Origin of the sequence: Mycobacterium branderi (assembly GCF_010728725.1) — a bacterium.
Taxonomy (GTDB): Bacteria; Actinomycetota; Actinomycetes; order Mycobacteriales; family Mycobacteriaceae; genus Mycobacterium; species Mycobacterium branderi.
Window position 1 is genome coordinate 718,993 of the sequence record NZ_AP022606.1, and the last position, 226,118, is coordinate 945,110.

Genomic DNA, 226,118 nt, shown 5'->3' on the forward strand with positions numbered 1-226,118 from the left:
TGCAAAAGCTCGGCATCCCAACAGGTCCGCCGATGGTATTGACCGTGCCCGGCCGCAAGACCGGCCAGCCGCGCAGCACGCCGATGACACCATTCACGTTGGACGGGCACCTGTACACCGTCGCGGGCTACCCGGGCGCCGACTGGGTGCGCAACGCCCGGGCCGCCGGCTCGGGAACCCTTGCAAAAGGGCGAAAGTCACGGCGCGTCAACATCGTTGAGCTGTCCGCCGAGGACGCCCGGCCGGTGCTGCGAGCGTTTCCCGTCGAGGTGCCGATCGGTGTCAGCTTCCTCAAGCGCGCCGGCCTGGTTCGCGAAGGCACTCCGGACGAAGTCGAGGCGTTGGCCGGCCGAATCGCGGTATTCCGACTCGACCCCGCGCGCTGATGCACACCGCCTATGTGGTCGTGACGCTGATCGCGATCGCCTTCAACGGGTTTTCCGGTGTGGCTGCATTGGCCCATTTCGCGCCGATCATTCCCGGCATGGAAGCAGCCGGTGTGCCGCTGTCGTGGCTGACGTTTCCCATTGGCACGCTCAAAACGCTCGGCGCACTGGGACTTGTTGCGGGCCTGTGGGTTCCGGTGATCGGTCTGGCCGCCGCCGGCGGGCTGGTCGTCTTTTTCGTCTGCGCGATGTACACACACGTGCTGGCCGACGACATCTCGGCGCAATTCGGGCTCGCAACGCTGTTCCTGGCGCTCAACGCGGCGACGTTCGCGCTGACGGTTGCCCGTCTGCTCACGCCTTGAAGGCGGCGTGCAGCGCGACGATGCCGCCGGTCAGGTTGCGCCACCGCACCGCTGACCAACCGGTGCGAGATATCTCGTGCGCGAGGCTGGCCTGGTCGGGCCAGGCGCGGATCGACTCCGCCAGGTAGACATACGCCTCGGGATTGCTCGACACCGCACGGGCCACGCGCGGCAGCGCCTGCATCAGGTATTCCTTGTAGACCGTGGCGAACAATGCGTTTGTGGGAGTGGCGAATTCGCACACCACCAGCCGCCCGCCGGGGCGGGTGACGCGCGCCATCTCCCGCAGCGCCGTTTCGCGCTCGGCGATATTGCGCAGCCCGAAGCTGATCGTCACCGCGTCGAACACGTTGTCGCCAAACGGAAGTCGGGTCGCGTCAGCGGCGACCTTCGGTACTTTCCTGCTTCGGCCCGCCGCGAGCATCCCGACCGAAAAGTCCGCCGCCACACACCATGCTCCGGAGCGCGCCAACTCCACCGTCGACACCGCGGTGCCGGCGGCCAGGTCCAGCACCTTCTCCCCCGCAGACAGTCGCAGCGCCGAGCGGGTGGCGCGCCGCCAGTACCGGTCCCGGCCCAGCGACAGCACCGTGTTGGTCAGGTCGTAGCGGCGGGCGACGCCGTCGAACATCGACGCCACTTCACGCGGGTCTTTGTCCAGGGTCGCGCGGCTCACCTCGACGACGCTACCTGTGAACTTCGCAGAGTGGGAATGCGGCGCCGCCTTCGGCGTTGCACACCGGCGTGAGTGAAAAAGTTTGGTTCATCACCGGGACATCGCGCGGCTTCGGACGTGAATGGGCGATCGCCGCGCTCGAGCGGGGCGACAAGGTGGCCGCGACGGCGCGAAACACCGCGACGCTGGCCGACCTTGAAGCCAGCTACGGCGACGCGATACTGCCCATCGAGTTGGACGTCACCGATCGCGACGCGGACTTCGCCGCGGTCAAACGGGCCCACGATCATTTCGGGCGACTGGACGTCGTCGTCAACAACGCGGGCTACGGGCAGTTCGGCTTCATCGAGGAACTGTCCGAGCAGGAGGCCCGCGACCAGATCGAGACCAATGTGTTCGGCGCGCTGTGGATCACCCAGGCCGCGTTGCCGTATCTGCGCCGACAGCGCAGCGGCCACATCATCCAGGTGTCGTCGATCGGCGGCATCGTCGCATTCCCGCTGGTCGGCATTTACCACGCCTCGAAGTGGGCGCTGGAGGGCTTCTCGCAGGCGCTGGCCCAGGAGGTGGCGCCGTTCGGCGTCAAGGTCACGCTGGTCGAGCCGGGCGGCTTCGACACCGACTGGGGCGGCTCGTCGGCCAAGCATGCCGAGCGGTTGCCGGCCTACGACGACGTGCGCGCCGCGGTCGAAGCCGAGCGCAGGCGGCGGTGGGCGGATCCCGGCGATCCCGCAGCCTCGGCGGCGGCGCTGCTGAAGGTGGTCGATGCCGAAAAGCCGCCGCTGCGGGTGTTCTTCGGCGCGTCGCCGCTGGAAACGGCTCGCGCGGACTACGAAAGCCGGTTGCGCACTTGGGAAGAGTGGCAGCCGGTGTCGATCGAGGCACAGGGCGGCAGCACCGCCTCGTAGTGCTCGAGCAGCTGGTCGCAAATCGCCGGCCACGACCGCTCCAGCACGCTACGCCTGGCGGCCAGCGAATAGCGCGGCCGTTCTGCGATCAGGTGGGCGACGGCGGCGGGCAGGTCCGCCTCGAATTGCTTGACGGGCAGCAGCATTCCGGTGCGGCACGGCGTCACCAGGTCGCGCGGGCCGCCGGCGTCGGGGGCAATGACCGGCAGCCCCGACGCCAGCGCTTCCTGCACGGTTTGGCAAAACGTCTCGTGCTCGCCGGGATGCACGAAGACGTCCATGCTGGCGTAGGCCGCGGCGAGTTCGTCGCCGTACAGCGCGCCGGTGAAAATCGCTGTGGGCATTGCCGATTGCAACTTGGCGCGGTCGATCCCGTCGCCGACGATGACCAGCTGGACCGACTCGCCCAGCACCGCCAGCCGCTCGACGTGCTTCTCCGGCGCCAGCCGGCCGACGTAGCCGACAATCGGCTTGCCGTCCGGCGACCATCGCCGTCGCAGCGCCTGGTCACGAGCTGACGGTACGAACCCCGTGATGTCGACGCCGCGCGCCCAGTGATATACCCGCGGGATGCGATGGGCAGCAAGGCTTTCCATCGCAGAGGTGGACGGTGCCAGGGTGCGGTCGGCAAGCCGGTGCAGGTGGCGGGTCCACGCCCACGCCGCCCGCGACAGTCCCCCGATACCGTAACTGGCCGCGAATCCCGCGACGTCGGTTTGGAATACCGCCACAGTCGGCACGCCGAGTCGGCGGGCGGCCCGCACCCCGCCGTAACCGAGCAGTGCGGGCGAGGCCAGATGCACGACGTCGGGGTCGAACCCACGTAGCACGCGCAGCATTCGCGGTAGCGGCACGCCCAGCGGCAGCGTCGTCACCTTGGGGAACATCCGCGACGGCACGCGGTGGACCCGGATGCCGTCGTGAAGCCGCTCGGCGCGGGGCTCGCCGGGCGGGGTGTCGGGTGCGATGACGAGGGCTTCGTGGCCGGTGCGGCGCAAGTGCTCGAGGATGCGAACCACCGAGTTGCTGACGCCGTTGACGTGCGGGAGGAAGGACTCCGCGACGATGGCTACGCGCACACCGTTACGGTGGCAGCGCCGCCTGTCGTTAAGGTTGCCGACGGGCATACGGCGTGCGAAATCTGCTGCAAAGGGGTTGGAAAATGCGGTCCTGGCTGGGGGCATTGGCAATCACTGTGAGCTGGATCGCATTCGGGACGGCGGCAGCTCACGCCGACGTACCGCGCAGCAGCGACGGCAACGGCGTCCTCGTCGGGTCCGCCGGCGCCCCAGTGCAGTTGGAGATCTTCATCGAACCGCAGTGCCCGCATGTCGCCGAGTTGGAGTCGACCGACGGCGACGCAATCGCGCGCAACATCGGCGACGGCCGGCTGGCGGTGACGTATCGGCCGCTGACCTTCCTCGACGACCGCAAGCACACCGATGTGTCCGCCCGGATCAGCAATGCGCTGTTTTTGGCCGCCGACCCGGCGACGTCGCCGACGGCGTATCAGGCGTTTGTGCAAGACCTGTATCGTCATCAAACCCGGCCGGACAACAACGAGATCGCGGCGATGGCCCGCGAAAGCGGGGTGCCAGACGCCGTGGCCGAGAAGATCGCGGCCGGCGACTACGTCGTCGACCCGGCCGCGATGAACGACGCCAACCGTGCCCGCTTGGTGCAGGACAACCCGGAAAACCCGGGCACCCCAACGGTTTACGATCTCAACACAAAAACCGTTGTGGACACTCAGGACTCGGAGTGGCTTGGCAAGCTGCTCGCGTGACGGCCCGCCCGCTTTTCCAGTAACGCCAGGCCGGCCAGCGCGGCGCCGGCGACCAGCCAGCCGACCACCATGATGGAACCGGCTGGGATGATCGCCAGCTTGGCGGTGCGGTGCTGCACGCGGACCAGGTTCGGGTTTTTCTTGTCGTATTCGACGTAAATCCGCATCCCCGTGGCCAATTCGGACGGGTAGAGCACGCCGAGCTCTGGACGGTAGGTGACCCGGTCGGGCGTGACGAACTCGATCGTCGAGCGTCGCGGCCCCGCGCTGAGCACCTCAGCCTGCGCGACCCCCATGTTGTTCTGGATCGACAGGTCGTTGCGCCAGGCGCCGGCCACCAACAGCACCGACTGCAACGTCACCAGACCGGCGGCGATCAGCACCCCGATCCGCGTCCAACGCAGGATCCGTCGCGCCGGGGTGTCGGGAAGCTCGTCGGCCCGGCCGTGAATCAGAATGCGCGCCAAGGCTTTCAGGCGATTCACAACGCGGCCTTGATGGCCGCATGCAGCTGGCGCAGCGAGGACCGGTCGGCCTTGACCTCCAGCACCCGCATACCGCCGGCAGGCTCGTCGAGCGCCTCGCTCAGCTCACCGACCTCGATTTGGCGAGAATCCACGTGGTAAGCGCGGCACAGCGCGCCGACGTCGACGTCGTGCGGGGTGCCGAAGACCCGCGACGACACGTCGGAGAACCGCGGGTCACCCTGCTCGAGCAGTTCGAAGATGCCGCCGCCGTTGTCGTTGGACACCACGATGGTCAGCTGTCGCGGCGTCGGCTCCGTGGGGCCGATCAGGAGCCCGGAGCTGTCGTGCACGAAGGTCAGGTCGCCGATCAGCGCGACCGTGCGGCCCTGGTGCGCCAGCGCGGCGCCGACCGCGGTGGACACCGTGCCGTCGATGCCGGCGACGCCGCGGTTGGAGCGCACCGCGATGCCGTGGCTGTCGAGCCCGACCAGCGCCGCGTCACGCACCGGGTTGGAGGCGCCGAGCACCAGCTGGTCGCCGGGCCGCAGCGCGTCGGCGACCGCCGCCGCGACGTGCAACCCAGTGGTCAGCGGGTGCGCTGCGAGCTGCCCGCGCACCGCGTCGACCGCGTGCCGGTTGAGCTCGGCGCAGCGGCGCAGCCAGGCCGGGCTGGGCTCGCCGGTAGTGACCGCGCGGGTGCCGGTGGCTTGCGAGTTGCCGGACACGTCGGGCCAGCGCGGGCCGGTGGTCAGCGCGTAAACCGGCACGGATGGGTCTGCCAGTAGCGCCGACACCGGCCGGTGCAGGGTGGGGCGGCCCAGCATGATCACCTGCTGCGGGTGCAGCAGCCGCAGCGCCAGCGGGTGCAGTGGGTTGGCCGGCGCCGGCGCGGTCGGCTCGGCGACAGTCGGCAACCCGGCCAGGTTGGGATGGGCGCCGGCGCCGTGGCCCGCGATGACGACGGTGTCGAGGCTCAGGTCGATGTCGAGCGGCTGGTCGAAGCTGACCGGCGGGGTGTACGTCCACGGTTTGCCGTTCGGGCGGCCGGGCGGGGTGGGCGCGGATTCGGGGTCGGGCACCAGCGGTTCGCGCAGCGGGATGTCGAACTGCACCGGGCCGGCGTTGGCGGTGCGGGCACCGGTGGCGGCCACCAGCACGCGGCACGTGGCCGACCGCCAGGTCGCGTTGAGGGCGTCCATCCGCTCGGGCGCGTCCTCGGCCAGGCCCAGGCTGATGGCGGCGCGCACCTGCGTGCCGAAGTAGCCCAGCTGCTCCATGGTCTGGTTAGCACCGGTGCCGAGCAGCTCGTAGGGCCGGTTGGCGCTCAGCACGATCAGCGGCACCCGCGCGTAGTTGGCCTCCACCACCGCCGGGCCGAGGTTGGCCACCGCGGTGCCCGACGTCATCGCCACGCATACCGGCGCCTGAGCACCGACCGCCAGACCGATGGCCAGGTAGCCGGCGGTGCGCTCGTCGATGCGCACATGCAGCCGCAGCCGCCCCGCCCGGTCGGCGTCGGACAGTGCGAAAGCCAGCGGCGCGTTGCGCGAGCCCGGGCACAGCACCACGTCGCGGACACCGCCGCGGATCAGTTCGTCGACGACGACGCGGGCCTGTGCCGTCGAGGGATTCACAGCTAAAGCGTAGTCGTGTGGCCTCAGGCCGCCATGCCGGCGAAGAACTGCAGGATCGCGGCGTTCACCGCGTCGGGGCGCTCGAGGAACCCGAGATGCCCGGCGTCGGCGATCTGCAGGTAGCGGCCATTGGGTATGGCGTCGGCCACCTCACGGCTAAGGTGCGGCGGGGTCACTAGGTCGTCGGCGAAACCGATCACCAGCACCGACGCGGTGATGGCCTGATACGCCGGCAACCGATTGTTTTGCGGCGAGACGTCGAGCTGGCAGCGCAACCCCGGGGTCATCTTGTTGGGCCACATGGTGAAGATGTCGATCCACTCGGCGACCGCAGCGTCGTCGTTCAAAGTCTTGGGTGAAAAGCTTTCCAGCAGACGGACTTTCGCGTCATAGGCAGCCGGCAGCCGGGTCTCCGAGGCGGCGAGGTCGGCCTCGGCGGTGTGGAAGAACTGCCGGGCCCGGTCCAGCCGGCCACGGGTGGCCATCAGCACGGCTTTGCTGACCAGATGCGGGTGCGCGACCATCAGCTCTTGGGCGATGAACGCGCCCATCGACGCGGCGACGATGCGCGCGGGCGCGGCGCCCAGGCCTTCGATCAGCCCCGCGGTGTCGGCGACCATGGTTTTCGTCGTGAAACCCGATGCGTTCTCGGTGGCGCCGATCCCTCGGTTGTCGAAGGTGATGGTCCGATATCCAGCGGAAAGAAAAGCCGGGACCTGGTGCAAATGCCAGCCGCGCCCGGCACCACCACTGCCGGAAATGAAAACGACGGGCTCACCGGTCCCGCGGTCGTCATAAGCAAGGTTGATCACCTGCGAGAACCTACGGGACGCGACGCGACGCGGGTCAGCCCGGGATGCGGTCCAGGATCCGCTTGGCGATCACGGTGGGCTCGTCGCCCAGGTTCAACGCGAGGACCTGGAGGTCGACGACGATGTTGGACTTGGCCGCCAGGGTTCGCACCAGGCCGAGATCCTGGTGGAGAACGGCGGTGTTGCGGATGGTGGTCATCCCGCCGGACTCGGTGGGGTCACCGACTGTCCATGGCACGGTGCTGCCGTCGGGCCACGTCCAGATGAGCTGTTTGCCCGCACACTGGCGCCACTGTGCGACCGATTTCGACACAAAGCTCGCAGCGGCCGCCGGGTTCTCGAACGCCGCCACCCCCTCGTCGACATCCGGGAGGCCCTTGGGATCTGCCTGCCGCACAATGTAAATCGCCGTGAAGCCGCTGCCGTTGTAGGACACTGCCTCACCGCCGAACGCGGCGCTGATGCACTCGACGGGGTCGACCTTGGTGTCGGTGCTGTCGTCGGGCTTGTTCCAGGTCTGTTGGGTGACGACGTCGGGCGACTTCATGACGTCTTTGACTTCGTCGACGGTGGCCAGCAGTTTGGGCAGATCCGCGGCGGTCACTGCGGGCTTGGCCGGCGTAGTCCCGGGGCCATGGCCGCCGGCGGGCACCGCCGTTCCGCCGACGGTGGAAACACAGCCGGCGACGATCATGCTTACTGCCCAGGCGGAGGCCGCTTTGATACCGAGTCGCAGCACGCTGTCAGCTTACGGAGCGGGTAAACCTTTCGCGGCGGGAACGTACTGTATGCAGCGCTTGCTCCCAGGCCAGCAGCGTCGCGGCCTTGAGCTGAGCCGGTTTCACCAGGTCTCGGGCCATCAGCGCGGTGGCGGCGGCCTTCGTCGTCGCCGATGCCTTCGACATGTGACCGGAGTCGAACGGTGGTTGCGGGTCGTACTCCATGGAAAGCTGGATCGCCTTGGCGCGGTTTTCTCCGCCGATCTGAGCGGCCAGCCACAACCCTAGGTCGATACCGGCCGACACGCCGGCGCAGGTGACGATGTCGCCGGCTTGCACGATGCGTTGGTCGCCAACTGGGTTGGCGCCCAACGTTTTCAGCGCGCTGAGCGCCATCCAGTGCGAGGTCGCGCGCTTGCCGTTCAGCAGCCCGGCGGCGGCCAGGATCACCGAACCGGAGCAGACCGACGTCGTCCACGTCGCCGTCTCGTGGGCTCGGCGCACCCAGTCCAGCAGCTTCTGGTCGCGGGCATGCTCGACGGATGTCATCCCTCCTGGCACCAAAATCACGTCGGGCGAAGGTGTTTCGTCGAACGAATGAGTCGCGCCGACAAGCAGCACACCAGAATCCGCGGTGATCGGGCCGGGCTCGTGCCAGACGAAGCGCACCTCGGCTTTCGGCAGCCAGCGCAGCACCTCGTAAGGACCGATGAAGTCGAGTGCGGTGAAGCCGGGATACACGACGATGGCGATCTGCATGATTTCTCCTTTAGGCGAAGGTCTTGCGGTACTGGTCGGGCGAGATGCCGATGCGCCGAACGAAGTTGCGCCGCATGGTTTCCGAGGTTCCGAAGCCACACCGGGCGGCGATCGCGACGACGGTGTCGTCGGTTTCCTCCAGCTGGCGGCGCGCCGCGTCGATGCGAATCCGTTCGACGTAAGCGCCGGGCGGCTCGCCGACTTCGTCGGTGAACACACGCGTGAAATGCCGCGGGCTCATCCCGGCCCGGCGGGCCAGCTCGGTGATGCTGTGCGCATTGGCCGGGTCCGATTCGATGGCGTCCTGGACGTCGCGGATCGGTTCGCGTTTGGCGCGCGGCATCCACACCGGGGCGGCGAACTGCGTCTGGCCGCCGGGTCGGCGCAAATAGAGCACCAGCCAGCGGGCCACGGTCTGCGCGACGTCGGTGCCGTGGTCGTCTTCGACCAGCGACAGCGCCAGGTCGATGCCGGCGGTGACGCCCGCGGCCGTCCACACCTTGTCCGAACTGCGCAGGAAGATCGGGTCGGGATCGACTGTGACGTTTGGGAATTCGCGCTGGAGCCGGTCGGCGGATCCCCAGTGCGTGGTGGCGACACACCCGTCGAGCAGCCCCGCTTGCGCGGCCAGAAATGCGCCGGTGCATACGCTGGCCACCCGCCGGCTTTTGGCGGCCACGGCTCGGATCCACGCGACGACCTGCGGGTTGGCGCGGGCCTTGTGGACGCCGGCGCCGCCAGGCAGCATCACGGTGTCGACCGGCTGGGCGGGGTCGGGCACTTCGATGGTTGCAAGCGTCAGTCCGGAGCTCGTGGTCACCGGTTGACCATCGACCGACACAACCACCGGCTGATAGCCGTCGCGGCCTTCGGCCGCCAGCAGCAGCGTCGCCGTCGCGAACACCTCCAGCGGCCCCACCAGGTCCAGTGTCTGCATCCCGGAGAAGCTGAAAAACACCACGGTGCGGGTCATAGCTGTCAGTGTCGGGGATACGACGCCATGGCGTCTACGACACGTACCGCACAGATCAGGACATGATCCTAGAGCTTCTTGAGTCCCCGGACGATCTTGAAGAACGACCCGGTGGCGGCCAGGCCATTGCGCAGGCTGCGCTGCATCATCGTGATGTTGGCCAGCACCAGATAGCGAACTCCGTGATCGCGCCACTCGGCCGCCCGGTCGATGACTTCCTCGGGTGTGCCGACCAGAAGCATGTCCCGCAGCAGTTCCGCTGGAATGGCTTTGATGTAAGACAGCGCCGTCTGCTCATCCCAGTCATGGGGTAGCAGATCCTGCGCGCCCGTGAAGCCGACTCCCAGTGGGTGTTGCGCATCATGCTGGGCGAAGAACTCGTCGGAAGCATTGAGTCCAACTGCCTTGATCACTTCGGACTCCAGGGCCTCGTCCACCTCCGCGGTAGTCCGGCCGGCGACGACGAACATCCACATTGCCGGAACGATCGATGCCGGGTCGCGCCCCGCGTCGGAGGCCGTTGCGCGCACGACATCCAAGCGGCGTGCGTACTCCTGCGGTGAATGCGGAAAACCCGGAAAGAAGCCGTCGGCATAACGGCCGGCGGCGCGCAACATGCGGGGTCCGTGTGCGGCGACCCAAATCTGCGGCCACTTGCCGCGATACGGCGGCAGGTCGAAAAGTGCGTTGCGCAGCGGGAAATATGGCGAATCGCGGTTGACGAGTTCACCATTCGAGTCCCACAACGCCCGGATCGTGGCCATCGCCTCTTCGAACCGGGCGACCGGCTTCGACCAGTCGACGCCATAGGGTTCGTTGCCCTCCCGCTCGCCGGTGCCGATGCCCAAGATGGCCCGGCCGCGGGTGAGCAGATGCAACGTGGCGGCGGCCTGGGCGGTGACCGCCGGATTGCGCCGCCCGGTATCGGTCACGCCGACGCCCAACCGCATCCGGCCGATGCGATTGCGCGCGGCGATATGCCCCAGCATGGTCCACGGTTCGAGGAAGGCATCCGCGGACGGCATGATTTTCGCTATGCCGGCGTACTTCGGCTGCCACAGGCTCCGCGGGAACAGCGCGTTCAAATGGTCGGGCACCCAGAACGAGTCGACCCGGCTGGCCAGCGCGCCGAGGTAGCTGGCTCGGGTGAAGGTGTCGGCCGCCGGGCGAGCGGCGACGATCGGGTCCATGATGCCCACGCGAAATCCGGTCATTCGCGCAGTGTGGTGGAGACGCAGCGGAGCGGCCTAGAGTAGCCGGCTACCCCACATGCCGGTAGCAGGCCTTGACCCGGTCGATCCACCACTGGCGCCGCTTCGGCGGGGCGGCCAATGCTTGCAGCCGGGCGGGGTCGGGTGTTCGTGGCGCGACCGGAAGATAGCCGTCGTCTGGCGTTATCGGTTCGGCAACGTCCTCGACGAACAGCCCGCCGGTGCCCAGCCCGCAGGCATGCTTGAGGTCCGGCAGTGCGGCTGCGGCGAGCAATCCGACACCGATCCCGACCGCCGAATCCAGCGCGCTGGAGATCACCACCGGGATATCGATCTGTTCGGCGATGTCCAGCAGTGCCGAAATACCGCCCAGCGGAGCAACTTTGAGCACCGCGATGTCGGCGGCCTTCGCGCGGACGACCTTTAGGGGGTCGCTGGCTTTGCGAATGCTTTCGTCGGCGGCGACGGGCACGTCGACGCGGCGCCTGAGTTCGGCGAGCTCTTCAATTGTCTTGCAAGGCTGCTCGATGTACTCCAACGGCCCGAGCACCTGAGCGGCCTCGACAGCTTCCGCGACGGTCCAGCCGCCGTTCGCGTCGACCCGCACGGTCGGAACCAGCGCACGCACGGCCTCGACGCGCGCGATGTCGTCGTCAAGCGTCTGCCCGGGTTCTGCGACTTTGACCTTCGCGGTACGGGCGCTCGGGAAGCGCGCCAGGACGTCGGGCACCTGCGCGGCGGGCACGGCGGGGACGGTGGCGTTGACCGGAATGAGGTCACGCCTCGCGGGTGGCGGTGTGGTGTAAGCGGATTCGAGGCCCGACGCCAGCCAGTGGGCCGCCTCTGCGTCGTCGTATTCGAGGAAGGCGCCGAACTCGCCCCAGCCGGCGGGGCCGTCGATCAATGCCAGCTCACGGGTGGTGATGCCGCGGAACCGCATCCGCATCGGCAGCGCGACGACGTGCAGCCGGTCCAGGATGTCGTCGAGCGGCGGCGTCACTCGCCGTACACCTGCCGGCCCGCCAAAAACGTTGCACGCACACCGAGATCGGCGATCTCCTCGGGCGGCACCGTGCGCGGATCCGCCGACAGCACCACCATGTCGGCGTACTTGCCGACCTCCAGCGAGCCGATCACGTCGTCGGCGAACAGCTGCCACGCGGCGTCGATGGTCTGGGCGCGGATGGCCTGCTCGACGGTCAATCGCTCCTCGGGCGCCAGCACACGACCGCTCGGCGCGGTCCGGGTGACTGCCACGCTGATGTTGCGCAACGGCTCCTCGGGCGTGACCGGCGGATCGTTGTGCAGCGAGATGCGCATACCCGTAGCCACTGCGGATCCTGCCGGCATCCAACGGGATCCGCGCTCCGGCCCGAACAGCCCGTCCACAATAACGTCGCCCCAGTAGTGGATCTGGTCGACGAAGATGCTGCAGGTGACGCCGAGCGCGGCGGCTCGTTGGAGCTGGTCATTGCGGATGGCGCCGACGTGTTCGAGCCGCAGCCGATGGTCGTCGCGCGGATTGCGTTGCAGCGCTTGCTCGTAGACGTCGAGGATGGTGTCGATGCCGGCGTCGCCCTGCACGTGGCAGGCCATCGGCCAGCCCAGCGGAAAGTAGGCGTCGACGATTTCGGTCAGCTGTTCGCGGGTGTAGTTGGCGTGTCCGCAGGACCCCGGCTCGACGCCGATGGTGCGGGTGGCGGCGGTGTCGAGATATGGAAACGACAGATCGATGTTGCCGATCCACGGCGAGCCGTCCACCCAGATCTTGATGCCAACCTGGCGCAGGATGTCGTCGCCGTCTCCGGGTTTGGCGTCGGTGTGCATTCGCGGGTTGGAGATTTCGTAGGTGCGCAGCCGCACGGTCAGCGCGTCGCGCAGCTGCTCGACCAGTGGCCGAAACGCCGGGTCGAAGGCCATCTCCGAGCAGGTGGTGAGCCCGGCGCGATTGAGCCGGGCGCACTCGGCGAGCAGCATGGCCGGATAGTCGCCGGGCTGGATCGCCGGGCCGACGAGCGGGAACACGGCGCCGGTTTCCTCGGCGGTGCCGTCGAGTTCGCCGTCGGCGGCACGGCCGTATCGGGTGCCCTTGGGATCGGGGGTATCGCGGGTCAGGCCGGCGCCGCGGGCGGCCTGCGAGTTGAAATACGCCTTGTGCCCGGAGTTGTGCAGGATCACCAGCGGGCCGTCCGGCGCGATGTCGTCGAGCCAGCTCAGCGTGGGCTCCGGAAGTCCGCTTTGCAGCAACGGGTCCCAGCCGTTGAGGTAGGCGCCGGCCGGTCCGCGTTTCGCGGCTTCGCGGCGGATCGCGTCGACGACGTCGTCGGCGCTGCGCATGGTAACCGGCCTGATGTCGACGATCCGGTCCGACAGCGCGACGGCCTCCATCAGCGGATGACCGTGTGCCTCAACGAATCCCGGCATGAGGCAGCCGTCACCGATGTCGATCGTCTGGGTCTGGGCGCCGACGAGGTTGCCGACATCTGCGCGGGTTCCGACGGCGACGATCCGGCCATCGCTAACGGCAAGCGCCTCGGCGGTGGGCCGCGCGTCGTCGACGGTCAGCACGGTGCCGGTGATGACGACATCAGCATCGGTCATGCGTGCAGATTAGTGATCCGGCGATGAGAAATGGCGGTTCTGCGAGTCAGTCGTGGATGAAACGTTCCCCCGAGAGGAGTTAGCGATGCGCTACATGATGATCGTGCGATCCACCCCCGAGGCGCAGGAAGCCGCCAAGGACGTCCCGTTCGACGAGATCCTGACCGCGATGGGCCGCTACAACGAGTCGCTGATCGAAGCGGGCGTGCTGCTGGCCGGCGAGGGACTGGCCGCGCAGGAGGAAGGCTTCGTCGTCGACTTCAGCTCGACGCCGCCGAATGTCTCGGACGAACCGTATCCCGGCGAGCTGTTCAACGGGTTCTGGATCATCGGGGTGGCGTCGAAGGAAGAAGCGGTCGACTGGGCGACCCGCTGCCCGCTGGGCCCCGGCGTGACGCTCGAAGTCCGTCGGATCCAGGAGGTCGAGGACTTCCCGCAGGACAACGAGTACGTCCAGAAGGAAATCCAGTGGCGCCGCTCGGCGACGATGCAGGCCGGAACGGCCTGAGGAGGAGGCGAGCACTAGAGGGAGGAGCTGGCAAAATAGCCGATTTTCGGGAGGGGCTCGGCTATTTCTGTAACACGTTCTAGTCTTGAGCGCATGAGTGACGAGCTGCTGCGCAATCCCACCCATAACGGACACCTCCTGGTCGGCGCGCTCAAGCGCCACCGCGACAAGCCGGTGCTGTTCCTCGGCGACACCACGCTGACCGGCGGTCAGCTGGCCGACCGGATCAGCCAGTACATCCAGGCCTTCGAGGCGCTGGGCGCCGGGACCGGGGCGGCGGTCGGGTTGCTGTCGTTGAACCGGCCCGAGGTGCTGATGATCATCGGCGCCGGCCAGACCCAGGGGTATCGCCGCACCGCGCTGCATCCGCTGGGGTCGCTCGACGACCACGCCTATGTGCTCTCCGATGCCGGGATCAGCTCGCTGATCATCGACCCCAACCCGATGTTCGTCGAGCGCGCGCTGGGGCTGTTGGAGCGGGTGGACTCGCTCAAGCAGATCCTGACGATCGGCCCGGTGCCCGATGCGTTGAAAGATGTGGGCGTCGACCTGTCGGCGGAGGCCGCCAAATACGCACCGCAGCCGTTGGTGGCCGCCGACCTGCCGCCGGACCAGATCATCGGCTTGACCTACACCGGCGGCACGACGGGAAAGCCCAAGGGCGTGATCGGCACCGCGCAGTCGATCTCGACCATGACGATGATCCAGCTGGCGGAGTGGGAATGGCCCGAGCAGCCACGGTTTTTGATGATCACTCCGCTGTCACACGCCGGCGCGGCGTATTTCCTGCCGACGTTGATCAAGGGCGGCGAAATGTACGTGCTGCCCAAGTTCGACCCCGCCGAAGTCCTGAAAACTATTGAGGAGAAGCGGATTACGGCGACGTTTGTGGTGCCGTCGATGCTGTATGCGCTGATGGACCACCCGGATTCGCACACCCGGGATCTGTCGTCGCTGGAGACGGTCTATTACGGGGCGTCGGCGATCAACCCGGTGCGACTGGCGGAGGCGATCCGCCGGTTCGGCCAGATCTTCGCCCAGAACTACGGGCAGTCCGAGGCGCCGATGGCCATCACCTACCTCGGCAAGAAGGATCACGACGAGAAGCGGCTGACGTCGTGTGGGCGCCCGACGCTGTTCGCGCGGGTCGCGCTGCTGGACCTCGACGGCAAACCGGTGCCGCAGGGCGAGGTGGGCGAAATCTGCGTCAGCGGACCGCTTTTGGCGGGCGGCTACTGGAATCTGCCCGACGCCACCGCCGAAACGTTCCGGGACGGCTGGTTGCACACTGGCGACATGGCCCGCGAAGACGAGGACGGCTACTACTACATCGTCGACCGGGTCAAGGACATGATCGTCACCGGCGGCTTCAACGTGTTTCCCCGCGAGGTGGAGGACGTGGTCGCCGAGCATCCGGCCGTCGCGCAGGTGTGCGTGGTCGGGGCGCCCGACGAGAAGTGGGGCGAGGCCGTCACCGCCGTCGTGGTCCTGCGCTCGGACGCCCCGCGCGACGAGGCGGCGATCGATCGCATGACCGCGGAGATCCAAGCCGCGGTCAAGGACCGCAAGGGTTCCGTGCAGGCGCCCAAGCGGGTGGTGGTCGTCGACTCGCTACCGGTGACCGGGCTGGGCAAGCCGGACAAGAAGGCGGTGCGTGCCCAGTTCTGGGAGGGCGCTGAGCGAGCCGTCGGCTAACGGCTCACCGCCACGCCGGCCACCAATAGGTCGAGCAGACGGCCGGTCTGCTCCGGCGAACCGCTGGCCAGAAAGATCCCGATCAGGCTGGACACCACATCCTCGGCCTGCACGTCGGAGCGCAGGCTCCCGTCGTCGGCGCCAGCCCGCAGCAGCAGGTCGACGGCCCCGACAATGCTGTCGCGCGTCTGGCTGGGCTGCAAGGCGCCGGAGTCGAACATCGCGTGCAGCGACTCGGCCATGCCGCGCTTGGCCGCCACGAAGCTGGCGTAGCGGTCCATCCAGCGTCGCAGTGCGGTCTTGGGCGGATGCCGCTTGAGCAGCTGGTCGGCCGTCGCCGCCACTTCGGCAAGCTCGGCACGGTAGATCGCCTCGACGAGGGCCTCCCGGCTGGGGAAATGACGGTAGAGCGTGCCGATCCCGACGCCGGCCTCACGCGCGATCGCCTCCAGCGATACCGCTCGCCCTTCGGCGGTCGCAAAGGCGGCAGTTGCCACCTCGAGGAGCTTTTCGCGGTTCCGGCGCGCGTCGGCTCGAGTCGGCTTACAGCCCAAAGCGGAGGATCCTCCGTTTCTGGTATGCTCAACCAAGCGGAGGGTCCTCCGCCTTTCTCCAGTGTGACGGGAGCACCATGACAGATCAACCGCAGCCCGGTGGTATCGGCACGATCGGCGGACGGCCGGTCGCCCGCGTCGGCTACGGCGCCATGCAACTGTTCGAGTCCGTGACCGTCGACGACGCGGCCGCCGTGCTGCGGCGCGCGGTCGAACTCGGCGTCAACCACATCGACACCGCCTCGTTCTATGGCCCCGGTGAAGTGAACCGCCGGATCCGCCAGGCCCTGGCTCCCTACCCTGACGACCTCGTCATCGTGAGCAAAGTCGGCGCGCGATGGACCGGCGAAGACCCCATACCCCTGGCCGCCGCGCAACGGCCCGCCGAACTACGCGCCGCGGTCGAAGACGACCTGCGCCAACTCGGCCTCGAGTGCGTACCGGTGGTCAATCTGCGACGCATGGACCTAGGGCCCGGCCTGGAACCCGAAGGTGACCAAATCGTCGACGTCGACGACCAACTCGCCGAGATGATCGCGCTGCGCGACGAAGGCAAGATCGGCGCCATCGGCATCAGCGCCGTGCCGGTGGACGTCGTGCAGCGGGCGCTGCCCGCGGGGATCGTGTGCGTGCAGAACCCCTACAGCCTGCTGGACCGCTCGCAAGAGGCCACGCTCGAGTTGTGCGTCGCCGAGGGCATCGCCTGGGTGCCGTACTTCCCGCTTGGCTCGGCGCTTCCGGGTTTCCCCAAGGTCACCGATGACGCGGTGGTCGCCGAGATCGCCGGCGAACTCGGCGTCACCGGCGCCCAGGTTGGCCTGGCGTGGCTGCTGGCTCATGCGCCGAACACGTTGCTGATTCCGGGAACACGGTCGATCCGGCATCTCGAGGAGAACCTCGGCGCAGCTTCCGTCACCCTGAGCGCCGACGCCGTCGCGCGTCTGGATGCCGTCAGTTCACCGCAGCCCGTCCACAGGTAACGTCGCTGCCTATGGGCAGTGCACCGGTCAAGCCGCCGCTCCGAGCGGGTCACCGACGGCCGCCGGAGGAATTCGAGAAGCTGGCCGGAATATGCCCGGTGTTCCGCCTGGAGGGAGTCCAAGAGCCTTGAGCGACAATCCTTTTGACGCCGACACGTGGCGACCGGTGGACGGGTTCGCCGAGCTGACGGATATCACCTACCACCGCCACGTCACCGATGCCACAGTGCGTGTCGCGTTCAATCGGCCCGAGGTGCGCAACGCTTTTCGCCCGCACACGGTCGACGAGCTCTACCGCGCGCTGGATCACGCCCGGATGTCGCCCGACATCGGGGTGATACTGCTGACCGGTAACGGGCCCTCCCCGCGCGACGGCGGGTGGGCGTTCTGCTCCGGCGGCGATCAGCGCATCCGCGGCCGCAGCGGCTACCAGTACGCCTCCGGCGAGACCGCCGACACCGTTGACGCGGCGCGCGCCGGGCGACTGCACATCCTCGAGGTGCAGCGGCTGATCCGGTTCATGCCCAAGGTCGTCATCTGCCTGGTCTCCGGGTGGGCGGCCGGCGGCGGGCACAGCCTGCACGTGGTGTGCGACCTGACGCTGGCCAGCCGCCAGCACGCCCGGTTCAAGCAGACCGACGCCGACGTCGGCAGCTTCGACGGCGGCTACGGCTCCGCCTATCTGGCTCGTCAGGTGGGCCAGAAGTTCGCCCGGGAGATCTTCTTTCTGGGCCGCGAGTACACCGCCGAGCAGATGCACGCGATGGGCGCGGTCAACGCCGTCGTCGACCACGCCGAGTTGGAATCCACCGGGGTGCAGTGGGCCGCCGAGATCAACGCGAAATCGCCTCAGGCGCAACGGATGTTGAAGTACGCGTTCAACCTGCTCGACGACGGGCTGGTGGGCCAGCAGCTATTCGCCGGCGAAGCCACCCGGCTGGCGTACATGACCGACGAGGCCGTCGAGGGCCGCGATGCCTTCCTGGAGAAGAGGCCACCCGACTGGAGCCGGTTCCCGCGGTATTTCTGACGATGGCCTGCCCCTAGACTCCCGACGTGTGAGTAAAAGTCCGCTTCGACGGCTTACCGAGGCCATCGCGCTGGCCGGGATGCGGCCACCCATCGCGCCGCAACTGCGGCTCTACGACCCGTCGGCCAAACCCGTCGACCTCGACGGCAAGCGGATCCTTTTGACCGGCGCGTCGTCGGGCATCGGCGAGAGCGCCGCGGAAAAGTTCGCCCGCCGGGGCGCCACCGTCGTCGCCGTCGCCCGCCGGGAAGACCTGCTCAATGCGGTGGTGGACCGCATCCACGCCCAGGGCGGCACCGCGCTGGCCATCCCCTGCGACCTGTCCGACATGGATGCCGTCGACGCCCTGGTCGCCGACGTCGAACAGCGGCTGGGCGGGGTGGACATCCTGATCAACAACGCCGGCCGCTCCATCCGCCGGCCGCTTGCCGAATCGCTGGAACGCTGGCATGACGTCGAGCGGACGATGGTGCTCAACTACTATTCGCCGCTGCGGCTGATCCGCGGCATCGCGCCCGGCATGCTCGAGCGCGGCGACGGGCACATCATCAACGTCGCGACCTGGGGCGTGTTCAGCGAGGCTTCACCGCTGTTCTCCGTGTACAACGCATCCAAGGCTGCGCTGTCGGCGGTCAGTCGGGTGATCGAAACCGAATGGGGCACAAAGGGTGTGCACTCGACCACGCTGTACTACCCGCTGGTGGCCACCCCGATGATCGCGCCGACCAAGGCCTACGAGGGCATGCCGGCGTTGACGCCGCGCGAGGCCGCCGACTGGATGATCACCGCCGCGCGCAGCCGGCCCGTGCGGATCGCGCCGCGCATGGCCGTCGCCGCCAAGGCGCTGGACACCGTCGGCCCGGGCTGGGCGACCGCGCTGATGAAGCGTCAGCGCATCCAACCGCCCGGCGACGATGCAGAGCGCGCAGCGCGATGAGGAGGAGCCGGGCAATTCAGCCGAGCTCGTGATAGACACGAGCCATGGAAATCCTGGCCAGCCGGATGCTGTTCCGGCCGGCGGACTATGAGCAGTCGCTTTCGTTCTACCGGGACCAGATCGGACTGGCCATCGCCCGCGAATATGGCGCTGGCACAGTGTTTTACGCCGGACAGTCGCTGATCGAACTGGCCGGCCACGGCGCGCCCGAGCATCCCGCCGGCCCGTTTCCGGGGGCGCTCTGGCTGCAGGTGCGCGACGTCCGCGCCACCCAGGCCGAACTGGAGGGCCGGGGTGTGCCGATCACCCGGGAGGCCCGCCGCGAACCCTGGGGACTGCATGAGATGCATGTCACCGATCCCGACGGCGTGACCCTGATTTTCGTGCAGATACCGCCGGAGCACCCGCTGCGGCGGGACACCCGTGGTGAACGGCGCACTGCCGAAGGTTAACTGAAAGGTAACATCAGGCGACGAGTCGAAATCCACCCGCGTTTCGCATCACCGATCGTTAGACACCGCCGGAACCTAGACCCAGAATTGGCCCCGTGAACCTTGAGTTGTTCCTCTTGATCATCGTCGTGATCACGGCACTCGCGTTCGATTTCACCAACGGGTTCCACGACACCGGCAACGCCATGGCCACCTCCATCGCCAGCGGCGCGCTCTCCCCGAAAGCAGCGGTGACACTGTCCGCGGTGCTGAACCTGGTCGGGGCCTTCCTGTCCACCGCCGTCGCCGCGACGATCGCCAAAGGTCTGGTGGACGCTCAACTGGTGACGCTGGAACTGGTGTTTGCCGGTCTGGTCGGCGGGATCGTGTGGAACCTGCTCACCTGGCTCCTCGGTATCCCGTCAAGCTCCTCGCACGCCCTGATCGGCGGCATCGTCGGCGCGATGATTGCCGCGGTCGGCGGCCACGGGGTGATCTGGACCGGCGTGGTGTCGCGCGTGGTGATCCCGGCGGTGGTGGCCGCAACACTGGCCACCGCAGTGGGAGCGGTCGGCACCTGGCTGGTGTACCGAATCACCCGCGGGGTCCCGGAAAAGCGCACCGACCAAAACTTCCGCCGCGGCCAGATCTTCTCGGCCGGCCTGGTGTCGCTGGCCCACGGCACCAACGACGCGCAGAAGACCATGGGCGTCATCTTCCTGGCGCTGATGTCCTACGGCGCCGTCAGCCGGAGCGCTACCCTGCCGCCGCTGTGGGTGATCGTGTGCTGCGCGGTGGCGATGGCGGCGGGAACCTATTTCGGCGGCTGGAGGATCATCCGCACCCTGGGCAAGGGGCTGGTCGAAGTCAAGCCCCCGCAGGGCATGTCGGCCGAAACGTCTTCTGCTGCAATCATCTTGCTGTCCGCACACTTCGGTTATGCGTTGTCGACCACCCAGGTGGTGACCGGGTCCGTGCTGGGCAGCGGGGTCGGCAAACCCGGCGCGGAGGTGCGCTGGGGCGTGGCCGGCCGGATGGCGACCGCGTGGGCCGTGACGCTGCCGTCGGCCGGCATCGTCGGAGGCCTCACCTATCTGCTGGTGCACGGCATCGGCGGATACCTCGGCGTGATCGTCGGCTTCACACTGCTCTCCGCAGCGGCCCTGGCCATTTGGCTGCAGTCGCGCAAGGTGCGAATCGACCACACCAACGTCAACAAGGAATGGGCCGGCAACCTGACGGCCGGTTTGGAATCGACCAACGGGCATGTCCCGCAAGTCAATGGGTCCCATCCGGCAACCGAAGTCGTTCCCGCTCGGAGCATCAACGCGTCATGACTACCTGGTTCAACTACGCTGCCACACTGAAGATCCTGGTGTTCGGCCTCCTAGTCGGCGCTGCGCTGCCCGCGCTGTTTGCAGTCGGGGTGCGTCTGGGCGCCGTCGGCGCCGGGATCAGCGGCGACGCCGTTACCCGAAAGCGCCCGGCAGTGACCGCGCTCAGCTGGGCGATCTTCGCACTGGTGCTGGGCGCGGTTGTGCTCGGTGTGCTGTTCATTGCTCGTGACTTCATCGCCTACCACACCGGCTGGTTCATCCTCGGCGCCAAATCCACGTAGCATCGAATCTGTTGGCTACTTGATGCGTGACGGAGGCCCAAGCCGGGAAGTTGACGCAGTGTGAACAGATTTCTCAACTCGATCGTCGCGTGGTTGCGTGCGGGGTATCCCGACGGGGTTCCGCAGACCGATTACATTCCGCTGCTTGCGCTGTTGTCCCGACGGCTGACCAACGACGAGGTCAAAGCGGTGGCGCGCGAATTGATGGAGCGCGGCGAGTTCGACAAAATCGACATCGGCGTGGTGATCACGCAGTTCACCGATGAGCTGCCGTCCCCGGAAGACATTGAGCGGGTGCGGGCCCGCTTGGCCGCCAAGGGCTGGCCGTTGGACGACGTCCGCGAGGGTGAGGAACGCGAATAGCCGTCCTGCGTGCACTCGCCATCCCGCCAGGCGCCGCGGTGCGCACGCTGATGCCCGCGCTGGAAGGTGTTCTGTCCGGCCGTGATCCGGCTTTTGTGCCTTTGTCGGGCGCGGCTTCGGCGTTGCCGCCGTTGGGGATTGGCGATTTCATCGACGACGACGTCGCGCTGGTGGCGACGACGTCGGGCACCACAGGGCCGCCGAAGGGTGCGCTGCTGACGGCCGACGCGCTGACGGCCAGCGCGTCGGCCACCCACGATCGGCTGGGCGGGCCCGGCCGCTGGCTGCTGGCATTGCCGCCGTATCACATCGCGGGTGTGCAGGTGGTGGTGCGCAGCGTGGTGGCCGGGACGGTTCCGGTGGAGATGGACGTGTCGTCGGGCTTCGACGTGGCTGGATTACCTGCTGAGGTAAGGCGTTTGGGGTCGGGTCGGCGATATGCGTCGTTGGTGGCCGCGCAGTTGGCGAAGGCGCTGATGGATTCTGCAGCAGCCGAGGCGCTGGCGTCGTTGGATGCCGTGTTGATCGGCGGTGGGCCTGCACCGCGCCCGGTGCTGGATGCGGCTGTCAGAGCCGGTATTTCGGTGGTTCGCACCTATGGGATGAGCGAGACCGCCGGGGGCTGCGTCTACGACGGTGTGCCTTTGGCGGGGGTGCAGGTCCGAGTCGACGCCGACGGGCGCATCGTGATCGGAGGCGCGACGCTGGCGAAGGGCTACCGCAATCCCGTCGACCCCGATCCGTTCGCGGAACCGGGTTGGTTTCGGACGGAAGACATTGGCGTGCTTGATGATTCGGGTGTACTCACGGTGCTGGGCCGGGCCGACGAGGCGATCAGCACCGGCGGGCTGACCGTGCTGCCGCAGCCGGTGGAGGCAGCGCTGCGCACGCATCCTGCAGTCGCTGACTGTGCGGTGTTCGGGGTTGCCGACGATAGGCTGGGTCAGCGGGTAGTCGCGGCCGTGGTGGTCGCTAACGATTGCGCGGCACCGACATTGGACGCGTTGCGGGCGCACCTCGCGGGCACACTAGACGTCACGGCGGCGCCGCGCGAACTGCACATCGTCGAGGCGCTGCCGATGCGCGGCATCGGCAAAGTGGACCGGCAAGCGTTGGTGCGCCAGTTCGGCGGCTAACGAAACATTGTCATCGATTACGTGCGCCCGCGAGCAAAGCAAGAATTCGGGTACTTCGCGCCTCGAACATCACCCAGGCAACATCCGAGGGTTTCCGGTGGACAAATCAAGTGCGGGAGAGCTGCAAACGAGTGGCTTACAATTTGATAGCTACCACTACCTCGACCTGACGGGAGTCGCCATGGCAGAGTCCCTTTCCGCCAACCCAGACGGGTTGCTGGCCGGCTCGACTGCTTTAAACGGACTGAGCGCACACGTTATGAGCATCGGTGGTCAGGCTGCGGGCGCTGAGCAAGCCGGTGCCGGTGCGGCCAGCGTCTCGGAGGCAGTGCAGGCATTCACCCATGCTTTTGCTCGTCGCGTTGGCCATCGCGGAAAGTCGACGCAAGCGGTGGCCGACGCATACACGCGGACAGACGATGACGCCTCGACGAACATCAGCACTACGATATGAGCGCGTTGCCTGCTGAGCCCGTCGGCGCCTCGGGTGTGCCTACGCGGTCGCAAATCGACGGCTTTACGCATGTCATCAATGGGTTGTCCGCGTCCGCGGTGTCCTGGCGGACAGCGGCTGGGCAATTCGAGAGCGCGGTTGATACCTATGCCCAGCAAATGTCAGCGCCAGGGGGCACCGAATGGGAAGGAGATGCCGCAGATGCTGCCCAGGCTTCGGCCTACGCAGACCGAGGTGTGGTCTATCAAGCCGCGGATCACCTGCGCGACATGGCGAGTGTGGCCAGCCGCGGCGCACAAAACCTCCAGGGTGCGCAATCACGTGCATTGGACGCGATCGCTGACGCCGAACACGACGACTTTGCGGTCAGCGACGACTTGACGGTCACCGATCAGCGCACCTATACCACCGACGAGATGGACCTCTATCGGGAGCGCCAAGCCCAGGCTGAACAGCACCAGAGCTACATCGCCATGCGCGCCGGAGCATTACCCGCCGAGCAGTCTGCGATCGACGCCAAGTTGCACACCGGCGCGGCCACTCTCCACGGCATGATTCCTCAGGATTGGAACGCGTCCGGCCCGAAGGCAGCTATCCAGGAAGCCGACTTCAAACAGTCGCCTGGGAAAAAGCAGGACGAAGATGGGGATAAGGAGGACAAGAAGCACAGCGGCTCCAAGTCGTGGGGCAAAGGCAGTAAGACGCATATCGAGCCACACGGTGACGCGGAACGGGCCTCACACTATCCGCGGACGGCGAAGTCGGCGCGCACGCTGGCGCAGACGCCACCATCACCGATCACGGCGTATCGCTGGGCGGCGACGCGTTTATTGGAGCCGAACTGGGAGCCACGGCCCACTACAACCTGGGACCTGTGGATCTGAGTCTGGGAGGCGCCGGCCAATTAGGCGCGGGAGGGTCCGGACACTTCGACTTCGGCATGCAGGATGGCAAGTTCGTTCTCGGCGGCACATTCGGAGCGGCCTGGGGCCTCGGCGGAAAAATCTCTCCCCACATCGCCGTCGATCCCAACGCTGTCGTCCGTGGGGTAGAAAATGCAGGCAAGTGGTTGAGTGGTCTCTTTCATTGAGTAGGCACAGCTAGCGCGTGCATACGAGGAACTGATCTGGTGGCCATATGAATCGAGATCGGCAGGGAATGCGGGAGTGGGGCTTTGTGGAATGAGACTCGAACTTCCGTTCTCTATATCGTTCGAGCTGCCGGAAGGTTGGGCGCTGGTGCCACCGGAATCGAGCGGCCAGCCACAAGGCACCTGCGTCGCAGTGCGCGAACGCAACGCCTCCGACCCAGTCGTTACCAACTTCGTGATCAGCGTCTCCGGAAACTATGGCGGTCGGGTCGATGTCGCCACGCTCGCGGCCGAGCACCTGGCTAAGCTCAAATCCCGATACCCTGTGACAGTTCTCAAGCATGACGTTATGCCGGCCGACTCGGCAACAGAAGCTGCCCAACTGCTGCAGATCGAATATCCTGCCGGCGAATCCACCGTGACACTCAAGCAGATTCAGATCATCAATGCGTTCCCTGCCGTTGAGGACCCGGATGCTGTCGCTGTGCTGCAATTGGTGATGACTTGTCCGGCCGATGTCTTCGATCAAGCTGGGCCCGAATTCAGCCAGTTCGTGACCAGCATCTCGCCACATCAGTGAATTGCCGGAGAATCGCTTTTCACCACAGAGAAGGGACGACGTTGCTTTCACCAATGCGCTGCACGGCACTCCTCGCCGCCTTAGGTATGTCGGCATTCCCGCTAAGCGCCTGCCACGTCTCGGTCGGCACAGGCACCACTACCTCGAGCCATACCGCTACGACCACGTCAAGTCAATCGCAAGCGGCCGTTCCAAAGGGTGACCTCGAACAGATCACCGCCCAGCAGATCCGCGAACAATCCGGTGGTGGACCTATCGTCATCACTTGCCCCGGAGACCTCCCCATCAAACTGGGTGCCACGGAACAATGCGTCCTCGCCCAAGATGGCAAACGCTTCCACGTGACGATCCGGATAACCAAGGCGACATCTCCCAACGACGCCACCTGGGACTGGCAAGTCGGCGAGCAACTCTCTGCGGCAAGTTAGCCGACGTACAAATACCGATTGGACTTCCTGTTTGTCCGGGGGCGGTCGTCGGTTCCTTTGATGCGCAGCTTAACTCGTGCTTGATATCAAGGATGCACACCGGCTATCCGGAGAATGAGTTGCACTAGGCCGTAGACTGCGAAGAAAAGCGGTGTGACCAGTATGACCGCGAGCGTGAGCTTGAGCATGAACGGCTGGCGTTCCTTGAGTCCCAACTGTCGCGCCACCAAGCGGATCAGGTCCCGACCCTCTCTGGAGTTGAACCGGTAGTCCACGACCGGCTCGATTCGTCCCCGGTCCGACAGCGCCCAAATCTTTTCACGGGAAAACGAAAATATCCGACCCCCTTGCACTTCCATCGAAGCCCCAAGTGCGGGGACTCCGGCCCGCCATTTCACGTCGACCTGCCGATCGGTGATGGTGAAAGAGGACTTGCGTTCGGTGACTCGCCACCGGAAGCTCTTGCGCAACCCAGCCCGGTTGTATAAGCCCCACCACTGGGCGTTGGCAATATCGAGCCGTACGTCGAAACCCTTCTTGGTGTCGACGACGGTGTACGGGGTACCCTCCACCGCAGCGGCTACTGCGTCCCTGAACTCACTCATACGGTCTCATCACCATTCCCGCGCGACATGTCGTTGTGTGGTTGCTTGGCGCACTGGCCTAATCGCTGGTGGTCAATCGTTGGCACCGCATCCCAAAGGCGACCGCAAATTTCTGATCGTCTGCAAATCATGTACGCCCCGCAACTAGTGTCGTGCCCGCCGCCGGCGAAGCACTGCAGTCAACACCAAAGTCAAAACCCCGACCGACATTAGGGCTAGGCCACCGAGACCAGCGAGGAAGGCGCCGACAAACTCACTCATATGAAGGTCTCCGCCCACGCCGAACGTATCGGACGAAGAACCTGTGCAGCTGACCGTGTAGTCGCCGGGTTGGCTGGCTGTGATCGTAAAGTATGCCTTCCACTGATTCAGGGTCAGGTCTCCGTTGTAGTTCGTCATCGCGACGCCGACTCCCGGCGTTACGTCGCAATGGACTCGATGCCGCGCGCCTGTGTCGGCGTTGGCGATGAAGACTACGTTTGTGCCGCCCGCATCGATGTGCAGGGTGGTGGATTCGCCACTGCCGAAGGTGTGTTCGCTGCGCGGCTGCTTGCCCACGATATCGATGAACTTGACGGCCGCGCCAACGCCGAATACAACACCTAGGACGATCAGCCCCGTACCGATGGCATTCCAGTACTTTCTCGGTGCGCGCTTACCGACCGCTGGATACGGCTGCGGGTAGGCCGGCGGGCGCATGTCCGGTGAATTCCAACCGTATCCGGGTTGCGCATCAAGTCTCGGCTGGTAAACGGGCGGCGGCATCAGTGGCGGGTTACCTCGGTCAGCGCCGGACCAGTCCGGTGGATCAATTGGCATGGGCACCCCTCTGCTCGTCTGTTGCAGATGCCCTCAAGCGTCCCACAGCGCGTCGTCAAGAAGCCTCACCGGCGTAAATGTCTGACTGTCGTGCGACGCCATACCAATAGGCTGACCGGTGGTGAGGATCGGTCGTAGGGAGGCAGCCGCGGCCGCAATCGGGTTCGTCCTGGTTGCGGCCGCATTCGTGTTGCCGCGGCTGCATTTGGGGATTGTGTCGCGGCGTCATTCGGCTCCCGATCGCTTCGGCTCGCATGCCGGCGCCGCGCCCCTCTTCGGTTGGTTCGAGGCCCATGTCGGCTGGGGCACCGTCCCGGCCATTCTGATCGGACTGGCCGCGGTGATCTGGGGACCGGGAATCGCGCAGCGACTGCGCTGGCGGCTCCTGACGTGGGTGACCTGGGCGACCGCCTGCGCATGGGCGTTTTCGCTGGCGATGATCGACGGCTGGCGACGCGGCTTCGCCGGCCGACTGACCACCAGAGACGAGTACTTGCACGAAGTTCCGGGCATCACCGATATCCCGCGGGCGGTGCGCACCTTTTCCAACCGCATCCTTGATTTCCAACCACATTCGTGGACCACGCATGTCTCGGGTCACCCACCAGGCGCGCTGCTGACGTTCGTCTGGCTGGACCGCATCGGCTTGAGCGGCGGCGCGTGGGCCGGCGTGTTCTGTCTTTTGGTCGGCTCCAGCGCGGCGGCAGCCATCTTGATCGGGCTGCGGGCAGTCGACGACGAGGCAACCGCGCGCCGAGCCGCGCCATTCGTCGCGGTGGCGCCGACCGCGATCTGGATCGCTGTCTCTGCGGACGGGTACTTCGCCGGGGTGGCGGCTTGGGGCATCGCGCTGCTGGCCGTGGCGGTGCACCGTGAGGTGCGACGCCCCCGCCTGGTGGCGGCCGCGTCGGGCCTGCTGCTCGGCTGGGCCATCTTCCTCAACTACGGGTTGACGTTGATGGCGCTACCGGCGCTGGCGGTCCTGGTGTGCGCGAACGATTGGCGGCCCGCGGTGCGGGCGTTGGGGCCAGCCGTGCTGGCGGGGGTGGCGGTGGTCGTGGTGTTCGCCGCCGCCGGCTTCTGGTGGTTCGACGGCTATACCCTTGTCCAGCAACGCTATTGGCAGGGTCTTGCCAGCGACCGGCCCTTCGAATATTGGAGTTGGGCCAATCTGGCTGCGGCGGCCTGCGCGACGGGCTTGGGCAGCATCGCCGGGCTGGGTCGGGTCTTCGACGGGACTGCGATCCGTCGACGATCCGGCATACATCTGCTCATGCTGGCGGTGCTGGTAGCGATCGTCTGCGCCGACTTGAGCATGCTCAGCAAGGCCGAGACGGAACGGATCTGGCTGCCATTCACCGTCTGGTTGACTGCGGCCCCCGCGCTGCTTCCGACGCAGTCACATCGATTCTGGTTGGCGGTCAATGTTATTGGCGCGCTGCTGGTGAACAGCCTGATTTACACGAACTGGTAGGCGACTACAGCCCAGCCGCGCGGGTGGCTTGGGCGAACCGGCTGTTCGATCGGCAGCTTTCGCGTACCGCAGCCACATCGTCGACCACGTCGAAATCTGCCAGCTCCGCCAGCATTGACACCTCAACACCGTTGGCATTCAATGCTTTTAAGGTCAGCATTCCGGTGTCCGACTGCGACATGGGAACGCGGCGCAGACACGCAGCGCTCTCCGGTGTGCGCACCCCCAATGCCCACCAGCCGCCGTCACGGGCGAAGCCGAGCACGGCCGGCGATTCGCACAGCTGTCGCGCGCAGTCGACCAACAACTCCGCGCTCACCTGCGGCGTGTCCATCCCGATCTGCAAGACCGGATAGCCGTCGGCCGCATCTGCGTGTGCATTGGCTAAGCGGTCTGCAAAAGTGTTGCCGCGCTGAGGAATAACGGTGAACGACGTGAGCCGGCGCCGGATCTCAGCGGCGCCGACGGAATCGTCGAGCTCGCCGGTGAACGCCACCACTCGGGCGACGACCGGCGCATCCACCACGGCATCGAGGGTGTCCAGCAGCGCGGCGGCCGCGATCTCGGCGGCGACGTGGTCACCCACCGTCGCAGCAAGCCGCGTCTTGGCCCGTCCCGGTACCGGTGCTTTGGCCACCACCAGCAGCGTCACCGGCACGACGCTCACGAGATCGCCTTCCAGAAGTCCAGGATCGCGATCGCGCTGCCGCGCAGCGAACCGCTCACTTTGGATTTTCCGCCGATGCGCGGACCGTAAGCGACGTCGTATTCGACGACACGCCAGCCGGCGGCCGCCGCCCGCACCAGCAGCTCCAGCGGATAGCCCGACCGGCGGTCCACGATGCCCAGGCTCAGCAGGGCGTCGCGGCGAAAGACTCGCATCGGCGCAATGTCATGCACCGGCAGACCGTGCCGGGTGCGCAGCCGCCAGCTCATCATCACACTGCCGAGCCGCGCCACCCACGGCCAGCGCAATCCGGGCACCGGTCGTCGTCGCCCAACCGCCAGGTCGGCGCCGTTGTCGATCTCGGCGACCAATCGGGGCAGGTCGGCGGGATCCAGGGAGCCGTCGGCGTCGATGACCGCCACGATCGGCGTCGTCGCGGCCACCACCCCGGCATGGACGGCGGATCCGTAGCCGGGCCGGGGCTCGGTGACGACAGTGGCGCCGTGGCGGCGGGCCACCTCGGCGGTGTCGTCGGTGCTGTTGTTGTCGACGACCAGCGCCTGGTAGCCGGCGGGGATGGCCGCTAGGACGTTCGGCAGCGACTCGGCCTCGTTCAGGCAGGGCAGCACCACCGTGACCAGACCGTCGGGCATGTCGTCTGACCTTAAGGCGTGTCGGACCCCGAGCGCATCGTGTCGGTAAGCACGACGGGAAGGAAATTGCAGCCGGTGCCGGGTCCGTGGGCGGGGCCCGGCGGACCTGCAAACGTTACGATCAAGCGGCCCATGGCATCTAAGAATGTTGAGCAGCGAGTCAGGCAGGCCGCCGAGTTGGCGCTCGCCGAGCAGCGATTCGTCAGGCCGGTCGACGTGCTGGTCCGTTTGGGTTGGCTGGCGCCGTCGCATCTCCACCTATGGCGACAGGGCCGGATCGACTCGTTGGAGAGCGTCGTCCCGACCAACCCCAGCAAGGTCACGACGGCGATGTCAGCTTTGCGGCGGTGGGCCCAAGAGCGGGGACTGAAACCGTCGGAGGCGGAGTACCTTGCCCGCACGCGCGATCGGCGCCGATTGCAATTCAGCGTCAGCGGGGACGCCGCTATCGAAAGCGCCTATCGTACGCACTGGGTGTCGCCGAATTTGTCGCAGCGCGTAATCGAACGGCAAAGTCGCGCACCGGATCTGGTCGTGATCTGGCCGCTGAAGGAATGGACGTGCACGTCATGCGGCGGCACCGGCGATTTCCTGCTCATGGAAGACCCCGGTCCGTTGTGCATGGATTGCGCCGACTTCGGTCATCTCGAGTTCTTGCCATCCGGCGATGCCACACTGACCCGGCGAGCCAAGAAGGCGAGCCGGCTCTGCGCGGTGGTGGTGCGGTGGAGCCGGTCGCGGAAACGCTACGAGCGCCAAGGCATCCTCGCTGAGCCGGAGGCAATCGAGCAGGCCGAGCAGCAGTGTCTTTCCGATGATGAGGTGCGTGCCCGCCGCAGGGAGCGCGACGAATTGCGACGGGCCGAGGCGGACCTGCGGTTTCAGGCCGAGTTCGCCGCTGCGATCCGGGCACAATTTCCTGGCTGTCCCGCTGATCGGGCCCACGCCATCGCGCAACACACGGCGCTGCGGGGCAGCGGCCGGGTCGGACGCACCGCGGCCGGTCGCGCCCTAGACCCGAATGCGGTACGGCTGGCCGTTGCCGCGTCGGTCCGGCACACCGACACCGACTACGACGAGCTGTTGATGTCGGGTACAGACCGGGAAACGGCCCGGCATCACGTGTGGGACCGCGTCGAAGGGGTGCTTGACGGTTGGCGTGATCAGACGGGGATGCCAGGCTAGGCGGTATAGACGAGCCGCCTTAGCCGCAGCAGTCACATCCGTCACAGGGGTTGCTACGAGGCTGGACTACACGATGTGCCCGGCTCTGAGCGACAAATCACTTGTGCGCCTTGGGTTGTCGCTCAGAGGCGGGCAACTCGCGCATCGCCCTGGCTAGTGGTTCCTGTGGCAGATGTGATCCGCGAAAGGCCCTCATGCGGGCGGACGGTTATGCGGCTTTAGTGGCCGAAGCCGCCGAACCCGCCGCCACCCAATCCGCCGCCGCCAGATCCCGAGCCGCCACCGCTACCGGAACCGCTGCCGCCAGAGCCAGACCCGCCGCCCGAGCCAGTACTGCCGGAGCCGCCGCCACCGAAGCCCGACCCACCTGACCCGCCACCGGGTCCGATGCCGCCGCCACTGCTTCCGGAACCAGTCCCGCCAGATCCAGTGCTGCCAGGGCCACCGCCAGGGCTCGTTCCGCCGGAGCCAGAGCCGCCGCCCCCGGTGTTGCCGGATCCGGTGCCGGATCCGGTGCTCCCCGATCCGCTTTCGCCGCCGGAGCCGGTTCCACTCGAACCACTGCTGCCCGAACCCGACCCACCTGTGCCGCCGCTCCCGCTGCCACCCGGGTTCGTTCCCGGGTTGGTCCCGGGATTCGTACCGGGGTTCGTACCAGGATTAGTCCCGGGGTTCGTCCCTGGATTGGTGCCCGGGTTAGTGCCGGGGTTCGTCCCCGGATTGGTGCCGGGGTTAGTGCCAGGGTTCGTCCCCGGATTCGTGCCGGGGTTAGTGCCAGGATTCGTCCCCGGATTCGTGCCCGGGTTCGTCCCTGGATTGGTGCCCGGGTTAGTGCCGGGGTTCGTCCCCGGATTCGTCCCCGGATTAGTGCCCGGGTTCGTACCAGGATTGGTGCCCGGGTTCGTACCAGGATTCGTCCCCGGATTGGTGCCCGGGTTAGTCCCCGGATTGGTACCGGGAAGAGGCCCACTGGGCACATTGATCGGGAGCGGTATGGGTATCGGGATCGGCACCGGGTTGAAGCCCGGCGCCGACGGCGCAGCCGGGGCGGCCGGCGGCGGTGCCTGCTCGACGGGCGGAGGAGCAGCCGGTGGCGCACTGGGCGCCTGCTGCGGACCCGGACCCGAAACGCCCTGTGGAGAGCCCGGATTGCTGACTACCGGCGCCTGCACTTGCGGGCTCGCGTTGGGTGACGGCAGCACCGGCATGAAGTTTCCCGGCACCGGCTTCTGTTGCTGTTGCGGCTGTTGCACCGGTGGAGGCTGAGGTTGGCTGGCGGCACTCGGGCGAACACCGATCGTCACCGCCACGGCTAATGCGGCACATCCCGCGACCACGATCCCGCCCACGGTGCTACCCACCAGCAAGGCCCGGCCAACCGGCTGAGCAACGACCTCGGTCTCGTCGTAGTCCTCGTCGTCGCCGTCGTATTCCATCGGCAGCAGTTCGGAACCGTCGTCGGCCATCGAGTACGCCAGCTGGTGCTCCGCCTCCGGCACGTCGACCACCGGCTCGTTCATCGTCGGTTCATCAGTCACGGCCGCCGCGGGCGCAGCCATGGTCGCGTCCTGGGCGGGCATAGCGGCTTGCGTCGCCGGTCCGGCCGCCATCGCCGCGCCCCACGCGACAGTGAGCTCAGGGTCGTCCGGCGCGCCCGCCGACAGAGCCGCCGTGGCGTCCGGGCTGGTGATCAGCGAAGTCGCCGCTTCTGGCTCCGGCAGCACCGCGACATTCTTGACGCCGGAGTCGTCCAGTGCCCGCCGCAGCTCGTCGGCTTGATGCTCATCCGACCAGCACAACCGAGTGCCGACCAGCCGATGATCTTCTGCGGCCAATAGCCGGTGGGTGCCGACCACCGTTTCGGTCAGCTTGCCGACCGCGTCCGAACCCAGGTCGACGACCGATTCGTCAATCAGGGCATTTCCGTCGGCTCCCGAGTCGACCAGCGCCAGACGGGCAACCGGACCGCTGACCGCGACGCCCAAAGTCACGTCCATGGTGGCGCTCCTCTCTGACACTGCAGTATCAGCTATTCGGCCGACAAACCTCAGCGAATAACCCAGATCCAGCCTACGGAAGTGAACCTCGTGCTGAGCGGGCCGGCATAGGCCACACTGGACAACCGACGACGATGTTCGCAGTCGAGCAGCGCGAGGGGAAACTGGTGAGCGACAGCAGCGACGACACAAGTACCGTCCGGCTCGGCGCCGTCCCGCGGATCGAAAACCAGCCGCCCCGTTCCGTGGTGACTCGCAAGACCATTCAGCGCTGGAACATCGGCCGGGACGTGCTCGCCGCTGTTTTGCTGCTCGCGGCGCTCGCTTTGCCGTGGAACCTCTATTTCGGCGCCGACATCCCCGGCAGCCGTGCCGGACTGTTCACGATACTGCTTGTGGCGACGGTACTTTCGCTGACCTCGGTCGCCGGGTCGTGGCGCTTAGACCCGCTGGCCCGCCGGCTCCGCGCCCCGCTCAACATCCCCTACCTGCTGGTGGTGCTGGGGGTTGTGATGTTCGACGTGGTCCAGACGGTCCGGTATGGCGGCAGTGCCAATGTGCCGGGCGGCGTGGGGCCGGGCGCATGGCTCGGAATCGCCGGCTCGTTGCTCAGCGCTCAACCGCTGATCACCGCGACGCCGGCCGACAAGGACAGGTTCCGCCGGTGGCTGCTGTCCGCGCGCATCGTCGGCTACGCGTCGATCATTGGCGCAGCGCTGGCAGTGGGGTTCAACTTGTTCTGGCGGATAAAGGCCGCGCTACCCACCGGTTCATCAGGTTTTGGTAAGCAGAATGTCGCGATCATCGCGACGGCAGTCGTGTACGGCATTGTGGCGTTCGTTGCCGTCGTCGTCGCGTCCCGATGGATTCTTCAGCGCAGCAGGGTATCTCGGCTCGCGGCCATCGGGCTCGGGGTGTCCACTCTGGTGGCAGGAATCATTGTCTGGGGCTTGCCCATTGGCCGCGAGATCGACGCGTTCCACGGCATCGCGCAGAACACCTCAACGGCCGGCGTCGGGTTCGAGGGCTACCTGGCTTGGGTGGCGGCCGCTGCGGTGTTCGCACCGCTGACACTGCTGCGAATCGCCACGACGGAGCACATCCCCGAGAACCTTTGGCGTCCGGCAGCACGGAAAGGTTTGCTGCTCATCATCGTATGGTGTGCCGGATCGGTCCTGATGCGTATCACCGACATCGTCGTCTCGGTGAGCTTGAACCTGTCGTACTCGCCGTACGACAGCGCGGCGATGGCGGCATTCGACCTCGTGACCGTGGTGCTTGCGGTGTGGCTATACCTCAACCTCGCCAACCTCTCGCTGCCCCGACCGGTGATCTCGTCACTGTGCGGAGTTCTCTTCGTACTCAGCGTTTCCCGCATCGTGATTGGCGTCGCATTGGCTCCGCGGTACGCGAGTTCGCCTTCCTGGCTGAACAATCCGGTTTACGGCAACAACCTTGCACAGCAGATCACCAGCACGTTCGACGTCGTGCTGTGCGGGCTGACCCTGTGTATCCTCGCCATCGTCGTCGTCACCGGTCGACTGGCGCAGCACCGGCCGCCGGAACCCGAGGCCACGCGGCCGGACGCCGGCCGACCGCGGATCTTTCGGGGAGACAACGCTCCAACGCAGCGGCTAAGCGGCCCACCCAAGATCTACCGGCCCGGCCAGCGCTAGCCGCGCAACGGTGCCGACGCGAATTCGCGCAGCCCCCGTTGCGGATCGACGGCAGCACGGAAACCCAGTATCTCGGCGGCGCGCGCAGGATCGGCGACAATATGGCGCACGTCGCCGCTGCGATACTGCCCGGTCACGAGCGGCGACACACCCCCGTCGCGCGCGTCGCAGAGCGCCGTCGCCACCTGCAGGATCGAAATCGGCTGTCCCGAACAGACATTGGCGGCAACAAAGCCCTGCCCACCGAAGTCCACGGCGGCCAGGTTGGCGGCCGCCACGTCGTCGACATGAACGAAATCGCGCATCTGGCCGCCGTCCTCGAAAACCGGTGGCGGCTCGCCTTTTTCGAGCGCCGACCGGAAAATAGCAGCCACCCCCGAATACGGTGTGTCGCGCGGCATGCCCGGCCCGTAGACATTGTGGTAGCGCAGCGCCACCACCGAACCGCCGGTCGACTCCGACCACGCCAGCGCGTAATGCTCCTGCGCGGTCTTGCTCGCCGCGTACAGGCTGCGCGGCCGCAGCGGAGCGTCCTCGTCGACCAACTGCCACGCCACCTCACGGCCGCACCGAGGGCAGCGATGCTCGAAAACCCCGGCATCCAGGTCAGCCCGGCGCCGCGGCGGCGGGTCGACCGGCCCGTGCTCGGCGCACTGGTAGCGGCCCTGCCCGTAGACCACCATTGACGACGCCAGCACCAGCCGACGCACACCAGCAGCGAACATCTGCGCCAGCAATACCGTGGTGCCAAAGTCGTTGTGGCTGCCGTACGCCGGCGCGTCGGCGGCGTCCACACCCGCGCCGACCATCGCCGCCTGATGACAGACTAGGTCCACCCCGGCCAGCAGCGGGGCCAGTGCGTCGGCGTCGCGGACGTCTACCTGTTGGCATCCCGGCGGCATCACTGCATGTGGTCCGTGCGCGGCGGGCAGTAGGGCGTCGATCGCGATGACCTCATGCCCCGCGGCGTGCAATGCGGCGTGCACCCGCGAGCCGATGAAGCCGGCCGCACCGGTCAGCAGCACCCTCACGGCAGGTCGAACGGCAGGCTGACGCCGGTGTGCGACTGGCAGTCGGTACAGGTTCGCTCGGCGGCGACCTGACCGATGGCCTCGTGCACCAGCTTCTTGAACGGCTCGATGTTCTTCTCGAATTCACCGAATACGTCGACGGCCGTCACACCCCCGCCCGCCTCGATCCCGGCGTCCAGGTCGGTCACCAAAGCGATTGAGGCATAACACATGTCGAGTTCGCGAGCGAGCACCGCTTCGGGATAGCCGGTCATGTTGATCAGGCTGAAGCCGGCCGCGGCGTACCACTGGCTTTCCGCACGAGTGGAAAACCGCGGGCCCTGGATCACCACCATCGTGCCGCCGTCGACCACGCCGGGCAGACCGGTGACCGCCGCGCGCAAAGCCGGGCAGTACGGATCGGCAAAGGCGGCGTGTGCCCCGCCCGATTCGAAATACGTGTCCGCGCGGCCGTGCGTGCGATCCACCAACTGGTCGGGCACCACGATCGAGCCGGGGCCCAGCTCGGGCGTCAGGCTGCCGACCGCGCACGGCCCGAACACCCGCCGCACCCCCAGCGCGCGCAGCGCCCACATGTTGGCCCGGTATGGGACGGTGTGCGCCGAATACTGATGCTGCGCGCCGTGCCGGGGCAGAAAAGCGACCTCGTGCTCGCCGACGGCGCCGACGGTGACCGGGGCGCTGGGCTCGCCGAACGGGGTGTCCAGGTTGACGCTGCGTGCGTCGGCCCCGAAAAAGCTGTAGAAGCCGCTGCCGCCGATCACTCCCAGCATGTGCGCCGCTCCTTCTCATCGCTCCGCTCTGCATCGTCGCCGGCGGACATTCGTTCATTCTGATACAGCGCATGGAACGATCGGGGCATGGCTAGCTTTCAGCAGTGGATCGCCGGTGCCCGGCCGCGCACGTTGCCCAATGCGGTCGCGCCGGTCATCGCGGGTACCGGCGCCGCGGCCTGGCTGCACGCCGCGGTCTGGTGGAAGGCGCTACTGGCCTTAGCGGTCGCGCTCGCGTTCATCGTGGGGGTCAACTTCGCCAACGACTACTCCGACGGCATCCGCGGAACCGACGACGAGCGGGCCGGCCCGGTAAGGCTGGTCGGCTCGCGGCTGGCCACCCCGCGCTCGGTGCTGGCCGTCGCGCTGGTGAGCCTGAGCGTCGGCGCAGCGGCCGGACTGGCGTTGGCACTGACCAGCGCGCCGTGGATGATCGCGGTCGGGGCGGCGTGCGTCGCCGGCGCGTGGCTGTACACCGGCGGGTCAAAACCCTACGGGTACGCGGGTTTTGGCGAATTGGCGGTGTTCGTCTTCTTCGGATTGGTGGGAGTGCTCGGCACCCAGTACACGCAGGCTTTGCGAGTGGACTGGGTGGGCGTGGTGTTGGCGGTGACGACGGGGGCGCTGTCGTCGGCGGTGTTGGTGGCCAACAACCTTCGCGACATCCCGACCGACTCGCAGTCCGGCAAGCTCACACTGGCCGTCCGGCTGGGCGACGCCAGGACGCGGACGCTGTATCAGTCGCTGCTGGCGCTCGCTGCGGTGTTGACGCTGGTGCTGATGTTGGCGACGCCGTGGTGTGCGGTGGGTCTGGTGGCTACGCCGTTGGCGCTGCGTGCCGCCCGGCCGGTGCGGTCCGGACGCACCGGCCCCGAGTTGATTCCGGTGCTGCGCGACACCGGGCTGACGATGCTGGTGTGGTCGATCGCCGTGGCGACCGCGTTGGCGCTAGCGGCGTGACTGTCAGGCCGCTTTGTCGAGCAAGGCGACGACAGCGGCTCGCAACTGCGCGGTGTAGACGTGTTCGGTGATCAGGTCGATCGCCGCCTTGTCGCCTCCCCGCAGCAGTCCCAGCAGTAGATGCTCGCAGCGGATCTCTCTGTCCTTGTGCGCCAAGGCTTCTCGTAGTGAAAGCTCCAGGGCCTTCTTGGCTGCGCGGGTGAACGGGACGTGACCGCGACGGCGTCGTCGCCGGCCGGATCGGGAGAGAGCGTGGTCGAATGCGTCGGCCCCGAAGGTACGGGCCACGCTATCGCGAACGGCCTGCAGGTCGATGCCGATGGTACGCAAGGCTTCGGCGTCCTCGTCGAACGATGCCCCGGTCGTCGACGACGTCTCGACCAGGCGGGCACGCACCACATCGGCGGTCAGCCCGTAGCCACTCAACACTGCGGACAGCTCATCGCCCGCGGCTTGCAGAAGACCAAGAAGTATGTGCTGCGTACCGATTTCGCTGTCTCCGAGTTCCCGCGCCTCTTCATGGGCGAAAACTATTGCGACGCGGGCATCGCGGGTGAACCGTTCGAAAGCCATGGATCATTTCCTCCGGTTGTACTTCTGGTGCACGGCCTGCCGGCTTACCCCCAATGCGTCGGCGATGGCCTGCCAACTCCAGCCCTGCTCACGGGCATTCGCGACGTGGATGGCCTCCAACCGCTCCTGCAGTCGCTGCAGCGCTCGCACCGCCCGTAACCCGACGGCAGGGTCGGCGCTCGCGGCCGCGTCCGCGGTCGGGATCGAGGACAGATCAGCGGCGTCACTCACGATTGTCAATATAGATTGACACCGGGCCGCTGTCAAGAAAGTTTGACAACCCGCCGTCGCGTCGAGTGTGCACTCAGGGCGCGACGCGTCGGCGTGTCGTCGCCCTGGATGCACACTCGACGAGGCTCCTACGAGTCGTCGGGGGGAGCCTCGCCGCGCAGGCGGGCCCGCAGTTGCTCACGGTCGCGACGACGTCGCTCGGTGGCCGCCTCGATCCCCGCGGTGGCGCGGCGGCGTAGCGGACTGAACAGCCAGATCCCGAGCGGCATCGCGATGACCAATGCGAACAACGCGGCGACAACCACGGGGAACTCCCGCACCCCGAGCAGCCGTGCCACCCCGTAGATCGCGGCCGTCAACGCAACCGCAAGAGCAATCCGGGCCGCTCCGTACAGTGCAACGTCGACCACGGCGCGACCAGCGGGGCTTCGACCAACCGGCACGGTCCGAGCCTACGGTGCGCGTATATTCGGACGCAGGAGGTGTCGAGTGCTCTACCTGCTCCTCGTCTTGGTTTTGGGGACGCTGATCTACCTTGGCTGGCGGGCCGCGCGTTCGCAGGTGAACCGGCCGAAGACTCGCGTCATCGGACCCGACGACGATCCGGAGTTCCTGTGGCGGCTAAGCCACGGCGATAACAACCCGCGTTAGATAAAGCCGGTGTTGCGGCGGTCGTCGCTCGGAAATCCGTCGGCCACAACGGCTGCCAACTCGATCAGCGCTTCTCGTGTCTCCCGCTTCAACCGCTCCAGGCTGATCTCCGCGCCCTCCTCCAGATGCGGGTCGAACGGAATCAACCGCACTGCGCGGCAGCGCCGGGAGAAGTGATCGACGACCTTTTGCATGTCGACCTTGCCTGACCGCGGCCGCACCGCGTTGATCACCGCGATCGAATTGCGCACCTGATCCTCGTGGCCGTGCGCGTCCAGCCAGTCCAGCGTCGCCGAGGCGCTGCGGGCGCCGTCGATCGACCCCGAGCTGACCACCACCAGGGTGTCGGCCTTAGACAGCACCGCCGACATCGCCGAGTGCAGCAACCCGGTGCCGCAGTCGGTGAGCACCAGACCGTAGTAGCGCTCCAGGATTTCCAGCGTGCGGGTGTAGTCCTCGGCGCTGAAGGCATCCGACATCGCCGGGTCGCTTTCCGACGCCAGCACCTCCAGCCGGCTCGGGCCCTGCGAGGTGTAGCTGCGCACGTCGCTGTAGCGCTGGATGCCCTCGGCGTCGCGCAGCAAATGCCGCACGGTGGCCGGCGTCTCCAGCGGGACCTTCTGGCTCAGCGTGCCGCGGTCGGGGTTGGCGTCGACGGCGATCACCCTGTCTCCACGGATGGACGCGAAGGTGGCGCCCAGCGTGGCGGTAATCGTGGTCTTGCCGACCCCGCCCTTCAGCGACAGCATCGCGATCCGGTAGCAGCCCCGCAGCGGCCGGTTGGCCTGCATGATCAGATCGTTGTAGCGGTTGACCCGTGGGCTTTCCCCAACGTTGATCAGTTGGCCGGAAAGGATGTAGAGCCATTTTCGCCAGCCCTCCGACGGCGGCGGCTTGACCTGGCGCAACAGGGTGCTGGTGGACAGTTCCGGGTACGGCGACGGCGGGTGGTGTGCCGCACCCTGGCGGTAGGGCGCCTCGGCCCGTTGTCCGCCGTAGAAGCCGGTGCCGTAGGGCGGCGAGTCGACGACGCGGGGCAGTCCCTTGGCCGGGGTGGCCGCCCAGGCCCGCGGCTCGACGCGGGTTGGCGGCGCCAGCCCGCCCACGGTCTCGTTCTCGGCGAAGCGACGTTCGGTGCGGAACCCGGCGAACGCCTTGGTCTCCGCGTTGCTGGTCCTGGCGTCCGGCTCACCGGGGGGCGGCGGTGGAGGCTGCGGCGGCAATTCCGTCGTCGGATGGTCTTCAGGCCCTCGAGACGCCCCAGCGCCCTGACCCGGATGCTCAGACACGTGCACTTCCCCTCGTTGGAATACTCGGGTCGTTTGTCGATGAACAATCGCCCTGGTCAGCCCACACCCGCATATGAATGCAGGCCCACAGTCACCAGGTTAACGAAGAACAGATTGAAGACCATGGCCACGAAGCCGACCACGTTGATCCAGGCGGCTTTGCGGTCGCGCCACCCCGCCGTCGACCTGGCATGCAGGTAAGCGGCGTACACCATCCAGGCGATAAACGCCACAGTTTCCTTGGGGTCCCAGCCCCAGTAGCGGCCCCAGGCTTCCTCGGCCCAGATGGCGCCGAATATCACCCCGAACCCGAAGACCGGAAAGCCGAAGATCGTCGTTCGGTAGGCGATGCGGTCGAGAGTTTGCGCGTCGGGCAGCCGCTGGACCACGCGGGCGTCGGCCCATCGGGAGGCCCGCAGCAAGAACAGGATGCTGGCCACACCGGCCACCAGCAAAACCCCCGAGCCCAGACTGACCACCGACACGTGGATCGGCAGCCAGTAGGACTGCAGCGCCGGCATGACCGGTGCGGCGTTGGCGTAGAGCCAGCGCCCGGAGACCGTCAGCAGGATCAGCACCGGCAGCAGCAGGAATACCCATAGCGGGCGATATTGCGGGCGGCGCAGCGTGACCGCGCCGGCGACCAGGCCGCAGAAGCAGGTCAGGTTGATGAACTCGTACATGTTGCCCCAGGGCACCCGCGCGGTGGCCAGGCCGCGCAGCACGATGCACGCCAGCAACATCACGATCCCGACGTAGACCAGTGCCAGACCGGCCCGCCCGACACGTTCGTCGACCGGGCGTCCCGGTTTATCGAGCACCACCCCGGGCGTGGGGCTGTCAGCGGCGACGCCGGCGCTCACCAGCTCCCGGTCGGGGCGGCCGCTGCGGGCGTAGGCGAGTTCGACAGCCAGCAGCAGCAGCGCCACCACCAGCACCACCACCGCCGACGTGAACGCCCAGTCGGACGTGCGCGCCAACCCCAGGTGGATATGGGTGGTGTTCATCGGACGCTCAACTCCCTCCGGTCGCCCGCGTCGAATCCGGCCAACAAGCGGCTGGTCAGGCGTTCGAATTCGTCGCCCCAGCCGGAGTTGTCGGTGCGGGCCAGGCCGCCCAGCTCGACGCTCACCGTACCGGCATCGCCCGGCACGATCCGCGCCCAGACCCGCCGTCGTCGCACCAGCAGGGACACCAGCAACCCGGCCATCATCACAGCCGCGAAGACCAGCACCCAGATCTGGCCGGGGTCGTGAGAGACCTGCAGGTTGACGAACGGCACGGCGCCGTCGAAGCGGACCACGGTGCCGTCCTCGAGGTTTGCCGCTTCACCTGCGCGCAGGTTCACCCGCTTGGCCTTGGTCAGCCGGTGCTGCTCGATCAGCCGGGGGTCCAGGGTGTACAGCGACTGGGGCCGGCCGGTGTCCAGCCCGGTGTCGCCCTGGTAGATGTCCACGGCCACCGCGGGGGCGTTCAGAGCGGGGAAGCTCGACGACAGCAGCGTCCCGTCGAGCTGCTCGGTGGGGGCGAGCAGGCCCTGGATGGCGATCTGGTGTTTACGACGCTGGCCGGGGTCGGGATAGCTGCCGGCCGGCGGGTCGATGCGGGCCACGCCCGACGACAGCAGGGTCTGCGGGTTGTCGGGCCGCCACTGCACGGTCGAGCTGCGGGTCTGCCCGTCCGGGAACGTCACCGTGAACGTCGGGGCGTAGCCGTGGCCTTGCAAGTACACCCGGTCGCCCTGTTGCCGCAGCGGGTGGTTGACCTCCAGCCGGTAGGGCCGCCAGCTGTCGGTCGTCAGGTCGCCGCCGGTCTGGTAGTCGATGTTGGCGGAAAACGACGTGGCCTGTCCCGACGGCAAGTAGTGAGCGTCAAAGCTGTTGACACGTATGCAGATTGGGTGCAGCGAGGTGCCGTCGACGGTGTTGCCGGCGCGGAAGGAGTCGAACGCGGCCGGCGACGCCGAGCAGAAGCCGGGTCCGCCGTCGGCGATGACGATCACGTTGCCCTCGTAGCCGAACATCTTGCCGACGGCGACCGCGACGAGCAGGCCCAGCAGCGCGAAATGGAAAGCCAGATTACCGAATTCGCGCAGATAGCCCTTTTCCGCAGACACTTCGACGACGCATTGGCGCCGGCGGGTCACCGTGCGCCAGCCACGCAGCCTCTGGGTGATCGTTGTCGCTATCTGCTCGGGGTCGCCGGTGACCGCGGCCGTGGCATGCTTGGGCAGCCGGGTCAGGTTGCGCGGTACGGCAACAGGTTGGGCGCGCAGGCTTTTCGCGTGCTCGACCATCCGCGGGGCCAGGCAGCCGACTAGCGACACGAACAGCAACACGTAGATCGCCGTGAACCAGAAGCTGCCGAACACGTCGAACGCCTGCACCGCGTCCAGCCACGGCCCGATCACCGGGTGGGCGGCCAGGTAGTCGTCGACCTTGCCGGCATTGAGGCTGCGTTGCGGCAGCAGCGCGCCGGGGATCGCGCCGAGCGCAAGGAGGAACAGCAGCACCAGCGCGGTGCCCATCGACGTCAGCGCCCGCCAGGTGTTGCGTGCTGTGGCGAGCGCGGTCAAATCGGCAGCCTCACGTCCGAGACGAACGCGTCGCGCAGCCACGAGACGAAGTCGTTCCACACGCCGGTGAGCGACGCGAGCCCGACGGCGACCAGCAGCACGCCGCCGACGATCTGGAGCGCGCGGGTGTGGCGGCGCAGCCAGCCCAGCCCGGCCACCGCCGACGCCGATCCAAAGGCCAACAGCACGAACGGAACTCCCAAACCCAGGCAGTACGCGATCACCAACACGATGCCGCGCGCCACGCTGGCGCCGTCGGTCGCCGAGGCGACGGTGATCACCCCGGTCAGCGTCGGGCCCAGGCACGGCGTCCAGCCCAGCGCGAACACCGCGCCCAGCAGCGGCGCCCCGGCCACCGTCGACAACTGCCGCGGCGTGAACCGGGCCTGGCGCTGCAGCGCGGGGATGAACCCGACGAACACCAACCCCATTACGATGGTCAGCGCCCCGCCGACCCGTTGCAGCACAAGCTGATTCGTGATCAGCGTGGTCGTCATGCCCAACACCGCGACGGTACCGAGCACGAACACCGCCGTGAACCCGGCCACGAACAACGTCGCCGACCCGGCGACCCGCCAGCGCGCGGCGTGCGCCTGGCGTTCGTCGACGCCGACCACCGCCGCCAGATACGACAGGTAGCCGGGCACCAGCGGTACGACGCACGGCGACGCGAAAGACACCAGCCCCGCGAGCAGGCACACCCCCAGCGCCACCAACAGCGGACCGGCGGAGGCGATTTCGGTGAACCCGCTGCTCATTGCGGTCCCGGCGGCGCCTGATCCTCGGCGGCCAGTCGCTGCACGACAGGCCGCAAATCCTCGGCGAGTAGTTCGCGCAAGAACACCGCGGCGACGCGGTGCCCGCGGTCGAGCACCACCGTCGACGGGATCACCGTGGTCGGGTACTTGCCGCCGAACGCGATCATGGTGCGCATCGCGGGGTCGTAGATCGACGGAAACGTCACGTGGCGGTCGGTGACGAAGTCCTGCGGGGCCTGACGGTTGTTGTCGCGCACGTCGATGCCGAGGAAAGCCACCCCGTCGTGGCGGGTGGCGTCGTAAACCTGTTGCAGCTGGGCGACTTCGGTCCGGCAGGGCCCGCACCACTGGCCCCACACATTGATGACGACGACCTTGCCGGGAAAGTCGTCGACCGACAGCGTGCGGGTGGGATCCATCAGGTCCGGACCGGCCAGCGGCCCTGGTCGGCCGCGGTGGTCGGGCGGGTCGTAGAAGATGTCGGTCTTTCCGCCCGGCGCGACGAATTCGAAGGTGCCGCCCTGCGCGACGGCGTCGTCGCCGTGGGAGCAACCGGCGAGCAGCACGGCCAGCGCCGCGCCGAGGATCGCCAGCCGGCGCATGTCAACAGCCGCCCGGCATTGAATACTCCACGTCGACCAGCCGGTCGCCGTCGTAGACCAGCGAGGTCACGGAGCCCACCGCGCATTGCCGCCGAGTGGGCCAGTGCCAGAGGCGCCGGCCGGTCAGGTGCAGGCGCACTGTCCAGATCGGCAACTGGTGGCTGACGCAGACGGCCTCGTGGCCGGCGGCCCGGGCCCGCGCCTTGTCGACCGCAGTGCTCATCCGGGCCGCGATCTGGGTATACGGCTCCCCCCAGGACGGGGTGAATGGGTTACGCAGGTGCCACCACACTCGCGGGTCGCGCCAGGCGCCGTCGCCGGGCGAGACTCCCCTGCCCTGCAGAATGTTGGTCGATTCGATCAGGTCCGGATCGGTGTCGACCGGCAGGTCGTGGCGGGCGGCGATCGGTGCGGCGGTCTCCTGCGCGCGCTGCAGCGGGGAGGCGATCACCGCGACGACGTCGCGGTCGGCCAGCGCATCGGCAACCGCCTGCGCCTGCCGAATTCCCTTGTCGGACAGTTTGAATCCGGGCAGACGCCCGTAGAGGACGCCGTCGGGGTTGTAGACTTCGCCATGGCGCACCAGGTGGATTCGGGTTTGTTCGGCCATCAGGGTTTTGACTCCTTCGCAGCTGCCGCCGCGGCTGCGGGTAGTGCGTCGGCGATCCGGTCGAAGGCAGCGTCGTCGAGCGCGGCCGAGACGAACCACGCCTCGAACGCGCTGCACGGCGGGTAGACACCGGCGTCGAGCAGAGCATGGAAGAACGGCGGGAAGCGCCAGGTGTCGCTGGCGCGGGCGGTGGCGAAATCCGTCACCGGCTCGTCAGCGAAGAACACCGACAGCATGTTGCCTGCCCGCGGAATCTGATGTGCCACACCTTCTTTCGTCAACGCCTCGGTCAGCAGCTCGGCCAGCCGGTCGGCGTTGGCGTCCAGCGCCTCATACACCGCCTGGTCGGCCGACCGCAGTGTGGCCAGGCCCGCGGCCACCGCCACCGGGTTACCGGACAGCGTGCCGGCCTGATACACCGGGCCCAGCGGTGCCAGCCGCTCCATCACCTCGGCCCGCCCGCCGAACGCCGCGGCCGGCAGCCCGCCGCTCATCACCTTGCCGAACGTGAACAAGTCGGCGTCCACCGGATCGATTCCGTACCAACCGCTGCGGCTGACCCGGAAACCGGTCATCACCTCGTCGACGATCAGCAGCGCGCCGTGCTCGGCGGTGATTCTCCGCAGCGCGGCGTTGTAGCCGGGCGCCGGCGGGACGACGCCCATGTTGCCGGGGCTGGCCTCGGTGATCACCGCGGCGATCTCGTCGCCGAACCGCTCGAACGCTTCCTGCACCGCGTCAATGTCGTTGTAGGGCAGCACAATTGTGTCGGCCGCGGTGGCGCCGGTGACGCCCGGCGACGACGGCAGGCCCAGCGTCGCGACCCCGGATCCGGCGTCGGCCAATAAAGCGTCGACGTGGCCGTGGTAGCAGCCGGAGAACTTGACGATCTTGGCGCGGCCGGTGTACCCGCGGGCCAGCCGCACCGCACTCATCGTGGCCTCGGTGCCGGAGTTCACCAGCCGGATCCGGTCCACGGGCGCCACCCGGTCGATGATCTCCGCGGCCAGTTCGCTCTCCGCGGGCGTCGGCGCCCCGAACGAGAGGCCGCCGGCGGCGGCGTGCTGCACGGCGTCGACCACCGCGGGGTGAGCATGGCCCAGGATCATCGGGCCCCACGAGCAGACCAGGTCGACGTAGCGGTTGCCGTCGGCGTCGGTGAGCCAGCACCCACTCGCCTCGGTGATGAAGCGCGGCGTGCCGCCCACGGCCTTGAATGCCCGCACCGGGGAGTTGACGCCGCCGGGGATGACGGCGCAGGCGTCGTCGAACAGCTTCGCCGAAGTTTCGGTGCTGTACATGGCCACCAGTGTCCCAGCTGGTCCCCGCCGGTCAACTACGGGGTGTAGTGGAGCGGTTAGGTCGCCAGAGCCGCCAATGTGCGGCGTGCGGCGAGTTCGCCACTGCGCACCGCGCCTTCCATATTGTCTGGCCAACTGCTGCGTTCGGCGCCCGCAAATTCCACCAGGCCGTGGGGCCGGTTCATCAGCGGCCCCAGAGCGCGGACTTCGCCCGGGGCAAAGACGGCGTCGCAGCCACCGATGTGCTGCTGATCGGCCCATCGCAGCACTGTCGGCAACCGCAGCTGATCGGGTCGGACGCCGAAAGCGCCCGCCAGGTCGGCCACTAGGGCATCGTCCGTCGCATCGGCTGCGTGGGCCGGAACAAAACCGGTGACCCGATCGCCCCGGCGCCACCCTCCCCACAGGACCTCGCCGCCGAGAACCGTGTTGTGCCGTACCGAATGTCCGTGTGGGAGTAGGGCAATCACCTTGGTTCCGGCACCAATGTGCAGATCGGACAATCGGGCCAGGTCCGGCGGGAGCGGCGGGTCGAAGTCGATCGCCGGTAGCCGGGTCACGGGAACGGCTGCAATCACCCGCCTTGCCCGCACGGCGAGCTCGGTTGCCTCGACCGTGACCGAACCTGCGTCCTGGCTGATCCGCTCGACCGGGGTCTGCAGGTGGACGGCGTCGCCCAATGGCGCCGCAAGGCGACAGGCGACTTGCTGCGCGCCCTGGCTGATGCGCCATTGGAACGTCGCGTTCAAGCTGCGGAGCGGCCCGCCGGCGATGCGGAGCAACCACAGCAGATGCAGCAACGACATCGAGTCCAATGTCTGGCACGCCAGCGAGCCGACAAGCCGTTCGAGCAGGTATCGGCTCTCGGCATCGATGCCCAGGTTGTCGAGCCAGCCGGCGACCGATCGGCTGTCGAATTCCGCGGCACGCTTCGCCGTCCACGGTGCTTCGGGGTCGATCCCGCGAGACTGCCACGCGGCGTAACCGATCGCGCGCGTCAGGCCGAACCAGGTTCGCGCCGGTGGCAGCCGGCCTCGCGTTGACCGACCTGGAAGCCGCCAGCGAATGGGATGGCCGACGTTGCGCGCGGGCTCCACCTGCAGGCCCAGCTCGCGCACCAATGCGTACATCCGCCGATGGGCCCGCCCGATCCACTCGCCGCCGAAGTCCGCAACCGAGCCGTCCAGCTCGCGAGACCGCGCCCGCCCGCCGACCTCGTCACGCGCCTCGACGACGAGCACCCTCTTGCCGGCTCTCCGCAGCTCGCGGGCGGCCGCCAATCCGGCGAGTCCGGCTCCGACGACAACGACATCGACCGTGGACGGCGTAGAGTTCATGAGACGAACGTATCAGACGAACGTCTCATTCTCGGGAGGGGCTGATGACCCGGCGCACAGGAAATCGCGAGCGACTGCTCGATGCGGCGATTCGCTGCATTCAAGACCGCGGCTACGCCCGCACGACGGCCCGCGATCTGGTCGCCGCGTCGAACACGAACCTCGGGGCGATCACCTACCACTTCGACTCCAAGGAGGCATTGCTCAACGAAGCGTTGGCCGAATGCTGCCGCCGCTGGCTGGAGCAGGTGCGCCACGCATCGGCCACCACAACGTCGGAAGACCCGTGGGAAGTCGCCGTCACAGCAGCTCAGCGTGCGCTGGAAGCGGGACGACCCGTCGCTGTCGCCTACCTGGAAACTTGGGCGCAGGCCGAGCGCGTGCCCGGCCTACGAGACCAGCTCGCCGAGCACTACCGTGAATTCCGTAGCAGCACAGCCTCGCTCGTCCAATCGATCGCCGGACAGCCAGCCGAATCCGTGCCCGATCCAGAGGCACTCGCGGCCATTCTCGTCGCTGTGGTCGACGGCCTCACGATCCAGTGGCTGCTCGACCCGGACTCAGTTCCCGACGGCGCACGCCTCGCGGGCGTGCTCAGACGGTTGACGACGCCCGATTCCGCTCAACGGGGTTGAGTTGCGCCCGTTGCGACAGGTTGGATGGCCATATGCAACTACCGCAACGGCTCGCCCGGTTCAATCGGCACGTCACCAACCCGATCCAGCGCATGTGGGCCGGCTGGCTCCCCGGATTCGGGATCCTCGAGCACGTGGGGCGGCGCTCCGGCAAGCCGTATCGCACCCCGTTGAATGTGTTCAGCGCCACCATCGACGGCAAGCCCGGCGTGGCGATCCTGCTGACCTACGGCCCGGACCGTGACTGGCTGAAGAACCTCAACGCCGCCGGCGGCGGGCGGATACGGCGCAACGGGAAAACGTTCGGCGTCGTCCAGCCGCGGACAGTCACCAAGGAAGAAGCGGCCCCATACGTCAGCGGCCGATCGCGGGCACTGTTCGCCCGGCTGCCGTTCGAGCAGGCCGTCCTGCTCACCCGAATCGACTAGCGGTGCAGTTCTCCGAACGACGAGCCCGGTTCAACCGGCGGGTGACGAACCCGCTGTTCCGGCCCGTCAGCGGCTGGCTGCCGGTGTGGTCGATCATCGAACACGTGGGGCGGCGCTCCGGGAAGATCTATCGCACGCCGGTCTCGATGTTCCGTACCGACGACGGCGTCGCCGTGCTACTCGTGTACGGACCGAACCGGGACTGGGTCAAGAACCTGCAGGCCGCCGGCGGTGGACGAGTCAAGCTGTACGGCAAGACATTTGACGTGACCGACCCGCGGATTGTCCCGACTCGGGACGCGGTGCGCTCGTTGAGGCCACCGTGGCGACAGCTGCTGGGGTCGGCCGGCGTCGAGTCGACGCTGCTGCTCGCCCGCGCCGGCTGAAGCGGGTACTGATGGTGAGAGGAAGGCGACGATGACGGACACGGGACGAGAGCAACGCCTGGCTCACCGCATCGAGGAGCTGTACGCCAACGACCCGCAGTTCCGCGCCGCGGCGCCGTTACCGCAAGTGACCGCCGCCGCACATCAGGCGGGGCTGCGGCCCTGGCAGGTCGTCGAGGAGTACCTCACCGGTTACGCCGACCGGCCGGCGCTCGGACAGCGGTCGCGTGAACTGATACGCCAGGATGCCCCCGGACGCGCGACGGCGACGCTGCTGCCCGGTTTCGAGACCATCACCTACCAACGCTTGCGGGAACGCGTGGAGGCGCTGTCCAGCGTGTGGGACTCGCATTTGCCGGGTGGCTTCAAGCCCGGCGACTTCGTCGCGGTCCTGGGCTTCACCAGCATCGGCTACGCGATCATCTACCTGACCTGCATCCGGCTCGGCGCGGTATTCGTGCCGCTGCAAACCAGCTCGACCGCACAGCAATTGAAACCGATTGCCGCCGAGACAAACCCGCGAGTTTTCGCCGCCAGCATCGAGTCGCTGGACACCGCGGTCGACGTGGTGATCGACACGCCCTCGGTCGAGCGGCTGGTGGTGTTCGACTACTTCAACTACGACCACGAGCAGCGCGCAAAGTATCAGGCCGCGTGTGAACGCCTGGCCGGCGCCGGGCGCGACGTGGACGTGACGCCGTTGCTGCCGGAACTGGAATCCGGCCGCAAGCTGCCGGTAGTCCCGCCGTTCATACCACCGGCCGGCGAGAATCCGTTGGCCACACTGATTTACACGTCGGGCAGCACCGGCACCCCGAAGGGGGCGATGTACACCGCCGACATGGTGACCCGGCTGTGGCAGCGCCCGCACAGCCCGTCGCTGGACATCGGCAAGCAGATTCCGGCCATCCACCTGCAGTACATGCCGCTCTCCCACGTGTACGGGCTGGAATGGCTGATCGCCACGCTGGCGTCCGGCGGCATCGGCTACTTCGCCGCCAAGAGCGACATGTCGACGCTCTTCGACGACATCGCGCTGGTCCGCCCCACAGCGCTGAACCTGGTGCCGCGGGTGTGCGACTTGATCTACCGACGCTACCGCAAGGAACTGGACCAACGATCCGGCGCGCAAGCCGACGATGAGGTGAAAGCCGAACTGCGCCAAGACTTTCTCGGTGGCCGCGTCGTGTCGGCCATGTGTGGCAGCGCGCCGCTGTCCAAGCAGATGCACGCCTTCATGGAATCGCTGCTCGACGTCACCGTCGCCGACGGCTACGGCGCCACCGAAACCGGCGGCGGGATCATGCGCAACGGGACCATCCGTCGTCCACCGGTCACCGAGTACAAGCTCGTCGACGTCCCGGAACTGGGCTACTACACCACCGACAAACCGCATCCCCGCGGCGAGCTCTACGTCAAGGCAAGCAACGTCATCCCCGGCTACTTCAAGCATCCCGAGCTGTCGGCCCAGATCTTCGACGACGACGGGTTCTACAAAACCGGCGACATCATGGAGGAGCTCGGCCCGGATCGCCTGAAGTACCTGGACCGGCGCAACAACGTCATCAAGCTTTCCCAGGGCGAGTTCGTCGCAGTGTCCCAACTGGAGGCGATCTATGCCGCCAGCCCCTACATCCGGCAGATCTATCTGCACGGCAGCAGTGACCAGCCGTTCCTGCTGGCGGTGGTGGTGCCCAACGACGACGCGATCGGTCAAGGCGACCCACGCGCACTGATCGCCGACTCCCTGCAGCAGATCGCCGCCGAAAACCACTTGCAGCCCTACGAGATTCCGCGTGACTTCCTGCTCGAGCCGGAGCGGTTCAGCCGCGACAACGGGCTGCTGTCCGGGGTCGGCAAGCTGCTGCGGCCGGCGCTGCGGGCCCGTTACGGCGAACGGCTCGACGCGCTGTACGCCGAGATCGCCGCCGGGCAGGAAAACCAGATCGACCAGCTGCGGGCCGCCGCCGCCGAGCTGCCGACCATCGACACGGTGCGGCGCGCCGCCGTCGCCACCCTGGGCCTGGAGGCCACCGGGGAGGGCATGCCTGCCGACGCGAAATTCATTGAGCTGGGCGGTGATTCGCTGTCAGCATTCTCGTTCGGCTCGCTGCTGGAGCAGATCTACCACGTCGACGTTCCGGTGCAGACCATTGTCAGCCCCACCGCGACGCTGGCCACCATCGCCCGCTACATCGACGGCGAGCGCGACGCGGCGTCCACGCGGCCCACGTTTGCGTCGGTGCACGGCCGCGGGGCGACGGAGGCCCGTGCCGCGGATTTGAGACTGGAGAAGTTCATCGACGCCGGCACTTTGGCTGCGGCGCAGGAACTTTCGGTGGCTGGCGGCTCCGCCAAGACGGTCCTGTTGACCGGCGCCAACGGCTACCTGGGCCGATTCTTGTGCCTGGAGTGGCTGGAGCGGCTCGCCGAGACAGGGGGAACGCTGATCTGCATCGTGCGCGGCGCCGACCCCGTCGCCGCGCGGCAGCGCATCGAGGCCGCGATCGACACCGGCGATGCCGGGTTGTCGGCGCACTTCCGCACGCTGGCCGCTGACCATCTCGAGGTGCTGTCCGGCGACCTCGGCGCGGCGAACCTGGGCGTCGACAGCCAAACGTGGGACCGGCTCGCGGAGTCGGTGGATCTGATCGTGCACGCCGCGGCGATGGTCAACCACGTGCTGCCCTACAGCCAGCTGTTCGGCCCCAACGTGGTGGGTACCGCCGAGATCGTCAAGCTGGCAATCACCAAGCGGCTCAAGCCCGTTACCTACCTGTCGACGGTCGCGGTGACGGCGCTGCCCGACGGCCGCTTTATCGGCGAGGACGTCGACGTGCGCGAGGCGTCGCCGTCACGCTCGCTGGGCGCCGCGTATGCCAGCGGGTATGCGACCAGCAAGTGGGCCGGCGAGGTGCTGCTGCGCGAGGCCAACGACCTGTGCGGTCTGCCGGTGGCGGTGTTCCGGTCCGACATGATCCTGGCGCACAGCCGCTATGCCGGGCAGGTGAACGTGACCGACATGTTCACCCGGCTGGTCCTGAGCCTGCTGGCCACCGGGATCGCGCCGCGCTCGTTCTACCAACTCGACGCCGACGGCAACCGGCAGCGGGCCCACTATGACGGGCTGCCAGCCGATTTCACTGCCGAGGCGATCACCACGCTCGGGAGCCAGGCCACCGACGGCTACCGCACGTACAACGTGCTCAACGCCCACGACGACGGCATCTCGCTGGACACCTTCGTAGACTGGCTGATCGCGGGTGGTCAGCACATCGAGCGGATCGACGAGTACGGAGAGTGGCTTGCGAGGTTCGAGGCGACGATGAAGGCGCTGCCCGAGAACCAGCGGAAGAATTCGGTGCTGCCGCTGCTGAGCGCCTACGCGCGGCCGGCGGCGCCCACTCCCGGCAGCCACCTGCCGGCCGAGAAGTTCCGCGTCGCAGTGCGATCCGCGGGAATCGGCGCCGATAACGATGTGCCGCACCTGACCGAGGCCTTGATAGACAAGTACGTGACCGATCTGCGCCAGCTCGGCCTGCTGGAGAAAACGGACGCACACGTAGCCTGAGGCGCATAATGCACGCGATGGACCCTACGTTCTACCGCACCGCAGCCGATGCCATCGCGGCACCGCCGGAGAAGCTGGCGTATGTGGTGGCGTTCGATCGCGACGCCGAGCAGCCCGACGCGCTCACTGTGGTCGACGTCGACCCAGTATCCGAGCGCTACGGCCGGGTCGTGGGGTGGGCGGACCTGCCGACCCGCGGCGACGAGTTGCACCACTTCGGCTGGAACGCATGCAGCAGCGCGTTCGCGCATGCCGGCCACCACGCCGACGGGCTGCAGCGGCGATACCTGTTGCTGCCGGGATTGCGGTCGTCTCGGATCCATGTCTTCGACACCCACCCGGATCCCGGGAAGCCCACGCTGGTGCGCTCGATCGACGCGGCCGAGCTGGCAGCGAAGGCGGGCTACTCGCGGCCGCACACGCTGCACTGCGGCCCGGACGGAATCTTCCTGTCCTGCTTGGGAAGTGGGAACAGCGACGAGGGCCCCGGCGGCATCGCACTGCTGGACCACGAGAGCTTCGACGTGCTGCGGGCGTGGGAGACCGACCGCGGTCCGCAATACATGTCCTACGACGCATGGTGGCACCTCGGCCAGAACACGCTCGTCACCAGTGAATGGGGCACCCCGTCGATGATCGAGAACGGGCTGCAGCCGGACCTGTTGCTTGCCCACAAATACGGCCACGCCATGCACTTCTGGGACCTCGCGCAGGCCCGCCACCTGCAGACCGTCGACCTGGGCGAGCAGCACCAGATGGTGCTGGAGCTGCGGCCGTCGCACGACCCGCAAGCCACCTGGGGGTTCGCCGGCGTGGTGATCAGCACCGAGGACCTGTCGGCGTCGGTATGGCGCTGGCACCGCGACGGCGACCGCTGGGCCGCGGCCAAGGTGATCACGATCCCGGCCGAACCCGCCGACACGGAAGCGCTGCCGCCCGCACTGCAGCCGTTCGGGGCGGTGCCGCCGTTGCTCTCCGACATCAACCTCTCGGTCGACGACCGCTTCCTGTATGCATCTTGCTGGGGCACTGGCGAATTGAAGCAGTACGACGTGTCCGACCCGGCGCGCCCCGTCCAGACGGGTTCGGTGCGGCTGGGCGGGATCACCGACCGGGTCGCGCACCCGGCAGCGCCGTCGCGGCCGCTGGCCGGCGGCCCGCAGATGGTCGAGGTGAGCCGCGACGGCAAGCGGGTGTACTTCACGAATTCGCTCTACGGCGCGTGGGATGACCAGTTCTACCCCGACGGCGTCGGCTCCTGGATGGCCAAGGTCGACACCGACCCGGACGCCGGCGTCGGCCTGCGCCTCGACGAGCGATTCTTCCCGCACGGCACAGACTTTCGCGGCTTACGGGTGCACCAAGTGCGGTTGCAGGGCGGTGACGCGTCAAGCGACTCGTACTGCTACCGCTGATATGCTCAGCCGGCGGTTGATTCTGCGTCTACCCCGACAAAGTGCGAGAACACTCCGTGGTACACGCAGAATCAACGCCGAACCACACCGGCAAGCTGGCGCGACACCACGTGGGTAACCGGGATCGGGTACGTCGAGCGGGCCTTGTCGACGAGGCCGAGACGCAGCCAGGAGGACCGGCCTTCGGCGATCACCAGCTGATCGGGCCGGAAATTGCGCACCGCGTGGGCCAGCGCCCGCAGTGGCCGGTAGTCGCCGAGTTCGCCCTCGGCGTGCAAGCCCATGTCGCGCATCGCGGACAGGATGGCATCCAGCCGCTGTTGTGCGGCCTGCAGGGTCGCGTCGAAAACGTAGACCGGGCCGGTGTTTTCGGCTTGTCCAGTGTCGACCGGGCTGGCCGGCACGCAGACGAAGTAGTCCGCTCGCGCCTTGGCGTCGACGCGGCGCAGCACGTCGAAAAGCTCACTGCCCGAGACGTTTTTGTTGGCCAGTACCAACACCCGCGTCGCCTTGCCGGTCGGCGGTGTTTCGCCACCGGGTTCGGCCGGGCCGCGCATCCATCGGGGCACGAAGTACAGCGCCAGCACCACCGCCCAGGACAACAGGCTCAGGAACAGCTGGGTGCGCGCCTCATGCTCGAACACCATCTGCACGAGCACGGCGACGATTCCGGCCAGCGTCAGAATCGACAGCGCCGGAAAGCCCCACATCTTTACCCGCAGCCGCTCCGGCGGTGTTCTCCGGCGCAGCACGATCTGGGACAACGCGATCAAGAGATAGACGAACAGCACAATGGCGCCCGAGGACTTCAGCAGGAAGACGAACACGCTGCCCGGCGCGATCCACGCCATCACCACACACAAAAAGCCCACCACCGACGCGCCGAGGATCGCGTTGTAGGGCACTCCGCGGCGGCTGACCTTGACGAATTGGACCGGTGCTTCGTGACGTGCGGCCAGCACGAACAACATTCGCGACGCGGTGTAGAGCCCGGAGTTCAGACAGGACAGCACCGCGGTGAGCACCACCGCGTTCATGATGTGACCGGCTCCGGGGATTCCCATCGTCTTCAGCGCGGCGACGTAGGGCGAGGTGCCGAGTTCGGTTGAGTTCCACGGTACGATCACCGCGAGCAGGAACACCGATCCGACGTAGAAGACCAGGATGCGGGCGACCACCGACTTGGTGGCCCGGCGTACCGCGCGTTCGGGGTTGTCGGTTTCGGCGGCGGCGATCGTGGCAACCTCGGCGCCGACCATCGCCGAGATGACGACCGCGACCGCGCCGAACACGGTCGCGATGCCGTGCGGGAAGAACCCGCCGTGCGAAACGAGGTTGCCGAAACCCGCACCGTGGCGCGGCCACAGCCCGACCACGAACAGCGACCCGACGGCGAGGAAGACCATGATCGTCGCGACTTTGATTCCGGCGAACCAGAATTCGAACTCGCCGAACGACGACACCGAGAACAGGTTGGTCGCTGTCATCGTCACCATCAGGATCAGCGACAGCACCCACAGCGGCGCGTGAAACCAGTAGGTGATCACCCGGCCGCCGGCCACCGCCTCGAAGCCGACGACGATCACCCAGAAGTACCAGTACAGCCAGCCCACCGAGAACCCCGCCCAGTCGCCGAGGGCGTCGCGAGCGTAGTCGGCGAACGATCCGGTCGCCGGGTTGGCAGCGGCCATCTCCCCCAGCATCCGCATCACCAAGACGATCAGCAGCCCGCACAGCGCGTAAGTGAGGAACGCTGCGGGTCCGGTCTCGCCGATAACGACGCCGGAGCCGACGAACAACCCCGCGCCGATCACCCCGCCGATCGCGATCATGTTGAGCTGCCGTTGCGACAGGCCCTGGCGCAGCTTCGTGGTCGTGCTCATGCGCGCCTCCTGCCTCAGCAGCATGAGCGGACGCTAGCACCCGTCGGCGCTCACACCGGCGCGGCGCGCAGGCTTTCCCGCCCACGCGCCATCCTCGGCCAGGCACGTCCACTGCTCACATAATCACGGAAGTGCTTGGGGGCGTTCGTTCATCGCAGCAGCCGCGCCCAGCACGCGCCGCTTTTGCTCGCTGAATTCCTCGTCGGTCAGGATTCCCTCGTCGTGGAGTGCGGCGAATTCGCGCAACTGGCTGGCGATAGCCGTCACCGGACTGGCCGGTGACGTCTGCGGCGACGCCGCGCGTCGACCTGCAGCCACCCCGACACGCTCCGCGCGGCCCGAGCCGACCGCACCGGCCAGTGCGCTCCCGCCCATGCCGGCGAGGGCCATCTCGCTGAACGCGGTTCCCGCGGTACCCGTCAGTGCCACCGGCGCGGCAGCGGCGCTGGTGGACGACAACGCATAGCCGACGGTACGTATCTCCGGGGCGGCCGCCGCCCAGCTCGCCGGCACCGACAACCTGCCGACCGGGACGGCCCGGCCCATGGCTCCCGACACCGGCGCAGCACTACCCGAGCCCGCCACCGTCGTTCGCGGCTGGCCTATCGCGTTCAGTATTTCGCGGTGCTCCGCGGACAGTTCGTCTTGCTCGGCGAGGATTTCTTGAGAATCAAGCGATGCCGAATACCATGCCCCGCCCGACAGGACCGCGCCGGCAACCGACACTGCCCCGAAACCGGGGGTGAGGGCCAGGCCCTCCACAAGGGTCACCACGGTTGCGAGGTCACCGACCCCCGGTGGCAGGACCTGCAAAGGCTGCACGGCGGCGGGCGCCACCGAGGTCAGCTGAGACACGGCCGCCTGCGTATTCGCCACCGCCGACGTGCCGGCAGCTGCGGTGACGGGGGCGGCCTGGCCGGTCAACGGGGCCGGATTGCTGCTCTGCAGCGGCGGGGTGAACGGTGCCAACCTCGAGGCGGCCGCCGAGGAGGCGGCGTAGCCGTACATCGCGGCGGCATCCTGTGCCCACATCTCGTCGTAGAGGGCTTCGGTGGCCGCGATCGCCGAGGTGTTCTGGCCCAGAACGTTGGTCGCGACCAGCGCCATCAGTTGCGCGCGGTTGGCCGCGATCACCGGTGGGGGCACCGTGGCGGCAAACACCGCCTCGTATGCGGCCGCGGCCGCGTTGGCCTGGTTGGCCGACAGCTCAGCCCGCTCCGCGGTGGCACGCAGCCATGAGACGTATGTCGCGGCCGCGGCTGCCATCGATGCCGACGCAGGTCCCAGCCACGAGCTACCCGTCAACTCGACGACAGCCGCTTCGTAAGAAGTTGCCGCCGAATTCAGTTCGGCGGCCACCCCGCCCCAGGCTGCGGCGGCAGCCAGCATCGGTCCTGAACCGGGACCGGAATATATTCTGGCCGAGTTGATTTCGGGCGGTAACGCTGCGAAATGCATGTCTCAACCCCGTCAGCCCGCAGCGACCGCATTGGCGGATTCGGTGGCTGCATACGCACCCGCGCTGGCGCCCAACGTGGCTACGAACGTGTCGTGAACCGCCGCCGCCTGGGCGCTGACAGCCTGATAGTTGGCGGCATGTGCCGCGAATTGCGCCGCTACCGCTGCCGATACTTCATCGGCAGCGGCCGGGACCACCGCGGTGGGAGCGGCCGCAGCCGCGTTCTGGGCGGTTACGGCCGACCCGATACCGGCCAGGTTGTCGGCCGCCGCTATCAACATTTCCGGGTGTGTGGTCACGAACGACATGTGTTCTCCTCCTCCGGGATGTGGGTGTGCGCCCGAGCGCACGGGTTGGAGTACCCATGTAGTAGCTAACTCGCGCTGGTAGCCACGCGTGGTAGTTGAGAGCGTGTCGCTGATACCGGCTGGGTTTGTCCCGGAAGGGTCTACACCGGCACGGCGCGCAGCGCGGCCGGCAGGCTGGGCAGGAAGTGTTCGGTGGCGAAGACGCGGAGGTCGTCGGCGGTGGCCAGCGGATGGCGGCTGGGCAGCAGCAGCACCATCGCCGCGTAGTGCAGGATGGTCTCGGCCAGCTCGTCGACCGCGGCTTCGCCGATGCGCTCGGCGAACCCGTCGGGGAAGATCACCCGCAGCGCGGCGGCCATCCGCTCGACCGCGGCACCCCAATGCTGCTGCGCCAGTTCGAGCATCAGGCCGGGCTCGTCGGCGAGCATCCGGGTCAGCACCCGGTGCTGGCGAAACCGCATGATCGACAGCGCGAACGCCTCGACGTAGTAATTCGATTGCGGGCGGCGGCTTTTCAGCTCTTCGGCGATGTCTGCGAACAGCGCGGCGTTCTCTCGGTCGATTACGGCGGCGACCAACTCGTCACGATTGGCGAAGCGGCGATAGATCGTGGTGCGGCTGACCCGGGCGCGGCGGGCGACATCGTCGAGCGCGACCCGCCGGAAGCCATGCCGCTCGAACTCGACGACGGCGGCGTCGAGGATGGCGCGGGTGGCGGGATCAGGCCCTGGCGTAGCCGGCACGGGCAAACCTGTTGTAGCGCAACCGCATCGGCAGATGATCCCACACCCAGTTGACCGGCCGAGAGCGCCACACCGCGGCGAAGCGCTGGTAGCGACGCTCCTGATGCTCGCTCCACGGCAGGTTCAGCAGGGCGCGGGCCTGCGGCGGCAGACCGCCCGTCGTCAGGAACGCCGCGACCGGATTGAACACCGGCGACACCAGCCGCCACAGCAGCGGCGGCACCCCTTTGGGGCAGGGGAAGCCCTTGGTGACGTAGCCGACGCCGTATTTGGCGGTCTTGTGCGCCACGACGACGTTGTCGAGCATGTCGTTCCAGTACTTTTCGAACTCCGCGTAGTCGGCGGGCATCGCCCGGTCGCTGACTCCGTAGCGGCGATACCACGTCTTCGACTCGAGGTATATCTGCTCCTTCTCGGCGCGGGTGAGGCGTTTGACGAACGTGTCGGCGAAGTAGAGCACCTGCTCGACGAACGTGGCGTGCGCCCAGTAGTAGGTCTCCGGATCGAGTGCGTGGTAGCGCTGCGCTTTTCCTTGCCCGGGGGGCATAACCCCTTTGATCTCGTGGTGGAAGTCGCGCACCTGCTGGCCCGGATGGTCGTCGTCGGCGCCATAGACAGTCATGAAAATCGGCGGCAGCGAGCGCTTGACGCGGGCGGCGGTGTCGGAGAAGAACACCGAGTGGTCCAGGACGCCCTGCCCCAGCTCGGCGAGCATGTTCTGCAGCACCGCCGGCCGCGGACCGATCAGAAACATGCGGTTGTCGCCGAAGTAGCGCCATACCAGCGAGTCGGGGCCCAGCGGCAACGCGTCGACGTCCACGGGTGTCTCGGACAGCTCAGTCATGTGGCACAGTGTTACACATTTTGAACTTTGTACCAACCCCGGGCTCGCCAGTCGGCCGCCCCCGAATAACGAAACGATTACGACGAGTGTTAAAATTGCGCGATGCCTTCGCAAATCTATCGAATTCAGTTTCCTCCGGCGAATTCCGAACGACTTGCTCAAGATGAAGTCTTGTTCAAACTGATCGAAGATGGCAAGCCACGGCGATTACGCTTTCACGACTACGCGGAGATTTACAAACGTCCGGGCCTCTACGAGGAGCTCTTCTACGGCCGGCTTCGGTGCAATTCGCCCGGCAAGGTGATGGAATTGCTGGAGCGGGCCTTGCACACCGCCCGCGAGCCGCTCACCGAATTGCGGGTGCTGGATCTGGGCGCCGGCAACGGCATGATGGGCGACGAGCTCAAGCAGGAAGGCATCGCTCGGCTGGTTGGTGTCGACATCGTCCCGGAGGCACGTGATGCCGCCTACCGCGATCGGCCCACCGTGTACGACGCCTACTACGTCGCGGACCTGGGTGATCTCGACCCGGGTCTGCGCGACGAACTGTCGGAGTGGAATTTCGATTGCCTGACCTGTGTCGCGGCGCTGGGATTCGGCGATATTCCGCCCCGTGCGTTTTTCAATGCATTACGGCTTATCCAGTCCCGCGGCTGGCTGGCTTTCAATATCAAGCAGTCATTTCTGGATGCCGACGAGCAGACCGGCTTTTCCCGATTAGTGCGGGCGCTGATTTTCTCGAAATACCTCGACATCTACCATCTCGAGCTATACCGGCACCGGCTTTCCATGGAAGGCACCCAGCTGTTCTATTACGCGCTGGTCGGCCGGTTGACCGCCCCGCTGCCCGACGACTTCCTGGAAACCCACGGCATCGAGGACTGAGCCGTTACCAGGCTGTTGTCGGATAGGTGACGCGGCGAGACCTGCCGCGGTCGTCTGCTTGGCATGATGCGCTGGTGAAATCGCTGACCCGCCGCGACGCACTGCATCTGGGTATCGCCGGGGCGGTGGGTCTAGGTACAGCCGGGTTGTCGGCGCTGGGCGCCCTGCTCGATCCGCCAACACCCCACGCGTCGCCTGACCCCGGCCCGGCATCGGCGGCTACCCCACTGCCCACCCGCGAGTCGGGCTCGTTCGTCTCCGCGGCCCGCGGCGGCGTCGAGACCCGCTGGATCATCGCCCGGCCGCCGGGCCAGACCGGCGTCCTGCGACCGGTGATCGCCCTGCACGGGATGGACAGCGACGCCGCCGGCGTGATGAGCCTCGGCGTGCCAGACGCGCTGGCGCGGCTGACCGCATCCGGCCGGCCACCGTTCGCGGTGGTGGCCGTCGACGGCGGCAATGCCTTCTGGCGCCGGCGGGCCAACGGCCAGGATTCCGGTGCGATGGTGTTGAACGAGCTGATCCCGATGCTGGCCACCAAGAACATCGACACGTCGCGGGTGGCCTTCATGGGCTGGTCGATGGGCGGTTACGGCGCCCTGCTGTTGGGCTCTCGCCTGGGACCGGCGCGCACCGCGGCGATCTGCGCGATCAGCCCGGCGCTGTACATGACGTATTGGGGTGCGCCGCATGACGCCTTCGACAGCCTCGACGACTGGCGCAAGAACTCGGCGATGGACCTGGTGCCGCAGCTGGCGGGGATCCCGCTGCGTGTCGATTGCGGCACGGGCGACGGCTTCTATGTTGCGACACGGCAATTCGTCAACGAGTTACCAACGCCGCCGGCCGGCGGGTTCTACCCGGGCGGGCACGACGCGGACTTCTGGCGCCAGCACCTGCCGGACGAGCTGGCCTGGCTGGACTCCTAAGCCAGGCTTAGCGTCCGAATCGCTTGAGCCGCAGGCTGTTTGCCACCACCAACACCGACGAGCAGGCCATCGCCGCGCCGGCGATCATCGGGTTGAGCAGGCCCAGCGCCGCCAGCGGGATGGCCGCCACGTTGTAGCCGAACGCCCAGAACAAGTTGGCCCGGATCGTGCTCAGCGTGCGCGCCGACAGCTGTAGCGCCGTCGGCACCGTGCGCAGGTCACCGCGCACCAGCGTCAGGTCGCCGGCCTCGATCGCGGCGTCGGTGCCGGTGCCCATGGCCATACCGATGTCGGCGGTGGCCAGCGCGACCGAGTCGTTGACGCCGTCGCCGACCATCGCCACCCGAAGTCCTTGCGCCTGCAGGCTTTTGACGGCGTCAGCCTTGTCGGTCGGTAACACTTCGGCGATCACGTCGGCCGGGTCGATGCCGACTTCGGCGGCGACCCGCAGCGCGACGGCGGCGTTGTCGCCCGTGAGCAGCACCGGTCGGATACCCATGTCCCGCAGTTGCGAAATGGCTTGTGCGCTGGTCGGTTTGACGGCGTCGACCAGCCGGATGACGCCGCGCACCCGATCGTCCCAGATGACGTCGACGCTGGTGCGCCCGTCGGACTGCCCGGCTTTGACCACGCTGACCGTCACGCCGTCGACGTCGCCGCTGACTCCCGTGCCGGGATCGTTGACGAAGTTGGCGACCGGTGCCACGTCTGCGACGGCGGCCACGATCGCCGCGGCGACCGGATGCTCGGATGCCGATTCGACCGCGGCGGCGCGGGCCAGCACCGTGTCGGCGTCCTCCCCCGCCGCGGGCTCGACCGCGTCGACGGTCATTACCCCGGTGGTCACGGTTCCGGTCTTGTCCAGCACGACGGTGTCGATGCCGTGCACGGCCTCCAGCACCTGCGGGTCTTTGATCAGGATGCCCAGCTGCGCGCCGCGTCCGGTGCCGACCAGGATGGCGGTCGGGGTGGCCAGGCCCAGCGCACACGGGCAGGCGATGACCAGCACTGCCACGGCCGCAGTGAACGCCGCGGCGGCGGGCTGCCCGGCCAGCAGCCAGCCGGCCAGCGTCGCCGCGGCGATCGCCAGCACGGCGGGCACGAACACCGCCGACACCCGGTCGGCGAGCCGCTGGATGGCTGCCTTGCCGTTTTGTGCGTCGGCCACCAGCCTGGCCATCCGGGCCAGCTGCGTGTCGGCGCCGACCTTCACGGCGCGGACCAGCACGCGGCCGTAGGTGTTCACAGCGCCGCCTAGCACGTCGTCGCCCGGGCCGACGTCGACGGGCACCGGCTCGCCGGTCAGCGCCGAGGTGTCCAGCGCGGAGGCCCCCTCGACGACGACGCCGTCGGTGGCGACCCGCTCGCCGGGCCGGACCACGAACACGTCGCCGACGTGCAACTCGGCCATCGGGACCCGCACCTCGGCGCCGTCGCGCAGCACGGCGGCGTCCTTGGCGCCCAGGGTCAGCAGCGTCCGCAGCGCCGCGCCGGCCGAGTGTTTGGCCCGCGACTCGGCGTACCGGCCGGCCAGCAGGAACACCGTCACGGCCGCGGCGACCTCGAAGTACAGGTGGCCACTGCCGGTGATGACCGCGATCGCCGACCACAGGTAGGCGGCCAGGGTGCCCAGCGACACCAGGGTGTCCATCGTCGACGCGCCGTGCCGGGCGCCGGCCAGTGCGGCCCGGTGGAACGGATAACCGCCCCAGGCGACGATCGGCGTCGTCAGCGCCAGGACCAGCCACTGCCAGCCGCTGAACTGCCATGCCGGCACCATCGACAGCGCGACGACCGGAATCGCCAGCGCCGCAGAGCCGATCAACCGCGCCGGCAGCGCAGCCTCGGGCGCGTCGTCGAGGGCGGGATCGCGGCTCAGCGAGGCCTGGTAGCCGGCCGACTCGACGGCGCTGATCAGGTCACGCGCCGACACCGTGGGTCCGTGCTCGACGTGGGCGCGTTCGACCGCGAAGTTCACCGTCGCGTGCACTCCGTCGAGCTGGTTGAGGACACGCTCGACCCGCGCGGCGCACGACGCGCAGTTCATGCCACGCAGTTCGAGATCGGTGGTCGTCATGCTCGGCTGGTTGCGGCCCGTCGCAGGTTGGCCAAGCCGACCACCGCCAGGACGCCGGCCGCCGTCGCCAGCAGCAGCGTCAGCAGCAGCAGCGGCGGGTCGTAGACCACCGACGTGGTGACCGGCTGGCCGTCGAGCACGGGCGCGACCGACACGGTGGAGCGCACCTGCGACCACGCCGCCGCGCAACCGAGCGCCGCGGCGCAGGCCAGCGCGAGCTCGACGACCGCCTTGCTAGCGGGGCTCACCGGCGCGACCGTCCTCGTCGTCGTCGACGCCAACCCGCTCCTCGACCAGTGGGGTCAGCGCCGCCCGCAGCGACTTGTGCCGTCGCGCCCAGGCCTGCGCGGTGCGGCCGTGGGTGAGCCGCAACCCGATGCCCACCCGGCCCTTCGGCACCCCGACCAGCTCGCCGAGCGCGCGCGACGACTGCCACCGCGCCGATTCCTGTTCGGAGGCCTGCGGATGCCCGGCCTCCGGGAAGACCCGCACGATCTCGGCGACGTTGATGGTCTCGGTGCCCTGACGCAGCGTTTGCGGGGTCAGCTCAACCGACGTGTGGATGCGTGCCGCCTTCACCTGCAACCCCACGAAGCCGGAGACCAGCACCAGAAACACGCCCGGTACCAGCGGCTGCCAGCCGTAGCCGCTGGAATGCTCGATCAGCAGCATGGCGCCCGCCGCGAGCGGGCCGGTCAGCACCCAGTACCAGCTGGCCCCGGGCTCACGGAACAACGGGGTCTGCTTGGTGTCGGTGTCTGTGGTCACTGAAGGAAAGCCTAACGGCGATCACAAGCGCGGCGGAGCCGGGCGCAGTGGGTCGCCGTCATCAAGCTAGCGGCGATCACCTGGTGAAGTAGGTGTGGGCGTCGCTGCGGTGCAGCAAGAACATGCCGCCGGCGATCAGCACGCAGCCGACGATCCCGGTGACCGCACAGATCACCGCGGCCAGCGGCGGCCAGTCCACGCTGAACAACCGGGTGCCCACGTAGACGACCGCGGCGATGCCGCCGCCGGTCAACACCGTCCGGGCCCAGCGATACCCGGCCCGCATCAGGATCAGAAACGTCACCACGATCGCGCACACCACCGCCGCGAACAGCCCGGACGCCGCGTAGACGAGCGGCGAGCCGTGACCGTGCCGGGATGCGACCAGGTCCACCACGTAGCCGGTCACCATCAGCGGCACCGCCGCCAGCCACAGCCAGAACCCGGTGTCGACGTCCACCGGCCGGGTCTGCGGCTCCTGCGACTGCGGGGGTTCCGGCGGCCCCGGCGGACCTGGCGGGCCCGGCGGCGAACCCGGCCAGCTCGGCGGTCCGCTCACGACAGCCAGCCCGCCGCCTCGGCGGCCCAGTAGCTCAACACGATGTCGGCGCCGGCGCGGCGGATCCCGGTCAGCGACTCCAGCACGGCGGAGCGGCGATCGATCCAGCCGTTTGCCGCGGCGGCCGAGATCATCGCGTACTCGCCCGATACCTGGTAGGCCGCCACTGGCACCGGCGACATGGACGCCGCCGCTGAGATGACATCGAGGTAGCCCATCGCGGGTTTGACCATCACGATGTCGGCGCCCTCGTCGAGATCCAGCTGCACCTCGCGCAGGGCCTCGCGGGCGTTGCCGGGCTCCTGCTGATAGGTGCGACGGTCACCGGACAGGCTGGAGCTCACCGCCTCGCGGAACGGCCCGTAGAACGCCGACGCGAACTTGGCGGCATACGCCAGGATCACCACGTCGGTGTGACCGGCGGCATCCAGGCCGTCACGGATCGCGCCGACCTGGCCATCCATCATGCCGCTCGGCCCTACCACCTGGGCTCCTGAATCTGCTTGCGCCACAGCAAGTTCCACATAACGAGTCAGTGTAGCGTCGTTGTCGACCCGGCCGCGTTCGTCGAGCACGCCGCAGTGCCCGTGGTCGGTGAACTCATCCAGGCAGGTGTCGGCCATCAACACGGTCGCCTCACCGAGATCCTTCGCCAGATCCCGCAGCGCGACGTTGAGGATGCCGTCCGGGTCAGAGCCGACCGACCCGGCGGCGTCCTTGTCCTCGTCGCGGGGCACGCCGAACAGCATCAGCCCGCCCACCCCGGCGGCCACCGCCGCCGCAGCGGCGGTGCGCAACGAGTCGCGAGTGTGCTGCACCACGCCGGGCATCGACGTGATCGGGCGCGGTTCGTCGATGCCGTCGGCGACGAACATCGGCAACACCAAATGCCTTGGCTCCAGCGATGTTTGCGCCACCAGCCGACGCATCACCGGGGTGGAGCGGAGCCGACGGGGACGCTGCCGGGGGTAGCCAGCCATGCTCACTGGCCGCCGCGAGCGTGCGCACAATGCCAGGCGTAACGGCGTGTCGCCGTACAAACACGCACGCTCGGCGTTACGCCCGCCATCTAACGCCTGCGGCTCTTCTTGCGCGGCGGCGGCAGCGCACCTTCGGCCCGCAGCCGGGCGGCGTGCTCGGCCAGCGCCTCGATCAGCGGACCCACCGCGGCAACCTCGGGCTGCACGTCGACGCGCAGGCCGAATTCGGCTGCGGTCTCCGCGGTCTTGGGCCCGATGCAGGCGACGATCGTGCGCGCGTGCGGCTTGCCGGCGATGCCGACCAGGTTGCGCACCGTCGAGCTCGACGTGAAGCACACCGCGTCGAACCCGCCGGTCTTGATCATCTCCCGCGTTTCCGCCGGCGGCGGGGCGGCCCGCACGGTCCGGTAGGCGGTGACGTCCTCGATCTCCCAACCTCTTTCGCGCAGCCCCTCGGCCAGCGTCTCGGTGGCAATGTCGGCCCGCGGCAACAGGACTCGGTTGACAGGGTCGAAAACGCTGTCGTAAGGCGGGAATTCGTCCAGCAACCCCAGTGAGGACTGCTCACCGGACGGCACCAGCTCGGGGCTGATCCCGAACGCGCGAACCCGATCGGCCGTCGCCTCGCCGACGCAGGCAATCTTCACGCCGGAGAACGCGCGCGCGTCGAGACCGAACTCGCCGAACTTCTCCCACACCGCACGCACTGCGTTGGTGGAGGTGAACACCACCCACTGGTAGCGGCCGTCGACCAAACCCTTGACCGCGCGCTCCATCTGCGCGGGGCTGCGCGGCGGCTCGACGGCGATGGTCGGCACCTCGATCGGCAGCGCGCCGTGCGCGGTCAGCCGTTCGCTCATCTCGCCGGCCTGGTCCTTGGTGCGCGGCACCAGTACGGTCCAGCCGTACAGGGCGCGGCTCTCCCACCAGTTCAGCTTGGCTCGGTTGGCCACGGTCTTGCCGATTGTCACCACCACGGCGCCGGTCAGCGGGCCGGCGGGATCGGTGGCGCCCAGCGGCGCGCCGTCGGTCAGCGTGCCCAGCGTCGACTCCACCGAACGCTGCGCGCACGTGGTGCCCGAGCCGGTCACCACGCACGGCGTGGTCTCGGTCAGCCCGTATTCGATCAGCGTGCGCGCCGCGTCGGCCACGTGAGATGCGGTGGCCTGCAGGATCAGCGGGCCCGGTGCGGCGGCCAGCGCCGCCCAGTCCACATCACCGCGCACGTCGGCCACGGTGTGCGACGAGCCCAGCGGCAATCCGGCATACGCCGGCACCGCAGAGGTCGGCGCCAGCCCGGGCACGATCTCGAAGTGCAGGTGGCTGCGCGCCACCGCGCTCACCTCGGTGATGACCGCGTCGACCGACAGCGGGTCACCGGCCACCAGCCGCACCACGTCGTGGCCCGAACGAGCTTCGGCCACAAGCGTTTTCGCCACCTCGGCCGGATCGCCGAGGGCGGGCCGGATGTCGGGTCCGACGGACACCACCGCGGCGGCGGGGTCGTCGGCGGCACCCTCGGGCGTGTCGGGGCCCGGCTCGGCGGGCGCCGGACCGGACACCGGCGGCAGGTCCTTGCCGATCAGCGCCAGCACGGCCTCGGGCACGTCAGGGTCGGTGAACACCAGGGCGGCGTTGGCCAGCGCCGTCGCGGCCCGCGTCGTCAGCAGACCCGGGTCCCCAGGACCTGAGCCCACGAACGTGATGCGGCCCGGCTTCGGCTTACGCCCTCGCGTCGTCATCTGTCATCCCTCCTCGCGCGGGATTTCACCGCGCTCCCGACATGAGTTCCCGTGCGCCCAGCGCGAACAGCTCCTCGGCCACCGAGAGCCCCAGCTCCCGTGCCCGATCCGGACTGCCGATGCCGGATGCGCGGATCACGTCGGATCCGTCCAGCGCCGCCACGCAGCTGCGTAGCGACAGCTCCTCGAAGACATGTGAGTCGTCCTCATCGATGGACTCGACCACCTCGGCGATCGCGCCCACCGGCGCGGAGCAACCTGCCTCCAGTTCGGCGAGCAGGGCACGCTCGGCGGTGACGGCCGCGCGGGTGTCGGCGTCGTCGAGCTCCGCCAACAGTGCCGCCAGGCCGGTGTCCCCGGCGCGGCACTCGACGGCCAGCGCCCCCTGAGCCGGTGCCGGCAACATCTGGACCGGCTCCAGCGTCTCGGTGACGGCGTCGAGCCGGCCCAGCCGGGCCAAGCCCGCCCTGGCCACCACGATCGCGTCGAGATCACCGCTGCTTACCCTGTTCAACCTGGTATCTAGGTTGCCTCTTAGGGGGCGGATTTCCAAACCGAGACCCAGTGCTCTAAGCTGTGCGGCCCGCCGGGGCGACGAAGTGCCGACCACCGAGCCCGTCGGCAACTCCGCCAGCACCAGCCCGTCGCGGGCCACCACCGCGTCTCGCGGGTCTTCGCGGGGCGGTATCGCCGCCACGGTGAACCGCGGATCGTCGGCCGTCGGCAAATCTTTGTGCGAGTGCACCGCGGCGTCGACCTTGCCCTCCAGGATGGCCTCCCGCAACGCCGCGGTGAACACCCCGACGCCGATGCTGGCAATCGGATCGGTCGACCGGTCCCCCTCGGTGCTGATCGTGACCAGCTCGGCGGGATGGCCATTGGCCGCCAGGGCGTCCCTTATAGCGCCGGCCTGGGTGGTGGCCAACAGGCTGCCCCGCGTGCCAATCCGGATCACGTCGGCCAAGCGGCTACTCGCCCGAATCGGTTGTGACCGTAGGCAATTCGCCTGCGGTTGCGACGGCGTCAACAGCCGTCTGGTCGAGTTCGAACAGCTCGCGCAGCGCCTCGGCGTAGCTGTCGCCGCCGGGCGCGCTCGCCAATTGCTTGATCCGCACGGTGGGGGCGTGCAGGAGCTTGTCCACCACGCGGCGCACGGTGCGGGCCACCTCGTCGCGCTGGTCGGTGTCCAGTCCGGGCAGCCGGTTCTCCAACCGCAGCAACTCCGCTTCGACGACGTCGGCGGCGCGCTGGCGCAGCGCGGTCACCGTCGGGGTCACCTCGGCCATCCGCTGACCGGCCAGGTACGTGGCGACCTCGGCGGCGACGATGTGGCGGGCGGCTTCGGCGTCGGCGGCTGCGGCCCGCGCCGACGGCTCCCGCTGGATGCGGTCCATGTCGACGACCCAGACACCGGGCAGGCCGGCCACCGCGGGGTCGACGTCGCGCGGCATGCCCAGGTCGCAGATCACCAGCGGCTGGGTGGTTTCGTCGCGGCGGGCGGCGGCCAGGGCGTGGTGCACGTCGGCCAGCGACACGACCGGGCGCACCGCACCGGTGCAGCTGACGACGACGTCGGCGTCGGCCAGTGCCGCCGGGAGCCGGTCGAGAGCCCAGGCTTCGGCTTGGGCACCGGCTTCACGGACCTTGCGGGCCAGCCGCTGCGCCCGCGGCAGCGACCGGTTGACGACGTGGACATGCTCGACGCCGGCGCGGGTCAGATGCGCCGCGGCCAGCGCGCCCATCGCCCCGGCGCCGATCACCGCGGCGGTCTTGCCGTTGAGCCCGACCAGCTTGCTGTCGGCCATGCCGAGCGCCACCGACACCACCGATGCGCCGGCGGCGTCGATCGCCGTTTCGCTGTGCACCCGCTTGCCCACCGCCAGCGCGCGCTGAGCCAGCTCGTGCAGCACCCGCCCGACGGTGCGATTGGCCTCGGCGGTCGCATAGGCGCGGCGCACCTGGCCCAGCACCTGCCGTTCGCCGAGCACTGCTGAATCCAGGCCGCTGGCCACCGCGAACAGATGCTCGACGGCGGCCTCGCTGTAGCGCACGTAGGCGTATTTGGTCAGGTCGCCCAGCGACATTCCGGAATGCTCGGAGAGCACCTGCCCGATGACCGACAGGCCGCCGTGGAAGGCGTCGACCACGGCGTAGACCTCGACCCGGTTGCAGGTGGACAGCACCATGGCCTCGGTGACCAGCGGCGACTGCAAAACCCGGTCGATGATTTTGATCTGGTCGGACTCGTCGGTGGACAGCTGCTCCAGAACGGAAACCGGCGCGCTGCGGTGTGATACCCCGAAGAGCAGGACGCTCACGGCTTAATCACCTGGCCTGCTCCCTTGCTTTCACCAGTGAACGAACTGACATCCACGGTAGTCGTTCGGCTGGTGGGCTACCAAATTTCACCGCGCGGCAAGATCGGCACGCAGGCGCTCCTCGTCGACCTCCCAGTAGCTGTGCTCGCGGCCGTCGAGCAGCACCACCGGCAGCCGGTCGCCGAATTCCGCCCGCAGCGCGGGATTCCCGGCGGCCGCGGCGGCGTCGACGTCGGTGGCCGACAGGTCGAACCCCAATTCGGCGGCCAGCGCGGCCAGTTGAGAGTAAGCGCGCTCACAGATGCTGCATCCGTCACGGGTCAGCAGCTGCACCTGCGGGCGGTCCACGACCCCAGTGTGCAGCAGTTGCCGGATAGTGTTGTGGCGTGATGGCTTTTGCCGACTCGGGCCATGAGCAGCCCGGTCGCTTCGACCTTCAGGCGCTGGCGTCCAACGCCAGCGCCGAACGCGCGCTCGACGGCCTGCACGAGGATGACGCGCCCGGCCCCGAGCAGCCTCCGGTCGACCTGACAGCGGCGGCGTTCTTCGACGTGGACAACACTTTGGTGCAGGGTTCGTCGCTGGTGCATTTCGGCCGAGGCCTGGCGGCCCGCAAATACTTCACCTACCGCGACGTGCTCGGGTTCATTTACGCGCAGACCAAGTTTCAGCTCATCGGCCGCGAGAACAGCAACGACGTCGCAGCGGGCCGGCGCAAGGCGCTGGCGTTCATCGAAGGCCGCTCGACGGCCGAGCTGATAGCGCTGGGCGAGGAGATTTACGACGAGATCATCGCCGACAAGATCTGGCCGGGCACGCGTGAGCTGGCGCAGATGCACCTCGACGCGGGCCAGCAGGTGTGGCTGGTCACCGCTACGCCCTACGAGCTGGCGGTGACCATCGCGCACCGACTCGGCCTGACCGGCGCACTCGGCACTGTGGCCCAGTCGGTCGACGGGGTGTTCACCGGCCGGCTGGTCGGCGACCTCCTGCACGGCACCGGCAAGGCCCACGCGGTGCGGTCGCTGGCGATCCGGGAGGGGCTGAACCTGCGGCGCTGCACCGCCTATTCGGACAGCTACAACGACGTGCCGATGCTGTCGCTGGTCGGCACCGCGGTCGCGATCAACCCCGACGCCCGGCTGCGCGCCCTGGCCCGCGAGCGTGGGTGGGAGATCCGCGACTTCCGGACCGCGCGCAAGGCCGCCCGTATCGGGGTGCCGTCCGCGCTGGCGCTGGGCGCGGCGGGCGGGGCCCTGGCGGCGGCCGTGTCGCGTCGCCACGAGCGCGGGTAACGCGCGAGGGGCGCACCGACCGCATCAGGCCCCGTGTCGCGTCGCCACGAGCGCGGGTAACGCGCGAGGGGCGCGGATAGCGCCCGACGGCAATTCCGCTGATAAGCTGCGCCGCTGAGCACCCATACGAGTGGAGAGCAGCGCATGTCAGTGCCCGAAGGCGCCCAAGACCTCATCGGGACGCACTACAGGTTCCCGGACTACTTCGACGTCGGTCGTGAAAAGATCCGCGAGTTCGCGCGGTCGGTCAAGGACGACCACCCGATGCACTTCGACGAAGCTGCCGCCGCCGAGGCCGGCTACCCGGCGCTGGTGGCGTCGCTGACATTTCTGGCGGTCGCCGGGCGGCGCGTGCAACTGGACGTCTTCACCAAGTTCGACATCCCGATCAACCTCGCCCGCGTGCTGCACCGCGACCAGAAGTTCATCTACCACCGGCCGATCCTGGCCGGTGACCGGCTCTTCTTCGACACCTACCTGGACTCGGTCATTGAGTCCCACAGCACCGTGATCGCCGAGATCCGCAGCGAGGTCACCGACGCCGACGGCAACCCCGTGATCACCAGCATCGTGACCATGCTCGGGGAGTCAACGCATCCCGACGCCGACGCGGAGGCGACGATCGCGGCGATCGCATCCATTCGAGGCGGGGACAAGGTAGTTGCCGCCAACCAATCAGGGGGCCAAGACCAGTGAGCAACAATCTCACGCCGCACTTCGAGGACGTCCAGTCGCATTACGACCTGTCCGACGACTTCTACCGGCTGTTCCTCGACCCGTCACAGACCTACAGCTGCGCATACTTCGAGCGCGACGACATGACTCTGGAAGAGGCGCAACTCGCCAAGATCGACCTGTCGCTGGGCAAGCTCGATCTGGAGCCCGGCATGACGCTGCTCGATATCGGCTGCGGCTGGGGCGCGACGCTGCGGCGCGCGATCGAGAAGTACGACGTGAACGTCATCGGCTTGACGCTGTCCAAAAACCAGGCCGCCCATGTGCAGAAGTCCTTCGCCGCGATGGACAGCCCGCGTTCCAAAGAGGTGCGGCTGCAGGGCTGGGAGCAGTTCGACGAGCCGGTGGACCGCATCGTGTCAATCGGTGCGTTCGAGCATTTCGGCCGCAGCCGCTACGACGACTTTTTCGCAATGGCCTACCGAGTGCTGCCGCCGGGTGGGGTGATGATGCTGCACACCATCGTCAAGCCCAGCGACGAGGACTTCGCCGAGCGCGGGCTGCCGCTCACGATGCGTCTCCTGCGGTTCTTCAAGTTCATCATGGACGAGATCTTCCCCGGCGGCGATCTGCCGCAGGCGTCGGCGGTCGAGGAGCACGCGGCCAGGGCGGGCTTCACGCTCACCAAGAGGCAGCCGCTGCGGCTGCACTACGCCCGCACGCTGCACATCTGGGCCAAGAATCTGGAATCCCGCAAGGACGAGGCCATCGCGATCCAGTCGCAGGAGGTCTACGACCGTTACATGAAATACCTGACCGGCTGCGCCGAGCTGTTTCGCGACGGCTACACCGACGTCTGCCAGTTCACCTTGGTCAAGCCGTAGTGCGGCCGGCAGACGCGAAAACTCAGCCGAAGAACACGTTGCGCCGGCCGGCCAGCAACCGGTACAGCGTCTGCTGGATGGTCTCGCGGACCTGATCGGTCAGCTCGAAGGTGACCATCGGATCGTCGGCGTCGGCAACGTCGTAGTCGGCGGTAGAAATCGGCTCGCCAAAAGCAATGTGCCACTTCGACGGCAGCGGCACCATGCCCGCCGGGCCGGCCAACGGAAACAGCGGGGTGACCGGGAAGTACGGCAGACCGAACAGCCGCGCCAGCAGCTTGACGTCGGCCACCATCGGGTAGATCTCCTCGGAGCCGACGATCGAGCACGGCACGATCGGCGCCTTGGTGCGCAGTGCCGCCGACACGAACCCGCCGCGGCCGAACCGCTGCAGCTTGTAGCGGTCCTTGAACTTCTTGCCCAGGCCCTTGTAGCCCTCCGGGAACACGGCGGTGAGCTCGCCGGACGCCAGCAGCCGGTGTGCGTCGGTGGTGCACGCCATGGTGTGGCCGGCCTTGCGGGCGGTTTCGCCGATCACCGGCAGGTCGAACACCATGTCGGCGGCCAGCAGCCGCAAGTCGCGATGCGCGGGGTGCTCGTCGTGCACGGCCACCGAGGCCATCAGCCCGTCGAACGGCAGCACCCCGGCGTGGTTGGCCACGACCAATGCCGCGCCGGTGTCCGGCAGGTTCTCGATACCGCTGACCTCGACCCGGAACCACGACTTGAAGAAGAATCTCAGCAAAGGCCGCACGATGGCGTCGTTGAAGTGTGGGTCGAACCCGAACTCGTCGACGCTGTAGTCGCCGGTGATGCGTTGACGGATGAATTCGGCGACCGCACCGACCCGCTGCGCGAGGTCGCTGCCGGGCGTTTCGGTTTCGGGTTTGGCGCCGGCGACGCGACGATGCTGGTCGATCTCGCGGACGACGGCGGCGATCTGCTCGGCTGATGCCCGCCCGCCGGGATCCGACAACAGCGACGGGTGCCGACGCGACTCCTGCGTCCGTTGACCCGCCCGCCGCTGCGCGGCTGCACGACTCGGATTCGTGTGCAGCGGAATGACTTTCGCCTTCGGCTCACCCGCCACGATATTTACTTCCCCCAAACCGATGGAATTGGGTTCCAGTTGCCAAAGCGCTGCGCTGCTGCCACGGCCCGACCCTCCAAGGAGACTACCAACTCCGGTTTGATAATGGGAGTCAAACCTCGACCACGTACGTAGTCATCAAAGGCTTCGGCCGTAGTCCATTTGGGTTGGTAGCCGAGTTGGACACGCATCCGTGTTGTGTCCATTACGCGGCCGTAACTGAGGTAGTCGAGTTGCTCGCGGTTGATTTCGGTATAGCGATTAGCACGTCTCAGCGAATCGAGAATCCAGAGCCCGAATCCGGGTACCGGCAGCGGAATTCGGCCCGCCCGCCGGATCGCCTGCGACAGCATGATGATCCCGTCGGCACCGATGTTGAAGGTGCCCGGCTTGCCGGCCATCGCGGCGCGCTCCAGCGCGCCGAGCGCGTCCTGCTCGTGCAGTAACTGCAGGCGAGCGTCCCGTCCGACGACGGTGGGGACCAGCGGGCCGGCCAGATACCGCGACAGCGTGGTGTCCATCGCGGGCCCGATCATGTTGGCCAACCGCAGAATCGTCACCGAGATGTCGGGCCGCCGGCGGCCCAGCCCGCGCACATAGCCCTCGATGTCGAGGCTGTCCTTGGGGAAACCTTCGCGGAAGGGCCGGCGGCTGCTGCTGTCCTCGGTGAACATCACCGGGTCGTGCGGGCTGGACCCGTAGACCTCCGACGTCGACTTCAACACCACGCGGCGCACCGACGGCGCCTTCTGGCAGGCCGCGAACAACTGCATCGCGCCCATCACGTTGATTTCCTTCAACGCCGCACCGCCGCCGGATCGCGGCGCAAACGACGCCGCGGCCGCATGCACGACGGTGTCGACGTCGCCGTTTCGAATCACCTTGGCGATAAAGGGGTTGCGGATGTCGGCGCGGACGAATTCGGCGCGGCCCATCCGCCGCAGCATGTCCTTGCTGGGCGCAATGGCATCCACGGCGATGACCCGGTTGATCAACGGGTTCTGCGCCAGCCGGGCCGTCAGGTAGCCGCCCAGAAACCGGCACGCCCCAGTCACCAATACGACTTTGGGGTAGTGCACGGTGTCGCTAGTAGCGCCCGACGAATCCACTCCGACAGCCTATCGGCCAAGCGCTCAGACGGCCGGTCGAGACTTACTTTCCGAGTTTCCTGCGCTGCACCCGGGTGCGGCGAAGCAGCTTGCGGTGCTTCTTCTTCGACATCCTCTTGCGCCGCTTCTTGATTACTGAGCCCATAACCCCGCTATCCCTATGGCCGTGCAACAACCCGCACACTCTACCTGGGCAACCGCACGCAACGGAAAAGCGCCGACCGCGCGCTCGGGGCGACGACACGCCCACGCGCTCATCCCCGAGCGCACGCTCGAAACACCGAGCGGGCTACCCGGCGTCGAAGTAGGAGCTCTCCAGCATGTCGTGCACGGCCTTGGCATGCACCCGGAAAGACCGCCCGACGCGGACCGCGGGCAGTTCACCGTTGTGAACCAGCCGGTAGACCGTCATCTTGCTGACCCGCATCAGCGCCGCCACTTCGGCCACGGTCAGAAATTGTGTCCTGGGCTGCTGGCCGTCGGGGGAACCGCTGTCCCGCGCCGATTTTCCGCCAGCTGAATCTCGTGCTGATGGCCCGTTCATAGACGTCATCGCAACCCAATCAGTCAGGCACGCGCAGTCCCAGCGGCTTCCCCTCCGCTGGCACCCACACGTGCATACACACAGGAGAATAGCGGTACTAGTGGGGTTACTGCGACGGGTGGGGGGAATTCAGGGAAAATTTATGAATTACTCTGATGTGATTCGTAGCTGCTCAGAACGGGTTTTCGCGGCCCGGACCGCGTCGTCGACAGCGCTGCGCAAACCCCCACGCTCGAGTTCCCGCAGCGCAGCAGCGGTAGTGCCGCCCGGCGAGGTGACCGTGGCCCGCAGCCCGGCGGCCGTCGTGTCCACGCCGAGGTCGGCCGCGCCGCCGCCGGCGGGCGCCCGGTCCTGCTCCATCCGCTCCAGCAGCATCGCCGCCGACCCTGCCATCGTCTGGGCGACCAGTTCGGTCGCCACCTGACGGCTCAGGCCCACCCCGACGCCAGCGTCGATCAGTGCCTCGACCATCAGGAAGAAATACGCCGGCCCGGAACCGGACACCGCCGTCACCGCGTCCATCTGCGCCTCCGGGACGGTGAGCACGCCGCCGACGGAGTCGAACAGCGCGGCCACCTCCTTGAGCTGTTCCGGTGTGACGAAGCGGCCCTTGGCTATCGCGCTGACCCCGGCACCGACCAGCGCCGGTGCGTTGGGCATCACCCGGACCACCGGCGTCCCGGCCGGCAGTTTCGATTCCAGGTATCCGGTCGTGACCCCGGCGGCGACGGTGATGAACACCTGCTCGGGGCTGTCGCCGTCGGCCTGGGCGGCCGCGTGGGCGATCTCGGTGACAGCCGCCTCGACGTCGGAGGGTTTGACCGCGAGGATGACGAACGTCGCGTTCTCCGCCGCGTCGACCATCGACGTCACCAGCACCGAATACGTTTCGGACAGGTAGCGGGCACGCTCAGGCAGCCGTTCGGCCACCACCAGGTCCTTGACCTGCCGCCCGGACCGCAGCAGGCCCGAAAGCAAGGCTTCGCCCATGCTGCCGCCGCCGATGATCGCGATTCTGGCCATGCCGCACAGCATGGCAGACCTCTGGATCAGCGAAGAGCGGGGACCATCGCCAGCTGACGCGATTGCACCACGATGCGGCCCTCGCAGTCGACGACGGTGTGGTCCTCGTCGAACCAGTCCTGGCCGATCTGCACGCAAGTGCACAGCACGCGCAGCCATCCGTCGGCGGGCAGGCCGCGCAGGTAGGCGGTGAGCTGCACGGTGGGCGCCCAGCCGGTGCGGCCGACGGCGAAGCTCACCGGCGCGGACACGTCACCGCACATCAGCGCGAACAGGACGTCGGGCGCCACCCCACGCGGCCGTACCCACATCTGGATCAGCGGTGGCCGCCCGTCGGTGGGCTCGAGCGTGGAGACCACTGGCCGCACGTCGCAGCCCTCGGCCAGGTGCACCAGCCCGGCCATCGGATGGCCGGGACCGATCGGCGCGATTCCGGGCGGCGGTTCGGGCGTCATCAGCTCGGTCACCGGGTTGGCCGAAAGTAGCGGCGGCACATGGTGTTCGGGTTCGCCGAGGGTGACGACGGCGTGCACGGCGGTCCGCTGGCCCTGGTTGAGCTCCACGTCGACCACGCTGATTCGTCTGCCGCGCTTGCGGATTGAGGTCGTCAGCTGCATCGGCCCGGGATCGGGTGCCCACAGGTAGCTGCCCGACACCGCGACCGGCTGGACGCCGTCGCCGTGGGCGGTGCGGGCGGCGTTGGCGCACAACGCCAGCATCGCCCCGCCGTGCACCTTGGGCCCGATCGTCCAGTGCTTGTTCAGCTCGCCTTCGAAAGCACCAGGCCCGGTCTGGCGCAGCGTCATCGCCTCGGTGAATAACGGGATGCTCATCGCAGCAGATGCTTTCGGGCGAATTGCAGCGACTCCGCCAGCATCGCCTCGCGCTCATGGGCGGAACGCGCGCGCGACGTCGACACCTCCAGGACGACGTGGCCGGCGAAGTCGCTACCGGCCAGCATCTGGCACACCTCCACGACCGGCTGGGTGCCCCGGCCGGGCATCAGATGTTCGTCGGCCGGCAGCCCGCTGCCGTCGCACAGATGCAGGTGCACCAGGCCCGAGCCCATCCGCTGGGCCATGTCGAGCGCGTCGCTGCCCGCGGTCGCGGTGTGCGACAGGTCCAGCGTGTAGTGCGCGTGGTTGCCGTCCAGCGGATCGTAGGACGGCGAGAACGCGGAGATCGCCGGGCCGGGCCCGCCGCCCCGCCTGCGCATCCGCTCCATCGACTGCCGGAAGAATCGGTCCGCCCTGAACGGGAACATGTTCTCCACCGCCACGAGCACGTCGCTCGACTCCTCCAGTGCGGCAACCTGTTCGGAGAACCCCTCGGCGTAACGGCGCTGCCAGCGGAACGGCGGATGCACGACGACGGTTTGGGCGCCGAGCTTTTCGGCGGCCCGCACGCTGCGTTCCAGCTTCGGTATCGGGTTGGATCCCCACACTCGCTGCGAGATCAGCAGGCACGGCGCGTGTACCGACAGCACCGGCATCCGGTAGCGCCGGGAGAGCTTCTGGACGGCGGCGATGTCCTGGCTGACCGACTCGCCCCACACCATCAGCTCGACGCCGTCGTAGCCGAGCTTGGCCGCATACTCGAAGGCGGCCTCGGTCCTCATCGGGTAGACCGAGGCCGTCGACAGGCCGACCTTGATAGCTGGGCGCACTGACTGGCTAGCCGGATTGCAGCAATGCCAGCGGCCCCAATGTGACCAGCGCCCCCACCGCCACCGCGATCAACGTGCTGCCGATGTCCTCGGTCTTGCGGACCACCCGAACCCCGACCACCAGACCGAGGATGACGAGCACCGAAAGCACCAGCGCCACAATGTTGTTCCACCGCCACAGCTGGTCGAAGGCGATGAACAGCCCGGCGCCGAACGCGACGGCCAGAATCGACTGCAGCACAACCAAACCGCCGTGCAGCAAGGCTTCGGTGCGGTCCGGCCACGCGTAGGCGTCCTCGGTATCGTCGGCGGCCAGATCGTCGGCGACATCGTCAATGTCGGAGTCGACGTCGGAGTCGAGATCGGCGTAGTCGTCGGCCTCGTCGATGTCCGGGTAGTCCTCGTCGGCCTCGACGTCGTCGGCGGTCTTGTCGCGCAGGAACCGGCCGAGATAGGACCGCACGTAGGCGGAGTCCTCGGTGGGCGGTTCGGCCTCGCGCACGTCGGTGTCCATGACGTCGACGGGCATGCCGGCGTAATCCTCCAGCGGGTCGGGGTTCATCCCCTCGGCGCCGGCTTGCGCGGCGGGCCGGACGGCTCGCTCCTCGTCGTCGACAGGGGCTTTGCGGGTCGGCAACGGGTAGGGGCTGCGCTCGGGGCGAGCTTCACGCGGGGGCCGCTGCGGCGACGACTCCGGCCAGCGCGGCTGCGGCTCGGACCAGTACGGCGCTGCGTCGGCGGCCTCGTCGACGGCGGGCTCGTCGACCCGGGTGGCGCCGTTGGGGCGACGGGCATGTGACCGTGGGCCGGGCCGTTCGGTCTCGTCACGCTCGGCCTCCTCACCGACGACCGGGATCTCGCCGGTCAGCTCGGCGACGGTCACTGCGTCGTCGTTGCCGCGCCGCCGGCGGCGGCGTCCGGCGGGGGGCGGCGCGCCGATGGTGCCGTTCTTGGCCAGCAACTCGGCTACCGAGATCGGCCGGGTGCCCGGGCTGTCGTTGGGTCCAGTCATCGTGTGCTGCCTCTCGATCGGCTAACCGCAGTCCGATCAGCTTGCTGGCTTCCAGCATCCCGCACGGAAGTCTCGACGAGGGCGGTTCCGTCGGCTTCACTGTCAAGTTTGCGCAAGATGAGACCTTCCCGCAGCGCCCACGGGCAGATGTCCACCGTTTCTATCGACAGCGCTCGCATAGTCGCCTCCGCCACCAGAGCTCCCGCCACGATTTGCGGCGCCCGCTCGGCACTCACTCCTTCCAGTTCGGCTCGGTCAGCCGTGGTCATCCTAGAGATGAAAGATATGAGTTGTCTGAGGCCGCTTGCGGTCAATGTCCGCTTCACCCGCGGGCCGGCCGCCGACGGCGCCGCGCCGGTCAGCCGCGCCAGGGAGCGGAACGTCTTCGACGTTGCTACGGCAAGGTCGGGTGTGCCGGGTTCGAGGAGTGTGGCGCTGGGCTCGGCGAGCTCGGAGTCTAGCCAATCCCGCAGCATGCCGACACGCCGCCGGCCCGGCGGATCGTCTTGCAGCCATTCGCGCGTCAGCCGTCCGGCGCCCAGCGGCAGCGACAACGCGACCTCGGGTTCCTCGTCGACACCGTTGGACAGCTCGAGCGAGCCGCCGCCGATGTCGAGGTTGATGATCCGCCCGGCGCTCCACCCGTACCAGCGGCGCACCGCCAGGAAGGTCAGCCGCGACTCGTCGACGCCTCGCAGCACCCGCAGCTCGACACCCGTTTCGGCCTTTACCCGGGCCAGCACGTCCTCGGAGTTTTTGGCGTCACGGACCGCGGATGTGGCGAACGCCATCAATTCGGCGCAGCCTGAGCTGTCGGCAATCTTCGCGAACTCGTCGATCGTCGAAATCAGCTTGTCGACCCACCGTCGACTGATCTTGCCCGAGCTGTCGATGGTCTCGGCAAGCCGCAGGGTGGCCTTGGTCGAGCTCATGGGGGTCGGGTGCCCACCGCGGTGGGCATCCACCACCAGCAGATTGACCGTGTTGCTGCCCACGTCGAGCACACCCAATCTCACGGGGACAACCTACTGCGTGGCGACGATGCAGACCGCGGAGCGGTCTGAGGAGGAGCCAGGCAATCAGGCCTGCGTGGCTCGTAGCTGCTCACCGGCGCAGCCACTACCGTGGACATACGTGACGTCCTCGCAACCAGACCACCCGGGCGAAGTCGAATTGGACTTTGCGCGTGAATGGGTGGAGTTTTACGACCCGGACAATCCCGAGCATCTGATCGCAGCCGACCTGACCTGGTTGCTGTCGCGCTGGACGTGCGTGTTCGGGACGCCTGCCTGCCAGGGCACCGTCGCCGGGCGCCCCGACGATGGATGTTGTTCGCACGGTGCGTTTTTGTCCGACGACGACGACCGCGCCCGGCTCGACGACGCCGTGTCACGGCTGAGCGACGACGACTGGCAGTTCCGCGAGAAGGGCTTGGGCCCCAAGGGTTATCTGGAGCGCGACGAGCACGACGGCGAGAAGGCGTGGCGTACCCGTAAGCACAAGGGTGCGTGCATCTTCCTGAACCGGCCCGGGTTCAAGGCTGGCGCCGGTTGCGCGTTGCACACCGCGGCGCTGCGGCTGGGCGTGCACCCGCTGACGATGAAGCCCGACGTCTGCTGGCAGCTGCCGATCCGGCGCAGCCAGGAGTGGGTGACGCGTCCCGACGGCAGCGAGATCCTCAAGACCACCGTCACCGAATACGACCGCCGCGGTTGGGGTGCGGGCGGCGCCGATCTGCACTGGTACTGCACGGGCGATCCGGCCGCTCATGTCGGCGCCGAGCCGGTGTGGCAGAGCCTGGCCGCCGAGCTCACCGAGCTGCTCGGTGAGAAGGCCTACGCCGAGCTGGCCGCAATGTGCAAGCGGCGCAGCTCTTTAGGGCTCATCGCGATCCACCCGGCGACGCGACTCGCCGAATAGCTTGTACGACTCGACCATCCGCAGCGCGCTGGCCTGCAGGTAGGCCTCGACCGTCGCGGCGGCCCCCGGGGCGTTGTGCGCCAGCACCGCGTCGGTGATCGTTTGCAGCTCGGCCACCACGGTGTCGGCGTCGTCGTAGGCGGCGGTCAGCTCGTGTTCGCGGCCGCCGAAGGCCTGCTCGACCCACCGGTACAGCAGCCCCAGCGCCCGGTTGCGGGTGGCGTGCACCAGCACGCGGAAGAACGCCAGGTCGGCCTCTTGGCGGGCCTCCGAGGTCTCGGCCGTCTGAACCGCCGTCAGTGCCGCGCGCAGCGCCCGGGCGTCGTCGGGTGTGCTGCGCTCGGCGGCCAACCGGCCGATGAATGCGCCGAACGCAGTTCGCAGCTCCAACAGCTCCGCCAGGAAGTCCGGGCCCAGCTTGCGCACCAGCGCCTCGACCACCGCGGGGTGGGTCAGGCCGCCGGGGTCGCGAACCACGTTGCCGCTGCCCTGCCGGGCCTCGATCAGCCCCATGTGCTGCAGCCGCGCCAGCCCCTGCCGCAGCGACGTGCGGTTGACGCCGAACTGCTCGGAAAGTTCCCGCTCCGGCGGCAACGTCGACCCGGGCGGGAAGGCGCCGTCGAGGATGGCGTCGGCGATCGACGCGGCAATTTGCTCGTCGAGGCGCTGACGATCCGGCGGACGAAACGGGCTTGACTGGTTCATTGGTCCAACCAATATAGTGGACGAACCATGGACGCCGAACTCCGGTCCGCCGCTGTCCCGCGCTGGCGGGGCAAGCCCGGCCGCCTGGAAGTCTGGTATGCCACCCTGTCCGACCCGGCGACGCGGGCCGGACTGTGGGTGCATTGCGAAACCGTGGCACCGACTTCCGGTGCGGCTTACGGGCACGGTTGGGCGACGTGGTTTCCCGCCGACGGTCCGCCGCGCACAGCACGCTTCGGGCCGGGTCCGGTCGAGCCCGGGGATTCCGCGTGGTTCCGGGTTGGCGACGTCCACGTCGCCGTTCAGGAACTGGCCGGCCGCGCCGGGTCGCTGGCCTGGGATCTGCGCTGGAAGGACACCGGCAGACCGCTGTGGACCTTCCCGCGGGCGGCGTGGGAGCGCGAGCTGTTGCCCGGCGCGCAGGTGGTGCTGGCGCCCACCGCCGATTTCACCGGGTCGCTCACCGTCGGCGACGCATCGCATGCGGTCAATGGCTGGCGCGGCGCAGTCGCGCACATCTACGGCCGCGGCAACGCCAAACGCTGGGGGTGGATCCACGCCGACCTCGGCGACGGCGACGTTCTCGAAGTGGTCACCGCGGTGTCGCACACACCGGGCCTGCGCAGGCTGCCTCCGATCGCGTTCGTCCGATTCCGGATCGACGGAAAGGATTGGCCGCCAATGGGTTTGCCGTCGCCCTGGATGAGGACCACGCTGGGGCTCTCGCATTGGCAGCTGGAGGGTCGTATCGGCGGTCGCAACGTCCTGATCCGCGTGGACCAGCCCGCCGATCGATGCGTGAGCCTGGGCTACACCGATCCTGACGGCGGCACCGCGGTGTGCACGAACACCGAGCAAGCCGATGTCCACGTCGAGCTGGGCGAGCGGCGCTGGTCGGTGCTTGGTCATGCGGAAGTCGGCTTGCGCGGCGATGAGGCGCCACTTATCAACGAGAGGATTCCGTCATGAGTTTTCTGCTTGACCCGCCCATGCTGGTGGCCTCCGGCGTGCTCATCGAACGCGGACTCCCATCAGAGCAGCGCGACGCCGCCGAGGCCGCCACGCTCGGCGTGTTCTTCGGCGGCTCGTTCGGGCTTTACAACAACGTGCCGGGGCTCGGGGTGCTGTGGCGTCCGTTCCGGGCCCGCAATGGGCGCGACTTCATGTGGAACAGCGGGGTTTTCGGCGTGAAGACCGATACGCTCGGCCCTGGGATGCATGCGCTGGCCGCAGGCATTTTCGCGACGTACCCGTTGTTCCTCAAGCTCGGCCGCCGACTCGGGCGGCGCTTCGGGTGACGGCCCCGTTCGGGCAGGCGCTGCTGCCCCAGGAGCGCGGCGGCCCGTCACCGGCCCAGTTGGTCGAACGCGTCGACCGCTATCTCGCCCGGTTGCCCACGGCGTCGCGGCTGGCGGTGCGAGCAGGGCTGTTGACCGTCGCAGCCGCCAGCTATCTGAGCACCGGCAGGTCGTTGTCGCGGCTGAGCCCGGAGGCGCGCGCCGCAGTGCTGCGCCGAGTGGCGGCATTGAGTCCGGATGTCGGTGCGGCGATCGAGGGATTGAAAGCCGTTGTGCTGCTTGCCAACGGCGCTGACACCTACGCCGCCGAATTGCTCGAGCGCGCCGGCGAACACGACGTAGCCCGACCTGACGCCGTGCTGAATGTTGCGTCGTCGCTTGATATCCCGTCCGTGGTGCGGGCCGACGCGGTGGTGGTCGGGTCTGGCGCCGGCGGCGCGATGGCGGCCCGCACACTGGCCCGCGCCGGGATGGCGGTGGTCATCGTCGAAGAGGGCCGGCGCTGGACCGTCGACGAGTTTCGCAGCATGCATCCGATCGACCGCTACGCCGGGCTGTACCGCGGCGCGGGAGCAACCGTCGCGCTGGGACGCCCGGCGGTGGTGCTGCCGATCGGCCGGGCGGTCGGCGGCACCACCGTCGTCAACTCGGGCACCTGCTATCGGCCGCCGGTCGCCGTCCAGCAGCGCTGGCGCGACGAATTCGGTTGGGACTTAGCCGATCCGGACCGGCTGGCCGGTTACCTCGACGACGTCGAGCAGACGTTGCAGGTTGCCCCGGTGCCGCTGGAGATCATGGGCCGCAACGGACGGCTGCTGCTCGACGGCGCGGCAGCACTGGGCTGGCGGGCTGCGCCCATCCCCCGCAACGCGCCGGGCTGCGACGCGTGTTGCCAGTGCGCGATCGGCTGCCCGCGCAACGCCAAATTCGGGGTGCATCTCAATGCGCTGCCGCAGGCGTGCGCGGCCGGCGCGCAGATCGCGTGCGACGCTCGCGTCGAGCGGGTGCTGCACTCGGACGGTCGCGCGCGAGGGGTACGGGCCCGTCGGCCCGACGGGACGGCGGTCGACGTGCTGACCGACACCGTGGTAGTCGCGGCCGGTGCCACCGAGACGCCTGGACTGCTGCGGCGCAGCGGAATTGGCGGGCATCCGCGGCTCGGCCGCAACCTTGCGTTGCATCCGGCGGCGATGCTGGCCGGTCGCTTCGACGAGGACATCACCGCGTGGCGCGGGGTGCTGCAAAGCGCGGCGGTCGACGAGCTGCACGAGTCGCACGGCGTGCTGATCGAGGCGACCTCGACGCCGCCGGGCATGGGGTCGATGGTGTTTCCCGGCTACGGTGCCGAGTTGGTCGGATGGCTGAACCGGGCTCACCGTGTCGCCACCTTCGGCGCGATGGTGGCCGACCGCGGCGTCGGCCGGGTGTATTCGGTGCGCGGGGAGACGGTGCTGCGCTACAACATCACCCCTACCGACACTGCCAAGCTGACGACCGCGCTGGAAGCAATGGGACGGCTGCTGTTCGCCGCCGGCGCGGTCGAGGTGCTGACGGGGCTGCCGGCCGGTCCGACCGTAACCAGCGTGCCCGCGCTGCAGGATGTTCTGGCTCGCACGAACCCGAAAAGCTTGCACCTGGCGGCTTTTCACCCAACCGGCACGGCCGCGGCCGGCGACGACGAGCTGCGCTGCCCGGTCGACCCGAACGGCCGGCTGCGCGGGGTCGACGGCGTGTGGGTGGCCGACGCGTCGATCCTGCCTAGCTGCCCGGAAGTCAACCCGCAGGTGTCGATCATGGCAATGGCGTTGGCGGTGGCCGACGAGGTTCTCAGCGCCCGTGGGTGAACGGATTGCTCAGCAGCGACCGGTGTGGCGACGAACATACTGCAGCGAGCAGACGCCACCTAGCCGATCCGCGCACCGCAGGCCGGGCACCAACGGACGTCGCAGCAACGCCGCGATCGACGAAAGATCTTCGGTGTGCAGGGTGCAGCTCGTCTGCGCGAGGTGGACCCGAACGGTGTCGACAATGAAATGCGCCCGCTCGACAGGGGTTGACCCGTAGCCGTCGTCATCGATGGTGCCGTGGGCTATCACCTCGCCCTCGTCGAGTTCGCGCTCCTCACAACGCAGCTCACCGCCGGGTTCGACACCGACGACAGCGCGGGGCCCGTCGACTTCTCGGTACTCGGCCGCATTGTCATCGTCGGAGAAGTCGAATATGTACATCTCCGGTTCATCGCCCACGTTGTCAGGGTCGCATAACGCTGACTGCGCTGTCGCGCGAATTTTGCTGGCGTGCTCACCTGCCGGGTGGGTCGGTGACGATATTGACGAGGATGTCGGCGACGGTCTCAGGTTGGGAAACATGCGGGCAGTGGCCGGCATCGACCAGCACCGGTTGGACTCCGAGTCGCTCGACGGCCGCTTCGCGGATCCAGTCCGCGCGAAGTGTGCGGTCGCGGGTTGGGGCGATGACGGTGGATGCCGCTGCCGGTCGTCGGAGGCCCGGCTTGTGTTGGTAGCCAGCGGCAGGGATAAAGGCACGCAGCGTGCCCAGGGCCCAGTCCTGCACGCCTGGGTTGCAGTCATGAAACAGGAAGTGGCGGGCGGCGTCCGGATCTCGAATGGGGTCGATGCCGACCCACTCGGGGTGGAACAGCTTGGCCGGCTCGGTGTGTATTTCCTCGACGAGGCTTCGGCCGTTGACGAAGTCGGGAATGTAGGCCGCCAGCCACACAACAGCGACGGCGTCCAGCGCGGCGGCAATGGAAGGAAGCAACGTCCCGGCGCCGGAATGCCCGACAATCGTAACGTCGCCGCGAGCAGTTATCTGGTTGGCGGCCAGCTGCGCGTAGTCATCGACATCGTCCAGGGGTTTGTCGGTGTGCAAATCGACGCTGACACCACGGTGTCCCCGTTGTTCCAGAGCATGCTCGAGCTGAGCCCATCCCAGCGGGGACTGGGTGGTGCCGTGTACGAGGACGAAGTCCACGTGACCTAGTGGTGCGCAGACGCAAAATCACCCAAAATGCCTTGGCTTTGGGGGATTTTGCGTCTGCTGGCCCCGGGCTTGCCGTCCGCCAGCCGCTCGATGGCGCCCCGACTCAGCTTGGATTCCGCGGCAATCTTGTCCGGGTCGAAGCGAATCGGTTGCAGCGGCACACCGGTCACTCTCGCTTGCGCTTGCCGAAATTCGGGCAGCGGCCCGGGCAGCAGGTGCGCGCTGTTGAGCATCACCTTCAGCGCTTGCCGAACCGACCACACCGTCAGCGGGTCGGGCCGGGTGTGCATGTAGAGACTGCGCGCCCATCGCGGTTGCATGTCGCGAATGAACCAGTTGATGAACGCCTGGGGAGGCCACTGCCAGATCGGCATGGCGTGGCGGTTGTTCGGCCAAATCGCTTGCGACACAGCTGGCAATAACGCGAGTTTCGGTACCCAGCTCTCGAGAACCTCGAGTACCTCGGCCTTGCTGGCGGGCAGATCGGTCCCGCCGAGGGCGTAGCCCACTCGGGTGAACTCGCGGTAGTAGCGGTCCAGCTCCACACCTCGCAACGGTGCGTAGTGGTAGCGCTCGTGTGCGGTGGCCAGCCCCCAGACGACATTGGCGTAGTTCCACCGCAGCAGCTCGGGGTCACGAGCGTCGTAGCGAGTCCCGGTCAACCCGCTCACCCCGTGCACCGTGCCGTGCATGGCCCGGACGATCCGCGCGCACTTCTCCGCGGTGTCGGTCGGGCCGTAGGCAACGCCGAGAAAGAACGCCAGCGAGTGGCCGAATCGGACCGCGGCGCCTTCGGGGTCGATGGCGAACCGCGGATTGCCGTCGTCGTCACGCTTGAGCGCACGCGAGTGGTGGTAGCCGCCCGAAATCGTCGACGGGTCAAGCTGTTCCATTGTCGCCGACGAGAACAGCCCCAGCGCCACCAGCGGCATGTGGGAGTGCACAAACCACACCGCGCTGTCCGGCCCGAACCAGCCCGGGTCTCCCTTCGGCTCGGCGAAATCGAGACCCTGGAAGAACCGGCTCCGCACGGCCTGGTCGAACATCCTGTCGAAGATCGCCGATACGGGATTCTGTGGAATCGCCATGCTTCCGGCCTTTCGTGGGACGATGATGTCAGCATGACGCAAGTAAAAGCTCGTCTTCAATTCGCGTTCTGATGGCACGCTCTACCAGCGGCCCCGTCGCTCCTCGGCGCGTCCCCCAGCAACAGCGCTCGCGTTTGATGGTGAAGCGGATCCTCGACGCCGCCAAAACGGTATTGATCGAACGGGGCTATGACGACGCGACAACCAACCGCATCGCCGAAGCCGCCGGTATCAGTCCCGGATCGCTGTACCAGTACTTCCCGAACAAGGAAACGATCGTCGCCGCTGTGATCGATCGCTACACCGACCGCATCGCCGACCGCGTCACCGCTCACCTCTCGGCGCACATCGGCGAGCCCGAAGAGCCGCAGCGCATTTACGCCACATTGGACATTCTCCTGGAAGCGATGGAGGAAGAGCCGGGGCTACTGAGGGCGCTGATCGAGCAGACGCCGCGGCTGGGGCTGGGCAACAAAATCACGGCCTTCGAAGACCGCGTGGGCGAATTGGCCGCGGCCCACTTGCGGCTGCGCTCCTTGCCGGTCCGTCACGCGCAGACCACCATCTGGCTGCTGGTGCGCACCGTCGAACACCTCACCACCCGCTACCTCCTCGACCGGCCGCCGATCGAGCGCGATGAATTCCTCAGCGAGCTCGCCGCGCTCGTCATCGGCTATTTCCGGATACACAGCGACGAACCGACGTAAGCACCCGAAACTGGCGCGGTACGCGGATTCACCCGGCGACGCCCGTGATGCTCCGTTCCGAATTACGGGCTTTGGCCACCAGATTGAGCAGATGGGCGGTGACCGCCTCGCGGCGCTCGTACGGCAGGAAGTGGCCGGCGCCGTGGAAGACGACCAGTTGGCTGCCCGGCAACTTCTCTGCGATCCGGCGGGCATGGGCGGGCGAGGTCAATGGGTCCCGCGTGCCCGCCATGACGACGGCATGGGCATGTCGGAATGCCGGCAAGGCGTCGTAACGGGTGTGCCGCAGTATCGATCGGCCGAGCGCCGCAACAGCACGCGGATCGCTTTGCGCTGCCTGCAATGCGGTCCGATTCATATCGTGGCGTCGCGGCTGCTTGCCGTAGGCCGCTCGACCACCTTGCCGCACCAGCAACAGGGGCTTGCTGGGCAGCCTGATCCGGGCCGCCGGCACGAGTACCGCGCGCATCGCGGGCTCGGTACCCGGAACCCGCCTGATCGTGCCCAGCAGATTCCCGGCGCTGGTCGCCACGAAAGCCACCCCGGCGGCGCGTTCGGCGACAATGCGCGGGTGCCGCTGCGCCAACGCCATCAGGGTCATTCCGCCCAGGGAATGCCCACCGAAAACGATCGGCCCTGCCGGGACCGTCCGGGTCACTACTGCGGCCAAATCGTCGGCGAGTTGCTCGATCGAAGCGGTCGCCACCGACGCGGAATTGCCATGGCCCCGATGGTCGTAGGCGATCACCCGCACCGACGGATCCGCTCGGACCAGCATGGTCCCGACGTCCTCCCACAGTCGACCCGACAGAGTCCAGCCATGGGTGAGCACGACGGTGACGTCAGGCTCGGTCGAGCCCCATTCCCTGACGTTGAGCCAGGCGTCCGGCAGCGTCAGGCCGTACTGCCGGCACAGCACCTCCGATCGGTCGCTGGTCATCGCCGGCCTAGCCACGCGAACTGGGCACAGGCGCGGCCTGCACGTCAGAGCGACCGCCGGGCGGATCGAGCGGCTTGGCGTCGAAGCGCTCCAGCAGCCGCTCGCCGAGTTTCTCCAGTGTGCCCACCGAAAATGGTTGGGTCATACGGCGATTGACACCCGGCGCAATGCGCAGCATGAAATAGCCCAGCCACGCCTCGCTACGCACAGGTACGACCGCGAGGTCGAACCGCACCGCGCGCACAGCCGCACGCGCGACGAGGTTGGGGCTCATCGGGGCGAACGGAAGCCTCTCGGCGAGTTCTTGGAGCTGCCGGTTGACCCGCTTTCCCCGATCCATCAGTTCCTGGTTGACACCGACGGTGATCGCATGTTCGGCGATATTGGTATTGATCACTCCCGGGCAGATCGCGCTGACCCCAACACCTTTGGGTCCCAGTTCCAGACGCAGGCATTCGGTCAGCATCTTCACCCCAGCCTTGGACACCGAGTACGGGGCCATCACCGGTGTCGGTGTGAATGCCGCGGCCGAGGCGATGTTGACAATGTGCCCACTGCCCCGTTCCACCATCTGCGCGCCGAAAGCCCGGCATCCGTACACAACACCCATCAGGTTCACGCTGAGCTGCCGCTCCCAGTCGGCCGGACTGAGCTCCAAAAACGGTCCACCGACCAGCATTCCGGCGTTGTTGACCAACACGTCGGTATACCCGTGCTCGGCGAGCACGTCACGCGCGAACACCTGCCACGCTTCCGGGTCGGTGACGTCAAGCTGTGCCGCCGAGGCGCTTCGCCCGTGGCCGCGAATCATCGCCGTGGTGGCGGACGCCGCGTCCAGATCGATGTCCGAGACCACCACATGGGCGCCCAGCTTGGCGAATTTGATCGCAGTGGCCCGGCCGATGCCGCTCCCCGCGCCGGTGACGACGACGAGGCGGGGACGCAACCTGTTGATCTTCACACGTTCTCCTTCGACTTGGCCGCGACGTGCTCGTGCACCGCGGGACCGAGGCTGTAGCGATAGACGTCCAGGTTGTAATGCCGGTTTTGCCAATACATCTCACCGTGTGTCGACGGCCGGAAGGGCGAGTCGCCCTTGTTGTCGATGTAATACGTGTTCGAGCCCGCACACGTCGGGGTGAACAGGAAGTTGCGCTCCTGACGCTTCAGACACTTCCGGAAGTACTCGTCGTGCGCTTCCTGACGGATCTCGCAGATCGTCGCGCCGAGGCGTTTGGCTTCTGCGATCGCGCGGCTCAGATGAGCGGAGGTCGCCTCGATCATCCACAGGTAGGACCCGAGGACGAAGCCGTACGGCCCGGTGATCGTGAACATGTTGGGGAACCCGGGCACCGAAACACCTTGGTAGGCCTGGTATCGGTGCTCGTCCCAAAATTGCCCGAGGTTGACACCGTCGCGACCGATGACCGGGAAAGGCGGAACCGCTCGGTTGTCCCACAGCCGGAAGCCGGTCGCGCAGATCAATACGTCGACGGAATGCTCCATGCCGTCGACGGTGCGCACGCCGGTTTCGGTGATGCGGTCGATGGTTTCGGTGACCAGGCTGACGTCGCTGCGGTTGAACGTTTTCAGATAGTCGTTGGACATCGACGGTCGCTTGCATCCCAGCCCGTAGCGCGGGATCAGCTTCTCCCGGATCACCGGGTCATCGACTTGGCTGCGCATCCAGCGCCGCACCGGGATTTCCGCCAGTTGTCGGCTGGCGTCGGTCAGCCAGCGCGGGCCGATCAGCTGGCCGCTCATCGCGATCTCGGTCGCCACGGTGCCCACGAGGCGGATCGCCGACCGAAGCCGCCTGCGTCCCATGACCCAACGGCCGACGGACTTCATTTCCATGTCGAATTTGGGGAATACCCAGATGGGGGTGCGCTGGAAGACGGTCAGGTGATCGACCTCGTCGACAATGGCCGGCACTACCTGCAACGCGGTCGCACCGGTGCCGATGATCGCGACCCGCTTGCCCTGCAGCGCGACGTCGTGATCCCACAACGCGGTGTGCATCAGCGTGCCGCCGAAATCGTCAAGGCCCGGGATATCCGGCATTTTCGGGCTTTCCAGCCCGCCGACCGCCATCACCGCGTATCGGCCGGTGATCTGCTCGCCGCCGTCGGTGGTCAACCGCCACAGGCCGTTGAGCTCGTCGAAGACTGCCGAGGTAATCGTGGTGTTCAGTCGCAGCTTCTGTCGCAGACCGTACTTGTCCACCATGTCGTTGGCGTAGTCGCGAAGCTCCTCCCCCGGCGCGAACAGCCGCGACCAGTCACCGCGCTGCTCGTAAGAAAAGCTATAGACGAACGACGGAATATCCACCGCCACACCAGGATAGGTGTTGGCATGCCATGTCCCGCCGACCTGATCCCACTTGTCTACGAGGACGAAATCGTGAATTCCCTGTCGCTGTAACGCGATACCTGCGCCGATGCCGCCGAAGCCCGCTCCGACAACGACGACCTCGTAGTCGGGAGTCACGCGCTCGCCGGTCGGCGCCTGCTCGATGTCAACAGTTGTACTCAACTCGGATCCTCCCCTACTTCAGGTGCCCGACGAGGGCGCCCTCGGCACCGAACAGTTCTTGGCGCCACCGCTCCACCAGATAGTCGGTTTCGATGTCGTCCGGATGGAAGCCTGGTCTCATGTAGGTGCGCAGGTCTGCCATCAACCCTTTCACCAACGGTCCTCGGAACAGCCCGATGGTCTGCCGCAGCACTGTGATCGGGTGCCATCCCCTGGGGTCCGTCGCGATGGACAACAGCACTCCCACCGTCACCACCGGGATGGTGAAGAAGTACATGACCGCCATCACCGAAATGCGGAGCCACTCCGGCCCGCCGACCGCGCGGTAGACGTCGAAGGCGACAGATTTGTGTTCCAGTTCCTCCACGGCGTGCCAGTTGAACAGGTTGCGGACCTCCGGATCCTCGGCGATTGCTTGGATTTCGTCGCTGGACAGTACGCGCTCGGCCAGCGTCGCGGTGTAGTGTTCCGCCGCCGCCGTCATCGCCAGATGCGCTAGCGCGGGGGCTCGGTTCTCGATACGCAGGACCAGCCGCTGGCGGCGGCTGTCATGGGGAAACGTGAACAGCCGGACGAACGGATAGCCCATCTCGATGAGTTTCTCGTTGAGCCGGCGGTGTTCCTGGCCATGCACCGACTCCTGACCGATGAACGCGGCCACCCGCTTCTTCAGCACCGGATCGGTCACCTGATCGGCAAAGCGACGCACCGACCGGATGAACGACTCCTCTCCCGGCGGAAAAGCGGCCGACAGCACGGCAACCAGATGGCTGAACGGAATATCGCCCTCCACGAAATGGTGCTTCATCGGCTGGGGATCGCCGAACCGGAACCGGATCCGCCGCACCTTCGGGTAGGCAGTCACCGCTTCCCCGTTCGTGGCTGTCATCGCCCGTGCAGTAGACATGGCCGCTCTCTCCTTCTAGTTATCGGTAGGTCATTTCAGGTGGTCGACGAGTGCGCCGTTCGCACCGAAAAGCTCTGTCTGCCAACGCTTCAGCAAGGCCGTCGTATCGATGTCGTCGGGATGGAAACCCGGCCGCAGGTACTTGGCCAGGTCGCTGAACAGGCCTTTGAACAGCGGGCCGCGCAGCTGTGCGTAGGTCTCCCGAACCAAGCGGACAGGCTGGCGTCGCGCGACCGGGTCGCGGGCCAGCGACACCGCCAGTGACGTGGCGGTCAGCGGAATCGTGAGAGCAATGAGCGCCACCATCACCGCGATGCGCGCACGCTCGGAACCGCCCACCGCCCGATACACGTCAAACGCCACCGATTTGTGCTCGAGCTCTTCCAGCGCGTGCCAATTCAGCAGATTCCATACCTCCGAATCGCCTGGGATCGCCTGGATTTCGTCGTTGGCCAACACCCGCTCGGCCAACACGGCGGTGTAATGCTCTGCGGCCGCGGTCATCGCCAGATGCATTCGGCTCGGGATCCGCTGCTCGAAGCGAATCTGCCTTTCCTTCCACGGCTTCGAGTCCCACCACTCGATCCGGTAGCCCTTTTCGACGAGCTTCTCGTTGAGCCGGCGATGCTCTTGGCCGTGCATGGATTCCTGGCCGATGAACCCGGCGACCCGCTTCTTCAGCGTCGGGTCGGTGATGTGGTCGGCGAAGCTTCGCACCGACCGGATGAACGACTCCTCACCGGGCGGAAAAGCAGCCGACAGGCCCGCCACGAAGTGGCTGAACACGATGTCGTCGTTGACGAAGTACTTGCCGTAGGTGCGGTCCTCGCCGAAGCGGAAGCGAATCCGCCTGGTCTTGGGGTAGCCGGCCGTTTTCCCGGCCGCGTCGACGACGGCGACTGCTCCTCGCCCTGAATGCCCGCTGGCCATAGCCCAGCCCCTTTCTGAACGCCTAGTACCTAGTACTAGTAGTACTAGTTACAGACGGTACTGCGCGGCATCGCGCCGCGCAAGACCCTTCTTCGATAACGGCTGTCGGGTACGGCATGCCTGAGCGTTGCACCGGAATTTATTGCAGGACAAGGCAATCCGCGAGACAAGTGCCAAACTCGACAATTGGCACGTCCACCTGTCGCCCACCGGGCAACGACGGTCATGACGACCTTGCGGTCGGTCCCGCGGCTGGGCGCATCGTCATCCTCCACCGTCCTGCGGATGACCAAATAATGTGACTGATACGTCACTCTGTCAAGAGTGGCTGTCTGGCAGCGCGGTTATGCGCGGACATCCGCCGGGGCGCTCAGCCGGCGCTGTCGAGCGGTAGCACTCTTTCGTCGGGATCGATGACGACACCGCGCGCCGCGGCCGTTGTCGCAAGGGCACCCCAGACAAAGCAGGTGAGCTGCTCGACCAGAGCGCACTTGTTGATCGTCGGAGAGTTGAGCCAGCGCAGCACCCCGAGTGCCACCGACCCAAGGGCGGCATCGACGACATACTCGAGATCGCCGCTGCTTCCGCCGCGCGCCCGCAGTACCGCGGCCCAAACCTCAACCATCGCATCCGATAACGGCCTGCCGCTGTCGATCAACTCCGTAGCCGAACGCCCGTCTCTGAAATGCGAACCAACCAGGAAGCGGAAGAGCGCCGGCCGCTCGTCGACCAGGTCGACGTATCCGGTCAGCGCCGAGCGGACCAACTCTCGCGCCGTGGCGGTGACATCGAAATGCGGCACCACGCGCTCGATGATCATCTCCTGCACCCGTTCGGCGACCGCGGCGAACAACGTCGCCTTGTCCTCGAAAAAGCGATACAGCTTCGGCCGCGGCACAGCGGCCGTCTTGAGGACGTCGTCGATGGACAGATGTGGACCGTGCTCTTCGATCGCGCGAAGTGTGGCATCTACCAACTGGGACCGCACGGCGGCCCGGTGCTCACTCCACCGGTCGGCCCGGGCATCTCCGGTCAGCTTCGGGAGGCGCCCACGACCAGCGGCAACGCGCGTCGACACGGAGGCAATCGTAATCGACAGGCATACGCGGCCCGCATCGCTTGACAGAGTGACATATCAGTCCGATTATTTCGGGAAGGGACACTAGCCGGTGACTGGTGGAAGGACGCGATGCAGCCCGACGAAGAGCCCGACCACGAAGTTGCCATCATCGGCGCCGGACTTGGCGGGATCTGCGCCGCGATCAAACTGCGTGAAATCGGCGTCGAGGATTTCGTGATCATCGACCGGGATGCAGGTTTCGGGGGCACGTGGCTGCGGAACACCTATCCCGGGGTGGGCGCCGACATCCCGGCGATCGCCTACCAGTTCTCTTTTGCGCCAAAAGGCAACTGGCGACGGTTTTTTGCCGACGGCGACGAGATCCGACAATACATCCTCGATTTGGCCATGACTCACCGCCTTTACCCGCACGCGCGGTTCAACACCAGAGTCGAGCGCGAGGTTTTCGACGACGAAACCCACCAATGGCAGTTGCACACCGCCGACGGCGACGTCATCACCGCCCGCTTTGTCATCAGCGCCATCGGCGCCTACATCAACCCGAAAACCCAGCCGGACATCCCCGGGCTGGACAGCTTCGCCGGACCCGTGCTGATCCCCTCACGCTGGCAGCATGATCTTGACTTGCGCGGCAAGAAGGTCGGCATCATCGGCGTCGGCAGCTCCACGGTGCAGATCGCGCCGGCGATCGCTCCCGACGTCGCCAAGCTCGACATCTACCAGCGCACCCCCCAGTGGTACTTCCCCAAGCCGGACTTCCCGATACCCGTTCTGCTTCAGCGGATGCTGGCCCATCGCCGATTCGCCAACGCGGTGCACTCCGTGGCGTTGGCGTTCATCGAAGCCGGGCTCCGGGTCCTCATCTACACACCGCGGCCGCTGTTTCGGGTGGGCGCAGCGATTTTCGACCGCGTGGCGCTAGTGGCCTACATGCTGTGGCTGCGCTACAAGGTCCGGGACCGCCAGGTCCGATCCCAGCTTCGTCCCCGCTTCGGTGCAGGTTGCACGCGAGGCACTCTCGGCGGCGACTACCTTCCGGTGTTCAACCGCCGCAACGTAGAGCTGAGCAGCATCGGAATCGACCGGATCACGCCGCACGGAATCGTCGACACCGCGGGAGTGGAGCGGCCCATCGACGTGCTCGTGCTTGCCACCGGCTACGAGATGTTCTCCGATCCGGAAACGTATCGGATCGGGACAGTCCTGGGCAGCAACGGGTTTGACCTTGCGGAGTTCTATCACCGCAACGGCTTGCAGGCCTACCAGAGTGTGACGGTCCCGGGACTGCCGAACCGGTTCATGATGGTCGGGCCATATTCATGGACGGGCACCAGTTTCCACTACATCCTCGAGAACTCGATGCGGCACATCAGCGCGGTGATCTCGCTGGCCCGTGCCCAGAACGCAACCCGGGTCGAAGTCACCAAAGATGCGCTGGCTCGGTTCCAGGCGGGCCTGCGACGCAGCGGCGCCAACCTTCAGCGCTACTTCAGCGTCAACTGCGCGGGTTCGAACAGCTACTTCATCAACTCCCACGGGGACACGCCGTATGTGCGGCCGTGGACCATCCTGCAGTCACGCCGTCGCAGCGTGCGGTTCCCGGCGTCAGACTACGAGTTCACCCGCCTGACTAGTCGTGCACGAGAGGCCAGATATGCGGTTTGACGCCATACCGATTACGGCAGAATGTGCCGACGAGTTCTTCTGCACGGCACCGTTCGTCACTCACGTCCAACGCAGCTTCGCGGCCCCGCCGGAAGACGTTTGGGGGGTCATCGCCGGCAGCCGGATGTGGTCCTGGCTGCCGATGGTGTGGGGATGCCGCTACCCGGTGGCTACCGAACCGGCGGCAGGCGTGGTCCGCGATTTCCAGATGCACGTCCACAAGTGGCTGGTGTTCGCCCAGCACGAGCAGCTCATCGAATTCGATGCAGCTCGAATGATGATGCGCTACACCGCGATTGATGCCACACTGCCGGTTTTCGGGTCTTGGTGCGAGGAGTACCGGGTGGAGCCGGCCGACAATCCCGGGCATGCCACGGTGAAGTGGACGCTAGCCTGCGCCCCGCGATACCTGCGCCGGATACCAGGTGTGCGCGTTGCGCTGCGTCCGGTGGCGGCCGTCCTGCAGCCGGTCTTCCGTTTCGGGTTGGGCGGCCTGGAACGCGAACTGCCGTCGCATGCGCCGCCGCAACTCACTGCGGGAATCCCGCTCGGGCTAAACAGCAAGGACCACACATGAATCCGCAGTACAACGTGGCTGTCATCGGTGCCGGACCGGGCGGCATCGGAGCCGGCGTCCGGCTCCTCGAGGCCGGCGTCGACGACTTCGTCGTCCTGGAACGCGCAGCCGCACCCGGCGGAAGCTGGCGCGACAACGACTATCCCGGCATCGGGGTCGACGTCCCCAGCTTCACCTACCAGTATTCGTTCGCCAAGAACACGACGTGGTCACGAATGTTTCCGGCCGGCGCGGAGGTCTGGGCCTACCACGATGCGGTCGCCCGCGAACGCGGCGTGTATCCGCACATCCGGTTCGGGGTGAATGTCGTCAAAGAGGAGTGGGACGACGCAGCCATGGTCTGGCGGCTGCACACCGCCGCCGGCGACGTGATCACAGCTCGATTCGTGATCAGCGCCGTCGGCGCCTTCATCAACCCCAAAGACGATCCCGGCATACCCGGCTACGACAGCTTCGCCGGAAAGATCCTGCGGCCCACCGAGTGGGATCACACCTATGACTTGAGCGGCAAGCGCGTCGGCGTGATCGGCACAGGGGCCAGTTCGGTACAGATAACCCCGGCCATCGCACCACTCGTCGAGACCTTGACGGTGTTCCAGCGAACGCCCGTATGGTGCTGGCCGAAGCCGGATTTCACCATCGGCCCCTGGCTACGAGCGATTCTCGGGCGCCGGGCAACTCAGACGGCGCTGTCCGGAGTGGCGCTGCTGCTGGTGGAGACCCTGACCCGGCTGCTGGTTTACACACCGCCGGTGATTGCGAACCCGGCGGCGGCACTGATGGATTCGGGGGCACGCGCTGTCTACCGCGGTTATCTGCGGGCGGTCGTGCGTGATCGGCGCACCCGGCGTGCCCTGACGCCACGGTACGGCCTGCTCGGCAAGCGTCCCACGCTGTCGAACGCGTTTCTGCAAACGTTCAACCGCCACAACGTCGAATTGGTGGATTCGCCGATCAGTGAGATCACCCCGTCCGGGGTGCGGACCGCCGACGGCCGCGTACGCCAACTGGACGCTTTGGTCGTCGCGGTCGGCTATGAACTGTTCTCCGACCCCGAGACGTACAAGCCGGAAATGGTCGTGGGTGTCAACGGCTTCGATCTGGGCGACTTCTTCACGCAGAACCGTCTGCAGGCCTACGAGAGTGTTGCCGTGCACGGCTTGCCGAACCGGTGGATGCTGGTGGGTCCTTACTCCTGGACCGGCACCGGCTGGCATTTCATGGTGGAGTCGTCCGCCCAGCACGCTATCCGGGCGATTGTCGAGGCCAACCGCCGCGGCGCGGCATACGTCGAAGTCACCGCCGAAGCGCAGCGGGCCTACCACGAGAAGATCCAGCGTCAGGGCCGAAACATCCAGCACTACTTCCAGGTTCGCAACAAGGGTCTGCGCACCTACTACGTCAACTCCCACGGCGACATGCCCTATATCCGGCCGACCACCGCGTTGCAGTCGCGGCGCGCGGCGGCCAGCTACCCGTTCGACGACTATCTGTGGCGAGAGCCGGTCGCACGTACCGAAGACTCGAAGGCCGAACTGGTTTCCGGAGAGATTCCATGATCGGGGGATATCCCAGGATTCGGCTGGACGGCGCTGTCGTCGTCGTCACCGGCGCCGCCCGAGGCATCGGCCTGGCCACGGCAAAACGCTTCGCGCAGCGCGGCGCCCGGGTGGCCATCGGCGACCTCGACAGCGAGGCGGCCGCGGCGGCGGCAGACCTCGTGGGACTCGGCATCCGCGCCTATCCCGTCAACGTGGCCCAACTCGACAGTTACAAGATGTTTCTCGACCAGATCGAAGACGACCTCGGCGGGATCGACATCCTGGTCAACAACGCCGGCATCATGCCGATCGGACCATTCCTCGCCGAATCCGCCGAGGTCACCCGAGCGGTGTTCGATGTCAACGTGGCCGCGCACATGCACGCCGCACGTCTCGTGGCGCCGCGAATGATCGCCCGGGGTCGCGGGCACATCGTCAACGTGACCTCGGCGGCGGGAAAGCTGCACTCGGCCGGGCTGGCCAGTTACACGGCGTCCAAACACGCCGCGACCGCGTTCAGCCGCAGTCTGCGCGTGGAGCTGCGCCCACACGGCGTCTCGGTCACGGCGGTCCTCCCGTCGGCAATCAAAACTCAACTGGTCGACGGCATTCCGCTGGGGGTATTGAGCGTGGGCGTGCTCTCGCCGAATGTCGTTGCGAGGCGGATCGTTTCGACGGTACGAACCAGGCCACCGCTGGCAAGCGCACCGATAGGTCTCACGCCGTTGTTTACCGCAGCGAACCTCATCCCGGAGCGCGTGTGGCTGTTGGGCCGACGGGTGGTCAACGCCGATCGAACGATGGGGCCGATCGACCGGACGGCGCGAGCCGAGTACGACGCCCGCATTGCGGCCAATATCGCGCCGGAGGTGACGACGTGACAACCAGTGAATTGAGATCAGCCAAGACAGACTCGGCCCCGGGCCGTCGCCGGCCGGACATGCTGGTGGCGATTATCGGGGCCGGCATCGGCGGCCTCGGCGTAGCGATTCATCTGCAACGGGCCGGCTACAGCGATTTCACCATCTTCGAGCGCGCCGACGACATCGGCGGTACGTGGCATTCCAACCGGTACCCCGATGTCGCGGTGGACATCCCGGGCATCGTCTACCAGTTCTCGTTCGAGAAATCGCCGTTCTGGTCGCGCACGTTTCCCAAGGGAGCCGAGGTCCGCGCCTACGTCAACCACCTCGCCGACAAGTACGGGCTGCGGAGCCATCTGCGATTGCGAACCGAGGTGATGCGCCGCGACTGGGACGAGGACAATCACTTCTGGACCCTGAGTTTGAACGACGGATCCAACGTCACAGCACGTTTCGTGATCACCGCCACCGGAGCCTTCGTCGAACCACGCGTTCCCGATATCGCGGGGCTGGAAGATTTCACTGGCAAAGTAATCCAGACCCAGGCCTGGGACGACGATTTCGATCCGGCCGGCAAACGGGTCGCGGTCATCGGAACGGGCGCCACCGCCATTCAGGTAGTGCCAGAACTAGCGAAAACCGCTGCGAGGCTCGACGTCTACCAGCGCAGAGCGATCTGGGTGTTCGCCAAGCCGGATTTCCCGATCCCGACAATCGTCCAGGCCGCATTCAAAGCCATGCCGTTTCTGCAGACGCTGGTGCGCGGAATCGCCGCCGCTTTCGTCGAGGTCGGCCTGGTCGCGATAACCGTCTACGGCAAGCAGATCGCGCCATTGGCCCGAATCCCGGCGCTGGCATGCCGAGCATATCTGTTCACCCAGGTCCGCGACCGCGAGCTGCGGCAAAAGCTCACTCCCCGTTACGGATTCGGGTGCAAGCGGCCCAGCGTGTCGAACGTGTACTACAAGACCTTCACCAAGGACCATGTCACGCTGGTCACCGAGCCGATCGAACGGATCACCACAACCGGCATCCGCACCCGCGACGGGGTCGAACGTGACATCGACGTGCTGGTGCTGGCAACCGGCTTTGAAATGTCGAACAGTCCGCTGGTGTACCGGATGCGACCGGTCAAGGGCCGCAACGGGTTCGACCTCGCGTCGTTCTACGACACGCAGCGTGCCGCCGCGTACGAAGGGGTGTCGATGCCCGGCTTGCCCAACACGTTCATGGTGTTCGGTCCGTACGCGTGGTCCGGTAGTTCTTGGCACGTCATGGTCGAGAACGCGGCACGGCACGCCCTGCGGGTGATCGACGAGGCTCTTCGGCGTGGCGCGACTGCGGTCGAGATCTCTGCCGAAGCCAACGATCGGTTCCACCGGTTCGTCGACCGCCGCAGCTCGGCGACCCTGATGCACGGCCGCGCCTGCATCGATTCCAACAGCTACTACATCGACAAGAACGGCGACTTCTCGTTCCTGCGGCCGACCACTGCCTACCAGTCGACGCGTGCGTCAAAGACATTCGACCTCGACGACTACGTCTACGAGTCCTGACCGATGCGATTTTCCGCCGTTCGCTGCCGCCACTGCGCTTCGGCCCGGCCGAGCTCGGTGACAGGCTCCGCGCCGTAGATCCACTCCGCTGCGATGCGGAACCAGTTTGCGCCGGCGCCGATTTGGCTCAGTGTCCCGAACAGCAGGAAATCCAGTCGCCGGGAAAACAGATGCTCCGGCGGCAGCCGCTCGTTGCGCATCGTCTGGAACGATTCGGTGGCCGGATTGACGACGCCCAGCAGGGCCGCACTGACGTCGATGGGCCGCACCACCACGTACTCGTCGACGAAATTCCATCCCGCGGCATCCAGCGTGTACTCCAGACAATCCTGCGCCGACACCGTCGAGCCCGGCCGCAGCACGCCGTACTCCTCCATGCTCGCCCGCAGACCCTCGCCGTCGCCAGCAATGCACAGCTGCGCCGCACGCCGTTCGAACTCGACGGCAGTCGGATCCATGTGCTTGTAGAGACCGAAGTCGAGGAAGGCGACCCGCCCGTCGGGCAGATACAGAAAATTGCCCGGGTGCGCGTCGCCGTTGAACTCGCAGTCGTGAAACAACGACCCGAGGTAGAACCGGTAGATGATCTCCCCGATGCGGTCCCGCTCGGCCGCGGGCAGCTGCGCGACGTCGGCAGCCGGCATTCCCGCCACGTACTCGGTGGTCAGCACCGACTCCGAACTCAACTCCTCGATCGGGCGAGGCACATGGATGAACGGATGGTCGGCGTACCGGGCGGCGACTCGAGCCTGGTTGGCCAACTCCTGGCGGTAGTCGACTTCCCGCGACAACTCGTGGGTGATCTCGTCGAGAAACTCACGGGCCGCCACGGCAGGTATGGCCGCCTTCCACATGCGCAGGAACAAAGCCAGGTTTTTCAGGTCGGCCCGCACCGCGGTGCGAACACCGGGGTATTGCACTTTCACCGCCACGTCGCGGCCGTCGTGCGTCACCGCGCGGTAGACCTGTCCGATGGACGCGGCCGCGAACGCGTCGGTGTCGAACGACGAGAACAACCGCTCGACCGGCGCGCCGAGCTCGGCTTGGATCACCGGGCGCATGATCTCGAACGGCATGGCGTTGATCGAGCCCTGCAGTTTGGAAAGCTGTTGGCGGAAGTAGTCCCGCGACCGTGCGTCGACGATTCCGAGGTCGATCACCGACAGCAACTGCCCGATTTTCATTGCCGCGCCGCGCATATTGCCGAGCACGGCGACGAAGTCGCGCGCGATGCGCTCGTTGGCCCGATCCAGCATCGCCTCACGCCGGCTTTCGGTGACAACGATCGATCCGGCTTTGATCGTCACCCGCCGCAACGTCTGCTTGGCAACGAGTCCCCCCAGCCGCGCGCCCCGGCCCAACCGCGACGTCGCCAGCGCGTCGGCATCCTTCGACGGTGCCGGGCCGTTCGACATGGAATCACCTTAACCAGGTGCTAAATTGGTTCTGACACCGCAGTCGGGGAAATCAAAACGCATCAGCGGGAGGCGCGCAATGCCATCGGGTCGGCGCTGTGGTCGCTGAGGCCGCAAACCCGCCCCGCCGCAAGCGGGGCCGGCCGCCGATCGAGAATCTCGAGGAGCAACGCCGCGCGCAGATCATTGCCTCGGCGGTCGCGGTGTTCGCCGAGCGCGGCTTTGAGGCGACGACGATGTCCGACATCGCCCGCCATGCGGGTGTCGGGCAGGGCACCATCTACCGCTACGTCGCCAGCAAACGGGAACTGCTGGATCTGGTGTTCGACTACTCGGTCGAGGAAGTGATCCGGGTGGTCCGGCCCATGCTGTTCATCGACGAACCGCTCAGCGGGCCAGCCGATTTGCTCGACCGGCTCGACGCCGCGCTGTCGGCCATCACCGAGACCTTCGACCGCCAGCCGGAGTTGCTGTCGCTGGTGGTCGTCGAGGTCGGAGCGATGGACGAAGAGCTCAAGCTGCGCATGCTCGGGGTGGAAGCCACCGTGGTGCGGATGACGGCCAGCCTGTTCGAGGAGGCACAGGATGCCGGGTTCATCCGGCCTGGACTGGACCCCGAGGTGCTGGGCCTGCTGGCCACCAAACTGCTGCTGCCCGCGGGCCTGCGCGAGGTGATGGGTGAGCGAGACCCCACCACTCGCGACCGCTACCGCGCGGCGTTGGCGGATTTCGCGCGCCATGCCCTGTTCACCGAGGAGACCGATCGGTGACGAGCGCGCAGCCAGACCGTCGGGTCCAGTTGACCCGCGCCGCATTCGAAGTCTTCACCGACCGCGGCTACCGCAACACCTCGGTCGCCGACATTGTCGCCGCGGCCGGGCTGGGGCACGGCTCGTTCTACAACTACTTCGCCAATCGACGTGAAATCCTCGATGCCGTAATCGATCTGGGGCTAGAAGAGCGCGCGCCGGAACTATCTCCTCCGGAGGAGCTCGCCGAAAACATCGACGAGTTCCTCGACGCGGTGACCGCACCGTGGCGGGCGTTGCATTCGCTGTCGGATGCCGACAACAAGGTGGTCTCGCTGATCGTCTTCGACGCCGGCGCCATCGACGAGCAGCTCACCCAACGGGTCGTGGAAATCTTTCGGTCGTTCGCCCATTCGGTGCAGCGGCAGATCGACCACGGCATTGCCAAGAGATATCTACGTCGCGGGCTGGACAGTGAAGTGCTGGGCGAGATGCTGGTCTGCATGAGCCTGGCCATGCTGCTGCCCGCGCAGGGTGGGGCTCCCCTTCCGGGCGGCCTCGATCATGTCATCGGCCAAGCGCGAGAACTACTGAGAGCCGGCCTCGGCCAACCAGAGAGCCCGTGACGAGCGGTTCCCACGCTAAGGGGTGACAGAGGCCACACCGTGTGGTTAACTCACCCCGAGTGACACATCAGTCTGGTAATTAGCCGCCGGGTAGAGCTTCGGTTGGGGGTCCAATGTCGCTTGTCGCCGGAACCGCGGTTGACCACACCGGCCGCAACCCGCCCGAGTTGGTCCGCTTCCCCGGACCGGGCCTGGTTTCGCGCATCCTGGCTGCGCTGCTGGTGACATTCGTCAGGCCGGTGATCTCGCTCTTCGCGCGCTTCCCCGACGCTCGTTGGCCCTTTGCGCTGGTCGACGGGGCGGCCGTCGTCTTGCCGCGTCCGCGCAAGGCACGGCGGCACAGGGTTGCGCTGCCCAGCTGCCGTGCCGAGCTCATCACGCCCCGGTCGGTTGCCGGCTCCGGCACCGCGATCCTCTATCTGCACGGCGGTGGCTTCATCACCTGCGGGCTGCACACTCACCGGCGGCTGGCGGCCGACGTCGCCCACGCCGCGGGGTGCCCGGCGCTTGCCGTCTGCTACCGGCAGCTGCCGCGGCACGGTCTCGGTGAAGCGCTCGAGGACGCCGTCGACGGGTTCCGCGCGCTGATCGCGCGGGGCTATCCAGCGGAGAACATCAGCGTGGTCGGTGACTCGGCGGGCGGTTACCTTGCCGTCGCCACCGCGCTCGCCGTTGCGCGGGCGGGATTGGGCCGACCCCGCGCCTTGGCGCTGATGTCTCCCATGACGTGGGTCGACCCTGACTTTCCCGTCGACGACGACGCCGACGATCCGTTGCTGACCGGGTCGACTATCCGGGCGATCAGCCGCAAGCTCGCCGCGGTGCCGGGGGGTCCTGCTGCCGAGTTGCCGCCCGTGCGGCTGGCCTCGACGGACCTGAGACAACTGCCGCCGACATTGATTCAGGTCGGCACCCGCGAAGTGCTCTACGACGGCGCCGAAGAATTGGCCGACCGCATCGCGGCCGCCGGGGTGCCATGCCGACTGCAGGTCTGGGAGGGGCAGTTCCACGTATTCCAGGCCGCCGCACTGCTGATGGCGCCCGCGCGTGCGGCCGTGTCGGAAATCGGCGCGTTCCTGCGCAGTGTCGAGGCGACGCGGGGAGTGTGCCGTTGATTCCAGCCACGCGCGCAGCGGCCGAGGCCCGACGAGAGGCCTCAGAGGCTGCGCGCGGGGCCACCGACCGGGCGGACGTCGACGCAACAGTCCCGGAAACGCCTGCGCCACTGACGGATTCGTCGATCGGCGGCCAGGTGCTGGTGATGCTGGCCCGGCCGCTGCGCTACGGCCTCAACCAGGCCGACTCGTCGTTGAAGACCCTGGGCCGCTTTCTGGAGTTGGCCGCCCAGTCGGGGATCTACCTGGCGGCGGATCTGATTCGGTTGCGCCATCCGTGGCGCGACACCGTCAACCAGGCGTGGTTCATCGTCAGCGTCACCGCGATACCGGCGTTGCTGGTGTCCATCCCGTTCGGGGTCATCGTGGCCGTGCAGGTGGGCAGCGTGATCCAGCAGGTCGGCGCCACGTCGATCTCGGGCGCGGCCGGTGGCCTGGGCGTGATCCGTCAGGGGGCGCCGATTGTTGCCGCGCTGTTGCTGGGTGGGGCGGCGGGTTCGGCGGTGACCACCGATCTGGGCGCGCGCACCATCCGCGAAGAGGTGGATGCGTTGCGCGTCATGGGCATTGACCCGGTGCAGCGGCTGGTCACACCCCGGCTGGCGGCGATTGTGTTCGTGGCGCCGTTGTTGTGCGTCTTCATCATCTTCATGGGGTTGGGCGCGGGTTATCTGATCAATGTGGGCTTCCAGTCGGGCACTCCCGGCAGCTATATCGCATCGTTCGCCTCGTTCGCGAGCGTCGCCGATGTCGTTGTGGCACTGGTCAAGACGTGGCTTTTCGGCGTGGTGGTGATCCTGATCGCGTGTCAGCGCGGCCTGGAGACCAAGGGCGGCGCCCGCGGCGTCGCCGACGCCGTCAACGCGGCGGTGGTGATCGGTGTGGTCGCGGTGTTCGTGCTCAATTTGGTCATCACCCAGTTGGTCACCATGTTCATGCCGACGAGGGTCGGCTGATGGCGACCCCGTCACGGCATCTGCCCCACGGCCTGGGTTGGGCAGCGCGTGGCCCGTGGTGGGTCGTCGGCACCGGCGCCGGAATGGCCGAAACCCTTGGCCACCAAGCCACTTTCCTGTTCCAGGTGCTGGGAGCGATTCCCCGGACGATTAGCCGGTACCGGCGGCAGACCGGCGCGCTGTTGGTCGACATGGTGTGGGGCAACGGGTCGCTGATCGTCGGTGGCGGCACCATCGGGGTTCTGGTGTTTCTCGGCGCCGCAGTCGGCGGCTCGGTGGGCGTGGAAGGGTACGCGGCACTGGACATGGTCGGGATGGGCCCGCTGACCGGGTTCGTCTCGGCGTATGCGAACACTCGCGAGATGGCGCCGATGATCGCCGCGATCGGCTTCGCCGCCCAGGCCGGCACCCGGATGACCGCCGAAATCGGCGCGATGCGGATTTCGGAGGAAATCGACGCGCTGGAAGCTCAAGGCATCCAGTCGATCCCGTTCGTGGTGACCACCCGCGTCATCGCCGGGATGATGACGATCGTTCCGCTGTATGTGCTGACCCTGGTGCTGAGCTACGTGTCCTGCGCGGTGGTGGTCAACGTGATCCACGGCCAGTCGTCGGGCACCTACCACCACTACTTCGACTCGTTCATTCAACCGTCCGACGTGGCGTTCTCACTGATCAAAGCGGTCATCTTCGTCACCGCGATCATCGCCATCCACGGCTACCAGGGCTACTACGCCGGCGGCGGCCCCGAAGGTGTCGGACGGGCCTCCGGACGGGCGATCCGCGCCAGCATCATCACCGTGGTCGTCGCAGACATGGTGCTGACATTGCTGTTCTGGGGCAACAACTCTGGCGTGCGGATATCGGGGTAGCGCATGCCGAGGTATTCAGACCAAGCAGGGCGCGGCCCCAGTTCCCTCAAGTTGCGCATCCGCGGCGTGCTCGTCGCCGCGGTGCTGGGCGTCCTCACTCTGGTCCTGCAGCAACTGGCCACCGGCCGCTACGACAACACGTTTGCGCTGACGGTGGTGGCCGACACCATCGGCGAGGGCCTAGCGCCCGGCGCGGAGGTGAAGTTCCACGGCCTGGCCATCGGCTCGGTAAAGACATTGCAGTCCATCGGATACAACAAACAGAAAATGACGGTGCTGCTCGACCCGCGCCAAGCCAAAGCCCTGACCGCCGATACCAAAGCCAAATTCTCATCGTCGAACGTGTTCGGCAGTGCCGTGGTCGAACTCGTCAGCGACGGCAAAGGCGGCCCGCTGCGCGCGAACCAGACGCTGGTGATGCCCGCCGGCACGGAGGCTGTCTCCATCACCGGGATGCTGCGCCAGTCCCAGAAGCTCAGCGAGATCCTGGACGCGCCCCAGTTCAGTCACATTGTCAAAGTCCTGGGCCAACGCGCCGACCTGGTCGAGCCGGTGGTCAGATCCGCGTTCGACCTCGCGAAGATCCTGGCCGACGCCCAGAGCGTGCCGTTCTCGCAGTCGCTGTCGATGGTGGCTTCAGTTGCCAACGGCGCCAACGACTTCATCCCACTGCTCGGGCTGATGAACAACCTGCTCGACGGGTTGGCGTTTTTGGCCGAGCCCGCCGGAGTCGACCGGACGAATCGGGTCTTGAACGAAACCGGTGGGCTGCTGATCGATGCCGGCCAATTGATCGTGGACAACAACTACTGGCTCATCCCGGCGGTGGCCGCGACGCTCAATCTGGCTATCCCTCTCACGTTTTTCGTCGGCAGCTGGTTTCCGGCGTATGACCGGCTGCCGGGTCTGTTCGACCGAATCAGCACCGCGTTTCCGGTGATCGACGGTCAGGTTCAGATGCGAACCGAGGTCATCATGAACACGATGCCGGGATTGGCCGCCGCGTTGCCGTCCGAGCCGGCCTCGCCGCCGCCGGGGGGTGGGCAATGAGGGGGGTCTCCAAAGCGGTGCTGTGGCTGACCGTCTTCACGGTGATCGCCGCGGTGTGCGCGACGATCGTGGTGACCGCGTTGCGTAGCCCCGTGCGCGGGGTGGCGTCGCGCTACACCGCGGCCTTTTCCGACGTGTCAGGGTTGTTCACCGGCGACGACGTTCGCATCTCCGGTGTGCAAGTCGGCAAGGTCGAGGCGGTCCGGCTCGACGGTCGCATCGCCAAGGTCGACTTCACCGCGCTCGACGACCACCCTGTGTATCAGAACACCGTCGCCGCGGTGCGTTATCAGAACCTGCTCGGCCAGCGCTATGTCGAACTCGTTCAACCGGCCCGGCCCGGCGGGCGGCTGGCCGCGGGAGCGACGATCCCGCTCGGGCAGACCATCCCGTCGTTCGATGTGGCCAAGCTATTCAACGGGTTTCGGCCGGTTTTCCAGACACTGGATCCCGCCCAGTTCAACCAGTTCGGGGAAAACCTGCTGCGAGTAATTCAGGGCGACGAAACCGGGATCGGGGCGGTTCTGCATGATCTCGACGCCATCTCCGGGGTCGCCGTGAACCGCCAGGCGGCCGTCACCCTGTTGATCCGCAATCTGTCCGAGATCTCCCGCGACCTCGGCGGTAAGTCGGCACAGCTGTTCCACTTCATCGACACACTCAACGGCGTGCTGGGCAAGTTCAACTCGCGCGCCGAAGTCTTCCGGGCCTCGATCGACGTGGAACTGCCCGCTTTTCGAAGCCTCGTGCACATCCTGCAATATGCCGAACGCATCTTCGACGGAACGACGACCCCGTTCTACGACTTTTCGACGCGGACCTCGCCGCAGCTCGCGTGGGCCATCGCGGGCCTGTCCGTGGTGCCGACTCTGCTCCAAGGGCTGCGAGACTCGCTCGTCGAAGAGGATCCCGCGACCGGCCAACCATATTTGCCGCACACTCCCGATCACGCCGCAATCCAAGACCGCTACCCGGCAAGGGATTTGACCTGTTCGGCCGGCCAAGTCGAGCTGCCGGGCGTCGGCGCGGTGTCGTTCGCGAACCAGGATCTGGTGGTGTGCAAATAATGGTGTTGCGCAAGCGGCGTCGCGGTGTGCTCGACGAGCGCACCGCGGCGGCCCGCAGTCGCCGGCGCGGGATCATCGGCGTCATTGTCATCGTCAGCGCACTGGCGGCCAGCGCCTTCGCCTACCTGAATCCGACCGGGCAGACCCGCTACAGCGCCCATCTGGCCACTGCGGCCGGGGTCCGCGCCGGCGACGAAGTGCGGATCGCCGGCGTCAAAGTCGGGAAGGTCACCAGTGTCCGGCTGGACGGGACCGTCGTCGACATGGAATTCGAGGTCAACCGGTCGGTGGCCGTCGGCTCGGAATCCACGCTGGAAGTCAAGCTGCTGACCCCGCTGGGCGGCCACTACATGGCGCTGGATCCCAAAGGTGCGCTGCCGTTGGGCCGCAAGGTGATTCCGCCGGAGCGCACCGCAACGCCGTACGAGATCAATGACATACTGCAGGCGGCGACCCCGCTCGTCGAGCAGGTCAACGGCCAGGTCATCCACGACACCTTCACCGAGGTCGCCAACGCGGCCAACAAGTATCCCGACGCGCTGCGCGACGTCATCGAGTCCGCGCATGCCCTGACCCGATCGTTGAGCCAGGTCACCGCCGACTTCTATCGCGGCCTGGATTTCACCAACAACTCGATGCGGGCGCTGATCACCAGACGCACGCAGTTCCTTTCGGTGGTCGAGCAGCTCGCGCATATCGGCCAGCTGTATACCTCGAAGGCCGTCGACATCGTCGAGTACTTCACCGTGCTCGACGAGCTGGCCCGCATCGTTGATCGCGCGATCACGTTCTACGGCCGCGAGATTGCGCCGTGGGTCAACGCGATCGACGACATCTTGGATACCTTGTTCGCCGATCCCGCCCCCGAGCGGCTGGCCAAGGCGGCCGCGGGCTACGACCAGCTGATGCATGTCCTGGTGCCGATGCTGAGCGGCAACGGCGTCGCTATCGACCAGCGCGACCGGCTCATGCCCGGACAGGACCTGTGTCTGCCCAGCATTATGAGGCACTGCTGACATGACCGGAATCTCCGCGATCCGCCGCCGGCTGAGCTCCGGGGTAGCGATGGTCTTGGCCCTGGCCGTGGTGGCCGCGATCGCAGCGGCCGGCATCGTCGGCACAGAAATCGTACTGCCCAAACTTGCCAAGACTCGGGCGATGTGCGCCGAATTCACCGATGCGGTCGGGCTTTATCCGGGCAACAAGGTGGCACTGCTGGGCATCGAGGTCGGCAAGGTGACCGCGGTGACGAACATGGCCGATCACGTCCAAGTTGACTTCAGCGTGCCCACCGATCTCGACCTGCCGGCCGATGTCGGGGCCGTCACCTACTCGCAGTCGATCGTCACCGACCGCAACATCGAACTCACCAAACCCTATGCGGGCGGGCCGAAGTTCACCGGCCCCCAGTGCATCAACCTACGATCCACCAAAACCCCGATAGGTGTCGGCGAAACCTTCTCTGCGCTCGGCAAACTCGCGGACGCGATCCTGGGACCCGAACAAGGCCAGGACCCGTCTGCGGCGCCGGGTGTGCAAGCCCTCAACGACAGCCTCAAGGCAGCCAGCCGCTCGCTGGCCGGCACCGGTCCCGAACTGAACCAAACGCTGCGGGATTTGGCCACCATGGTGGGCGACCCCGCCAAGTCCGACGCCGCGTTCCGCCAGCTGTTCGCCAACAGCGAGGCCCTCACGTCGCTCTTTTTGGAGCAGAAGAATTGGGACAGCTTCGCCACCCTGATCCAGACACTGCCCGACACCGCGAAGCTGATCGAGGGGCTCTCGGACAACTTCGCCTCGGCCCTGGAACATGTCGTGCACCTGCTCCCGATCTTGGTGGACGCGCTGAATCGCTTCGCGCCGCGCGTCTATCTCAACCTCACCGACAAGATCATCCCCTGGGTGGGAGCGAACTTGGGCGCCTACTCGCAAAACATCGCGGGCGTCATCAACGGCGTGCAGCCCTATACCGATTGGCTGGGAAGCGTCTACCATCCGGCCTGGGCCAACCAAAACGTCACGTATGCCCCTGGGCAGGTGGATATTTCACCGCAGCAGGCCAACGACATCTGTGCTGTGCTGCGGCAACGGAACACCCCGGGTAGCGCGGCCGCCTGCGCGCCCGGGACTGCGTCCAATCCGGCCAGCCTCGGTTTGGCCGACCTCATCCTGGGGGCCGGGCTGCCATGAGCAGGCGATGGCTACGCACTGGTGCCGCGCTGCTGGGCGCTCTCACCATCTGCATGGCCGCGGCATGTTCGCTCGACCCCACCCGGCTGCCGGTGCCCGGATCCTATGTGCCAGGCCACAAGTACACGATCAAGATCGAATTCTCGAGCGTGTTGAATGTGCCCGCCAGAACGAAAGTCGATTCCGGCGGAGTGCAGGTCGGCGTCCTGGACCGGGTGCAGCTCGCCGGCAACACGGCGGTGGCCTACGTCGACATCTCCGGTGATGTGCAGCTGCCGCAGAACACCCGTGCCGAGCTGCGCCAAGCCACTGTGCTCGGCGACATCTACATCGCGCTGCTGCCGCCGGAGCGCCCAGCGCCGGCGTCGCTGCACGACGGCGACACGATTCCGCTGCGCAACACCGTCCCGGTTTCCAATGTCGAAGATGTCTTGCGGTCCGTGTCAAACCTGTTGGGCGGCGGCACGATCAGCACACTGCAACAGGCCGTGATCCACTTCAACAACGCGTTCCCCAGAGACCCCGCCGAGGTGAACAAGATCAAGACCAAGCTGGGCGGCGTGCTCAACGACCTGGCAGCCAACCAGGCCATCCTCGACCAACTCCTCACCGACGCAGAGAACGTCAGCAACAGCTTGGCGGCCAACACCGGCACCTTCGACCGGCTGGTCAACGAGGGACCGCCCAAGCTCGCCGGCCTGGAAAGCGTGACCCTGAACATCCTGGCGCTGATCGACGACGCCCAGGACCTCGGCCGGTCCGCCGATCGATTGGTCACCCCGTACACGCCCGACATCATCGAGCTGCTCTCCTACCTCACCCCGATGACTGAGTCGTTCTTCAACATGGACATGACCGGGCCGGTGATGGGCGACAAGCTGATCCGGCTGATCCGCGACAAGCTCAACCCCTACTTCGACAAGTTCAACCCATGGACCCCGCACGCACCCGGCGACGAGCCGAAATACATTGTCTCCGAGGTGCATCCACCCACAGCCAACACGGGCACGCCGGTCCCCGAAACCGGTTCGGGAGTCGGGGCCTTCCAAGCGATCGACGTGCTGCGGTCGATGGGGCTACTGCCATGATCAAGGTCAACGCGCCCCTCACCATCGCCATCCTCGCGATCATGACGGTGCTCGGCGCCGGCTACATGTCGTTCGGCGTGCTGCATGCAGGGCCGACCAAACACTTCACCCACGTCACGCTCATGCTGCACGACTCGGGCGGGCTGCTGCCGACATCGCAGGTGACGATGCGCGGGATCAGGGTAGGACGGGTGACCGGAATTCAGGCCACCCCCACCGGGCTGGCGGCGTCACTAGACCTCGACGGCGCCTATCCGGTCCCCGCCGACGCCACGATCAGCGTGGAACCCCTCTCGGTCGCCGGCGAGCAGTACGTCGACTTCAAGCCGAAAGTCATTGCGCCGCCATACCTCACCGACGGATCGGTGATCCCCGCCGACCGGGTCGCCCCGACGGTCACGGTCAGCGAGTTGCTCGCCCGGTTCAACGCGCTGCTCTCGGTCGTCAACCCGGCCGACGTGCACACCATCGTCACCAACGTCGCCCAGGCGTTGACCGGTGACGACGCCGCCCTGGATGTGCTCGGGGCCACCGCCAGTTCGATCGCCCAATATGTCAGCGAAAACAAGCAATTGCTGGCAGCGCTCGTCGGCAACGTCTCGAGACTGACATCCGGGTGGGCCGAAATAGGGCTCGGCGAGGCGTTGAGTGCAACCGGCAAGGTGCTGCCCGACGCCGTGCCGGCATTCACCCGGCTGATCCAGTCGTTCGACCACTTCTCGCATGTGGGAGAGAACGTTTTCGGCCCAGGTGATACCGCCAACGTGCTCGTCGCCAAGCTCGCCCAGTACTTCGACATGCTCGCGCCGTCGTTCAGCGTGATCTTCGAGTCGCTGCAACGAGTTTCCGAACCGGTGCACGACTACAAATTCCACGCCGGCTACTGGGTGGACCTTTGGGAGTCGACCTTCAACGACACCGGCAGCGTGCGCGTCCAAGTAAACGTGCCCGAACAGCAGCCCAATGATGGAGGATGAGCATGACCGAAGACACGATCGACAGGGTGACCGACATCGAAACGGACGCCGAGGCTTCGGACGAGGCCCCGGCTACAGCCGACGGCGACGACACCGGGCGGCCCGAAAAACGGTGGCGTGCGCTGCCAAAAATACGCTGGCGGCGGCCAGGCAATCCGTGGCTTTGGGTGTCGGCCGTGTTGGCGGCGGCGATGATCGCCGGCGGGGTGTTCGGGTACCTCAAATACCAAGGAGTCGCCGACGATCTCGCGGCGATGCGCCGAGCCGAAGCGGACCGAAACGCCGCGGCACAGGTCGCGAAGGACTATGCGAAGAAGTCGCTGACCTACACCTTCGAAGATCCCGACGCCTTTTTCCGATCGGTCCAGGGCGGCGTATCGCAGCCGCTGAAGGACAAGTACACCAACGCAGCAGACCTGCTCAAGGGCGTCATGCTGCAGGCGCAGGTCACGTCGAGCGGTGAAGTGCTGGCGGCCGAATCCGTCGCCCAGCCCGGCGGCATTTACCAGGTGGTCGTGACGGCTGCGCAGACCACCCGCAACCTGCAGCACCCCGAGCCCAAGGTGTCGCTCATCGCACTGCAGATCACCGTCAACAAAGTCGGCGACACCTGGCAGGTCTCCGACATCGGCCCCAAGACCGGCAGCCACCCGGCAAACACCGATCAAATTCCGCAGCCCGCGCCCGGCCAGCCCTCTCCGCCGGGGAGGTGAGATGCGCTTCGCGACGGCCGCCTTGAGCGTGATCGCCACCGCGACGGTGCTGTGCCCGTCCGCCGCCGCGGACAAAGCCTTGCCCGCGTGCCCGCAGACCGCCACCGTGATCAACCCCAAAACCCCGTTGATCCACCAGGATTGCCGTCTGCATTCGGGCGATCGCCAAGGCCTGGACTTCGACGTCCGCTACTTCAACCTGCCGGAGGCGCCGGGGCCGCTGGCGGTGAAGGTCATCGCGACCGCCCCGTCGGGCGAGGTCGTCCAAACGATCAACGAGCTGATCGAACCGTCGAGTCCGAGCCCCGTCGGCTTGCAGGACCTCGACGGGGACGGGCGGGACGAACTGATCATCCCGATGGCCCAACACCCCTACAACGGCAGCCCGAACACCCGATTCTCCGTGTGGCGAGCAGATGGCGACCGCCTGCATTTCGAACGCACCCAAATGGAGGGACAAGCGGTATATCCCAGCGGCGACGGCTACCTCGTGGTGAACGGCGGGGCACTGATCAGCCGCGACCTCTGGTTCTATCTGCCAACCCCCGCCGGGTACTCGCTGGTGACGGTGGTGACGATCGAAGCCGAGCAACTGGAGCCCGGCACCAACCGGGTGTTGACAGCGAGCTGCAGAATGCACAAGGAACAGGGGCTGGGCATGGTCGACATGCTCGCCGGCCCCAACTACCCCGGTTCCGGTCAGCTGCCGGTCCCCGAGGCCGAGGCCACGTTCTGCAATTCTCCGGCGGCGAAAGCGATCTGGCCCCACGCCGAGCGCGTCGCGATCTGTTCACCCCCCGAAGGCGGCAACCCTCCCGTTTGCAGCCCGGGCCGTGTGCAGTAACCGCTACAGGTCGAAGGTGACGCCGGTCATTTTCTCAGACTCTTCCCACAGCCGGCGCCACAGCGTTCGATCCCGCGACAGCCTGCTCGACGGCGACGGCCGCACCGGGCCGCGGGTCTGCATCAACCATGTTGGACCCCAATAGATCTGCGGATCGGCGTCCGGCAGCGTCGCCGCGAACAGTGTCGAATGCGCGGCCTGCGCGGGGGGATGACCGACCAGCCGCGCTCCCTGCTTGGCGACCAGGTCCAGCACCGTCTCGGTCTTGGTGAACAAATCGGTGCCCGACACGCCGGGATGCACCGCGAACGACTTCTTGGGCGATCCGGCCTCGGTCAGCCGGCGCTGCAGCTCGCGCGCGAACATCAGATTCGCCAGCTTCGACTGCGCGTACGCCAAATTGCGCTGATAGCGCCGATGTTGGTAGTTGAGGTCGTCGATCCACAGCTTCGGCGTCTGCCGGTGGGCGATGCTGGACAGCGTCACCACCCGGTCGCCTATCTTGTCGAGGAGCAAACCGGTCAGCGCGAAATGACCGAGATGGTTGACGCCGAACTGTGTCTCGAAGCCGTCCTTCGTCCGGCTGAACGGGATGTTCATCAGACCTGCGTTGTTGACCAGGACGTCGAATTCGGCTTGCCGGGAGGCGAATTCGCGTACCGAGTCGAGGTCGGCCAAGTCCAACCGGGCGACGTGCACGTTCCCGTCGATCGTCTCGGCGATAGCCTTTGCCTTCTCGGTGTTGCGGCAGGCCATCACCACCGTGGCACCGTTGCCAGCGAGCACGCGACTGGTAATCTCCCCTAGCCCGCCGTTGGCGCCGGTCACCACATAGGTGCGCCCGCTTTGGTCGGGGATCTGATTTGGTTGCCACGCCATCGGATTTAGCGCTTCTCCTTTGTTGCGACAATGGTCTGCGACAGACCGGCGATGTGCTGTTCGATGCCGGTGAAGCCGATGTCACCGAGAAATCCGGTGACTTCCTCGCGGCCGAACCATCGAACGCCGCTGACGGCATTCAGCGCGGCTGCGCGAACTGCGTTGTGGCGCCGGCCAGGCACCAGGCTGGTCAGGAGCACCACGCGCCCACCGGGTTTGAGCACGCGGGCAAGTTCGCGGATCGCCTGGAACGGCTCGTTGATCAGATACAGCGCGGCAAGGCAGCTGGCCGCGTCGGCCACGCCGTCAGCGAACGGCAAGTGCTCGGCATCACCGCGCACATACGCGACGCACGAACCGGAGTTGTCGACGACGGCACGCCGCAGCATCGCATGCGATGCGTCCAGTCCGACGGCAAGGCCCTGCGGGGCTACCTGCTCGCCGAACCACCCGGTGAAGTTGCCCGGACCGCAACCGATGTCGAGAACGACAGAGCCCGACTTGAGTCCCAGCCAGCTCGACATCCGCCGCCGGTCTTCCTCACGGCCGGGCGCCTTCGGCCCGCCTGCCAACTTGAGACCGATCGGTCGGCCGACCTGGTACCCGGCGGAGTACACCCGAGTACGCATGAGGCGCCGCGGGATGCTGCGTACCGGCGGACCGCTATCGCCGAGGAGGTCGTAATAGCCGTCGCGCGCGGAGCGGATCCGCTTTAACTGCCCAGGTTCCAACAACCCCAGCACGCGGCCCGTGGCCCCGTGTTGTGCGGTGAACGTCATCGCTTCTTAGCCTTCTGCGCGACCGCGATGATGTAATCCGACTGCAACGCCGTCAGCCGAAAACCCAGCGGGGTAAAGGAATACCGGATAGCCGGATTGACATGCCGCATGTCGGGATCGCTGAGCCGCTTGCGCAGGTATCTCGCGAGTGGTGGGTAGACGTCGTCGGTGATCGGCCGCGTCACCGCCTCGGCAAATCCGACGTCGAGCAGCAAGTCCCGGTACCCGGCGAGGTCTACCGCGGCTCGCACCGCGCGTCGCGCCGCCTTTCGCCAGCCGCGCCGCGCGACCTCGCGGCGGGCCCACGCATTCACAATGGTACGTTTCGGAACGATGTCGGCCGTGACCAATCGACCGCCGGGCTTGAGCACCCGCAGGGCTTCGGTGAAGAAATCGACACGCGACGGGAAATGAAAGGCGGATTCGAGCGCCACCACCTTGGTGCACGATTTGTCGTCGAGCGGCAGATCGGTGGCCGACGCGTTGACGTAGTCGATCCTGTGCGACAACCCGGCATCGGCCACCCGGCGCGTGGCGATGCTGATCTGCTCGGTGGCCAGGTTTATCCCGGTGATGTGCTTGGGTCCAAACTCGTTGACCCACAAGATGTCTTGGTCACCATAGCCCGGGCCGCAGTCGACAACGACATCCGACGACTTGAATTCGGCGCTCTGCGCGACGAGTCGCGCCAGGTCTCGGCTTGCCTCGTCCAGCGTTGCGGGTTTGTTTCGCCAGTACCCGAAGTTGATGAACAGTGATTCCTCGCCGAACAGGTTCTGGGTGCCGACGATGTCGTAGATCTGGCCGGTCTTGGGACCCTCCGAGCGCGACAGCGCCACGCCCGCCATCTGCCTCCACTCGTCGGCCCAGCGACGTAGACGATCACCGGTCGACTCGTCCTGGATGTGACGCGGAACTGTGACCACGGCGCTCCTATCCCTGGCTTTTTCGGTCATCGCGTGAGCGCAACCGATTTGGCGCTTAGCCGCCCGAGGGTCGGGGCCAGCCTGTTGAGGTGGTAGGAGATACGCGCCTCCGATGTCACCGGGACCACCTGCTTGTTCGTCTTGACGGCCTTGACGATCCGTTTGGCGACTTTGTCGGCGCTGTAATGGCGCAACCGGTAGGCGCGGTCGACCATCGCGATTTTTCGTGCGGCTTGCTCGTCGGACAGTCCGGACACGACTGTGTTGCGAATGATGTTGGTGTGCACCACACCTGGGCAGATGGTGCTGACGTTGACGCCCGACGGGGCGAGCTCGGCACGCAGGCAGTCGGAAAACATGAACACGCCCGACTTGCTTGTCGCGTAGGCGCTGAGTCCTTGTTGCGGCGAGTACGCGGCCATGCTCGACACGTTGACGATGTGTCCGCCCAGTCCCTGGCGTGCCATGCTCGGCGCGAATGCGCGACATCCGTTGACGACTCCGTACAGATTGACGTCAAGCACCCGGCGAAACTCCGCAGACGGCGTGGCCAGGAACCGGCCGGCCTGACCGACGCCGGCGTTGTTGACGAGTACATCCGGCACGCCGTGCGCGGCAAGGACTTCGCCGGCATGGGCCGTGACGGCGTCCTCGTCGGAGACATCGAGACGATAGGCGTGCGCGGTGCCGCCCTTCTCGGCGATCAGTGCGGCGGTCTCTTTCGCCGACGACAGATTGATGTCGGAGAGCACGATCTCGGCGCCTTCCCGCGCAAACGCCAGCGCGGTCGCTCGCCCGATTCCGCTGCCGGCGCCGGTGATCACCACCAGCTGATCCTCGAATGGCAGCCGCCGCCTTCCCATCTCGGCGCGACGCAAGCCGCGTGCCGGTGGCAGGCCCGAGGTCGCATCGATCAACTCGATCGTCGCGGTGGCGAGCAACTCCGGATGGGAGAAGGCCAGCCAGTGCCCACCTTTGACCACGCGCTGCCATACCGTCGGCGCCCAATTCGGTTCATCGGCAAAGCTTCCCCGGCGAACCGCCGGATCGCGGGTTCCGACGATCACTTGAACCGGGACCTGCGTGAAGCGCTCGGCGGGCTTCAGGTGGGAGAACAGGTTCGCTCGATAGATCCGCAGCCCGTTGCCGATGTCCTTGTCGAAGCTAGGCCCGAGGAAAATCTGCTCGGGATTTGTGCGTTCGGCTCGAGAAAGCCAGCGGCGCCAGCGGTCTCGTTTTGCCACCAGTCGCAGTGTGGCCTTGGGAAGCCAGGGCAGCATCAGGAAAAGCATGTAAGTGAACGACCCGACCTGAGCGAGGACAAGAGCGAGATTCTTTGGCGTCGGCCGCTTTAACCGGTTGCGTGCCCACATCACCAGATGCGCCACGTTGGGACCGGCCACCGACGTGAACGACGCGATGCGGTGCTGGGCGGAGTTGTCACACACCAGTTCCCACATCGCGACACTGCCCCAGTCGTGGGCGAGCACGTGGACCGGCTTGTCCGGGCTGACCGCCTCGATCACCGCTAGGTAGTCACTGGCCAGCGCACCCAGCGTGAAGTCCCGGTAGCTGCGCGGATTGGTCGAGTTGCCGTGTCCGCGATTGTCGACGGTGACTACCCGGAAGCGGTCGCTCAGCAGCGGTACCACGCCGTCCCACATGTGGTGCGAATCCGGCCAGCCGTGCAGCAGCAACACCGTCTCACCGGTTGGGTTGCCCTGCTCGTAGACGGCGATCTCAACGGCGCCGTTACGGACCATGCGAGAGCTCGGGGCTTCAGGTGCCACCGCAGCCGGCTGGCCGGTCGTCGTCAATGTTGAGTCCATTCCGATGCTCCGTCCGGCAGGGCCGACAAATACCTGCGTGACACGTCAGTCCGCATTACTACCGGTATCGTGTACCGCCTGTTCTAGGAATGTCAAGAGTCTCCACCACGAGCGATGCCATGCCCATCGGCGGGTCGTTGAAGATGGCGTTGATGACGCCTCTATGGCCGAGGCCGACGGCCGTCGATCAGGCGATGCATGCCCGATTCGTTGACGCGATCTAGAAGCGCTTCGGCAGTTTTCCTGATTCGCGCAGCCAGCCCTTGCGCGCGGTGTAGTGCCATTTCAGCGACGCCGGCACAAACGGCCAACCCGCGCGGATCGTGTTGCGCGCTGCGTGATAGGCGCGTTCGTCGTAACGGGTCCAGCGGATCCGGAACCTCTCGCGCACGCCGGCAGGCAGCCCGCCGAAGATCACCAGCCGCATCGGCGGCGCCAGCGCGGCACGCACCGGCCAGGCCGGAAGCAATCTGTTGGCGATGGGCTTGAGCGCGGGCGGGGCGGGGAAAAACGGCGACGAGCTCATGTCCGGAATGGCTGTGCGGTTGATGAACTCGATGAGGTAGTCAGAGGCGGGGTTCGGTTGCAGGACTTGTTCGCAGTAGTGCACCCATTGCGCGTCGAACTCGGCGCGGTCGGCCGGCAGCACCGATTCGGTCATCCCGTACTGGCGATACCACTCGCAACCTTCCCGGTAGAGCCGGTCGCGCTCGGTGTCGGTTAGGCGGTGGGTGTCCCAATGCTCGGCGACGCGCTCCACCATCCGCTGAAAGGTGGCATGCGCCCACCAGTAGGTCTCGGGATTAAGCGCGTGATAGCGCGTGCCGTCCGGCTGGACACCCTTGATGGCACGGTGGTAGTCGCGGACTTGCCGGCCGGTGGTCTCGGCCTGCGGACCGTTGTAGACAGTACCGAGAATCCCTGGCAGAGAACGGAATACCCGATCGACGGGGTCGTCGAAGAAGTTGGAGTGTTCGATGAGCGCATACCCGATTGCGGGGTGCATGGTCTGCAGCAGGCCCGCGGTGCCGCCCTCGAAGGCGATCCGCATGTCACCGGCCCACCGCCAGATCAGCGAGTCGGGCCCGAGCCGCAAGCGTTGGCCGTTCAGCCGGGAATTCCCTTGGCCGTCCATGATTCACCTACAGGCGAAGCTACTGTTGACAACGAACGATGTCAACGACGCTATCCGTTGAGCTGCGGCGGTGTGAGGCTGACGAGGCCGGAGGCCAATCGGGTGAGGGCGACCAGCGCGTCACGTTTGGCCAATTCGCGGTCGGGCGCATCGGCGATGAGCAAGGCGGCCTCGCACAGGCAACTGATCAGCATGCTGGCGGTCATTGCAAGCGGCACATCGTGCAACTCCCCGCGATCGCGCAACGCCGACAGCAGGCGCTGTAGCGGCGGGATCAGCAGTTCCTCGTCGATGCGCCGATAGAGCCGGCTGGTCAGCACCGCAGGGGCTTGTTTGAGCAGCTCTCGATAGTCGCGGTCGTCGACGATGGTGGTCAGATAGTTCTCCATGAGCCGTTGACTGACCGCCCAACCGGGCGCGGCGCCGGCAGTGATTTGCTCGGTCGACTCCTCGATGATCGCGGCCAGCCGCGCAATGCGCGCGCGAAACAACCGCTCGAACACCGAACGCTTGTCCGGAAAGTGGTGGTAGAAGGCGCCTTTGGTAACTGATGCCTGGGCCGCGATGTCGTCGACGCTGGCGCAGTCGAAACCGCGGCTGACGAACAGCTCACCCGCGGCGCGGAGCAGCATGTCGCGCGTCTGGGCGGTATAGGCGGCACGCCGACTCTGGACAACCATGGGAACCAACAGTACCGTACCCTGAGTACGTTACCTACTCTGAGTATGTGGAGTCGCAGTGGCGCCAGCAGTGACAGACGCAATCGTCGTCCGTCTTTTCGGCAAGAGAGGGCGGCGCGCAGTCGAGATAGCCGAAGCCCCGCGACTCGATGATGGCTACTTCGGACCCGGCTCAATCAGTTGGGAGGTGTGGGCCAATCCGGCGATCTTGGCCATGGCCGGCATTCTGGGGTCGATCGTGGCGGTGCTCGACCCTGTCGGCGCCGCCGGTGTGAGTCAGCACAGCAGCTACCCTTCCGATCCGCTGGGCCGGGTACAGCGAAGCAACGCCTACTTCGTCGGCGCCGTGTTCGGTGATTCCGCGACCGCCGACAAAGTCGGGCGGGATCTGTTCCGTCGGCACTCGCACGTCAACGGCGTCGAACCCACCACGGGCAAGGCCTACCGCGCCAATGAGCTCGAGTACCTGATCTACACCTACGTCACCGGCTGGCCGTGCCTGTGGGACATCTACAAGGCGTTCAGCGGAAAGAAGTTGACCGAGGACGACGAGCGTGCCTTCTACGCCGAGAACAACATCGTCGGCGAGTTACTCGGCATCCCATCTGGGATGCTGCCGCGCACGCCGGAAGAGGTGGAAGCCTATGTCCGCGACGCCGAGAACAACAAGATGGCGCTAACGCCGGCCGCGCAGGAGTTGATCGACTTTTTCTTGCACCCACCGTTTACCCCGGCATGGCCAATGGCGGTCGCCAGCCCGTTCCTGCGGGTGGTCACCTGGGCAGCGCTCTCCCAAATGCGTCCCGGCGCACGCGAAGTCACCGGCATTCCTGCTATGCCGATCCGGACAGCGTTCGCCAAGGCCGCCCTGCGGATCGCGGTGCAGGCAGTCAAACTACCGATAATCGACCGCCTTATCGCCCTCGGCGGATTCGAGGCCTGGGGCTACCGGCACAACGCTTTTCGGCATACACCCGGCACCGGACGGGTGCCGTTCACGCACGATCCCGGTTTGCGGTTGCAGCAAGGCAAAGGCGGCACTTTGCCAGCCCCGACGTAGTGTTGGCGCTGCCGACTAGCCCTCCAGCTTGTAGCCCAGGCCGCGCACGGTCACCAGGTGCACCGGGTTGGCCGGATCGGCTTCGATCTTGGAGCGGAGCCGCTTGACGTGCACGTCGAGGGTCTTGGTGTCGCCGACGTAGTCGGCGCCCCACACCCGATCGATGAGCTGTCCGCGGGTTAGCACTCGGCCGCTGTTGCGCATCAGGTACTCGAGCAGGTCGAATTCCTTGAGCGGCAATGTGATCTGCTCACCGTTGACCGACACCACGTGGCGCTCGACGTCCATGCGCACCGGCCCGGACTCCAGCACTCCGTCGGCGGCCTCAGAATCGTCGTCGCCGCCACGGCGCAGCACCGCCCGGATCCGGGCGATCAGCTCCCGCGCGGAATACGGCTTGGTCACATAGTCATCGGCGCCCAACTCCAGGCCGACCACCTTGTCGATTTCGCTGTCGCGGGCAGTCACCATGATCACCGGCACGCTCGAGCGCGCACGCAACTGCTTGCACACGTCGGTGCCGGACATTCCCGGCAGCATCAGGTCCAGCAGCACGATATCCGCACCGGCACGGTCGAATTCGGCCAGCGCCGACGGCCCGTCGGTCACCACCGTGGCCTCGAAGCCTTCCTTGCGTAACAGGAACGCCAGCGGATCGGCCAGCGACTCCTCGTCTTCCACGATCAGCACACTGGTCATCGATGTAGTTCTTCCTCTCGTTGGGCTCTTTTGGTCCGAGTTTGGAGTACCGGCGGTTTGTCAGGCTGCTGACCGCTGTCGTGATAGGCCGGGATCGACAGCGTGAACGTCGAGCCGGTACCCGGCTGGCTCCACAATCCGATGCTGCCGTTGTGGTTTGCCACGACGTGCTTGACGATCGCCAGTCCAAGTCCGGTGCCGCCGGTGGCCCGCGAGCGCGCCTTGTCGCCGCGGTAGAACCGTTCGAAGACCCGCTCCTGGTCTTTGCGCGGAATACCGATACCCCGGTCGGTGACGGCGATTTCGACGAAGGCACCTCGACGTCGACGGCTGATCGACACCAGGGATCCGCGCGGCGAGTAGGCGATGGCATTGGACACCAGGTTGGCCAGCGCGGTGATCAGCAGGGCCTGGTCTCCCAACACCCGCAGGCCGCTCGGCGCGTCCGTGCGAACGTCGATATCGGCATTCTCGGCCGCCACCTTGTGACGTGAAATCGCCTCGGAGACAACGGTGTCCACGTCGACGGCACCGAGATCGGGCAGCCGCTCGGCGCCCTGCAGCCGGGACAACTCGATCAGCTCACCGACCATGTCACCCAGCCGCTTGGCCTCGACGAGCACCCTTTCACCGAACCGCCGCACCGTCTCCGGGTCGTCCGCGGAGGCCAGCAGCGCCTCGGCAAGTACGGCCATCGCGCCGACGGGGGTCTTGAGTTCGTGGCTGACGTTGGCGACGAAGTCGCGCCTTGCCGCTTCCATGCGGGCGTACTCGGACTGGTCGTAGACGAACACCACTGCAAAGCGGCGGTCCTCTTCGCTCAGCAGCCTCGCCTGCCCATGCACGGACAGGTCGGAGCGGCCCGGCCCGGTGCGCTTACTCGGCAGCAGGTCGAACTCGACGTCCTGTCCGCTGGCGAGCGTGCGCCGCGCCGCATCCCACGCCTCGTCGTCGAGCAGGCGGTCGCGCACCAGCCCCAGTTCCCTGGCCCGGTCGTTCAGATACACCACGTCGCGGTGGCTGTCGACCACCGCGGTGCCCACCGGGGTCAGTGCGACGATTCGCTGCAGCATTTGCGCGACGGTGATGCCGGCCCATTCGGCCGCCACCCGTTGCCGTCGCTCGACGACCCGCGGCGCCAGTCGGGTGCCGACGGCGATCCCCGTGGCCAACGCCAAGAGAATCGATACCCCGGCCAGCGACAGCGCCGAGAACACAGTCACATAAAAATCCTACAAATCCACATGAACTTCACCCCAGCAGCGCAAGGCCAAAACCGGACATGTCACACCCTGCGGCGAAGGTGTTCGACCGTCGTTCATGTGTTGTTTGCCAAACGAGCGCCAAAACCGGCGTCAGCGCGTTCCCTGGCTGGCGACCGCGGCGGCGCCGGCGGCGGCAGCCTCCGGGTCCAGGTAGGTGCCGCCGGTGACCGTGGGCCGCAGGTCGGCGTCCAGGTCGTAACGCAGCGGGATCCCGGTGGGAATGTTGAGCCCGACGACCTCCTCGTCGGACATGCCGTCGAGGTACTTGACCAGCGCCCGCAGCGAGTTGCCGTGCGCCGCGATCAGCACTGTTTTGCCGGAGCGCAGGTCCGGGACGACGACGTCGGTGAAATACGGCAGGAACCGGGCCACCACGTCGGCCAGGCACTCGGTCAACGGGCCGCCGCCGATGTTGGCGTAGCGCGGGTCGGTGTCCTGGCTGAACTGGCTGCCCCTCTCGATCGGCGGCGGCGGCGTGTCGTAGCTGCGGCGCCACGCCATGAACTGCTCGTCGCCGTAGCGGGCCTTGGTTTCGGCCTTGTCCAGGCCCTGCAATGCGCCGTAGTGACGTTCGTTGAGCCGCCAGCTGCGCCGCACCGGAATCCAGTGCCGGTCCGCGACGTCCAGTGCCAGATTCGCGGTGGTGATGGCCCGTCGCAGCAGCGAGGTGTAGACCACGTCGGGCAGCAGGTCGTGTTCGACCATCAGCTCGCCGCTGCGGACCGCCTCGGCGCGGCCCTTGTCGGTCAGGTCGACGTCGACCCAGCCGGTGAACAGATTCAGTGCGTTCCATTCGCTCTCGCCGTGGCGAAGCAACACCAACGTGGCCATGCAGGGAAGTCTGTCAGGTGTCATTGCCCGGCTCCTCCTCGGGCGGTTCCCGCCCGCATCGTCAACCGGGCGCCTCGTCGTCGTCGATCAAATGCGCGAACGCCTCCAGGTTCTTCAGCGACTCGCCGCGGGACACCCGCCACTCCCACTCTTTTTGGATCGACGAGCGAAAACCCAACTCCAGCAACGTATTAAAGTCCGAATCCACCGCCTCGAGCACCTGGCCGAGCACCCGGTCGATCTCGGCGGCGCTCACCGATGCCAGCGACATCCGGCCCACCAGGTAGATGTCGCCGACGTTGTCGAGCGTGTACGCGACGCCGTAGAGGCGGCGGTTGCGTCGCAGAAGAAACCGGTAGACGCCTTCGTGGTTCTCGTCGGGCTTGCGGCACACGAACGCCTCGACGCGCACCGAGTGCTCGCCGATGCTCAGGATGGTGTTGGTCTTGAGTTTGCGTTCACCGGGCAGCTCCACGACCACCCCGGGCGAGCCGCCGTGCGCACCCTCGTGCCGCGAGTAGGTCAGCTTGCTGGCCTCGAGAGCGTCCTCGATCACCTTCTGCACGTCAGTCATGCGCGCCACTCCTCGATCCCGGCTTCGCCGGCATCATCGTCGTCGGCGCGAGTCATGCGCGCATCAACTCGCGCACCGGACCACGGGAAGCGAACTCACCGATCGCGCGACGGTAGCTGGCCAGCAGCGCGTCGACGGTGTTGTCCCACGAGAACGTCGCGGCATGCTCGACTGCGGAGCGGCTCATGGCACCGTCGAGCCGCAGCACCTTGTCGATGGCGTCGGCCCACCTGTCCACGTCGTGCCCGGACACCAGGGTGCCGCTGACCCCGTCGCGCACCGCCACCGGCAGCCCGCCGACGGCGGCGGCCACCACCGGCGTGCCGCAGGCTTGTGCCTCCACCGCGACCAGGCCGAACGACTCCGAATAACTGGGCACCCCCACCACATCGGCAGCCTGGAACAACCTGGCCAGCTCGGACCGCGCCAAAGGCGGCAGGAACGTCACCCGGTCGCTGATACCCAGATCGTCGGCCAGCCGAACCAGCCCGTCCGGTGCGGCCAACCCGCTGCCCGACGGCCCGCCGGCCACCACGATGTGCACCCGCGGCAGTTTGGCGGCGGCGCGCAGCAGAATGTCGGGCGCCTTGAGCGGCTGGATCCGGCCGACGAAGGCCACCACGTGCGCATCGAGCGGCAACCCCAGCGCGGCGCGCGCGGCGCGGCGGTCCCCCGGCCGGAACACGTCCAGGTCCACCCCGGGATGCGCCACGTCGATCCGCGCGGGATCGGCGTTGTGCAGCGAAACCAGTTGTGCCGCTTCCTCTTCGGTGTTGACAATCAGCCGGTCCGCCTCGTCGACGACCTGCTGCTCGCCGACCGTGCGCAGCGGCGGCTCGGGAGCGTCCCCGTCGGCCAGCGCCGCGTTCTTGACCGCGGCCAGGGTGTGCGCGGTGTGCACCAGCGGCACCGCCCAACGGTCCCGGGCCAGCCAGCCGACCTGACCGGACAGCCAGTAGTGCGAGTGCACGATGTCGTAGTAGCCCGGCTCGTGGGCGGCCTCGGCGCGCAGCACCCCGGCCGCGAACGCGCACAGCTGGGTGGGCAGGTCGTATTTGTCCAGGCCTTCGAACGGCCCGGCCACCACGTTGCGCACCAGCACGCCGGGCGCCACCACCACGACCGGCGGATCGGTGGACGCGGTGGCCCGGGTGAAGATCTCCACCGCAACACCGCGGCGGGCCAGATGCAGCGCGCTTTGCAGCACGTAGACGTTCATTCCGCCGGCGTCCCCGGTGCCCGGCTGGGCCAGCGGCGAGGTGTGCACCGATAGCACCGCCACCCGGCGGGGATCGGTCAGGTCGGAGACGTCCAGCCGGGGCAGCGCGTTATGTGGCACACCGCCATCTTTGCAGCACTGCCCGACGGGCCACGTCAGGCGGACGATTCGGCGGCTGCAACCCGCAACGCCGGGCCCTGGGCGCGCCGCATTGCGCCGAGCGGGTCGGCGTACAGCCCGCCCAGCGACACGATGCCGGCCCCGGCCTCCTGCACCCGGTTGCCGAACGCCGTCACCCGGATGTCTCGTCGCGGCAGCACCGAGCGCGCGGCGAATGCCGTCTCGACGTGCGCCATTCCCTCCGGGTACTCGGTGAACGCCTGCCCGCCGACCACCAGGTCGTCGGGGTTGAGCAGGTCACGCAGCAGCGCGACCGCTTCGCCGAGCACCCGGGCCCGCTCGGCCAGCAGCTCTGCGGCCTGCTGGTTGCCGGCCCGCGCCGCCTTGATGAGCTCCGTGATGCCCGAGCCGTTGCGCGCCGGCGTTCGCGCACCGGGCAGCAGACCGAGCCGTCGGGCCGCGGCCAGCACGGCCTCGTCGCTGACCGTGGACTCCAGTTGCCCGGAGCCGCCGAGCAGCTCCGATGTGGCGGGCAAGTTCGCGATGGTGCCGGGGCCGCTGGCCGGGCTGTGCACCCGCCCGCCGATCATCAGCGCATACCCCACGGTCTCGCGGGCGTAGACGTAGAGGCTGGTCGACGGGTTCGGCGTGACGCGGCGCATCCCCAGCAGCAGCTCGGCCCCGGCCATCGCGTCGACGTGCGAGGCCACCGACACTGGCAGTCCCAGCGCCTCGGCCAGCACCGGGCCGACCGGCGCGTCGCGCCAGCCCAGCCGCGGGTGGTCGACGTGCCCGGTGGCGCCGTCGACGGCCCCGCCGATCGCGACCCCGACCCACAGCGGCCGCCGCCGGTGCCAGCGCCGCAGGTAGCGGCGGGCGCCGTCGGCCAGCGACGCCAGCGCGGACGCGTGCCCGCTCAGCGGTGTCGCGGTCTCGACGGCGTCCAGTGTGCGGCCGAAGAGGTCGGTGGCGACGATGCTGGTGGTTCGCGCCCCGATGTGGATGCCCAGGGTCAGGAATGGCTCGTGGTTGACCTCGACGGGCACCCGCGGGCGCCCGATGGCGCCGGCGACCGCGAGGTCCGCGCGCTCACGCAGCAGGCCGGCGTCCAGTAGCGCGATGACCTGCCGGTTGACCGTGGCGATGCTCAGCGAGGTGGCTTGAGCGATGACGTCGCGGCCGATCGGGCCGCGCAGCCGCACCGCCCGAAACACCGACGCCGCGGCGGCGTCGGAGAGCTGCAGTGACGGCGCCACGACGTGCCGCGCCCGCAGCGGGGTCTTGCGGGTGTGGGAGTGGCTGGTAACGGTACTGAGAGTGGTGGTGCGCACGGTGTGTGTCCTTGTCCGAGTTCCGATGGCGGGTCCTGGCCGCACGCCGGCTTCGGTAATTCGAAAAGGCCGGTCAGGCGCGGCAAAGTGCGCAGCGACAACATGCGCAGTCCGCAAACAGACACGCGGACGTCAGACCGAACACAGCGCTCGAGTACACACCAGGAATTTAGCACGGTTACTAAAGTGGTCCCGATGACGACTTCGAAGCGGGTCGCCGTGGTCACCGGCGCGAGCGCCGGTATCGGTGAAGCGACCGCGAGAACCCTTGCGGCCCAAGGCTTTCACGTGGTGGCAGTGGCACGGCGGGCCGACCGCGTCGAGAAGCTGGCCGGCGAGATCGGCGGCACCGCGGTAGTGGCCGACGTCACCGACGCCGCCGCGGTGGACGCGCTGGCCGCCGGGCTGGACCGGGTCGACGTGCTGGTCAACAACGCCGGCGGCGCCAAGGGCCTAGAGCCGGTGGCCGACGCCGACCTGGAGCATTGGCGCTGGATGTGGGAGACCAACGTGCTCGGCACGCTGCGGATGACCCGCGCGCTGCTGCCCAAGCTGATCGCATCCGGCGACGGGCTGATCGTCACGGTCACCTCGGTCGCCGCATTCGAGATTTACGACGGCGGCGCCGGCTACACGTCGGCCAAGCACGCGCAGGGTGCGCTGCACCGCACGCTGCGCGGCGAGCTGTTGGGAAAGCCGGTGCGGCTCACCGAGATTGCGCCCGGCGCCGTCGAAACGGAGTTCTCGCTGGTGCGCTTCGGCGGCGACCAGCAGCGCGCCGACGCCGTCTATGAAGGGATGACGCCGCTAGTGGCCGCCGACATCGCCGAGGTGATCGGGTTCGTGGCGTCCCGGCCGTCGCACGTCAACATCGACCAGATCGTGATCCGGCCGCGCGATCAGGCCACCGCTAGCCGCCGGGTCGGGCGCTCGTAGTCGGGGTGCCCGACAGCGACGGTGCATCCTTGGGCGTGGCCGGGGCGCTGCGCGGCAGCGACGCCGGCGACGGCTTGGACCCGTTGGCCGGCGGCAGCGCCGACATCGACACCCAGGTGTCCCAGTCCACGGCCCAGTCCCAGATGTCGCCGTCGGCGTAGGACAGCTCGATCCGGCTGCCGGTCACCTCGACCGGGTCGCCGTAGATAGCGCTGTTGAAGTACTGCTCGGCGTCGGCCGTCGACAGGTTGATGCAGCCGTTGGTGACGTTCGAATTGCCCTGTGCCCCAGCACTTGCCGGGTTGGCATGGATGAACTCACCGTTGTTGGAAATACGGACGGCCCAGCGCTCGTGGATGTTGCTGTATCCAGCGGCCGGGTTGGACATGTAGAAGTCCGAGTATTTCTCGCTGACCACGTGGATTCCGTTGCGGGTGACGTTGCGTGGCTTGTCGCCCTCGCCGTAGCTGCAGGGGAAGTCCATGATGACGCCCTCGTCGCGCACCACCTGGATGCGGTGCGACGAGATCTCGGCCTTGACCACCTGGCGCCGGCCGATCGAAAAGCTCAGGCTCATGTCCTGCTTGCCGTAGGCGCCGTCGCCGAACGCCAGCCCGTAGAGCTTGGCGTCGACGTTGACCTTGGTTCCCGCCGGGTAGTACTCGCGGGTGCGGTAGTGCACCCGCGCTCCCTGGGCCTCGTCGGGCAGCCAGGCCCAACTGCCCTCGACGGGCGGGTCGGTGGTGACCTTCAATGCACGCTCGACGGCGGCCTTGTCGGAAATCGGCGAGTCGAACTGGATGATGATCGGCGCGGCCACCCCGACCGTCTGGCCGTCGGTCAGCTGGAACCCGCCGTCGATCACCTTGGTGGGCGTGACGGTGGTGAGCTTGCCGGCCACCGGCATGGCCTTGCCGTCGTGGCCTACCACGGAGCCGCTCCAGGTGTAGGTGGCGTCGTAGCCGAGCGGCTCGGTGATCGTGTAGACCGTGCGGTCGCGGTTGAGCGCACCGGCCACCACCTTGCCGGCCGAATTCGTCAGCGCCACCTTCTGAAACCAGCCGTCGCGAACCTCGACACTGATCGGTGCGGTCGGCACCACGTCCTCGGCCTTGTCGGCCGGATGGAAGTTCAAAGTCGGCGCCGCCGGTGGTTTGGCCTTCTCGGCTTGCTTGCTTGATCCCCCGACACAAGCCGCCAGCACGTTCGGTGCGAACATCCCCACCACCAGCGTCGACAAGGCCCGGCGCCGGTTGATCGACGGCAGGTCGCGCGCTGTGTCCACGACAGACAAAGATACCGGCGAAAACGGCCCGCCCCGCGCACGCGCGGCTACAACGCGCAGCCGACCAGCACCGGTTCGGGTACGAGTGTGATGCCAAACACATCGCGGACGCCGTCGCGCACCGTGCGCGCCAGCGCCACCACGTCGGCGGCGGTGGCCGCACCGCGGTTGGTCAAAGCAAGCGCATGCTTGGTCGACAGTCGGCAGGGTGCGCTGTCGCTGTCGGGATAGCCCTTGCCGAAGCCCGCCTGCTCGACCAGCCAGCCGGCGGCCAGCTTGACACCATCGGGCGCGGGATAGTGCGGCACCGGCCGGTCGGCCTGATCCGCCAGTCGTTGGTAAACGTCTTGCGGCACAACAGGATTGGTGAAAAACGAGCCCACGCTCCAGGTGTCGTGGTCGGCGGCGTCGAGCACCATGCCCTTGCGGGCCCGCAGTGCCAGCACGGCCTTGCGCACCTGTGCCGGATCGGTACGCTGGCCCGCCCTCGCATTCAGCGCGGCGATCAGCTCGCCATAGCGCAGCGGCGCGCTGCGGCCCGAAGCGTCCAGCGCGAACTCCACTTCCAGAACGACGGCGTCGTGCGAATGCTTGAGCACGCTGGTGCGATAGCCGAACCCCAGTTCGTCGGGCGCCACCCAGCGCACGTCGCCGCTGCGGCGGTCCAACAACTGCACCCGAGTGATCGTGTCGGCCACCTCGGCGCCGTATGCGCCGACGTTCTGCACCGGGGTGGCGCCTGCCGAACCAGGGATGCCGGACATGCACTCCAGCCCGCCCAGGCCGGCGGCGACGGCGGTGGCTACGACGTCGTCCCACACCGCACCGGCCTGTGCGCGCAGCACGTTGCCCTCGATGCTGATGTCGCTGGTGGCCAGGCGCACCACGGTCAAGTCGGTCAACGTATCGGCGATCACCACGTTGGAACCGCCGGCCAACACCAGCAGCGGCCGGCAGTGCTCGGCGTCCAGCCGAGCCAGCGTGGCGACCACTTGTTCGGTGCTGGTGCAGGTGATCACGCGTTGCGCGACCGGTCCGACGCGCAAGGTGGTCAGCGGGGCCAACGGCACGTTTTCGGCGACGCGCGCACCCGCGAACAACGTTCCCGCCACGGGCGGTAACGGTAGCGTGACCTGCTATGCCGCGTTCATTCGACATGTCCACGGACTACGGGGCCACCGTCGAAGATGTGCTTCGGGCATTCGGCGACGAGAAGTACTGGCGGGCCCGACTGGCCGATTCCGGCGCCGACGACGCGACGCTGGACGTGCTGCGCCTCGACGACGACGGCGGTATCGACGTGGTCACCACCCAGGTGTTGCGCAGCGACCGGCTGCCGGCCGTGGTCACCCAGTTCCACCGCGGCGATCTGCGCATCCGGCGCGAGGAGAAATGGACCGCAATCAGTGATGGGATCGCCAATGCCACCGTCGCCGGAGCGATCGTCGACGCGCCGGCCTCGCTGACCGGGACCGCCGTGCTGGAGCCGATGGCCGAGACGGGCGGCGCCCGGCTGAAATTCCGGGCGACGGTCGAGGTCCGCATCCCGCTGGTCGGCGGCAAACTTGAGAACTTCATCGGAAGTCAGCTGGTCGAGCTGCTGATCGCCGAGCAGCGCTTCACCACCATGTGGATCAGCCAGACAGCCTAAGCCGGTTCTACGCTCGCAGGTATGCGGATTGCGGTGGCCCAGATCCTCAGCGGCACCGAGCCGGCGGAGAACCTGAACCTGGTGCGCGACTACACCAGCCGGGCCGCCGACGCCGGCGCGGCGCTGGTGGTGTTCCCCGAGGCGACGATGTGCCGGTTCGGGGTGCCGCTGGCGCCGATCGCCGAACCGGTCGACGGCCCGTGGGCCGACGGGGTGCGCCGCATCGCCGCCGACGCCGGAATCACCGTGATCGCCGGCATGTTCGCCCCGGCCGGCGAGGGACGAGTCACCAACACCCTGCTGGCCGCTGGCCCCGGCACCGACGCGCATTACGACAAGATCCACCTCTACGACGCGTTCGGGTTCACCGAGTCGCGCACGGTCGCGCCGGGCCGGGAGCCGGTGGTGATCACGGTCGACGGCGTCGGGGTCGGGTTGAGCACCTGCTACGACATCCGCTTTCCCGCGCTCTACACCACGCTGGCGCGCGGGGGCGCGCAACTGATCGCCGTCGCGGCGTCGTGGGGTGCCGGGCGCGGCAAGCTCGAGCAGTGGACGCTGCTGGCGCGGGCCCGCGCACTGGACTCCACGAGCTACATCGCGGCGGCCGGGCAGGCCGATCCCGGCCATCCGCCCAGCGGCTCGGGCGCCCCCACCGGGGTGGGCGGGAGCCTGGTGGTCTCGCCGTTCGGCGAGGTGGTGTCCTCAGCCGGCGCCGACCCGCAGCTGCTGGTCGCCGACATCGACCTCGACCAGGTCGCCGCGGCGCGAGACACCATCGCCGTGCTGCGCAACCAGGCCGACTTTCCCGACGTCGATAAGGCAGAATCGCCCAGGTGACGAACCCGCAGGGACCTCCACCCGACGACCCGTCGATTTGGGCTCGGCCGGGGAGCGAAGGTGCCGCGCAGCCGCATCCACCGTCGGAGCCGCCGCCGGGCGTCCAGGAGTACCCAGCTGAGGACGCCGCAACCGTGAAAATGCCTGGCAAAACCAAACGCCGGTTGTTCCGCGACCCGCTGTCGATGGTCCTGGTCGCGGTCATCGTGCTGTTGCTGTGCGCCGCCGGCGTCGTCGGCGGCGAACTGTATGCACGCCACCGCGCCGACAGTGTGGTGGCCGCGGCAACCGAATGCGTGGTGCAGGACAAGGCCAGCGTCTCGTTCGGCCCGTACCCGTTCCTGCTGCAGCACTTGGCCGGCGACTACCGCGACATCTCGATCAAGACCGCCGGCAACCAGATCCGCAGCGCCAAGGGAATGCGGGCCGACATCGAGATCAGCGAGGTCAACCTGCACGGCGACGCCAACTCCAAGGGCACGATCCGCGCGCTGGACGCCGCCATCACCTGGAGTTCGGAGGGCATCAAGGAAACGGTGGCCGATGCGGTCCCGTTCGTCGGCGGCCTGGTCAACAGCGTGACCACCAATCCGAGCGCCGGCACCATCGAGCTCAAGGGCGCGCTGGGCCTGGGCAGCGTCACCGTCAAGCCCGCCGTCGCCAACAACGGCCTGTCGCTGAAGGTCGTCACGGTCACCGCGATGGGCGCCCCGGTGCCGGCCGAGACCGCACAGGATGCGCTGGACGTCTTCACCTCGAGGCTGATCAACGACTACCCCCTGGGTATTCACGCCGATGCCGTGCAGGTCACCGATGATGGTGTGAAAGCGCACTTTTCGACGCGCAACGCCTCGATACCGCCCGGCCAGTCGGACCCGTGTTTCGCCAAGCTGTAACGGACTTTGGACGTCGCTTCGGTCGATAGGGCAAAATCGCGATAGTGACGACTCCGCAAGGGCCCTCTCGCGGCGACGGGTCGGAATGGGCCCGACCCTCAGGCCGCCCGCAGCAGACTCCTGGCCCGTCCCAATCACCGACCCAGCGGATCCCGCAGAGCGGCCGACCGCAGGATCCCCGCCGGCCCGCTCCGCCTCCGCCACCGCGCCAGCCCGGGCCGCCGCCACCGCCGCCGCGACAGGCCGGCCCGCCGCCGCATCGGCCGGCGCCGCCGCCTAACCCGCAGGCGCGTCAGCCCGGCCCGGGGCCCAGCGTCCAGGAGCAGGCCACCACTCGGATCTCGACACAGCCACAGTCGAAGGACACGCCGGTGCAAGCCCATCGCAGCTTCTTCCGCAACCCCACGTCGATCGCGCTGATCCTGGTCACCGTGTTGCTGCTGGTGATCGCGGGGCTGATCGGCGCGGAGCTCTACACCCGCCACACCGCCGACAGCAAGGTCGCCAGCGCGGTCGAATGCGAGGCGCAGGACAGCGCCACCGTGAAGTTCGCCGTGACCCCGCCTGTGCTGTGGCAATACATCACGGACCGCTACACCAACATCTCGGTGCAGACGGCCGGCAACCAGGTGCGCAGCGCCAAGGGCATGACGCTGAGCCTCGACATCCACGACGTCAACCTCAACGGCGGCAACAACTCCAAGGGCACGATCGGCTCGCTGAACGGCACCATCACCTGGACGTCGGCCGGTATCAAGCAATCGATCGAGGACGCCATCCCGGTGCTGGGCAGCTTTGTGGCCAGCAAGGTCACCACCAACTCCGCTGACGGGACCATCCAGTTGAAGGGCCTGCTGGACAGTGCCACCCTCAAGCCGCAGATCGTCAACAACGGGCTGTCGCTGAAGGTGGTCGACCTGAGCGCGCTGGGCTCGAAGATGTCGACGGACAAGGTGCAAAAGAACCTCGACGACCTCACCTCCAAGGCCACCCAGAACTATCCGCTGGGCATTCACGCCGACAGCGTCAAGGTCACCGATTCCGGTGTGCAGGCGACGTTTTCGACCCAGAACGCCACCATCCCGGAGTCGTCGCAGTCCAGTCAGGACTCCTGCTTCGACAACCTCTGACCCAGCCCGTCGAGCACCGCGCGGGTGCCGGACAACCCCAGCCGGGTGGCGCCGGCGTCGAGCATCGCGACGGCGTCGGCGGCGGTACGGATGCCGCCGCTGGCCTTGACGCCGAGCCGCCCGCCGACGGTTGCGGCCATCAGCGCGACGGCCGCCACCGAGGCCCCGCCGGCCGGATGAAATCCGGTGGAGGTCTTCACGAAGTCCGCGCCGGCGTCCTCGGCGGCGCGGCACACGCCAACCAGGACGTCTCCTGCCGGCAACAACACCGCGGACTCGACGATGACCTTGAGCACCGCGGTGGGCACGGCGGCGCGCACCGCCGCGATGTCGGACCGGACGGCGTCCAGCTCACCTGCGAGCGCGGCGCCCACGTCGATCACCATGTCGACCTCGTCCGCCCCGGATGCGACGGCCAGCGCCGCTTCACGCGCCTTCACCTCGGGCAGGTGCTTGCCCGACGGGAATCCCGCGACGGTGGCGATCCGCACACCCCCGGCTTTGGCCGCGACCGGCACCATCGACGGCGAGACGCACACGGCGTAGACGCCCAATTCGGCGCCTTCGGCGACGACGGCGGCCACGTCGGCGGCGGTGGCCTCGGGTTTGAGCAGAGTGTGGTCGACCAGCGCGGCGACCTGGTTTCGGGTCGGCGGCATCACATCTCGGCGCCGCCGGGGTTACAGCCCGACGCGAGCATCGTGGCGTCGTCGACGACGGGGCGCCACGGCTCGAGGTTCCAGCTGGTCTTGCCCGGTTCGGCGAATTCCGCCAGCTCCCAGTGACAGATGAACTGCGCGCGCATGCCGGGCGTGTCGGCGCCCGGCGCCTTGGCAAGCACCTCGTGCCAGGCCTCGTCGGCGTCGGCGGTGCCGGGCTGCCGGGCGGCTGCCCGCGCCGACGGAGTCGGAAACACCCGCAGGCTGGTTCCGTTAGCCCACTGCACCCATTCGGTGTGGTCGACAAACGGCGGCGTCGCCGTTTCCGCGGATGCGGCAGGGGCGGCCAGCAGCGCGAGAATCAGCGCCCCCGGCACAGCGAAAGCCCGCATACGGCTAGCGCGATTTGCCTTGAATCTCAAGGAGTTTGGGGCGCACGTCGACCAGGTAGAGGCCGGCCGCGCCGGCGGCGATCGCCATCCCGAGCACACCCAGCAACCAGGCGAGCGGCATGGCGACGCCCAAGATCACCAGCCAGATCGGTTTGGTCATTTTGTCGGCGGCGGTGTAGGCGTCCGGCGGCTGCATTGCCGCGTGCACGAACGCGTACAGCGTCGTCAGCAGCACGGCGATCAGCAGGTAGGTCAGGACGCTTTGCACAAGGCTCACCCTGTAAGGGTATGCGGGCGGCCGTAAAAACGTCGACTCCGAGTTGCCCGGCGGGGCAACTCGGAGTCGAGGTGGTAGTGCGGATTACTTCTGGGTGACCTTCTTGGCCGGCGACTTCTTGGCGGGCGACTTCTTGGCCGCGGCCTTGGCCGGGGTCTTCTTGGCCGCCGTCTTCTTGGCCGGGGCCTTCTTCGCCGGCGCCTTCTTGGCGGGCAGCTCGATGCCGACCAGCTTGGCGGCGCGCTCGCCGACCGCGCGGGTCTGCGACGCGACGGTGCCCAGCGCCTCCTGGGTCAACTCGACTGCCTGGTCGACGTAGCCCTCGGCGCGCGCCGACACGTCCTCGAAGCTCTGCCGGCTGCGCAACCGCTCCAGGGCGGCCTCGCCGCGCTCGACGAGCTCGTTGTAGCGGTTGGTGGCGGCCTCCAGGTAGCCCTCCGCGGCGGTCCGCAGCTCATCGGCGGTGAACCGCTCGCGCAGCTCACGCAGCTGCTCGGGCAGGTCCTCCTGCAGCTTGGTCAGCCGCGCACGGCTCTCCTCGACCCGGCTGCGGGTGTCGGTGCGGGTTTCTTCGGCGCGCTCACGCAGCTCGGCGAGCAGGTCGTTGACCGTGGCCAGCGCCAGGTCGGCGGCGCCGAGTGCGGCAAGCAACGGAGCCTTCAGGTCGTCAACGGTCGGGTTGTCGGCCATGGTGTGTGTTTCCTTTCGTGGATGGTTTCTCTAGCGGCGGTCGAACAGTCGGCGTACCCAACGCTTAGGCAGGCTCGTCACGCGCCGCTTCGTTCTGTTGAACGAAAGACGTGTAGATGTCGAGCAGAACCTGCTTCTGCCGCTCGGTGATCGCCATGTCGGTGACGATGGCGTCGCGGACCTCGCTAGTCGGGCTGGGTTCGAGGATCCCGGCCCGCACATAGAGAACTTCCGCCGAGACCCGCAGCGCCTTGGCGATCTGGTTGAGTACGTCAGCGGACGGTTTCCGCAATCCGCGTTCGATCTGGGACAGATACGGATTGCTGACACCGGCCTTTTCCGCCAACTGCCGCACCGACACCTGGGCCGCCTCACGCTGCGCCCTGATGAAACTGCCGATGTCTGACGCAGCGGTGGACACCACTGCAGCAAGCTTGTCGTCCTGCGGCATTGGTGCTCCTCGCGTCTGATCGTCGGTGCTGACGCGCACCACAGTACGACCAGGTGCTAACTATTGCAAGCACTGTTAGCACAGCTCAGAACATTAGCTGCGCCACCGTATAGATCACCAGGCCGGCCAGCGAGCCCACCACGGTGCCGTTGATCCGGATGAACTGCAGGTCCCGGCCGACATGCAACTCGATGCGACGGCTGGCCTCGGCGGCATCCCAGCGCTCGATGGTGTCGGTGATGATCGCGGTGATCTCAACGCCGTACTGCGACACCAGGTGCTGGGCCGCGCGCACGATCCAGTCGTCGACCTTGTCGCGCAAGTCGGCGTCGTCGCGCAGCGACTCACCGATCCGCACCACGGTGTCGGCGATGCGGGTGCGCAGGGCGCTGGACGGGTCGTCGACGCCCTCGAGAACCAGCCGTTTCAGGGTCTTCCAGGCCGTCGCTGCGGCGTTGGTGACCTCGTCGCGAGCCATCAGCTGCTCCTTGACGGCCTCGGCACGCGCGATCGTCGCCTCGTCGTGCTGCAGGTCGTCGGCGAACTCGAAGAGGAACCGGGTCGCCGAGCGGCGCAGCTCGTGGTCGGGGTTGCGCCGCACCTTGTCGGTGAAGTCCATCAGCTCGCGGTGGATACGGTCGCCGACCAGATGGTCGATGAACCGCGGCGACCAGCTCGGCGAGTCACGCTCGACCACCCGCTGAATGACCTCACCGGCGTTCAGCGACCACTGGAACGCCCGGTCGGCCAGCAACTGGATCAACGCCTCCTGCCGGTTCTCGGCCAGCAGGGTGGCCAGCACCCGGCCCACCGGCGGGCCCCACTTCGGCTCGGCGATGCGCCGGACGATCATCCGGTCGATGACATGCTGGACGTCCTCGTCGCGCAGCAGTTCCATCAGCACGCGCAGCACGGTCGCGGTCTCGGCGGCCACCCGCTGGGCGTGGGAGATTTCCGAAAGCCACTTGCCCAGCCGGCTCGGAATCTGCGCGTCCCGCAGCTTGGTCTCCACCACCGGCGGGGAGAGGAAGTTCTCCCGCACGAACGTGCCCAGGCCCTCCCCTAGCTGGTCTTTCTTGCGCTTGATGATCGCCGTGTGCGGGATCGGGATGCCGAGCGGATGCTTGAACAGCGCGGTGACGGCGAACCAGTCCGCCAGTGCGCCCACCATGCCCGCCTCGGCGGCCGCACCGACGTAGCCGACCCAGGCCGCCGCCCCGCCCCCGGACTGCGCCCAATGGCAGCCGAGAAAGATCCCGGTGGCGCCGACCAGGAAGCTCAGTGCCACCACCTTCATCCGGCGCAGGGCCCGGCGTCGTTCGGCGTCGGCCTGCGGATCGGCCGCGACGAACGATTCCGCCAGGGACATGGGGGCGGGCTGCGCTCGGATCGGCAGCCGCACCCGCGCCGCTGGATTGGCTCGATGTACCACTCCCCCATCATCCACTGTGAAAATGGGTAGTTACCTGTTACCGGCCCAGCTGCCAAGCCACCGGAGACCGTAATATCGAGAGCGTCTGATGAATGGGAATCCGTGACAGTGGCACAGCAGGTCCCGGCCGGCAACGTAAAGACCGATGGCCGCAAGCGACGTTGGCACCAGCACAAGGTGGAACGCCGCAATGAGCTGATCGACGGGACGATCGAAGCGATCCGACGGCGAGGTCGCTACGTCAGCATGGACGAGATCGCCAGCGAGATCGGGGTCTCCAAGACGGTTCTGTACCGCTACTTCGTCGACAAGAACGACCTGACGACCGCAGTGATGATGCGGTTTACCCAGCAAACACTGATCCCCAACATGGCGGCGGCGCTCTCCTCGAATCTGGACGGCTTCGACTTGGCCCGCGAAATCATCCGGGTTTACGTCGAGACCGTGGCGGCCGAACCCGAGCCGTACCGGTTCGTGATGGCCAACAGCTCGGCCAGCAAGAGCAAGGTCGTCGCGGACTCCGAGCGGATCATCGCCCGCATGATCGCGGTCATGCTGCGCCGCCGCATGCAGCAAGCCGGGATGGACACCGGCGGTGCCGAGCCCTGGGCCTACATGATTGTCGGCGGGGTGCAACTGGCCACCCACTCGTGGTTGCTGGAGCCCCGCATGACCGCAGACGAGCTGATCGACTACCTGACCATGCTCAGCTGGAGTGCGTTGTGCGGGATCGTCGAGGTCGGCGGATCGCTGGAGAAGTTCCGCGGCCAACCGCACCCGCCGCCGATCGTTCCGCCGCTACCACGCTAGGCACCTGCGATGTCCGACCTGACAGTCCGTTCCCGGCTCAGTTCGTGGGCATACGCCTTGCGCACCACCAACCCGCCGCCGGCCGCGCCGGTCGACGTCGTCACCCGCTGGCTTGTCGTGACCCGCGCCGCCGTGCTGCCGATGACGCTGTTCGCCGGCCTGGTCGCCGCGCTGCTGGCGGTCGGCCGGCCCGGGCTGGACTGGCGCTGGCTGGTCCTCGCCATCGCCGGAATCACGTTGGCGCACATCGCCAATAACTTGATGAACGACCTCTACGACACGCAGACCGGCACCGACAGCGCCAGCTATCCGCGGGCCCTGTACGCCCCGCACCCGGTGCTCTCGGGTCTGGTCAGCCGTCGCACCCTGCTCGTCGCGATCGCCGCGGTGAACCTTGCCGACCTCGCGATCCTGGTCGTGTTGACGTGGGCGCGGGGCTGGCCGGTGGTTGCCTTCGCGTTGTCCGGTTTTGCGTTGAGCGTCGCCTATACCGCGCCGCCGGTGCGCCTGAAGAAACGCGGCTTGGGCGAACCCGACGTCTTCGTGGTGTGGGGCCCGCTGATGGTGTGCGGGACCTACTACTCGGCGGTCGGCGCGGTCGGCTGGGACGTCCTGTTGGCGTCGCTGCCCTACGGGCTGCTGTGCACCACCGTGTTGATGGGCAAGCACATCGACAAGATCCCCTACGACGCGCCGCTCGGCATCCACACGCTGCCGGTGATCCTCGGCGAAACCCGCGCCCGCGCCGTCACGCTCGCCATGATGGTCGGCTTCTACGTGTTGGCGGCAGTCGCGGTGGCCGCGGGCGCGATACCGTGGCCGGCGCTGCTCGTCGTGCTGGCGCTGCCACGACTTGTCAAGGTATGGCCGTATTTTCGGCGCCCGCCGCCCGACGAGCCGCCGGCGGGATATCCGGTGTGGCCGCTGTGGTATGCGGCGCTGGCCTGGGTCCACGTCCGGCAGGCGGGTGCGCTGCTGGTGGTCGGCCTGGCGATCGGCGCGCTGTTACGCACCCTGTGACGTTGTCTCGCTTTGGAGAAGTAGCGCTCAGCCCTTGGTGAGGGTGAACTGCGCCACCTCGGTGATGCCGCGGTTGAAGAAGTCGGCGCATCCGGTCAGGTATCGCAAGTAGCGCTGGTAGACCTCTTCGGAGGTCGCGGCAACCGCTTCGTCGTGATGGGCCACCAGGTTCGCCGCCCAGGTGTCGAGGGTCCTGACGTAATGCGGGTTGAGCCGCTGGATGTCGGCGACCGAAAATCCGGCAGCGCTCGAATACTCGACGACGTCTTCTGCCGAGGGGACCTGGCCGCCGGGGAATATCTCCTTGCCGATGAACCGCATGAATCTCAGATCGCTCATCGTGATCGGGATGCCGTGCTTTTTCCAATAGCCCGGCGCGTGGGGGAATATCGTCTGCAGAACCATTCGGCCGTCGCTGGGCAGCACGCGATGGGCCATCTCGAAAAACGCCGCATACCGCTGTTTGCCGAACGCCTCGAACGCCTCGATGCTGACAATGCGGTCGACCGGGTCGTCGAACTCTTCCCAGCCGTGCAGCAGCACCTGATGGGAACGGCGCGTGTCGAGGCCGCCGAGCAGACGCCGACAGTAGGTGTGCTGATTCTTGCTCAAGGTCAGGCCGACGACGTTGACGTCGTAGTGCTCGATGGCGCGCCGCATCGCCGAACCCCACCCGCAGCCGACGTCGAGCAGCGTCATGCCCGGCGCCAGATCCAGCTTGGAAAGGTTCAGATCGACCTTGGCGAGCTGCGCCTCCCCCAGCGTCATGTCCTCGCGTTCGAAGTACGCGCAGCTGTAGGTCCGAGACGGATCCTGGAATAGCCCGAAAAAGTCATCGGACAAGTCGTAATGCGCCTGAACGTCCTCGAAGTACGGCCGCATTGTGGTCGCGCCCTTAGCCATATCTGGACCTCCGCGCATCCGTAGTTTGGCACCCGGCCTAACTCGGGTACCCACCGAAAATGGCCACAAACACCCGATCGCCCGGCCCTGCGTCACCCGGTTCCCCGCGCCCCGTCGGTGGCGCCAATACCGCTACGGCACATGCCGTTACAGACACACCCGCCATCCCGCCGGGGCCAATTGCAGCGCTCCGCGGCTGCGTATAAGGTCTGCGGCTATGACACACGGCCACGCTGAACTCAAGCCGGATGTCGACCACATCCAGTCGCACTACGACCGGTCGAACGAATTCTTCAAGCTCTGGCTCGACCCTTCGATGACCTACAGCTGCGCGTACTGGGAAGACGGCGCCACGACGCTGGAAGAGGCGCAGTACGCCAAACGTGAGCTGGCGCTCGGCAAGCTTGGGTTGAAGCCGGGGATGACCCTGCTCGACATCGGTTGCGGTTGGGGCTCGACCATGCGGCACGCGATCGAAAAGTACGACGTCAATGTCATCGGGCTGACGTTGAGCGAAAACCAATTGGTGCACTGCCAGCAAAAGTTCGACGAAATGGACAGCCCGCGGCGCAAAGAGGTGCGGCTTCAGGGCTGGGAAGAATTCGACGAGCCGGTGGACCGCATTGTGTCGCTGGGCGCGTTCGAGCACTTCGCCGACGGCATCGGCACTTACGAGCGCTACGCCGACTTTTTCAAGATGACCTACAACGTGATGCGCGACGACGGCGTCATGCTGCTGCACACCATCGTGGTGCCCACCGCCGAGGAGGGCGAAAAGCTCGGGCTGAAGAGGACGATGTCGCTGATGCGGTTCATCAGCTTCATCCGCAAAGAGATCTACCCCGGCGGCCGCTTGCCGCAAGTCGACATCGTCGACAAGTACGCCACCGAGGCCGGGTTCGACATCACCCGCCACCACTTCATCGGCAAGAACTACGTGCGCACTCTGGACACCTGGGCAAAGGCCCTGGAAGCGCACAAAGACCAGGCGATCGAGCTCAAGGGCGAGCAGATGTACGAGACCTTCATCAAGTACCTGACCGGCTGCCGCGAACTGTTCCGCGACGGCTACACCAACGTCTGCCAGTTCACAATGGAAAAACGGGCCGCTTAGCCGGCGGCCCGCTCAACAGCCTTACTTGGTCAGGGTGAATTGGCCGACGTTGGTGATGCCTTTGCGGAATAGGCCCGCGCATCCGGTCAAGTAGCGCATATACCGGTCGTAGACCTCTTCGGACTGCAGGGCGATGGCCTGTTCGCGATTGGCCTCCAGATTTGCCGCCCACATATCAAGCGTGCGGGCGTAATGCGGCTGAAGGAATTGCATCCTCTCGACCGTGAATCCCGCCGCTTCCGAGTACTCGACAACGTCTTCTTTTGACGGCAACTGGCCGCCCGGGAATATTTCCTCGCCGATGAATTTGAACAGCCGGACATCGCTCATGGTGAGCTTCATGCCGTTTTCCTGCATGTATTTGTACGTGTAGGTCATGATGGTGTGCAGCAGCATCCGGCCGTCGTCGGGAAGGATTTCGAAGGCGCGTTCGAAGAATGCGGAATAGCGTTCCTTCTTGAAGGCTTCGAAGGCGCCGATGCTGACGATCCGGTCCACTGGCTCGTTGAATTCTTCCCAACCTTGAAGCCGCACTTCGACATTGCGCTTCGTCGGGATCTTGGCGAGCCTGGCCTTGCTGTACTCGCACTGGTTGCGGCTCAGCGTGATGCCGATGACATTCACGTCGTAGTTCTCGATGGCCCGCTGCAATCCGCCGCCCCAGCCGCAACCGATGTCCAGCAGCGTCATCCCCGGCTCGAGGTTCAGTTTGCCCAGCGCCAGGTCGAACTTGGCGTTCTGGGCCTCCTCGAGGGTCATGTCGTCGCGCTCGAAGTATGCGCAGGTGTAGCCCATCGTCGGGTCGAGGAACAACGCGAAAAATTCGTCCGAAATGTCGTAGATCGATTGCGACTCTTCATAGAACGGCTTCAACTGCGTCATATGCAAACCTGCACCCCAGCGTTCAAATTTTTTCGGTCGCAAGCACCATACTCTGACGCCGGAACGCGTCGGGCACCGGCCTCTGATGTGACGCAGATCGCTATTTGATCAGCGTGAACTGCGCGACCTCGGTGATTCCCCGCCGGAAGAAGTCCGCGCAACCGACCAGGTACTTCATGTAGCGGTCGTAGACCTCTTCGGACTGGACGGCGACGGCTTGCTCACGGTTGGCCCGCAAGTTCGCGGCCCAGGTGTCCAGGGTCCGCGCGTAGTGGGGATTCAACGACTGGATCTGCTCGACCGAGAATCCGGCACCGGCGGAAAACTCGAGAATGTCTTCTTTGGCCGGCATCTGGCCGCCCGGGAAAATCTCCTGGCCGATGAAGCGCATAAACCGCAAATCGGTCATGGTGACCGGGATGCCGTGCTCGGACCAATACGTCCAGGGATGGGTGAACAAGCTGTGCAGCAGCATCCGGCCGTCGCCGGGCATGATGTCGTAAGCGCGTTCGAAGAATGCCGGATACCGCTCTTTCTTGAAGGCGTCAAACGCCTCCACGGTGATGATCCGGTCGACCTTCTCCTCGAATTCCTCCCAGCCTTGCAGCCGCGCCTCGGCGGTGCGCTCGGTCGGAATCGTGGCGAGCTTGGCCTTGCTGTACGCGTACTGGTTGCGGCTGAGCGTAATCCCGATGACGTTCACGTCGTACTTTTCGACCGCCCGCACCAGCGCGGCGCCCCAGCCGCACCCGACGTCGAGCAACGTCATTCCCGGCTCGAGATTCAGCTTGTCCAGCGCCAGATCCCATTTGGCAATCTGCGCCTCTTCGAGACTCATATCGTCGCGCTCGAAGTAGGCGCACGTGTAGGTCATCGTGGGATCGAGAAACAACGAAAAGAATTCGTCGGAAAGGTCGTAGATCGCTTGCGCTTCTTCGTAGTACGGTCGCAGTTTCGTCATTCCACCAGTACCTGTACGTCTTCAGTGCGGTGCTGCGCATACTTTACCGCAGCCCGAAAGGTCTGCTCCGCACCGCAACTCGTGGCCACGGCCTCAGTATGAATAGAAGCCCTGACCCGACTTTTTGCCCAGTAAGCCGGCTTCCACCATGCGCAGCAATAGCGGCGGCGGCGCGTACTGCGGCTCCTTGAATTCCTCGAACATCTTGTCGGCGATCAGCTTGCAGGTGTCCAGCCCGACCAGATCGCAGAGCCGCAACGGCCCCATCGGGTGCGACAGCCCGGCGACCACGGCCTTGTCGACGTCTTCGACGGTGGCGAACCCGGCCTCGACCATCCGGATCGCCGACAACAAGTAGGGCACCAGCAGCGCATTGACCACAAAGCCCGACCGGTCACTGCAACGCACCACCTGCTTGCCCAGCACCGCGCTGGCGAATTCCTCGGTGCGCGCGGCCGCGGCCTCGTCGGTGACAAGCGTGGACACCAGCTCGACCAGCGGCAGCACCGGCACCGGGTTGAAGAAGTGCAGTCCGAGCACCCGGCGCGGGTTCTTGGTGGCCGCGGCCAGTTTCATGATCGGGATGCTGGACGTGTTCGACGCCAGCACCGCGTCGGGATCGGTGATGATCTCGTCGAGCTCGGCGAAAATCTTCGCCTTGACGGCCTCGTCCTCGATGACGGCTTCGATGACCAGTTGCCGGTCGGCGAGGTCTTTGAGATCGGTGGTGAAGGTCAGCTTCTCGACGGCGCCGTCGCGCTCGCGTTCGGTGATCTTGCCGGCGCTCACACCGCGCTCCAGCGACTTCACGATGCGGTTGCGTCCCGCCGTGATCAGCGCCTCGGTGGTCTCGAAGATCGTCACGCCGACACCGGCGCGTGCCGACACCTCGGCGATCCCGGCGCCCATTTGGCCGGCTCCGATGACGCCTACTCGTTCGATCATTGTTTTCCTTTCGCCGAGCGTGAAGCCGTTGCGAAAAATCAGGCGAAAACTAGCAACAGCTTCACGCTCGGCGCAAAAGGCCTCAGTGGCTCGAGCCTTCGGTTCCACTTCCTCCTCGCGGGCCAGGCCCGCTCGTCGTCAGTGGAACTGGCCCTCTTCGGTCGAGCCCGCCAGCGCGGTCGTCGACGACGTCGGATCGACGGTGGTGGCGATCCGGTCGAAGTAGCCCGCACCGACCTCACGCTGGTGCTTGGTGGCGGTGTAACCGCGCTCCTCGGCGGCGAATTCGCGCTCCTGCAGCTCGACGTAGGCGCTCATCTGGTTGCGGGCGTAGCCGTAGGCCAGATCGAACATCGAGTAGTTGAGTGCGTGGAAGCCGGCCAGCGTGATGAACTGGAACTTGAATCCCATTGCGGCAAGCTCTTTTTGGAACTTGGCGATGGTCGCGTCGTCCAGGTGCTTCTTCCAGTTGAACGACGGCGAGCAGTTGTAGGCCAGCATCTGGTCGGGGAACTCGGCCTTGACCGCCTCAGAGAACTGCTTGGCCAGTTCGAGGTCGGGGGTGCCGGTCTCCATCCAGATCAGGTCGGCGAACGGCGCGTAGGCCTTGGCCCGGGCGATGCACGGGTCGATGCCGTTGCGGGTGCGGTAGAAGCCCTCCCGGGTGCGCTCGCCGGTGATGAACGGCTTGTCGCGCTCGTCGACGTCGGAGGTGATCAAGGTGGCAGCCTCGGCGTCGGTGCGGGCGATGACGACGGTCGGCACGTCGCACACGTCGGCGGCCAGCCGGGCCGACGTCAGCGTCCGGATGTGCTGCTGGGTCGGGATCAGCACCTTGCCGCCCAGGTGGCCGCACTTCTTCTCCGACGCCAACTGGTCTTCCCAGTGCGAGCCCGCGACACCGGCCGCGATCATCGCCTTCTGCAGCTCGAACACGTTGAGCGCGCCACCGAAACCGGCCTCGCCGTCGGCGACGATCGGCGCCAGCCAGTTCTTCACCGAGGTGTCGCCCTCGATCTTGGCGATCTGGTCGGCACGCATCAGGGCGTTGTTGATCCGGCGCACCACCTGCGGCACCGAGTTGGCCGGGTACAGGCTCTGGTCGGGGTAGGTGTGACCGGACAGGTTCGCGTCACCGGCGACCTGCCAGCCGGACAGGTAGATCGCTTTCAGGCCGGCACGAACCTGCTGCACCGCCATGTTGCCGGTCAGCGCACCGAGCGCGTTGATGTACTCCAGGTCGTGCAGCTGCTCCCACAGCACCTCGGCGCCGCGCCGGGCCAGGGTGTGCTCCTCCACCACGCTGCCCTGCAACGCCACCACGTCCTCGGCGCTGTACGTGCGGGTGACGTCCTTCCACCGCGGGTTGGTGTCCCAGTCGTGCTGGATTTGCTCGGCGCTTTTCGGCGTGCCAACAGTTGACATGGAGGTGCTCCTTCAGGTTCTTCGTCGCGCGGGGTCGTTGTTAAGCCCGCAGCAACTTCACTGGTCTGCTAAGTCGAACATGGCACAACTTAGCTCCGCAGGTCCACCCATTTCAGTTGCCAACTTCCGCTACGACTCGGCTCGATTTTGCAAAGTTTGCGAACCCTCGAAGTGTCTGAACCGGTTCAGATGATTACCGGTCAGTAACCAAATTGCGCAGGTCAACGGCGGTGTTTGCCGGTACGGCAGGCATGTGAGGAATGGCTACAGCGAGAAGAGCGACGCGACCGCTTTGGTCTCGTCGCCGACGGCGTATGTGAGCGTTGTAACAGTGCGATCCACCAGGCCCGGACCGAATTGCTCGGTCGAGCCGGGCGGGAAGACGTGCGAGATGATCTCCAGTTTGTCGCCGAGGGCGACGGGCGCGTCGTGCTCGATGGTGACCCGCAGCGGCACCTTGAACAGCTCCGGGTGCGACGCCAGGTAGTCCTCGATGACGCTCCAGTACACCGAGTTGTTCATGTGGTCGAACAGGTCGATGTCGGTGACCCGGACCGGGTACTCGTGGATTTCCAGGGCGTCATCGCGGCTACCGGCACTCAGATAAGCCTTCCACCGCAACCGGTCGACGTTGGTCGTGCGTTGCAGCCCCTCGATGAAGTCGTCCGCGATGCGCGCCGGCCCCTGGGTTTCCCGATTGATGTTGATCCAGAACGCCTCGGATTCCATCAGGCCGCCCTTGCGCCCGTCGATGCGGACCCGCATCTCACACCACCGGTTCGACGTCCCCGAGCACCAGCGGCGCAACCGCAGCATGTCCTGAAATTCGATCGGGCGGATCAGGTCGATCATGGTGCGCCGGACAATCCATAGCGGATGTGTCTCCTCAAAACCCAACTCGCGCAAGTGATCCTGGCCGATGTCCTGAATGTGGCGGGTGGCCGCGTCGAAGCGCAGCCGACCCTCACGGTCGATGTCGGCGACGCGCAGCGGCCATTCCCGGTCGAAAACATCGGGATGGCCGTCCGGCACCGGCATCATCACTTTGTCCAGGCTCACGGCTCCACTCCCCGGTTGCTCTCCCCCAGCCCTGCCGGGAATCATGCCAAACGACCACAGCGCCGCGCCAACGCACGCCACGGTGCGAACTCTGCTAACCACGGCTTCGCAAACGCCGGTAGCCTGGTCGCGTGCCCAAAACGTTCGTCGGCTCCCGCGTTCGGCAGCTGCGCAGCGAGCGTGGCTTCAGCCAAGCCGCGCTGGCGCAGATGCTGGAGATCTCGCCGAGCTACCTCAACCAGATCGAGCACGACGTCCGCCCGCTGACGGTGGCCGTGCTCCTGCGGATTACCGAGGTGTTCGGGGTGGACGCGACGTTCTTTGCCTCGCAGGACGACACCCGGCTGGTCGCCGAACTGCGCGAGGTGACCATGGACCGCGACCTGGACATCGACGTCGACCTGCCCGAAGTCGCCGAGATGGTCAACGCTCACCCCAAGCTGGCCCGCGCGATGGTCAACCTGCATCGCCGCTACCGGCTCACCACCGCCCAGTTGGCGGCCGCCACCGAGGAGCGCTACTCCGACGGCAGCGGCACCGGGTTGCTGACGATGCCGCACGAGGAGGTGCGCGACTACTTCTACCAGCGGCAGAACTACCTGCACGAGCTGGACACCGCCGCCGAGGACCTGACCGCCCGGATGCGGATGCACCGCGGCGATCTCGCCGGCGAGATCGCCCGGCGGCTCACCGAGGTGCACGGCGTGCACATCAACAAGCGCATCGACCTCGGCGACACCGTGTTGCACCGTTACGACCCGGAAACCAAGACGCTGGAGATCAGCAACCACCTCTCGTCGGGTCAGCAGGTGTTCAAGATGGCCGCCGAGCTGGCGTACCTGGAGTTCGGCGACCTGATCGACCGGATGGTCACCGAGGGCAAGTTCACCTCCGATGAGTCGCGCACGCTGGCCCGCCTGGGCCTGGCCAATTACTTTGCGGCAGCGACGGTCTTGCCCTACCGGCAGTTTCTCGACGTGGCCGAGAACTTCCGTTACGACATCGAGCGGCTCTCGTCGTTCTACTCGGTGAGCTACGAGACCATCGGGCACCGGCTGTCCACCCTGCAGCGGCCGTCGATGCGTGGCGTGCCGTTCTCGTTCATCCGCGTCGACCGGGCCGGCAACATGTCAAAACGCCAGTCCGCCACCGGTTTTCACTTTTCCTCGAGCGGCGGCACCTGCCCGCTGTGGAACGTCTACGAGACGTTCGCCAATCCGGGCAAGATCCTGGTGCAGATCGCCCAGATGCCGGACGGGCGCAACTACATGTGGGTGGCCCGCACCGTGGAGCGACGGGCATCGCGGTATGGTCAGCCCGGTAAGACCTTCGCGATCGGGCTGGGCTGCGAACTTCGGCACGCCCACCGGCTCGTCTACTCGGAAGGACTCGACTTGTCCGGCGACAACGCCACCCCGATCGGCGCGGGCTGCCGGGTCTGCGAACGCGACAACTGCCCGCAGCGGGCCTTCCCGGCGCTGGGCCGCGCCCTCGACCTCGACGAGCACCGCAGCACGGTGTCGCCGTACCTGGTGAAGCAATGACGGGCACGGACGTCGGGCGCATCCCGTCGGGAGGGTTTCGCGAGCTGGGGCCGATCAACTGGGTGCTCGCCAAGCTGGGTGCCCGCACCGTCCGGGCACCCGAGTTCCATCTGTTCACCACTTTGGGACAGCGCCAACTGCTCTTCTGGGCCTGGGCCTTCTACGGCGCCCGGCTACTGCGCGGACGGCTGCCTGCCGTCGACACCGAGTTGGTCATCCTGCGGGTCGCGCATTTGCGAGCATGCGAATACGAGTTGCAGCACCATCGCCGAATCGCGCGCAAGCGAGGGCTCGACGCGGACATGCAGGCCGCGATTTTCGGCTACCCGGATGCCCCCGACCGGTTCAGCGACCGGCAACGGGCGCTACTGGCGGCCACCGACGAGTTCGTCAAGCAACGCACGATCACCGACGGCACCTGGCAGCAGCTGGCCAGTCACCTCGATCGGCGCCAGCTCATCGAATTCTGTTTGCTGGCAAGCCAATACGACGGGCTGGCGGCCACCATGTCCGCCCTTGACATCCCGTTGGATCACCCGGAGTAAGTGGCGGCCAGCACGCCGAGCGTCAGCAGGACCGGAAGAACCGGCAGCCCAAAGGCAAACGCCGCCAACGAATAATTGCGCCGTCGCCGCAGCCGCCGTCCCCAGAGCACGGCCCAGATCGCGAAACCCACCGAGAGCGCCAGGACTATCAGACTCCAGGAGCCCACGGTGCCCAGCGCGGCACCGACCGAAATCGCCACTAGCCACCCGACGTAGCCGACAAGTGCTCCGCCGGCGGCGCTCCAGACGGTCTCGGCACGCACAGCGGTCAGAAGTTGATCATGTGTCCGGTCAGGCCGTGGAAGCATTCCTGCAGCGCCTCCGACATCGTCGGATGGGTATGCACGTTGCGCGCCAACTCGTTTGCGGTCAGATCCCATTTTTGCGCCAGGGTGAGCTCGGGCAGCAGCTCCGAGACGTCGTGTCCGATCAGGTGTCCGCCGAGCAGCTCGCCGTAGCGGGCGTCGGCCACCAGCTTGACGAACCCGCTGGGGTCGCCGAGGCCGTGGGCCTTGCCGTTCGCGGTGAACGGGAACTTGGCGACCTTGACGTCGTACCCCTCCTCGCGGGCCTGCTCCTCGGTGAGCCCGAAACTGGCAACCTGCGGCTGGCAGAACGTCGCGCGCGGAAACATGCGGTAGTCGCCGAGCGTCAAAGTCTCTGCGCCGGCGATGGTTTCGGCCGCCACCACACCCTGCGCCTCGGCGACGTGCGCCAACTGCAGCAGCCCGGTGACGTCGCCGATCGCGTAGATGTGCGGCACGGAAGTGCGCATGTTGTCGTTGATGCCGATGGCCTTGCGGTCGGTCAGCGCCACCCCGGCCTTGTCGAGTCCGTAGCCCTCGACGTTCGGGGCAAACCCGATGGCCTGCAACACTTTATCGGCCTTGAGTTCCTGCGACTGGCCATCTTTGCTGACGGTGACGGTCACCTGCGCGCCGTCGTCGTTCATGCCCTCCACCTTGGTCCCGGTGAGGATTTTGACGCCCAGCTTCTTGAACTGCTTTTCGATCTCCTTGGATACCTCGGCGTCCTCGTTGGGCAGGGCGCGCGAAAGGAATTCGACGATCGTCACGTCGACGCCGTAATTGGCCAGCACGTAGCCGAACTCCATGCCGATGGCGCCCGCGCCGGCGATGATGATCGAGCCGGGCAGCTCGCGGGACAGGATCTGCTCCTCGTAGGTGACGACGTTGCCGGAGAGCGACGTGCCCGGCACCAGTCGGGTGCTGCTTCCGGTCGCGATGATCGCGTTGTCGAAGGTGACGGTGTCGGTGCCGCCGTCGTTGAGTTCGACCGCCAGCGTGTTGGGGTCGGTGAACCTGCCGTAGCCGTGGATTTCGGTGATCTTGTTCTTCTTCATCAAGAAGTGCACACCGGCGACCCGGCCCTCGGCCACCTTGCGGCTGCGGTCGTAGGCGATGCCGTAGTCGAAGGTGGCCTCGCCGCTGATCCCGAAGGTCTTGGCTTCCTTGGTGAAGATGTGGGCCAGTTCGGCGTTGCGCAGCAGCGACTTGGACGGGATGCAGCCGACGTTGAGGCATACGCCGCCCCAGTATTTGGGTTCGACGACTGCGGTGTTCAGACCCAGCTGGGCGGCGCGGATCGCGGCGACGTAACCGCCGGGTCCGGCTCCGAGGACGACGACGTCATAGTGAGAAGTCACGAGCTCACCCTAACGGGCGTGCTCGCGCGGGGTCAGTAGGGAATGATTCCCGCCAGGCAGTGGCCCGTCGTGTGGTCGCAGTAGAAGGCGCCGTAGAACGGCGCCGCGGCGGCGACGGAGGCAAACACCGCCGACATCATCGCGATCCCCAGCGCCGAGAGCAGCGGCCGGTCGGGCACCATCGCCAGCATCAGCGCGGCGACGACGCACACGACGACGTAGACCAGGGTGACGAAGACGACCGGGGTCTTGTGTGGGGAAGGGTCGCGCGTCCACCAGTAGAAGAGCCCCGCTCCGATCCCCGCCGCGGGGACCCACACCGCGACGAGCAACAGGACGTAGTGCCACCACTTCAGGTAGTGATAGCGGCTGGGCACCGTGATCGACGGCGCCGGCGCGGGGATGGGCTCGAGCGGCGGCGGTGCGTCCGCGGCACCCTTCGCGACGGCGTGCGCGTCGGTGTCGAAGCTCGGCGTGTAGGGCTCGGTCTTCGGCAGGGATTCGTCGTCAGACAGGGGTCATCACCTCGATCAGCGCGAGCGCACCGAACCACCCCGGCGCCACCGCGAGCGTGAAGGCGCCCAGCGCGCTCACCCATCGCCGCCGGGAGATCAAGATCAGCAGCAGCCCTGCGGCGCTGGGCAATCCGACCACCAGCGCGATGACGACGTCGGGCCGGATTCGGGCACTGACGAGCAGGGTGGCCGCTGTTCCCGCTAGCACCCCGACCGCGACGCCGACCAACATTGCGCTGGTCAGCATCCATGGGCGCGGTAGCGGAATCACGGCTTACGACGATACTGCGGTAGCTGGCAGCTAGCGCGGTACGCGATCGGCGCGCCCCCGTGGTATTGAGCACGCGTCAGCAGCCTCGGCCACGACCGGACTCCGGCTCGGTGGTCGCTCACCGCGCGCGTAGGCCACGCCGGTGATCACCGGGCCGCTTGACAGCGCCGCGTTCTCGTCGTCGCTGAAGGCCCGCCCTCGCGACAGAAACCGCATGCCCTCGGGGGCTTCCAGGCTGAACCCGCCGCCGCGTCCGGGGACCACGTCGATGACCAGCTGGGTGTGTTTCCACGCGTCGAACTGCGGGCCCGAGATCCACACCGGCACCCCGTCTCCGACGTCTACTACCCCGAGCAGCACGTCGCGGTCGCCGACGATGAAGTCCCCGTCCGGGTAGCACATCGGCGAGGACCCGTCGCAGCACCCGCCGGACTGGTGGAACATCACCGGTCCGTGCCGCTCGATCAGCTCGCCCAGCAGCTTCGCGGCGGCGGCGGTGATCACCACCCGGGGCGGCACCATCAGAAGAAGCCTTGCGCCTTATCCGAGTAGGACACCATCAGGTTCTTGGTGTTCTGGTAGTGGTCGAGCACGACCTTGTGGTTCTCCCGCCCGAAGCCGGACTGCTTGTAGCCGCCGAACGCCGCGTGCGCGGGATACACGTGGTAGCAGTTGACCCACACCCGGCCGGCCTGGATGTCGCGCCCGGCCCGGTACGCGGTGTTGCCATCTCTTGACCACACTCCGGCGCCCAGCCCGTAGAGGGTGTCGTTCGCGATGCCGATGGCGTCGTCGTAGTCCTTGAACGACGTCACCGCGACGACCGGCCCGAAGATCTCCTCCTGGAAGATCCGCATCTTGTTGTTGCCGGCGAAGATCGTCGGCTGCATGTAGTAGCCGCCGGACAGGTCGCCGCCGAGCTCGGCGCGCTCACCGCCGGTGATGACTTTGGCGCCTTCATCCTTGCCGATCTCGATGTAGGACAAGATCTTTTCCAGTTGGTCGTTGGAGGCTTGCGAGCCCAGCATGGTCTCGGTGTCCAGCGGGTCGCCCTGTCGAACCGCCTTGGTACGGATGGCCGCCAGTTCCAGGAACTCGTCGTAGATGTCGGCCTGGATCAGGCTGCGCGACGGGCACGTGCACACCTCGCCCTGGTTGAGCGCGAACATGGTGAAGCCTTCCAGCGCCTTGTCCTGGAAGTTGTCGTTGGCAGCCATCACATCGGAGAAGAAGATGTTGGGGCTCTTGCCGCCGAGCTCCAGCGTGACCGGGATCAGGTTCTGGCTGGCGTACTGCATGATCAGCCGCCCGGTGGTGGTCTCGCCGGTGAACGCGACCTTGGCGATCCGGTTGCTCGACGCCAGCGGCTTGCCGGCTTCGGCGCCGAATCCGTTGACCACGTTGACGACTCCGGCCGGCAGCAGGTCGCCGATCAGACTCATCAGATAGAGGATGGAGGCCGGGGTCTGCTCGGCCGGTTTGAGGACGACGGTGTTGCCGGCCGCCAGCGCCGGCGCCAACTTCCAGGCGCCCATCAGGATCGGGAAGTTCCACGGAATGATCTGGCCCACCACGCCGAGTGGCTCGTGGAAGTGGTAGGCGACAGTGTCCTCGTCGATCTGGGACAGCGTGCCCTCCTGGGCGCGGATGGCGGCGGCGAAGTAGCGGAAATGGTCGGCAGCCAACGGGATGTCGGCGGCCAGCGCCTCACGGATCGGCTTGCCGTTGTCCCACGCTTCGGCGAGAGCCAGCTTGTCGCGGTTGGCGTCGATGCGGTCGGCGATGTTGTAGAGAATCGCCGCCCGCTCCGCCGGCGCGGTCTTGCCCCACTTGGGCGCCGCCGCGTGAGCGGCATCGAGCGCCCTGTCGACGTCGGACTCGTCGGACCGCGGCACCTCGCAGAACGTCTGACCGGTCACCGGCGTCGGGTTCTCGAAATAGCGGCCCTGAGCCGGCGCCACCCACTCGCCCCCGATGAAGTTGTCGTACCGGGACTCGTAGCTCATCAGTGCCCCGTCGGACCCCGGACGTGCAAAGACGGTCATCGTTTCAGCTCCTCGTCGTTTCCCGTGATACAACTCACACTACCGCTGCGGCGACAATGGCTTCCATGGCGGCTGACGAGCTCGACGACCCGTATCTGTGGCTGGAGGACATCACCGGCGACGACGCGCTCGATTGGGTACGCGCCCGCAACGAGCCGACGGTGTCGGCGTTCGGCGGTCCCGATTTCGAGCGGATGCGGGCCGAGGCTCTCGAGGTGCTCGACACCGATGCCCGCATCCCGTATGTGCGTCGCCGCGGCGAGTACCTGTACAACTTCTGGCGCGACGCGGCCAACCCGCGCGGGCTGTGGCGGCGCACCACGTTGGAGTCTTACCGCAGCGACTCACCCGACTGGGATGTGCTGATCGACGTAGATGCCCTGGCCGCGGCCGACGACGAGAACTGGGTGTGGGCCGGCGCAGTGGTCATCGAACCCGAGTACACCCGGGCGTTGATCAGCCTGTCGCGCGGCGGCTCGGACGCGGCAATTGTACGCGAATTCGACATCGTGACAAGGACATTCGTCGCTGACGGGTTCGAGCTTCCCGAGGCCAAAACCAACATCGGCTGGGCCGACCCCGATACCGTGTTGGTGGGCACCGACTTCGGCGACGGCTCGCTGACCGAATCCGGCTATCCGCGGATCGTCAAGCGCTGGCGGCGCGGCCAGCCGCTGGCCGAGGCGACGACGCTGTTCGAGGGGTCACGCAGCGACGTGATCGTCACGGCGGGCGTCGACCGCACACCGGGTTTCGAGCGGACGATGGTGCGGCGCGCCATCGACTTCTTCAACGACGAGGTCTACGAGCTGCGCGGCGAGGAGCTGATCCGCATCGACGCGCCCACCGACGCGACGGTCTCCGTCCATCGGCAGTGGTTGCTGATCGAGTTGCGCACCGACTGGTTCACCGGCAGCGCCTCGTATGCGGCGGGGTCGCTGCTGGCCGCCGACTACGACGAATTCCTCGCCGGCACAGCAGAGTTGACGGTCGTGTTCGAGCCCGACGAGCACACCGCGCTGAACCACTACGCGTGGACCCGTGACCGGCTCGTGGTGGTCACGCTGGCCGACGTGGCCAGCCGAGTCGAGATAATCGAGCCCGGCAGTTGGGACCGACGACCGGTCGACGATGTGCCGGCCAACACCAACACCGTCGTCGTGGCCGCCGACGACCTCGGCGACGAGATCTTTTTGGACTCCAGCGGATTCGACACGCCGTCGCGGCTGTTACATGGCGCCGCGGGCGGACCGCTGCACCAGATCAAGTCTGCGCCGGCGTTTTTCGACGCCGACGGCCTGTCGGTGACGCAATACTTCGTGGCGTCGGCGGACGGCACGTCGATTCCGTACTTCGTGGTGCGGCCGCGCGATGCCGCGGGTCCGACGTTGCTTGGTGGCTATGGCGGGTTCGAGGTGGCGCGCACGCCGGGATACGACGGAGTGTTGGGCCGGTTGTGGCTGGCGCGCGGCGGCACCTATGTATTGGCCAACATCCGCGGCGGCGGTGAGTACGAGCCGACCTGGCACACCCAGGCGATGCGCGAAGGCCGCCATCTGGTCGCTGAGGACTTCGCCGCGGTGGCAAGGGATTTGGTGGAGCGCGGCATCACCACCGTCGGGCAGCTCGGGGCGCAGGGCGGCAGCAACGGCGGGCTGCTGATGGGCATCATGCTGACCCAATACCCGCAGCTGTTCGGCGCGCTGGTGTGCCAGGTGCCGCTGCTGGACATGCGCCGCTACCACCTGCTGCTGGCGGGTGCCTCGTGGGTGGCCGAGTACGGCGATCCCGACGACCCCGAGGACTGGGAGTTCATCTCCGAATACTCGCCGTACCATCATATTTCGGCAGATGCGCAGTACCCGCCGGTGCTGATCACCACGTCGACCCGCGACGACCGGGTGCATCCGGGTCATGCCCGCAAGATGACCGCCGCGCTGGAGGCGGCCGGGCATCGGGTCTGGTACTACGAGAACATCGAGGGCGGGCACGCCGGCGCGGCCGACAACGCGCAGGTCGCGTTCAAGTCGGCGCTGAGCTTCTCGTTCCTGTGGCGGATGCTGAGTACTTGACAGAGCAAACAACGAAGGTGTGGTGTTGTGGCATGCGATCGCCGTACGCGCTATGTGCGACGGTCGCTGCCGCCGCGGCGCTGTTCGCAGTGCCCGGCTGCACCAGGGTAGTGGCCGGTATTGCCGTACCGAGCGCTGGCGGCGTAAGCGCGAACAGCGCTGCGTGCGAGCACGTTTCTGCGCCGTTGACAGCGATCCAGACGCATGCGGCCGGTGAGCCGCAGTTACGGATTCCCCAGCCGTCCGACTGGCAGCGTAACTCGATGCTTGATTCAGAGATGATTCGCTTCGCGATGGCAAACCAGAAACTGACTGCGGACAAGTTCACTCCTACAGCCGTGGTAACCCTCGAATCGGCGCCCGGCATGACCCAAGATCGCCAAAAGATATTCGAACAGGAACGAGCGACGCTAGTAGATCGGCTGGGGGCCACCGACCTGCGCAGCACCGAAACATCCCGCTGCGGTCAGCCAGCTGTGCTGACCAGCTTCAACGCCCCTGCGATGGGCCGGATTCCGCCGCGGAAAGCCAAGACGCTCATGGTGTTCGGCGCCTTCAGCGGCCGCACCTACGTTGTCACGGTCACCGTTCAGTCGACAGATCCGGACAACCCCACATACGCGCGCGACACGCAAACCATACTGACCGGGTTTCAAATGTTGCCGCCCGAGGCAGGCTGATCGCTATGCGGCTCATGGCGGTGCACGCCCATCCGGATGACGAATCGACCAGGGGCACAGCCACGTTGGCCAAATATGCGGCTGAGGGCCACGACGTGTTGGTGGTGACGCTGACCGGCGGTGAACGCGGCGACGTCCTCAACCCGGCGATGGACCAGCCGGGCGTCAAAGACAACCTGGCCGAGCTACGCCGTACTGAAATGGCCAGGGCAGCAGAGATTCTGGGTGTCCAGCATCGCTGGCTTGGCTACGTCGACTCCGGGCTGTTTCACGCCGATTCCCAGCTGCCGGCCGACTGTTTCGCCGAGGTTCCCCTGGAGGAGTCGACGGGACGGCTGGTGGGACTGATTCGCGACTTCAAGCCCCATGTGATGATCACCTATGACGAAAATGGCGGCTACCCCCATCCCGACCACATTCGCTGCCACCAGGTTTCGACGGCCGCATACCAAGCCAGCGGTGAACCCAGCGCCTATCCGGAGACAGGAACCCCGTGGACGGTCGCCAAGATCTATCACATCCACCAGCCGATCCGGATAACGTTGTCGATGGTCAAACTTGCCGGACGACTGGAGAAGCTTTATCGGGCGGGCGCCCGATTTCTGCCTAACCGTCCGCACATACCTCGAATTCGGTTACGACTTGATAGTCGAGCACTCCGGTTGGTAGAAGCCTTGAGGCGCCTGCCATTGCAGCGGCCCAGCACGCTCACCGAGATCAGCTGCAGTGAATACTTCGGTGTACGAGACGCGGCATTGCGCGCCCACGCAAGCCAAGTCGACCCGAACGGGTTCTTCTTCGTCATTCCGCTGGAGTGGAGACAGCGGCTCTGGCCGACCGAAAAGTTCCGGCTCGCTCATTCCCGGGTTCCCGCATCAGTCCCGGAATCCGATCTGTTCGCGGGTATTGCCATCGACTAAGCGCCGCCGACCACCGCGCTGATCCGGCGAATATCGGCAAGATGGTGGACGCCTTCGTGCATTGCCTGGCGGACAAGCCAACGGGCAGTGCGATGTTCGCCTGGCAGGCGAGTCGCGGTCCGATCCCACTCCGCTTCGCGGGTGTGGGCGATTTCCTCACAGAACCCCGCCGTCGTCGCCGCAAGCTCGTCCAGCACTGCTGCCACGTCGCGATCGTTGTAGCGGAACCGTCGCGCCCGTAGGTCGTTGAACATCGGCTCCAGCATCGGCTGGTCCTCGGTGCGGGTGCGGTGCAGCCGGATGGTGAAGGTGAGGTAGACGTCGCGCAGATGGCAGACATACTCGGTGATTGACCAAACTCGCGGAGTGGGACGCTGCCGCAGCGCCTCGAGCGGGACGCCGGAGAGTGATTCACGAACCGTGGCCGCCAAACCGCCGATGACCTCGACGGCCTGCTCGATGGTGATCTCCGGATAGGCCAAAGCGCAATCCGCGCAAACATGATCTTCTGCCGCGAGCGGCGGTAGCTGGCTGTCGCTGGTCATGTTCAGCCCTTCGCTGCGTAGAGACCCGCCAACACGTCGGCGGTGGTGGACAAGTCCATGCACGGATCGGTCACCGATCGGCCGTATACCAACTCCCCGCTCAGCGGTTGCGCGCCTGCGACCAAGAAGCTTTCCAGCATCAGGCCGGCGATGCCGCGTTCGCCCGCGCCGATGCGTGCGGTCACCTCCGCCGCGACCTGCGCCTGGCGGACGTGGTCCTTACCGGAGTTGGCATGCGAACAGTCGATCATGACGTGTCCGGGCAATCCCAGTTTGCGGAGTTGCGCGACCGCGGTAGCCACCGAGGCGGCATCGTGGTTGGGACCGGCAGAGCCGCCCCGCAGGATCACATGGCAGTCGGGGTTGCCCGTCGTCTCCACAACGGCTGCGCGGCCGACGTTGTCGACGCCGAAAAAGCTGTGTGGTGCGGCCGCGGCTTTGACGCCGTCGATCGCGACCTGGATGGCACCGTCGGTGCCGTTCTTGAATCCGACCGGCATTGACAGCCCGGACGCCAACTGCCGGTGCACTTGTGATTCGGTCGTTCGGGCGCCGATCGCGCCCCAGGCGACCGCGTCGGCGATGTACTGCGGGCTGGTGGGCTCCAGGAACTCGCAGCCCACCGGCAGGCCGAGGTCGATGACGTCGAGCAGTAGCCGACGGGCAGTGCGCAGTCCGCGTGCGACGTCGAAGCTGCCGTCCAGGCCCGGATCGTTGATCAGTCCCTTCCAGCCGACAGTGGTGCGGGGTTTCTCGAAGTAGACCCGCATCACGATTTTCAGTCGGTCGCCGTAGATGGTGGCGAGCTCGGCGAGGCGATGTGCGTAGTCCAGCGCGGCGGCCGGATCGTGGACTGAGCAGGGCCCGACGACGACCAGCAGTCGGTTATCGCGACCGCCCAGGACTGCGGCGATATCGTCGCGGTCGCGCTGGACGGCCTCGGCCCGGGCCGACGTCAGTGGCAGCTCGGTGCGGATTGCGTTGGGCGCCGGGATTTCTCGGAATGCGACGATCCGGCGGTCGCTGGTGTCGTTTGTCGCGGCACTACTGGCGGTCGACATGGGAGGTTGTGCCTTTCTGTGATGGTCCAGGGCACGCCCACTGGTTCCCGATGCCCTGAAAAACGAAAAGCAGCGACCTTCTGGTCACTGCTTGGGCTCCGGGTATCGGTCGTGCGCCGACTCAGTCAGACGCTCCATGCACGGCCCCACCCGGAGCCGAGATAAAGCGCCAATACGCGCGCACGGCGATGTTCACGTCGGCGAACTTACCACGGGGCGCATTCAGCCGCCCAGCCAAGCGCCGTCCCGTGCTGGTAATCCAGCCTGATCTATACAACGCCAGTCACGGCTCGATTGTCGACGGCAGAGGATGGTCGGGCTCTAGCGCAGGCAGGCCATCGATGCTCTGACGGTTGTCGCCACTGATTCGATGCGCGAACTTCTCGTCGGGCTGCTTGGTGTGATGCGCATCGAGGACGGGCCGCTCACCGACGAGCTCGTAGTAGGGTACCGAGAAACCACAGGCGTCGGCGATCCGCTCGACGTCGATCACGATGGCCGCCCGTATACCAGGATGCTGCATCCCGAAATATGGTCTGAGACTGTCGAATTCGACATCGTCGGGCCTTACCACCCGTCCGGTGCCAAACAGCCGCAGGATCCGCGAGTTTCGGGCAAACGAGCAGAACATGACGGTGATCCGACCGTTGTCCCGCAGATGCGCGATCGTTTCTGCGCCACTCCCGAACAGGTCGAGATAGGCAACCCTCCGCTCGTCGAGCACGGCGAACGTATCGCGATATCCCTTGGGCGACAGGTTGACCCGCCCTCCCTCCGAGGGAGCCGTCGCAACGAAGAACATGGCCTGTTGCCGAATGAACTCTTGCAACGACTCGTCGACACGCGAGAACACCTTCGCCACGTACTCCCCTTCCGTCCTGCGCCCGGCACAGACCCGCAGCCTAACGAGGTGAACGGGGCGAGCGCGACTGAGATTTGCCTCTCGCCCTGAGCGCTATTCAGGAGAATCGGCCGAAGGGCAACCCGGCGTCAGGTCTGCTCGGCGAGTTTATCGAGGGTTCCGCAGCCGGACTTCATCGCGCGGCCCAGGTAGCGCCAGTTCGGAACCCGGTCTTCGCGGGTATGTGTCGGAAACCGCGCAAGGTGGCCAGTCCGCGTGGTGTGGGAGTTCCGTCGAGTTGTAGAGCAGGGAATCGTTCGAACAATGCGCGCAGCGCGATCGTGGCTTCCATGCGGGCCAGGCCGGCGCCGAGGCAGGCATGGACGCCGCTGCCGAAGGACAGGTGAGCCTTGGCGTTGGCTCGCGTGATGTCGAAGCGGTCGGGATCGGCGAACACACCGGGATCGCGGTTGGCGCCGCCAAGCAGCAACGCGACCGTCTCACCGGCGGCGATGCAGTGCCCACCAAGTTCCAGATCGCAGACCGCAGTGCGGAACGCGATTTGCGCCGGGCTGTCGAAGCGCAAAACTTCCTCGACCGCGCGCGGCCACAAGTCAGGGTCCTCGCGCAGCATCGCCAATTGAGCCGGGTTGTGCATCAGCAGCACGATCGCGTTGCCGATCAAGTTGACGGTCGTGTCGAATCCCGTGCCAGCCAGTAACACCGCGGTCACACCCAGTTCGCGCCGGTTAAGGTCGCCGCCGCGGATGATCTGGCTGAAGATGTCCTCGCCAGGTTGGATACACAAGCGGTCGGTATGGTCCGCGAAATCTCGGGCGCTGTCCCGCATTGCCTGCATGCCCCGGCGAAATGTCTTCCAAGACACGCCGATATCCAGCAGCGGCGCTCCCCGCTCACCGTGTTCCAGCAACCGCGGTCGCAGTTCCTCGGGTAGTCCGAGTACCTCGGCGATGATCGTCACAGGTAAGGGAGTCGCGAAGTCGGCGATCAGGTCGGGGGATGGCGTGGATTCCAGCCGGTCAAGCAGCTGATGGGTGAGCTCGATGGCTCGGGTGCGCAATGTGTCGATCGCGTGGGGCGTGAACGCATGCGCAACGGGTTGCCGGTAGCGGCTGTGGTCGGGCGGATCGACCTGCAGCATCGACGGTGGTTCAGCCGGGTTCGGCAACCGCGTGTCCGCTCGGCGAATTAGCCACTTGATCGGTTTCGGAAGATCCATATTGGTTGGGGAAGGTACCCCGAACCTGTTGTCTCGCAATATGGTCCGGCATAGTTCATAATCGGCCGTCACCGAGACGAATCGCGTGCGTTTCACACGGCCGGCGGCGCGGATCTGTTCTATCAGCGGATACGGATCCCCTCCGCGCTGCGGGCCGATGAGAAGGCGCGCAAGCGGCTCTCCGCGTCGCGCCTGCACCGTCAGAAACGCCCGCGGCACACCATGCATCGTGGCCCACCGAGCCCACATACCCGGCCGAGTAGCCATTCCCCTTCGCTCCAGTTCATCCGCGCGGTTCACAGCTGGCTGCGAGACGGTCGAACGCAATATGTCTCCGAGGTCCAATGCTACGACGGGTGTCACAGGCCCGGCATCAACCTCTCCACCACTGAGGACATCCGGCGACTACCTCCTTCCGATGATCACTAGCCCGAGCCGACCGCGGCGGGTGAATCTGCAAGCGGTGAAATCAGGTGTACCAACGAGTTTCGCGGCAAGGACCCTTACCATCACTTCTCGCCTTGTGCAGCAACGACATACGTTCCGTAGCCTTCGATGACGACGTCGTCGCTGAACCTCAGCACCTCGCTGACCGACTCGTTGTTTTGGTTACGGTACGTGATCACGATGGTGTCGATCCCTTGGTAAACGCATTCGACGACGACACGTAAATCGGGAATGCGATGTAGGGCGAGGGTCCAGTAGCGGCGCAATGCGGGCTTGCCACGAATCACTCCCCCCTGTTTCCGGCAGCAGGTTGTTTTCTCGACAAGTGGCTGCTCGACTGCGCCCGTCTACTGCACCGACAATGCCCCGCGGCGCGTGAATCAGACGTCTGCGCAAGTCAAGCCGGTCCCCGAACTTAGGCCATGCCCACCGATTGCCACCGCTCCGCCGAAGTCGGCAACGGGGGCTGGAACCGTCGGCCAGGCAGCGCGACCATCCCCGCGAGGGCCGCTACGTAGCAGAGACCCGCGACCACCGTGCAGGCCACGGCAAGGCCGGACAGGAACGAGTCCTGCGCGGCGACGAGCAGGCCCGGATTGCCGGCCGCGATCCTGAACGCGACCGGGACCGAACCGGCGGCCTCTACCGCCTTCCCGGTCGCCGCGAAGGCGGTGTCGAGGAGGCGGGTGCCGAAAATCGACGAGAACACCGAGCCGACGACGGCCACACCCAAGGTCGAGCCCAACTCGCGGGTGGCATCGTTGACCGCTGACCCGATACCCGCCCGAGCGGGCGGAAGTACGAGCATGATCGATTCCGTTGCCGGAGTGGCGATCAGGCCCATCCCCAAGCCCATAAACAACATCTGCGGGACGATCAACGTCCAGTACGGCGCGTCGGCCTCGACGCTGCCGGCGATCCACGCCATCGCGGTGCCGAACGAGATGAGCCCAGTGACCACCACTGCACGTGTGCCCACCCGAGGTGCGAGCAGCCCGCCGAACAGTGAGCCAACCGCGATCGACACCGCGACCGGCAGGATGCGGGCGCCCGTCGACAATGGACTGAACTCGCGGCGAACCTGAAAGTACTGGGTGATAAGGAAGATGAACCCCGCCAGCGCGAAGAAGGTGACCGTCACTGCTCCGCTGGCGGCGCTGAACCGGCGATCGGTGAACAGCCGCACGTCGAGCATCGGGTGTTCCGCTCTGCGCTCCAGCGCTACGAATGCCAATGCCAGACCGAGCGCGATGGCGAAACCGCTCAACGTCGTATTGCTGCGCCAGCCTCGTTGGGGGGCTTCGATAATCGTGTAGACGAGCACGCCGAGGAGGGCTACTGAGGTTGTCAGGCCGCAGATGTCCAGCGCGGGGACCTAAGGGTCGCGAGACTCGGGGACCAGAAGGAAGCCGAGAACCGCGGCCACGAGAGCGACTGGCACCAGTGCCCAAAACACGCTGCCCCAGTAGAAGTGCTCGAGCAACAGCCCACCGGAGACCGGACCTGATGCGACGCCGACCCCGACAACCGCGCCCCATCCGCCGAGTGCGGCCGCGCGCTGGCGGCGGTCGGGGAAGGTGTTGGTGATGATCGACAGCGTCGTGGGGAAAATCAGCGCGGCGAACGCCCCCATGCCGAAGCGTGCCGCGACCAGTGCACCGGTGCTGTCGACGAGCGCTCCTCCCGCGCTGGTGGCCGCGAATCCGAGCAGCCCGGTCAGCAGCGCCGGCCGTCGTCCGTAGCGGTCCGACAGACTTCCCGCGGCCAGCACCAGCGCGGCGAACGTGAGGTTGTAGCCATCGACAACCCACTGCAGTCCGCGTGTGTCAGCACCGAGTTCGGTCGCGATGCTGGGCAGCGCGACGTTGACGATCGTGACGTCGAGGTTGATTGCGAGTACCGCAACGTAGACCGCGACCAGGATTCCCGCCCTACGACGCATGACGGCTCACTATGCCTCCGTTCGTTTGCCGCTGCGCCGCGCTTCGCCAGCAGGTGCCCGCGTGTGCCAGTCGCTGATTGCGGCGACGAACTCCTCGAGTGCGTCGGTCACCACGAAATCGCCAGCGCCTTCGACGATCACGGTTTTATGTTCGGGAAAGGCCGCTTCCAGACGTTCGCGCTCCTGGGGACGGAAGCCGATTTGGGCGTCGCCCCACACGATCAGTGTCGGCAGGTGGGCGAGGTCGGCAAGGCCGACCTCGACCTCGGCGAAGAAGGCCCGGCAGGCGGTGATTTGGCCGGGCAGTACGGCGGAGGCCTGGCGGCGCCCGGGTGTGTCTAGCGCCCGGCGGTAGTGGGTCATCTCGGCTGCGGTCGGCTTGCGCCTTCGGTGGCCCACGGGGATGAGCGCATTGACAAGGAAATTGAGCCGCCGAGTCAGGAAACGGCCCGCGGGTCCGCCAACGATTCGGGAGTACCACTCGAAGTGGAAGTCGCCGTTGACTGGCCAGGCCCAGGTGTTGGCGAGCACCAGCCGATCGAAGACGCTCGGCCGACGCTGCACGACCGCCAGGCCGATCAGTCCGCCCCAGTCCTGCCCGACCAGAGTGACCCCGACGAGGCCGAGGGCGTCGACAAACCGGGTGACCACGTCTGCGTGCTCCTCGGGCAGGTAGCGATAGCCGGGCTTCGCCGTCGACAGCCCAAAGCCCGGGTAATCGACTGCGACGCAACGAAAGTCATCGCGTAGCGCGCTGATCACATCACGCCAGAAGAACGACCAAGTCGGGTTGCCGTGCAGGAGCAGCAGTGTGGGACCCGACCCCTCGTCCACGTAGTGGACCGTGTGCCCGTCGATGTCGAGGAAGCGGCTCTCGAAAGGGAACAACTCGTCGTCGACCCAGGCGGGGCGCTGAGCGATAGTCATCTACTTGGTATACTCAAGTTAGCTTGAGAATGTCAAGGAGTGATCGTGGGTCGAAGCTACGGCCAGTACTGTGGGTTGGCGCGCGCTCTCGAGGTTGTAGGCGATCGGTGGAATCTGCTCATCGTCCGCCAGCTCCTCATTGCTCCGGCCCGCTACCAGGAGCTACTTGACGGGCTCCCCGGCATCGCCACCAACCTGCTTGCCGATCGGCTCCGCGATTTGGAAGCGGCGGGCGTGATCGAGCGGCGGCTCGCCGAAGGCGGCAGGGCTATCACGTACGCCCTCACCAACTGGGGTGCCCAACTACGCGAGCCGATCGAGGGCCTCATCCGCTGGTCCACACCGCTCATGATCCGAGGGCCCGAGGGCGACACCTTCCGCGCTGACGGGCTCCTAGTCGCGCTGCCCGCCCTGCTCAAGGGCAGGGTGTCCGCGAATCATTCGTGGACGGTGGGTATCACCGTGAACGGCGATACGGACAGTCGACGTGTCCAAGTGCGCGTGACACGCTCAGGCGTCGAAGTGCGCCCGCACGACGGCCGAAAGCTCGATGCCGTTGTAAGCGGTGATGCCCCAATAATTCTCGGGTTGGCAGCAGGCGCGCTCGCACTCGACGACGTCCTCGGGCTTGTCGACATCCAAGGCGATGAAGCTGCTGTGCGAGCAGTTTTCGGCGCACCCGCCAACGCATCCCCGTGACTCCGCCCCCGGTTTGGTTGGCGAACGAATTTCTCTATGTCTCAACTGGTTTGGGCTAACTGGTCTAGTTGGGTGGTGGTGGTTGGGGTTGGAAGGGGTCGTACCACCACCAGTCGGCGCGTTCGCCGAGCGGCCCGGACCAGGGTGGGACATCGGGTGGGGGATGCTTGGGTGGGCGGGCCAGTGATGCGGAGCTTAGTTGTTGTTCGTCGCTGTCGGTGACGATGAGCTTGTCGGCGGTTCCGGTGATGGTGATGTCGCCTTTGTGGTGCAGCCGGTGGTGGTACGGGCAGACCAGCACCAGGTTGGTGACAAGTTCCTAATATACCCTCCTGGCAGCCGTCCGGTTACCCCGAGATAGGTAGGTGCCGGGCCACCGACGACACACTCCGGGGCCTTAAAAATCATTGGTCTCCTAACCCTGTTGGGGTCCAGGCTGGTGGTCGAGCATCGGTGTCCGGTATCTGATCCCCACGGAGGCACTGCTGATAATGGCTGAACAACGCCAACTACATTTGGCCGGGTTTTTCTCGGCCGGCAACGTCACTCACGCGCATGGCGCGTGGCGCCATGTTGGTGCCACGAACGGATTTCTGACTGGCGAGTTCTACAAGCAGATTGCACGGACCCTGGAGCGGGGAAAGTTTGACCTGTTATTTCTTCCCGATGGCCTGGCCATCGAAGACAGCTATGGTGAGAACTTGGAGACCGGGGTCGGCCTGGGTGGCCAGGGCGCGGTGGCGCTGGAGCCGACCAGCGTGATAGCGACTATGGCTGCGGTGACGGAACGTTTGGGTCTGGGCGCTACGGTTTCCACAACGTACTACCCGCCGTATCACGTGGCTCGGGTGTTTGCCACGCTCGACAACCTGTCTGATGGCCGGATCTCGTGGAATGTGGTCACGTCGCTCAACGACTCGGAAGCACGCAACTTCGGCGTGGACGAGCACCTTGAGCACGACATCCGATATGACCGCGCTGACGAATTCTTGGAGGCAGTCAAGAAGCTATGGAGTTCTTGGTCCGAGGATGCCTTGTTGTTGGACAAGATTGGCGGTCGGTTCGCCGACCCCAAGAAGGTTCAATACGTCAATCATCGTGGCCACTGGTTGTCCGTCCGTGGCCCCTTGCAGGTTCCACGGTCACGCCAGGGCGAACCGGTGATCCTGCAGGCCGGCTTGTCACCGCGCGGGCGTCGCTTCGCGGGGCGCTGGGCCGAAGCAGTATTCAGCGTCTCGCCCAACCTCGACATCATGCGCGCGGTCTATCAGGACATCAAAGCTCACGTTGCGGCCGCGGGACGTGACCCGGAGCAAACAAAGGTGTTCACCGCGGTAATGCCAGTACTCGGTGAGACTGAGCAGGTGGCCCGTGAGCGTCTGGAATATCTCAATTCTCTGGTCCATCCCGAGGTGGGTTTGTCGACGTTGTCGAGCCATAGCGGTTTGGATCTCTCCAAGTATCCGCTGGATACGAAGTTTTCCGACATCGTCGCCGATCTCGGTGATCGTCACGTGCCGACCATGTTGCAGATGTTTTCTGCGGTGGCCGGTGGCGGTGCGGACCTGACGTTGGCCGAGCTGGGTCGACGATACGGCACCAACGTCGGGTTTGTACCGCAGTGGGCCGGAACTGCCGAACAGATCGCTGATCAATTGGTTAGTCACTTTGAGGCCGGGGCCGCTGACGGATTCATCATTTCGGCGGCGTATCTGCCTGGGATTTACGAGGAATTCGTCGACCAGGTGGTGCCGCTGCTGCAGCAACGTGGTGTGTTCCGTACTGAGTACGAAGGGGCAACGCTGCGTGAGCACCTTGGGTTGGCTCGGCCTGAAGTTGGGAGCATCTGATGACCACCACGGGCATAGATCGAGATATTCTTGCCTACAGCAATTGCCCGGTTCCTAACGCGTTGCTGACAGCGCTGGAGTCAAACCTGTTGGCTGGCAACGGTATTTCGCTGAATGTGCTGAGCGGCGCGCAAGCTGGGTTGCATTTCACCTACGATCATCCCGCCTACACCCGTTTTGGTGGCGAAATTCCACCTCTTATCAGTGAGGGCCTGCGAGCACCAGGACGCACCCGTCTGCTGGGCATCACACCTCTGGCCGGTCGGCAAGGGATCTATGTCCGTGCTGACAGCCCGGTGACATCACCCGAGCAGCTGCGGGGTCGGCGGGTGGGTGTGTCCGGCGCAGCGATCCGCATTCTCACCGGCGAGTTGGGTGACTACCGGCAATTGGATCCGTGGCGGCAAACACTGATCGCGCTGGGCACCTGGGAGGCGCGGGGACTTTTGCAGACCCTGCATATCGGAGGCATCGGGATCAGTGACGTCGAATTGGTGCGTATCGAAAGCCCTGGCGTCGACGTGCCCGAAGAGCGGCTGGAAGCAGCGGCCAGTGTCAAAGGCGCTGACCTGTTTCCCGACGTGGCCGCCCACCAGAGCGACATCCTGAGTAGTGGCAACGTTGATGCGCTATTCACGTGGTTGCCCTGGGCGGCGGAGCTAGAAGACCTCAGCGGCGCGCGGGTACTCGCCGATCTCGGCGACGACAAACGAAACCGGTATGCCAGTGTTTGGACGGTCAGCGCCCAGTTGGTTGACGAGCGACCCGACCTGGTGCAACGACTCGTCGATGCGGCTGTCCAAGCCGGCCGTTGGGCACAGGCCCACCCCGAGGACACCGTTGGCATCCATGCCGCCAACCTCGGGGTAGCACCTTCGGCGATCGGACGCGGTTTCGGCGCTGATTTCGCCCAACATCTGATCCCAACGCTTGACGACTCGGCGCTGGCCGTTGTCGACCAAACTCAACAGTTCCTCATCGACCACAATCTGCTCGACCGTCCGGTGGACCTCACACAGTGGGCAGCACCGCAATTCCTCACCCAATCCGCGACTGGAGAACAGCAATGACGTTGACCGATGACACCACCACGGCACAGAACAGTAGGCATGGCGACCCAATCGAGGTCGCGCGCGAGCTGACGCGAAAGTGGCAAACTACCGTCGTCGAGCGCGACAAGGCAGGTGGTTCGGCAACAGAAGAGCGTGAGGATCTACGCGCCAGTGGGCTGCTCTCGGTGACCGTTCCCCGGCACCTGGGCGGTTGGGGAGCCGACTGGCCTACCGCCCTGGAAGTGGTGCGCGAGATCGCCAAGGTCGACGGATCCCTTGGGCACTTGTTCGGATACCACCTCAGCACCCCAGCCGTTATCGATCTGTGGGGTTCACCCGAGCAAAAGGAACGCCTGCTTCGTCAACTGGCCGAAAACAATTGGTGGACCGGAAACGCCTCCAGCGAGAACAACAGCCACATCCTGGATTGGAAGGTGACGGCCACCCCGGCCGATGACGGCGGGTACTTTTTCAACGGCATTAAGCACTTCAGCAGTGGCGCCAAGGGCTCAGATCTGCTCTTGGTGTTCGGTGTGATACCGGAGGGTTTCCCACAGCAAGGTGCCATCGTAGCGGCGGCCATTCCCACCACCAGAGAAGGCGTTCAGCCAAACGATGACTGGCAGGCGCTGGGGATGCGGCGCACCGACAGCGGCACCACCGAATTCCACAATGTTGCGGTCCGTCCCGACGAGGTGCTCGGCAAACCCAATGCCATCCTCGAGGCGTTCCTGGCGTCCGGGCGCGGAAGCCTGTTCGGCCCGATCGTGCAGTTGGTGTTCTCCTCGGTTTACCTAGGGATCGCGCGCGGAGCGCTCGAGACAGCCCGCGAGTACACCCGAACGCAGGCACGTCCTTGGACGCCGGCCGGGGTCACTCAAGCCGTCGAAGATCCGTACACCATTCGCAGCTACGGCGAATTCGGCATCCAACTACAAGCCGCCGATGCTGCAGCCCGCGAGGCCGCACAACTCCTACAGGCCGCGTGGGACAAAGGTGACGCATTAACTTCGCAGGAACGCGGCGAACTCATGGTGCAGATTTCTGGAGTCAAAGCCATAGCCACCCAAGCGGCCCTGGACGTGACCAGCCGTATTTTCGAGGTCATCGGTGCCCGCGGCACCCACCCCAAATACGGATTCGACCGGTTCTGGCGCAACATCCGCACCCACACGCTGCACGATCCTGTCTCCTACAAAATCGCTGAAGTCGGAAACTACGTCCTCAACCAACGCTATCCGATACCCGGCTTCACTTCCTGACCCCGGCGTCGCGCTGCCGGGCACGCGTGAATTCGTCAGATCGGCGGGTCCGTCTTACCCAGTGGTGGCCGACGGTCCCGCCGTTTTGGGTGCAACAATGCGGTCGTTGGGTGACGGTGTGACCCAACCGGATGCGGCTGGCCAAGCGACGGAACGTGGTTCAGAGCAGTCTCATTAGCGCTATTGGTTCGGACTCGACGCCTCGACCCAAGCCGGTTGATCGCCGGTTTGCGCGGCAATGAAGCCTTCGACGATGCGGGTGCAATCTTGGTGGGTGATGACGCGTAGACCGGTCATTCGGGCAAAGACCAGAGGGCCAACAAGTTGACAGAGTGCGAGTTCAATGTCGAGTTCGCCGAGTTGATCGACGCTTTCGGGGCTGTACAGGATTTCGTCGAACGGCCGTCGGTATTGTTCGATCACACGCATCCGCAGAGTGCCGGCACCGGCGTGTTGCACAGTGTTTGGTTCGTGAGTCTCGGCGGGGCCCAACGCGGCCCAGGCCAGGGTGGTGACTTGTACGGGCGCTTCGGCGAACAGGTCGGCTTGGCGGGAGAGCAGTTCGATGAGCCGCTCACGGAGGGTGCCGCTGGTCGGGGCGGGCGGGATGACTTGGGGCAGAAGGCGTTCGAAGGTGGCCGCGAGCAGTTGCGAGGAACTGTTGAAATGGCGGTAGAGGGTGGTGCGGGCGACCTTGGAGGCTTTGGTGACCGCGTCGATGGTGACGGCTTCGATCCCACCGGTTTTGAGCAGGTTGGCCGCGGCGTCGAGCAGTCGGGTGCGTGATCGGGTGCGGCGCGGGTCGACGTCGTCCTCGTCGTCGGGTGTCTCCGCGGGCTGCGTCCCCACCTGACCTCCTGATGTGTTCCGATTGCCGGTGCGTTGCCCCCGCACTCCCGGTTATGGTACCGATAGTAGCGCAGCGAAACTGCTAGTACCGGCGGTCCCGGGTCGGGACGCGGTGGCGGGGCTGCCCGGGTGCGAGGAGGCCGTGATGGGTGTTGATCAGCCGCAGCGGTTGCCGTCGCACACGCCGACCTGCATGGGCTGCGGGTCGGACAATCCGCACGGTTTGCAGCTGGAGGTGTTTCGGTGCGGCGATGAGGTGTTCGCTGATCTGGTGTTCGATGAGCGCCATATCGGTGCGCCGGGGCTGGCGCACGGTGGCGCGATCGCCGCGGCCTGTGATGACGTGCTGGGTTTTTCGTTGTGGATCGCGGCCACCCCGGCGGTGACGCGCCGTTTGACGGTGGACTATCTGCAGCCGGTGCCGTTGGGATGTACGCATCGGCTGACCGCGCGGATCGCCTCCCGCGAGGGCCGGGCGTTGCATGTGGACGGGGTGGGGGTCGGTGTGGACGGTGTCACCCGGTTCACCGCCTCGGCGGTGTTCATCACGGTGGATGCGGCCCATTTCGCCGCCCACGGTGACATCAGCGGTTTCGGGGAGTTGTTCGCCGAGCTGACCCGCTACGGTGGCGCCGGCCCCGACGCGGGGTCGCGGTGAGTGCGCCCACCGCCGCACCCCGGGACCGGGTGCGGCACCCGCGCCGGCCGGCGGACTCGGTGTTGGTGCGTCGCGAGGCGATCCTGGATGCCGCGTGGGCGGTAGCCTCAGCACAAGGTTTTGACGGTGTGCAGATGCGTGCGGTGGCCGCGCAGGCCGGCATTGCCGCCAGCTCCCTGTATCGGCATTTCCGATCCAAAAGCCATCTGCTGGTGACGGTGCTGGCCCGCGAATTCGAACGTCTCGACACCGAATTCGATTGCACTACCGGTGAACTGGCGCCGCAGGCCCGGCTGGGGCGGTTGACCACCCACCTGCACATGGCCTGGCAGGCCAACCCGCACCTGACCGAGGCGATGGTGCGTGCGTTCGTCGTGGCCGACTCCGAGGCCGCCGGCGCGATCGAGCACGCTGTCGCGGTGATCGAGGACATGCTGGCCCGCGCCCTGGGCGGGCCCACACCCAGCGCGCATGACCGTGACGTGGCCAGCCTGATCGCCGACGTGTGGCTGGCCAACCTGATCGCCGTCATCGGCGGCCGGATCGATGCGGACCTGGCCCGCGAGCGCATCGACCGCACAACCCGACAGCTGGTGCACGGCACCGACACCACCACTTAGCGATACTAGTAGTATCGCTGCGCTACTCCCAGTACCATAAAGCGACACAATGACGTGTCGAAAGGGACCCGGGCATGCATACCCCCTGGATCGAGCGGTGCACCGTTCAGCGTGTCTCGTTGCGCGACGGATTGGTGCTCGACCTCGACGATTACAACGAATTGGTGATCGCCACCCCGATCCGGCTGACCCTGCCGCCGATCGGTTCGTCTTATCCCGAAGAGCAGGTCCTCATCGACCCGGGCAACGTCTCGGTCCAGCAGCGTCCGTTGCTGGACCTGGCCGGCGCGGTGTGCACGGGCGCGTGGTGCGACGAGGGCGGCGGGTTGCACCTGGGTTTTTCCCGCGGGCATCGCATCGATGTCGCCCCCCAGGAGGCCGCGACCTCCTGGGAGCTCTACGGCAAACGCCACGGCTACATGGCATGCCTGCCCCGCGGGCGGGTGCGGGTGGTGCGCCACGACCTGCCCGACGACGAATCTGAGGACACCGCAAGTTAATTCACCCCCACCGCGCCCAGCCCCAACCATGGCCCGAAAGGTCGGCGCGGCCCTTCCGATCCTCGTGTGGGACTATTAGTATCGTAGCGATACCGATAGTTTCGTTTCTTGGGAGGCGTGGGGATGGGCGATCGAACCGGAGATGCTGGGCCTTCCCGTGGCCGGCGCGGCGTCGATCTGTCCGGATCTTCGGAATACAGCGCCCGGCTGGGTCGGCTCGCGGCGTTCACGGTGGGCCACAAGGCATTAGTGATCGGTGGATGGATCGCGGCCGCGGTGGTGCTGGCGCTGCTGTTCCCGCAGTTGGAGACGGTGGTGCGCCAACAATCGGTCGATCTGATCCCGCGTGATGTGCCCTCGTTTCAGACCGTGGACCGCATGAGTGAGGCGTTCGGTGAGCAGGGGTCCAAGACGATGCTGTTCGTCGCGATGCAAGACCCGGCCGGTCTGACCCCCGATAATCAGCTGCGCTATCAGGATCTGGTAGGGCGGTTGCGCGCCGATCACGACCATGTCCTGCTGGTCCAGGATCTGCTGGCCGACCCGGTCACCAGAACCCAGGCGGTCAGCGGTGACGGCAAGGCCTGGTATCTGCCGGTCGGGGTGGCCGGCACGCTCGGTGATCCCACCGCGGCCGAATCCGTGCAAGCCGTGCGCGATCTCACCGACACGGCATTCGCCAACACGTCCACCACGGCCTATGTGACAGGGCCACCGGCCACGTTCGCCGATCAGATCGCCTCAGCCGAGCACGACCTGGTGTTCATCTCGATCGCCACCGCCGGGCTGATCGCGCTGATCCTGCTGATCGTGTACCGGTCGGTGTTCACCGCGCTGCTGCCGCTGCTGGTGATCGGGATCAGCCTGGCCGTCGGGCGTGGGGTGCTCTCTGCACTCGGGGAAATCGGCATGCCGGTCTCGCAGTTCACCGTGGCGTTCATGACCGCGATCCTGCTGGGCGCCGGCACCGACTACACCGTGTTTCTGATCAGCCGCTACCACGAACAACGCCGCGCCCAGGTGCCCGCCGAGCAGGCGGTCATCGCGGCCACCGCCAGCATCGGCCGAGTCATCCTGGCCTCGGCCGGCACCGTGGCCCTGGCCTTTCTGGCCATGGTGTTCGCCACCTTGAGTGTGTTCGCCGGACTCGGCCCGGCCTGCGCGGTCGCCGTGGCAGTCGGATTCGCCGCCACCGTGACCCTGCTGCCCCCGGTGCTGGCGCTGGCGGCCACCCGCGGCATCGGCGAACCCAAACCCGACCGCACCCGACGCTACTGGAACAGCGTGGCCGTGGCCGTGGTGCGCCGCCCGGTGCCGCTGCTGGTCATCAGCCTGACCATCCTGGTGGCACTGTCGGCGGCCGCGGCGACCATGACCATCAGCTATGACGACCGCCAAGGACAGCCCGCCACTACCGCCAGCAACCAGGGCTATCAGCTGCTGGACCGCCATTTCCCTAAAGACGTCGTCATCACCGAATTCCTCGTCGTGGAAAACCCGACCGACATGCGCACCGGCAAAGGCCTGGCCGACCTCGACGAGATGGCCTCACGCATCGCCCAAATCCCGGCCGTGACACGTGTTTCCGGGATCACCAGACCGGCCGGGCAACGCCTCGACCAAGCCCAACTGTCCTGGCAGAACGGACAAATCGGCGACAAGATGGCCGACTCGGTCGCCCAGGGCAACGACCGGCGCACCGACCTGGACAAGCTCACCCACGGCGCCGACCAACTCGCCGGCGGCCTGGCCCAACTCGACACCACCGTGCGCACCGCGCTCACCCCCCTGGGCGGTGTACTCACCCAAGCCGGCGCCGCCGGTGAGAGCATGCAGCGCTTCGGCCCGCTGCTGCAACAACTCTCAGCCACCGCACCCGAGGTCGACACCGCCATCCAAGCCGGCCCCGGCATCCGACCCCTGGCCGAACGCGCCCAGAACGCTATCGCCGCCCTCGACCCGCTCGTCACCGCACTCAACACCTCACCGTGGTGTATGACCACCCCGCAATGCGCCCAGATCCGCGACCAGGTCAGTATCCTGACCACCCTGCGCGACGACGGATTCTTCACCCAGCTCGCCACCCTGGGCGACCAGTACAACCCGGCCACCAACGCCACCGTCACCGGCACCCTCACCGAAGTTCAACACACCGTGGCCACCATGAACAACGCCTTCAAAACCCTCGGCAACCCCGAGAACCTGGCCGCTGACATCGGCCGACTCCAACACGGCATCAGCCAACTGGCCTCCGGCGCACGCGCCCTGGCCACCGGCGTGCACACCCTGGCCGACAGCAACATCCAAATGCTGTCCGGGATGAGTCAAATCGCGGCCCAACTGCAAAACTCCGCCCGCGCCACCGCCGGATCCGATGCCGCCACCGGCTTCTACCTGCCCCCCGAAGCCTTCGACAACCGCCAATTCGCCGACGTCGCCAAACATTTCCTCTCACCCGACGGCAAAACCGCCCGCTTCGCCATCGACACCAGCACGGACCCCTACAGCGGCGAGGCGATGAACCTGGCCCGCCAGATCACAGACGTCGCCAACACCGCCCGACCCAACACCTCCCTGGCCCAAGCCACCGTCTCGGTTGCCGGATTCCCCGCCGTCAACTCCGACATCCAACGCCTACTCTCATCCGACTTCACCCAGCTGGCCATCGCCACCCTGGTCATCGTCGGACTCATCCTCATCGCCCTGCTACGCGCCCTGATCGCCCCGCTATATCTGCTGGGCACCGTCGTGCTGAACTACCTGGCCTCACTAGGCATCGGAGTCATCGTCTTCCAATGGATCCTCGGCCACGAAATCGCTTGGCCCGTACCACTATTAGCGTTCATCATCCTCGTCGCCGTCGGCGCCGACTACAACATGCTGCTCGTATCACGACTACGCGAAGAATCCACCCACAACATCCGCGTCGGCGTCCTGCGCACCGTAGCCACCACCGGCTCAGTCATCACCTCCGCCGGCCTGATCTTCGCTGCCAGCATGTTCGGCCTGATGATCGGATCGGTAGCCATCATGATCCAAACCGGACTCATCATCGGCTGCGGACTACTGCTGGACACGTTCCTCGTACGCACCCTCACCGTCCCAGCCATCGCCACCCTGCTCCGCCAAGCCAGCTGGTGGCCACACATGAACCGTCACCCCGCATCGATGCCAGCTAAGCATCTCACCGGTGTGGGCGCGCTGAGCGCAACACGCGGACCGCACCTCCAGATATCGGCGAAGTGGGGTGGCGTCTCACCTGGGGGCGACCATGTACGAAGAATGGATGTGGGGACCGATAGTGGAAACGGGAAAGCAGCTGACCCAGAATCGCTCACATCCGACAATTGATGACCGCGACAACCAACCCGGACGTAGAACCTACTTCGTGGTCACCCAGAGAGACAGAGCTGCTGCGAGTAGCATTGGGTATCCTGCAGGATCGTGGGTACCACGGCCTAACAGTGGAGGCTGTCGCGGGCGCTGCTCATGCCAGTAAAGCCACCATCTACCGGCGCTGGCCCTCGAAATCTGAACTGATCCTAGCGGCCGTCATCGAAGGCACCCGTCAGAGCGCTGTTGCACCCAACACTGGCACCCTGCGCGGCGACTTGTTGTGTCTCGGCCAGATCATCTACAAACAGTGCCGAGACCACGCCAGCACCATCCGGGCAGTGCTTGTCGAGATATCCCGTGATCGCGCGCTCAACAACGTTATGCAAGACCGGTTTCTTCATGAACAGAGAACCCTGGTCCGGCAGGTCCTACAGCAGGCGATCAGCCGCGGCGAGATCGGCGCGTCAACAATCAACGAAGAGCTCTGCGACCTGTTGCCAGGCTATCTGATCTTCCGATGCATCTTTTCCAACCGCCCGCCGACCCATCTCACCATCGAAACTCTGGTCGACAATGCAATCCTCCCGAAACTCATCTCAGCAACTGAATAGCTCCCGCGACGTCGGAGCCACTGTTGTCAGGGAATGCGAGTTCCGCGCTGGAGCGGCCTAGGTGTTGCCTACACGCTTGATACCAGTAAAGAAAGTTCTCACATCGCAGGTCAGAGGGCTGTTTTGCGGCGATGGCCCGGTGGTTCGGCGGCGGACGGAGGGTGAAGCGTAGCGACCGGCGCGGACGGGAGCGCCAGCGGACGGGAGCAGAGGGAGCGAAGCGAAGCCCGCAGGTAGCCGCCACATAGTGGTTGGAGATGGGTGGACGCTCAGTAAGTGCTGCTGCGGTGGAGATACTGCGACGTGATACTGGGGCTCGTAAGCTGGCTGGCATGAGCGGGGCGGTGGCGCAGCGTGCACGGCGGGAGGCCGAGACACGGCTGGCTGAGCAGCCGCGGCGGTTGGCGCATGTGCGGGGTGTGGCCGCTGCGGCGGAACGGCTGAGTCAGCATTTCGCCGGCGAGGCGGCGGATTGTCTGGTGGCGGCGGCGTGGCTGCACGATATCGGGTATGCACCGTCGGTGCGCCGAACCGGTTTTCATCCGCTCGATGGCGCGGTGTTCGTCCGGTCGGCCGGTTTCGGGGAGCTGGTCGCGTCGTTGGTGGCGTTTCATACCGGCGCGCACCTGGAGGCATCCGAGCGTGGCGTCTCCGGTTTAGGGGCTTTCGTCCAACCGCCGCGCGATGTGATGGATGCGTTGACGTTTTGCGATTTGACGACCGGACCTGACGGCACGCCGGTATCAGCTGAGGACCGCCTGCGTGAGGTGTTGGCGCGTTATGGACCGCAGGATCCGGTGCACCGGGCGGTCGATGCTGGCCGCGAGGAGTTGCTGGCGGCGGTGGGTCGGGTGCGCGGCTGGCTGTAACCCCTGCATGGGGTTAGCAGAGGTAGGGGCTGTCGCGGTGTTGCAGGTAGTGCTCGATCCGCAGACGCATCGAGGGATGCATGTCCAGGTCGGCGATGTCGTCGGGATCAGTCCAGGCGATGTCGGTGCTTTCGTGGTCGATGGCCAGCTCACCACCGAGCACCCTGGTGGTGAACAACAAGGAGAATTGTTGGCGGACTTCGCCATCGGTGAATGCCACGACGTGCCGCGGGTTGGTGTAGACACCGACCAGGCCGGTGATTTCGACGTCGAGCCCGGTTTCCTCTTTGACTTCGCGCACAGCGGTTTGTTCGATGGTCTCGCCGATGTCGTGTCCGCCGCCGGGTAGCGCCCACAGGGTGTTGTCGCGGCGTTTGATCAGCAAAATTCGACCGCGTTCGTCAGCGACGATCGCCGAAGCCGAGGGGACGACACTGTTAGGCCGTGGGGCGTTGGGGTCGTTGTAGTAGTCGGTGCGCATCGGCGGGTCAGCCTTTCGTCGTTAGGGGTGTGGCGTGGTCCCACACCTGGGTGAAGGCCTCTTCGAGGGTGGCCCAGAGCCGGGGTTCGTGGTGACGGGACAGTACGAGTACGGGGTTGTTGCGTCCGGGTGAGCCGTAGATGTGGAAGTTGACGATCATGGCGTCATCGACCCGAAAGATGGATGTGTAGAGCGTGGTGTCGTGGGTGCGGATGTCCAGTCCCGGGGTGCCGGCGTGTGGGGCGAGCAGCTCGACTGAGGTGCGGCAGCGGGCGATGACGGCTTCACCGATCCCTTCCTCCACGCCGCGCAGGATCATGGTGGCGGTGTCGGGGTCGCCGACGAGGAATCGCACCGCCACGCCGCGGGCGGCGGCGTCGAGCAGGGTGTCGAGGAATCCGTCGAGGGTGTCGAACAGGAACGTGGCGGCCAGCACGAGGATGTCGATGCTGGTGGTGGCGTCGGCGAAATGCTGCTGCCACGCGCTGATCGGTAGCTGGGTGCGGCTGGCATACAGGGTCGCGGTGAACGGGCCACTTGGTGATATGGTCGCCAATGCGCTCGCCATAGTAGGCGAGTACTGATTGGGCCACAGATCGTGCGGCGTGCAGCCCAGCAGCGTGGCTGCGCGCCGCGCGTTGTCCTCGCGGATGTTGTAGTTGGTGTTGGACAGCCAGCGGCGCACCGTCTTGACATCCACGCTCATCGCGGTGGCAAAGCGCTGCGGGGACAGTCCCTTGGCCTGCAGCCGCTGCATGAGGCGATTGTTGGGGATCGCGGCCGCCTTGCCGTCGTGATCGTCCATCGTCTCAGCGCACATCTTTCCGTGTCGTCTCCGTGTATCGCCAGCGCGTGGCGTCTAGTTTGCCATGCGCGTGGTGCCACCCCGCGGCGGTGATGCCCACGTGATGTCCACGGGTATGTCCCGGTGGTGTCCGGAATGTCGCCGGCGATGTCGGCAATGCCGCTAGATGTCCCTGGCTACGTCGGTGGTGTCCACGTGAACTGAGTTCAGCGCCGCAAGGGCGCATACGGTTCACGAAAGGAACTACAGGACAATGCGTTTGAGAATCGATACGTCAGGGACACGGTTCATCGTCACCCGTGCGGCTGAGCCGCGGCTGAACTTTGAGACCGGCAGCCCCAAAATCGACACTGCCACCGGGCTGCCGCAGCATTCGGTGCAGTTGCTGGCGTTGGATGACACTGGCGGCGAAGTGCTCAATGTGACGGTGGCCGGTGACCCGAACGTCGGGGTCACCCAACCGGTCTCGGTGACCAGCCTGGTGGCCATCCCGTGGGCGCAAGGCGATCGCAGTGGTGTGGCCTTCCGCGCTGATGCCATCACCGGCGCCACAGCCGGCGCCCCGGCGGGTGAGCCGGGGTCGCGCACCCAGAAATAGCACCCGCTGCCGAGGCGCGACACCAGCACGTGCCGCGCCTCGGCCCGGGTCCGCCGTCGACCACTGGCTCGTCCACGCACACACGGAGAACACACCGTCATGGCATCAAACAATAAGAACACCAACAACACTCAATCGGACAATGACGACTGGTTCGGCGATCTGGTCATATCACTGTTGACCGCCGCGGGATATCTGCTGTGGTGGGCCGTGCTGTTCCCAGCGATCAGTGTCCCGATCATCGCCAGCCTCACTCTCGGCATCACCCACGGACCCCGCGCCGGGATCGTCGGTGCCATCGCGTTCGGCGCCGGATATATGGGGTGGGCTTGGCTAGACCCAGGCTCGTTTTGCTCGTGGGTGACCGAACCTGTACGGCGCCGCTGGTTGACCTGGTCGCGCTACACCCGCACCTGGGAATCGACGTGCACCCTGCACGGCCTGACCGCCAAACTTGGTGAGCGCACCCTGACTCCGACCCTGCGCACCGTCACGATCGGTAGAACCACCGATGTGTTGGCGGTGCGGATCGTCACCGGCCAATCCCTAACTAACTGGCACCAACAATCCGAGGCGCTGGCCGCGGCCTGGCGCGCCGACCGGATCACCATCACCGCCACCACACCCGGGGAACTACGCATCGCGCTGATGCGCGGGGACGTGCTGGCCGAACCGATCGCGCTGCCCATGCCTACATCGTCGACTCCGGTGGATCTGGGATCGGTGCGGGTCGGGATCACCGAAACCCGCCACCACTGGCAGATGCCGCTGCTCGGGCATCACCTCCTGGTCGCCGGGGCCACCGGCGCGGGCAAAGGCAGCGTGCTGTGGTCCCTGATCGCCGGGATCGCCCCCGCGATCAAGACCGGGCTGGTCCGGCTGTGTGTCATCGACCCCAAAGGCGGCATGGAACTGGGCGCCGGCGCACCCATGTTCACCGTGTTCAGCCACGACGCCACCGACACCACCCTCCAACTCCTGCGCCAGCTCGTGAACGTGATGCACGCCCGCGCAAATCGTCTGCGCGGCCACACCCGCCTGCACACCCCGACACCGGCCGACCCGCTGTTTGTGGTCCTGATCGATGAGATCGCCGCGCTCACCGCGTATGTGACCGACCGCAAGATCCGCACCGAAATCGAACAACTGCTCGGGCTACTGCTCTCCCAAGGCCGCGCGGTGGGGATCTCGGTGGTGGCCGCAGTGCAAGACCCCGCCAAAGACACCCTGCCGGTCCGGCAACTGTTCACCGTGCGGATCGGGTTGCGGCTGACCGAAGCCACCCAAACCACCATGGTGCTGGGACAAGGAGCACGTGATGCCGGGGCGGAATGCGACCGCATCCCCGATGCCACCCCCGGTGTGGGCTACATGCTCATCGACGGCAGCACCCAATCCGTGCGGGTACGCGCCTTCCACGTCACCGACCACGACATCACCACCCTCGCGGCCCGATTCCGCCGCCCCGCGCGCCGGCCCAGTGGCGACCAGGCCTCAACGACGGGCGACAGTGACACCAACAGAGGTGCCAGCGGTGAATAGCTCCACACCACCGGCCCAGCTCGCCCTGCCAGGCATTCCGGACACGGTCGACACCACCCGGGTGGTCGATGAGATGGTGCGCCGCGCCTCCTCGATGGGATACGAATCCTGGTGGCGACGCGCGGAATCCGTCGGGTTCTGTGCCCATCCCATCCAACTCACGGGCACCGAAGACTACGGACGCCAGCAGGTGGTGTGGACCCGGTGCAACAACCGCCGCGCCCACATCTGCCCCTCCTGCTCAGACCTCTACGCCCGCGACACGTGGCAACTCGTGCACGCCGGCGCCGCGGGCGGCCACCACGACATGCCCGCCGCCGTCGCTGATCGTCCGCAAGTGTTTCTCACGCTGACCGCCCCCAGCTTCGGGGCCGTCCACACCACCACACCCACAGACCCCAGCGGATCCCGACACGGTGTGTGCCGCGATCATGACCGCATCGGTGGCTACCGGCGCTGTTCACATAGAAATCCATTGTGGTGCAGCACTATCCACGACCACACCGATCCACAGGTTGGCCAGCCGCTCTGCCGGGAATGCTACGACTATTTCGGGCATGTGCTGTTCACCTGGCATCTGCCTGAGCTGTGGCGACGATTCACCATCACCCTGCGGCGAGCACTCCGCAGGCATCTGAAAGCCGCCGGGGCCGATCCGGATGACGTGCGGGTCAGCTTTCTCAAAGTCGTCGAAATGCAAGCCCGCGCCATCCCGCACATCCACGCCCTGATCCGCCTCGACCCCTACGAGGATCCCGATCAGACCGGTTGGGAATCACCAATCAGTGCAACCGAACTCGCGATGATCATCCAGCACGCCGCCCGTACCGTCACCCTCACCGTCCACGACCCCACCACCGAGGGCGGCGTGCGGGTGATCGCCTTCGGTCCCCAAATCGATACCCAACCCATCACCGCACCCACTAACTCGACGAATGCGCTGACAGCAGAACATTGTTCACCGGATAGCCGGGCACTGTCGGGCCGGCGGGTTGCTCGCTATCTGGCCAAATACGTGACTAAATCTTTGGCCGATCTCGGGATCAGCGTCCGCCGGCTGTCCACCGAATCGATACCCGACCTGGATGTATCCGAGCATGTGCGGGCCATCCTGACCACCATCAGCGACCTCGCTGACAACGGAGTGTCGGGTATTCGGCGGTGGCTGCACACCCTCGGGTTCCGCGGGCACATCACCAGCAAGTCCCGCCGCTACTCGACCACCATGACCGCACTACGGCAACGCCGTGCCACTTGGACCCGCGAACGCTACGCGAAATCTACTGAACACAAGCATAATCCGGATCGTCGACACGGCGATGATGGCAATGATCTGGTGGCGTGGGAGTTCGACCGCGCCGGTCACGCCAGCCTCGGTGAGCGCACCCTCATCGTCAGCGCGGCGCTACGTCGGATCGACCGGCGCCGCACTGCCCGCGAAGCACTATTGCACCAGCGTGGTGATCTTCCTGTCGAGGTACCCGATGGCTAGCCGGGAGGTGCGATCCGCGGATAGGCAGACTGGAAAGTCTTACAGTCGTCAAGAATTCACCGCCTGGCTTGTCGAATCCTGTGAACGCCAGCACGTCGCGGTCACCATCACCAACCCGGCTGTCCTCGCTGACATCGCCACCCTGCTGCGGTAAGGCGCGGCACAGCGTCAGCTCAGTGCGACCAGGCCGTCACATTCTGACGCTGTTTCCTCGCCTGGTCACAGCGGTCCAATGCTGTTGGCTGGCAATTGATGTCAGGGCCGGCGCCGCAGGCGGGCGAACCCCCGGTTCGAGCCTTGACATCAACTGCCAGTCAACGAATAGTCGAAGGTGACCAGTGAAAATTGCACAACCGTGCACGCAGACGGCGTTCTCTGGAAGTAGGATGCGGATCCCGCGAATACTCCTGCACCAGGAGATTGCTCGGTCAGTCCGTTGAGCCCTTCGTCGATACCCAAAGGGATCGTCGACCGTTCCTATCAGGGTTCGCAAGTGAACATTGCTAGATTTGGTAATGCGCGGAATACAGCGGCATAAAAGCTTGGCTAGGTTTGGATTTCGACGGTTGTGCTGATCTGTTGGGCGACGGGAGCCCATAGGTCAACGTCGACGTGTGGGGATTCGATGCTGACGATGAGTGAGTAGTCAACGCCGTGGTTGCTTTGGTCGTATTTGCGTTGGTTTTTCCACCATCCCGCGACCGGGTACACGGCGATGGCTCCCTTGCTGGCGAGGTTGGCGGCTGGACCTGTCCAGATGTCGGTGTGTAGTGAGCCGGGGGCCTGCTGCAGGTTGCTGCCGAAGAACCAGCCTTTCTCGGTGTCGAGTGCAGGTGGGCGTTGCCCGTCGATACGTGCGCGGGTGTTGATGCGCTGGCGGAACGATTCGATGTTGTCCTCCGGGCGTCGGGTGGCGAACCGTAGGCCATGGGAGGGATAGATATAGCGGCCCGTCCAGCCGCGGCTGGAAGGGTTGGGTTCAACGAAGTAGGACAGGGTCACGCGCATGCGTACTTCGGTTTCGCCTAGCCCTTCGAGTATTTCGGTCGGCCATGGCAGTTGGTGGAGATTCATCTCCCGCACTTTGCCTGAGTTGCTGTCGCGGTCGCGCTCGTAGGGATGGATTCGGGCCTCTGCGATGAGGGTGAGCGCATCGGTGGCGCTACGCAGTGCGCGGGCCGCGTCGGGTACACCCATCCCGTAGCGGCGCAGCAGGCTGGCGAGGCGAGTCTTGTTCGATTCGGTGTTGAAGCGGTTGCGCATGGCGTCGGTCCACTGAGCCGAGTGCACGATCAACCCGCGGATGGTCTCGGGGCGCAGCTGCGGGTAGGCCTGGGAGAGATTGCCGGCGATGGCTGCGACCTGAGCGGTGGCGGCCGAGGTGTCTCGCGTCGCGGTGAAGAAACCGTGTCCCGGGCGTTGGAGGCGGGTTGTGAGCAGAGCGAGATTGGGCGGCGTATCAACGTCTGTGCGGTCCGGTGATACTGCGACGTTGCCGCCATCAGCGACCACATCGGGTTTGAACGGCCATTTCGTGCGGTCAAAGACTACCGACGTGCGGCTGACCGGGGATAGTTCACCCCTCTTGGCTACCGGCACGTAGCCGGCGAAATCAGCTGGTGCGCCGGACATGTCGTCACGATTGGAGTAAGCGCCAACCGTGAGCGCGTTCCACGACTGGGCGGGGTCTTCGACCGGCTCGACATCACTTCGAGCGAGGTGATCATCGGTGCCACGAAGGTCGCGGATGTTGCCGGCCGAGACGAGGAACAGGCGCGGGCGCCGCGGCTCGTCACGGTCGAGGTAGGTGAGCTTGGGATCGCTGTCATCGATGGCCCGGCCGAAGGCCAGAGCGTCGATCGCCGCCGACCACGACGTGGGTCTGCCGGTGTCGATTCGTGTGGTCGGTTCGGTGTCAGTTCCGTCGACGGAGGGGCGGCGCGCAGTGACCGCGAGCATGAACACGCGGCGCCGGGCGGCGGCTTGGATCTCTGGGCGGTCGACCGCGCGAGCAGTGATAGCACCGTAGAGATCACGATCGTTGTGGGCGTTATCGGGCAAGAACTTCACCGACTCCAGGCGGTGAGTCAATTGGACCGGCTGGGTGTCGACGAGTGCGGCGTGCAGGTCTCCGTAGAGGGCCAGGCCTGCCATCTCAGTTCCGTGCGATTGGACGGGCGTGGTCTGCCAGCGCGGGTCTGCGACGTGCAGGTCCGCGGCTCCAATCGAGTCGGTGAGCAGAGGGTGCGTGTCCTGCACGCCAGTGTCGAGGATGCACACCACCGCAGCATCCTTGTCGGCCATCCGTAGACGCGCGCGCAGATCGTCCACCCACTCGGTCTGCTCGGCGGCGGGCAGTTCTGTCAACAAAGTGGCAACGTCGTGCGGTCGGCGCAACTCGGCGATGTCGTCAACTGATTGAAACGTCTGCGCCAGTTGGTCTGCCGAAGCGTATAGCAACACTACGGTGCGGTCACCGAAACCCAGATAGTGCTCACTGGTGCGCAGTTCGTGTTGGACAACAAAGTCGCTGAATCTTGCTTGTTCGCGGCGGTCACGGTTAAGCAGCCACACCTCCCACCAACGGACTTCGGTGGGGTCGTCGGGAAACAATTCATCGGGATCGGTCCATAGTTCGCGGATCGTCGCTCGACGGATCGACTGGATACTCTCAATTAGTGCGGCATTGTCAGCCTTGGTCCGGTCTGCAGACGACACGTAGGCGTCCAACCGTTTGAGGAAGTACTCTTTCTTGCCCCGCGGGATGTACACGGTCGCCATCTGAACGATCCCGTCGGTGGTCTGCGTCTCCCGGACGGCGACCAACTCGGGCTGCTCACCAGAGCGCTGCGGGTCCAGACTTTGCAACGCCAGTTCCAAATCTGGAAACGACACAAACGTGACGTAGGTTCCTGCAGGCTCGATCTCATCGTCGGCTGTAGGCGCGACTGCGGCGTTGAATTCGTCAGTGAGGCGTCGGCCATGCCCCTTGCGATCGCCGGTGAACTCGTGCTTGTCGCCACCGCCACCAGCGCTGGCGAGCGTAAAGGACTCCGATACTGGCGCTACCGACACGACAAGGTGAGGACGATCTCGCTCTGCCATGACGTCTAGATCGCCGACTCGCCGTGGTGATTGGCACGCGGCCGTTCGTGCAGGGCGGCCACCAGGTCGTCGGTGCGCACCCGGGCCCGGCCAGCCAGAACTGTTCGCTTCGCCGCATTCTCTGCTGCAGTCGCGATCTCTCCGTGACTGAGCCCGCGCGCGGCAGCGACGACCCTCGGCCAACTCAGGTTGCCGATTTGGAACCGAGCGAGTCGGTTGCGGATGACGGCCTCGGTGGCCGCGTCGTCGGGCAGTGCGAAGTCCATCACTGTGTCAAATCGGCGATAGAGGGCGTTGTCGAGCAACTTGGGGTGATTGGTGGCCGCGATGATGATGCTGTCCGAGGAATCCTCTTCGAGGAATTGAAGAAAGGAGTTGAGGACTCGGCGGATCTCGCCGACGTCGTTGGGTGCGGCCCGATCTCCGGCAAGCGCATCGACCTCGTCGAACAAGTAGACCCCCCGCGTGTCGATGAGCGCATCGAAAATCAAGCGCAGTTTCGCTGCCGTCTCACCCATGTATTTGGTGATGATTGTGTCCAGCCGCACCGAAAACAGTGGAAGCCCCAACTCGCCGGCAATAACTCGCGCGGTTGAAGTCTTGCCGGTCCCTGGCGGGCCGGTGAGCAGCAACCGGCCCGCGGCCCGAAGACCGTGGCGGGCAAGCATGTCTCGTTGACGCTGCTCAAGCAATACATGCCGCAGGTGCTCGGCAAGACCCGGGGATAACACGAGGTCTGCCAGTCGAGACTCCGGATAGCTGACAGCGAGCAGAGAGCCCAGTTCACCCCGGGGCTGCGCCACCGGCACCACCGAGGCCACCCGCGACTTCACTGCACCACGCTTACGCAACTCGTCAACCAGGTCGCGCAGTTCTTGGGCGAACTTTGCGTGCCCAGCTCGTGCAGCTTTTGCAGCCACCTGCATCGCCACGGCGTAGAACTGGGGGTCGTCGCCCTCGGCGTGGCTCATGACGAGAGCCTTCAACTGGTCATTTGTCGCCACCGCTGACCTCCCTTCGGGTCAAACAACCGTCCTGACCAGCACGGCAGGCCCCGTGAGCTGAGTCTAACGGGCGTGATGACTGCTTCCCGACACCACGCCTGACGCAAGTACACCAACCTGGCCCGACGAGGAATGCCCGAATGCAGCGAATGCCGGGCGCCACACGCAAAGTCGTACGTGTTCTAAAGGCAAAGTTTCGGCATGTACCGACGGACGAGACGTTTACCCAACGGACGAGACGTTCTAAATCCGCCAATGCGGCTGTACCCGGTTGATATCCAACTTGCGCGACCCGGGCGTGCCGGGTGCGATGACGGCGTGATCGAGCACTGATTTGATGATGGCTTGTTGGCGGTCGATGTCAAGGTCATCCCACTGACCGCGCAGCACCTCGCCGCAGCCCACCAGATCCATCACCGCACTGGTGTCGGTGGCCTTGGCGATGTCGCGGCGGGCGCGGGCGATGCGGTCGGTGATGGGGTCGCGGGCAGCGATCCATTCCCGCGCCGACACCGCCCCCTCTGCATACAGCCCGGCCAATTCATCCAAGCGGGCCTGGTCGGCCTCCAACTGGGCGGCCAACGCGGCGACGTCGGCGTCCACACTGGACCTACCTGCTAATGCTCCTGCCAGCTGGGGTGAGTCCAGTCGGGTCAGCACCGCATCGGTGAGCAATTCCTCGACCGGCAGCGCCACCACGGTCAGTCGCCCGCAGCCACCGTGATCGGGACCTTTCAAACACACGTAGCGCCGCACCCGGTTAGTCGGATTGTTATGGCGGGCTTGGGAAAACAACCGATTCCCACACCGCCCGCACCGCAACATCCCCGACAGCAGGTAGGTGCGCGGGGCGCGAGTTTTCGTGACGCTGCGAGCAGTCATCCGGGCAAGGATGCGGTCGCGCTCGCCCGCGGTGATGATCGCCGGCCACGCCGCGGCGCCGATCACCTCACCATGATGCTCCCGGAGCCCGGCGATCCGTCCGGAGGCCAAAATGTTGCGCACCGTGGTGGTCTGCCACGACTTCGACGCGGGCGGGGCCACACCGGTGTCGCTGAGCCAGATGGTCAACGACCGGATCGACGCACCCGCGAGATACCGGTCGACCATCTCCCGCACGATCTTGGCTTCCTCAGGGCGCAGGGTAATTTTGTCGGGCTCGTATCCGAAAGGGCGCGCCGGGCCGTGCGGCAGGCCTTTTTCGGCGTTCTGCAACATCTTGCGGCGGATACGCGCGGATTTGCGGCCAGATTCTTTGGCGGCGAACGCGGCGAAAATCCGGGCCATGAACAACCCGTCATCGTTACCCAAATCGATGTCGGCGGTCACGGTAGCGACATCACGCACCCCGACCGACTCACACAGCGTCACGAAGTCTTCCAACTCGACCGGACGGCGATGTAGCCGGTCGAGGTTGTAGACGATCACCGCATCCCGCGCACCGGATTTCAGGTCATCCAGCATGCGGGCGTACTCGCGGCGCGGCTTTCCCGAATACGCTGAGACATCATTGTCGACGTACTCGTCACCGATCGGCCAGCCTCGCTCCGCGGCGAGCTTGCGGCAGTCTTCGAGTTGACGGGCGACCCCCAGGCCGGTGCCCTCCACATCGGCTGAGATGCGGGCGTAGATCGCCGCGGACCGCGCCCCGACACGCTGAGCTGGAGTTTTCGCTTTCCCCATGAGGGTAGTTTAGCGATATTTCAGCTTGGACAGCTCGGTGGGGCCGCCGTCTTCCCAGTGGCGGATGTGGTGGGCGTGCAGGCCGCGGGTGGCCCCACAGCCGGGCACCACGCAGCAGCGGTCGCGGTGCTCCAGGGCGCGGCGCAGCCGCCGGTTGATCACCCGGGTGGTGCGCCCGGCGCCGATCGGCTGGCCGGCACGTTCGAACCACACCTCACAAGTGGCGTCACAGCCCAGGTATTGGCGCTCGGCCTCGGATAGCAGCGGGCCCAGATGCAGCGCGGCGACGCGCTCTTTAACGTCGAGATGGGCCACCACCGTGGTGTGCTGGCCGTGTGGGCGGCGGGCCACCTCGGTGTCCCAACTGGTTTCGACCAGCCGCATGAACGCCTCCAGGGTGCCCGGCAGCGGCGGCGCCTGCTCGAAGACCGTCCCGCCGTCGCGGTCGTGTTTCCACTCGGTGATCAGCGCATCGCGGTGCGAGGCCAGCGCCGCCTCGAATTTGGCCGCGTCGTCGTGGGCCAGTTTGATCCGCCACCAGGCGAACTGCTCATCGCCGCCCTTGGTGATCGAGGGCTGCGGCTCAGGGCGCCCCTCGGGCTCGGGTCGCGGTTCGAGCTTGACCGCGGTGCGCAGCTGGCTGACCGTGGCCACCGCCGCCAACGCCGCGTAATGCTCATCGGAGCCCTGCCCGGCCCGCCCCGCGATCACGCCGACCTGATCTAGCGACAGCCGGCCCTCGGCCATCCCCTGAGCGCAGCGCGGAAACTCCTCGAACCGGCGCGCCACCGTCGCGATGGTGTGCGCCGTGCCCGAGGACAACCCGAGTTTCCAGGCCATCAACGCCGCCAGCGAGCGCACACCGGTCATCCCCCACAACTCGTCACGATCCAGCTCCGCGGCAATCTGCACCAGGCGCGCATCAATGGCATTGCGCTGACCGGCCAACTCCGCCAACTCCTCAAACAACACCTCAAGCCGATCGACAGGCCTCCACCCCACAGCAGGCGAAGCACTGGTCAACGACATACCCGCATCATCGCACCCGGGTCCGACAAGTTTCGGCCCGCAGATCCGCGCCAGGGTCCGCCGCTGATACGGCGGTTCGGAACGCACGTTACGGTCAGCTTCGTGCGCCACGCTATCTATCTCCCACTGTTTGGAGACCTTGCTGATCCTCGGGCATTAGTCGATATAGCCCTTGCAGCCGAAACGCACGGATGGCAGGGGCTTTTCGTCTGGGACCATGTCCTGAGCCCGATCCCTGGCGAGTGGGCAATCGCAGATCCTTGGATTGCCTTGGCCGCCGTAGCCACTGTGACGGCGCGCATCCGGTTAGGCCCAATGGTCACCCCGCTTCCGCGTCGCAGAATCATCAAAGTGGCACGCGAAACCGTCACCCTTGATCGCCTCAGCGGCGGTCGACTGATCCTGGGCCTGGGCATTGGCATCGACACAGGCCGCGAACTATCGGCGTTCCGCGAGGTTACCGATGCGCGTCGGCGTGCTCGCATGCTCGACATCGGGACCAAAGCGTTAGTCGACTTGTGGTCCGGCGCAACGGTTATCAACACGCACGAGGTCATCCTTGACGGTGTGCGTGCACTTCCCGGCCCCGTACAGCAGCCACGAATTCCGATTTGGTTCGGCACCGAGCGCGTCAGCGGGCCACCAGTCGCACGGGCCGCCCACTACGACGGACTCTTTCCCCTCCATGCCCGGCCAGCGGACATCCCGCTCATTTTCGAAGCCGTCGCCGAGATTCGCGGCGACATCGACGGTTTCGACGTCGCGGTCGTCGCTCGCCCCGACACCGACGTCGACGCATTTCAGACTGCCGGAGCGACATGGGCGATGCATGCCTTCTGGCCCGGCCACCGTCCCGACCAAGTACTCCGGCTCATCGAAAGCGGCCCGCCCCAGTGAGGTTAGACGATCACGTGTCGCAGCGCAGGCGCTCGGCGGCCGCAACCGTCGCGTCGACGTAGGTGTCCGGGTCGGTGAGGAAGACGTCATGGTCGGCGTCAATCTCCATCACCGCGGCACCGAGCAGTGTGGCCATTAAACGTTGATCGCAGGGCGACACTGCCCGGTCGCGTGCGGTGACGACGACCACGGTGGGTAGCCCGGCGATTGTTGCCACGTGCGGGCGAAAGTCGAAGGCATATTCGTCAAGAATCGCATCGACGATCACCCGCGGGTGGCACAACACGAGCTCACCCCGCAGCCACGGCCACCATTCCGCGGTGAGGGGATGCCCATTTCGCACGCGGTTGAAATAGCGCAGTGGCAACGAGCGACCAATGCCGCGGCTGCGATTGGCCAACGGGCGCAACGCCTTTAGCGCGACGCGACTGATCCGGTCGCTCGGCGTGTCGAAGGACATGGCGGTTGCCTGCAGGATCAGTCCCGCTATGCGATCGCGGTGGCGGCGGGCGAATTCCAGTCCGACAGGCCCGCCGAGTGAATAACCGCATACGACAACGCGGTCGAGCTCGATCGCGTCGAGCAGCGCAGCGACGTCGTCGGCGCACTGAGTGATGCTGAACCGTTCCGTGCGCGTCAGCGGCAGACCGCGACCGTGCCCGCGCAAATCCATTGCGATAACCCCGAAGCGCTCGGCGAGCGGGCCCATCACATGGCAGAAGTTGAAGTCGGACGTGATCGCCCACCCGTGCAGCAGCAGCACCGGGCTTGCGCCCGGCGCCACGCGGACCATGGCCTGCCCCATACCGCCCGGGAATTCGACCGAGCGCAACGGCGGCAGCGCGCAGCCGGCATCCTCCGGCCCGAAGCTTGCCGTCACGCGTCAACCCACGTGCACGTCGGGCGTGCGGACATGCTCCGGGCGGAAGCCCCGTCCGACCACAATCGGCGGAATGAACTGCAGCGGACCGCGGCCGACGATTCTCGGGATACGGATCGGCGACAAGTCACCGCTCAAGTTGGGCTCGATCGCCGTGTCCTGCAAAAACACCTGGCCCGCCTGGATGATCCGGGTGGGCAGTTCGCGGCGGCGCTGCACTTTGGCGAGGTCCGCATCCGTCAGACGACCGTCACGCAGCGGGGCGTGAAGGATGTTCGCCGCGGCCACCGCGTCGGCGACGGCGAGATTGATGCCGATCCCACCGGCCGGCGACATGGCGTGTGCCGCATCGCCGATGCACAGCAGCCCGGTACGCCACCAGGTCTTGAGCCGGTCGACCCGCACGTCGAGTTGGCTGGTGTCATCCCAGGAGCGCAAGTCGTCGACGTGTTCGCGCAGGCGGGGCTGCGCGGCCACCAGGCGCTCTTTGAAGTCCTCCAGCGAGCCGTCCCGCGGGCTCGTCCCCTTCGGCATCAGATACGCGACCTGCCAGTAGTCGCCCCGGTAAATCATGGCCATCAACAGGCCTTTACGGATCACGCCGAACAGCTCCTCGGGATCGCCCGGGCGCCATTTCAGCCGGAACCACAGCACATCCATCGGCGAGTGCGCCCTGGCGATCTCCAGACCCGCTGCGGCCCGCACCGCGGACTTGCGCCCGTCGGCACCCACCACCAGCTCGGCATGCACCTCCAGTTCCGGTGTGCGCACCCCGACGATGCGATCGCCGTCGAAGATCACGTCCGTGACCTCGGCGTTCCGGACCAACGTGAATTCCGGGTAAGCAGAAGCCTTTTCGGTGAGGAAGTCGAGAAAGTCCCACTGCGGCATCAACGCGATGTAGGGCTGTTTGAAGCCGAGCCACTTGAGGCCACGGAAGTTGCCAAAAGTGCGAATCGAGCCGTCAGCGTCGAAGGCAACACGGTTGATCTTGGTATGCGGGAGCCGCAGGAATTCGTCGATCAACCCCAGCTCGTCCATGATCCGCAGTGTCGTCGGATGCACGGTGTCGCCGCGGAAGTCGCGCAGGAAGTCGTTGTGCTTTTCCAAAACAACAACCTGAATGCCCGCGCGGGCGAGCAGTAGAGCGTGAACCAGACCGGCGGGGCCACCACCGGCCACACAGACCTGGGTCTGGAGGATTCGCGTCATGGCCCGACAGTACTCGCGGGTGCGCTCACTCGAACGGCACCGGCGGCATCTTCACCACCTGCGCCGCATAGCTCAGACCCGCGCCGTAGCCCAGCAGCAACGCCAAGTCGCCGGGCTTGGCCGCGCCGGTCGACAGCAGCTCGTCCATGGCTAACGGAACCGAGGCGGCAGAGGTGTTGCCGGTGTGCACAATGTCGTTGGCCACCACCACATGTGGCGCCAGTTTGAGGTTCTTGGCCAAGAGCTCGTTGATCCGGCTGTTGGCCTGATGCGGCACAAACACCTTCAATTCGTCGGTGCTCACCTTCGCCGCCTCCAGCGCTCGCTGGCAGACCTTCGTCATTTCGAAAGCGGCCCAACGGAATACGGCAGTGCCCTCCATCCGCAGGAATGGGCGTGCACCAGAAGGGTTTTCGGTGTAGTCGATCCAATCGATGTCTTGACGTACCGCCTGGCTTTGCCGGCCGTCACTGCCCCACACAGTCGGTCCGATGCCCTGGTCGGGTGTTTCGCCGACGACGACCGCCCCTGCGCCGTCGGCAAAGATGAAGCAGTTGCCGCGGTCGTGCATGTCCAGCGTCGGGGACAGTTTCTCCGAACCGATCACAAGCACCTTTGCGGCGCTTCCGGCCCGCACCATGTCGGCCGCGACGCCGAGTGCATACCCGAAGCCGGCACAGCCGACACTGATATCGAATGCCGGAACCCCGTGAGCGCCCACTGTCGATGCCACCATCGGAGCACACGCCGGAGTTTGCAGAAAATGCGTGTTGGTCGCGACGATCACAGCGTCGATTTCGGCGCCGGTGAGCAACGCGTTCGCGATTGCCCGACGCCCGGCCTCGATCGCCATCGACGCAGCAGATTCGTCGTCTCCGGCGAACCGGCGCGTCTTTATCCCCGTGCGGGTGTAAATCCACTCATCGGAGGAATCGATGTTTTCGCAGATCTCGTGATTGGTGACCACACGGTCCGGCCGGTATGCCCCGATGCTCAGCAAACCGATCTTGCCGATGCCGGTGATCTCCGCAATCTCATCCATGGCGGCTCATCCTATGCCCTCGCCGTCGTGGGTGCCCGGGAGTCGCAGCAGCAGCCGCGCCCCGCCCATCGGACTTTCGCCCAATGATGCTGTGCCGCCGTGTAACTCGGCCTGCTGGGCGACCAGAGCCAGCCCCAGTCCGGAGCCCGACCGGGATGCCGTCGACCCGCGGGAGAACCGCTCGAAGACCGTAGCGCGTTCCTCCTCCGGCACACCGCTGCCGTTGTCGTCGATCATGAGCTCCACGCCATAGGCGGAACTGGTTGCGCTGAGCAGGATTTCGGTAGCGCCGCCGTGCTTGACCGCGTTGGCGATGGCGTTGTCGACCACCAGCCGCAACCCCACCGGCAGCCCCACCATCAGCACGGTGGGCGACGGCACCAACGACACGTTGACGCCTGCGTAGACGCGAAGCGCATCGTGCGCCGCCCGATCCAGCAGCTCGGTGATGTCGAACGGGACGAAGTCGTCGACGGTGGTCAGCTCGCTTTGCGCCAGCCGTTCCAGCGCGGAGAGCGTCGCCTCGATGCGGCTCTGGGTGCGCATCACGTCGCCGATCACCTCTTTGCGCTGCTCGGCGGGCAGCTCGAGCGTCGAGAGCACCTCCAGATTGGTGCGCATCGCCGTGAGCGGCGTGCGCAGCTCGTGCGAGGCGACGGCGGCGAAGTCGCGGGCCGACTCCAGCGCGGCCTTGGTGCGCTGCTGCTCGTTGCCGATGCGGGCCAGCATTCCCTCGACCGCTTCGGCGATCTCCACCGCCTCTTGCACGCCGCGGACCTGAACTTCGTCGGGATTGGACTGGGCGTTGATGGCCCGCGCCTGCTGGGCTAGCAGCCGGAACGGATTGACCATCACCAGCGAGATGACCCAGGCGGCCAGAACCGTGCCGATGATGACGCCGCCGCAGATCAACAGCACCCGCAGGTGCAGCTCGTTGATCCGGTGCTGCGCCTCGGCCAAGGGTGCCCCGAGCGCAATCGAGGCATGGCCGGCGGTGAACGTGCGGACCCGGTACTCGACACCATTGACGGTTGTATTGGCGAAGCCGTTGTCGAGCTTGGGCAACACGATGTCGGCGGGCACTGACACGGTCATCGGCCCGATGCGCGCCGTGCGCACCAGATCGCTGTTCGCCGTGGGCTGGTTGGGGTGGCTGAGCAGCGTGCTGATGTCGCCCAGGCTGCTCACCGAGTCGAGTCGCCGGTCCAGCTGACTGTGCTGGTCGTTCGTGACGCCGAACCAGACCCAGGCGCCGAGCGTCAGGACAAGAGCGATCACCGAGAGCGCACCGACGACGACGATGGTGCGCAGCGACAGCATCCGCATCAGCAGCCGATACACCCGATTGCCCGATTCCACGAGGACACATCTTGCCCGACGTCGCAGTTACCGTCGCTGCCCGGCCATATCGGCCATACCCGGCGCGCGGAGCCGTCGTTGCCTGCCTCGTTTCGCCGCGCCGATGACCTCGTTGACGGTCGCCACGATCCGGCGGGGCTCGTCGAGGAATGTCCGTGCCGCGGCGCGGGCGAGTCGTGCCGGCGTGAACACCTGCGACGGGCGAACGTCATGGTTCAAGATCCCAAGCAGCGCCTGGGTGGCGTCGGGATTGGCGGCGATATCCCGCAGCATCCGCCTGATCAGCGGGGACACAGCTCCGGGAGCACCCGTTTCGCGTGCGTACCAATACATTTCGTAGGCGTCGTGGTCGCGCCAACGCCACCATTTTTGTAAGGCCGTATCCGGACTGCTGTTGCCGAGCCCGTCGACGACGGCCGCCGCGAGCTTGTCGGCCTGTCGGAACGCGTCGGCCATACCTTGCCCGGGCGCCGGGTCCTTGAAGTGTCCGGCATCGCCGACGAGCGCCCACCCGGGCCCAGCCGACTGCCGAAAATAGCCGTGCCAGTTGGCAACTACCCGGATCGGGCCAATGCGCCGCGCACCGGCAAGAAGATCCGCCAACTCGGGCCACATCTGAATCCGCGCGGCAAAGCCCTTGTCGCGGTCGGCGTCGAATTCAGCCAGCTCGGGCATGTCGATGCCGAGTGCCGCCATGTACAGATCCCCGTCCGTGGCACCGGCGAGGAAGCCGACGGCGCCCTGCCGGCCGAGCCGCGCGTGGCCTTCCCGATCGCCGACACCTTCGAAATACGCCCAGGCATACAGCTTTCCGGGCGATGTACGGTGGTACTCGCGTGCACCAACGCACGACGCGACCGTCGAGTGGCGGCCGTCGGCGCCCACCACCAACGGCGCGTACACGGGTCCCGAGGACGTCTGCACACCGGTCACCCGGCCGTCGTCTGTGATTAGCTCGGTGACCCGCGATCCGGTGCGCACCTCGGCGCCGCCCGCAGCGGCGGCGTCGACCAGCAGCGCGTCCAGGGTGAGGCGTCGAACGCACAAGGCGGGGCTCAACGGTGCCTCGATGGTCGCGTCGATCCGAACGTCATCGTTCACCAACGAAAGCCGATCGAGCGGTACCGCACCGGCGGCCAAGATCCCGTCGAGCAGCCCGAGTCGGTCCAGGATCTGTACTCCGCAGGGCTGAATCATGTGCGTCGACGGAGTCTCGGACGGAAAGTGCGCCCGGTCGAGCAGGCACACCCTCAAACCCCGGCGCGCCAGCATCGTCGCCAGCGGGGATCCCGCACATCGTGCGCCGATTATCGCCACGTCGAACCGGTCCGCCATGCCAGCTGACCCTACCTAGAAATTAAGGAATCGATAAGGATTTTAAGATAACAGTAAGGGCGCGGTCGGCTTGACACCCCGGACGGGCAGCGACTTCGCTTCGGCTATGCCTGAATTCGAGACACTGCTGTACACGACGGCCGGTCCGGTCGCCACGATCACGCTGAACCGCCCCGAGCAGCTCAACACGATCGTTCCGCCGATGCCCGACGAGATCGAGGCCGCCGTCGGGCTCGCCGAACGCGACCCGGATGTCAAGGTGATCGTGCTGCGGGGTGCGGGGCGGGCGTTCTCCGGCGGCTACGACTTCGGCGGCGGCTTTCAGCACTGGGGCGAGGCCATGATGTCCGACGGGCGCTGGGATCCAGGCAAGGATTTCGCGATGGTCACCGCCCGCGAAACCGGGCCGACAAATAAGTTCATGGCGATCTGGCGGGCGTCCAAACCGGTGATCGCGCAGGTGCACGGCTGGTGTGTGGGCGGCGCAAGCGATTACGCGCTGTGCGCCGACCTGGTGATCGCCAGCGAGGACGCGGTGATCGGCACGCCGTACAGCCGGATGTGGGGCGCCTATCTGACCGGGATGTGGCTGTATCGGCTCAGCCTGGCCAAGGTCAAATGGCATTCGCTGACCGGCCGGCCGCTGACCGGGGTGCAGGCCGCCGAGGTCGAGCTGATCAACGAGGCGGTGCCGTTCGAGCGGCTCGAGGCGCGGGTTGCCGAGATCGCTTTGGAGTTGTCGCGAATTCCCTTGTCGCAGTTGCGTGCTCAGAAGCTGATCGTCAACCAAGCCTACGAGAACATGGGGCTGGCCACCACCCAGATGCTCGGCGGCATCCTCGACGGCCTGATGCGCAACACGCCCGAGGCGCTCGAGTTCATCCAGACCGCCGCCACCGAGGGCGTGCGCGCCGCGATCGAGCGCCGCGACGGCCCGTTCGGCGACTACAGCCAGGCCCCGCCCGAGCTAAGGCCCGACCCGTCGCACGTGATCGTGCCGTAGATCTATTTGGCGGTGCGGCGCGGACGCGCCAGCGCCATCTTCGTCATCATCCGGTTCATGCGAGCGAGCGCTTTGAGCGAATTGTGGTAGTAGTTGCCGCCGGCGCCGAGGTTGGTGCGCGGCGCGACGACGGTCTCGACGCGGCAGTACTTGCGCATGCCGTCGGCGCCGCCGAACCGCGCGCCGATGCCCGACGCCTTCCAGCCGCCCATCGGCGCGGTGGTGCACATCAGGTTGGAAATCACGTCGTTGATGTTGACTGCCCCGCAATCAAGTTGCAGCGCAATATCTTTGGCCCGCTCGACGTCGCGGGAGAACACCGAGGCGCTCAGCCCGTACTCGCTGTCGTTGGCCAGCCGGATCGCTTCCACGACCGAGCCGACCTTCATGATCGGCAGCGTCGGGCCGAACGTCTCCTCGGTCATGCAGGCCATCGAGTGGTCGACGTCGACGAGCACCGTGGGCGGGTAGAAACTGCCCGGCCCGTCGGGGACCTGCCCGCCCGTCAACACCCGCGCCCCTTTGGCTTTGGCGTCGGCGACGTGGCGCTCGGTGACGGCGCGTTGCCCCTCGTCGATCAGCGCACCGAAATGCCCGTCGCCGCCGACCCGCAACGCCTTGACGTCGCGAACCACAGCCTCAACGAACTGGTCGTACACCGGCTCCAGGACGTAGACCCGCTCGACCGAGACGCAGGTCTGGCCGGCGTTGAACATCGCGCCCCATACCGCGGCGTGCGCGGCCAGCTCGATGTCGGCGTCGTCGCACACGATCATCGGGTCCTTGCCGCCCAGCTCCAGGCTGACCGGCGTCAGCCGGCGGGCGGCGCGCTCCATCACCTTGCGTCCGGTCGCGCTGGATCCGGTGAACTGCACGAAGTCGGCGTTGTCGATGACGGCCTCGGAGACGTCGCGGGCGCCTTGAGCCAGCGCGAGCACGTCGGGGGCACCGGACTCCAGCCAGCCGCGCCGCAGCACCTCGGCGGTCAGCGGGGTGCGCTCGGACGGCTTGAGCAGCACCGCACATCCCGCCGCCAGGGCGCCGATGGCGTCCATCAGCGCGTTGGCCACCGGGTAGTTCCACGGCGCGATGATCCCGACGACCGGCCGGGGCCGGTAGTGCACGGTGATCTTCTTGATCGCCAGGAACGGCAGCGCCGCGGGCCGACTTTCGGGTGCCAGCGCCTTTTCCATCGTCTTGACGACGTACGCCAGGATCATGATCAGCAGTGGGACCTCTTGTGCGGCGTCGACGGCCGACTTGCCGGTCTCTTTGATCAGCAGCTCTTCGATCTCGTCGCGATGCTCACCGAGCCACACCGCGAAGCGGGCCAGTGCCTTGGCGCGCCCCTTGGCCCCGCGCTGCTCCCATTCGCGTTGCGCCTTGCGCAGTCCCTCCGCAATCGTCGGCACGTCGGCCGGATCGGTCCAGTGCACTTCGCCGGCTACCGCGCCGGTGGCGGGGTTGAGGATGGTGCCGGTGCCGGAGAATTCCTGAGTTGTGATGGCGGTCATAGCCGCCATGCTAACCGGGCTCGACAGGTGTCAAGTCCGGCCCCGCCCAATCGCCGGCCCCCTCCTCGTCAGACCGGTCTGACTCGTCAGGCCCGGCGGTGCGCGATACCCAATACATAGGCCGCCTGCCCCAGATGCTGGGCGCAGTCGTCGATGACGCTGACCAGCCGAACGCTGGCGGTCACCGGCGGATCCCAGTTGGTATCCACGACGCGGCGTAATTCGTCGGCGGTGACGTTGTTGACGTACTCCAGCGTCAGATCGTGCACCGCGTGGTAGTAGCCGGCCAGCAGGTCAGCAGGTGCCCGCACCTTCCCGACGTCCTCGGGGCTGTGCCCGTAGCCGGTGTCGTCGCGCGGCAGGTCCAGGCCGAAGCGGTCCACCCAGCCGTCGCGAGTCCACGCCTGCTCGACACCCGCGATGTCGGCGACCTGCACATCCTGGACCCGGGCGCTGTGCCAGATCAGCCAGGCGATGCTGTTGGCGTTGGGACTGGGCCGGTATCGGGACTCTTCGTCGGTCAGACCGTCAGTGAGTTCGTCGACATGCTCAATCAAGCGGGTGAACGCGTCACGGAGCAATTCCTTGGCGGCAGCATCGGATTCAGCCATGAAAGCGACGCTACGCCCCGTGGAAGACGGCTTCGACGTTGTTGCCGTCGGGATCTCGCACGAACGCGCCGAAGTAGCCCAGGTGGTACTCGGGCCAGAGCCGCGGCGCGTGCAGCGACTCGGCGCCGAGCTCCAGCGCGGCGTCGTAGAACGCCTTCACCGCCTCCTCGTCGGCGGCTTGGAAGGCGACGTGGATTTCGCGGTTGGGACCCATGCCGGCGCCCTCGGCGATCCAGAACGCCGGATGGCCGTCCCGGCCGTATCCGATGGCCTCGCCGAAATCCATCTGCCGGGTGTAGCCGAGGACGCCGAGTACCCCGTCGTAGAACCGTTGGGCTTTGGCGTAGTCGGCGCAGTTGATGCCGAAGTGATCGATCATGGGCTAGAGCCTGGCATGAGCCACCGACACGGTCGTAGATTAATTAGATGACCTACGACCTCGTCATCCGCAACGGCACGATCGTGGACGGGTTGGGGGGTGAGCCCTACGTCGGCGACGTCGGGGTGCGCGGCGGCGTGATCGCGGCGGTCGGGACCGTTTCCGGGGGCGGTGCCCGCGAGATCGACGCCACCGGACTCTTGGTCACCCCCGGCTTCGTCGACCTACACACCCACTACGACGGGCAGGCGATCTGGTCGGACCGGCTGAACCCATCGTCGGCGCACGGGGTGACGACGGTCGTGATGGGCAACTGTGGGGTCGGTTTTGCGCCGTGCCGCCGCGAGGACCACGACGTGCTCGTCGACGTGATGGCCGGCGTGGAGGACATTCCCGGCGTCGTGATGACCGACGGGCTGCCCTGGACGTGGGAGACCTTCGGCGAGTACATGGACGCGTTGGACGCGGGCCGGCGCGACATTGATGTGGCCGCCTACCTGCCGCATTCGCCGCTGCGGGTCTACGTGATGGGCGAGCGGGGCGCCAACCGTGAGCCGGCGACCGCCGAGGACCTGGCGAAGATGCGGGCGCTAGCCAAGGAGGCCGTCGAGGTCGGGGCACTGGGCTTCGCGTCGTCGCGGCTGGCCACCCACCGCACCGAAGGCGGACAGCAGATCCCCAGCTACAACGCCGCCTACGACGAGATCCTCGAGATCGGGCGCGGCATCGCCGACGGCGGCGGCGGGCTGATCCAGTTCGTGCCCGACATCCCGGCCGGCGGTTATCAGCCTGTGCTGCAGCAGGTGTTCGACGCCGCAGGCGATGTCGGCCTGCCGGTGACGTTCACGCTAGTGATCGGCAACGCCGGCGACCCGATGTGGGAAGACGCTGTGACGATGATCGAGAAGGCCAACGGAGCCGGTGGCCAAGTCACCGCGCAGGTCTTGCCGCGGCCGATCGGGCTGATGATCGGTCTGAACCTCACCGTCAACCCGTTCATGCTGTACCCGAGCTACCGGGAGATCGCCGACCTGCCGTTGGCCGAGCGGGTCGCCGTGATGCGCAAACCTGAAGTGCGGCAACGGATTCTGGCCGACAAGCCGACCGAGGCTGCGATGAACCCGCTGTTCTATCTGGCGCAGGCCTGGGACTGGATCTTCCCGCTCGGCGAGGATCCCGACTATGAGCCCGACGCGGCGAACAGCATCGCCGCGCGTGCCCGGGCCCGCGGTGTTTCGCCGCTGGAGGAGGCCTACGATCGGCTGCTCGACGACGATGGCAACGCGATTCTGCTCGGTGCGATGGCCAACTTCCAGGGCGCGTCGCTTTCCACCGTCGGCGAGCTCTTGCGGCGCGACGACGTTGTGCTGGGCCTTGGCGACGGCGGGGCGCATTACGGAATGATCTGCGACGCAAGCTATTCCACGTATCTGCTGACGCACTGGACCCGCGACCGGGCGTCCGGCCGGCTGTCCGTCGCCGAGGCGGTCCGCGAGCTGACGTCGGTGCCGGCGCGGGTCGCCGGGTTGGGTGATCGCGGCCGTGTCGCCGTGGGCTACAAGGCCGACCTCAACGTCATCGACCACGGGCGGCTGCGGCTGCACAAGCCGGTGGTCACCCACGACCTGCCCGCGGGCGGGCGGCGGCTCGACCAGACCGCCGACGGGTATGTCGCGACCATCGTGTCCGGTGAGGTGATCGCCGAGAACGGTGTGCCGACGGAAGCGCGGCCGGGCCGACTGGTCCGCGGCCGTCAACCCGCGCCGGTCGCTCAGAGCTGAGACTGCGGTTTCGTACGCGACACGCCGCGGGCGCGTAGAAATCCGCAGAGTCACCACGTTTTTGGACAGCCACGCGCAAGTAGGGCGGCGCCGACGCGGTTGAGGAACACTCGCGGCGTGCGATGCACCATGCCACCGGTAACTCTGATATCGGCCCAACCCAACTCGGGCAGCCTGGCGTACCGCTCGACATCCCACCTCCGCTGCTTGGGATCGGTCCAGTGGTGGGCGCCTTCAAAGTCCACGCCGACACGGTATTCACGCCAGCCCATATCGATGCGAGCGAACAGCTGACCGTATTCGTCGTATACCTCGATCTCGGTCTCTGGGCGCGGAAAACCCGCTTGCATCAACAACAAACGAGTCAGCGACTCGTATGGCGATTCGGCACCGCCGTCGACGAACGTCAGCGTGCGAGCCAGCTGAGCTAAGCCGCGAACACCTGGATGCGACGCGGCAATGCGCTCGATGTCCGCGACTTTGAGGTCGGTCGCGTTCATCAGCGCATCGACCCGTTGCACGCCTTCGACAAGGGGTAACCGCCGGCCCACGTCGAACGCGGTGCGGGCCGGCGTCGTCACGGTCATGCCGGCGATGCTCTGCGTTTCACCGGCTCCCAGCCTGTCCGCATAGACCACGAGCAGCGGCGGTGTCCGCTGGTTGCGATGGATCAACTCAGCGGGCAGATCCGGCTCGACCCACTTCGCGCCAAGCACGGTTTGGGCGGACAGCCCTGCGACCACACCACGTCGTCGGGACCACAGCCACGCCGCTCGTGCCCGCTCGACCGCCGAAAGCTCCGCGCCGCGCAACGCATAGACACCGGGATAAACGGGGCAGTAGAAGCGCCGCAGCTCCCGGACAGTCAGCAATCCGGCATCGATCGCCTCGGCGCCCCGGAACGGCCAGTCGATTTCGCCCACCGTCCGCATCCTGGCTGCGGGCCCCGCAAGCCGCTTACAGTTGTCCACATGGGCGCCAAGAAGGTGGATCTGCAAAGGCTGGCCGCGGCGCTGGGCGACTTTCCGTTGGCCTACCTGATCACCGTCGACGACGACTACCGCGCACACACTGTGACGGTCGAGCCGGAGTTGCGCGGCGGCGTGCTAGATGTCGGGTTGATCGGCGGGCGCACCACCAAGAACCTGGCCAACCGCGCCGACGTCACGCTGCTGTGGCCGCCGCGTGAGGTGGGCGGATACTCCTTGATCGTCGAGGGGCGGGCTGAGGTAACCGAGGCGGGCGACGACACCATCCGGCTTGCAGTGGTGCCGACCCGGGCGCTTCTGCATCGCAACGCCGACTCGCCCTCCGCAGCGAAAGGCTGCCTGCACGACTGCGTGGTGTTCAGCGAGCCCGCCTAACCCGTCGACTCTGCGGATTTGTACGCCGCACCGGCCTGTCCCGTACAAAACCGCAGTGTCGGAGCCGTCGGCAACGAAAAAGCCCGGCCTGCAACGCAGGCCGGGCTTTCCCGAAAGGCGACTCTTAGAAGTCCATGCCGCCCATGTCACCGCCACCGGGCATGGCGGCCTTCTCCTTCTCCGGCTTGTCCGCGACGACGGCCTCCGTGGTCAAGAACAGGCCCGCGATCGACGCGGCGTTCTGCAGCGCCGAACGGGTGACCTTGACCGGGTCGGCGACGCCGGCCTTCAGCAGGTCCTCGTACTCGCCGGTCGCGGCGTTGAGACCGTGACCCGCAGGCAGGTTGCGGACCTTCTCCGCGACCACGCCGGGCTCCAGACCCGAGTTGAACGCGATCTGCTTCAGCGGAGCCTCCAGCGCCACCTTGACGATGTTGGCGCCGGTCGCCTCGTCGCCCTCGAGCTTGAGCTCGTCGAGCGTCGGGGCCGCCTGCAGCAGGGTCACGCCACCGCCGGCGACGATGCCCTCCTCGACCGCGGCCTTGGCGTTGCGCACCGCGTCCTCGATGCGGTGCTTGCGCTCCTTGAGCTCCACCTCGGTGGCAGCCCCGGCCTTGATCACCGCAACGCCGCCGGCCAGCTTGGCCAGCCGCTCCTGCAACTTCTCGCGGTCGTAGTCGGAGTCGCTGTTCTCGATCTCCTGGCGGATCTGGGCCACCCGACCGGCGATGGCGTCGGAGTCACCGGCACCCTCGACGATCGTGGTCTCGTCCTTGGTGACGACGACCTTGCGGGCCTTACCCAGCAGCGACAGGTCGGCGTTCTCCAGCGTCAGGCCGACCTCTTCGCTGATGACCTGGCCGCCGGTGAGGATCGCCATGTCCTGCAGCATCGCCTTGCGGCGGTCACCGAAGCCGGGGGCCTTGACCGCCACCGACTTGAAGGTGCCGCGGATCTTGTTGACGACCAGGGTGCTCAAAGCCTCGCCCTCGACGTCCTCGGCGATGATCAGCAGCGGCTTGCCCGCCTGGATGACCTTCTCCAGCAGCGGCAGCAGGTCCTTGACCGTCGACACCTTGGAGCTGACCAGCAGGATGTAGGGCTCCTCGAGCACCGCCTCCTGCCGCTCGGCGTCGGTGACGAAGTACCCCGAGATGTAGCCCTTGTCGAAGCGCATACCCTCGGTGAGCTCGAGCTGCAGGCCGAAGGTGTTGGACTCCTCGACGGTGATGACACCCTCGTTGCCGACCTTGTCCATCGCCTCGGCGATCAGGTCGCCGATCGACTGGTCGCCGGCGGAGATGGCCGCGGTGGCAGCGATCTGCTCCTTGGTCTCGACCTCCTTGGCGCCCTTGAGCAGCGTCTCGGTGACCTTCTCGACGGCCTTCTCGATGCCGCGCTTCAGGCCCAGCGGGTTGGCACCGGCGGCGACGTTGCGCAGGCCCTCCTTGACCAGCGCCTGGGCCAGCACGGTGGCCGTCGTCGTACCGTCACCCGCGACGTCGTCGGTCTTCTTGGCGACTTCCTTGACCAGCTCGGCGCCGATCTTCTCGTAGGGGTCCTCCAGCTCGATCTCCTTGGCGATGGAAACCCCATCGTTGGTGATCGTGGGAGCGCCCCACTTCTTCTCCAGGACGACGTTGCGGCCCTTGGGGCCCAGCGTCACCTTTACCGCGTCGGCGAGGCTGTTCAGGCCCCGCTCGAGGCCGCGACGGGCCTCTTCGTCGTACGCAATTGTCTTGGCCATTGCGAAGTGATTCCTCCGGATTGGGGATGACACGTCCTGGCCGGGTGCAGTGCCCGCGACGGACGATCCTGAGCTGGATCTCACCGTCCCGACCTAGCACTCACCGGTCGCGAGTGCCAAGTCATTCTTAGCACTCGCCTATGGAGAGTGCAAGAACACCGATCGCCTGACGGTGGCCTGTTCGCGGTGCTCTAATTCACGACATGGTTATTAATTCGCTGGGCAGGCTGGCCACCGCCGTTGCGCTGGGTGGGGGCCTGCTGCTGGCGGCTCCCGGGACAGCATCGGCGTCGGTCCCGGTCGTGTTCGAGTTGACCGGCACCTTCACCGAAGGTGTGCTGGTGTCCTACACAGGAGCCAATGACGAGCCCGAGGTCGCCAACAATGTGGGCCTGCCGTGGTCGACGGCATTCGACTACGACGGCAGCTCTCGCTTGCTGACGTTCAGCGGCATACACGCCGGCGGTGATCCGGGCTCGGTCACCTGTCGGCTGTCGGTGGGCGGGCGACAAGTCGTCACGCAGACCAACAATGCCCCTCGAAGCGCCGGGACCGGGGCCGTGTGCCACTACGTCACCGGCCGCTGAGCCCCCGATGTCGCTCGTGGTGCCGCCGTATCCGGAGCCCCGTTACCTGGACGAGCAGCCGGAGGTCAGCGCGTGGCTCAAGCGCGCTGACGAGCCACCGGACTACGAGACGTTCGGCGTCAAGTACCACTACCTGGCCAACCAGCAGGCCACCGACGGCGACTACGGCCTGTACCGGGTCGACATCGCCCCTGCCGGCGGCGGACCCGGCCCGCACTACCACCGCGCCATGTCGGAAGCGTTCTTCGTGCTGTCCGGGACCATGAAGCTCTACGACGGCCGCGACTGGCTCGACGGTCATCAGGGCGACTTCCTCTATGTTCCGCCGGGAGGGATCCACGGTTTCCGCAACGAGGCCGACACGCCCGCGTCGATCTTGATGTTGTTCGCTCCGGGCGCGCCGCGGGAGGCCTACTTCGAGGGTTTTGCCGCGTTGGCCGACATGACCGACGACGAACGCCGGGAGTGGTTCATTCGCCACGACAACTTCTTCGTGTAAGCGGCTCCCTGCAGAGATGCGCCGACCGATGTCCTTGCGCTACAGTGCATCTCGTTAGATAGGAGGCCTCGGGTGCGGGCAATTGATGCGCCCGACACCCGAGCATTGCGGGGCTGGCAGCGGCGCGCCCTGGTGCGGTACCTGACCGCCAAGCCGCGCGATTTCCTGCTGGTCGCAACCCCGGGTGCGGGTAAGACGGCGTTTGCTCTGCGCATCGCCGCGGAGTTGTTGGGCGATCGCAGTGTCGAGGCGATCACCGTGGTGGTGCCCACCGAACACCTGAAAAACCAGTGGGCGGCCGCGGCCGCCGCCGACGGCATTGCCCTGGACCCGAGGTTCCGCAACACCGCCGCACAGACGTCGGCCGAGTACCACGGCATCGTCGTCACCTACGCGCAAGTGGCCAGCCACCCGACGCGGCATCGGGTGCGCACCGAGGGCAGGCGAACCCTGGTCATCTTCGACGAGATCCACCACGGCGGCGACGCCAGGAGTTGGGGCGAGGCGATCCTGGAGGCTTTCGGCGACGCCACCCGCCGGCTCGCCCTGACCGGCACGCCTTTCCGCAGCGACGATGCCGCCATCCCGTTCGTCCGCTACGAACCCGACGCCGACGGGCTGCTGCGCTCGCAGGCCGACCACACCTACGGCTACACCGAGGCACTCGCCGACGGGGTGGTGCGACCGGTGGTGTTCCTGGCCTACTCCGGCGAGGCGCGCTGGCGTGACAGCGCCGGCGAGGAGTACGCCGCCCGGCTCGGCGAGCCGCTGAGCGCCGAGCACACCGCCCGGGCGTGGCGCACCGCGCTGGACCCGGCCGGGGAATGGATGCCGGCGGTGATCTCGGCGGCCGACACCCGGCTGCGCCAGCTGCGCGACGGCGGCATGCCCGACGCCGGCGGCATGGTGATCGCCTCGGATCAGAAGGCCGCCCGGGCCTATGCCGTTCTGCTGGAGCGGCTCACCGGCGAGGCGCCGACCGTCGTGCTGTCCGACGACCCCGGATCGTCGGAGCGGATCGCGCAGTTCTCCGCGGGCACCAGCCGCTGGCTGGTCGCGGTGCGGATGGTGTCGGAGGGCGTCGACGTGCCGCGGCTGGCCGTCGGCGTCTACGCGACGAGCGCCTCGACACCGTTGTTCTTCGCGCAGGCCATCGGCCGGTTCGTCCGGTCCCGGCGGCCAGGGGAGACGGCCAGCGTGTTCCTGCCGTCGGTGCCGTCGCTGCTGCTGCTCGCGAGCGAGTTGGAGGCGCAGCGCAACCATGTGCTCGGCAAGCCGCACCGCGAAACCGACGAGCTGGCCGCCGCGCAGCGGCGCCGAAGCGAACCGTCCGAACTCGACAACGGGTTCATGTCGCTGGGCGCCGACGCCGAGCTGGATCAGGTCATCTTCGATGGCGCGTCGTTCGGCACCGGCGGCGACGAAGCCGACTATCTCGGCATCCCCGGCCTTTTGGATGCCGAGCAGATGCGGGAACTGTTGCGGCGCAGGCAAGCCGAGCAGCTTGCCGCCCGCGCGGTCAATGCCGAGCCGGTGACACGACATGGCCAGCTGCGTGATTTGCGCCGCGAGCTCAACGCGTTGGTGTCGGCGGCACACCATCGAACGGGCAAGCCGCACGGCTGGATTCACAACGAGCTGCGCCGCATTTGCGGCGGACCGCCGGTGGCTGCGGCGACCAGCGACCAGTTGCAGGCCCGGATCGCGGCAGTGCGCGAGCTTTAGCGAATCGTCCAGACGCTGTCGGCCACCCACCGCGACGCGGTTGCCGCCACCGCCCAGGCCTCCTGCTCGGGCACGTCGATCACCGGATAGCGCTTGGCCCCGGCGGCGGTGGCGGCCACCAGCGTGACGACGCCGGCCCGCCGCTGCATCGGCGTCTGCCGCACGGTCCAGCCGATAATCCCCGCGGTGTCAACGCAATCGCGGCGCCGCTCCAGGCAACCAGCGCGCGCAACAAGCCACTCGGCGTCCACCCGGTGCCCCAGCGCTCGCACCCGGTCGGCGGCGATCAGCGCGCAGCACACCATCACCGCGGCCCACGCGGCCCACAGCCAGACCGGCACAGCGGCCAAAGTCAGTGCCGCGCCCGCGACGAGCGGCAGACTCAGCGCGCGAGTCCATCGCCGTTGCGCCGCCCGCCGACCATGCCCAGTCAGCGGCCCGGTCACCACGTCGCGAGAGCCGACCAGCCCAGTAAGGACCGACTCGGCCGTCACGGCCGGACACGGCGGGAGCAGCATCGACGACTCGCCGGCGCCGTGCACACCGGTCATCACCGCGTCCAGCCGGGCGCCGCGAAGCGCGCGGACCAGCAGCGGCTGCCGCAGCGTCCCGCCGCGCAGCCGGCTCATGTCGTAGGTGTGCTCGCGGAGCCGCAGCAACCCGTGCCGCAACTCGAGGAACCCTTCCCGGCGCAGCAGCACCAGATTGCCGTAGGTGAGCAACGACCGCACCACCGCCAGCAACACCGACGCCGCCAGCACCACCGCTGCGATCGCCGGAATACCAAGCAGCGCAACCGTATTCGACCCGAGCCTGCCCAGTGGGGCGGCGAATCCGCTCTGATACACCACCCCCACTGCCGCGGCGATCATCACCAATCCGGACAGGCTCAACGGCGCATACCGCAGCCAGGACGGCTGCCAGCGCGCCAGCACCGTGCCCACCTGCGCGGGCCGCTCGGATTCGCCGAGCAGGATCGCCCGAAGCCGCGGCACTTGCGCGACCTCGACGGCGTCGAGCTCGAAAACCGAAGAATCGGGGCCGCCCACACGTCCGGTGCTCACCCGCAGCACGGCCAGCCCTAACAGGCGATGCAACAGCCGCGCATCGGTCTGCACCGAGCGAATCCTGTTGCGCGGCACCGACAACACCTTGCGCTGCAACACGCCGGCGCGCAGCTGCACCTCGTCCGGCTCGATGCGGTAAGTCGTGGTGAACCACCGCGCCACCCCGACCAGTGCGGTTGCCGCCAGCGCCGCCACCGTCCACCACGGATTGCCCGTGGTGGAACCCAGCACGATTGCGCCGATCAGCAGCGGCAGCTGGCGCAGCAGCTCATGTACCGGATGTACCAATAACATTCGCGGGCTCAACCGCTGCCAGGCCATATGGCGCCGCTCCTCCGCATCGCTCCAATTTGTTTCGTCGCCGGCGCGTCACGTGGCGTCCTCGGCGCCGATCGCCGCGATGTCCGTCAACCGTGCGACGACCTGATCCGCGACCGCCGAATCCAGCGCCACGATGCGCACCGCTCCCGCCGACGATGCCGTCGTCACCGTGACATTGGCCAGCCCGAACAACCGGTCCAGCGGTCCGCGGTGGGTGTCGACGGTCTGCACCCGCGAAATCGGCGCGATCCGGCGCTCCTGCACCAGCCACCCGGTGCGGGCGTACACCGCCTGCGGGCTGATCTCCCAGCGGTGCACCCGATATCGCCACCACGGCACGACGCCCACGGCGACCGCCGCGCCGAGCACGGTGACGGCCGCGCACAACCCGTGCAACCACAACAACCGCTGATCTACTGAGAACCAAATCAGCTGCCCGACGGCGAGCATCAGCCACGGGATCGCGCCCTCGACCGCCCACATCAGCGGCGCCTTGGAACTGGGCGGATGTGCGGGATCGGCCATGCCCACCACGACCGGGCCGGGCGTGCCGTCGTCCATGGCGTCGAGAATGCCACCCACCGGCATCGGGTGTCCGTCGGTATCGTTTTCGGCCATGAGTGCAGGAGGCAAATGGTCCGAAGCGGATGTGCCCGACCAGAGCGGGCGCATCGCGATCGTCACCGGCGCCAACACCGGAATCGGCTACCACACGGCCGCGGTGCTCGCGCGGTCCGGCGCGCACGTCGTGCTCGCAGTGCGCAACCTGGAGAAGGGCAACGCCGCGCTGGCCCGCATCGTCGCCGCCCAGCCGCAGGCCGACGTCACGCTGGCCGAACTCGACTTGAGCTCGCTGGACTCGGTGCGCGCCGCCGCCGACTCGCTACGGGCGAACTACCCGCGCATCGATTTGTTGATCAACAACGCCGGCGTGATGTACACCCCCAAGCAACTCACGGCCGACGGCTTCGAAATGCAGTTCGGCACCAATCATCTCGGCCACTTTGCGCTGACCGGGCTGCTGCTCGACCATCTGTTGGGCGTCCGCGGTTCGCGGGTGGTGACCGTCAGCAGCAACGCCCACCGGTTCCGCGCCTCGATCCACTTCGACGACCTGCAGTGGGAGCGCAGCTACGACCGGATCGCCGCGTACGGCCAATCCAAACTTGCCAACCTGCTGTTCACTTACGAGCTGCAGCGCCGGCTGGCCGATCAGCAGAAAAACACCATCGCCGTGGCCGCCCACCCCGGCTCGTCGAACACCGAGCTCACTCGCAATCTGCCCGCCATCCTCAAACCGGCCAACGCGCTGCTGGCCCCGCTGCTGTTCCAGAGCTCGGCGATGGGCGCGCTGCCGACCTTGCGCGCGGCCACCGATCCGGACGTCGAGGGCGGGCAGTATTACGGCCCCGACGGCATCGGTCAGCAGCGCGGCTACCCGAAGCTCGTCGAGTCCAGCGCGCAGTCCCACGATGAGGAGCTGCAGCGCCGACTCTGGGCGGTGTCCGAAGAACTCACCGGCGTCACGTTCCCCGTCTGATGCGCTCGGTCGAGGAACATCAGCGCGTCGTCGCCGAACTGATCGCGGCCCGGCCCGCCACCACCACCGCGCTCGCCGACGCCGAAGGTCTGGCGCTGGCCGACGATGTGACCGCGACGGTGTCGCTGCCGGTGTTCGACAACTCCGCAATGGACGGCTACGCCGTGCGCGCCGACGAGGTAGCCGCAGCATCCGCCGACCATCCGGTGAAACTGCCGGTGGCCGAAGACATTCCGGCCGGGCGCACCGACATTCCCACGCTGGAACCCGGGACTGCGCACCGGATCATGACCGGCGCGCCGATGCCGGCCGGCGCGACGGCCGTCGTGCCGGTCGAGAACACCGACGGACGCACCGACGTCGTGAGCATCAACGCCCCGACCGCCGAGGGGCGTCACATCCGGCGCGCCGGCGAGGACGTCGCGGCGGGCACGACGGTGCTGCGGGCCGGGCAATTGGTCACCCCGGCGGTGGTCGGGCTGGCCGCCGCGCTGGGACTGCCCGAGCTGCCGGTCATCCCGCGACAGCGGGTGCTGGTGATCTCCACCGGAACCGAGCTCGTCTCGCCGGGCAGCCCGCTGCAGCCGGGCCAGATCTACGAGTCGAACTCGATCATGCTCGCCGCCGCCGTTCGAGACGCCGGCGGCGAGGTGGTCGCCTGCCCGGCCGTCGAGGACGACGTCGCGCAGTTCGCCGTCGTGCTGGACCGCTACGCCGCCGAGGCGGATCTGATCATCACCAGCGGCGGCGTGAGTGCGGGCGCCTACGAAGTGGTCAAGGACGCGTTCGGCCGCGAAGGCGACCAGGGCGTGGAGTTCGTCAAAGTCGCGATGCAGCCGGGCATGCCGCAGGGCACCGGCCTGGTCGCGGGCACGCCGATCGTGACGCTGCCCGGTAATCCGGTCAGCGCGCTGGTGTCCTTCGAGGTGTTCGTCCGGCCGGCGCTGCGCACCGCGATGGGACTGCCGGCGGCGCATCGGCCGCGACGATCCGCCACACTCACCGAGACGTTGACCTCACCGCGCGGCAAAAGGCAGTTCCGGCGCGGGGTGTTCGACGCCGACGCCGGCACGGTCATGAGCTACGGCCCGCCGGCGTCGCATCACCTGCGCTGGCTGGCGTCGGCGAACTGCCTGCTCGACATCCCCGCGGACGTGTCGGAGATCGCGGCCGGATCTCGGGTGGAGCTGTGGGACCTCTCCGCTCCGTAAGATGACCGCGTGGCACGACGCCCTTCCGACGGCCTGAGCGGCCCCCAGCGCCTGGTGGCATTGCTGCGGTCGACCATTCCCCCCGTGCACCCGGCCGGGCTGCCGTTCATCTCCGCGGGATTGGCGGTCGCGTTGGCCGGCCGCCGCTCTCGGTGGCTGCGCCGGACCGGGCTGCTGGCCGCCGGCGCCTGCGCCGGTTTCTTCCGCCACCCGCCGCGGGTGCCACCGACGCGGCCGGGCGTCGTCGTCGCACCGGCCGACGGCCTCGTCTGCCTCATCGAATCCGCCGCTCCCCCCGCCGAACTCGGTCTGCCCGACACCCCGCTGCCGCGGGTCAGCATCTTCCTGTCGCTACTGGACGCCCATGTCCAGCGGGCGCCGATCGGCGGCGAGGTGCTCGACGTGCAGCACCGGCCGGGCCAGTTCGGTTCGGCCGAACTGGCCGCGGCCAGCGAACACAACGAACGCACCAGCATGCGGATCCGCACCGACGCCGGCGCCGAGATCGTCGTCGTGCAGATCGCCGGGCTGCTGGCGCGCCGCATCGTCTGCGACGCCCGCGTCGGCGACAAGCTGTCGATCGGTGACACCTATGGCCTGATCCGGTTCGGGTCGCGACTCGACACCTACCTGCCCGCCGGGACGGAGGTGTTGGTCAGCGTCGGGCAGCGAGCGGTGGCCGGCGAAACGGTGCTGGCCCAACTGACATGACGACCAAACCCCGCCGAGCGGTCAACCTGCGCATCCTGCCCAGCTCGATGAGCGTGCTCGCCATCTGCGCCGGCCTGAGTTCGATCAGGTTTGCCTTGGAGGCTCAGCCGCACGCCGCGATGGCGCTGATCGCCGCGGCCGCCATCCTCGACGGGCTCGACGGCCGGGTGGCCCGCATCCTGGACGCCGAGTCGCGGATGGGCGAGGAGATCGACTCGCTGGCCGACGCGGTGAACTTCGGGGTGGCGCCCGCGGTGGTGGTCTACGTGTCGATGCTGTCGTCGTTGCCGGCCGGCTGGGTGGCGGTGCTGCTGTATGCGGTCTGTATTGTGTTGCGGCTGGCCAGGTTCAACGCGCTGCTCGACGACGCCACCCTGCCCGCCTACACGCGCGAGTTCTTCGTCGGGATGCCCGCACCGGCCGGTGCGATTGCCGTGCTCGGCCCGCTGGCCGCCAAGCTGCAGTTCGGCGCGGGCTGGTGGAGCTCGCCGTGGTTTGTCTGCGCCTGGGTGGCGGTGTGCTCGATGCTGGTGGTCAGCCGGATCCCGATGAAGAAGATGCATGCGGTGTCGGTACCGCCGAACTTCGCGGCGCTCCTGCTGGCGGTGCTGGCGATTGTCGCGGCGGCCGCATTCCTGTTTCCCTACATCCTGGTGATGGTGGCCATCGCTGTTTATCTGTGCCACATCCCGTTTTCGGTTCGCAGCCACCGCTGGCTGGCCGAGCATCCGGAAGTGTGGGGCGAGCGACCCAAAGAGCGGCGGGCCGTGCGCCGGGCCATCCGGCGAGCGCAACCGAACCGCCGCTCGATGGCGCGGCTGGGTCTCCGCAAGCCGGGGGGCTGAATGGCCCAGTTGACTTTGACCGCACGGCTGAACACCTCGGCGGTCGACTCGCGTCGCGGCGTTGTCCGCCTGCACCCGGAAGCGATTGCGGCCCTGGGCATTCGGGAGTGGGACGCGGTGTCGCTGACCGGGTCGCGGACCACCGCGGCGGTAGCGGGAACCGCGCGGGACATACCGGCGGGCACGATACTGCTCGACGACGTGACGCTGTCGAATGCCGGCCTGCGCGAAGGTAATCCGGTGATCGTGGTGGCGGCAACGGTATGCGGCGCACGGTCGGTGACGCTGAGCGGCTCGACGATCGCCAGCCAGTCGATCACGCCGGCCACGCTGCGGCAGGCCTTGCTGGGGAAGGTGTTGACGGTCGGCGACGCGGTGTCGCTGCTGCCTCGCGAACTCGGACCGGGCACGTCGACGACGGAAACCACCCGGGCGCTGGCGTCGGCCGTCGGAATCAGCTGGACATCGGAACTGTTGACGGTCACCGGGACGGACCCCGCCGGACCCGTGAGCGTGCAGCCCAATTCGCTGGTGACCTGGGGAACCGGCGTGCCCGCCGCGGTCGAGCCGGTCGTGCCCACACCGGTCCACGACCTGAAGGGAGTCGATGCTCAGGCCCGCAAACTGGCCGAATGGCTCAAGCTGTCGCTGGACGAGCCCGGCCTCTTGGAAAAGCTCGGCGCCACAACCAATTTGGGTGTTCTGGTGTCCGGGCCGGCCGGCGTCGGGAAGGTGACGCTGGTGCGGGCGGTGTGCGCCGGGCGCCGGCTGGTGGAGCTGGACGGACCCGGAGTCGGCGCGTTGGCGGCTGACGAACGATTGAAAGCCGTTGCCGCGGCGGTGGCTTCGGTACGTCAGGGCGGTGGGGTGCTGGTGATCGCGGACGTCGACGCGCTGTTGCCGGCCGCCGCCGAGCCGGTCGCGTCGCTGATCCTGGCCGAACTGCGCACGGCGGTAGCGACTCCCGGGGTGGCGTTCATCGCGACCTCGGCGGTGCCGGAGAACCTGGACGCCCGGTTGCGTGCGCCCGACCTGTGCGACCGCGAGCTGGGCCTGAGCCTGCCCGACGCCGCCACCCGCGCCGCGCTGCTGGGCTCGCTGCTGCAGCGGGCACCCACCTCCGAGCTTGACCTTGCCGAGATCGCGGGCCGCACACCGGGTTTCGTTGCCGCAGACTTGGCTGCTTTGGTGCGCGAGGCCGCGTTGCGGGCCGCCGCCCGGGCCAGCAGCGACGGCGGGACGCCGATGCTAACCCAGGATGACCTGCTGGGCGCGTTGACCGTCATCCGGCCGCTGTCGCGCTCGACGGGGGACCAGCCGATGGTTGGCGACGTCACGCTCGACGACGTCGGCGACATGGCGGCCACCAAGCAGGCGCTCACCGAGGCGGTGCTGTGGCCGCTGCAACATCCCGACACCTTCTCCCGCCTCGGCGTCGACCCGCCGCGCGGGGTGCTGCTGTACGGGCCGCCCGGCTGCGGCAAGACGTTCCTGGTGCGCGCGCTGGCCAGCACGGGCCGGCTGAGCGTGCACGCGGTCAAAGGCCCCGAGCTGCTGGACAAATGGGTGGGCAGTAGCGAGAAGGCGGTCCGCGAATTGTTCCGCAGAGCAAGGGATTCGGCGCCGTCACTGGTCTTTCTCGATGAGGTCGACGCGCTGGCGCCGCGACGCGGGCAGAGCTTCGACTCCGGCGTCAGCGACAAAGTCGTCGCCACGCTGCTGACCGAACTCGACGGCATCGACCCGCTGCGCGACGTCGTCGTCGTAGGCGCCACCAACCGGCCCGATCTGGTCGACCCGGCGCTGCTGCGGCCCGGCCGGCTGGAGAAGCTGGTGTTCGTCGAACCACCCGACGCCGCCGCCCGCCACGAAATCCTCAGCACCGCAGGCAAATCCATTCCATTGCACACCGATGTCGACTTGGCCGCGCTGGCAGACGATCTGGACGGATACAGCGCCGCCGACTGCGCGGCGCTGCTGCGGGAAGCCGCGCTGGCCGCGATGCGGCGGTCCATCGACGCCGCCGACATCACCGCCGACGACATCGCCGTGGCCCGCGAATCAGTTAGCCCGTCACTGGATCCCGGGCAGGTGGCGGCGCTGCGCGCCTACGCGGAGGCCCGGTAGCTCGTCAGCAACGCGCGCACCGCCGCCGCGACGTCGTCTTCCAGCCAACCCGGGACCGGGTCGTCGTGAGCGTGACGACGCACAACCGCGTAGGGCAGGTCGGCGACCGCTCTGGCGACTGCGTCGACGCTGCGCGGATCGCTGCTGCCGTATAGCGCCTCGGCGAGGCTGCGCACCCGCTCCTGCAGCGGCGCATTCATGGCGGTCAATGTCTGCTCGAACGCGGCGTCGGGTTCGCCGTCGAGCAGGTCACCCGGCCGGATGGTCAACAGCAGGCGTGCGTCCTCGGGGCGCTCGCGCATGAAGCCGATGGCCACGACGGCCATCGCGACGGCCGATTCGAGGGGCGTATCGGCCGCGGCGGCCATCGCCTGGGCCTGGAACCTTTCGAGTGCACGCAGCCAGGCGGCGGTCAGGACCCCGTTGCGATTGCCGAACCGGTGATACAGCGTGCCGGCCGGCGCGCCGCTCGACTTGGCGATCGCGGCGACGCTGGCCGCCCGCGGACCGTCGGCGAGCACCAGCGAGCGCGTCGCGTCGAGGATCACATCGGTTTCGTGCTTCCGCGGAGGTGCCATGATCTAGTACAGTCCTTCTATATGGAACGATTACCCTATATCGATGAGCATGCCAGATCGATCGACGCTTCCGCCGCAGACACGTGGTCCGCGCTTTTGCGGGTAATGTGCCGCGATCCGAACGATCCCTCGACGGTCCCGGTGGGCTTCGCACTGGACGAAGCGAGGGCGCCGGTCCGACTGGCGTTGAAGGGCCGCCACCCGTTCGCCGTCTACCGATGGATATTCGAACTGGATCCCGAAGGCCCACAGCGCACCCGGGTGCGCTCGCAGACATGGGCGGCGTTCCCCGGTCTGCACGGCAAGATCTACCGGGCGCTGGTCATCGGCAGCGGTGCGCATCGCGTGGTAGTGCGCTGGACGCTCAAACGCATTGCAGCAGCAGCTGACGGCCTACGCGATTGTGCGGTTTGATACACCCCCACCGGCGCGTCGCGTATAAAACCGCACACTCGGCGCCGATGACTGTGGGACACCCCATACACGCGCGAAACACATTGAGCGACAACGACTCCCACGCGTCAACACGACGCCCGTAGATTCCGTCGCAGCGTGCGGCGCCCAACCAACCGGTAGACTGCCTGGCGAAATAGCCCTATCAGGCTGACACCCCGACACCGGAGTGCCATGCTCGCCATCCTGTTTGCCCACGCGGTCGCTGCCGTGCTGGCACCGCTGCTGGTGCGCAAATGGGACCGGTTGGCGTTCTATCCGCTCACGCTGGTGCCGCTCGGGTCGCTGAGTTGGGTGGTGCTGCACTGGCCACGCCACGCGGACCAGAAGCAAAGCATCACCTGGGTGCCCGAGCTGTCGATGAACATCGCGCTGCGCTGCGACCCGCTGGCCGCGATCATGAGCGTGCTGGTGCTGGGCATCGGCGCGCTGGTGCTGTTCTATTGCGCCGACTACTTCCACCATCGCGACGGGCACACCGAAAACCGACTGCCCAGCTTCGCCGCCGAACTGGTCGCGTTCTCCGGGACCATGTTCGGCCTGGTGGTCGCCGACAACATGCTGGTGCTCTACGTGTTCTGGGAGCTCACCACGGTGTTGTCGTTCCTGCTGATCGGCCACTACGCCGAGCGGCTGCTCAGCCGGCGCGCCGCCACCCAGGCGTTGCTGGTCACCACCGCCGGCGGGTTGGCGATGCTCGTCGGCATCGTCATCCTGGGCCACGCCGCCGGCAGCTACCGGCTCTCCGACGTGGTTGCCTCTCCCCCGTCGGGTCCCGCGGTGGCCGTTGCAGTGCTGCTGATGCTGGTCGGCGGGCTGAGCAAATCGGCGATCGTGCCGCTGCACTTCTGGTTGCCCGGCGCCATGGGCGCGCCGACGCCGGTCAGCGCCTATCTACACGCCGCCGCGATGGTCAAGGCCGGCGTCTACCTGATCGCGCGGATGGCACCCGGATTCGCCGACTCGCCAGGCTGGCGTCCCGCCGTCGTGATCCTGGGCGTGACCACCATGCTGCTGGCCGGCTGGCGCGCGGTCCGCGAATACGACCTCAAGCTGATCCTGGCGTTCGGCACCGTCAGCCAGCTCGGGCTGATCACCGTGCTCGTCGGCAGCGGCGGCCGCGACCTGATGCTCGCCGGCCTGGCGGTGCTGTGCGCGCACGCGATATTCAAGGCCGCCCTGTTCATGGTCGTCGGGATCGTCGACCACGCCACCGGCACCCGGGATGTGCGCCGGCTCGCCGGGCTGGGACAGCGTTGCCCGTCGGTGCTGGTGATCGCGGCCGCGGCGACGGCCAGCATGGCCGCGCTGCCGCCGTTTCTGGGTTTCGTTGCCAAGGAGGCCGCGTTTGCCACACTTGCCCGCACACCGTACGTGCTGGGCGTAGTAGCCGCCGGCTCGGTGTTCACGATGATCTACAGCGTCCGGTTCCTGTGGGGTGCGTTCGCCCGCAAGGGCCGTCGCGAACCGAGCGCCCCGGTCGCCGGCATGCACCCGCCGACCGTGACATTCCTGACGGCACCGGCGATCCTGGCCGCGGCCGGCCTGGCCCTGGGCCTCGAACCGGCACCGCTGGGCCGGCTGCTGGACGGCTACGCAGGTAGCGCGAAAAACCTGGCGCTGTGGCACGGTGTCGGCCTGCCGCTGGTGCTGTCGGCCGGGGTCGCGACGCTGGGCGCCGCCGCGTTCTTCGCCCGAGCCCGGCTGCGTCGCGCGCGGGTCGGCTGGATGCCGCTGGGCAACGCCGACCGCGCCTACGACGCCGTGGTCCGCGGCCTCGACGTGATCTCGGTGCGATTGACCGGCGAAACACAGCGCGGCTCCATCCCGGCCACCCAGTCGGTGATCCTGTCGACGCTGGTGTTGGTGCCGACGGCGGCGCTGCTGCTGGGTGCGCGCGATCGCCCGCAGCTCCGGCTGTGGGATTCACCGCTGCAGCCGACGCTGGCCGCCCTGTTGGTGGCAGCCGCACTCGGCGCGACCGCGACGCGCAACCGGCTGGCAGCCGTGCTCATGGTCGGCGTGACCGGGTACGCCTGCGGCGCCATCTTCGCCTTCCACGGCGCGCCCGACCTGGCGCTGACCCAGTTCTTGGTGGAGACCGTGACGCTGGTGATCTTCGTGCTGGTGCTGCGCACGCTGCCGGCCGAAGTCGATCCGGGCGACATCAGGCGCCACCGGCTGCCTCGCGCCGCGCTGGCGGTGGCGGTCGGCGCCGCCGTCACGGTGTTCGCGATGTTCGCGATCGCCGCCCGCCACGGCACCGCGATCGCGAGCCTGCTGCCCGACGCCGCTTATCTGCGCGGCCACGGCGCCAACACCGTCAACGTGCTGCTGGTCGACATCCGGGCGTGGGACACCCTCGGCGAGATCTCGGTGTTGCTGGTCGCGGCGACAGGTGTTGCGTCGCTGGTGTTTCGGCACCGCCGGTTCGGGTCGGCGCCTCGCATGCCGCGGCCCGGGCAGCCGGACATCGGGGACATTCCCGTCACGCCCTACAGCCCGGCGATCGGCGACACCACCTGGTTGCGCGGCAGCGAATACCGTGACCCGCGCTACCGCTCGCTGGTAATGGAGGTGACCACCCGGATCATCTTCCCGCTGATCATGGTCGTGTCGGTGTACTTCTTCTTCACCGGCCACAACACTCCCGGCGGCGGTTTCGCCGGCGGGCTGACCGCCGGGCTGGCGCTGGTGTTGCGCTATTTGGCCGGCGGCCCTTACGAACTCGGCGAGACCCTGCCGCTGGACGCCGGCAAGATCCTGGGCGTGGGGCTGACCCTGGCCGCGGGGACCGCGACGGCGTCGCTGCTGCTCGGCGCTCCGGCGCTGTCGTCGGCGGTGCTGGCCGTCGACCTGCCGGTGCTGGGTCACGTCACGTTCGTCACCGCACTGGTCTTCGACCTCGGCGTCTATTTGATCGTGGTCGGTTTGGTGCTCGACGTGCTGCGCTCCCTCGGCGTGCGAGTCGGCGAGGACCAGGCCGCGGCCCGGGAGGCGGCCCTCACGTGACCGTCTACCTGATTCCGCTGCTCGCGACCGGCGCGCTGGTCAGCTGCGGGGTGTACCTGCTGCTGGAACGCACCCTGACCCGAATGCTGTTGGGGCTGTTGCTGATTGGCAACGCGGTCAATTTGCTCATCATCGCCGTCAGCGGCCCGCCGGGCAATCCGCCGGTTCGCGGCGCCGGCACGAGCGGCACACCCACCGCCGACCCGCTGGCGCAGGCCATGGTGTTGACGGCGATCGTCATCACGATGGGCGTCGCGGCGTTCGTGCTGGCGCTGGCCTACCGCTCCTATCGGCTGACCGCCGCCGAAGCCGTCGCCAAAGACGCCGAGGACACCCGCGTCGCGCAACTCTCGCCGGAGGAGGCCGCCGACGTCGACGCCGACCCGGAGGAGCCGTACCCCGACACCGACGAACCCGACGAACTCGACGCGCTGCCCGGCCATCGGGGGTCGCGATGAGCCTTGCCGCATCGTTGATTCCGCTGCCGGTGCTGGTGCCCATGCTCGGTGCCGCGGCGTGCCTGGTCGCCGGCCGGCGTCCCCGGCTGCAGCGCCTGATCACCTGGGCCGCGCTGGCGACGATCGTGCTGGTCGCCATCGCGTTGCTATTGCTGACCGACCGCAACGGCACGCTGGCCCTGCACGTCGGTGGTTGGGGCCCAACGCTTTTGGGGCCGCTGGGCGTCACGCTGGTGGTCGATCGGCTCTCCGCGCTGATGCTGGTGGTGTCGTCGGTTGTGTTGCTGACCGTGGTGGCCTACGCGATCGGGCAGGGTATCCGCGACGGCGACGACCGCCAGCCGGTGTCGATCTTCCTGCCCACCTACCTCGCGCTGGCCGCCGGGGTATGCATGGCGTTTCTGGCCGGCGACCTGTTCAACCTGTTCGTCGGCTTCGAGGTGCTGCTGTCGGCGAGTTTCGTGCTGCTGACCATCGGCGGCAGCGCCGCCCGGGTGCGCGCCGGCATCGGCTACGTGATGGTGTCGCTGCTGTCGTCGCTGATCTTCTTGTTCGGCATCGCGCTGATCTACGCCGCGACCGGCACCTTGAACATGGCCGAATTGGCGCTGCGCATCGGCACCGTCAGCCCCGGCATCCGCAGCGCGATGTTCGCGGTGCTGCTGGTCGCGTTCGGCATCAAGGCCGCGGTGTTCCCGCTGTCGGCGTGGCTGCCTGACTCCTACCCCACCGCGCCCGCGCCGGTCACCGCGGTGTTCGCCGGCATCCTGACCAAGGTCGGCATCTACGCAATCATCCGGGCGCATTCGCTGCTGTTCCCCGACGCGGGCCTCAATCATCTGCTGTTGGTGGCCGCGCTGCTGACCATGCTGATCGGCATCCTCGGCGCGATTGCGCAAAGCGACATCAAACGGCTGCTGTCCTTCACCCTGGTCAGCCACATCGGCTACATGGTGTTCGGTGTCGCCCTGTCGACCCAGGCCGGCATGGCCGGGGCCATCTACTACGTGGCGCATCACATCGTCGTGCAGACCACGCTGTTCTTGGCGACCGGCCTGATCGAGCGCCAGGGCGGCGCGTCGAGCCTGCAGCGGCTCGGGGGCCTGGCCGCAAACCCGTTGCTGGCGTTCGTGTTTCTGCTGCCGGCGCTGAATCTGGGTGGCATTCCGCCGTTTTCGGGGTTCATCGGCAAGGTGGCGCTGCTGCGGGCGGGCACGGCCGACGGGTCGGTGCTGGCCTGGCTGCTGGTGGCCGGCGGAGTGGTGACCAGCCTGCTGACGCTGTACGTGGTGGCGCGGGTGTGGTCCAAGGCGTTCTGGCGTCCGCGCGTCGACGCGCCCGACGGGGACCTGGTGGCGGCGCGGACGGCGGCGCTGCTGGAGGAAGTTGAAGACGTTGCGTTTGACGACCGCGACGACGTCGGGCACATGCCGGTCGGGATGGTGGCGCCGACACTGACGCTCATCGCCGTCGGGCTTTCGTTGACCGTGCTGGCCGGACCGATTTTCGCCTACAGCGACCGGGCCGCCGCCGAGGTGCTCGACCGCGGCAACTACATCTCGGCGGTGCTGTCTAGATGAGGGCCATGCTGCTGCGAATCGCCATCCTGATCGCGCTGACCGGCGTGTGGGTGTTGTTGTGGGGCAACTACTCTGCGGCCAACGCGGTCAGCGGGATGGCAGTCGCGTTCACGATCACCCTGCTGCTGCCGATGCCACCGGTGCCGGTCCAGGGCCGCGTGCATCCGCTGTCGGTGCTGCGGCTGGCCGTGCGGGTCGCGTGGTATCTGGTGGTGTCCAGCGTTCAAGTCTCCTGGCTGGCAATCAAACCCGGACCGCCGCCGCCGTCCGGGGTGCTGCGGGCGCAGGTGTCGATCAAGTCCGACCTCGTGCTGGTGTTCGCGGTCAACATCTTGACGATGATCCCGGGTTCGATCGTGCTGGAGATCGACCAGCTGCGCCGGGTGTTGTACTGCCACGTCATCGACGTCGGCTCGGCCCGGGCCATCGACCGGTTCTACCGGCAGGTCGCGGAGGTAGAGCGGTTGGTGGTGGCCGCCTATGAGCGCGACGAGGATTGGCAGCCTGTCGAGGAGGTCGCATGACCGTCTGGTTGATCGCCGGGGTGCTGCTGGGCGCCGCGGCGGCCATCACGATGTTCCGGCTGCTGGCCGGGCCGAGCACATTGGATCGGCTGGTGGCGGTCGATACTTTGATCGCGGTGACGATGTGCGCGATCGGCACTTGGGCCGCAGCCAGTTTGGACAGCACGGTGACCTACAGCCTGGCGGCGCTGGCGCTGATCAGCTTCGTCGGATCGGTGAGCGTGGCCCGATTCCGAGTCCCCGACCGGGACCGCCGATGAGCCCCCTGGACGTCGTCTCCGGTGTGCTGGTGCTGGCCGGCTCGGTACTGGCGCTGACCGCCGCGATCGGGGTGGTCCGTTTCGGCGACACGCTCTCGCGCATGCATTCGGCGACCAAGCCGCAGGTGCTCGGTCTGCTGCTGGTGCTGGCCGGCGCCGCGATCCGGCTGCGCGGCAACTACGACGTCGGAATGCTGGTTCTGACTGGGGCGTTCACGGTTATTACGGCCCCGGTGGTCGCACACCGGGTTGGCCAATTGGCGTACCGGGAACAAAACATTCGGGAATCCCTGACTGTTGACGAAATGGAAGGTGGCGATGACGAGAACGGATGACGACAGCTGGGACATCACCGAGAGCGTCGGCGCGACAGCGCTCAGCGTGGCGCTGGCGCGGGCCCGCGAGACCGAGTGCGAATGCCCGCTGTTCACCGACCGCTACGCGCAGTACTTCGTCGACGCCGCCGTCGAACGAGGCTGGCGCCCACCGTCTTCCGGCCCGATGGCCGAACGGCTGCGGATCATCGGCGGCTACGCCGCGGCGCGCACCAAGTGGTTCGACGAGCAGTTCATCGCCGCCGGCGCCAACGGGATCGAGCAGGCGGTCATCCTGGCCGCCGGGTTGGACGCGCGAGCCTGGCGACTGCCGTGGGTGCACGGCACCGTCGTCTACGAGATCGACCAGCCTCGGGTATTGGAGTTCAAGGCCGAAACTCTCGCCGCGCACAGCGCCCGACCGGCGGCCGGCTACTGCGCCGTCCCGGTCGACCTGCGCCAGGACTGGCCAAAGGCGTTGCGGGACGCTGGTTTTGACCCTTCGGCCGCTACGGTGTGGTCAGCCGAAGGACTGCTGTCCTACTTGCCGGCGGCCGGCCAGGATCTGCTGTTCGAGCGGATCGTCGAGCTCAGCGCGCCGGGCAGCCGGGTGGCGGTCGAGGCGTTCAGCCCGCGATTCTTCGACCCCGAATACCTGGAACGCCAGGCCGAGCAGTGGCGCCGCATCCGGGAGAGCGGCGCGCAGACCCCGAACGATCTGTGGTACGTCGAAGAACGCACCGACCTCGAACAGTGGCTGACCGGGCGCGGCTGGAAAGTCGCCGCGATCGAGGCACTGGATTTGATGCGGCGTTACGGGCGATCACCCGCCGCCGACGACGAACAGACCATCCCGCGCAGCGTTTTCATCGAAGGCCGACGACCGAGCTAGACACACCGGAAAATCGGGTGCGTGGCGGGGCGGCCGCCGGGTAGGTTCGGCTGATGCTCACCGTGGCACAACGGCTTACGGGAGCACGGCGGTTGTTCATCGTGTCGACGACGGTCGCGATGGTCAACCACGGCCTGTGGGTCCCGTTGGTCTTTCTGTTCTTCACGCTCGGCCGCGGCCTGCCGCTCACCGGGGCCGGGATGGCCGCGACCGTCGGCAACACCGGCGCCCTGTTCGTCGGGGCCGTCGTGTCCGGACGGGTTCTCGACCGGCTGGGACCGTTCCGGACGATGACGGTGTCGGGCGTTCTGGCCGCCGGTGCGTTCCTGGGCTTCCTGGTCACCACTACCCTCGCGGCGGCCGCGTTGTTCTGCTTCGCCGCCTCGATGGCCGCCAACATGTTCTTCACCAGCGATCCCGAGGCGGTTCGCCGCCTGACGGCCGAGGGGCACGACCGCACGCAGATGTTCGCCGCTCTGACCACGGTGCGAGTACTCGGCTTCGGCATCGGCGCGCTGGGCGCGACGTTGGGTCTGGTCCTCGACGCCGGTTCCGGATGGTTCTGGTCGGTGCTTGTCGCGCTGATCGCTAGCGGTGAGTTGATCACTGCGATCCTGTATTGGCAGTTGCGCTGGGTCGACGACGCGGGCGGTCCGGACGAGCCGGGTGAATGGCAGCCGCCGCGGTACCGCGACGTCGTCCGGCAAGGCGGATTCATGGCGTTCGTTGCGGGCGTCTTCGTCATCGCGCTGACCACGATCGGCATGGACACGGCGCTGCCGCTGTTCATGCTGTCGGTGGGGCTGCCGAAATGGTCGACGACGGTGGCGTACGTGGCCATCTGTGTGGCGGTAGCGGCGTCGGCCCGGTTGGTGTCGGCGATCGGCCGGCGGGTGGCACACCTGCGGATCCTGTCGTGGTCCACGGCGTTGTGTGCGGTCAGTTTCCTGGTGGTGGACAGTCTGGTCGCGGTCCAAAATGCCGGTGCCGCAGCGTTGTTCGCGGTACTGGCCGTCGGGCTGATTCTGTTCAGCATGTCCGACGCGGCCTGCAACACCCTCGGCGCGAACATCATGCTGACGTTTGCGCCGGAGGAGTCCTCCGGGCGGCACGGCTCGCTGCTACAGACCGCATGGGCGGCGGCGACGGCGGTCGCACCGGGCATGTACGCCGCGCTGTTCAGCGCGGGCCGGATCCTGCCGTGGCTGGTCAGCTCGGCGTTGTTGGCCATCGCCGCAACGGTATTCGGCGCGGTGCACCGCGGCGCCGGGCGTGCGGCTTAACACTAGAACGGTGGCGGTTCGTCGTGGTCGCCGGGTGGGGGTAGATCGAAGTAGCTTCAATAATCGGCTCTTCGTGCCGCCCGACGCGTTCATTGAATGCCAAGCGCCCCCACGATCCGTCATTCACCATCGAGGGGAAGTCTGTTGAGAAGGGGGAACGCAATGAGCACTGTTCTTGAACGGAGACGGGCACTCTGGCCGAACCCGCATACCCGCGCAGACGCGGCCCGACTGTACGCCGAGGGGATGGAGTTGAGGGACGTGCTAGAGCGCTACCCCAATGAGGTGATCAGTGTCTCGGGCGGAAAGCCACGCGGGGCTGCGCGGCGAGCGATATATGCGCATTGGGCGCTGCTCCAGGAAATGGTGGGTGAGCCGGACATCGACCCAGACGACCGCCTCGCCGTCGAGCGGGTGATTCGCGAGGAGGGACCAGAGATTGCCATGTGCCGCACGGGTAGCGCGTTGACGAAATACAAGGCCGACTTCCCCGAGATGAATCGCTTCCCGAACCTCGCCTGGTGGGCCAGTCAGGCACCGTCGAATTGGCCGCGCTGAAGCGCGGCGACACTGGGCATAGCACGACCGGCTCGCGGCCAGACCCTGGCTGATCCGCATCGCCACAGCCACCTCGGCGCCCACCGCTGCCTCGGTACCCGAACAGCGCGAGAGCCGATAACCGAACAACTGTCACCGCAGCGGCGACGACGGGCCCGTTCTGCGCTTTCCGCCGGATTGTCCACAGTTCGGCTTCTATCCACAGCGGGGCTTGTCGCGGGCATCGGTGTCGGACCCCATCGATATGATTTCGAACATGCGTTCGGATAGCCGGGAGGAGATCGTCGAGGCCTTCGACGCACTCGAATCTGCCATGAAGCGCGCCCTGGATCTGTCCTTCGAGGTGTTGACCACTCCGGAATGCCTGGCCATGTTGGAGCGCTGTGAAACCATCCGCCGGCGGTTGCCGGCGGTGGAGCATCCGCTGATCAACCAGCTGGCCGAACAGGCCAGCGACACCGAGTTGGGCGGCACGCTGCGCTTCGCGCTGGCCGAGCGGCTACGCATCACCCCGGCCGAAGCCTCCCGGCGCATCCACGACGCCAAAGACCTCGGGCCGCGCCAGGCCATGACCGGCGAACCCCTCGACGCGCTGCTGCCCGCCACCGCCGCCGCCCAGCGCGCCGGGCAGATCGGGGCCGCTCATGTGGCCGTGATCCGTGGTTTCATGCACCGGCTGCCCGGCTTCGTCGACGCCGAGACCCGCGCACACGCCGAGGCCCACCTGGCCGAGTTGGCCGGGCAGCATCGCCCCGACGACCTAGCCATGTTGGCCCAGCGGCTCACCGACTGCCTCAACCCCGACGGCGACTTCACCGACGACGAGCGGGCGCGCCGACGCGGCCTGACCCTGGGCAAGCAAGGCCCCGATCTCATGTCGCACCTAAGCGGCTGGATCACCCCGGAACTGCGCGCCACCCTCGAAGCCGTGTGGGCCAAACTCGCCGCCCCCGGCATGTGCAACCCCGCCGATTCGGCACCCGTCGTCGACGGACCACCCCCCGAGGAGACGGCCCGCCGCGACACCCGCAGCACCGCTCAACGCCAGCACGACGCCCTGCTGGCCGGACTGCGGGGGTTGTTGGCCTCGGGAGAACTGGGTCAGCACAACGGGTTACCGGCCAGCATTATCGTCACCGCCAACCTCAAAGACCTCGAAGCCGGCACCGGACACGGCCTCACCGGCGGCGGAACACTGCTACCCATGAGCGATGTGATCCGGATCGCCTCCCACGCCCACCACTACCTAGCCATCTTCGACAAAGGCAAAGCCCTGGCGCTCTACCACACCAAACGCTTAGCCTCCCCGGCCCAACGAATCGTGCTCTACGCCAAAGACCACGGGTGCAGCTTCCCCAACTGCCCCGTACCCGGCTATCACTGCGAAGCCCACCACTGCACCCCCTACGCGAAATGCCACACCACCGACGTCAACGACCTCACCCTAGGCTGCGGCGGGCACCACCCCATCGCCGAAAACGGCTGGACCACCCGCAAACTGAAAAACGGCGACACCGAATGGATACCACCCCCACACCTCGACCACGGCCAACCCCGCACCAACAACTACTGGCACCCCGACAAACTCCTCCGGCCAGACGACGACGAAGACGACGACCCGTAGCGCGGGAATGCTATTCCGACAGCTGGAATTCGATCATCGCGGCGACCGACTCGACGGCCTCGCGAAGCGCCGCGAGCCGATCGGCCACCGACGGCGCGGACAACACTGCGTAGCGATCCGCCTGACCCATCGGTACCCGAGTTGCCAACGCGTACAACCGCTCTCCCGCGTCATCGGGCCGCGGGCCTAACAGAGTGTCGGGCCCCGGCAGCACCACGCCACGGGCGCCGGCGATTCGCTCGAACAGCGCCAGCACCTGGTCCTCGACCTCGCGCAGCTGGTCGGCGGTCACAGCATCCCCGGGCTCGTCGGGCCAGAACCGCACCAGAGCCCGCGGGTAGGGGTCGTCGGGCAGCCATTCGCTCACCCGGATCCGCCCACGGGTACGGCAACGCAGCGCATACCGGCCGGAGCCCACATCGATGCATTCGTCGATCGCCGCCACAGTCCCCACATCGCAACGCGCGTCGCCGCCGCCCACCTCGCGGCCGCGGGAGATCAGCACCACCCCGAACCGCGGCTCGGTGCTGCGCATGCAGTCCTGCACCAGCGCGGTGTAGCGCGGCTCGAAGATGCGCAGTGGCAGGTCCTCGCCCGGCAGCAACGCCGACTCGAGCGGAAACATCGGCAGCTCAAATGTTTCCACGATCAGATGTCCAGCTCGCCAACAAGCGCGTCGACGACAGCGCGCAGATCGCCGTCGTGCTCCTCGGCCACCCGGCGCTGCCGTTGATACGACGCCCCGAGCCGGGGAATATCGGCCACGGCAGCCAGTTCGTCGGCGCAGTGCAGCGATTTGGCAACCGGCTCAAGGCGATTGAGCACGTCGGCCAGATGGTCGGTGACGAGGCGCTCGTTGCTGTCGGCGTCGAGGATGATCACCGCGTCCAAACCATATCGGGCGGCCCGCCACTTGTTCTCCTGGACATGCCACGGCGGCATGGTCGGCAGCGTCTCACCGGCTTCCAGCCGGCGATCCAGGTCGACCACCAGGCAGTGCGTCAACGCCACCAACGCGGAGAGCTCCCGCAGGTTCGACACCCCGTCGCAGATCCGCACCTCCAGCGTCCCGTTGTGTGGCGAAGGCCGGATGTCCCAACGGATTTCGTCGATATCGTCGATGATTCCGGTTTTCTTCTGGTCATGCACGAATTTCTCGAACTCGGCCCAAGTCTGAAACTGGAACGGCAGGCCGGCGGTGGGCAACTGCTGGAACATCATCGCCCGGTTGCTCGGATATCCGGTGTCCTCACCGCCCCACCATGGCGACGACGCCGACAACGCGAGCAGGTGCGGGTAGTAGTCGAGCAGCGACGACATGATCGGCATCACCTTGTGCGCCGAGGACAACCCGACGTGC

General features: G+C 66.8%; 231 protein-coding genes and 3 pseudogenes (2 of these 234 only partly in view). 107 read left to right on the forward strand and 127 right to left on the reverse strand.

Annotated features, from left to right (window positions below):
• Together G6N47_RS03890 and G6N47_RS03895 are read left to right on the forward strand one after the other, a co-directional pair.
• On the forward strand, positions 1 to 386 hold the 3' portion of the coding sequence (locus G6N47_RS03890) for a nitroreductase family deazaflavin-dependent oxidoreductase (protein ID WP_083130263.1). It extends 58 nt beyond the left edge of the window; only the last 386 of its 444 coding nucleotides appear in the window; its start codon lies off the left edge, out of view; its stop codon occupies positions 384 to 386.
• Positions 386 to 751: a DoxX family protein gene (locus G6N47_RS03895; RefSeq protein ID WP_083130264.1), complete on the forward strand. Its 366-nt coding sequence runs from the start codon at positions 386 to 388 to the stop codon at positions 749 to 751. Before G6N47_RS03890 ends, G6N47_RS03895 begins: the two co-directional genes overlap by 1 nt.
• Here G6N47_RS03895 and G6N47_RS03900 read toward each other — a convergent pair.
• Entirely contained in the window at positions 741 to 1,427 is a 687-nt protein-coding gene (locus G6N47_RS03900; RefSeq protein ID WP_083130265.1) for a demethylmenaquinone methyltransferase, read from the reverse strand. The two genes, G6N47_RS03895 and G6N47_RS03900, sit on opposite strands and share 11 nt — an antisense overlap.
• 68 nt (positions 1,428 to 1,495) lie before the next feature.
• Between G6N47_RS03900 and G6N47_RS03905 the strand changes: the two genes are divergently transcribed.
• Entirely contained in the window at positions 1,496 to 2,335 is an 840-nt protein-coding gene (locus tag G6N47_RS03905) for an SDR family oxidoreductase (protein WP_083130266.1), read from the forward strand.
• Here the strand turns inward: G6N47_RS03905 and G6N47_RS03910 are convergent.
• Positions 2,257 to 3,414, reverse strand: a complete 1,158-nt coding sequence (locus G6N47_RS03910; protein WP_083130267.1) for a glycosyltransferase family 4 protein — start codon at positions 3,412 to 3,414, stop codon at positions 2,257 to 2,259. The genes G6N47_RS03905 and G6N47_RS03910 overlap by 79 nt on opposite strands.
• An 83-nt stretch (positions 3,415 to 3,497) precedes the next feature.
• Between G6N47_RS03910 and G6N47_RS03915 the strand changes: the two genes are divergently transcribed.
• On the forward strand, positions 3,498 to 4,121 hold the full coding sequence (locus G6N47_RS03915) for a thioredoxin domain-containing protein (protein ID WP_083130268.1): 624 nt from the start codon (positions 3,498 to 3,500) through the stop codon (positions 4,119 to 4,121).
• On the opposite strand, the gene G6N47_RS03920 is transcribed toward G6N47_RS03915, so the two are convergent.
• The 9 genes from G6N47_RS03920 to G6N47_RS03960 form a co-directional block, all read right to left on the reverse strand.
• Entirely contained in the window at positions 4,085 to 4,606 is a 522-nt protein-coding gene (locus tag G6N47_RS03920; RefSeq protein ID WP_083130269.1) for a DUF3592 domain-containing protein, read from the reverse strand. The genes G6N47_RS03915 and G6N47_RS03920 overlap by 37 nt on opposite strands.
• The gene (gene menD / locus G6N47_RS03925; RefSeq protein ID WP_083130270.1) at positions 4,603 to 6,222 is read right to left on the reverse strand and encodes a 2-succinyl-5-enolpyruvyl-6-hydroxy-3-cyclohexene-1-carboxylic-acid synthase; all 1,620 of its coding nucleotides are present in this window, start codon (positions 6,220 to 6,222) and stop codon (positions 4,603 to 4,605) included. The genes G6N47_RS03920 and menD overlap by 4 nt, the downstream gene beginning before the upstream one ends.
• Positions 6,223 to 6,245: 23 nt before the next feature.
• Positions 6,246 to 7,034 carry an alpha/beta fold hydrolase gene (locus G6N47_RS03930; protein WP_083130271.1) on the reverse strand — a complete coding sequence of 263 codons (789 nt, stop codon included), beginning with the start codon at positions 7,032 to 7,034 and terminating at the stop codon, positions 6,246 to 6,248.
• A 34-nt stretch (positions 7,035 to 7,068) separates the two neighbouring features.
• Positions 7,069 to 7,773, reverse strand: a complete 705-nt coding sequence (locus G6N47_RS03935; RefSeq protein WP_139799335.1) for a sensor domain-containing protein — start codon at positions 7,771 to 7,773, stop codon at positions 7,069 to 7,071.
• Between the two features lie 4 nt (positions 7,774 to 7,777).
• Positions 7,778 to 8,515, reverse strand: coding sequence for a DJ-1/PfpI family protein (locus tag G6N47_RS03940; protein WP_083130529.1), 738 nt, complete (start codon positions 8,513 to 8,515; stop codon positions 7,778 to 7,780).
• A 7-nt stretch (positions 8,516 to 8,522) separates the two neighbouring features.
• Positions 8,523 to 9,485 carry a GlxA family transcriptional regulator gene (locus G6N47_RS03945; protein ID WP_083130273.1) on the reverse strand — a complete coding sequence of 321 codons (963 nt, stop codon included), beginning with the start codon at positions 9,483 to 9,485 and terminating at the stop codon, positions 8,523 to 8,525.
• Between the two features lie 68 nt (positions 9,486 to 9,553).
• The gene (locus G6N47_RS03950; RefSeq protein ID WP_083130274.1) at positions 9,554 to 10,699 is read right to left on the reverse strand and encodes an LLM class flavin-dependent oxidoreductase; all 1,146 of its coding nucleotides are present in this window, start codon (positions 10,697 to 10,699) and stop codon (positions 9,554 to 9,556) included.
• 46 nt (positions 10,700 to 10,745) lie between these two features.
• A complete protein-coding gene (locus G6N47_RS03955) occupies positions 10,746 to 11,696 on the reverse strand; it encodes an o-succinylbenzoate synthase (protein WP_083130275.1) in 951 nt (316 codons plus the stop codon).
• On the reverse strand, positions 11,693 to 13,297 hold the full coding sequence (locus tag G6N47_RS03960; protein WP_083130276.1) for an amidohydrolase: 1,605 nt from the start codon (positions 13,295 to 13,297) through the stop codon (positions 11,693 to 11,695). The genes G6N47_RS03955 and G6N47_RS03960 overlap by 4 nt, the downstream gene beginning before the upstream one ends.
• Before the next feature lie 85 nt (positions 13,298 to 13,382).
• Between G6N47_RS03960 and G6N47_RS03965 the strand changes: the two genes are divergently transcribed.
• Together G6N47_RS03965 and fadD8 are read left to right on the forward strand one after the other, a co-directional pair.
• Positions 13,383 to 13,805: a YciI family protein gene (locus G6N47_RS03965; RefSeq protein WP_083130277.1), complete on the forward strand. Its 423-nt coding sequence runs from the start codon at positions 13,383 to 13,385 to the stop codon at positions 13,803 to 13,805.
• 93 nt (positions 13,806 to 13,898) lie between these two features.
• Positions 13,899 to 15,500: a fatty-acid--CoA ligase FadD8 gene (gene fadD8, locus G6N47_RS03970; protein WP_083130278.1), complete on the forward strand. Its 1,602-nt coding sequence runs from the start codon at positions 13,899 to 13,901 to the stop codon at positions 15,498 to 15,500.
• On the opposite strand, the gene G6N47_RS03975 is transcribed toward fadD8, so the two are convergent.
• A complete protein-coding gene (locus G6N47_RS03975; RefSeq protein ID WP_083130279.1) occupies positions 15,497 to 16,054 on the reverse strand; it encodes a TetR/AcrR family transcriptional regulator in 558 nt (185 codons plus the stop codon). The genes fadD8 and G6N47_RS03975 overlap by 4 nt on opposite strands.
• A 77-nt stretch (positions 16,055 to 16,131) precedes the next feature.
• Here G6N47_RS03975 and G6N47_RS03980 point away from each other — a divergent pair, with 77 nt between their 5' ends.
• The 13 genes from G6N47_RS03980 to G6N47_RS30270 all read left to right on the forward strand — a co-directional run bounded on the left by G6N47_RS03980 (position 16,132) and on the right by G6N47_RS30270 (position 25,101).
• Positions 16,132 to 17,034, forward strand: a complete 903-nt coding sequence (locus G6N47_RS03980; RefSeq protein ID WP_083130280.1) for an aldo/keto reductase — start codon at positions 16,132 to 16,134, stop codon at positions 17,032 to 17,034.
• A gap of 127 nt (positions 17,035 to 17,161) precedes the next feature.
• Entirely contained in the window at positions 17,162 to 18,064 is a 903-nt protein-coding gene (locus tag G6N47_RS03985; protein WP_083130281.1) for a 1,4-dihydroxy-2-naphthoyl-CoA synthase, read from the forward strand.
• 28 nt (positions 18,065 to 18,092) lie between these two features.
• Positions 18,093 to 19,001: an SDR family oxidoreductase gene (locus G6N47_RS03990; protein WP_083130282.1), complete on the forward strand. Its 909-nt coding sequence runs from the start codon at positions 18,093 to 18,095 to the stop codon at positions 18,999 to 19,001.
• A 44-nt stretch (positions 19,002 to 19,045) separates the two neighbouring features.
• On the forward strand, positions 19,046 to 19,453 hold the full coding sequence (locus tag G6N47_RS03995) for a VOC family protein (RefSeq protein ID WP_083130283.1): 408 nt from the start codon (positions 19,046 to 19,048) through the stop codon (positions 19,451 to 19,453).
• Between the two features lie 95 nt (positions 19,454 to 19,548).
• Entirely contained in the window at positions 19,549 to 20,769 is a 1,221-nt protein-coding gene (locus G6N47_RS04000; RefSeq protein WP_083130284.1) for an inorganic phosphate transporter, read from the forward strand.
• Positions 20,766 to 21,050: a hypothetical protein gene (locus G6N47_RS04005; RefSeq protein ID WP_083130285.1), complete on the forward strand. Its 285-nt coding sequence runs from the start codon at positions 20,766 to 20,768 to the stop codon at positions 21,048 to 21,050. The genes G6N47_RS04000 and G6N47_RS04005 overlap by 4 nt, the downstream gene beginning before the upstream one ends.
• 60 nt (positions 21,051 to 21,110) lie before the next feature.
• On the forward strand, positions 21,111 to 21,413 hold the full coding sequence (locus G6N47_RS04010; RefSeq protein ID WP_083130286.1) for a DUF3349 domain-containing protein: 303 nt from the start codon (positions 21,111 to 21,113) through the stop codon (positions 21,411 to 21,413).
• Positions 21,414 to 21,463: 50 nt separating this feature from the next.
• Positions 21,464 to 22,549, forward strand: a complete 1,086-nt coding sequence (gene menE, locus G6N47_RS04015) for an o-succinylbenzoate--CoA ligase (RefSeq protein ID WP_211281493.1) — start codon at positions 21,464 to 21,466, stop codon at positions 22,547 to 22,549.
• A 97-nt stretch (positions 22,550 to 22,646) separates the two neighbouring features.
• Entirely contained in the window at positions 22,647 to 23,003 is a 357-nt protein-coding gene (locus G6N47_RS04020; RefSeq protein ID WP_139799337.1) for a hypothetical protein, read from the forward strand.
• A 278-nt stretch (positions 23,004 to 23,281) separates the two neighbouring features.
• Positions 23,282 to 23,887, forward strand: a complete 606-nt coding sequence (locus G6N47_RS04025) for a hypothetical protein (RefSeq protein ID WP_139799338.1) — start codon at positions 23,282 to 23,284, stop codon at positions 23,885 to 23,887.
• A complete protein-coding gene (locus G6N47_RS04030; RefSeq protein WP_139799339.1) occupies positions 23,878 to 24,093 on the forward strand; it encodes a hypothetical protein in 216 nt (71 codons plus the stop codon). Before G6N47_RS04025 ends, G6N47_RS04030 begins: the two co-directional genes overlap by 10 nt.
• Before the next feature lie 91 nt (positions 24,094 to 24,184).
• Positions 24,185 to 24,673: a hypothetical protein gene (locus tag G6N47_RS04035; protein ID WP_083130290.1), complete on the forward strand. Its 489-nt coding sequence runs from the start codon at positions 24,185 to 24,187 to the stop codon at positions 24,671 to 24,673.
• An 86-nt stretch (positions 24,674 to 24,759) separates the two neighbouring features.
• Positions 24,760 to 25,101 carry a DUF4333 domain-containing protein gene (locus G6N47_RS30270; protein WP_372517516.1) on the forward strand — a complete coding sequence of 114 codons (342 nt, stop codon included), beginning with the start codon at positions 24,760 to 24,762 and terminating at the stop codon, positions 25,099 to 25,101.
• 86 nt (positions 25,102 to 25,187) lie between these two features.
• On the opposite strand, the gene G6N47_RS04045 is transcribed toward G6N47_RS30270, so the two are convergent.
• On the reverse strand, positions 25,188 to 25,706 hold the full coding sequence (locus G6N47_RS04045; protein WP_139799340.1) for a hypothetical protein: 519 nt from the start codon (positions 25,704 to 25,706) through the stop codon (positions 25,188 to 25,190).
• Positions 25,707 to 25,850: 144 nt separating this feature from the next.
• Complete coding sequence (locus G6N47_RS04050) at positions 25,851 to 26,525, reverse strand: hypothetical protein (protein ID WP_139799341.1); 675 nt, start codon at positions 26,523 to 26,525, stop codon at positions 25,851 to 25,853.
• Between the two features lie 121 nt (positions 26,526 to 26,646).
• Here G6N47_RS04050 and G6N47_RS04055 point away from each other — a divergent pair, with 121 nt between their 5' ends.
• Positions 26,647 to 27,999: a hypothetical protein gene (locus G6N47_RS04055; protein ID WP_083130530.1), complete on the forward strand. Its 1,353-nt coding sequence runs from the start codon at positions 26,647 to 26,649 to the stop codon at positions 27,997 to 27,999.
• 4 nt (positions 28,000 to 28,003) lie between these two features.
• Here G6N47_RS04055 and G6N47_RS04060 read toward each other — a convergent pair whose 3' ends face one another.
• On the reverse strand, positions 28,004 to 28,666 hold the full coding sequence (locus tag G6N47_RS04060) for a TIGR04282 family arsenosugar biosynthesis glycosyltransferase (RefSeq protein WP_083130293.1): 663 nt from the start codon (positions 28,664 to 28,666) through the stop codon (positions 28,004 to 28,006).
• Positions 28,663 to 29,319 (reverse strand): glycosyltransferase family 2 protein, encoded by a 657-nt coding sequence (locus G6N47_RS04065; RefSeq protein WP_083130294.1) that lies wholly within the window; start codon positions 29,317 to 29,319, stop codon positions 28,663 to 28,665. The genes G6N47_RS04060 and G6N47_RS04065 overlap by 4 nt, the downstream gene beginning before the upstream one ends.
• Before the next feature lie 132 nt (positions 29,320 to 29,451).
• Between G6N47_RS04065 and G6N47_RS04070 the strand changes: the two genes are divergently transcribed.
• The gene (locus G6N47_RS04070) at positions 29,452 to 30,504 is read left to right on the forward strand and encodes a DUF2293 domain-containing protein (RefSeq protein WP_083130295.1); all 1,053 of its coding nucleotides are present in this window, start codon (positions 29,452 to 29,454) and stop codon (positions 30,502 to 30,504) included.
• Positions 30,505 to 30,722: 218 nt separating this feature from the next.
• Here the strand turns inward: G6N47_RS04070 and G6N47_RS04075 are convergent, their stop codons facing one another.
• Positions 30,723 to 32,501, reverse strand: coding sequence for a hypothetical protein (locus G6N47_RS04075; RefSeq protein WP_083130296.1), 1,779 nt, complete (start codon positions 32,499 to 32,501; stop codon positions 30,723 to 30,725).
• 167 nt (positions 32,502 to 32,668) lie between these two features.
• On the opposite strand from G6N47_RS04075, the gene G6N47_RS04080 reads away from it, so the two are divergent.
• The gene (locus G6N47_RS04080; RefSeq protein WP_083130531.1) at positions 32,669 to 34,177 is read left to right on the forward strand and encodes a DUF7937 domain-containing protein; all 1,509 of its coding nucleotides are present in this window, start codon (positions 32,669 to 32,671) and stop codon (positions 34,175 to 34,177) included.
• Here the strand turns inward: G6N47_RS04080 and G6N47_RS04085 are convergent.
• On the reverse strand, positions 34,174 to 35,208 hold the full coding sequence (locus G6N47_RS04085) for an NAD-dependent epimerase/dehydratase family protein (RefSeq protein WP_083130297.1): 1,035 nt from the start codon (positions 35,206 to 35,208) through the stop codon (positions 34,174 to 34,176). The genes G6N47_RS04080 and G6N47_RS04085 overlap by 4 nt on opposite strands.
• Complete coding sequence (locus G6N47_RS04090) at positions 35,205 to 35,981, reverse strand: S-methyl-5'-thioadenosine phosphorylase (RefSeq protein ID WP_083130298.1); 777 nt, start codon at positions 35,979 to 35,981, stop codon at positions 35,205 to 35,207. Before G6N47_RS04090 ends, G6N47_RS04085 begins: the two co-directional genes overlap by 4 nt.
• Positions 35,982 to 36,068: 87 nt before the next feature.
• Between G6N47_RS04090 and G6N47_RS04095 the strand changes: the two genes are divergently transcribed.
• Positions 36,069 to 36,941 carry a 1,4-dihydroxy-2-naphthoate polyprenyltransferase gene (locus G6N47_RS04095; RefSeq protein WP_083130299.1) on the forward strand — a complete coding sequence of 291 codons (873 nt, stop codon included), beginning with the start codon at positions 36,069 to 36,071 and terminating at the stop codon, positions 36,939 to 36,941.
• A gap of 3 nt (positions 36,942 to 36,944) precedes the next feature.
• On the opposite strand, the gene G6N47_RS04100 is transcribed toward G6N47_RS04095, so the two are convergent.
• From G6N47_RS04100 to G6N47_RS04110, 3 genes are all read right to left on the reverse strand, one after another.
• On the reverse strand, positions 36,945 to 37,514 hold the full coding sequence (locus G6N47_RS04100; protein ID WP_083130300.1) for a Clp protease N-terminal domain-containing protein: 570 nt from the start codon (positions 37,512 to 37,514) through the stop codon (positions 36,945 to 36,947).
• 3 nt (positions 37,515 to 37,517) lie between these two features.
• On the reverse strand, positions 37,518 to 37,745 hold the full coding sequence (locus G6N47_RS04105; protein ID WP_232080120.1) for a helix-turn-helix domain-containing protein: 228 nt from the start codon (positions 37,743 to 37,745) through the stop codon (positions 37,518 to 37,520).
• Between the two features lie 128 nt (positions 37,746 to 37,873).
• Complete coding sequence (locus G6N47_RS04110) at positions 37,874 to 38,188, reverse strand: DUF4229 domain-containing protein (protein ID WP_083130301.1); 315 nt, start codon at positions 38,186 to 38,188, stop codon at positions 37,874 to 37,876.
• Between the two features lie 46 nt (positions 38,189 to 38,234).
• On the opposite strand from G6N47_RS04110, the gene G6N47_RS04115 reads away from it, so the two are divergent.
• The gene (locus tag G6N47_RS04115) at positions 38,235 to 38,396 is read left to right on the forward strand and encodes a hypothetical protein (protein WP_139799342.1); all 162 of its coding nucleotides are present in this window, start codon (positions 38,235 to 38,237) and stop codon (positions 38,394 to 38,396) included.
• Here the strand turns inward: G6N47_RS04115 and G6N47_RS04120 are convergent.
• Genes G6N47_RS04120 through G6N47_RS04155 form a run of 8 tightly spaced genes read right to left on the reverse strand, consistent with a single transcriptional unit; the run spans position 38,393 to position 46,868 of the window.
• Entirely contained in the window at positions 38,393 to 39,691 is a 1,299-nt protein-coding gene (locus tag G6N47_RS04120) for a MinD/ParA family ATP-binding protein (RefSeq protein WP_083130302.1), read from the reverse strand. The two genes, G6N47_RS04115 and G6N47_RS04120, sit on opposite strands and share 4 nt — an antisense overlap.
• A 50-nt stretch (positions 39,692 to 39,741) precedes the next feature.
• Positions 39,742 to 40,692 (reverse strand): c-type cytochrome biogenesis protein CcsB, encoded by a 951-nt coding sequence (gene ccsB / locus G6N47_RS04125; RefSeq protein WP_083130303.1) that lies wholly within the window; start codon positions 40,690 to 40,692, stop codon positions 39,742 to 39,744.
• Entirely contained in the window at positions 40,689 to 42,212 is a 1,524-nt protein-coding gene (gene resB / locus G6N47_RS04130) for a cytochrome c biogenesis protein ResB (RefSeq protein WP_083130533.1), read from the reverse strand. Before resB ends, ccsB begins: the two co-directional genes overlap by 4 nt.
• Before the next feature lie 44 nt (positions 42,213 to 42,256).
• Complete coding sequence (locus G6N47_RS04135) at positions 42,257 to 43,018, reverse strand: cytochrome c biogenesis CcdA family protein (RefSeq protein ID WP_083130304.1); 762 nt, start codon at positions 43,016 to 43,018, stop codon at positions 42,257 to 42,259.
• Positions 43,015 to 43,620: a TlpA disulfide reductase family protein gene (locus tag G6N47_RS04140; protein ID WP_083130305.1), complete on the reverse strand. Its 606-nt coding sequence runs from the start codon at positions 43,618 to 43,620 to the stop codon at positions 43,015 to 43,017. Before G6N47_RS04140 ends, G6N47_RS04135 begins: the two co-directional genes overlap by 4 nt.
• 1 nt (position 43,621) lies before the next feature.
• The gene (locus G6N47_RS04145) at positions 43,622 to 44,230 is read right to left on the reverse strand and encodes a histidine phosphatase family protein (RefSeq protein ID WP_083130306.1); all 609 of its coding nucleotides are present in this window, start codon (positions 44,228 to 44,230) and stop codon (positions 43,622 to 43,624) included.
• Entirely contained in the window at positions 44,230 to 45,531 is a 1,302-nt protein-coding gene (gene hemL / locus G6N47_RS04150; protein ID WP_083130307.1) for a glutamate-1-semialdehyde 2,1-aminomutase, read from the reverse strand. The genes G6N47_RS04145 and hemL overlap by 1 nt, the downstream gene beginning before the upstream one ends.
• Positions 45,532 to 45,587: 56 nt before the next feature.
• Positions 45,588 to 46,868 carry a flavin monoamine oxidase family protein gene (locus G6N47_RS04155; RefSeq protein WP_083130308.1) on the reverse strand — a complete coding sequence of 427 codons (1,281 nt, stop codon included), beginning with the start codon at positions 46,866 to 46,868 and terminating at the stop codon, positions 45,588 to 45,590.
• Between the two features lie 44 nt (positions 46,869 to 46,912).
• Here G6N47_RS04155 and G6N47_RS04160 point away from each other — a divergent pair, with 44 nt between their 5' ends.
• The 5 genes from G6N47_RS04160 to G6N47_RS04180 are packed head-to-tail and all read left to right on the forward strand — an operon-like array spanning position 46,913 to position 53,303.
• Positions 46,913 to 47,503 carry a TetR/AcrR family transcriptional regulator gene (locus G6N47_RS04160; RefSeq protein ID WP_083130309.1) on the forward strand — a complete coding sequence of 197 codons (591 nt, stop codon included), beginning with the start codon at positions 46,913 to 46,915 and terminating at the stop codon, positions 47,501 to 47,503.
• A gap of 32 nt (positions 47,504 to 47,535) precedes the next feature.
• Positions 47,536 to 47,931, forward strand: a complete 396-nt coding sequence (locus tag G6N47_RS04165) for a nitroreductase family deazaflavin-dependent oxidoreductase (RefSeq protein ID WP_083130310.1) — start codon at positions 47,536 to 47,538, stop codon at positions 47,929 to 47,931.
• A 2-nt stretch (positions 47,932 to 47,933) separates the two neighbouring features.
• A complete protein-coding gene (locus G6N47_RS04170) occupies positions 47,934 to 48,317 on the forward strand; it encodes a nitroreductase family deazaflavin-dependent oxidoreductase (protein WP_083130311.1) in 384 nt (127 codons plus the stop codon).
• A 31-nt stretch (positions 48,318 to 48,348) separates the two neighbouring features.
• Positions 48,349 to 51,888, forward strand: a complete 3,540-nt coding sequence (gene car / locus G6N47_RS04175; RefSeq protein WP_083130312.1) for a carboxylic acid reductase — start codon at positions 48,349 to 48,351, stop codon at positions 51,886 to 51,888.
• 8 nt (positions 51,889 to 51,896) lie between these two features.
• Positions 51,897 to 53,303 carry a selenium-binding protein SBP56-related protein gene (locus tag G6N47_RS04180; RefSeq protein WP_197945467.1) on the forward strand — a complete coding sequence of 469 codons (1,407 nt, stop codon included), beginning with the start codon at positions 51,897 to 51,899 and terminating at the stop codon, positions 53,301 to 53,303.
• A gap of 71 nt (positions 53,304 to 53,374) precedes the next feature.
• Here the strand turns inward: G6N47_RS04180 and G6N47_RS04185 are convergent, their stop codons facing one another.
• The 5 genes from G6N47_RS04185 to G6N47_RS04205 all read right to left on the reverse strand — a co-directional run bounded on the left by G6N47_RS04185 (position 53,375) and on the right by G6N47_RS04205 (position 58,540).
• Complete coding sequence (locus G6N47_RS04185; RefSeq protein WP_083130534.1) at positions 53,375 to 55,186, reverse strand: amino acid permease; 1,812 nt, start codon at positions 55,184 to 55,186, stop codon at positions 53,375 to 53,377.
• Positions 55,187 to 55,309: 123 nt separating this feature from the next.
• Positions 55,310 to 56,644, reverse strand: a complete 1,335-nt coding sequence (locus G6N47_RS04190; RefSeq protein WP_083130314.1) for a PPE family protein, SVP subgroup — start codon at positions 56,642 to 56,644, stop codon at positions 55,310 to 55,312.
• 12 nt (positions 56,645 to 56,656) lie between these two features.
• Positions 56,657 to 56,953 (reverse strand): PE family protein, encoded by a 297-nt coding sequence (locus G6N47_RS04195; protein WP_083130315.1) that lies wholly within the window; start codon positions 56,951 to 56,953, stop codon positions 56,657 to 56,659.
• Between the two features lie 140 nt (positions 56,954 to 57,093).
• The gene (locus G6N47_RS04200; protein WP_083130316.1) at positions 57,094 to 57,696 is read right to left on the reverse strand and encodes a TetR/AcrR family transcriptional regulator; all 603 of its coding nucleotides are present in this window, start codon (positions 57,694 to 57,696) and stop codon (positions 57,094 to 57,096) included.
• Positions 57,674 to 58,540, reverse strand: coding sequence for an oxygenase MpaB family protein (locus G6N47_RS04205; RefSeq protein WP_083130317.1), 867 nt, complete (start codon positions 58,538 to 58,540; stop codon positions 57,674 to 57,676). The genes G6N47_RS04200 and G6N47_RS04205 overlap by 23 nt, the downstream gene beginning before the upstream one ends.
• Before the next feature lie 102 nt (positions 58,541 to 58,642).
• On the opposite strand from G6N47_RS04205, the gene G6N47_RS04210 reads away from it, so the two are divergent.
• The gene (locus tag G6N47_RS04210; RefSeq protein ID WP_083130318.1) at positions 58,643 to 59,425 is read left to right on the forward strand and encodes a class I SAM-dependent DNA methyltransferase; all 783 of its coding nucleotides are present in this window, start codon (positions 58,643 to 58,645) and stop codon (positions 59,423 to 59,425) included.
• A gap of 74 nt (positions 59,426 to 59,499) precedes the next feature.
• Entirely contained in the window at positions 59,500 to 60,354 is an 855-nt protein-coding gene (locus G6N47_RS04215; protein WP_083130319.1) for an alpha/beta hydrolase, read from the forward strand.
• A 7-nt stretch (positions 60,355 to 60,361) separates the two neighbouring features.
• Here G6N47_RS04215 and G6N47_RS04220 read toward each other — a convergent pair whose 3' ends face one another.
• The 9 genes from G6N47_RS04220 to G6N47_RS04260 form a co-directional block, all read right to left on the reverse strand.
• Positions 60,362 to 62,431, reverse strand: coding sequence for a heavy metal translocating P-type ATPase (locus G6N47_RS04220; protein ID WP_083130320.1), 2,070 nt, complete (start codon positions 62,429 to 62,431; stop codon positions 60,362 to 60,364).
• On the reverse strand, positions 62,428 to 62,679 hold the full coding sequence (locus tag G6N47_RS04225) for a hypothetical protein (RefSeq protein WP_083130321.1): 252 nt from the start codon (positions 62,677 to 62,679) through the stop codon (positions 62,428 to 62,430). Before G6N47_RS04225 ends, G6N47_RS04220 begins: the two co-directional genes overlap by 4 nt.
• On the reverse strand, positions 62,666 to 63,199 hold the full coding sequence (locus G6N47_RS04230) for a DUF3093 domain-containing protein (protein ID WP_139799343.1): 534 nt from the start codon (positions 63,197 to 63,199) through the stop codon (positions 62,666 to 62,668). Before G6N47_RS04230 ends, G6N47_RS04225 begins: the two co-directional genes overlap by 14 nt.
• A gap of 76 nt (positions 63,200 to 63,275) precedes the next feature.
• Positions 63,276 to 63,758: a hypothetical protein gene (locus tag G6N47_RS04235; protein ID WP_372517499.1), complete on the reverse strand. Its 483-nt coding sequence runs from the start codon at positions 63,756 to 63,758 to the stop codon at positions 63,276 to 63,278.
• Complete coding sequence (gene hemB / locus G6N47_RS04240) at positions 63,755 to 64,744, reverse strand: porphobilinogen synthase (protein WP_139799344.1); 990 nt, start codon at positions 64,742 to 64,744, stop codon at positions 63,755 to 63,757. The genes G6N47_RS04235 and hemB overlap by 4 nt, the downstream gene beginning before the upstream one ends.
• 83 nt (positions 64,745 to 64,827) lie before the next feature.
• Entirely contained in the window at positions 64,828 to 66,480 is a 1,653-nt protein-coding gene (locus G6N47_RS04245; RefSeq protein ID WP_083130323.1) for a bifunctional uroporphyrinogen-III C-methyltransferase/uroporphyrinogen-III synthase, read from the reverse strand.
• 25 nt (positions 66,481 to 66,505) lie between these two features.
• Positions 66,506 to 67,435: a hydroxymethylbilane synthase gene (gene hemC / locus G6N47_RS04250; protein WP_083130537.1), complete on the reverse strand. Its 930-nt coding sequence runs from the start codon at positions 67,433 to 67,435 to the stop codon at positions 66,506 to 66,508.
• A gap of 13 nt (positions 67,436 to 67,448) precedes the next feature.
• Positions 67,449 to 68,798 carry a glutamyl-tRNA reductase gene (locus tag G6N47_RS04255; protein WP_083130324.1) on the reverse strand — a complete coding sequence of 450 codons (1,350 nt, stop codon included), beginning with the start codon at positions 68,796 to 68,798 and terminating at the stop codon, positions 67,449 to 67,451.
• 87 nt (positions 68,799 to 68,885) lie between these two features.
• Positions 68,886 to 69,131, reverse strand: a complete 246-nt coding sequence (locus tag G6N47_RS04260) for a glutaredoxin family protein (RefSeq protein ID WP_083130538.1) — start codon at positions 69,129 to 69,131, stop codon at positions 68,886 to 68,888.
• Positions 69,132 to 69,187: 56 nt separating this feature from the next.
• Here G6N47_RS04260 and G6N47_RS04265 point away from each other — a divergent pair, with 56 nt between their 5' ends.
• The 3 genes from G6N47_RS04265 to G6N47_RS04275 all read left to right on the forward strand — a co-directional run bounded on the left by G6N47_RS04265 (position 69,188) and on the right by G6N47_RS04275 (position 71,652).
• Complete coding sequence (locus tag G6N47_RS04265) at positions 69,188 to 70,093, forward strand: HAD family hydrolase (RefSeq protein WP_083130325.1); 906 nt, start codon at positions 69,188 to 69,190, stop codon at positions 70,091 to 70,093.
• A gap of 144 nt (positions 70,094 to 70,237) precedes the next feature.
• Positions 70,238 to 70,789 carry an FAS1-like dehydratase domain-containing protein gene (locus G6N47_RS04270; RefSeq protein ID WP_083130326.1) on the forward strand — a complete coding sequence of 184 codons (552 nt, stop codon included), beginning with the start codon at positions 70,238 to 70,240 and terminating at the stop codon, positions 70,787 to 70,789.
• Entirely contained in the window at positions 70,786 to 71,652 is an 867-nt protein-coding gene (locus tag G6N47_RS04275; protein WP_169717236.1) for a cyclopropane mycolic acid synthase family methyltransferase, read from the forward strand. Before G6N47_RS04270 ends, G6N47_RS04275 begins: the two co-directional genes overlap by 4 nt.
• Before the next feature lie 22 nt (positions 71,653 to 71,674).
• Here G6N47_RS04275 and G6N47_RS04280 read toward each other — a convergent pair whose 3' ends face one another.
• The 9 genes from G6N47_RS04280 to G6N47_RS04320 all read right to left on the reverse strand — a co-directional run bounded on the left by G6N47_RS04280 (position 71,675) and on the right by G6N47_RS04320 (position 79,112).
• On the reverse strand, positions 71,675 to 72,742 hold the full coding sequence (locus tag G6N47_RS04280) for a lysophospholipid acyltransferase family protein (protein WP_083130328.1): 1,068 nt from the start codon (positions 72,740 to 72,742) through the stop codon (positions 71,675 to 71,677).
• A 5-nt stretch (positions 72,743 to 72,747) separates the two neighbouring features.
• Entirely contained in the window at positions 72,748 to 73,851 is a 1,104-nt protein-coding gene (locus G6N47_RS04285; RefSeq protein WP_083130329.1) for an SDR family oxidoreductase, read from the reverse strand.
• Positions 73,852 to 73,894: 43 nt separating this feature from the next.
• Positions 73,895 to 73,996 carry a 30S ribosomal protein bS22 gene (locus tag G6N47_RS04290; RefSeq protein ID WP_003402602.1) on the reverse strand — a complete coding sequence of 34 codons (102 nt, stop codon included), beginning with the start codon at positions 73,994 to 73,996 and terminating at the stop codon, positions 73,895 to 73,897.
• Positions 73,997 to 74,140: 144 nt separating this feature from the next.
• Positions 74,141 to 74,404 (reverse strand): helix-turn-helix domain-containing protein, encoded by a 264-nt coding sequence (locus G6N47_RS04295; protein ID WP_045383791.1) that lies wholly within the window; start codon positions 74,402 to 74,404, stop codon positions 74,141 to 74,143.
• A 138-nt stretch (positions 74,405 to 74,542) separates the two neighbouring features.
• A complete protein-coding gene (gene proC / locus G6N47_RS04300) occupies positions 74,543 to 75,418 on the reverse strand; it encodes a pyrroline-5-carboxylate reductase (protein ID WP_179966361.1) in 876 nt (291 codons plus the stop codon).
• Positions 75,419 to 75,444: 26 nt separating this feature from the next.
• Complete coding sequence (locus tag G6N47_RS04305; RefSeq protein WP_083130331.1) at positions 75,445 to 76,251, reverse strand: thioesterase family protein; 807 nt, start codon at positions 76,249 to 76,251, stop codon at positions 75,445 to 75,447.
• Positions 76,248 to 77,084 (reverse strand): sugar phosphate isomerase/epimerase family protein, encoded by an 837-nt coding sequence (locus G6N47_RS04310; RefSeq protein WP_083130332.1) that lies wholly within the window; start codon positions 77,082 to 77,084, stop codon positions 76,248 to 76,250. Before G6N47_RS04310 ends, G6N47_RS04305 begins: the two co-directional genes overlap by 4 nt.
• A gap of 7 nt (positions 77,085 to 77,091) precedes the next feature.
• Positions 77,092 to 78,096 (reverse strand): hypothetical protein, encoded by a 1,005-nt coding sequence (locus G6N47_RS04315; protein ID WP_083130333.1) that lies wholly within the window; start codon positions 78,094 to 78,096, stop codon positions 77,092 to 77,094.
• Complete coding sequence (locus tag G6N47_RS04320; RefSeq protein WP_083130334.1) at positions 78,093 to 79,112, reverse strand: Ppx/GppA phosphatase family protein; 1,020 nt, start codon at positions 79,110 to 79,112, stop codon at positions 78,093 to 78,095. Before G6N47_RS04320 ends, G6N47_RS04315 begins: the two co-directional genes overlap by 4 nt.
• A 118-nt stretch (positions 79,113 to 79,230) precedes the next feature.
• On the opposite strand from G6N47_RS04320, the gene G6N47_RS04325 reads away from it, so the two are divergent.
• Positions 79,231 to 80,016 carry a hypothetical protein gene (locus G6N47_RS04325; RefSeq protein ID WP_139799345.1) on the forward strand — a complete coding sequence of 262 codons (786 nt, stop codon included), beginning with the start codon at positions 79,231 to 79,233 and terminating at the stop codon, positions 80,014 to 80,016.
• On the opposite strand, the gene G6N47_RS04330 is transcribed toward G6N47_RS04325, so the two are convergent.
• Positions 79,972 to 80,721, reverse strand: a complete 750-nt coding sequence (locus tag G6N47_RS04330; RefSeq protein ID WP_083130335.1) for a FadR/GntR family transcriptional regulator — start codon at positions 80,719 to 80,721, stop codon at positions 79,972 to 79,974. The two genes, G6N47_RS04325 and G6N47_RS04330, sit on opposite strands and share 45 nt — an antisense overlap.
• A 27-nt stretch (positions 80,722 to 80,748) precedes the next feature.
• Between G6N47_RS04330 and G6N47_RS04335 the strand changes: the two genes are divergently transcribed.
• Genes G6N47_RS04335 through G6N47_RS04345 form a run of 3 tightly spaced genes read left to right on the forward strand, consistent with a single transcriptional unit; the run spans position 80,749 to position 83,863 of the window.
• The gene (locus G6N47_RS04335) at positions 80,749 to 81,690 is read left to right on the forward strand and encodes a hypothetical protein (RefSeq protein WP_083130336.1); all 942 of its coding nucleotides are present in this window, start codon (positions 80,749 to 80,751) and stop codon (positions 81,688 to 81,690) included.
• Entirely contained in the window at positions 81,687 to 82,019 is a 333-nt protein-coding gene (locus G6N47_RS04340) for a hypothetical protein (RefSeq protein WP_083130337.1), read from the forward strand. The genes G6N47_RS04335 and G6N47_RS04340 overlap by 4 nt, the downstream gene beginning before the upstream one ends.
• A complete protein-coding gene (locus G6N47_RS04345) occupies positions 82,016 to 83,863 on the forward strand; it encodes a GMC family oxidoreductase N-terminal domain-containing protein (protein WP_083130338.1) in 1,848 nt (615 codons plus the stop codon). The genes G6N47_RS04340 and G6N47_RS04345 overlap by 4 nt, the downstream gene beginning before the upstream one ends.
• Before the next feature lie 9 nt (positions 83,864 to 83,872).
• Here G6N47_RS04345 and G6N47_RS04350 read toward each other — a convergent pair whose 3' ends face one another.
• The 3 genes from G6N47_RS04350 to G6N47_RS04360 are packed head-to-tail and all read right to left on the reverse strand — an operon-like array spanning position 83,873 to position 86,110.
• Entirely contained in the window at positions 83,873 to 84,265 is a 393-nt protein-coding gene (locus tag G6N47_RS04350; protein ID WP_083130339.1) for a hypothetical protein, read from the reverse strand.
• Positions 84,266 to 84,320: 55 nt separating this feature from the next.
• Entirely contained in the window at positions 84,321 to 85,013 is a 693-nt protein-coding gene (locus G6N47_RS04355; RefSeq protein ID WP_083130340.1) for an alpha/beta hydrolase, read from the reverse strand.
• A 5-nt stretch (positions 85,014 to 85,018) separates the two neighbouring features.
• Entirely contained in the window at positions 85,019 to 86,110 is a 1,092-nt protein-coding gene (locus tag G6N47_RS04360) for an oxygenase MpaB family protein (protein WP_083130341.1), read from the reverse strand.
• Positions 86,111 to 86,247: 137 nt separating this feature from the next.
• Between G6N47_RS04360 and G6N47_RS04365 the strand changes: the two genes are divergently transcribed.
• A complete protein-coding gene (locus G6N47_RS04365; RefSeq protein WP_083130342.1) occupies positions 86,248 to 86,817 on the forward strand; it encodes a TetR/AcrR family transcriptional regulator in 570 nt (189 codons plus the stop codon).
• A gap of 28 nt (positions 86,818 to 86,845) precedes the next feature.
• On the opposite strand, the gene G6N47_RS04370 is transcribed toward G6N47_RS04365, so the two are convergent.
• From G6N47_RS04370 to G6N47_RS04395, 6 genes are all read right to left on the reverse strand, one after another.
• Positions 86,846 to 87,757, reverse strand: coding sequence for an alpha/beta fold hydrolase (locus G6N47_RS04370; protein ID WP_083130343.1), 912 nt, complete (start codon positions 87,755 to 87,757; stop codon positions 86,846 to 86,848).
• Positions 87,758 to 87,764: 7 nt separating this feature from the next.
• A complete protein-coding gene (locus G6N47_RS04375; RefSeq protein WP_083130344.1) occupies positions 87,765 to 88,718 on the reverse strand; it encodes an SDR family NAD(P)-dependent oxidoreductase in 954 nt (317 codons plus the stop codon).
• The gene (locus tag G6N47_RS04380; protein ID WP_083130345.1) at positions 88,715 to 90,292 is read right to left on the reverse strand and encodes a flavin-containing monooxygenase; all 1,578 of its coding nucleotides are present in this window, start codon (positions 90,290 to 90,292) and stop codon (positions 88,715 to 88,717) included. Before G6N47_RS04380 ends, G6N47_RS04375 begins: the two co-directional genes overlap by 4 nt.
• 13 nt (positions 90,293 to 90,305) lie before the next feature.
• Positions 90,306 to 91,199, reverse strand: coding sequence for a metal-dependent hydrolase (locus tag G6N47_RS04385; protein ID WP_372517500.1), 894 nt, complete (start codon positions 91,197 to 91,199; stop codon positions 90,306 to 90,308).
• Between the two features lie 30 nt (positions 91,200 to 91,229).
• Entirely contained in the window at positions 91,230 to 92,129 is a 900-nt protein-coding gene (locus tag G6N47_RS04390) for a metal-dependent hydrolase (RefSeq protein ID WP_083130347.1), read from the reverse strand.
• 370 nt (positions 92,130 to 92,499) lie between these two features.
• Positions 92,500 to 93,207 (reverse strand): TetR/AcrR family transcriptional regulator, encoded by a 708-nt coding sequence (locus G6N47_RS04395; RefSeq protein WP_083130348.1) that lies wholly within the window; start codon positions 93,205 to 93,207, stop codon positions 92,500 to 92,502.
• 111 nt (positions 93,208 to 93,318) lie between these two features.
• Between G6N47_RS04395 and G6N47_RS04400 the strand changes: the two genes are divergently transcribed.
• From G6N47_RS04400 to G6N47_RS04420, 5 genes are read left to right on the forward strand one after another with little or no spacing between them, the layout of a single operon-like run.
• Positions 93,319 to 94,875 (forward strand): flavin-containing monooxygenase, encoded by a 1,557-nt coding sequence (locus tag G6N47_RS04400; protein ID WP_083130349.1) that lies wholly within the window; start codon positions 93,319 to 93,321, stop codon positions 94,873 to 94,875.
• Positions 94,865 to 95,452, forward strand: coding sequence for an SRPBCC family protein (locus tag G6N47_RS04405; protein WP_139799347.1), 588 nt, complete (start codon positions 94,865 to 94,867; stop codon positions 95,450 to 95,452). Before G6N47_RS04400 ends, G6N47_RS04405 begins: the two co-directional genes overlap by 11 nt.
• Positions 95,449 to 97,011 carry a flavin-containing monooxygenase gene (locus G6N47_RS04410; protein WP_083130350.1) on the forward strand — a complete coding sequence of 521 codons (1,563 nt, stop codon included), beginning with the start codon at positions 95,449 to 95,451 and terminating at the stop codon, positions 97,009 to 97,011. Before G6N47_RS04405 ends, G6N47_RS04410 begins: the two co-directional genes overlap by 4 nt.
• On the forward strand, positions 97,008 to 97,874 hold the full coding sequence (locus G6N47_RS04415; RefSeq protein ID WP_083130351.1) for an SDR family NAD(P)-dependent oxidoreductase: 867 nt from the start codon (positions 97,008 to 97,010) through the stop codon (positions 97,872 to 97,874). The genes G6N47_RS04410 and G6N47_RS04415 overlap by 4 nt, the downstream gene beginning before the upstream one ends.
• A gap of 59 nt (positions 97,875 to 97,933) precedes the next feature.
• Positions 97,934 to 99,412 carry a flavin-containing monooxygenase gene (locus tag G6N47_RS04420; protein ID WP_083130352.1) on the forward strand — a complete coding sequence of 493 codons (1,479 nt, stop codon included), beginning with the start codon at positions 97,934 to 97,936 and terminating at the stop codon, positions 99,410 to 99,412.
• Here G6N47_RS04420 and G6N47_RS04425 read toward each other — a convergent pair.
• Positions 99,400 to 100,827, reverse strand: coding sequence for an ABC1 kinase family protein (locus G6N47_RS04425; RefSeq protein ID WP_083130353.1), 1,428 nt, complete (start codon positions 100,825 to 100,827; stop codon positions 99,400 to 99,402). The two genes, G6N47_RS04420 and G6N47_RS04425, sit on opposite strands and share 13 nt — an antisense overlap.
• Before the next feature lie 98 nt (positions 100,828 to 100,925).
• On the opposite strand from G6N47_RS04425, the gene G6N47_RS04430 reads away from it, so the two are divergent.
• The 13 genes from G6N47_RS04430 (at position 100,926) to G6N47_RS04490 (ending at position 113,074) form a co-directional block, all read left to right on the forward strand.
• A complete protein-coding gene (locus tag G6N47_RS04430; RefSeq protein WP_083130354.1) occupies positions 100,926 to 101,597 on the forward strand; it encodes a TetR/AcrR family transcriptional regulator in 672 nt (223 codons plus the stop codon).
• Entirely contained in the window at positions 101,594 to 102,202 is a 609-nt protein-coding gene (locus G6N47_RS04435) for a TetR/AcrR family transcriptional regulator (RefSeq protein ID WP_083130355.1), read from the forward strand. Before G6N47_RS04430 ends, G6N47_RS04435 begins: the two co-directional genes overlap by 4 nt.
• 113 nt (positions 102,203 to 102,315) lie before the next feature.
• A complete protein-coding gene (locus tag G6N47_RS29535) occupies positions 102,316 to 103,317 on the forward strand; it encodes an alpha/beta hydrolase (RefSeq protein ID WP_083130356.1) in 1,002 nt (333 codons plus the stop codon).
• Positions 103,318 to 103,463: 146 nt separating this feature from the next.
• Positions 103,464 to 104,273, forward strand: a complete 810-nt coding sequence (locus tag G6N47_RS04445) for an ABC transporter permease (RefSeq protein ID WP_139799382.1) — start codon at positions 103,464 to 103,466, stop codon at positions 104,271 to 104,273.
• The gene (locus tag G6N47_RS04450) at positions 104,273 to 105,145 is read left to right on the forward strand and encodes an MlaE family ABC transporter permease (protein WP_083130358.1); all 873 of its coding nucleotides are present in this window, start codon (positions 104,273 to 104,275) and stop codon (positions 105,143 to 105,145) included. Before G6N47_RS04445 ends, G6N47_RS04450 begins: the two co-directional genes overlap by 1 nt.
• Before the next feature lie 3 nt (positions 105,146 to 105,148).
• On the forward strand, positions 105,149 to 106,195 hold the full coding sequence (locus G6N47_RS04455; protein ID WP_083130359.1) for an MlaD family protein: 1,047 nt from the start codon (positions 105,149 to 105,151) through the stop codon (positions 106,193 to 106,195).
• On the forward strand, positions 106,192 to 107,262 hold the full coding sequence (locus tag G6N47_RS04460; protein WP_083130360.1) for an MlaD family protein: 1,071 nt from the start codon (positions 106,192 to 106,194) through the stop codon (positions 107,260 to 107,262). Before G6N47_RS04455 ends, G6N47_RS04460 begins: the two co-directional genes overlap by 4 nt.
• Positions 107,262 to 108,278: an MlaD family protein gene (locus G6N47_RS04465; protein ID WP_083130361.1), complete on the forward strand. Its 1,017-nt coding sequence runs from the start codon at positions 107,262 to 107,264 to the stop codon at positions 108,276 to 108,278. The genes G6N47_RS04460 and G6N47_RS04465 overlap by 1 nt, the downstream gene beginning before the upstream one ends.
• 1 nt (position 108,279) lies before the next feature.
• Complete coding sequence (locus G6N47_RS04470) at positions 108,280 to 109,452, forward strand: MlaD family protein (RefSeq protein WP_083130362.1); 1,173 nt, start codon at positions 108,280 to 108,282, stop codon at positions 109,450 to 109,452.
• Positions 109,449 to 110,540 carry an MlaD family protein gene (locus G6N47_RS04475; RefSeq protein ID WP_083130363.1) on the forward strand — a complete coding sequence of 364 codons (1,092 nt, stop codon included), beginning with the start codon at positions 109,449 to 109,451 and terminating at the stop codon, positions 110,538 to 110,540. Before G6N47_RS04470 ends, G6N47_RS04475 begins: the two co-directional genes overlap by 4 nt.
• The gene (locus G6N47_RS04480) at positions 110,537 to 111,517 is read left to right on the forward strand and encodes an MlaD family protein (RefSeq protein WP_232080123.1); all 981 of its coding nucleotides are present in this window, start codon (positions 110,537 to 110,539) and stop codon (positions 111,515 to 111,517) included. The genes G6N47_RS04475 and G6N47_RS04480 overlap by 4 nt, the downstream gene beginning before the upstream one ends.
• A 2-nt stretch (positions 111,518 to 111,519) precedes the next feature.
• On the forward strand, positions 111,520 to 112,230 hold the full coding sequence (locus tag G6N47_RS04485) for a hypothetical protein (protein ID WP_083130364.1): 711 nt from the start codon (positions 111,520 to 111,522) through the stop codon (positions 112,228 to 112,230).
• Position 112,231: 1 nt separating this feature from the next.
• Positions 112,232 to 113,074 carry a hypothetical protein gene (locus tag G6N47_RS04490; protein WP_083130365.1) on the forward strand — a complete coding sequence of 281 codons (843 nt, stop codon included), beginning with the start codon at positions 112,232 to 112,234 and terminating at the stop codon, positions 113,072 to 113,074.
• 3 nt (positions 113,075 to 113,077) lie between these two features.
• Here the strand turns inward: G6N47_RS04490 and G6N47_RS04495 are convergent, their stop codons facing one another.
• From G6N47_RS04495 to G6N47_RS04520, 6 genes are all read right to left on the reverse strand, one after another.
• Positions 113,078 to 113,953 carry an oxidoreductase gene (locus G6N47_RS04495; RefSeq protein ID WP_083130366.1) on the reverse strand — a complete coding sequence of 292 codons (876 nt, stop codon included), beginning with the start codon at positions 113,951 to 113,953 and terminating at the stop codon, positions 113,078 to 113,080.
• A 5-nt stretch (positions 113,954 to 113,958) separates the two neighbouring features.
• Positions 113,959 to 114,732 carry a class I SAM-dependent methyltransferase gene (locus tag G6N47_RS04500; RefSeq protein ID WP_083130367.1) on the reverse strand — a complete coding sequence of 258 codons (774 nt, stop codon included), beginning with the start codon at positions 114,730 to 114,732 and terminating at the stop codon, positions 113,959 to 113,961.
• Positions 114,729 to 115,688, reverse strand: coding sequence for an SAM-dependent methyltransferase (locus G6N47_RS04505; RefSeq protein ID WP_083130368.1), 960 nt, complete (start codon positions 115,686 to 115,688; stop codon positions 114,729 to 114,731). The genes G6N47_RS04500 and G6N47_RS04505 overlap by 4 nt, the downstream gene beginning before the upstream one ends.
• Complete coding sequence (locus G6N47_RS04510) at positions 115,685 to 117,487, reverse strand: SDR family oxidoreductase (protein WP_083130369.1); 1,803 nt, start codon at positions 117,485 to 117,487, stop codon at positions 115,685 to 115,687. The genes G6N47_RS04505 and G6N47_RS04510 overlap by 4 nt, the downstream gene beginning before the upstream one ends.
• A 220-nt stretch (positions 117,488 to 117,707) precedes the next feature.
• The gene (locus G6N47_RS04515) at positions 117,708 to 118,622 is read right to left on the reverse strand and encodes an oxygenase MpaB family protein (RefSeq protein ID WP_083130370.1); all 915 of its coding nucleotides are present in this window, start codon (positions 118,620 to 118,622) and stop codon (positions 117,708 to 117,710) included.
• Between the two features lie 50 nt (positions 118,623 to 118,672).
• On the reverse strand, positions 118,673 to 119,302 hold the full coding sequence (locus G6N47_RS04520; protein ID WP_083130371.1) for a TetR/AcrR family transcriptional regulator: 630 nt from the start codon (positions 119,300 to 119,302) through the stop codon (positions 118,673 to 118,675).
• A gap of 70 nt (positions 119,303 to 119,372) precedes the next feature.
• Here G6N47_RS04520 and G6N47_RS04525 point away from each other — a divergent pair, with 70 nt between their 5' ends.
• A complete protein-coding gene (locus tag G6N47_RS04525; RefSeq protein WP_139799348.1) occupies positions 119,373 to 120,362 on the forward strand; it encodes an oxygenase MpaB family protein in 990 nt (329 codons plus the stop codon).
• 15 nt (positions 120,363 to 120,377) lie between these two features.
• On the opposite strand, the gene regX is transcribed toward G6N47_RS04525, so the two are convergent.
• The 6 genes from regX to G6N47_RS04555 form a co-directional block, all read right to left on the reverse strand.
• Complete coding sequence (regX, locus tag G6N47_RS04530) at positions 120,378 to 121,061, reverse strand: two-component sensory transduction protein RegX (protein ID WP_083130373.1); 684 nt, start codon at positions 121,059 to 121,061, stop codon at positions 120,378 to 120,380.
• On the reverse strand, positions 121,058 to 122,284 hold the full coding sequence (locus tag G6N47_RS04535; protein ID WP_083130374.1) for a sensor histidine kinase: 1,227 nt from the start codon (positions 122,282 to 122,284) through the stop codon (positions 121,058 to 121,060). The genes regX and G6N47_RS04535 overlap by 4 nt, the downstream gene beginning before the upstream one ends.
• Positions 122,285 to 122,416: 132 nt before the next feature.
• A complete protein-coding gene (locus G6N47_RS04540; RefSeq protein WP_083130375.1) occupies positions 122,417 to 123,157 on the reverse strand; it encodes a phosphoglyceromutase in 741 nt (246 codons plus the stop codon).
• 61 nt (positions 123,158 to 123,218) lie between these two features.
• Positions 123,219 to 123,731, reverse strand: a complete 513-nt coding sequence (locus G6N47_RS04545; protein WP_083130376.1) for a type III secretion system chaperone family protein — start codon at positions 123,729 to 123,731, stop codon at positions 123,219 to 123,221.
• A gap of 52 nt (positions 123,732 to 123,783) precedes the next feature.
• Positions 123,784 to 125,070: a D-inositol-3-phosphate glycosyltransferase gene (gene mshA / locus G6N47_RS04550; protein ID WP_139799349.1), complete on the reverse strand. Its 1,287-nt coding sequence runs from the start codon at positions 125,068 to 125,070 to the stop codon at positions 123,784 to 123,786.
• A gap of 35 nt (positions 125,071 to 125,105) precedes the next feature.
• Positions 125,106 to 126,401, reverse strand: a complete 1,296-nt coding sequence (locus G6N47_RS04555) for an ROK family transcriptional regulator (RefSeq protein ID WP_083130377.1) — start codon at positions 126,399 to 126,401, stop codon at positions 125,106 to 125,108.
• A gap of 195 nt (positions 126,402 to 126,596) precedes the next feature.
• On the opposite strand from G6N47_RS04555, the gene G6N47_RS04560 reads away from it, so the two are divergent.
• Entirely contained in the window at positions 126,597 to 127,337 is a 741-nt protein-coding gene (locus G6N47_RS04560; RefSeq protein WP_083130378.1) for an SDR family NAD(P)-dependent oxidoreductase, read from the forward strand.
• Here G6N47_RS04560 and G6N47_RS04565 read toward each other — a convergent pair.
• The gene (locus G6N47_RS04565; protein ID WP_083130543.1) at positions 127,312 to 128,556 is read right to left on the reverse strand and encodes a L,D-transpeptidase; all 1,245 of its coding nucleotides are present in this window, start codon (positions 128,554 to 128,556) and stop codon (positions 127,312 to 127,314) included. The two genes, G6N47_RS04560 and G6N47_RS04565, sit on opposite strands and share 26 nt — an antisense overlap.
• A 113-nt stretch (positions 128,557 to 128,669) precedes the next feature.
• On the reverse strand, positions 128,670 to 129,734 hold the full coding sequence (locus G6N47_RS04570) for a UDP-N-acetylmuramate dehydrogenase (RefSeq protein ID WP_083130379.1): 1,065 nt from the start codon (positions 129,732 to 129,734) through the stop codon (positions 128,670 to 128,672).
• A gap of 26 nt (positions 129,735 to 129,760) precedes the next feature.
• On the opposite strand from G6N47_RS04570, the gene G6N47_RS04575 reads away from it, so the two are divergent.
• Genes G6N47_RS04575 through G6N47_RS04590 form a run of 4 tightly spaced genes read left to right on the forward strand, consistent with a single transcriptional unit; the run spans position 129,761 to position 133,139 of the window.
• On the forward strand, positions 129,761 to 130,273 hold the full coding sequence (locus tag G6N47_RS04575; RefSeq protein ID WP_083130380.1) for a DUF2505 domain-containing protein: 513 nt from the start codon (positions 129,761 to 129,763) through the stop codon (positions 130,271 to 130,273).
• A 21-nt stretch (positions 130,274 to 130,294) separates the two neighbouring features.
• Positions 130,295 to 131,113, forward strand: coding sequence for a carbon-nitrogen hydrolase family protein (locus G6N47_RS04580; protein WP_083130381.1), 819 nt, complete (start codon positions 130,295 to 130,297; stop codon positions 131,111 to 131,113).
• The gene (locus G6N47_RS04585; protein WP_083130382.1) at positions 131,110 to 132,009 is read left to right on the forward strand and encodes an LmeA family phospholipid-binding protein; all 900 of its coding nucleotides are present in this window, start codon (positions 131,110 to 131,112) and stop codon (positions 132,007 to 132,009) included. Before G6N47_RS04580 ends, G6N47_RS04585 begins: the two co-directional genes overlap by 4 nt.
• Positions 132,010 to 132,053: 44 nt before the next feature.
• On the forward strand, positions 132,054 to 133,139 hold the full coding sequence (locus tag G6N47_RS04590) for an LmeA family phospholipid-binding protein (protein ID WP_083130383.1): 1,086 nt from the start codon (positions 132,054 to 132,056) through the stop codon (positions 133,137 to 133,139).
• Here G6N47_RS04590 and deoC read toward each other — a convergent pair.
• The 6 genes from deoC to G6N47_RS04620 form a co-directional block, all read right to left on the reverse strand.
• Positions 133,112 to 133,798 carry a deoxyribose-phosphate aldolase gene (gene deoC, locus G6N47_RS04595; RefSeq protein ID WP_083130384.1) on the reverse strand — a complete coding sequence of 229 codons (687 nt, stop codon included), beginning with the start codon at positions 133,796 to 133,798 and terminating at the stop codon, positions 133,112 to 133,114. The genes G6N47_RS04590 and deoC overlap by 28 nt on opposite strands.
• Entirely contained in the window at positions 133,798 to 134,190 is a 393-nt protein-coding gene (locus tag G6N47_RS04600; protein ID WP_083130385.1) for a DUF2599 domain-containing protein, read from the reverse strand. Before G6N47_RS04600 ends, deoC begins: the two co-directional genes overlap by 1 nt.
• A gap of 4 nt (positions 134,191 to 134,194) precedes the next feature.
• Complete coding sequence (locus G6N47_RS04605; RefSeq protein ID WP_372517501.1) at positions 134,195 to 134,467, reverse strand: DUF2516 family protein; 273 nt, start codon at positions 134,465 to 134,467, stop codon at positions 134,195 to 134,197.
• 84 nt (positions 134,468 to 134,551) lie between these two features.
• Entirely contained in the window at positions 134,552 to 135,157 is a 606-nt protein-coding gene (hbhA, locus tag G6N47_RS04610; RefSeq protein WP_083130386.1) for a heparin-binding hemagglutinin HbhA, read from the reverse strand.
• Positions 135,158 to 135,221: 64 nt separating this feature from the next.
• Positions 135,222 to 135,608, reverse strand: a complete 387-nt coding sequence (locus G6N47_RS04615) for a helix-turn-helix domain-containing protein (protein ID WP_083130387.1) — start codon at positions 135,606 to 135,608, stop codon at positions 135,222 to 135,224.
• 85 nt (positions 135,609 to 135,693) lie between these two features.
• The gene (locus G6N47_RS04620) at positions 135,694 to 136,977 is read right to left on the reverse strand and encodes a DUF445 domain-containing protein (protein ID WP_083130545.1); all 1,284 of its coding nucleotides are present in this window, start codon (positions 136,975 to 136,977) and stop codon (positions 135,694 to 135,696) included.
• Positions 136,978 to 137,148: 171 nt separating this feature from the next.
• Between G6N47_RS04620 and G6N47_RS04625 the strand changes: the two genes are divergently transcribed.
• Positions 137,149 to 137,850, forward strand: a complete 702-nt coding sequence (locus G6N47_RS04625; RefSeq protein ID WP_083130388.1) for a TetR/AcrR family transcriptional regulator — start codon at positions 137,149 to 137,151, stop codon at positions 137,848 to 137,850.
• 9 nt (positions 137,851 to 137,859) lie between these two features.
• Positions 137,860 to 138,870: a prenyltransferase gene (locus tag G6N47_RS04630; protein ID WP_083130389.1), complete on the forward strand. Its 1,011-nt coding sequence runs from the start codon at positions 137,860 to 137,862 to the stop codon at positions 138,868 to 138,870.
• 27 nt (positions 138,871 to 138,897) lie between these two features.
• On the opposite strand, the gene G6N47_RS04635 is transcribed toward G6N47_RS04630, so the two are convergent.
• Positions 138,898 to 139,773: a cyclopropane mycolic acid synthase family methyltransferase gene (locus G6N47_RS04635; RefSeq protein ID WP_083130390.1), complete on the reverse strand. Its 876-nt coding sequence runs from the start codon at positions 139,771 to 139,773 to the stop codon at positions 138,898 to 138,900.
• 217 nt (positions 139,774 to 139,990) lie between these two features.
• Between G6N47_RS04635 and G6N47_RS04640 the strand changes: the two genes are divergently transcribed.
• Complete coding sequence (locus tag G6N47_RS04640) at positions 139,991 to 140,887, forward strand: cyclopropane mycolic acid synthase family methyltransferase (protein ID WP_083130391.1); 897 nt, start codon at positions 139,991 to 139,993, stop codon at positions 140,885 to 140,887.
• 21 nt (positions 140,888 to 140,908) lie between these two features.
• On the opposite strand, the gene G6N47_RS04645 is transcribed toward G6N47_RS04640, so the two are convergent.
• The 5 genes from G6N47_RS04645 to G6N47_RS04665 form a co-directional block, all read right to left on the reverse strand.
• Entirely contained in the window at positions 140,909 to 141,769 is an 861-nt protein-coding gene (locus tag G6N47_RS04645) for a cyclopropane mycolic acid synthase family methyltransferase (RefSeq protein WP_083130392.1), read from the reverse strand.
• A gap of 100 nt (positions 141,770 to 141,869) precedes the next feature.
• Positions 141,870 to 142,730 (reverse strand): cyclopropane mycolic acid synthase family methyltransferase, encoded by an 861-nt coding sequence (locus G6N47_RS04650; protein ID WP_083130393.1) that lies wholly within the window; start codon positions 142,728 to 142,730, stop codon positions 141,870 to 141,872.
• Between the two features lie 93 nt (positions 142,731 to 142,823).
• Positions 142,824 to 143,675, reverse strand: coding sequence for a 3-hydroxybutyryl-CoA dehydrogenase (locus G6N47_RS04655; RefSeq protein WP_083130394.1), 852 nt, complete (start codon positions 143,673 to 143,675; stop codon positions 142,824 to 142,826).
• 138 nt (positions 143,676 to 143,813) lie between these two features.
• Complete coding sequence (gene aceA / locus G6N47_RS04660) at positions 143,814 to 145,100, reverse strand: isocitrate lyase (protein ID WP_083130395.1); 1,287 nt, start codon at positions 145,098 to 145,100, stop codon at positions 143,814 to 143,816.
• Between the two features lie 264 nt (positions 145,101 to 145,364).
• A complete protein-coding gene (locus G6N47_RS04665) occupies positions 145,365 to 146,159 on the reverse strand; it encodes an acyl-[acyl-carrier-protein] thioesterase (RefSeq protein ID WP_083130396.1) in 795 nt (264 codons plus the stop codon).
• Positions 146,160 to 146,290: 131 nt separating this feature from the next.
• Here G6N47_RS04665 and ramB point away from each other — a divergent pair, with 131 nt between their 5' ends.
• Positions 146,291 to 147,703, forward strand: a complete 1,413-nt coding sequence (gene ramB / locus G6N47_RS04670; RefSeq protein ID WP_083130397.1) for an acetate metabolism transcriptional regulator RamB — start codon at positions 146,291 to 146,293, stop codon at positions 147,701 to 147,703.
• On the forward strand, positions 147,700 to 148,248 hold the full coding sequence (locus tag G6N47_RS04675) for a carboxymuconolactone decarboxylase family protein (protein ID WP_083130398.1): 549 nt from the start codon (positions 147,700 to 147,702) through the stop codon (positions 148,246 to 148,248). The genes ramB and G6N47_RS04675 overlap by 4 nt, the downstream gene beginning before the upstream one ends.
• Here the strand turns inward: G6N47_RS04675 and G6N47_RS04680 are convergent.
• The 6 genes from G6N47_RS04680 to exaC form a co-directional block, all read right to left on the reverse strand.
• The gene (locus G6N47_RS04680) at positions 148,236 to 148,511 is read right to left on the reverse strand and encodes a hypothetical protein (protein ID WP_139799351.1); all 276 of its coding nucleotides are present in this window, start codon (positions 148,509 to 148,511) and stop codon (positions 148,236 to 148,238) included. The genes G6N47_RS04675 and G6N47_RS04680 overlap by 13 nt on opposite strands.
• A 5-nt stretch (positions 148,512 to 148,516) precedes the next feature.
• Complete coding sequence (lpdA, locus tag G6N47_RS04685) at positions 148,517 to 149,914, reverse strand: dihydrolipoyl dehydrogenase (protein WP_083130400.1); 1,398 nt, start codon at positions 149,912 to 149,914, stop codon at positions 148,517 to 148,519.
• A 32-nt stretch (positions 149,915 to 149,946) separates the two neighbouring features.
• Positions 149,947 to 150,291, reverse strand: coding sequence for a hypothetical protein (locus tag G6N47_RS04690; RefSeq protein ID WP_372517502.1), 345 nt, complete (start codon positions 150,289 to 150,291; stop codon positions 149,947 to 149,949).
• Positions 150,292 to 150,421: 130 nt separating this feature from the next.
• Positions 150,422 to 150,700, reverse strand: coding sequence for a putative holin (locus G6N47_RS04695; RefSeq protein ID WP_139799352.1), 279 nt, complete (start codon positions 150,698 to 150,700; stop codon positions 150,422 to 150,424).
• 30 nt (positions 150,701 to 150,730) lie between these two features.
• Positions 150,731 to 151,222: a DUF779 domain-containing protein gene (locus G6N47_RS04700; RefSeq protein ID WP_083130403.1), complete on the reverse strand. Its 492-nt coding sequence runs from the start codon at positions 151,220 to 151,222 to the stop codon at positions 150,731 to 150,733.
• Positions 151,222 to 152,745, reverse strand: coding sequence for an acetaldehyde dehydrogenase ExaC (gene exaC, locus G6N47_RS04705; RefSeq protein ID WP_083130404.1), 1,524 nt, complete (start codon positions 152,743 to 152,745; stop codon positions 151,222 to 151,224). Before exaC ends, G6N47_RS04700 begins: the two co-directional genes overlap by 1 nt.
• Positions 152,746 to 152,801: 56 nt before the next feature.
• Here exaC and G6N47_RS04710 point away from each other — a divergent pair, with 56 nt between their 5' ends.
• Genes G6N47_RS04710 through mca form a run of 3 tightly spaced genes read left to right on the forward strand, consistent with a single transcriptional unit; the run spans position 152,802 to position 156,417 of the window.
• On the forward strand, positions 152,802 to 154,817 hold the full coding sequence (locus G6N47_RS04710) for a prolyl oligopeptidase family serine peptidase (protein WP_083130405.1): 2,016 nt from the start codon (positions 152,802 to 152,804) through the stop codon (positions 154,815 to 154,817).
• Positions 154,818 to 154,849: 32 nt separating this feature from the next.
• A complete protein-coding gene (locus tag G6N47_RS04715) occupies positions 154,850 to 155,497 on the forward strand; it encodes an LpqN/LpqT family lipoprotein (RefSeq protein WP_083130406.1) in 648 nt (215 codons plus the stop codon).
• Positions 155,498 to 155,502: 5 nt separating this feature from the next.
• Complete coding sequence (gene mca, locus G6N47_RS04720; protein ID WP_169717237.1) at positions 155,503 to 156,417, forward strand: mycothiol conjugate amidase Mca; 915 nt, start codon at positions 155,503 to 155,505, stop codon at positions 156,415 to 156,417.
• Here mca and G6N47_RS04725 read toward each other — a convergent pair.
• The 8 genes and pseudogenes from G6N47_RS04725 to G6N47_RS04760 form a co-directional block, all read right to left on the reverse strand.
• On the reverse strand, positions 156,414 to 156,962 hold the full coding sequence (locus G6N47_RS04725; RefSeq protein ID WP_083130407.1) for a DinB family protein: 549 nt from the start codon (positions 156,960 to 156,962) through the stop codon (positions 156,414 to 156,416). The two genes, mca and G6N47_RS04725, sit on opposite strands and share 4 nt — an antisense overlap.
• A 2-nt stretch (positions 156,963 to 156,964) precedes the next feature.
• Positions 156,965 to 158,023, reverse strand: coding sequence for a 3-deoxy-7-phosphoheptulonate synthase (locus G6N47_RS04730; RefSeq protein WP_083130408.1), 1,059 nt, complete (start codon positions 158,021 to 158,023; stop codon positions 156,965 to 156,967).
• A 283-nt stretch (positions 158,024 to 158,306) separates the two neighbouring features.
• On the reverse strand, positions 158,307 to 158,885 hold the full coding sequence (locus G6N47_RS04740) for a pyridoxamine 5'-phosphate oxidase family protein (protein ID WP_083130409.1): 579 nt from the start codon (positions 158,883 to 158,885) through the stop codon (positions 158,307 to 158,309).
• 172 nt (positions 158,886 to 159,057) lie between these two features.
• Positions 159,058 to 160,371, reverse strand: coding sequence for a cytochrome P450 (locus G6N47_RS04745; protein WP_179966362.1), 1,314 nt, complete (start codon positions 160,369 to 160,371; stop codon positions 159,058 to 159,060).
• Positions 160,372 to 160,613: 242 nt separating this feature from the next.
• Positions 160,614 to 160,841: pseudogene (locus G6N47_RS04750) on the reverse strand (nuclear transport factor 2 family protein); the annotation flags it as partial.
• 125 nt (positions 160,842 to 160,966) lie between these two features.
• A complete protein-coding gene (locus tag G6N47_RS29390; protein WP_197945468.1) occupies positions 160,967 to 161,875 on the reverse strand; it encodes an MFS transporter in 909 nt (302 codons plus the stop codon).
• A 51-nt stretch (positions 161,876 to 161,926) separates the two neighbouring features.
• A complete protein-coding gene (locus G6N47_RS29395; RefSeq protein ID WP_197945469.1) occupies positions 161,927 to 162,493 on the reverse strand; it encodes an MFS transporter in 567 nt (188 codons plus the stop codon).
• A gap of 9 nt (positions 162,494 to 162,502) precedes the next feature.
• Positions 162,503 to 163,420: an alpha/beta fold hydrolase gene (locus G6N47_RS04760; RefSeq protein ID WP_083130411.1), complete on the reverse strand. Its 918-nt coding sequence runs from the start codon at positions 163,418 to 163,420 to the stop codon at positions 162,503 to 162,505.
• A gap of 45 nt (positions 163,421 to 163,465) precedes the next feature.
• On the opposite strand from G6N47_RS04760, the gene G6N47_RS04765 reads away from it, so the two are divergent.
• Positions 163,466 to 164,119, forward strand: coding sequence for a winged helix-turn-helix transcriptional regulator (locus G6N47_RS04765; RefSeq protein WP_083130547.1), 654 nt, complete (start codon positions 163,466 to 163,468; stop codon positions 164,117 to 164,119).
• 64 nt (positions 164,120 to 164,183) lie between these two features.
• Here G6N47_RS04765 and G6N47_RS04770 read toward each other — a convergent pair.
• A pseudogene (locus G6N47_RS04770) lies at positions 164,184 to 164,432 on the reverse strand (hypothetical protein); the annotation flags it as partial.
• A 178-nt stretch (positions 164,433 to 164,610) separates the two neighbouring features.
• Between G6N47_RS04770 and G6N47_RS04775 the strand changes: the two are divergent.
• From G6N47_RS04775 to dszC, 3 genes are read left to right on the forward strand one after another with little or no spacing between them, the layout of a single operon-like run.
• Positions 164,611 to 165,969: an LLM class flavin-dependent oxidoreductase gene (locus G6N47_RS04775; RefSeq protein ID WP_005099785.1), complete on the forward strand. Its 1,359-nt coding sequence runs from the start codon at positions 164,611 to 164,613 to the stop codon at positions 165,967 to 165,969.
• The gene (locus tag G6N47_RS04780; RefSeq protein WP_023900526.1) at positions 165,969 to 167,039 is read left to right on the forward strand and encodes an ABC transporter substrate-binding protein; all 1,071 of its coding nucleotides are present in this window, start codon (positions 165,969 to 165,971) and stop codon (positions 167,037 to 167,039) included. The genes G6N47_RS04775 and G6N47_RS04780 overlap by 1 nt, the downstream gene beginning before the upstream one ends.
• Complete coding sequence (gene dszC, locus G6N47_RS04785; RefSeq protein ID WP_023882538.1) at positions 167,036 to 168,283, forward strand: dibenzothiophene monooxygenase; 1,248 nt, start codon at positions 167,036 to 167,038, stop codon at positions 168,281 to 168,283. Before G6N47_RS04780 ends, dszC begins: the two co-directional genes overlap by 4 nt.
• A gap of 180 nt (positions 168,284 to 168,463) precedes the next feature.
• Here the strand turns inward: dszC and G6N47_RS04790 are convergent, their stop codons facing one another.
• The gene (locus G6N47_RS04790; RefSeq protein ID WP_011725686.1) at positions 168,464 to 169,132 is read right to left on the reverse strand and encodes a TetR/AcrR family transcriptional regulator; all 669 of its coding nucleotides are present in this window, start codon (positions 169,130 to 169,132) and stop codon (positions 168,464 to 168,466) included.
• A 145-nt stretch (positions 169,133 to 169,277) separates the two neighbouring features.
• On the opposite strand from G6N47_RS04790, the gene G6N47_RS04795 reads away from it, so the two are divergent.
• From G6N47_RS04795 to G6N47_RS04820, 6 genes are all read left to right on the forward strand, one after another.
• The gene (locus G6N47_RS04795) at positions 169,278 to 169,790 is read left to right on the forward strand and encodes a PaaI family thioesterase (RefSeq protein WP_031344738.1); all 513 of its coding nucleotides are present in this window, start codon (positions 169,278 to 169,280) and stop codon (positions 169,788 to 169,790) included.
• A 59-nt stretch (positions 169,791 to 169,849) separates the two neighbouring features.
• The gene (locus tag G6N47_RS04800) at positions 169,850 to 170,410 is read left to right on the forward strand and encodes a TetR family transcriptional regulator (RefSeq protein WP_005099718.1); all 561 of its coding nucleotides are present in this window, start codon (positions 169,850 to 169,852) and stop codon (positions 170,408 to 170,410) included.
• Positions 170,411 to 170,484: 74 nt separating this feature from the next.
• Positions 170,485 to 170,910, forward strand: a complete 426-nt coding sequence (locus tag G6N47_RS04805; RefSeq protein WP_003882618.1) for a DUF6188 family protein — start codon at positions 170,485 to 170,487, stop codon at positions 170,908 to 170,910.
• 123 nt (positions 170,911 to 171,033) lie between these two features.
• Positions 171,034 to 174,261, forward strand: coding sequence for an MMPL/RND family transporter (locus G6N47_RS04810; protein WP_024455269.1), 3,228 nt, complete (start codon positions 171,034 to 171,036; stop codon positions 174,259 to 174,261).
• Positions 174,261 to 174,857 carry a TetR/AcrR family transcriptional regulator gene (locus tag G6N47_RS04815; protein ID WP_019732906.1) on the forward strand — a complete coding sequence of 199 codons (597 nt, stop codon included), beginning with the start codon at positions 174,261 to 174,263 and terminating at the stop codon, positions 174,855 to 174,857. Before G6N47_RS04810 ends, G6N47_RS04815 begins: the two co-directional genes overlap by 1 nt.
• 332 nt (positions 174,858 to 175,189) lie before the next feature.
• Complete coding sequence (locus G6N47_RS04820; protein WP_019732905.1) at positions 175,190 to 175,726, forward strand: HD domain-containing protein; 537 nt, start codon at positions 175,190 to 175,192, stop codon at positions 175,724 to 175,726.
• 13 nt (positions 175,727 to 175,739) lie between these two features.
• Here G6N47_RS04820 and G6N47_RS04825 read toward each other — a convergent pair whose 3' ends face one another.
• Both G6N47_RS04825 and G6N47_RS04830 read right to left on the reverse strand, forming a co-directional pair.
• Positions 175,740 to 176,207 (reverse strand): NUDIX hydrolase, encoded by a 468-nt coding sequence (locus tag G6N47_RS04825; RefSeq protein ID WP_011725682.1) that lies wholly within the window; start codon positions 176,205 to 176,207, stop codon positions 175,740 to 175,742.
• 7 nt (positions 176,208 to 176,214) lie between these two features.
• On the reverse strand, positions 176,215 to 177,012 hold the full coding sequence (locus tag G6N47_RS04830; RefSeq protein WP_083131718.1) for a hypothetical protein: 798 nt from the start codon (positions 177,010 to 177,012) through the stop codon (positions 176,215 to 176,217).
• Positions 177,013 to 177,265: 253 nt separating this feature from the next.
• On the opposite strand from G6N47_RS04830, the gene G6N47_RS04835 reads away from it, so the two are divergent.
• From G6N47_RS04835 to G6N47_RS04845, 3 genes are all read left to right on the forward strand, one after another.
• Positions 177,266 to 177,610 carry a hypothetical protein gene (locus G6N47_RS04835; protein WP_019732904.1) on the forward strand — a complete coding sequence of 115 codons (345 nt, stop codon included), beginning with the start codon at positions 177,266 to 177,268 and terminating at the stop codon, positions 177,608 to 177,610.
• 99 nt (positions 177,611 to 177,709) lie between these two features.
• On the forward strand, positions 177,710 to 179,152 hold the full coding sequence (locus tag G6N47_RS04840; RefSeq protein ID WP_019732903.1) for an FtsK/SpoIIIE domain-containing protein: 1,443 nt from the start codon (positions 177,710 to 177,712) through the stop codon (positions 179,150 to 179,152).
• Positions 179,145 to 180,644 (forward strand): replication initiator, encoded by a 1,500-nt coding sequence (locus G6N47_RS04845; protein ID WP_011725678.1) that lies wholly within the window; start codon positions 179,145 to 179,147, stop codon positions 180,642 to 180,644. The genes G6N47_RS04840 and G6N47_RS04845 overlap by 8 nt, the downstream gene beginning before the upstream one ends.
• Positions 180,645 to 181,190: 546 nt before the next feature.
• On the opposite strand, the gene G6N47_RS04850 is transcribed toward G6N47_RS04845, so the two are convergent.
• From G6N47_RS04850 to G6N47_RS04865, 4 genes and pseudogenes are all read right to left on the reverse strand, one after another.
• Positions 181,191 to 183,719, reverse strand: coding sequence for a S8 family peptidase (locus G6N47_RS04850; RefSeq protein WP_019732413.1), 2,529 nt, complete (start codon positions 183,717 to 183,719; stop codon positions 181,191 to 181,193).
• Positions 183,720 to 183,754: 35 nt separating this feature from the next.
• Complete coding sequence (locus G6N47_RS04855) at positions 183,755 to 184,753, reverse strand: AAA family ATPase (protein ID WP_011725675.1); 999 nt, start codon at positions 184,751 to 184,753, stop codon at positions 183,755 to 183,757.
• 243 nt (positions 184,754 to 184,996) lie between these two features.
• On the reverse strand, positions 184,997 to 186,436 hold the full coding sequence (locus G6N47_RS04860; RefSeq protein WP_011725674.1) for a recombinase family protein: 1,440 nt from the start codon (positions 186,434 to 186,436) through the stop codon (positions 184,997 to 184,999).
• 21 nt (positions 186,437 to 186,457) lie between these two features.
• A pseudogene (locus G6N47_RS04865) lies at positions 186,458 to 187,465 on the reverse strand (HNH endonuclease signature motif containing protein); the annotation flags it as partial.
• A 102-nt stretch (positions 187,466 to 187,567) separates the two neighbouring features.
• On the opposite strand from G6N47_RS04865, the gene G6N47_RS04870 reads away from it, so the two are divergent.
• On the forward strand, positions 187,568 to 188,362 hold the full coding sequence (locus G6N47_RS04870; RefSeq protein ID WP_083134265.1) for an LLM class flavin-dependent oxidoreductase: 795 nt from the start codon (positions 187,568 to 187,570) through the stop codon (positions 188,360 to 188,362).
• A gap of 10 nt (positions 188,363 to 188,372) precedes the next feature.
• Here the strand turns inward: G6N47_RS04870 and G6N47_RS04875 are convergent, their stop codons facing one another.
• Genes G6N47_RS04875 through G6N47_RS04895 form a run of 5 tightly spaced genes read right to left on the reverse strand, consistent with a single transcriptional unit; the run spans position 188,373 to position 194,190 of the window.
• Positions 188,373 to 189,242, reverse strand: a complete 870-nt coding sequence (locus G6N47_RS04875; protein WP_083134264.1) for an alpha/beta fold hydrolase — start codon at positions 189,240 to 189,242, stop codon at positions 188,373 to 188,375.
• 3 nt (positions 189,243 to 189,245) lie between these two features.
• Positions 189,246 to 190,454 carry an FAD-dependent oxidoreductase gene (locus tag G6N47_RS04880; protein WP_083134263.1) on the reverse strand — a complete coding sequence of 403 codons (1,209 nt, stop codon included), beginning with the start codon at positions 190,452 to 190,454 and terminating at the stop codon, positions 189,246 to 189,248.
• Positions 190,455 to 190,479: 25 nt separating this feature from the next.
• Entirely contained in the window at positions 190,480 to 191,496 is a 1,017-nt protein-coding gene (locus tag G6N47_RS04885) for a beta-ketoacyl-ACP synthase III (RefSeq protein WP_083134262.1), read from the reverse strand.
• Between the two features lie 6 nt (positions 191,497 to 191,502).
• Complete coding sequence (locus tag G6N47_RS04890) at positions 191,503 to 192,822, reverse strand: sensor histidine kinase (RefSeq protein ID WP_083134275.1); 1,320 nt, start codon at positions 192,820 to 192,822, stop codon at positions 191,503 to 191,505.
• 60 nt (positions 192,823 to 192,882) lie between these two features.
• Positions 192,883 to 194,190, reverse strand: a complete 1,308-nt coding sequence (locus G6N47_RS04895; protein ID WP_083134261.1) for an NAD(P)/FAD-dependent oxidoreductase — start codon at positions 194,188 to 194,190, stop codon at positions 192,883 to 192,885.
• A gap of 106 nt (positions 194,191 to 194,296) precedes the next feature.
• Between G6N47_RS04895 and G6N47_RS04900 the strand changes: the two genes are divergently transcribed.
• Positions 194,297 to 195,193: a crotonase/enoyl-CoA hydratase family protein gene (locus G6N47_RS04900; protein WP_083134260.1), complete on the forward strand. Its 897-nt coding sequence runs from the start codon at positions 194,297 to 194,299 to the stop codon at positions 195,191 to 195,193.
• 2 nt (positions 195,194 to 195,195) lie between these two features.
• Here the strand turns inward: G6N47_RS04900 and G6N47_RS04905 are convergent, their stop codons facing one another.
• From G6N47_RS04905 to G6N47_RS04915, 3 genes are all read right to left on the reverse strand, one after another.
• Positions 195,196 to 196,716, reverse strand: a complete 1,521-nt coding sequence (locus tag G6N47_RS04905) for an aldehyde dehydrogenase family protein (protein ID WP_372517557.1) — start codon at positions 196,714 to 196,716, stop codon at positions 195,196 to 195,198.
• A 77-nt stretch (positions 196,717 to 196,793) separates the two neighbouring features.
• Positions 196,794 to 197,318, reverse strand: a complete 525-nt coding sequence (locus G6N47_RS04910) for a mycothiol transferase (RefSeq protein ID WP_083134258.1) — start codon at positions 197,316 to 197,318, stop codon at positions 196,794 to 196,796.
• A gap of 10 nt (positions 197,319 to 197,328) precedes the next feature.
• A complete protein-coding gene (locus tag G6N47_RS04915) occupies positions 197,329 to 197,697 on the reverse strand; it encodes a VOC family protein (protein ID WP_083134257.1) in 369 nt (122 codons plus the stop codon).
• A 47-nt stretch (positions 197,698 to 197,744) separates the two neighbouring features.
• Between G6N47_RS04915 and G6N47_RS04920 the strand changes: the two genes are divergently transcribed.
• The gene (locus G6N47_RS04920) at positions 197,745 to 199,478 is read left to right on the forward strand and encodes an N-acyl-D-amino-acid deacylase family protein (protein WP_083134256.1); all 1,734 of its coding nucleotides are present in this window, start codon (positions 197,745 to 197,747) and stop codon (positions 199,476 to 199,478) included.
• Between the two features lie 50 nt (positions 199,479 to 199,528).
• Here the strand turns inward: G6N47_RS04920 and G6N47_RS04925 are convergent, their stop codons facing one another.
• Positions 199,529 to 200,401, reverse strand: a complete 873-nt coding sequence (locus tag G6N47_RS04925) for a hypothetical protein (RefSeq protein ID WP_083134274.1) — start codon at positions 200,399 to 200,401, stop codon at positions 199,529 to 199,531.
• Positions 200,402 to 200,449: 48 nt separating this feature from the next.
• Between G6N47_RS04925 and G6N47_RS04930 the strand changes: the two genes are divergently transcribed.
• Complete coding sequence (locus G6N47_RS04930; RefSeq protein WP_083134255.1) at positions 200,450 to 200,842, forward strand: pyridoxamine 5'-phosphate oxidase family protein; 393 nt, start codon at positions 200,450 to 200,452, stop codon at positions 200,840 to 200,842.
• Positions 200,843 to 200,966: 124 nt separating this feature from the next.
• Here the strand turns inward: G6N47_RS04930 and groL are convergent, their stop codons facing one another.
• A complete protein-coding gene (gene groL, locus G6N47_RS04935; RefSeq protein ID WP_083134254.1) occupies positions 200,967 to 202,589 on the reverse strand; it encodes a chaperonin GroEL in 1,623 nt (540 codons plus the stop codon).
• Positions 202,590 to 202,792: 203 nt separating this feature from the next.
• Here groL and G6N47_RS04940 point away from each other — a divergent pair, with 203 nt between their 5' ends.
• The 3 genes from G6N47_RS04940 to G6N47_RS04950 all read left to right on the forward strand — a co-directional run bounded on the left by G6N47_RS04940 (position 202,793) and on the right by G6N47_RS04950 (position 205,400).
• Positions 202,793 to 203,176, forward strand: a complete 384-nt coding sequence (locus tag G6N47_RS04940; protein ID WP_083134253.1) for an MmpS family transport accessory protein — start codon at positions 202,793 to 202,795, stop codon at positions 203,174 to 203,176.
• Between the two features lie 7 nt (positions 203,177 to 203,183).
• A complete protein-coding gene (locus tag G6N47_RS04945; RefSeq protein WP_083134252.1) occupies positions 203,184 to 203,675 on the forward strand; it encodes a cupin domain-containing protein in 492 nt (163 codons plus the stop codon).
• A 72-nt stretch (positions 203,676 to 203,747) separates the two neighbouring features.
• A complete protein-coding gene (locus G6N47_RS04950; protein WP_083134251.1) occupies positions 203,748 to 205,400 on the forward strand; it encodes a DEAD/DEAH box helicase in 1,653 nt (550 codons plus the stop codon).
• On the opposite strand, the gene G6N47_RS04955 is transcribed toward G6N47_RS04950, so the two are convergent.
• Positions 205,397 to 206,761, reverse strand: coding sequence for a PH domain-containing protein (locus G6N47_RS04955; protein ID WP_232080125.1), 1,365 nt, complete (start codon positions 206,759 to 206,761; stop codon positions 205,397 to 205,399). The two genes, G6N47_RS04950 and G6N47_RS04955, sit on opposite strands and share 4 nt — an antisense overlap.
• Positions 206,762 to 206,836: 75 nt before the next feature.
• Positions 206,837 to 207,349 carry a PH domain-containing protein gene (locus G6N47_RS04960; RefSeq protein ID WP_179966426.1) on the reverse strand — a complete coding sequence of 171 codons (513 nt, stop codon included), beginning with the start codon at positions 207,347 to 207,349 and terminating at the stop codon, positions 206,837 to 206,839.
• A gap of 55 nt (positions 207,350 to 207,404) precedes the next feature.
• Between G6N47_RS04960 and G6N47_RS04965 the strand changes: the two genes are divergently transcribed.
• Genes G6N47_RS04965 through G6N47_RS04985 form a run of 5 tightly spaced genes read left to right on the forward strand, consistent with a single transcriptional unit; the run spans position 207,405 to position 213,222 of the window.
• Entirely contained in the window at positions 207,405 to 208,328 is a 924-nt protein-coding gene (locus tag G6N47_RS04965; RefSeq protein ID WP_083134249.1) for an SDR family NAD(P)-dependent oxidoreductase, read from the forward strand.
• The gene (gene moeA, locus G6N47_RS04970) at positions 208,328 to 209,539 is read left to right on the forward strand and encodes a molybdopterin molybdotransferase MoeA (RefSeq protein ID WP_083134248.1); all 1,212 of its coding nucleotides are present in this window, start codon (positions 208,328 to 208,330) and stop codon (positions 209,537 to 209,539) included. Before G6N47_RS04965 ends, moeA begins: the two co-directional genes overlap by 1 nt.
• 9 nt (positions 209,540 to 209,548) lie before the next feature.
• Positions 209,549 to 210,250, forward strand: coding sequence for a phosphatidylserine decarboxylase (locus G6N47_RS04975; protein ID WP_083134247.1), 702 nt, complete (start codon positions 209,549 to 209,551; stop codon positions 210,248 to 210,250).
• Positions 210,247 to 211,095 carry a CDP-alcohol phosphatidyltransferase family protein gene (locus tag G6N47_RS04980; RefSeq protein ID WP_083134246.1) on the forward strand — a complete coding sequence of 283 codons (849 nt, stop codon included), beginning with the start codon at positions 210,247 to 210,249 and terminating at the stop codon, positions 211,093 to 211,095. The genes G6N47_RS04975 and G6N47_RS04980 overlap by 4 nt, the downstream gene beginning before the upstream one ends.
• The gene (locus tag G6N47_RS04985) at positions 211,096 to 213,222 is read left to right on the forward strand and encodes an AAA family ATPase (RefSeq protein ID WP_083134245.1); all 2,127 of its coding nucleotides are present in this window, start codon (positions 211,096 to 211,098) and stop codon (positions 213,220 to 213,222) included. It abuts the gene before it with no gap.
• Here the strand turns inward: G6N47_RS04985 and G6N47_RS04990 are convergent.
• Positions 213,204 to 213,800 (reverse strand): TetR/AcrR family transcriptional regulator, encoded by a 597-nt coding sequence (locus G6N47_RS04990; protein ID WP_083134244.1) that lies wholly within the window; start codon positions 213,798 to 213,800, stop codon positions 213,204 to 213,206. The two genes, G6N47_RS04985 and G6N47_RS04990, sit on opposite strands and share 19 nt — an antisense overlap.
• Positions 213,801 to 213,821: 21 nt before the next feature.
• Between G6N47_RS04990 and G6N47_RS04995 the strand changes: the two genes are divergently transcribed.
• From G6N47_RS04995 to G6N47_RS05045, 11 genes are all read left to right on the forward strand, one after another.
• Positions 213,822 to 214,214, forward strand: a complete 393-nt coding sequence (locus G6N47_RS04995) for a hypothetical protein (protein WP_083134243.1) — start codon at positions 213,822 to 213,824, stop codon at positions 214,212 to 214,214.
• Positions 214,215 to 214,427: 213 nt separating this feature from the next.
• Positions 214,428 to 217,265 carry a Na+/H+ antiporter subunit A gene (locus G6N47_RS05000; RefSeq protein WP_083134242.1) on the forward strand — a complete coding sequence of 946 codons (2,838 nt, stop codon included), beginning with the start codon at positions 214,428 to 214,430 and terminating at the stop codon, positions 217,263 to 217,265.
• A complete protein-coding gene (locus tag G6N47_RS05005; protein ID WP_083134241.1) occupies positions 217,262 to 217,723 on the forward strand; it encodes a Na(+)/H(+) antiporter subunit C in 462 nt (153 codons plus the stop codon). Before G6N47_RS05000 ends, G6N47_RS05005 begins: the two co-directional genes overlap by 4 nt.
• On the forward strand, positions 217,720 to 219,303 hold the full coding sequence (locus G6N47_RS05010; RefSeq protein ID WP_083134240.1) for a Na+/H+ antiporter subunit D: 1,584 nt from the start codon (positions 217,720 to 217,722) through the stop codon (positions 219,301 to 219,303). The genes G6N47_RS05005 and G6N47_RS05010 overlap by 4 nt, the downstream gene beginning before the upstream one ends.
• Complete coding sequence (locus tag G6N47_RS05015; protein WP_083134239.1) at positions 219,300 to 219,827, forward strand: Na+/H+ antiporter subunit E; 528 nt, start codon at positions 219,300 to 219,302, stop codon at positions 219,825 to 219,827. Before G6N47_RS05010 ends, G6N47_RS05015 begins: the two co-directional genes overlap by 4 nt.
• On the forward strand, positions 219,824 to 220,087 hold the full coding sequence (locus tag G6N47_RS05020; RefSeq protein WP_045373806.1) for a monovalent cation/H+ antiporter complex subunit F: 264 nt from the start codon (positions 219,824 to 219,826) through the stop codon (positions 220,085 to 220,087). The genes G6N47_RS05015 and G6N47_RS05020 overlap by 4 nt, the downstream gene beginning before the upstream one ends.
• Positions 220,084 to 220,422: a monovalent cation/H(+) antiporter subunit G gene (locus G6N47_RS05025; protein ID WP_083134238.1), complete on the forward strand. Its 339-nt coding sequence runs from the start codon at positions 220,084 to 220,086 to the stop codon at positions 220,420 to 220,422. The genes G6N47_RS05020 and G6N47_RS05025 overlap by 4 nt, the downstream gene beginning before the upstream one ends.
• On the forward strand, positions 220,406 to 221,293 hold the full coding sequence (locus G6N47_RS05030; protein WP_083134237.1) for an SAM-dependent methyltransferase: 888 nt from the start codon (positions 220,406 to 220,408) through the stop codon (positions 221,291 to 221,293). The genes G6N47_RS05025 and G6N47_RS05030 overlap by 17 nt, the downstream gene beginning before the upstream one ends.
• Before the next feature lie 53 nt (positions 221,294 to 221,346).
• The gene (locus tag G6N47_RS05035) at positions 221,347 to 222,576 is read left to right on the forward strand and encodes an MFS transporter (protein WP_083134236.1); all 1,230 of its coding nucleotides are present in this window, start codon (positions 221,347 to 221,349) and stop codon (positions 222,574 to 222,576) included.
• 162 nt (positions 222,577 to 222,738) lie between these two features.
• Complete coding sequence (locus G6N47_RS05040; RefSeq protein WP_139799707.1) at positions 222,739 to 223,134, forward strand: hypothetical protein; 396 nt, start codon at positions 222,739 to 222,741, stop codon at positions 223,132 to 223,134.
• Positions 223,135 to 223,390: 256 nt separating this feature from the next.
• Entirely contained in the window at positions 223,391 to 224,758 is a 1,368-nt protein-coding gene (locus G6N47_RS05045) for a 13E12 repeat family protein (RefSeq protein ID WP_083134272.1), read from the forward strand.
• 10 nt (positions 224,759 to 224,768) lie between these two features.
• Here G6N47_RS05045 and G6N47_RS05050 read toward each other — a convergent pair whose 3' ends face one another.
• Both G6N47_RS05050 and G6N47_RS05055 read right to left on the reverse strand, forming a co-directional pair.
• The gene (locus G6N47_RS05050) at positions 224,769 to 225,383 is read right to left on the reverse strand and encodes an LON peptidase substrate-binding domain-containing protein (protein WP_083134271.1); all 615 of its coding nucleotides are present in this window, start codon (positions 225,381 to 225,383) and stop codon (positions 224,769 to 224,771) included.
• A gap of 23 nt (positions 225,384 to 225,406) precedes the next feature.
• On the reverse strand, positions 225,407 to 226,118 hold the 3' portion of the coding sequence (locus G6N47_RS05055) for a glutamate--cysteine ligase (protein WP_083134234.1). 440 nt of this gene lie beyond the right edge of the window; only the last 712 of its 1,152 coding nucleotides appear in the window; its start codon lies off the right edge, out of view; it ends in the stop codon at positions 225,407 to 225,409.

Coding starts and splice junctions, on each gene's coding strand:
- G6N47_RS03895 (WP_083130264.1), top strand. CDS start 386: ATGCACACCGCCTATGTGGTCGTGACGCTGATCGCGATCGCCTTCAAC.
- G6N47_RS03915 (WP_083130268.1), top strand. CDS start 3,498: ATGCGGTCCTGGCTGGGGGCATTGGCAATCACTGTGAGCTGGATCGCA.
- G6N47_RS03945 (WP_083130273.1), bottom strand. CDS start 9,485: ATGACCCGCACCGTGGTGTTTTTCAGCTTCTCCGGGATGCAGACACTG.
- G6N47_RS03950 (WP_083130274.1), bottom strand. CDS start 10,699: ATGACCGGATTTCGCGTGGGCATCATGGACCCGATCGTCGCCGCTCGC.
- G6N47_RS03960 (WP_083130276.1), bottom strand. CDS start 13,297: ATGACCGATGCTGATGTCGTCATCACCGGCACCGTGCTGACCGTCGAC.
- G6N47_RS03965 (WP_083130277.1), top strand. CDS start 13,383: ATGCGCTACATGATGATCGTGCGATCCACCCCCGAGGCGCAGGAAGCC.
- fadD8 (WP_083130278.1), top strand. CDS start 13,899: ATGAGTGACGAGCTGCTGCGCAATCCCACCCATAACGGACACCTCCTG.
- G6N47_RS03980 (WP_083130280.1), top strand. CDS start 16,132: ATGACAGATCAACCGCAGCCCGGTGGTATCGGCACGATCGGCGGACGG.
- G6N47_RS03995 (WP_083130283.1), top strand. CDS start 19,046: ATGGAAATCCTGGCCAGCCGGATGCTGTTCCGGCCGGCGGACTATGAG.
- G6N47_RS04005 (WP_083130285.1), top strand. CDS start 20,766: ATGACTACCTGGTTCAACTACGCTGCCACACTGAAGATCCTGGTGTTC.
- menE (WP_211281493.1), top strand. CDS start 21,464: ATGCCCGCGCTGGAAGGTGTTCTGTCCGGCCGTGATCCGGCTTTTGTG.
- G6N47_RS04035 (WP_083130290.1), top strand. CDS start 24,185: ATGAGACTCGAACTTCCGTTCTCTATATCGTTCGAGCTGCCGGAAGGT.
- G6N47_RS30270 (WP_372517516.1), top strand. CDS start 24,760: ATGTCGGCATTCCCGCTAAGCGCCTGCCACGTCTCGGTCGGCACAGGC.
- G6N47_RS04045 (WP_139799340.1), bottom strand. CDS start 25,706: ATGAGTGAGTTCAGGGACGCAGTAGCCGCTGCGGTGGAGGGTACCCCG.
- G6N47_RS04050 (WP_139799341.1), bottom strand. CDS start 26,525: ATGCCAATTGATCCACCGGACTGGTCCGGCGCTGACCGAGGTAACCCG.
- G6N47_RS04065 (WP_083130294.1), bottom strand. CDS start 29,319: ATGCCCGACGGTCTGGTCACGGTGGTGCTGCCCTGCCTGAACGAGGCC.
- G6N47_RS04070 (WP_083130295.1), top strand. CDS start 29,452: ATGGCATCTAAGAATGTTGAGCAGCGAGTCAGGCAGGCCGCCGAGTTG.
- G6N47_RS04075 (WP_083130296.1), bottom strand. CDS start 32,501: ATGGACGTGACTTTGGGCGTCGCGGTCAGCGGTCCGGTTGCCCGTCTG.
- G6N47_RS04090 (WP_083130298.1), bottom strand. CDS start 35,981: ATGCTGGGAGTGATCGGCGGCAGCGGCTTCTACAGCTTTTTCGGGGCC.
- G6N47_RS04095 (WP_083130299.1), top strand. CDS start 36,069: ATGGCTAGCTTTCAGCAGTGGATCGCCGGTGCCCGGCCGCGCACGTTG.
- G6N47_RS04100 (WP_083130300.1), bottom strand. CDS start 37,514: ATGGCTTTCGAACGGTTCACCCGCGATGCCCGCGTCGCAATAGTTTTC.
- ccsB (WP_083130303.1), bottom strand. CDS start 40,692: ATGAACACCACCCATATCCACCTGGGGTTGGCGCGCACGTCCGACTGG.
- resB (WP_083130533.1), bottom strand. CDS start 42,212: ATGGGCACCGCGCTGGTGCTGCTGTTCCTCCTTGCGCTCGGCGCGATC.
- G6N47_RS04135 (WP_083130304.1), bottom strand. CDS start 43,018: ATGAGCAGCGGGTTCACCGAAATCGCCTCCGCCGGTCCGCTGTTGGTG.
- G6N47_RS04140 (WP_083130305.1), bottom strand. CDS start 43,620: ATGCGCCGGCTGGCGATCCTCGGCGCGGCGCTGGCCGTGCTGCTCGCC.
- G6N47_RS04145 (WP_083130306.1), bottom strand. CDS start 44,230: ATGGCCGAACAAACCCGAATCCACCTGGTGCGCCATGGCGAAGTCTAC.
- hemL (WP_083130307.1), bottom strand. CDS start 45,531: ATGTACAGCACCGAAACTTCGGCGAAGCTGTTCGACGACGCCTGCGCC.
- G6N47_RS04155 (WP_083130308.1), bottom strand. CDS start 46,868: ATGAACTCTACGCCGTCCACGGTCGATGTCGTTGTCGTCGGAGCCGGA.
- G6N47_RS04160 (WP_083130309.1), top strand. CDS start 46,913: ATGACCCGGCGCACAGGAAATCGCGAGCGACTGCTCGATGCGGCGATT.
- G6N47_RS04165 (WP_083130310.1), top strand. CDS start 47,536: ATGCAACTACCGCAACGGCTCGCCCGGTTCAATCGGCACGTCACCAAC.
- car (WP_083130312.1), top strand. CDS start 48,349: ATGACGGACACGGGACGAGAGCAACGCCTGGCTCACCGCATCGAGGAG.
- G6N47_RS04180 (WP_197945467.1), top strand. CDS start 51,897: ATGCACGCGATGGACCCTACGTTCTACCGCACCGCAGCCGATGCCATC.
- G6N47_RS04185 (WP_083130534.1), bottom strand. CDS start 55,186: ATGAGCACGACCACGAAGCTGCGCCAGGGCCTGTCGCAACGGCAGCTC.
- G6N47_RS04190 (WP_083130314.1), bottom strand. CDS start 56,644: ATGCATTTCGCAGCGTTACCGCCCGAAATCAACTCGGCCAGAATATAT.
- G6N47_RS04195 (WP_083130315.1), bottom strand. CDS start 56,953: ATGTCGTTCGTGACCACACACCCGGAAATGTTGATAGCGGCGGCCGAC.
- G6N47_RS04205 (WP_083130317.1), bottom strand. CDS start 58,540: ATGACTGAGCTGTCCGAGACACCCGTGGACGTCGACGCGTTGCCGCTG.
- G6N47_RS04210 (WP_083130318.1), top strand. CDS start 58,643: ATGCCTTCGCAAATCTATCGAATTCAGTTTCCTCCGGCGAATTCCGAA.
- G6N47_RS04220 (WP_083130320.1), bottom strand. CDS start 62,431: ATGACGACCACCGATCTCGAACTGCGTGGCATGAACTGCGCGTCGTGC.
- G6N47_RS04245 (WP_083130323.1), bottom strand. CDS start 66,480: ATGACGACGCGAGGGCGTAAGCCGAAGCCGGGCCGCATCACGTTCGTG.
- G6N47_RS04265 (WP_083130325.1), top strand. CDS start 69,188: ATGGCTTTTGCCGACTCGGGCCATGAGCAGCCCGGTCGCTTCGACCTT.
- G6N47_RS04270 (WP_083130326.1), top strand. CDS start 70,238: ATGTCAGTGCCCGAAGGCGCCCAAGACCTCATCGGGACGCACTACAGG.
- G6N47_RS04290 (WP_003402602.1), bottom strand. CDS start 73,996: ATGGGCTCAGTAATCAAGAAGCGGCGCAAGAGGATGTCGAAGAAGAAG.
- G6N47_RS04295 (WP_045383791.1), bottom strand. CDS start 74,404: ATGACGTCTATGAACGGGCCATCAGCACGAGATTCAGCTGGCGGAAAA.
- proC (WP_179966361.1), bottom strand. CDS start 75,418: ATGGCCAGAATCGCGATCATCGGCGGCGGCAGCATGGGCGAAGCCTTG.
- G6N47_RS04305 (WP_083130331.1), bottom strand. CDS start 76,251: ATGAGCATCCCGTTATTCACCGAGGCGATGACGCTGCGCCAGACCGGG.
- G6N47_RS04315 (WP_083130333.1), bottom strand. CDS start 78,096: ATGACTGGACCCAACGACAGCCCGGGCACCCGGCCGATCTCGGTAGCC.
- G6N47_RS04330 (WP_083130335.1), bottom strand. CDS start 80,721: ATGAACCAGTCAAGCCCGTTTCGTCCGCCGGATCGTCAGCGCCTCGAC.
- G6N47_RS04335 (WP_083130336.1), top strand. CDS start 80,749: ATGGACGCCGAACTCCGGTCCGCCGCTGTCCCGCGCTGGCGGGGCAAG.
- G6N47_RS04340 (WP_083130337.1), top strand. CDS start 81,687: ATGAGTTTTCTGCTTGACCCGCCCATGCTGGTGGCCTCCGGCGTGCTC.
- G6N47_RS04360 (WP_083130341.1), bottom strand. CDS start 86,110: ATGGCGATTCCACAGAATCCCGTATCGGCGATCTTCGACAGGATGTTC.
- G6N47_RS04365 (WP_083130342.1), top strand. CDS start 86,248: ATGGTGAAGCGGATCCTCGACGCCGCCAAAACGGTATTGATCGAACGG.
- G6N47_RS04370 (WP_083130343.1), bottom strand. CDS start 87,757: ATGACCAGCGACCGATCGGAGGTGCTGTGCCGGCAGTACGGCCTGACG.
- G6N47_RS04385 (WP_372517500.1), bottom strand. CDS start 91,199: ATGTCTACTGCACGGGCGATGACAGCCACGAACGGGGAAGCGGTGACT.
- G6N47_RS04390 (WP_083130347.1), bottom strand. CDS start 92,129: ATGGCCAGCGGGCATTCAGGGCGAGGAGCAGTCGCCGTCGTCGACGCG.
- G6N47_RS04400 (WP_083130349.1), top strand. CDS start 93,319: ATGCAGCCCGACGAAGAGCCCGACCACGAAGTTGCCATCATCGGCGCC.
- G6N47_RS04405 (WP_139799347.1), top strand. CDS start 94,865: ATGCGGTTTGACGCCATACCGATTACGGCAGAATGTGCCGACGAGTTC.
- G6N47_RS04410 (WP_083130350.1), top strand. CDS start 95,449: ATGAATCCGCAGTACAACGTGGCTGTCATCGGTGCCGGACCGGGCGGC.
- G6N47_RS04415 (WP_083130351.1), top strand. CDS start 97,008: ATGATCGGGGGATATCCCAGGATTCGGCTGGACGGCGCTGTCGTCGTC.
- G6N47_RS04420 (WP_083130352.1), top strand. CDS start 97,934: ATGCTGGTGGCGATTATCGGGGCCGGCATCGGCGGCCTCGGCGTAGCG.
- G6N47_RS04425 (WP_083130353.1), bottom strand. CDS start 100,827: ATGTCGAACGGCCCGGCACCGTCGAAGGATGCCGACGCGCTGGCGACG.
- G6N47_RS29535 (WP_083130356.1), top strand. CDS start 102,316: ATGTCGCTTGTCGCCGGAACCGCGGTTGACCACACCGGCCGCAACCCG.
- G6N47_RS04445 (WP_139799382.1), top strand. CDS start 103,464: ATGCTGGCCCGGCCGCTGCGCTACGGCCTCAACCAGGCCGACTCGTCG.
- G6N47_RS04450 (WP_083130358.1), top strand. CDS start 104,273: ATGGCGACCCCGTCACGGCATCTGCCCCACGGCCTGGGTTGGGCAGCG.
- G6N47_RS04455 (WP_083130359.1), top strand. CDS start 105,149: ATGCCGAGGTATTCAGACCAAGCAGGGCGCGGCCCCAGTTCCCTCAAG.
- G6N47_RS04460 (WP_083130360.1), top strand. CDS start 106,192: ATGAGGGGGGTCTCCAAAGCGGTGCTGTGGCTGACCGTCTTCACGGTG.
- G6N47_RS04465 (WP_083130361.1), top strand. CDS start 107,262: ATGGTGTTGCGCAAGCGGCGTCGCGGTGTGCTCGACGAGCGCACCGCG.
- G6N47_RS04470 (WP_083130362.1), top strand. CDS start 108,280: ATGACCGGAATCTCCGCGATCCGCCGCCGGCTGAGCTCCGGGGTAGCG.
- G6N47_RS04475 (WP_083130363.1), top strand. CDS start 109,449: ATGAGCAGGCGATGGCTACGCACTGGTGCCGCGCTGCTGGGCGCTCTC.
- G6N47_RS04480 (WP_232080123.1), top strand. CDS start 110,537: ATGATCAAGGTCAACGCGCCCCTCACCATCGCCATCCTCGCGATCATG.
- G6N47_RS04485 (WP_083130364.1), top strand. CDS start 111,520: ATGACCGAAGACACGATCGACAGGGTGACCGACATCGAAACGGACGCC.
- G6N47_RS04490 (WP_083130365.1), top strand. CDS start 112,232: ATGCGCTTCGCGACGGCCGCCTTGAGCGTGATCGCCACCGCGACGGTG.
- G6N47_RS04495 (WP_083130366.1), bottom strand. CDS start 113,953: ATGGCGTGGCAACCAAATCAGATCCCCGACCAAAGCGGGCGCACCTAT.
- G6N47_RS04500 (WP_083130367.1), bottom strand. CDS start 114,732: ATGACGTTCACCGCACAACACGGGGCCACGGGCCGCGTGCTGGGGTTG.
- G6N47_RS04505 (WP_083130368.1), bottom strand. CDS start 115,688: ATGACCGAAAAAGCCAGGGATAGGAGCGCCGTGGTCACAGTTCCGCGT.
- G6N47_RS04510 (WP_083130369.1), bottom strand. CDS start 117,487: ATGGACTCAACATTGACGACGACCGGCCAGCCGGCTGCGGTGGCACCT.
- G6N47_RS04515 (WP_083130370.1), bottom strand. CDS start 118,622: ATGGACGGCCAAGGGAATTCCCGGCTGAACGGCCAACGCTTGCGGCTC.
- G6N47_RS04520 (WP_083130371.1), bottom strand. CDS start 119,302: ATGGTTGTCCAGAGTCGGCGTGCCGCCTATACCGCCCAGACGCGCGAC.
- regX (WP_083130373.1), bottom strand. CDS start 121,061: ATGACCAGTGTGCTGATCGTGGAAGACGAGGAGTCGCTGGCCGATCCG.
- G6N47_RS04540 (WP_083130375.1), bottom strand. CDS start 123,157: ATGGCCACGTTGGTGTTGCTTCGCCACGGCGAGAGCGAATGGAACGCA.
- G6N47_RS04545 (WP_083130376.1), bottom strand. CDS start 123,731: ATGACTGACGTGCAGAAGGTGATCGAGGACGCTCTCGAGGCCAGCAAG.
- G6N47_RS04560 (WP_083130378.1), top strand. CDS start 126,597: ATGACGACTTCGAAGCGGGTCGCCGTGGTCACCGGCGCGAGCGCCGGT.
- G6N47_RS04565 (WP_083130543.1), bottom strand. CDS start 128,556: ATGTTCGCACCGAACGTGCTGGCGGCTTGTGTCGGGGGATCAAGCAAG.
- G6N47_RS04575 (WP_083130380.1), top strand. CDS start 129,761: ATGCCGCGTTCATTCGACATGTCCACGGACTACGGGGCCACCGTCGAA.
- G6N47_RS04580 (WP_083130381.1), top strand. CDS start 130,295: ATGCGGATTGCGGTGGCCCAGATCCTCAGCGGCACCGAGCCGGCGGAG.
- deoC (WP_083130384.1), bottom strand. CDS start 133,798: ATGCCGCCGACCCGAAACCAGGTCGCCGCGCTGGTCGACCACACTCTG.
- G6N47_RS04600 (WP_083130385.1), bottom strand. CDS start 134,190: ATGCGGGCTTTCGCTGTGCCGGGGGCGCTGATTCTCGCGCTGCTGGCC.
- hbhA (WP_083130386.1), bottom strand. CDS start 135,157: ATGGCCGACAACCCGACCGTTGACGACCTGAAGGCTCCGTTGCTTGCC.
- G6N47_RS04615 (WP_083130387.1), bottom strand. CDS start 135,608: ATGCCGCAGGACGACAAGCTTGCTGCAGTGGTGTCCACCGCTGCGTCA.
- G6N47_RS04620 (WP_083130545.1), bottom strand. CDS start 136,977: ATGTCCCTGGCGGAATCGTTCGTCGCGGCCGATCCGCAGGCCGACGCC.
- G6N47_RS04630 (WP_083130389.1), top strand. CDS start 137,860: ATGTCCGACCTGACAGTCCGTTCCCGGCTCAGTTCGTGGGCATACGCC.
- G6N47_RS04635 (WP_083130390.1), bottom strand. CDS start 139,773: ATGGCTAAGGGCGCGACCACAATGCGGCCGTACTTCGAGGACGTTCAG.
- G6N47_RS04640 (WP_083130391.1), top strand. CDS start 139,991: ATGACACACGGCCACGCTGAACTCAAGCCGGATGTCGACCACATCCAG.
- G6N47_RS04645 (WP_083130392.1), bottom strand. CDS start 141,769: ATGACGCAGTTGAAGCCGTTCTATGAAGAGTCGCAATCGATCTACGAC.
- G6N47_RS04650 (WP_083130393.1), bottom strand. CDS start 142,730: ATGACGAAACTGCGACCGTACTACGAAGAAGCGCAAGCGATCTACGAC.
- G6N47_RS04655 (WP_083130394.1), bottom strand. CDS start 143,675: ATGATCGAACGAGTAGGCGTCATCGGAGCCGGCCAAATGGGCGCCGGG.
- aceA (WP_083130395.1), bottom strand. CDS start 145,100: ATGTCAACTGTTGGCACGCCGAAAAGCGCCGAGCAAATCCAGCACGAC.
- G6N47_RS04675 (WP_083130398.1), top strand. CDS start 147,700: ATGACGGGCACGGACGTCGGGCGCATCCCGTCGGGAGGGTTTCGCGAG.
- G6N47_RS04700 (WP_083130403.1), bottom strand. CDS start 151,222: ATGGTGCCGCCCCGGGTGGTGATCACCGCCGCCGCCGCGAAGCTGCTG.
- exaC (WP_083130404.1), bottom strand. CDS start 152,745: ATGACCGTCTTTGCACGTCCGGGGTCCGACGGGGCACTGATGAGCTAC.
- G6N47_RS04710 (WP_083130405.1), top strand. CDS start 152,802: ATGGCTTCCATGGCGGCTGACGAGCTCGACGACCCGTATCTGTGGCTG.
- G6N47_RS04715 (WP_083130406.1), top strand. CDS start 154,850: ATGCGATCGCCGTACGCGCTATGTGCGACGGTCGCTGCCGCCGCGGCG.
- mca (WP_169717237.1), top strand. CDS start 155,503: ATGCGGCTCATGGCGGTGCACGCCCATCCGGATGACGAATCGACCAGG.
- G6N47_RS04725 (WP_083130407.1), bottom strand. CDS start 156,962: ATGACCAGCGACAGCCAGCTACCGCCGCTCGCGGCAGAAGATCATGTT.
- G6N47_RS04730 (WP_083130408.1), bottom strand. CDS start 158,023: ATGTCGACCGCCAGTAGTGCCGCGACAAACGACACCAGCGACCGCCGG.
- G6N47_RS04745 (WP_179966362.1), bottom strand. CDS start 160,371: ATGGCTACTCGGCCGGGTATGTGGGCTCGGTGGGCCACGATGCATGGT.
- G6N47_RS29395 (WP_197945469.1), bottom strand. CDS start 162,493: ATGCGTCGTAGGGCGGGAATCCTGGTCGCGGTCTACGTTGCGGTACTC.
- G6N47_RS04760 (WP_083130411.1), bottom strand. CDS start 163,420: ATGACTATCGCTCAGCGCCCCGCCTGGGTCGACGACGAGTTGTTCCCT.
- G6N47_RS04775 (WP_005099785.1), top strand. CDS start 164,611: ATGGCTGAACAACGCCAACTACATTTGGCCGGGTTTTTCTCGGCCGGC.
- G6N47_RS04780 (WP_023900526.1), top strand. CDS start 165,969: ATGACCACCACGGGCATAGATCGAGATATTCTTGCCTACAGCAATTGC.
- dszC (WP_023882538.1), top strand. CDS start 167,036: ATGACGTTGACCGATGACACCACCACGGCACAGAACAGTAGGCATGGC.
- G6N47_RS04795 (WP_031344738.1), top strand. CDS start 169,278: ATGGGTGTTGATCAGCCGCAGCGGTTGCCGTCGCACACGCCGACCTGC.
- G6N47_RS04805 (WP_003882618.1), top strand. CDS start 170,485: ATGCATACCCCCTGGATCGAGCGGTGCACCGTTCAGCGTGTCTCGTTG.
- G6N47_RS04810 (WP_024455269.1), top strand. CDS start 171,034: ATGGGCGATCGAACCGGAGATGCTGGGCCTTCCCGTGGCCGGCGCGGC.
- G6N47_RS04815 (WP_019732906.1), top strand. CDS start 174,261: ATGACCGCGACAACCAACCCGGACGTAGAACCTACTTCGTGGTCACCC.
- G6N47_RS04820 (WP_019732905.1), top strand. CDS start 175,190: ATGAGCGGGGCGGTGGCGCAGCGTGCACGGCGGGAGGCCGAGACACGG.
- G6N47_RS04825 (WP_011725682.1), bottom strand. CDS start 176,207: ATGCGCACCGACTACTACAACGACCCCAACGCCCCACGGCCTAACAGT.
- G6N47_RS04830 (WP_083131718.1), bottom strand. CDS start 177,012: ATGGACGATCACGACGGCAAGGCGGCCGCGATCCCCAACAATCGCCTC.
- G6N47_RS04835 (WP_019732904.1), top strand. CDS start 177,266: ATGCGTTTGAGAATCGATACGTCAGGGACACGGTTCATCGTCACCCGT.
- G6N47_RS04840 (WP_019732903.1), top strand. CDS start 177,710: ATGGCATCAAACAATAAGAACACCAACAACACTCAATCGGACAATGAC.
- G6N47_RS04860 (WP_011725674.1), bottom strand. CDS start 186,436: ATGGGGAAAGCGAAAACTCCAGCTCAGCGTGTCGGGGCGCGGTCCGCG.
- G6N47_RS04880 (WP_083134263.1), bottom strand. CDS start 190,454: ATGACGCGAATCCTCCAGACCCAGGTCTGTGTGGCCGGTGGTGGCCCC.
- G6N47_RS04885 (WP_083134262.1), bottom strand. CDS start 191,496: ATGGATGAGATTGCGGAGATCACCGGCATCGGCAAGATCGGTTTGCTG.
- G6N47_RS04890 (WP_083134275.1), bottom strand. CDS start 192,822: ATGCGGATGCTGTCGCTGCGCACCATCGTCGTCGTCGGTGCGCTCTCG.
- G6N47_RS04895 (WP_083134261.1), bottom strand. CDS start 194,190: ATGGCGGACCGGTTCGACGTGGCGATAATCGGCGCACGATGTGCGGGA.
- G6N47_RS04900 (WP_083134260.1), top strand. CDS start 194,297: ATGCCTGAATTCGAGACACTGCTGTACACGACGGCCGGTCCGGTCGCC.
- G6N47_RS04905 (WP_372517557.1), bottom strand. CDS start 196,716: ATGGCGGCTATGACCGCCATCACAACTCAGGAATTCTCCGGCACCGGC.
- G6N47_RS04910 (WP_083134258.1), bottom strand. CDS start 197,318: ATGGCTGAATCCGATGCTGCCGCCAAGGAATTGCTCCGTGACGCGTTC.
- G6N47_RS04915 (WP_083134257.1), bottom strand. CDS start 197,697: ATGATCGATCACTTCGGCATCAACTGCGCCGACTACGCCAAAGCCCAA.
- G6N47_RS04920 (WP_083134256.1), top strand. CDS start 197,745: ATGACCTACGACCTCGTCATCCGCAACGGCACGATCGTGGACGGGTTG.
- G6N47_RS04930 (WP_083134255.1), top strand. CDS start 200,450: ATGGGCGCCAAGAAGGTGGATCTGCAAAGGCTGGCCGCGGCGCTGGGC.
- groL (WP_083134254.1), bottom strand. CDS start 202,589: ATGGCCAAGACAATTGCGTACGACGAAGAGGCCCGTCGCGGCCTCGAG.
- G6N47_RS04940 (WP_083134253.1), top strand. CDS start 202,793: ATGGTTATTAATTCGCTGGGCAGGCTGGCCACCGCCGTTGCGCTGGGT.
- G6N47_RS04945 (WP_083134252.1), top strand. CDS start 203,184: ATGTCGCTCGTGGTGCCGCCGTATCCGGAGCCCCGTTACCTGGACGAG.
- G6N47_RS04955 (WP_232080125.1), bottom strand. CDS start 206,761: ATGTTATTGGTACATCCGGTACATGAGCTGCTGCGCCAGCTGCCGCTG.
- G6N47_RS04960 (WP_179966426.1), bottom strand. CDS start 207,349: ATGGACGACGGCACGCCCGGCCCGGTCGTGGTGGGCATGGCCGATCCC.
- G6N47_RS04965 (WP_083134249.1), top strand. CDS start 207,405: ATGAGTGCAGGAGGCAAATGGTCCGAAGCGGATGTGCCCGACCAGAGC.
- moeA (WP_083134248.1), top strand. CDS start 208,328: ATGCGCTCGGTCGAGGAACATCAGCGCGTCGTCGCCGAACTGATCGCG.
- G6N47_RS04980 (WP_083134246.1), top strand. CDS start 210,247: ATGACGACCAAACCCCGCCGAGCGGTCAACCTGCGCATCCTGCCCAGC.
- G6N47_RS04985 (WP_083134245.1), top strand. CDS start 211,096: ATGGCCCAGTTGACTTTGACCGCACGGCTGAACACCTCGGCGGTCGAC.
- G6N47_RS04990 (WP_083134244.1), bottom strand. CDS start 213,800: ATGGCACCTCCGCGGAAGCACGAAACCGATGTGATCCTCGACGCGACG.
- G6N47_RS04995 (WP_083134243.1), top strand. CDS start 213,822: ATGGAACGATTACCCTATATCGATGAGCATGCCAGATCGATCGACGCT.
- G6N47_RS05000 (WP_083134242.1), top strand. CDS start 214,428: ATGCTCGCCATCCTGTTTGCCCACGCGGTCGCTGCCGTGCTGGCACCG.
- G6N47_RS05010 (WP_083134240.1), top strand. CDS start 217,720: ATGAGCCTTGCCGCATCGTTGATTCCGCTGCCGGTGCTGGTGCCCATG.
- G6N47_RS05015 (WP_083134239.1), top strand. CDS start 219,300: ATGAGGGCCATGCTGCTGCGAATCGCCATCCTGATCGCGCTGACCGGC.
- G6N47_RS05020 (WP_045373806.1), top strand. CDS start 219,824: ATGACCGTCTGGTTGATCGCCGGGGTGCTGCTGGGCGCCGCGGCGGCC.
- G6N47_RS05025 (WP_083134238.1), top strand. CDS start 220,084: ATGAGCCCCCTGGACGTCGTCTCCGGTGTGCTGGTGCTGGCCGGCTCG.
- G6N47_RS05030 (WP_083134237.1), top strand. CDS start 220,406: ATGACGAGAACGGATGACGACAGCTGGGACATCACCGAGAGCGTCGGC.
- G6N47_RS05035 (WP_083134236.1), top strand. CDS start 221,347: ATGCTCACCGTGGCACAACGGCTTACGGGAGCACGGCGGTTGTTCATC.
- G6N47_RS05040 (WP_139799707.1), top strand. CDS start 222,739: ATGAGCACTGTTCTTGAACGGAGACGGGCACTCTGGCCGAACCCGCAT.
- G6N47_RS05045 (WP_083134272.1), top strand. CDS start 223,391: ATGCGTTCGGATAGCCGGGAGGAGATCGTCGAGGCCTTCGACGCACTC.
- G6N47_RS05050 (WP_083134271.1), bottom strand. CDS start 225,383: ATGTTTCCGCTCGAGTCGGCGTTGCTGCCGGGCGAGGACCTGCCACTG.